This is a genomic window from Brevibacillus sp. RS1.1, from assembly GCF_013284365.1.
Taxonomy (GTDB): Bacteria; Bacillota; Bacilli; order Brevibacillales; family Brevibacillaceae; genus Brevibacillus; species Brevibacillus brevis_D.
The window spans coordinates 346,029-576,714 of sequence record NZ_JABSVA010000004.1; the positions used below are offsets into that span (position 1 = coordinate 346,029).

Here is a 230,686-nt window from a genome sequence, read left to right on the forward strand (position 1 = left end):
CGTTTGACAGGCAAAAGCGATCTGGCCCCTTGGCTAATCGCTTCCTGTACCCATTCCTCTGTGCGGCTCGCTTCTTTTTCACTGATCATCGGTCCGACATCCGTCTCCGGGTCTTCCGGGTTCCCTACCTTCAACTGATGAACATGCGAGATATACAAGTCGCTGAACGCCTGCATAACTGATTCATGCACGTAAATGCGCTGAACAGCAATGCACGCCTGACCCGCATTGTGAAAGCTGCGGGAGGCTGTTTGGCGGGCCGCTAACTCCAAATCTGCATCGAGATGCACGATATTGGGAGAGTTGTTGCCTAGCTCCAGCGCAACTGGACGCATGCCACTTCGCTCCTTGATGCGGCGACCAACTTCTCCTGACCCGGTAAAGGTGTACATGGCGATGCGTTCTTCGTCCAGCAGCCATTCCCCTACCTGACTGCCTGCCCCTGTCACGATATTGACGTAGCCCTTTGGCATGCCCGCTTCCTCCAGGATCTCCACCAATAGAAAGGTTGCGATAGGCGTGACTGTAGCTGGCTTAACGACCAGCGTATTTCCTGCGGCTAGCGCTGGCGCGATCTTATGTGTACTGAGCAGCAAGGGATAGTTAAACGGCGTAATAGCGCCGATTACTCCTTTTGGCACCCGAATGGTAAAGCCCAGACGGTTTTCCGAACCTTCCGTTGCTTGCAGCGGAATCATTTCCCCGTGAATTCTCTTGGCTTCCTCTGCCGACAAGCGTAGTGTATTGATCGTCCGATCCAACTCATTCCTCGCGTCCTTGCGCGTTTTGCCCACTTCACGAATCAAGGATCGCTCCATCTCGTCCCGGCGTTCCTCCATGAGCTCAGAGGCTTTCAGCAAGATTTTGTATCGTTGAAAAGGTGTTAATTTGTCCGCCTTAAACGTCTCCCACGCAGCTTCCACCGCTTCTGTTACATGCTGCCGCTCAGCCTTGGCAATACGCGCGATGCACTCGCCCGTGTATTTGTGAAGGACGGGAATGTAGCTCTCGGTTTTCACCCATTCTCCACCGATGTACAAATCATACGATCTCGCTTCCATGTCCTCTTCCTCCCTTTTATTTATCTCGTTGTTTGATAGATGTGGCGAACGATTTCGTCTCCTAATTCTTTTGTGGTCGCCGTCCCCCCAAGATCAGGAGTGAGCACCTCGCCATCTTGCAGCACGTTTTCGATAGCGTTCATGATGACAGTACTGAGCTCTGGTAGATCGAGATGATCCATCATCATGGCGAGGCTCCATACTTGTGCGATCGGATTGGCGATTCCTTTGCCCGCGATATCCGGCGCAGAGCCGTGAATGGGCTCAAACATGGAAGGATACTTGCGCTCCGGATTGATATTCGCGGAAGGGGCCAAGCCCAACCCACCGACGATTGCCGCCCCGAGATCAGTCAAAATGTCTCCAAACAAGTTGCTCGCGACAACGACATCAAACGTTTCTGGTCGCGTGATGAAATAGGCAGCGAGTGCGTCGATATGATACAGATTGGTCTGGATACCCGGGTATTCCTGACTGACTTCCTTGACGATCTCATCCCAGAACGGCATGGAATGGTTGATGCCATTGGACTTCGTTGCTGCGGTCACGCTTTTTTTCGAACGCTTTTCCGCCAGTGCGTAAGCGTACTTGAGGATGCGCTCTGTGCCATACCGGGTAAATACGTTGTTTTGCACCGCCATTTCGTACGGTGTACCCTGGTGCATCCGCCCGCCCATATTGGAGTACTCACCCTCTGTATTCTCCCGCACCACGACGAAATCGAGATCGGCATGGTCCTTATAGCGAAGAGGACTTTCCAGACCTTTTAGCAGCTTGACCGGACGAAGGTTCACATACTGCTGGAATGCCCTGCGTATAGGCAAAATTAACTCCCACACAGAGACATGGTCAGGAACCTCGGGCGCACCGATTGCACCTAGCAGAATCAAATCATAGTCTTTTAAAATGTGGAGTCCATTCTCCGGCATCATTTTGCCGTGTTGGAGATAATAGCTACAGTTCCAATCCATGACATCACGGGCAAACCGAATGCCGCCGTGACTCTCTTCTATGGCTCCCAACACCTTCAGACCTTCTTCCATGACCTCGGGTCCGATTCCGTCTCCTGGAATTACTGCAATGGAATAGTGTAGCAACGGTCTCCCTCCTAAAAATCTAAATTTTTCGACTTTATACCACACTATCCACTTGCATGATTAATGCCAAGCTCCGTATCCTGCACCCTGACCGGATAAAAGTCTTCCATCCGTTCCACTCCACGCATCACTCGAATGGTGACATTGCAAGACAACGCAACAAAATGTTGCAACTACACATTGCAACATTTGTTCAGGCCAAGCTATATCGTTTCATCCATTATCGGGTACAGCCGAGATACATGCAAAAATGGGTCATAGCCTTACTTTTATTTCCAAATGATGATTTTATCGAATTCTCCTGCCATGCCACAAACTGCATTAGAAAGATGACAATTGCTGTAAGCTTGCGACCCAAAATTACTCGTATCTCGGCTGTCCCCCTAGATGTGCTACAGCTTTCCTTTGATGGAAAAGAAACAGCAACCATTCATAAATCCGGTTGCTGTTGTATCTCTCATTTTGGTTACTCAACATAACTATGTACAACATTGTGCTACTTTCAATTCATCACTTCTTCTTATCCATAAAGATCCGTCTTCTTTGATCATATAATCAATTTTATTACTCTTTAAAGCTTCTATCTGCTCTGAAGATGGTCCATCAGAAATTCTATAGTATTCGTTTCCAGTCCCCACATATAAAAATCCAAATACTAGCACCACAACTATTGCTGTTGCAGTCAAAGACACGGTTAATTTATTCTTCATAAATATCACCTTCTTTCAAAAAGGAGAATCAGGAATGATTATTCCTGATTCTCTTTTTTCTTACGTAATAGGTGGAAGATCTTGATCTACATAATCCTCTTCTTTACCTGTAAATCTTTCTAGTGTCCAGGTACTCTCTTTTTTAATGTTCGGTTTATTAATTTTTTTAAGCTTTCCGCTTTTGTATAACTCATCAATCGCAATTTTAACGTCAGAACGACTGCTATCACTGTCTATCCCCTCTTGTGCTGCTTTGTATCGTCCTTCTTCATTATTGTGCATATCCATTTTATATGTTAAAGATTTTTTGTTTTGATAGGAAGCACCATCTTCGTGTGCACTCGTCCACTTTTCTGCCCAACTATCATTCACTGCCCATACTATCCACATATTCCATAGTGCATGTCGAAAAGCATCTGATTCTTCATCAGTATCATTTCTACCGAAAGCTAGTTCTGTATAATTCCATGCCCCTTTCCCTGCCATAAGAGCTTTAAATCCTTTTGACGGCGATTGATCATACAACGCCTGCTCTTTTGGATTCAGTGTAACTACTCCATCAGCATAATCATAGAAATCATCCCAATCACCATCAGAGCTTGGAGCCAGGTTCTTTATATTTTTGTTATCCTTGTTGTATATTTCGCACAGTTCCAAAAAATGTTCATTAATTTCATCTTCAGTCGCTTTTGGGTGATCCTTTTCATATTGAGTCAACTCTTCTAAAATTTTTTCTGAAAATCTAAAGTCAACTTTCTCATAAGATTTTTCGTATTTCTTTTTCTCCTCGGCAATACTTTCAGCTATTTTCTCTGTACTTTTAGCAGATGCTGGCGTCAAGACTGACACTGGAGCAACTAATAATGAGAACACGACAAAAGGCACTAGTACTCTTTTAAATTTCTTCATAGCTTCTCTATCCCTCTTTTCATGTTTCTACATCTTTACGCTTCTGACTATAATGGGCATTGCCCGTTGTGAAAACTCCCTCCTCCTTAATGGTTTATCCAAATTGTAACATGGTTTCTAAAAATTACCTTACTTCCCTTTTACAGAAAATATAGAAAAACTGGAAAAATTATTTTCTCGATAGAATTACGTGTTATAGTATTATCCATAAATAGGAAATTGCATTGGGGGTTAATAGCTGTGGTTGTGGCGGAAATGAGATCGTCGTTTGGCTGCGTTTTGAAAAGGTATCGAGAAGAGGCGGGGCTGACTTTAGCGGAGTTATCTATAAAAACAGACATATCCTCTGGCACGATCAGTAAGATCGAAACAGACTCTCTCACTTTGCCAAATATGCGGAATGTAATTCGATTAGCTGAAACGCTAGATATATCTTTGTACGAGGCGGTTATGCCATATTTAGATAAGATTAAAAGGACTAAAACGTTTGAATTATTGCTGGAAACGGCGATTAATCAGGGGAATGCCGTTCTTACGCAAAAAATCGCATCTAAGCTATTAGAATGCCCTAAGAGCAACACGTTTCTTTCGTTAGATTATCTTTATCAATTGGCGGGAAACACGGAAAATATAGAATTTCGATTTTTAATATATGGTGTGATTTCTCAGTATTCGCGCGAACATGGTATTCCTGTATTTTTAGCCAGGTCGTTATATCAGAAATATCTTATTCAACGTGATAGCTTTAAAAAATTGGACGAGTCGTATATAGAAGGTATGGAGTTATTGCACTATATTTCGTATCTACACGTGGATGAAAGGGTTATGACTTACTATAAGTTGGGTTCGCATGCGTTATTTCGAGGATGTCATGAAGAGTGCATTCATCTATGTAAGAAAGGTATTAATGAAGATCATAAGCGAGATGAGCTGACAGCAAAAGCGTACCTAGCTATTATCATCGCTTACATTGAGTTAAGGGACTATATTCTTGCTAAAGTATATTTGGATGCGTATGAACAATTAGATTGTTTAAATGTACAGAAAGAATCTCAATATCTTCGAGCTATACTATACGCAAAGACTACGGATGATATTGAAAAGGCAGTACCATTATTATTAGATTGCTTGCACATGCGCCCGCAAAACGAAAAGTTACCAGTGGTAAATGATCTGCTGGATATTTATATAAGATTAGGTGATGAGTTGGGGGTCGTAGATATTTTTGAGTCAGAATCTTCATTTTTGCCGACTAACGTTGGTACACCGAACCAATGTACTCATCTAGGTTTATATTTTCGCGCAAAAGGGAATTTTTACATTGAAAAAGGTGATTTAGATATGGGGTGTGCCAGTTTATTAGAAAGTGCTATGTATTATAAGAAAATGATGAAATTGGAAGAAGCGATTAAAAGCATTGGGTATATATTTGAGTACTATACAGATAAAAAGGAAAATTTACCTTTCAGCATACTCCAAAAAATGGAAATATTGTATACTGTACATAATACCTAAACCCGCAAGGGGGTGATACTCGTGAAAAAGTTGATGATGTCTTTATGTATTTTATCCGCGTTATTTGTCGTACCAGTTGGGGTAGATACGTTAAGTAAAGAACCTCCGATTGCAAAACACTATCCTGACCCATGGTAAGCCTATTTGCTCCCGACTCCGGTCGGGTTTTTTTGTGTTCAAAGGGGTAGCGCCAATAGTTTGACCGATTTATACGCTTAGCATTAGCGGACATGTATTTTCGTCGTTCCTGATGACCTTAGCGGACGTAACTTGCCGTTTTCTGGCATGCTGATGACCGATAATGATGTTTAGCGGTCATTCGCTTAGAGTAATAGAAATCGGCTTTTTATACGGCTTAACGTCTTTAGCGTATATTTCCGTTAAAATGTTGGCGGTCGCCCTCAAAAAACATGCTTTTTGAAATTGCTCCAAATAGATGCAATCACCATTTTTTGTAAGTGTGTGACCCAGAATTACTCGTATCTCGGATGTACCCCATTATGACTCTTCCTGATTAATCGGTGCTCCAATCTGGTATTCTTCTATTTTGCGGTACAAGGTATTTCGCCCGATTTGCAGCATTTTGGCCGCTTTACTGACATTACCGCCACTTTTCTCGAGCGCCTTTTTGATTGCGATTCTCTCTGTTTCACGCAAGGAAGGAATAGCATGATCCGAAGACTCAGGCGGATCGGCTTCCATCAATCCCTCCAGCTGGATGTGATCGCAATCAATGATGTCCCCCTCTGCCAAAAACACCGCTTGAATCAGAACACCTTGCAGTTCCCGGATATTGCCCGGCCACGAATAAGCACGCAGCTTATCCTTTGCCTCCGTGGTTAGTATGTACGGTTGTTCTGTGTCGATCTGCTGCAATAGATGCTCCGCCACCTGGATGATATCACTGCGCTTTTTCAACGACGGCAAATGTATAGAGACTCCTTTGAGCCGGTAGTAGAGGTCAGCCCGAAAACGTCCCGCCTTGATCTCCTCTGACAGGTTTCGATGCGTAGCGGCTATGATCCGCGCATAAATTGGGCGGGATTGATTGCTCCCCACCGGGGTGACGACCTTTTCCTGCAAAACGCGCAAAAGTGCCGCTTGCGCACGCAAAGACATATCCCCGATCTCATCCAAAAAGATCGTGCCTCTTTTCGCCGCTTCAAACTTTCCGATTCTTCCTTCCCGATGTGCCCCCGTGAATGATCCGCTTTCATATCCAAATAATTCGCTCTCGATTAAATTTTCTGGAATCGAACTGCAGTTCACTGCGATAAAAGGCTCATGCGCGCGCGGCCCTGTCTCATGGACCATTTGAGCAAACAGCTCTTTTCCCGTACCGCTCTCCCCCAAAATGATCACAGGAAAATCTACCTGCGCCGCCTTTTGTCCGAGCATCTTTGCCTGCAAGAAGAGCGGGCATGAACCAGCTAAGCGTGGAAACGGCTTCAGCTGTACGTTGGGTGCCGCAGACCAAAAACGCGGGCGATGATCTTTCACATGACGGCCAGCACGTTCTTGCTCCGCACTTACTCTTGTTCCCAAGGCTTCCTTTCCGAGCTGCTGCTGCGAAGCCTCATTTAGGCCCACGATACGCTCGTCCCGATCCAAGCCGACGAGCGCCAGTTTCCCTCGACCATCTCCTGGGCGTGATAGAGTTGGTAAGGCAATCACGCGCTCCGCATCTGTTAACAAAAAGCGGTTTTGCAGAGCCTCTGCGATCATGCAAGCAATGGTTAGGGCAAACGGATGGGAATATTCTTTACGCGTACTAATGTCAATGATGCCTAATAGCTCACCCGCAGGTGAAAAAATAGGTGCCGCTGAGCATGTAAGAAAGCGATTTTCCAAGAAGTAGTGTTGCTCTCCCTGTACCTGAATCGGCTGTTGTGCAATCAGCGCTGTCCCAATCGCATTGGTTCCTTTGTAGTTTTCTGTCCAGTTCGCTCCGATTTGCAGCTGTACTTTTTGTGCCTGGTTGGCAAAGACTGGGTCCCCGATCGTTTGAATAATATTGCCTTCCCGGTCAGACAAGAGTGCGATGTGCTCTGTCGATAACAAAAAGGGAGCAAGCTTGTTAAAAAGCGGGAGACTCTCACGAATCAGAGGGTGATTATCCTGAATGATTTCTTTGATTCGTCGGGCAGAAATGATTTGATCATTGGTCTTCTCCGTAGCCTTGAGGTTCGATTCCTGACAGCGCTTCCAAGATTGCTGAACAATCGTCGACAACACGATTCCCTCCCCCAAAAATCATTCCCCCTCAGTATAACATGAGAGTCTTTGCTATAGAAAAAACCAGTCGAACCACGAGCACATTTGCCGTCTGGTTGCTAGCCGTCATCGGTCATTTTCCGACAGTATCCACCCTTTTGTCCCAATACGGAACATGGCATGATCCATTATGGAACAATTTCTACCCTGATCCACGCAGGAAAACGCTGTCATTTCGAGCTTTTTCACGTTGGTACGAGACTTGCTTTTAGAGAGGGCTGTAAAGAAATATGTGATAAATGAGGAGGCGCTCGCAATGATCTATGCTCAGCCCGGTCAAGCCGGTTCTAAGGTGACTTTCAAAAATCGTTATGAAAACTACATCGGGGGTAATTGGGTTCCGCCAGTAAAAGGTGAGTATTTCGAAAACGTATCACCTGTAACAGGCAAGGTCTTTTGCGAGGTAGCCCGCTCGACAGCCGAAGATATTGAGCTGGCACTGGACGCTGCCCATGAGGCAAAAGACGCGTGGGGTCGTACCTCTGTTGCACAGCGCGCAAATATGTTGTTAAAAATCGCGGATCGGATGGAAGCAAATCTGGAGATGCTGGCAAACGCAGAGACGTGGGAAAATGGCAAGCCCGTTCGTGAAACACTCGCGGCCGACATCCCGCTGGCAATTGACCATTTCCGTTACTTCGCCGGAGCGATCCGCGCGCAAGAAAGTACACTCGCCGAAATCGATAACGATACGGTCGCTTATCATTTCCATGAGCCACTCGGTGTCGTTGGTCAAATTATTCCCTGGAACTTCCCGCTCCTCATGGCTACTTGGAAGCTGGCTCCAGCCTTGGCAGCGGGCAACTGCGTCGTCCTCAAGCCAGCGGAGCAAACACCTGCTTCCATCTTGGTGCTGATGGAGCTGGTCGGCGACCTGCTCCCTCCTGGCGTCGTCAACGTCGTGAACGGCTTTGGTCTGGAAGCGGGTAAACCGCTCGCTTCAAGCAACCGCATCGCGAAAATCGCTTTTACAGGTGAAACGACGACAGGGCGCTTGATCATGCAATACGCTTCCCAAAATATCATTCCGGTGACGCTGGAGCTGGGCGGAAAATCGCCAAACATCTTCTTCTCGGATGTAGCTGCAAATGACGATGCCTTCTTTAACAAAGCCATTGAAGGATTCGTACTGTTTGCGCTCAACCAAGGCGAGGTTTGCACATGCCCATCCCGCGCGCTCATTCACGAAAGCATTTACGACCAATTCATGGAGCGTGCCCTGCAACGCGTAGCCAATATCAAGCAAGGAAATCCGCTCGATACAGATACAATGATCGGCGCACAGGCTTCCTTGGAGCAGGTAGAAAAAATCCTCTCCTACCTGGATATCGGCAAACAAGAAGGAGCCGAATGCCTGATTGGAGGCGCTCGTGCACAGCTTGCAGGTGAACTCGAGGGCGGCTACTACATCCAGCCAACTGTCTTTAAAGGCCACAACAAGATGCGTATCTTCCAAGAGGAAATCTTCGGTCCAGTCGTCTCCGTAACGACCTTCAAGGATACAGAAGAAGCGCTCGCTATGGCAAATGATACGCTGTATGGCTTGGGTGCTGGTGTATGGACACGCGACACGAACACAGCCTACCGCATGGGCCGCGAAATCCAGGCTGGTCGCGTATGGACCAACTGCTACCATGCTTACCCGGCTCACGCAGCGTTTGGCGGCTACAAAATGTCCGGCATTGGCCGCGAGACACACAAAATGATGCTGTCTCACTATCAACAAACGAAAAACCTGCTGGTCAGCTACAGCGATCAAGCTCTGGGCTTCTTTTGATCAATGAGCCAGCCAGAAAAAGTGCTCGCGACAGATGCTGCACTGACACTAATTGAACGGCTTCGCGCCAAACACGGTGACCTGATGTTTCACCAGTCTGGGGGCTGCTGCGATGGGAGCTCCCCCATGTGTTACCCGCTCGGTGAATTTCTCGTGGGTGAGCAGGACGTTCTGTTAGGCGAGATCGGTGGCTGCCCGTTCTACATGGGCAAAGCTCAGTATGAGTATTGGAAGCATACGCAGCTCATCATTGACGTCGTGAATGGGCGTGGCGGAATGTTTTCGCTGGAAGGACCTGAGGGGGTACGCTTCCTCACACGTTCACGGGTATTTCCAGACACGGAAATGGATTAAAAGGAAGACCGCTCCTGCCTTTTTACTGGCTGGAACGGTCTTTTTTGCTTGGATAGCTATCTCGTTTTTTTGCGAGAGGTACGATTTGCAGGAGCAGAGCTTGTCCTTTTGCCTGGTTTTGCATTCGGGCGGGCGGAACTGCGTTGTGCAGATACTGGCTTCTTGCTAGAGCCGCTAGACTTGCGATCAAAACCGCTTGCTGCACGGTTTCCTTCCTTCGGCTTATGTCCAGTACCGCCTGCTGCTCGGTTACCATCCTTTGGCTTGCGATCGAAGCCACCTGTTGCTCGGTTACCATCCTTTGGCTTGCGGTCAAAACCGCTTGCTGCTCGGTTACCGTTCTTTGGTTTGTACTCAAAGCCACCTGTTGTTGCTCGGCTTCCGTCCTTTGGCTTGCGCTCGAACCCGCCTGCTGTATGGTCTCTGCCCTTTGCCTTGCCCTCAAAGCGACCTTCTACACGTTCACGTTTCCCTGAATTACGCTCAGAACCGCCACCTTTTGCTTGGCGTCGTCCATCTCCATCACGACGCCCCCTAGAACCTTGCTCCCTTCCCTCAGCTGACTTTCCTTTCCCTCTTCCCTGCTTATCCCCTTGCCGATCTGCTTTCTCGGCTCGCTCCCTCTCAGGCTTTTGCTTTTTCTGATCGCCCGACTCTCCACGATCCATTTCACGCCGCTCCAGAGACAGATTGATCCCTTGTTCAATCTCTCTTAGCTGCCCCCAATCCTTCGCTGCTACCAAGGTAAAAGCGGTCCCTTTTTCCTTGGCTCGCCCCGTTCTGCCAATCCGGTGTATATAGCTGTCCACATCTTCCGGGATATCATAATTGAAAACGTGCGTGACTCCCTCGACATCAAGCCCACGCGCTGCCACATCAGTTGCGACCAAATACTGAATCCTAGCCTCGCGGAATCGCTTCATGACATCCTCGCGCTTCGCCTGTGACAAATCGCCGTGCAGCTCGTCAGACATATAATCGAGACCTTGCAGCTCCGCATTTAACTTACTGGCTCTGCGCTTTGTTCGGCAAAAGATCACGGCCAGAAACGGCCGTTGTTCATCCAGCAGACTGCACAGCGTAGCTTGCTTCGCACGATCTGTGGTCTCCACTGCAATTTGGCGAATATCATCTAACGTAATTCGCTTGCCCTGCACTTTGATGTTTTCCGGCTTTTGCATAAAGCGCTTCGCAAGAGATTGCACCTGCTCTGACATGGTGGCCGAAAACAGCAAGGTTTGTTTTTCAAAAGGCGTGTTTGCCATAATATCTTCTACCTCAGGCAAAAAACCCATATGAAGCATTTGGTCCGCCTCATCCAGGACAAACATCGAAACTTGCGATAAATCGATCGTCCCTCTTCGCAGATGATCCAGCAAACGGCCCGGTGTCGCGATGACCACATGTATTTTTCCTTTCAGCTTTCTCAGTTGCTGATTGACATCTTGTCCACCATAGACCGCGAGTACTTGGATATCTTCCAGCTTTTCCGTCAGCTTCTTTACCTCTGCCGTAATTTGCAAGGCAAGCTCCCGCGTAGGAGTGAGAATCAACGCCTGAACATGCGTCGCTTGTGGATCCGCGTTTTCCAAGATCGGCAGGACAAATGCGAGTGTCTTCCCGGTTCCCGTCTGTGCTTGCGCGATTACATCTTTTCCTTCCAGCACAACAGGAATTGCTTTTTCCTGAATCGGTGTAGGCTCGGTAATCCCGTTTGCTTGCAGAGCATCTATCAGTTCCTTATGTATTCCCAATCCCAAAAAATCAGCCAGTTTCGCCATCTCCATTCATAAATCAAATCCGTTATTATTTCGTACATACTGCCATGCCGATAAAGTACCGTATGCCATCACGAGGTATTTTTTCAAAGGTAACGCCTCTCTGATAGTACATATCCACGTCAGAATAGCGTACAAACAGCTCCGCGAACTCTTCCGGCGTTAGCTGATGAACATGGAAGGGCTCACTCGTCTCTTTGCCCCGCCCTCTGCCAAATGGACTGGAAAGCACGAGCGTACCACCTGGTTTCAGCATCCGATACAAGTTATCCATAAACAGCAAATCGTCTGCGACATGCTCAATGGTCTCAAAGCTCAAAATCGTATCAAACAACCCCAATTGCTCGGGAAGCGCTGGATCAAGCGCGTCACCCTGCTGATACGTAATCTTTTGATGGTTGTATTCCCGATTGGCATAAAAGATCGTCGCCTCATCGTTGTCGACACCGATCAGTTCTGTCAGCTCTCGTTTTCGATCCTTTGCGATCATATGACATCCGTAGCCGGTACCGCAAGCGATATCCAGCACTCGACCTTTTACATAAGGTGAGGCAAAATAATATCTGGCTATATGCTCCAGCAGCATGCCATTCGTAGGTTTTAACAGCTTGGGGATGATTCTCTCCCCTGTCCATTCCAGCAAAGCCATCACCAATTTTCTCTTATTCTTCCTCACATCTTACCTTATTTATCGGCTTGATCCTATCAGCTAGCATTTCCTGAACGGGGTTTATTAAGAAATTTGTAAGACATTTCATTACTGTTTTGTTAGAGCTGGGCGTTAAGATAGTACCATGAATGCATTCATAAGGTGGGACGAATCATGACCAAATATCAAGTCCTCGTAGTCGACGACGAGGAAGAAATCCGCGACGCAATCGAAATCTATCTCAAAAATGAATCCATGACCGTATTCAAGGCTAGCAATGGACAGGAAGCGCTGGACGTACTGGAACGCGAAGATATCCAGCTCATCCTGATGGACATCATGATGCCAAAAATGGACGGAATGACCGCCACCTTTCAAATTCGCCAGAAAAAAAACATCCCGATCATCATGCTGTCTGCAAAGTCAGAGGATACCGATAAAATCCTCGGGCTAAACATCGGTGCCGATGACTATGTGACGAAGCCTTTTAATCCCTTGGAGCTCATCGCCAGGGTCAAATCTCAGTTAAGACGTTTTACCAATCTGGGAAGCGCTCAAATAACAGAGGATGAGATTCAGGTACGCGGCTTGACCTTGAACAAGAGTACAAAAAATGTAGCAATTGACGGCAACGAGGTCAGGCTGACGGCTACCGAATACAAGATCCTGGAGCTGTTGATGGAAAACAAGGGCCGCGTTTTTTCTATAGAGGAAATTTATGAACGGGTCTGGAGAGAGCCTTATATGAACGCGGAAAACACGGTGGCTGTCCACGTGAGACGCATTCGGGAAAAAATAGAGATCAACCCGAAGGAACCTAAATATTTGAAGGTGGTATGGGGAATTGGATACAAAATCGAAAAATAAACGCTTTGCGGTGCCCGTGCTCGTTGTTATGATCGTGAGTATTTCGCTTGCTCTCCTAACGATGGCCGATCTGTACCATAAGCGCGAGAATCTCCAAGAGAATAATTATTTTCAAAGCTCAGGCTTCAATCGTGAATTAGAGACATTTGCCGAGTTGGTGAAAAAGGTTCATGTAGATTATACAGGCTACACTCCAGGAAAGCTCGACGAGAAGACGGAGAATCAGCTAAAAAAAGAGCATGAGGAAACCCTCCGATCGATTAAGGAAGATAACCAGTTCTTAGATCGGATAAAACAAGCAAAAAGTGAGGGGGACAACGAGAAAGTCGCCCAATTAACCGAAGAATATTCACAAAGCATGCAAGAAGACATCGCGAAAGCAACGTTGCATTATCAGGAGCAGGTGAACAACAGAATCGCCGAAAAAGATGCCGAGTACGAGGAACAAAAAAACAGCCTCACCTTGCGAAGCGGCTCCTTCAAATACTATGTCACCGATAAAAAGAACAACAAAGTTTACACCAATCTCGCGCAAGAACCTACAGAATGGGAACTGGCCCGATATGCGCGCTATACAATTAACCTCCCTAATACGAACGGGGATTTGGAAAGCATCAATCGCACTTATCAACTGAATCAACTTAGTGGTATCTTTTATGTCCCAAAAGAACCAGACGGATATAGTCAGATCCATACAGATGCCCTTTACTATGATTCCATTCGGGATCGGCTGATTGGCGAGTTAGTCCTGCTCGGGGGCACTCTGCTCATCCTCGCACTCTGCTACTGGTATTTGCCAGTTAGCAAAACGTTAGAAGTACCGATTGTAGTGAAAAGCCTGGCACTGGTCCGCTTTATCCCGTTGGATATTCGGATGGTACTGTCGTTCATACTTGGCATCACGTATCTCATTATGATCGCGAACATGCGCTTTTTCTTCTTGCCAATTGATGGGGAGCATTTCTTCACCCTTGCGTTCGTTTCGTTGTTTACTGCTTACCTGCTTCTACAATTTATGGAGGCATGGCTTATGTACAACCAACCTGAGAGATTTACGCATCAGTGGCAAAAGAGTATTTTCGCCAGACAACGTGTCCTTCTTCAAGAAAGCTATGCCAATCGCGGCATGTTCTTTAAAGCATCCACGTTGTTCATCCTGACTGTCATGTTCGGAATGAGTATCGGTTTCGGATTCGTCGCCTTAATCGAAAGTTCTGGTGGCTTACTGATTCTCAGCTTTTTGTATGGCATGTTTTACATGACCGTGGTTTTCCCATACGCGCTTAGACGCTTGGGACTGATGAACCGCATCATGCGAGGTGCCTCCGAAATGGCTGGCGGTAATCTGAACACTACGATCCAAAAGGTAAGAAAAGGGAAGTTATCTGATCTCGCGCACTCTCTCAACAACATAACAAAGGGACTCAAGCACGCGATGGAAGAGCAGATGAAGAGCGAGCGCATGAAATCCGAATTGATCACCAATGTTTCTCATGATTTAAAAACACCGCTGACGTCGATTATCAACTACGTTACCCTGCTCAAGCAGGAAGATTTGGCACCTGAGGACCGCAAGAACTACGTCGATGTCTTGGATCGCAAAGCAGATCGACTGCGGGTCCTCATCGATGACCTGTTTGACGCAGCCAAAATGTCCAGCGGCGCGGTTGAGCTGAATATCGAGCAAGTGAATGTAGCCTCCCTGCTCAACCAATCCATCGCTGAATTCAGTGACAAAATCGACCAATCGACGCTCACTTTCCGCGTAACGACGGAACAGCCGAAGATCGTCGCTCCTCTGGATGGCAAGAAAACATGGCGTGTATTCGAGAATCTGATCGGCAACGCCCTGAAGTATTCCATGCCGAACACGCGCGTCCTGATTCATTTGGCAGAGACAGAGGACGAGGTTATCCTGACGTTCAAAAATGTCTCCGCCTACGAAATCGACTTTGATGCACAGGAACTGTTTGAACGGTTCAAGCGCGCTGATCAATCCCGTCATACCGAAGGCTCTGGCCTCGGCTTGGCTATCGCAAAAAGCATCGTAGAGCTGCAAGGCGGCAGGCTGTCTATCGATATTGATGGCGATTACTTCAAAGTCACGGTCGTATTCCGCAAGCACGCGTAAGGATCAAATAGGAAAGCCAGTGCCCGATCGTCAGGCACTGGCTTTATTACGTGGTTTTCTCCCTGTTAGATGGCAAAGTTCCTTTCAAATAGGGCCTCAATACTGGCAGCCACTTCCTGCTCATCGGCCCCCTCCACCTCAAACATAATTTCATCTCCGGTCTTTGCCCCCAGAGCCATTACGCTGAGGATGCTTTTGCCATTAGCCTGCTTGTCATTGTAGATCATCTTGACTGACGAGCTGTATTGATTGAGCAGGTTCACCAAGACAGAAGCAGGGCGAGCATGGAGACCTCCACTCACGGCTACTTCCAGATTCATTCGGATCAATTTCACGCCTCCCTTCCTGTCCTTGTGCATGCAATCCTCTTACAAGAAAAACTTCTCGATGACTTCTGCCACCCCATGCCGATCATTCGTTTCCGTGACATGCCGAGCCAGCTGTTTCAAATCATCAGGAGCATTGCCCATCGCCACACCCATTCCGGCGAATTGGAGCATCTCTGCATCATTGTAGTTGTCTCCTACAGCAACGATCTCGTCAGGCTGAATCGCAAGCCTCTCACTCACTACCGCAAGACCACTTGCTTTGGAGATGCCCACAGGCAATATTTCCAAATTATTCGCACCTGATGCCGTCACGCGAATCCCCGAAAGCTCGGCTTTCTCAAGCTCTTGTCTTGCTTCCAACAGACGCTTCTCGTCTCCCGTGACGAATATTTTCGGAGCACACACCTCATGTTTTCGAACGTATCCGGCTATCAACCGCGAAGCCTGGATTTTGAGCGGGTATTGATTTTTCCAGAGCTGGCGCAGTGTCCAGGCATTTAACAGCGGAAACAAATCCGTCAACTTCCAGGTGCGATTCGTGACAGCATAAGCCTCATGCAGCAACATGACATCCAAGCCATGCGATACGAGTATATCTGTAATCCGCGCCGCTATCTCATGCGGAATACGCTGTACATACAGCACCTGATCTGTCTTGGGGTCTGCGACGTATGCGCCATCATGGGAAACAAGCGGTGCGCTGATCCGGAACTGCTGCGCCAACGATTTGGCCGATGGGTATGCCCTACCGGTTGCCAGTGTGACGTGGACTCCTTGCTGCACTAACTGGGTAATGGCACGCTCTGTTACTTTGGATAAGGTGTGGTTCGACATCAAAATCGTTCCGTCCACATCCAAGGCGAGGAGTTTGTATTTCACACGAGTTCCATCCTTATGTGACAGGCTTGAAAAACTGGGGCAGATGCTCTTTGTGCGCCTCCAGCATTTCATCGAGTATTTTTTTGGCGATCACATCAGACGGCACCAGCGGGTTAATATTCATCGCCAATAGCGCCGTATGGTAATCACCCGTTACAGCTGCCTCAGCTGCCACTCGCTCAAACGATTTGATTTGCTGTACGAGTCCACGCACAGGAACAGGCAAGTCACCAACAGCCAAAGGAATCGGCCCTTCTCTTGTAATCACGCAGTTCACTTCGACTGCCGAATCATCCGGAATGCTGGCAATCGCCCCGTTGTTGCGGACATTTACCGTCTGGATATCGCGCTTGTCGTTGTAAATGGAGTAAATCAGATTGCAAGCAGCCTCACTGTAATAGGCCCCGCCACGTTTCTCCAACTGCGGAGGCTTGATATCTAAGTCTGGATCTTCGTAGAGCGCAAATAGCTCCGCTTCCACCTGCTTGACCACTTCAGCCCGCGTCCCCTTCTGCTCCGCTTCTTCCAGCTCATGCTCAAGCATCGTGCGCGTCTGGTAGTAATAACGATGATACGGGCACGGGAGAATCCCCAATGCTTTGATGAAATCCTTATCCCAACCAAGGTCCAAAATATTTTGCATCGTAATGCCCGATTGGTCGCCCGTTATTTTATCCATTACCTGGGAAATGACATTTTCCCCATCCAGGTACACACCCAGTCCGAAGATCATATGATTCAAACCGGCAAAGTCAATATGAACCCGTGATTGCTCGACGCCTAAAACAGAGGCAACACCCATTTTCATCCCGATGGGAACATTGCATAGTCCAATGACCTTTTTGCGGTTGGTATACCGCAGCACTGCCTCTGTGACCATTCCAGCCGGATTCGTGAAGTTAATCAGCCAAGCATCTGGACATAGCTCTTCCATGTCACGACAAATGTCCATAATGACCGGAATGGTACGCAGGCCTTTGAACAAGCCTCCAGGTCCATTCGTTTCCTGACCGATCACCCCGTATTTCAAAGGAATCCGCTCATCCTTGATTCGCGCATCCAATAGACCCACGCGCATTTGTGTCGTAACAAAATCTGCGCCCGCAAGTGCTTTTCGCCGATCCTGCGTCAAATGGATCTCGATAGGCACCCCTGCCTTCTCTACCATCCTTTTTGCCAAGGCACCTACTGTTTGCAGCTTTTTCTCGCCCTCTGGAATATCCACCAGCCACAGCTCTCGCACGGGTAATTCATCGTAGCGCCTGATAAAGCCCTCCACCAGCTCAGGTGTATAGCTAGACCCTCCACCGATCGTTACAATTTTGATTCCGCTCATACTCCTGCCTCCTTGCCTGCATGGATTTGGCTGTACAGCTCGACAAACTCCGTTGCCAAATCCTTGACTGTAATTGCGTTCATCAAATGATCCTGGGCGTGAATCAAGAGCATGCTGATCTCAGTCTTTTCGCCCGCAATCTCCTTCTGGATAAGTGCCGTTTGATTTTGGTGTGCAAGACCGAGCTCTTCTCCCGCACGCTTCAGCGCATCTTCTGCTCCTGGCAAGTCTCTATTTTTAGCCAGAGCGATCGCTTCCATTGCCAGACTCCGTGCGTTTCCTCCGTGAAGTATTAGTTGAAAAATAACGTCTGTATGGTCCAAATCTATCTCCACCTATCCAAGTTCGCTAAAAGTCACGAGCTGTATTTTTTGATCACGAATGTACTGCTTTAACTCTGCTGCTGTTAAGATCTTCAATTCTGTGGTTCGTTGCTTTGCGTATGAACTGCCTGTCAGTACCGCTTCGTCCAAATAGGCAGGGTGCGTCATGATCTCAACCACAGGATAATCTGACATATCCTCTACGATCCTGACGAAGGATTGTACAGTTAGGTCGTCTCCATAAAAATGATGAGAAAAGCCTTCTGTCGTCAAAACACTCAACTGGTCCCGCTTCTCCTGTGTCCCGAACAGCCAGGGATAGCGAACTGGCACCCTATATTCCTCTGCCAGCTTCAGAACAATCGGCAAAACGGCTGGATGTGCATGTACATGGTGGTGGCTGTCGATATGCGTCAGCTTGAGCCCCGACGCAACAAACCTCCCCAATTGAGCCCGCAGCTCCCGCTCGATCTCCTCCGGTGCAGCAGAAATCAGATGGTCTTGCCCACGTCGGAAACGCCCCTCTCCATCCGTTAGCGATGGTACATCCTGACTAACTGGCGATCCGCATGTGAGTACCAGATGAATGCCTACTCCGAGCGTCGGATGTTCTTTGGCCAGCCCTACAGCGTGCTCGAACCCCTCCATATTGACCATCAAGGTCGCAGAAGTAACGACTCCTTCCCGATGTGCTTCGACGATGCCCAGATTGACGCCTTTGGAATACCCAAAATCGTCTGCATTCACAATCAATTTCATAGATAGCCTCTCCTCTAGCGTTTACATAGACACAGCATTACTATCGGAAGCAGTGCTGGCTTTTTCTTCGCTTACCTTTTGTTTATCCCACAGACGGAAGAACGGATAGTAGATCGCGAGCGCTATCACGAAGTTCACCGCTTGGAGAACCATACCCGATACCTTCCCACCAGTAGCCAAATATCCACTGATCAACAATGGTGTCGTCCATGGAACTGCTACCCCGCTTGGTTTTGCCACCCAACCGAATGACATGGCCAAATAGCTGATAATGACCAATACGACAGGCGCCAGAACAAATGGGATGATCAAAAGTGGATTCATAACAATTGGCATACCGAACGTGACAGGTTCATTGATGTTAAACAAACCAGGTCCAAGCGAAAGACGGCCAATGTTTTTCATCTGTTTACTGCGTGCCCGAAATACCATTAAGACGACGAGGGCTAACGTAGCACCCGATCCCCCAGCGAATATCCACATGTCAAAAAATTGCGTAGTGACGACGTTTGGCAATTCACCGTTTGGATTAGTCTGGAATGCGGCTCGGTTCTGGTCCATCAGCGTCAGCCAAATGGGACTCATAATGCCACCGACAATCGCCGCACCGTGCAAGCCAATGGCCCAGAGAATGTGAATAAGCAGCACGCATAAAATGGCCCCAATCAAGCTGCTGCCAACAGCGCTGAGTGGTCCGACGAGCAAATCCTTCACAATATTGTGAATACTTTCGAAGGACGTGTTTTCAAGGAGGATACGCAATAACCAAACCACCAAAAGCACCGCACCAGCTGGGATCAATGCCACAAAGGAACGGGAAACTGCGGGAGGCACTCCGTCTGGCATGGTAATGACAATTTTCTTTTGAATGATTTTGCGATAAATCTCTGTCGACAATATACCCAATAGCATCGCGACAAATAATCCCTGGCTGCCCATCAGTGTGAGAGGAATGACTCCGCCCACCTCTTGAGCTGCACTCGCTCCTTCCGGGGTGAACATGATTTTATATGGAGTAGCGAGCAAGAAGGATGCGACAGAAATGGCTCCTGCCGATAGCGGGTCGACCTTGTATTTCTCCGCCAGTCGGTAGGCGACGCCGAAGCTGACGATCAAGGCCATGACGTCAAACGTAGCACCTACGGGATACAGCAGCTTGGTCCGCCATTTTTCACCGAAAATCCCAATCATGAAATCGTCATAACCAGGTATAGGTATGAAGCCAATGATGAGGAACATTGAACCAATGATCAACAAAGGCAATGTAAGGATAATTCCGTCACGAATAGCCTGCAGATGCTTTTGCTCCGCAATTTTACCCGCTACCGGCATCATGCGGTTTTCCATAAATGAAACAAATCCGCCCACACGCATCCCCCTCCTACTGTTTTAGACGAAGCGCAAACTCAAGCACGTTTTTCCCGTTCAATGTACCGTAATCGACCGTGCTGATTACATCTACAGGAATTCCTCTGGATGCCGCTTCTTTTTTCATCTCTGTCAGCTTGTAACGAACTTGTGGTCCCAGCAAGAGCACTGCTGCTTGGTCAATATGATTTTTTACCTCATCTGCGGAAACTGCCCATATTTTAGCGTCCAACCCTTTTTCTCTGGCAGCCTCCTCCATTTTTTGAACCAACAAGCTTGTCGACATACCCGCTGCACAACACAATAAAATATTCATTGTACCCCCTCCTCTCAACGAGTGATGCCTTACTGAAAGAGCAAGTTTCGTGCCAAAACACCAAAAATGTATGCGCTTACCAAAATAACCGCATGGTCAGGCATATTTCGCTACCTCATCGCCCGTTACCCTCACTAGTGTTTTTATGTAAGCGCTGTAGTGTTTGATTTTTAATAGGGAAAAGTCAAAAAACAAAACACTGGTTACGCCAGTGTTTTGTTGTGTATGAAGAAATTCATGATAAAACAAACATCGTCTTCGCTGATTACTACCTCATACTTATCTTCCAGCGGCAATAATTCATGTCGGATTAAGCTGTACAGCTTGCGGTTCTCCAGCAAAAAACTGTCTTTTTGAATATACGCCACGGATTGCGTCCCTGCTTTCAAACGATCCACCAGGCAGCAGATGTGCAAGTAGGCCCCAATTCGTGTGTCAAAAACCAAATAATTGTTCAGTCGCTCCTCCATACGGCCGACACACATCCTCACGTCTGCGAGAATATCTTGTCCGTCTACCATTTGTAGATGCTCTCCTAGCGACTCTTGCATCTTCAAGTAAGCCTCTTCCAGATCGATCACTTGCTGGATATCAGACATCGCCTCTCCGTTCAAAACATCGTCCATGCTATGGTGGCGCAACTCGCGGTCGAGAATGTAATTGCTCACCACGAAGAGAATTTTTCTCTCCTCCTTGATTTTTCGAAGCTGACTGCGGGCTTGAGCCTTATCGATCAGTTGTAGCGGCACAAATTCCAACAGGCTCACATCGTACCTGAGCCTCGATTCCAGCAGCTTTTTCAAAAACAAGGCACTACCTTCCCCAGACAGGCAGGCAGCGACGATCGTCAGCGCCGGAATATGCTTTTGCACCTGCTCCTTCGGCTGCTCCTCCCGCTGGTAGAGCGAAATGCCTAAAACATCACGGTAAACATCCTCGAGTGAATGACCGAGCATGGCTTTTCGAGTGGCTTCAATTACATGCGGCGTGCTGACCATCGGAATGACCTTGACCGGAATGCCGATTTCCCGCTCAATAATCTCGCCAAAGCCGAGCAGTGACCCCATATCTACGAGCAACAGCAGTCCAGCCTTGCTTCCGATCTCTCTGGCTACTTTCAGTGCTTTTTCCAAAACACTCATGGAGTCTTCTTCAAGCGGCAGATCGATGGCTCTCGCATATTGTGTGACCAGCAATCGGTTCGTCACATCGACCATCGCTGTCGCACCACCGCTGCCGTGCGTAATAACGAGCACCCCGATTGTTTCCCGTTCTTCCTCCATGCTGACATCGTCGAGCACGAAAAACATGGTCAAATATCCAGCCTCACCAATCGGCAGATCCATGAGTATCGCTTCTTCTATCATGCGCACGCATTCTAGCGCCACAGCAAACTCTTTCTTGTATTTGATTCGGACGTGGTTGATTTGCGGATTCACGATCTGCTTGCCTTGTGCAAGGCGCTCCTTCGACGTCTGAATATGCAGCGCGAGACCAAAGATCACCTTCTGGCTCAAAATCTTCTCCAGCTTGGCCTCTGCGAAGCGAACGATCTCTTCCACGAGATGAATGATGAACGGGTCAATAATTCGGGCCATGTCACCCTTATTCACACGTTGATGGACGCCTTTGATAAAGGTTGTAAAGTAATTCTCGATGTCAAACTCCAATTCTTCTTCACTCACACCGAGGTTTTGTAGCTCGTATATTTTTTGCTCGATTTTTTCATAAACACTGTCCGTCGTATCCCCTGTTTCTCGTCCGATCCAGATGCCCTCTTTGGATGGCTGCACGACAAAGCAGTTGTGCTCCGTCCCAATGATTTCATCTAGCTCCTGTTTGTAATCCTTCACCAAAAGCAGCCCTTGCTTGACATGATGCGGCAGATCCTGAACCGATACGTGCAGCTGATTCTTTTTTAACGAAATGAATTCCGCATAGGCGCTGGCGCAGGTGAGCTGAATATCCGTTTTTAACTGTCCAATGTTATTCGGGCAGTGATAGCACAAGAATGCCTGTACAGCATTGGCCGATATCTGAATCTCTCTCCCCAACCGAAAAGCCTCTTCTTGAAAAATCTCCATCGTAATACGAAAGCGCTCTTCCAAGCCACGCTCCACTAAAGATGGCAGCTTGATGACCATGGGAATGCGCCTCATGAACGTTTTCAAGAGACTCGACTCCGGATTTTCTGTCGTGGCCATGACAATCTGCACCTGAGCCGTCCGCTCCATCTCTGTTTCCCCTACGCGGCGGAATATGCCTTTATCCATAAAGGTAAAAAAGATTTCCTGTCCTTCCGCCGGCAGTCGATGCACTTCATCGAGAAAGAGAATGCCACCGTCTGCCTTTTCCACAAGTCCTTTGCGATCCATCTCTGCTCCGGTGTACGCCCCTTTTTTGACTCCGAACAATTGACTGATTAAGAGCTGCGGGTTGTTGGCATAATCGGCACAGTTAAAAATCACGAAAGGAGCATGCTTTTCCAGTCGTCCAATATCAACGGCAAACTCGTGAATCATCCCGGCGAACCACGACTTCCCTACACCTGTTTCTCCCAAAATCAAGCAATGCATCCCTCTCGGCGGATACAAAACGGCCGCCTTTGCCTGCTCAATACGCGTGATCAGGCTCTTGTTGGTTTTCGCCAGCCTGTCCAGCGACGTCTCCGCCAAATAGAGCGAATCGTTTCCTTTCTTGGAAAAAAACAGCGTCGGACGCCCTTCTTCCTTCTCGATTCGTCCTTCCTTCCACAAACGGTTCAAATCACTGCTCACATTCGCTCGACTCAAACCAAGCCTCTCAGCCAAATCTGAAGCGCTTACTTTTTTATCAGGACCAGCGTCTACTAACGTCTGGAATATTAAATCTAATCGTTTCACTCTATCACCCGCCGTTGAATAGATAGAAAGTCACGAAATGCACAACCAATCCTTTTCATTTCCACGAATATTTGGAAAAACCTGCTTGCTGCTTTTTCCCTCTTTCCCCGTTTTTGTCCCGATGATTTATTTTTCCGTCTCCTTTCCCTGGTGTACGATATAATAGAGAAATAATGATTGACAGGAGATAGCAAATCCATGATGGTTTTCATCTTGTTTACCATATGGGCGTTAGGTCTGTTTGTGCTGTTCACAGACCCGAAACGAACGTCGATCCGCTGGGCTTGTGCGACTGCCTTTGTTGGGGCTGGGGGCTTTATCTCAGGCGTGATTGACGAGACGATCATGCCCTATTTTGCAGAATATCTGGCCGCACAGCCCGGGACCACGAACACCCTGATAATGGCGAGCCGCATCTCCTCCTTTATTTGCCAGGTGGGTTTGCCTTACACGTTTCTCATGTTTGCCGTACACTCAGCTGAATTTTTGTCTCGCAGAGTAAAGCTGACGATACAATATGCTGCGCTCATCCTGCCGCTTGGGATGCTTTGGATTACACCCGTTTATCCCGAGCTGCTTTTTAACTACTGGATTATGGTGGCATGGGTGATTCCGTTTTTTCTGTTCTCCTGTACGCTACTTGTCGTGCAGTACATGCGAGAAAAAGATCCACTCGTGAAAAAGAACAGCTTTTTCACGAACGTACTCATCATCATTCCGTTGTTTTTCGTCTTTATTTTCATCTATATCATGCGTATCCAAAACGATTACGAGGCTTGGCGCTACAACATGCTCGTGGTCACGATCCAGTTTATCCTGATCGTTGCCATCAGTCTGAAATACGGCTTCCTTGGCGTCCGTCTCCGCGTGGAGAAAAAACGTCTGGACAGTACCTTGCGCGCCTTGACTTCCGGTGCACAAATCATTAACCATACGATCAAAAATGAAGCAGGCAAAATATCGCTGTATGCCGACCGTATCGAGACATATGCGGATGAAACCAACCAGCCGTCCCTAAAAGAAGACGCGCTTGTGCTGATGCAATCCTCGCAGCATATGCTGGACATGATGAATCGGATTCAAAACCAGCTGCGGGACGTCGAGCTGCGCGAAGAACCATGTGACCCCAGCCAAATCATCGGGCAAGTCACACAAAATCTGACGCCCTACATCCTGAAACAGCAGGTAGAAGTCGTTAGTGAATTGGACGAAACACTTCGCTTGTATGGGGATGGCGTACAACTGCGCGAAGTCATCACCAACTTGTGCATGAATGCGCTAGAAGCCATGAAGTCGGGTGGCAAGCTCCATCTTCAGCTATTTATGTCCCACAAGCACCTGATCATCACTGTCGCAGACACAGGCACAGGCATCACAAAAGAGAACCTGCCTCACGTGCTCGATCCTTTTTTCTCGACAAAAAGGACAGGGCAAAACTTTGGTCTCGGGCTCTCCTACTGCTACAATGTCATGCAAAAGCATCAAGGCCAACTGGAAATCTACAGTGAGCAAGGCAAAGGAACTACCGTTTTCCTGTTCTTCCCGAAAAAGCGCGTCATCATAAACGACTCTGAATAGCGAAAGGACGCTCACAATCATGAATCCAATCAGGGTATTTTTAGTAGAGGATGATCCCGTCTGGCGCAAAGGTCTCATTGACTTCCTGAACAAAGAGCCGGATCTCACTGTAGTAGGGGAAGCCGGGTTCAAGGCAGAAGCAATCGAGCGCTTTTTGCCTGCCAAATCGGATGTCGTCCTGATGGACATTAACTTGACCGAGAACAATCTGGACGGGATCGAGACGGCAATCGAATTCATGGCCCTCCAGGCTGACAGTAAAATCATTATGCTCACCTCTCTGACAGACGAAGCAGTGATCGTGGAATCATTCTCAGCGGGTGCCGTCAATTACATCAGCAAATCGAACTTCAAGGAAATTCCCGACGCTATCCGTGCCGCTCACAACAGCCAATCTGCCATTCACCCTACGGCAGCTGCGGCACTGCGCAACGAATTTTTGCGTTTGAAAAACGATGAAAATCAAAAGCTCTTATCTCCCGCAGAACGGGACATCCTACAGCTAATCCACCAAGGTCATACGCAAACGCAGATTGAACAATCTCTCCACATCACGAAGCGTACGATCAAAAACCACATCAACCGAATCCTCAAAAAAATGGGCGTCAAAACAAGCAAGGAAGCGGCCGCAAAAGCCAGCCAGAAAAAGCTATTCTAGGTCTTATTACCAGGTACCAATGAATGTTGGTACTTTTTTTACATGCTCCACTCCTTACAATGAAAGCTATAGAGCAACTCACTTATCCCTTGTAAAGGTGTGGTCCACATGGCCCTTATTTATTCTTTCTTAAAATCGATTCTGATGCTGTGGTTTCGTCCTCGTGTGCTTGGGCTCTCCAAAATCGACTTGTCGAAGCCATCTCTTATCACTCCCAATCACGTCTCCTTGCTAGATGCGGTACTCCTATCCTTTTGCTTGCCGAAAGAAGCGACCTTTGTCGTCAACACGGAGATCGCCAAGCGGTTTGCGTTTTTCCTCCGCTTCCGCAAGCATATCGCGATCGATCCGCTCAACCCGTACTCCATCCGCCACATGCTCCGCGTTATTCGCAACGGACAGACGCTGGTGATTTTTCCAGAAGGCCGGATCACGACGACGGGCGGCATTATGAAAATCTACAGTGGTGTTGGCTATCTCGCTCTGCGAACTGGTGTAACGGTTTACCCAATCATTATTAACGGTCTGGAACGTTCGATCTTCTCGTATTTGAAAGGAAAGCTGAAGCTCTCCTGGTTCCCTGATGTGACCATGACAGTAGGCACTCCGTTCACGATCGAGCGCGATCCAAACCTGTCGATGCGCGAACAAAAAGCCACGGCCAATGATCGTATTCTGCGTACTCTCCAAGAAGGCTTGTTCGAGAGCCGAATGAAGCAAAACGTGAATCTGTTTGATGAAGTTCTCGAAGCAGCTCGCCTGAATGGTGCAAAGATGGAAATCGCCAAGGACCTGACGTCCGCGATCGACTACAAGACCTTGTTAATCGGCAGCTACTTACTCGGCAACAAATTACAGCCGATGCTCTTGGGAAAACCGGTTGTCGGTGTATTCCTTCCCAATTCAGTGGGTCATCTCGTAACGTTGCTATCGTTGTTCCGCATCGGAGCCACTCCAGCCATCCTGAACTTTTCGCTTGGTATTCGCTCCTTGCTTGATTGCTGTGAGACTGCCCATATCGATACGATCCTGACATCGCGTGTATTCATTGAAAAAGGAAAGCTGGAGCACATCATCGCAGGTCTTTCACCGAGCATGAAAATCATTTATCTCGAGGATTTGAAAGCATCCGCGACTGCTTTTGACAAAGTGTCTGCACTCTTCTCTTATTTGCGGAAGAAAAAAGCTTCAGCGACAAGTAACGAACTGATCCTCTTCACCTCCGGCAGTGAAAGTAAGCCAAAGGGTGTCATCCTGACGCATACGAATCTGTACGCGAATATTCAACAAGTGACTAGTGTGATTGACATTACGAGTCGCGACAAGTTTTTCAATGCCCTGCCTATGTTCCACAGCTTTGGACTTACTGCGGGAACACTTTTACCGGTCGTGAAGGGTATCCCGGTCTATCTGTATCCAAGCCCGTTGCATTACAAGGCGATTTCGGAATTGGTCTACGATCAAAACGCAACGATCCTCTTCGGAACCTCGACCTTTATGGCTGGTTACGGACGTATGGCCCATCCTTACAACTTCTACACCTTGCGCTACGTATTTGCAGGTGCAGAAAAGCTAAAGGACGATGTTCGCAAGCTGTGGATGGAAAAGTTCGGTGTGCGGATTTTTGAAGGCTATGGGGCAACGGAAACAGCTCCGATCCTGTCGCTCAACACCCCCCTGGCTAACAAACCAGGAACCGTCGGGCGTTTGATGCCAGGGATGTCCGCCAAGCTGGAACCAGTAGAAGGAATCGATGCTGGCGGAGAGCTTTTGGTGAAGGGTCCAAACGTCATGAAGGGTTATATGATTCACGGAAAAGGCTTTGTTCCCGCTGAGGAATGGTACCACACAGGTGATTTGGTTACCGCTGACAAGGACGGCTTTCTCAGCATTCAATCCCGCTTGAAGCGCTTCGCCAAAATCGGCGGCGAGATGGTTTCGCTCAATCTGGTTGAAGAACTGGCTATGCAATGCTTCGGACACTCCGGTTTTGCTGCAATCACAGTGAATGATCCGCGAAAAGGTGAGCGTGTCCTGCTATTTACCACAGATGAATCGGTTCAGCTGAGCCAATTACGCGTGTATTTAACGGAAAAACAATACTCGCCACTTCTCTTCCCAGGTACGATGCAAGTCATCAAGGCTCTACCACTTCTCGGTAGCGGAAAAACGGATTACGTGAGTCTGAAACAACTGGTCGAAACGGGAGGAAAATGATGTGAATATACGATTAAAACCACTACAAGCTCTGTACTTCACTCAATTTCTATCGGCCTTTGCCGACAACATGATTTTGTTTGTCATCGCGAATCTGCTGCGGGAGAACGGTTTTTCTCCCGCGATGCTTGCAATCGTATCGATTTCATTCTTTCTCCCTTACATTTTTCTCGCTCCATTAGTTGGACCTTTTGCCGACAAGCATGCCAAGTCAATCGTGCTGGTAATCGGCAACCTGATTAAAGCGCTTGGTGTCGTCTTGCTGTTTTTCATTGACCAGTCGAGTATCATCATGCTGATGTTGTGTTACTTCACAGTAGGAGTCGGAGCGGTCGTGTATTCTCCAGCCAAGTACGGAATTTTGCCGGAGCTGACTCGAAATGAAGATGAACTGTTTCACGCAAATGCACGCATCGAAGCCTATACGATCTTTGCGATTTTGACAGGAATCGGTGGTGGTGGAGCCATCGCGAACATGACGGCACCGCTTATCTCGTCAGGGATTTGTCTGCTGATCTATCTGCTGTCGCTAGGTATGACTTTCTTCATTCCGCACATGAGAGGGAATGCATCCATTCGCTATGGAGCAGAGGCACGACGCTTTTTCATCGACTTCCAGCACTTGATGAATCGTCCGGAAACGAGCTTTGCCCTGATTGGAACTGGAGCATTTTGGATGTCCTCAGCTGTCCTGCGCGTGGCCGTTCTGGCCTGGATTCCTCTCGCGCTAGGAATTAACCCGGAGAGCTTCTCTGTATCGCTGATTCTCGCAACGACATCCATTGGAATTATCGTGGGGGCTTTTCTCGCTCCGAAGCTCATTCCTTTGACACATTTCACTCGATCGCTGACATACGGATTCGGAATGTTTGTCATCATCGTGCTATTTCCTTGGACGAATCTCACCTTTGTTGCCATCAGTTTATTGCTTCTCGTAGGGTTCATGGGCGGCGTGTTCATTATCCCGATGAATACGGTCTTGCAGGACGAAGGCAAACGGATGGTCGGTTCAGGAAAAACGATTGGGATTCAAAACTTCATCGAGAATCTGCTGATGGCAGTAGGCTCCGGCATTTACTATCTGATCACCTATATCGGCATCTCCATCTCCGGTGCGATTGTTGGTCAAGGGCTACTGCTGCTCGGGTTCCTGTTGTACTTGGTGAAGTATCGCAGACGTATCGTGCGTTGACAGATTGGCGTGATAGAAAAAGAAAAAGCCGTGACGATATCGTCACGGCTTTCTGGCGTCTATCTATGTTATTTCTTTTGCTGGGTGTAAGTTGTCGGTGTACCCGATTTCTCCGCAGCCTTTCTCGCTTCGTTCAGCTGATGATAAAATTCACCTTTTGTTTTGAAGGTCGAAAACTTCGCTGCATTGATTTTTACTTTTGCAGACAGCTCGGTGATCTCTTCTTTGGTTACCGCGTCCTTGATGTTGATGGAAGCGATATTGGTGTATTTGCCATCCGCTGTTTTCGGAACGCTCAAAATGCCTGCATTGATCAGCTCTACTATGTCCTTGCGTACAGGTGCTGTGGTGTCCACACCTGTAATCTTCCAATTGTTTTGTACTTTTGGCTCGTAAACGCCCTTTTTCACTTCTTTCAGGTACGCAATCGCACGGTTACGGATCGTTCCACCTGTTTCACCAAACGCAGTATTGTCTTTGGAAGACCACAGCTGTTCGAACTTGCGTCCTTCCAACGCGCCACCTTTTGCCTGCAAAGCTTCCATCCGGTATGCGTTCATTCCGAGCTTCAAGGTATCTGTAGCCTTGATCGGTGTCTCATCGAGCTTGCGCAGGTTCGTGATGCGGCTACCGTATGGCTTGGTCAGGTCGATTTCGTATTTCACGCCACCGAAGAAATCGTTGGTGCTGTATTTGGAAGCGCGGCGTTTTGGATCAAAGCTGACTGTCACGTCGCCAGGGCGCGTGGAATTGAAGTAGCCCACAGCCCATTCCATATAGTCCTTCAAGTCTTTTCCGGTTACTTTGTATACGGTAATCTCGCCACCCGCGTATTGGTAGTTGTAGGCGATATCCTTTTTCTTGATCGGGCCGACATCCAGCTTGGCTTTGTCGTTGTCGATCTGGTGAGCAACCACGTCTGCTTTACTGTAGTAGAGCATCACTTCATGGAAAAAGTCAGACAGTGGCGTCTCCTGAATTTGGACCGTCGGGATACCCTCGATCTCGTTTTTCTCTACCAGGTTCATGCCTTTGAGCTCTGCTACGACGATGTTGGCATCTGCACGCGCGAACTCATGAAAAGGCTGGAGCTTGGTCTCCAGCGCTGCATCAGATACCGCTGGTGTGCCATCTGCGCCTTTTACAGGGACCGCAGTCGCTTCCTTGTCAGTCAGCACGAGCTTGCCGTCTTTCTTCTCAAAAGTCAGGTCAATGCGAGAGAGATGTGTACCGTATTTGTCCGGCTCTGTAATCAGAACGCCGTTGATCTCTTCTTTTTTCACGAGCTTGTGCATGTGCCCCGCAAAAATCGCAGTCAGTTCTGGAACAGCGTTCGCGATATCTGCTACGCCCGTACCCGGAATACCGTTTTCATTCTCGATGCCCATGTGCATGAGGCCGATCATGACGTCTACTTTGCCTTCCAGCTCTTTTACGGCTTTCTTGGTTTCTTCTACCGGGTTTTTGATCACGAGGCCATCCAGATGATCGGTTCCTTTTTCGAAATCGGTAATCATCGGTGTGTTCATCCCAATGACGCCGATTTTTATACCGCCACGCTCAATGATCGTGTACGCTGGCAAGAAACGCTCGCCATTTTCCTTGTAAATGTTCCCTGCCAAAACAGAGCCTTTGTATTGGCTACTGACCTTATCCAATACATCGAGTCCAAAATTAAATTCATGATTGCCAAATGCCCACGCGTCATAGTTCATTTCGTTCATCGCGACCATGACAGGAGACTGCGGTTGGTCGTTGAAAAGCTCTGCCGAGTTGTCCTGGATCGAATCGCCTGCGTCCAGCAAGACGGTGTTCGGATTTTCTTTGCGAATCTCTTTAATCATCGTGAACAACTGCGTCATGCTGCCATTTGGATTCGGGCCATCCAAAGCATAATCCCACGGCATGAATCGTCCATGAATGTCAGATGTACCCAGCAGCGTAATTTTGGTAGGTGTTGCTGCGGCCTTTACCGGTGCGGCGATCCCCATCATCGCACTGCCTAGCACCATGGATGTAAGTGCTACACTTAATAAACCCTTCGCTAGTTTTTTCATGTTTTCCCCTCTGTCTCTCTTAATCTGTCAATGCCCCTCGATAGTGTTGCTCTAATTGTCCTCCTGTTCTATTTTGCATGAAAATTCTGGGTGCTATCTAACTATAGCAGGCATGCGAAAGGAAAAATAGCAAAAAAAGCCGTGACGTACATGTCACGACTTGATCGCTGCATAGTTCTGCAAACACTCCAGAAAGAGTTCTCCGTACTTCTCAAATTTCGCCTCGCCTACTCCTTTGATCTGGAGCATGGCCTGTTTGTCAGTCGGGCAAACACTGCTCATTTCCTTCAAGGTACTGTCTGGGAAAATCACGTACGGCGGTACTTTTTGTCGCGTCGAGATTGCTTTACGCAACGCGCGTAGGTGCTCGAACAGCTCGTCATCCTCTGTCAGCTGCACAGGACGTATCGAGATTTTTTGCACAACGCGCTCTTCGCCCCGCAGAACTGGCAATGCCCGCTCCCCTAGCTTTACGATTGGATATTGGCTCTCCGTCACTTGCAAATACCCTTCGGCAATGAGGAGCTGGATCAAGTCTGCGATCTCTTTTTCCTTGTACTCCTTCATCAAACCATACGTCGGCAACTCATCGAAGGAAAACTGGGTGACCTTCTTGTTTTTGGAGCCTTTCAGTACCTGCGCGACGAGTGCGGCACCGAAGCGCTCTCTCATACGTTTGACGCAGGAGAAAATCTTTTGCGCTTCGAGCGTAATATCGGACAGCTCGGTCTCATCGGTGCAGTTCACGCAGCGTCCGCACGCGACAGCATCTACTTCGCCGAAGTATTGCACGATGTTTTGCTGCAAACAGCGCGGCGTCCGGCAATAGTCGATCATCGCGTACAGCTTTTTGTACTCCAGCTCCTTGCGTTCGTCCAGCAGTTGATTTTGCTCGATGAAAAATGTTTGCGTCTGGATATCCTGGGGCTGAAACAGTAGGATACACTCACTTGGCTCCCCATCGCGTCCCGCACGGCCTGCTTCCTGGTAATACGCCTCCAGGTTTTTCGGCATGTTGTAATGAATGACGTAACGCACATTGGACTTGTCGATGCCCATACCAAATGCATTGGTCGCGATCATCGTCCGGACATCATCGTACAGAAATGCTTCCTGGTTGGCCGCACGCTCCTCTTCCGTCAGTCCTGCATGGTATTTGGTCACAGCAAAGCCACGCTTGTCCAAATCTGCATGTAAGGCGTCCACGTCTTTTCTCGTTGCCGCATAAATAATCCCCGCCTGCTGCTTATTCGCCCGCAAGTACGCCTGGATGAATTCTCGACGGTTCTCCCCCTTGCGTACAGACAAGATGAGATTGTCTCTGCCAAACCCTGTGATAAAAAGGCGTTCGTCCTGTAATTCTAGCTGTCGCTTGATATCCTCGGTTACCTCCGGTGTCGCTGTGGCGGTCAAGGCTGCGACGAGCGGACGCTGTGGCAAGGATTGAAGAAAACGGGCAATTGCCAAATAGCTCGGACGGAAATCGTGCCCCCACTGCGAGACGCAATGCGCTTCGTCCACTGCCACAAACGAGATCGGAACATCTTGAATCAGGTTTTGGAACGCTTCGGATTCCAATCGCTCTGGAGCGATATACAGCAGCTTGTACTCTCCTCGGGCCGCCATACGGAGTCGGTCGCGAACCTCGCTATAATCTAGTGAGCTGTTAATTTGGGTGGCGGGAATGCCCATGCTGACCAGTACGTCGACCTGATCCTTCATCAGTGAGATGAGTGGGGAGATCACGATGGTTACGCCGTCCTGAAGCATCGCTGGGACTTGATAGCAGATGGATTTCCCGCCGCCGGTTGGCATGATGCCTACTGTGTCATGTCCGGCTAACAGGCTCGTGATGATTTTCTTCTGGCCTTCTCGGAATGATTCGTAGCCAAAGTACTTTCGTAAAATCTCTTGTGCTTTATTTAACAAAGAGAATCACCTTCTCTTTCGGCGGATTTTCAATGGGTTTCTTACTAGTGTAAACATAGGTATTGGGACAAAACAAGAGGGATTGGTTTGTTTGGGTCAACATGGTGGAGGGGAAGAAAAAGCACAGTTCTCTTCGACTCTGACACGCCCGCAAGGGGGATTCACTGGCCGTCTACATTTCAAAAAGGGGACCGTCGACCAAAGCCACCCTACGGGCGGACGTTTCTCAAGGGAGAAGTGTTCGACAAGCGTGGTCCCCTTTTTGAAGTTCCGACTGGGTAGGCGTTGTCAAGGTCTGCGAGCCCTGTGCTTTTTCTTCTCGCCAGCTTTCTTTGCTCACCCACACCTTTTTTAATAATAAAGAAAAAAGCACCACAGGGGTGCCTAATAAGTAGCCTAGGATGAAATGGACAAGATGAACCGCTTTTTTTGTAGAAGCCAAATGAACAAGTACACGATATACCCAATTATCCCGCCTGCTGTATTCAGGAGCAAATCATCGACATCGAACGTTCCTACGTTCATTACGAGTTGTGTCAGTTCAACACCGAGGCTTAGCATTAGGGATAGCAGGGTGACTCTGAACAGGGAACCGGCTTTTTTCGGAAACAGGAGTGGTAGCAGGAAGCCTAGCGGCATGAAGGCGATTACGTTGCCTACGAAGTTCACTGCACTGTGCCAGCTTTGGTAATTTCGTATCGATTTGATATAGTTCTCGATTTCATGAAAGGGCACCAAATTGCTCCGGTAGCGCAAGCGCTCTACAATCACAGACGGGTCGCTCCAAATGATTTTACACTGATCTATTAGCAAGCTGCTATCCAAACTGCCGAATTTAAGCAGCAGTACCTTCACGACGAGAAACAAGTAAAGGGCAAACACTGCATAACCTGCAATAACAAGCAGTTCTGTCGGTGTCTCCACTTTTTGCACGTTATCCATTGTCAAACCCTCTCTCCATCAGTTTTTTGAGCCGCTTCTGGTAACCTTCATGTAGTCAGGATAGACTTTTCGATTAAAATTTACAGAAACGAAAGGTAAAGAAAAAGTAAAGCTTTCTCAAATGCTTGAGATTGTACGTGGTAGCCAAACGGTAAAGGTCGTCCATTCGCTTGTGCTTTCGGCAGAAATGCTGCCTTGGTGCAGATCGATGATGCTTTTGGCGATAGCGAGACCAAGACCCGAGCCTCCTGTCTCTTTCGAACGTGAGCCCTCCACCCGAAAAAAGCGTTCAAACAAGCTCGGCACATATTCAGCCGGGATCGGCGCTCCGTTATTGGCAACAGAAATCGCGACACCTTCTCCTTGACAGAAGACACGTATGATAATTTCCGTACCATCTTGCCCGTATTTCACGGCGTTGGAAATGAGGTTTTCCAGAACGCGAACGAGCTTGTCAGTATCTCCTGCCATTTCGATTTTTTGATCGGGCGTATCTACGATTAAGCGCAGCCCTGCCTCATTCGCCACGAGTCGAAAGCCGACCGATACTTGCTCAACCAGTTCTACCAAGTCAAACTGCGTTCGCTTCAAATACGCCCCGCGATTGCGGACTTTCGTGTACTCAAATAGATCATTGACGAGCACGTTCATCTGTTTGGCCTTCTCATAGGCGATATGGGCGTAGTGCCTGAACTTCTCCTCGTCCTTGTGTTTGTTCTGCTCAATCAGCCCAAGGTAGCCAATGATGGAGGTCAACGGCGTTCGCAGATCGTGGGAAACGTTGGTGATCAGCTCGTCCTTCGATTGTTCCAGCCGCCGCTCCTCTTCCATTGCATCCAAGGCGCTTTTGACCAGAGCATGAATGCTATCGACCACTTGACCCAAGCTGCCGTTCGGACGAATGGAAATCTGGTGATGATAGTTACCTTTTGCAATGAAATGCAGCTCGTTTATGATTTGCTCCATCTGCTTTTGTTCCAGATACTTGCGGATACGAACGACCGACCACGCCGCAAACATACCGGTTGCCAACAAAACAATTGGGATTTTAAAAGAGTTGATATCGAAATTGACCCGCAACTTCCAAATGAACTCTCTGATTTCCGGAATGGTGTACAAATAGTTGTTAGCAAAAAAATCAGCCATTTGGAAAACAGCGTAGATGATCATGAGGCCAAGTAGCAAATCAAAAAGAATGCGAATAAAATCCTTGGCTCTAAGCTTCAATTTTATAGCCGACCCCCCAGACCGTCTGTATCACCTTCTCGCCATTGGTCGCCTTCTCCAGTTTTTCCCTCAGATTGCTGATGTGAACCATTACCGTTTTGTAGGAAACGAAATTCTCCATTTTCCAGCAGCGGTCAAAAATTTCTTCCGAGCTAAATACCCGATTCGGATGACTTGCCAGAAGATGCAGGACAGAAAATTCCAATGCCGTCAGCTTGATCGGGGTGCCTTCTTTGGTCTGAACGAAGTGGCTTTGCTTGTCGATAATCAGTGGCCCCGCCTCAATCACATGATCCTGTTTGCTTGCCTGCGTGTAGTTCGACCGTCGCAGGAGAGACTTGACCCGCGCAATCACTTCCAGCGGATTAAAAGGCTTCGCCACATAATCGTCTGCACCCGTCATCAAGCCCAGGATTTTGTCCATATCATTCGTTTTAGCACTCGCCATCAGGATGGGGATGGTCGAGTTTTTTCGTATGCGCTTGGTAACTTCCAGCCCATCCAAATTGGGCATCATGACGTCCAGAATGACGAGATCGATGGACTTCTGCTCCAGCTTCTCCATCGCTTCCAAACCGTCAAAAGCCTTTTCAATCTCATACCCTTCGTTGCTCAAATATATCGCCATCAGCTCTACAATCTCTTTGTCGTCATCTACAATCAAAATCCTCACAGACAAACACCTCCGAACGCGTTCGTAGTAGATATAGATAGCATTACTATAACAAGAATTGTTAAAGAAAAGGTAAAGCAAGTAAGACCAACCGTGCGAATGAGAGAGCAATATTTCAAACATCCCCTTGTGTTATAACTAACTTGAATTTCAATCAAGGGAGATGAAACCATGAATAATTTGAAAGAGAAAATTGCAGTGGTAACCGGAGCAAGCCGTGGGATTGGTCGTAGCATCGCATTACGTCTGGCGCAGGATGGCGCATTGGTCGCCGTACACTATGGAAGAAGACAGGAAGAAGCAGAAGCAGTCGTACGTGAGATTGAAAGAGCTGGAGGCCAAGCATTCGCAATCGGTACAGACTTGCGTACTCATGATGGCATTCGTGATTTCTATGCGAGATTGGACGAAACACTACAGAAACGTACAGGAGATCATCGTTTTGACATTCTCGTCAATAATGCTGGGATCGGACAAATCTTAACGTTGGAAGAGGCTACCGAAGAATCGTTTGACGAGGTCATGAACATCAATGTCAAAGCACCGTTTTTTATGATCCAACAAGCTTTACCCCGTTTAAGAGAGGAAGGCCGTATCATCAATCTCTCATCCTTTGTGACTCGTGCAGCTTCCCCAAGTGTGTTCACTTACAGCATATCGAAGGGGGCTATTAACACAATGACGCTAGCCTTGGCAAAACAACTGGGGAGCCGTCATATTACAGTAAACGCGATCCTGCCTGGCATTATTAACACCGATATGAATGCTGGTACGTTGCAAAATAATCCGGATGGACAGAAGTATGCCGCTGGACTTTCCACCTTCAACAGATGGGGAGAGCCTGATGATGTAGCGGATATTGCCTCCTTTCTCGCTTCCTCGGACAGCCGGTGGGTAACGGGACAGCTAATTGATGCCAGTGGTGGTTCGCATCTGTAATAGTTCTCAAAATAATAACCGATGGCCACAAGCACGGGACCATCGGTTTTATTCATGAAGATCCTATTCTTTTGGATGAATCATTTGTTCAGGGCGCACGACTTGATCGAATTGCTCTTCGGTCAGCAAATTGCTCTTGATTGCCGCTTCCTTGAGTGTGATGCCTTCTTTGTGAGCCAGCTTTGCAACTGCTGCCGCATTTTCATAGCCGATATGCGGGTTCAGCGCCGTCACCAGCATCAGCGAGTTATTCAGATTTTCTTTGATCACTGTCAGATCAGGTTCGATGCCTACTGCGCAATTGTCGTTGAAGGACTTCATCACGTCTGCCAACAATCTTGCGGATTGCAGGAAATTGTAGATGATCACTGGCTTAAACACGTTTAGCTCGAAGTTCCCCTGACTTGCAGCAAAGCCAATCGCAGCATCGTTGCCCATCACTTGGCATACGACCATCGTCATCGCTTCGCTTTGGGTCGGATTCACCTTGCCTGGCATGATGGAGCTGCCTGGCTCGTTTGCTGGAATGATAAGTTCACCGATTCCGCAACGTGGGCCGCTCGCCAGCCACCTCACGTCATTGGCGATTTTCATCAGATCCGCAGCCAGTGCTTTGAGGGCACCATGTACATGAACGAGCTCGTCATGGCTGGTCAGCGCGTGAAACTTGTTTTCCGCAGTTACGAATTGGTGCTTGGTTTCTGTGCTGATTTCTGCCGCGACCATTTCACCGAAACGCGGATGCGCATTGATTCCTGTTCCTACTGCCGTGCCGCCAATCGCTAGCTCACGAAGGTACTCCTTGCTCTCTTTAATCATCTTTTCGGATTTTTCCAGCATGCGTACCCAACCACTGAATTCTTGGCCCAGCGTCAGCGGAGTCGCGTCCTGCAAATGCGTGCGACCGATTTTGATGATCTCCATATAGGCTTCGCTTTTTTCTTTCAGCGTTGCCTTTAACAGCTGGAGTGCAGGCAGTACTTGCTCCTCAATAGCGACCAGTCCAGCCATGTGCATCGCTGTCGGGAATGTATCATTGGAGCTCTGCGATTTATTCACATCATCGTTGGCGTGGATGCGTGCCGAGCTGCCTTTCGCTTCGAGCAATTGATTCGCGCGATGAGCAATGACTTCATTGACGTTCATGTTGGATTGCGTGCCGCTGCCCGTTTGCCAGACAACCAGTGGGAAATGCCCATCCCATTTTCCTTGGATCACTTCATCTGCTGCCGCCACAATCGCTTCTGCCTTTTCATTGTCGAGCTTGCCCAGCTTTTGATTCGCCAGCGCAGCGCTTTTTTTCAGGATGGCAAACATGCGAATCAGTGGAAGTGGCATTTTTTCTTCGCCGATTTCGAAGTTTTGGAAGCTGCGTTGTGTTTGGGCGCCCCACAGCTTATCCGCCGGGACCTTGATTTCTCCAATCGTATCCTTTTCAATTCTGAATTCCATCTCGCATCCTCCTTGTTATCAAGCGTTTTCTTATGTAAAAAAGGATAAGGCAGTTCTTCTTCATTAAAATGATAATGATTTTCATTCTTGTTAGCAAGGGATGAAGTGTTTTTTCGGGAAAAGCCAAAAATATTGTTGTCTTCAAACGGTTGGGGTCGGGGGAAGCCCTGCCACATGTCTTCCAGTCGCCTGTATCCTCTCTTCGTTCGGGCGGTCTCCTTCCAGACATGTGACAGTGCTTTCGTACAGCTTATGTGTAGTAGGAGCTTTTACAACGTTTGGTAAGCGATTCAAAGAGACTTCATGAACTTCCTTTCAAGAAGTAACCAAAAAGCCGCGTAGAAGAAGCGCATTTCCAGTCCAAGCGCCTCTGGAGCCCGACCTAGCGTAGACTGGAAATGCGCTTCTTCCTTCACGACAGCCACTTGAATAATGAAATGAAAAAGACGAAAGCTACATTAGCCTCCGTCTTCTAGTATTCCATATTATCTGCTTTCTACTTCTACCGAAATAACATGATCGACAGCCTTCAACAGGCTGTAAATGTCCGTTGTATACGTATTTTCCGACGCTGTAATCATCATTTCCAGCTTTTGCAGACTATTGTCCAAGTCCTTGACCTTCACCCGCTTCACTTGCAGTTCAAGGTGCTTAATCTGCTTGAACACCAAATCCAAATTGCCCCCGCCTTCGACCACAATCTTGATCGACAAATCTCTTTGTCTGAGTGATTCTGGACCAACCAAGCGAAGGATGACCGGGAACAAATTAATCGCCAAAATAATGAGGATCGTCGCAGTTACTGCCTCAAAATAAAATCCTGCACCTACTGCAATCCCAAGTCCAGAAGCCGCCCAGACCATCGATGCTGTGGTCAAACCTGAAATGACATCATTACTCCGGCGTAGAATAACACCAGCCCCAAGGAAACCTACACCGCTCACAATTTGAGCAGCCAAGCGCAACGGGTCCATATTCGTGTGTCCGGGCAAGGAGAACCGATGAACGGATTCAATCGAGACAATCGTAATGAGACAGCTCGCAACCGAAATAACCATGCTGGTTTTTACACCCAGTGGCTTGTGCTTGAGCTGCCGATCCATACCAATCATCAAGCCTAGAAATAATGCAACTCCTAGTTTTAGCAAAAAATCATACGTCGTGAATACCGAGAGTGACATGAGTCTCTCCCCCCATCTGCATTGATGTCAGGTTATCTTCCATCGCCTATGATAAGAAGTATATCTGGTCTTTTACTTAGTGTAAACGGGGCTTTCATTCTTCATGCAAAAAGCGGAAAACCCCCACTCCAGGGATTTTCCGCTTATCTGTTTCCTTATGAATGGCTGCGAATCATGCGTTTCTGTAACGACAGCAGACGTCCAAAAAGGAAAATGGCACCGGCAGCCAATCCCGTAATCAGACCAATCCAGTATCCGAATGCGGCAAGCGAAGTGAATTTCGCCAGAATGTATCCCAAAGGCAAGCCAATCACCCAATAAGATATCAGCGCAACGATAAAGGTAATGGTCACATCCTTGTACCCGCGCAGTACCCCTTGAATAGGGGCCGCGATGGCATCAGAGATCAGGAAAAGGATCGAGTACATCAAGAAATGCTGGGCAAGCTCCAACACCTCGATGTCGGTCGTGTAAAAACCAGCAACCTGCTCGCTAAACATCAGCAAGCTGATTCCGAACAAAAGGGCGATAACAACAGCGATGCCTATACCCAAATAACTGTACTGCTTCGCGTCCCGGAACCTCTTGGCTCCTACCTCAAAGCCGACGACAATCGTCAACGCCATGGATATGCTCAATGGCACCATGTACAGGAAGGATGCGAAGTTCATCGCTGCCTGATGCGCAGCAATCGTTATCGTGCTGTATTCACTCATGAACAAAGTGACGGCCGCAAAAATGCTAACCTCGCAGAAGATCGAAAATCCGATAGGAAGCCCCAGCTTCAGCAGCTCTTTCCATGCTTTCATCGAGATCCGATGAAATTTGGAGAACAAACCGAACTCAACGAATGGGTGCACGCGATTCACGACAAATAGAGTAATCAGAAAAATACACCAGTATGTGATGCCAGATGCAAGCCCGGCACCGATTCCACCCAGTCGAGGCAATCCGAAGTTACCAAAGATAAGAGCGTAGTTCAACAAGACATTAATCGGCAACGAAAGCAGGGTAATGAACATCGTTACCCTTGTCTGTCCTAATGCGTCGATAAAGCAGCGGAGCACCGTATAAAGAAACATCGGAATAATTCCAAGAGCGATGGCATGCAGGAAGCCGCGAGCAATCGTACGCACCTGTGACTCCAATTGCATCCAGTTTAGGATCGGATCGAGCACCAAACCACCGACGATGATGACACCAACCGCAATCCCCACACTCAAATACAAGGCTTGCATAACCGTGTAAGACACCTGATCTTGTTTCCTTGCACCAACCATCTGTGCAACCATCGGCATGACAGCCATCAGAATCCCCGTCAAGCCTGCTTGAACAGGTGTCCATAGACTAGCCCCAATCGCTACCCCCGCCAAATCTGTCGGACTGGCGTGTCCAGACATGATGGTATCGGCGAACGTCATCGAAAACAGCGCAAGTTGTGAGATCAAGATCGGAAGCAAAACAGCCAAAAACTGTCGCCATTTTTCTTTTAGCGAATAGGTTTCATTCATTTTTCATTTCCTTCTAACCTTATAAGATGGACTTATCGTTCAAATTATAAGTATAGCAAAACAAGTAGGAATCGGCAAAATAGTGACTGCACTTAGACAAACAAAAGCCCAGGCAGTTCACCCGGGCTTTACTACATTATTCAGCCAGCTTCCATACATCGGCTTTCCCTGGCTCTTCGCCCTTGGTCCACCACTTTGCCTTATAAATCTTGTCTTCGTAGTTCACTTCCGCTCCACCATCATACGCTTTGCTGGAATCCCACGACAGTACGACATCGCTTACCAACTTCCACGCATCGGAACGGTCTGGCTTTTCACCAGTTACCCACCATTTTGCTACGTATTCCAGTCCCTCATACAAGACGCGGTTGCCCTGTACATACACAGCAGAGGAATCCCACTCAGCGATTTCACCTGGTATTTCAGGCTTTTTCTCCTTTGTGCTTGCAGCAAAAGGCGCGCTCTCTTCGGAAATATTTCCTGCTGCATCAACTGCCTTAATCGTATACGTATAAGATGTTCCCGCCGTTAATCCTTTATCGACAAAGGAAGGCTTCTCAACTGTTCCTACGTGGGAGCCATCACGGTAAATCTCGTATTTCACCACACCCACATTGTCACGGGAAGGACTCCACATGAGATCAATTTCTGTCTCTGTTGGATGGTGAGTCATGATTCCTGCTGGTGCTGTCGGTGCTTCTGTATCCACGATATCTTCAGCTTTTGTGCGAACGGTAAGTGCTTTGCTCGCGTTAGACTCTTTCCCTTTGCCATCGACTGCCACAATGGTATAGCTGTAAGCCGTAGCAGGCGTCAAATCTTTGTCGATGTAAGCTGTTTCTTTTGTTGAAGCGATGAATTTGCCATCGCGATACACATCGTATTGTTTGATTCCCTCAGATGCGACGGATTTTGTCCAGCTAAGGTCAATGCTTGTAGCTGTTTGTGATACGGAAGTCACATTGTCTGGAACGGTAGGCTTTTCTACGATACCTGTTCCAGGATTAATCAGATTCACATCGATGGCCTGGTAAAAAGCCATGCCTGTATCAGCAATTTCCCAAACAGCCAAAATAATGTGGTAACCGCTACGATCTGTCGGTACATTGCACGTTTGCGTTAACGTGAATGGCGGTCTTTTCCCTCCGTCCTGGAACGAGCAGAACAGTTCCAAATCCGCTCGGGTAAGTGGCTTGTTAGGATTCCAGCCTTTTTTCGTGATGTAATATTTCCACTCCGCTGTACTATGCGGGGCTGTTAGATTCCAAGTAAACGCATTTTGTCCACCCTGCAAGGTAACCTTGGTCCAGCGATCTGCTGTTTGTGCATAAAGCTCAGGATAGCGGCCTCCACCGGTAAATTCACCATCGGCAGGACCAGATTGCGGAAACCCGCCAATACCCTCTACGCTTTGCGGCTCCCACTGGATTTGACCGCAGCCTTTGTTTTGCCCCGTCTTACACAAGTAAGAACGACTCGCTGGCGATTCGATGTACCCGTGAGCCGAGGCTTTCTCAGCGAACACGAGAGTAGCTGCGCCCGCCACCAGCATCATTGCCAGCATGAATAAAAGCGACAGCCCTTTACTGAACAGATTGTTTCTCAACCCTACGTTATCCATTTATTTATCTCCTCTTTTCTGGATTAGGATCGAATACCATGTTACAGAAAAATTTTCCAGTATTACAGATTCTGAATACCTAAACCAAAACCTGCCAAATACCCTAATTCCAGTAAGGAAATAGGAGATTATTCAGGAATGTATACCTATGCATGAAAATTTATATGCTTCATTCGGGACTTTTTGATCAAAAAAAATTGCCTGCCGAAAATAATTTTCAGCAAGCAACTTTTATTACATCAAGAGCAACGGAACTATTTTCCCGTCATTTACATCGATCAACCCCATATCCGTTAGCTTCAAGGCTGGACTGACTGGTAAGGAATGCGTGCTGATCGACATGATCGGGTTGTAATGATTGTAACCGAGCGACTCCATGGCACGGCGAAGCTGTTCGACTTCCTTTGCCGTCTTTTCCAATGGTTCCTCTGTCAAAATACCTCCGACCGGCAAATGAAGGCTCGCGATCACTTTGCCATCCTCTACCACGTAAAAGCCGCCCTGGTTGCGGATGACTTCATTGGCTGCGACCATCATATCGTGCGGATTATGGCCGACAACCAAGAGATTGTGGTTGTCATGCGAGTAGCTGGTGGCTACCGCACCTCGCTTGATCGTATCGCCGCTGATCAAGCCGTAACCTCGATTGCCGTTTATCCCATAGCGTTCAAAGACGGCAATCAAGCCGTACGGGCTCTCCTCCCACAAGAGTTGCCCTTCCCGTACCTCAGCGATCCCACGGTGATCCTCAGTAAATGTAGAACCGTTTTGAACGAGCATGACCCGACATGGATAGCGATTGTCCGGCACATCTACTGTGACGCGGAAGTCTTGCTCTGTAAGTGGCGATAGCTTGATGCTCTCATAAAAATGTGCAGGAAACTGCTTCGCTTTGACTACTTGTCGGTACTCTTCCTTGGCGTCATAAGCTTTCTTCCCCTTTTTGTAGACGCGCTCGATCTTGAGTTCATGCAGGTCAGACAGCAGCAGGAAGTCCGCTATTTTGCCGGGAGCAATCGCCCCTCGATCCGTCATGTTCATACGTCTGGCAGGGGTAAATGTACTTGCGTAGATCGCGCGTTCTGGCTGCATGCCCATTTGAATGGCTTTTTTCACGATATGGTTCAAATGTCCGCGATTGACCAAGGAATCAGTCATCACATCATCCGTCACAAAGCAAAAATGCTCGGAAACATCTTCTTTGATCAAATAGTCCATGACTTCATCCGTCATCGATTTTTCTTGAATCTCCAGAAACATGCCCGCTGCAATTCTCGCTTCCATGCCCTCACGCGTCTGATGCGTATGATCAGAGTCCACTCCCGCATAAATAACACGATGCAGATCCAAATCGAGCAATTTCGGAACGTGCCCCTCGATGACGAGCTTTGGATACGTCTTGCGGATATGCTCCAGGATGCGATTGGTCTTGCAGTCAGGGTCCTTGATGATGTCTACGTAATTCATGATTTCGCCGAGGCAAATGATCTCTTCGGAGCGCAAGAGCTCGTCCATATCTGCAATCTCGACAGACCCACCTGTCGTTTCCATCGAGGTAGCTGGTACAGAGCTCGGGATCGCGTACAGCATATCAACGACACAATCACGGCTCGCACGAATCATTTCTTTGATCCCTTCGATTCCGAAAACATTGGCCATCTCATGCGGCTCCGGTACGATCGTCGTCACTCCGTTTTGAATCAAGCCAAAGGAAAACGTCTCCGGCGTCACCATCGTGCTCTCAATATGCAAGTGAATATCGACCAGACCAGGAATCATGTAGCGGCCTTGTCCGTCCACGATCTCGGCAGCTTCAAATGTTTCTGTACTGCGCTCACCAATATAGAAGAATCGTTCATCCAAAACAGCGACGTTTCCTTTGATGAACTTTTTAAAATAGCTGTTAAACACTTGGACGTCTTGAATCAACAAATCGACCTTCACGATAATAACCTCCTGTCTTTAGTCCACGAGCACCACTTTGTCTTTTGGAAACAGCAGATTGACGTTTAGGCCAGTCTTGTACGGCGTCTCCATCTCTTGATTGACCGTGAAGTCGCCCAGCTCTGTTTCCACGACATATTGATAGCTGCGTCCCAAAAACGTGCTTACCTTTACCGTCCCACGCAAACGGTTCATTCCCGGCTCGGTGCTCTCTTCTGTTGTCACGAGAAGGTCATCTGGTCGCATTGCGCATTTTTTGCCGGACGGATTTGCCGTACCCGGATTTTTGGACGCGGTAAAATGATGGTCACCGACACGCAAGCCAATTTCTCCGTTCTGCTCGGTGCGCTCTGCGAAATCGATGAAGTTGGTAAAACCAATAAAGCGAGCGATAAATTCGGTCTTCGGATATTTGAAAATCGTGGCTGGATCGTCAAGCTGCTCGATCACACCCTTGTTCATAATCGCCACCTGATCAGAAATGGAGAAGCACTCCTCCTGGTCATGCGATACATACACAGTCGTAATTCCCAACTCCTGCTGAATGCGACGGATTTCTACGCGCATGTTGATCCGCAGGTTGGCATCGAGGTTACTGAGCGGCTCATCGAACAGCAGCAAGTCAGGCTGAATCACCAATGCACGCGCAATTGCCACGCGCTGTCTTTGACCACCGGATAGCTCCTTCGGGAAACGCTTTTCGTAGCCGCCGAGGCTCACGACTTCGAGGATTTGCTGTACCCGGGTCTTTACCTCTGTTTCATTGACCTTGCGCAGGCGCAAACCGAACGCCACGTTATCGAAAACAGAAAGATGCGGAAACAGTGCATAGCTCTGAAACACAAACCCGAAGTTGCGCTTGTTGACCGGAACGCGCGTATAATCTTTTCCTTCAAACATGAATCGTCCATCTTTTGCTTCCAGAAAACCCGCAATCAGACGCAGCGTCGTCGTCTTTCCGCAGCCGCTCGGACCGAGCAAAGAGATGAGCTGTCCTTTTTCGATATTGAGATTGAAGTTTTGCAAAATATATTGATTGTCATAGGCAACCGATACGTTTTCCAGCGTGAGCAATGCCATGAGTTGATGCCTCCGTTATCGTTTTGTAAAGTAGGAAAGCCCCATCAGACGTTCAATGATGAACATGAGAATAGCCGTAAAAATCATGAGCAGCACGGAAATCGCGGCGATCGTCGGATCGAAGTTGTTTTCTACGTACGTCAGCATCTGGATCGGCAGCGTGCTTACCCCTGGTCCCGTCATGAAAACAGAGATATCTACGTTGTTGAACGACTCCAGAAAAGCGATCAGAATCGCAGCAATAATCCCGGAGCGAATATTCGGCAAGACGACTTTGAAAAAGGTTTCGAGGCGACCTGCCCCAAGGCTTAACGCCGCTTCTTCAATGGCGAAGTCAAAGTTGGACAAGGAAGATGCAATAACGCGAATGATAAACGGAAGCATCAGCACCGTATGACCGACGAGAAGTCCCGCATAAATCGGCAAATTATATACAACAATGACGTATTTCAGCATGGCAAAGCCCATCACGATACCCGGAATCAGGACAGGTGAGATGAAAACGCCATTCAAGATGCCTTTGCCGCGAAAATCAAAGCGACTGAGCGCATAGGCTGCCGGAATCCCCAACAAGAGCGCAAAGAAATTGCCCAGCAAGGAAACGAACATCGACGTCTTGAACGTCGTCATGAACATTTCTACATTGAATATGTTTTCGTACCACCGCAAGGAAAAACCCTCCGGAGGAAACTTCAAGACGCTCCCCGGCTCAAACGACGTAAAGGAAATGATAATGAGCGGCCCTAGCAAAAACAGAAAGACGAGAGAGGTAAACAGGGCCAACCCGCGATTTTTCTCCTGCATAGCTTCTACCCCTTCGGATTTAATTTCGTCGCCAGCTTGTTCATGAAGTAGATGACGACAAATGTAATGACAATCATGATCGTGGCAATGACGGATGCCAAATGCCAGTCATTCAGCGTAATCGCATTTTGATACAGGAACGTGGAGATGACCCGCTGTTTTCCACCTAGCAGGGCAGGCGTGGTGTAGGCGGTCAAGCTTCCGACAAACACGAGAATGCTACCGATGATGAGTCCCGGTACACTAAGCGGCACAATGACTTTCCAGAAGGCAGTCAACTTGGAAGCACCCAAGCTTTCCGCCGCCTTCAGCAAGTCTGGGTCGATGTTTTCCATCACCCCTACCAGCGTAATAATGATCAGCGGCAGGAACAGATGAATCAAACCAATCATCATCGCAGTCGGCGTATACAATATTTCCAACGGCTTATCGATGAGCCCGATTGCAAGCAGCGAGCTGTTCAATAAGCCCTTTTTTCCGAGAATAATCATCCAAGAGAACGACCGCACGACAGAGCTGGTCAGCAAAGGAAAAATCGCCAATGCCAGCAGGATGCCTTTTTTGCGTGGGCCGAGCTTGGAAATGTAGTACGCGGCAGGAAAACCGATCAGAACACACGCAATCGTTGTGACCAGACTGACCTGCAACGTTGTCAGCATAATTTTCAGGAAGTACGCATCGGTAAGAAATTGGAGATAGCCTTGGATCGTAAAGCTACCCTCTTGATAAAAGGTGGACGCAATCGTCATCACGATCGGAATGACCATGAACAGCGTCAAAAACAGCACACCCGGCAACAGCAATAAATAAAGACCCGTTTTTCTCATCTGATTAACTCCTGTTCACGGTATCGTCAGGCTTTCAATGCGCCGAGAAAACGCGCAAAGAACGCATCTGCATCTACGTCCAGACAGACGTTTATGTTCGGTTCTTTTTTCAGGCGGTTTTGAAAGTCGCAAACCGTTTGCCCATCACACAACTCACTTCTCGTTTCGATATCTACATATAACTTCTGCGTCTTCACCAGCTTCGGATCGAGTGCGACCGCGACAGCCAACGGATCATGCATAGCGCACGCATAGATGCCATTTCGCTGAAAATAGCGATGAAGGTAATCAGACGTACTCTGTCTCACGTACTCGCCCATCGGGGTATCTCCTAGCCCGCGAATATGCTCCTCGTTCAGCAGCACTCTTCGCGTTACATCCAGCCCAACCAGCGTCAATTGTGGGAATCCAGCATGAAATACGACCTTCGCTGCCTCTGGATCAACGTACATGTTGTACTCCGCAACTGGCGTCACATTGCCATGCTCGCGGACCACTCCACCCATGAAAATGACTTCCTTGACGTGTTGAACAAGCTCCGGACATTTTTTCACCGCCAAAGCCAAATTGGTCAGCGGCCCCGTCATGACGAGCGTAATTTCTCCAGAATGAGCGAGTACGTTTTCTACGATGAAATCAGGGGCAAAGCCAGCAGTCGGTTCCTTGTAAATCGGAACTCCGGCAAGGGCACCGCCCAAACCATCCTCACCATGTACGGCATGCTCGAAAAACAACGGCCGCAACAACGGTTCAGACGCTCCACAGATGACAGGGATTTGCTCGCCGACTTGCAGGAAATCAAGAATTTTGCACGTGTTTTCCGTGGCTTTTCGCAGCGACACGTTGCCATTCACCGTAGTAATGCCAACTAAATCGAATTGCCCGCTTTTCACAGCGAGAATAATGCCAAGCGCATCGTCAATGCCCGTATCGACGTCAAGAATGATCTTTTTCACAAGTGGTCCTCCTCACGTTCATACAAATTCCTATACGTTGAAAAACGAGGGTATATCCGAATTGTCTATACCCTCGCCTATTGTTTTTCTATCGTACGTTATTGCGTGATTTCACGATTCCAACGGTCAATCCATGCTTTGGAGTGCTCGTTTACGAATTTCATGTCCAGCTTTTTCAGCTTGCTTACGGTTTCTTCCCCGTACGTTACACCTTTTGCTTCTTCTTCTGTCAGTTGAACGGTCTTGTTTACAGGGGAATCGATTTTCGCTTTTGCTGTTTTCTCCTGAACCTCTTTGCTCAGTTGATAGTTGATGAAGTCTTCTGCGAGTGCTTTGTTCTTCGAGCCTTTTACGATGTTAACCGTATTCATAACCGCATATCCGCCGCTTGCAGGTTGTACGAAAACAGCTTCTGGAACAGCGGCTTTGATGTCTTTGAAGTACATTTCCATAATCGGTCCTACGCCGATTTCTTCTTGTCCAAACATGTTCACGTATTCGGAGGTCTTATCGTAGAACTTCACGACACTTTTGTTGACTTCTTTCATTTTTGCGAAGGCTTGATCCTCGTTAAATTCCTTGCTGCCCGCAACCGCAGAAGCACTGTCGAGAACCATTGGGCCAGTTGTGGACGTAATGCTTGGCAGTGTCAGCTTGCCTGTCAGCTCTGGGTTCCACAGATCTTTCCAATCCTTGATCTCGGTTTTTACGAGCTTTGGATTGTAGGCAATCCCGAATTGACCAATCGTGTATGCCGGACCGTACTCCTCGCCCAGTGGCGCTTTGGCGATGTCGTAGATTTGATCCAGGTTCGGGATGCGGCTGCGGTCGATTTTTTCAAATGCGCCACTCTCAATCCCTTGCTGTGCATAGTAGTCAGAGAGGTAGATCAAGTCTACATCGGAGCTTCCTTGGCGGACCTTGTTCAGACGCTCTGCGTTGTTCCCTATTTCCAGCACGATTTTCACGTTATGTTCTTTTTCAAACGGCTCATATACTTCTTTGCGGAAAAAGTCTTCGGAGAAGCCCCATGTGGAGATGACCAGCTTTTGTGGCTCGCCCTTGGCTTCGCCGCCAGCTCCCCCCGCTTTTGGTTGATCATTGCTGCCACAGCCAGCGAGTGCCAGTGACATCATAGAAAAAGACAGGATTCCAGCAAGTAATTTCTTCATCGTAATTCTCCTCCAGTTGGGTTCATTTGATGACAAAATATGGTGATACAATAAAAAGAAAAGTACCCTTGATTAGAACGTATCATTCTAAACAAGAGCACTTTTCTTCGTAAACAAAGAGAAGTGACACCCGTTTTTACGCAAAGTCTACGGTCTCCCCTTAAGATAGATCAAAAGAGAAAATCCGAACGATTGCGTCAGGTATTCAGTTCTGATTCAGCTAAAACAACATTCGTGATCGCCCACTGCGTAGGCGCATCATAGTCCCTGAGCACGGCTACCAACAGCAACCCCATCTCTTCTTCCAGTCGTTCTCTCAGTCTCTTCTTATAAAGAAGGGACATGCGAAAATCGACTTCGAGCTTGAGGGCCGGTGCTTCTCCTTCCAACGCTTGTGAGCGCGGAGAGCGGCGATGCTTAGCTTGGAACGTAATCATCTGATTTTCAATCGTGACTCGGAGCAAAGTCGTTCCAAATCCGAACAACTCTTTTGCTATCTCATTATAGATGGCAGACAGCTTTTTTCTAGTTTCATTGGAGTCCACGAGAGTCATGTCATCACCTGCGATAGCTGGCATCGGGTTCATTCGCTCTCATTATACATATGATTTTTTCATTCTTCAATAGAATATTCGTATTTAGATCAATTTCACATTTTTCCACCAAGTCATTCGTTTGCAAAAACTGTTGACACCGAAAAAATCAGTCGTTATAATCCAACTATCCAAATAAGAATTAACAACAATGTTTGGAATGATAATTTCATAGCACATTCTCTTATGAAGAGAGGTTGAGGGACTGGCCCTATGACACCTCGGCAACCTATCACAAACGATACGGTGCCAAATCCAGCGGAATTATTCCGACAGATAAGAGAGGTATTGTTGCAGTGTGGTTACATACTTGCAGTTTTCGCCTCTTCTGTCGGAAGAGGCTTTTTTCTTTTCCATCTTACATCCAGAGAAAAGGGGTATTTTCATGAAAAAAACTGGTCTACTGCTCACTACACTACTGCTCGCTGCATCGCTCGTAACGGCTTGCGGGGGCAAACAAGAAGCTGCGCCTGCTAACGGCGGCACTGCTGCTGAACAAACCTCACTCAAAGTGGGGGTCACTGGCGGCCCACACGAAGAGATTCTCAACAAAGTAAAAGAAGTCGCCAAAGGCAAAGGGCTCGACGTCGAAGTCATCGTTTTCAACGATTACGTACAGCCAAACCAAGCTCTCGATAAAGGAAATCTCGATGTAAACAGCTTCCAAACCATCCCGTTCTTGGCGAAGTTCAATCAAGATCACAAAACAAAGATCGTCGAGGTCGGAAAAACCGTGACGTACCCGATGGGCCTGTACTCCACCAAGCACAAAAAAGTCGAGGACATCCCGGCAGGCGGCGTTGTCGGCATTCAAAATGACCCGACCAACCGAGCACGCGCCTTGCTGCTCTATCAGGCAGCTGGCTTGATTAAGCTCAAGGATGGCGTGGGTGACAACGCAACACCACTGGACATCGTGGAAAATCCGAAAAATTTGCAATTCAAAGAGCTGGAGGCTGCTTTCCTGGCACGCTCGCTGAGCAACGTAGAGGTTGCTTCGATTAACACGAACTTCGCGATGGAAGCTGGCTACTCCCCGAAAAAAGACGCGATCTTCGCTGAGACGGCTGACTCTCCATACGTAAACATCTTGGCAGTCAACGAAACCAACAAAGACAACCCAGCCGTCAAAAAGCTGGTGGACATCTACCGCTCGGAAGAAGTGAAAAAATTCATCGACGAACGCTTTGAAGGAGCTGTACTGCCGTCCTGGTAAGATCGACGCCAGGAACATCAAGAACAACAAGGAGAACTCGTTATGATACAGCTAACCGATATTCATAAGTCGTATCAAGTAGGAAACAAGCAGGTAGAAGCATTGAAGGGCGTATCCCTGCAGGTGGAAAAAGGGCAAATCTACGGGGTGATCGGCTTTAGCGGAGCGGGGAAAAGTACCCTGCTCCGTACCATCAACCTGTTGGAGAAGCCGACCAGCGGTTCTGTGATCGTCAATGGCCAGAACATGCTGACCCTCAAGGAAAAAGAGCTGCGGCAAGCTCGCAAAAAGATCGGGATTATTTTTCAACACTTCAACCTGCTCTCTTCCTATAATGTCTTTGACAATGTAGCGGAAATCTTGCGGATGAATCGCGTCCCCAAAGATGTCATAAAGCGCAAGGTAGAAGACCTTCTCGGCTTGGTTGGCTTGTCTGATAAAGCAAACGCTTATCCTTCTCAGCTATCCGGTGGACAAAAGCAACGGGTGGGCATCGCTCGTGCACTTGCGACCGACCCGGAAATCCTGCTCTGTGACGAAGCGACTTCCGCTCTCGATCCGCAAACAACCGAATCCATTCTGGAGCTATTGCTCGACATCAATCGAAAGTTCAACCTGACCATCGTGCTGATTACCCATGAAATGCAGGTCATCAAGAAAATCTGCGACCAAGTAGCCATCATGGAAAACGGCGTCGTCATCGAGCAAGGCTCTGTTCTGGATGTGTTCAGCAATCCGCAAGAGCAAACGACCCGTAATTTTATCAAAACGGTTTTTGATGATCAGGTACCACAGGAGATTTTGTCCAAGATAAAAGAATCCGGACCCGTTTCCAAAATTGTTCGCGTTGCTTTTCGCGGAGATGCCGCTCTCGATCCTGTTCTAGGCACCTTGTCCGCACGCTTTCCGATCAGCACCAATCTGTTATACGGCTCGATTACGACCATTAAGGGAACGGCGCTCGGCATTTTGCTTTTGCACATTTCTGGTGAAGACCAGCCCATTCAAGATGGCATTCGCTTCTTGCGCGAATCCGTCTACCGCGTAGATATTGTGTCACCAGAGGAGGTGCGGACCTAATGGAGCGTTTGATTGAAATGATTCCGGTATTCGGGCAATCCCTGCAAGAGACCGTCATCATGGTTGGGTTTTCCTTGTTCATTGCGACACTGATCGGGATTCCGCTCGGGATTTTGTTGGTCATCACACAGGCGAACCACCTTTTTCCGAATAAAATCATTTATCACACCCTGAATACGCTCATCAACATTGTGCGTTCGTTGCCTTTTATTATCCTGATGGTTGCAATCATTCCTTTTACAGAGTTGATCGTGGGCACTTCGATTGGGATTGAAGGAGCCATTGTGCCGCTCATCGTCTATACAGCTCCTTATATCTCACGCCTGATGGAAACGGCCCTGCATGACGTAGATCGCGGCGTGATCGAAGCGTACCAAGCGATGGGCGCATCCCGGACGCAGATTATTTTTCGCATCATGCTGCGTGAAGCACGGCCTGGCATCGTCCTCTGCCTGACGATCGCGACCATTGGGTTGATCGGTGCTACTGCAATGGCGGGCGCAGTTGGTGCCGGCGGACTGGGCGACCTCGCCTTGCGCTACGGCTACCAGCAATGGGACATTGAAGTCATGATCATTACCGTCATTATCCTCGTCGTCTTGGTCCAGCTCATTCAATCGTTGGGTAACTGGGCAGCCCGAAAACTGAAAAAGAGCGCGTAAATCGAAGAACCCCTGACGAGATCGCTTGTCAGGGGCTTTTTTGTAGGTATTTAAACCGATCGTCACTGAAAGTGCATTGGATTTTCGCTAGATATTCATGTAGACTTATATGTACAAGTCATTCAAATGAGAGGTGCTACCTAAATAACATGAAAAAACTCATCATGATGTTGGTTGCCGTAATGCTCGTACTCGCTCCGGCCGGAGGATTCATTGATCACGCCGACGCGAAAGGCTATAAGTCCGGGAAAAAATCTTTTAACTCTAATACGGCTCCCACCAATACACAAACACCCAACAAAGCCGATTCAAACGTAAACGCATCAACCAATAAAGGTACGACAACAACTCCTGCTGCTACCGCAAGCAAAAGCGGCGGATTCATGAAAGGTCTCATGATTGGTGGTCTGGCTGGTTTGCTGTTCGGATCCCTATTCGGTGACATGGGTATGCTGGGCTCCATCCTTGGCTTCATGATCAACCTGATGGCGATCCTCGCAGTGATTATCCTGATCCGCAAAGCGTTCGTCTACTTCAAAAACAAGCGTGAGAAAGAACAGGAACTGAACGCATGGAAAAGATAACTTTTTCTGAACAAGATATTATTAATGCGATTTGCATTCATGCAGCTTTCAAAAAGCAGTTGAAGCCACAAGACATCTCCGTCGAGCTGATGTGGGACGAGGAGTATGGCTTCTCTGCTGAAGTACACTGGATGGATCGCCAACAAATCTTCGTCGAGATTAACATGATTGAGGCGATTCGCTACTACCTGGAGACCCAAATGCAGCGCAACCCTTATTCTGCCGGTATCGAGCTGGTATTGGACGACGATGAAGGGATTATCGCTCACATCACCTACTAACACTGGATAATTATTTGTTAACCCAAGGCCAATTTGTTCACACATGTGAGCAGGTTGGCTTTTTCATATTGAATTTGACCTCGTTCCGTTATATACTTTATCTTAGTGAAAATGATTATCATTGTCTTTGTTTACACATACATGTACATACTTTCCTAAAAAGGAGTTGGCCCATTGTGGAGCGCTTATACACGCAAAAGCTGGACATCGGATACGGTGAGCTTTCCATTGTCAAAGACTTGAACATCAGCATTCCTTCTGGAAAAATTACTGCTCTGGTTGGTGCAAATGGTTCTGGTAAATCGACGATCCTCAAAACTCTCGCGCGGATTATGAAACCAACCGGCGGACAAGTATTTTTGGACGGAAAGTCGATCCATCAGCAATCGACCAAGGAAGTCGCCAAGCAACTCGCGATTTTGCCGCAAAACCCAACCGCACCCGATGGCTTGACCGTGTCTGAGCTCGTTACCTATGGCCGCTTCCCCCACCAAAAAGGCTTCGGCTCTTTGACCAAGGAAGACAAGGAGATCATAAACTGGGCTATCTCCATGACCGGCATGGCAGATTTCCATGATCGTCCGGTTGACCAGCTATCTGGCGGTCAGCGCCAGCGCGCCTGGATTGCGATGGCACTGGCGCAAGGAACAGATATCCTGTTCCTGGATGAGCCTACGACCTTCCTGGATATGGCTCACCAGCTGGAGGTTCTCAAGCTCCTGCAAAAGCTGAATGACGAAGAAAATCGTACGATCGTCATGGTCGTCCACGATTTGAACCACGCAACCCGTTATGCACAGCACATGGTTGCCATCTCTCGGGGTACGGTCGTCGCTGAGGGGAGCCCTGCTGAAGTCATGACGCCTGAGATGCTGCGCAAGGTATTCAACATCGAAGCAGACATCCTGACTGATCCTCGCACGGGTGTACCGCTCTGCCTCCCATATGAGCTATGTCATTCTGTGGATCAAAAACAAGCAAACGAAAACACGACCCAACCCGTTTACACGGAAGAGCGCAAGCTGGTTGGAGTCAGATAACGGTTAGATTCCGCTAGCAAAAAGCCGGTTTTCACCACGTTTTTGGTGTAACCGGCTTTTTGCTATACCGACTATTTATCTTTCCTCGTTACAGTAGCGGGGCGTTTCCTCTGGTATCGACATGGCACTCCAATTGGTTGCATGGGAATTGGGAGAAGATATGAGCAAAGGGGTCCAGTTGATCTTGGAATACGATCCCCAGCCACCGTTTGACTCGGGTTCACCAAAGAAGGCACCTGGTTTATTGGTTGAACAAATAAGAGGGATGTTACAGGAGTTTGCCAAGCGGGAGCCCCGAGTATAAATGAAACAGCACGTTCTATAAAATGAAAAGGCGACAGCCCCGGGAATGTTTTACTCCCTTGGGCTGTCGCCACTTTCCTTTCTAGCCTCTTACCACTTCACTTCTTTCAGAACTTCTTCTGCCATGCCAGCGGTGGATTCCAATCCGCCACCAGACAAGTACCAGTTGCTAGAATCCAGGTAAATGATGTTGCCAGTTTTGAATGCTTTCGTGTTCCTAATCAGGTCGTTTTCTACCGTTTGCTGTGTAGAAGTGGACACTTCTTTATTCTTGGAAATCGCGTTACCACGATCAATTACGAACAGGTAGTCTGGATCTTTTTCTGCGATATATTCAAAGGAAACGCTTTGACCATGATTTTCTACAGAAATGTTTTTGTCTACAGGCGTAAATCCAAATTCACCGTGCAGGATACCAAAACGGGAACCAGCGCCGTAAGCGTTCAGCTTGCCTTCGTTAACCATAACGATCAGAGCAGTTTTACCGCTTGCCGTTGCTTTTGCATTCAATTCTTTGATAGATGCATCGATTTTGCCCAGCTCTTCTTCTACTTGCGCTTCTTTACCGAAGATGGTACCCAATGTTTTCATGTTCTCTTTGAAAGATTCCATGTACTTCGCATTGTCTACACCCATGAAGATGGTTGGAGCAATTTTGTTCAGCTCTTCGTAAGCATCTTGTTGACGACCAGAAATGAAGATGACATCCGGTTTCAATGCATTGATTTTTTCAAAGTCTGGCTCTTTCAAACCACCAACGTTTGTGTATTTCGCATCTTTGAACTTTTCCAGGTACGCAGGAATGCTAGTAGACTGTGCAACCCCCGCTACTTCAACACCCAATTTGTCCAAGGAATCCAGAACACCGAAGTCAAATGCTACAACCGTTTTTGAATTCTTTTTCAGTTTTGCTTCACCTAATTTATGCTTGATCGTAACTTCTTCGGATGTTTGTGCCGCTTCAGGTGCTTTGGTTGCGTCCGTCGCAGATGTTGCAGGAGCAGCGTTATTGGAGCCGCATGCAGCCGTGAATACAGCCAACAGTACTGCCATAAATAGCATGAGTATTTTTTTGTTCACTTCTCTCACCTCTATATAGAATGTAAAAGTATATAAAATTATTGACAGCTTGCTGATGAAACCCCCGGCAGGCCATCAAAATTTTAACGATGGGAAGATGGGGCTTACGCGAAATAGACACAGATTTTATTTTCTTCAATGTCTTCAATACGGATATCCATGTCATAGACATCTTTCAAGATCGGTTGGGTGATGATCTCGTCTGTAGTGCCTTCCTTCACGACCTTTCCATCCTTGAGAGCGACGATATAATCCGAATAGACGGAAGCAAAGTTGATATCGTGAATGACAATGACAACCGTTTTGCCCTTTTCGTCTACCAGACGTCGTAGCACTTTCATGATCTGGACGGAGTGCTTCATATCCAAATTGTTTAGCGGCTCATCCAAGAGGACGTATTCCGTATTTTGAGCGACAACCATCGCGATGTAAGCGCGTTGACGCTGACCGCCACTCAACTGGTCGAGGTACTTGTGTTGAATGTCCGTGAGCTCCAAATACTGGATAGCCCCGTCTACATACTTCCAATCCTCTTTTGTCAAATTGCCTTGTGAATACGGGAAGCGACCAAAGCTGACCAGCTCACGAATCGTCAACCGCACCGTTATGTGGTTCGATTGCTTGAGAATCGAGATTTTCTTTGCCAGCTCACTGCTCTTTGTCTGCCCAATCTCCTGACCCTCAATGAAAACCTCACCTTGATCCTTGGTCAATAGGCGACTAATCATCGACAGCAGCGTGCTCTTTCCGGCTCCATTGGGCCCGATAAAGGACGTGATTTTCCCTTTGGCAATCTTCACAGAGACGTTTTCCACGACATTTTTGCTACCATACTGTTTTGTGACATTCCGGACTTCTATCACGCTTTATTCTCCTTTAACAGAAGATAGATGAAGTAAACCCCACCAATAAAGTTGACGATGACACTAAGCGTCGTGGAGAACGCAAGTACACGCTCCACAATCAACAAACCGCCAACCAGTGCAATCACACTGATTAAAGCCGAGCCCACCAGCAAGTATTTATGCTGATAGGTTTTCATAAACTGATGGGCGAGATTCGCTACCAACAGTCCAAGGAAGGTAATTGGTCCAACAAGCGCTGTCGCGATCGATACGAGAATGGCAATGATGACGAGGAACCGTTTGATGACAAAATCGTACGGAATCCCCAAATTGATCGCCTGATCTCGACCGAGTGATAACACATCCAAGTACTTGATGTATCGCCAAAAGTAAATCATGATTCCGATGACCAGAGCAAAGCTCGTAATCAACAGGTCTGTTTTTACATTGTTGAAGCTGGCGAACATTCGGTCTTGCACAACCAGAAACTCATTCGGATCAATCAACACTTGCATGAACGTGGACAAACTGCTGAACAATGTGCCCAAGATCAATCCGATGAGAAGCAGGAAGTAAATGTTTTGCCCTTCCCTCTTAAACAGGAATTTGTAGAGCAAGCCTGCGAAAAGCACCATCCCACCTGTCGAAATCAGAAAGTTCACGTTGTTGTTCATCAAGGTGAAATGGGTAGAGCCAAAAACAAAGATCACAAATGTTTGGATGAACATATAGAGCGAATCAAGGCCGATGATGCTAGGCGTCAAGATTCGGTTGTTCGTGATGGTCTGGAAGATCATCGTTGAGAAGGCGATGATGCAACCGGTTAAAATAATGGCAAGAATTTTCTTAGCCCGCCGAGGAAGGACGTAATCCCAGTTGCCACCGGCGTCAATCATCATAAAAATGGCTATCAAAGCAATGGCCACAATCGACAGGGCAGCTATCTTCGCTTTCATTGTTCATATGCCTTTCTTCTCATGAGTAAGTACACGAATATCCCGCTGCCTATGACCCCAACCATTAAGCCGATGGAAATCTCGTATGGGAAGATGATGAGGCGTCCCAGGATATCACAAGCAAGTACAAACACCGCGCCAAGCAAAGCGGTATGAGATAAGCTTTTTTTCAGGTTATCTCCCAGGTAGATCGTAACCAGGTTGGGAATGATCAGCCCCAAAAACGGGATTGTCCCTACTGTGAGAATAACTACCGAAGTCACACAAGCGACAATGACCAGTCCAATGTTGACGACATGCTTGTAGTTCAACCCGAGGTTGATGGCAAACTCTTCACCCATTCCGGCAATAGTGAACTTGTTCGCATACAAGTAAGCGATAATCACTAGCGGAATGCTTATGTACAAAAGTTCGTAGCTGCCTTTCATAATGGTGGAGAAATCTCCATGCAACCAAGCAGACATGTTTTGCATCAGGTCATGCTTATAAGCGAAAAACGTCGTGATGGATCCGACGATGTTTCCAAACATCAGTCCCACTAACGGGATGAAAATGGAGTCTTTAAATTTGATTCGTTCGAGAATCTTCATAAAGACAAAGGTTCCCAAGAGAGCAAATGCAAAAGCAACGAGTAGCTTCACCCAAGAGCTCGCATCAGCGAATACCAAGAGTGAAACCAATATTCCGAAGCGAACGGAGTCCTCTGTCCCTGCTGTCGTCGGAGAAACGAACTTGTTTCGGGTCAGCTGCTGCATGATCAATCCGGCGATACTCATGCTGACCCCTGCGATGATAATACTAATCAAACGCGGAATTCGGCTAATCCACAGCACTTGCACTTTGTCATCTGTGAGATTAAACAGATCCCACGGGGATATATCTTTCACGCCAATAAAAAGTGAAACGAACGATAGCAAAATAAGTGCTACAACCAAATATCTCTTTTTCATCGCGTCCCTACTCTTCTTACTTTTTCATGGAGTAATGTTCCGTATTGACTCGAGCATTTACCGGAGAGAATAATTCTCATAATCATTAATAAAGAGATTCATTCTCAATTAGAACTACCTTAGTTATATTAGCACTTCTTTATCGGAAGGGGAAGCTTTTTTTCATTAGTCGGCTAATTTCTTCCTCAACCTGTCAAAATACCGCCACAACAAGAAAACCGCCAGGGCAAAAACCCTGACGGTCCTGATTATTTGGATGTGTATGAGCCTGTTACGTTTTGAACGAGTCGATCTCCGCTCCCGTCACTCTCAATCAGCACATTTCCTTCGACTGTATCAATGACGATATCACCGCTTTGGTCCGATATCGTAACATCACCCTTATGCTTCCTAATATACATATCACCGGATTGATCGTGAATCGCTACGTTTCCACCCGTATTTTCCATGACGATCTCACCTGAATCGTCTTCGATCAGTTTGAGGGCTGACGCGTCCTTGATCTTAATATCACCGGACTGGTCACGAATCTCTACCTCTCCGTTCGTATTCGTTAATCGAATATCACCTGAGTCATCCTCAATCGTGAGCTTTCCTGTTAGATTCGTCATGTCAATATCTCCTGACCCATCGGTAAGGGCTATCGGCAGCTTGGCAGGAACGATTACCGTTATCGTCATATCCACATAGTTAAAACCGATATCTGTGTTCACTTCGGATCGTAGTGTTGCGGCGTTATTCCCATCCTTTTCGAGTGTAAGGATGATTTCTTCGGGTTTAACATTTTTCGATTTGATTTCAGCCTCTACATGAATCGCGGTTGCTTTTTCATCACCTTTGACGACCAAATCGCCCGAATCGGTCACAATATTCAACGCCTCGATGGACTCCGCAGGCAATTCAAGCTGTCTTTTTTCTTCTTCAATTTTGATCACGTTATTGTTGATCGTGCAGCCGGCCACGCCGATTCCCACAGCAATTAGGCCAACCCCTATCCACCGTTTCATTTGTTTCATCTGTTTCCCCTCGATACCTGGTTATTTTTACAAGATAAGTTCTTTTAACATCGTAGCAAAACAGCGTAGAAGAGAAATCAGGCTACAGGGTTGTTCTCTCGTCAGTCCGCAGACGGATATTCCATTGTAGAGATCCCGTCTTTTCCCTACACTACAAGTAAGCATATTTCTCTAATTGAGTTGTCGCGGAGGGTAAAACAATGGACTTAAATCGAATCCAACTTGTGACGGATGCTTTTCCGTGCTTTTCCCTTGTTCCGGAAGCCGCATGGCGCCATCCTGACATAACAGTGGAACGCTTTTCTCCCCAACTTACGATGCAGCAGGGTCATCTGTTTGCCCATGCCGCTTTTGTATTGTCAGGCAAGGTCCGCATCTATATCATCAGCGAGTCAGGACGTGAGGTCACGTTATATCGGGTACAACGCGGGGGAGTCTGCGTCCTCATGATGGCCAGTATTTTAGGTGAGACGGGCTATGAAGCATCCGCACAGCTAGAAGAGGAAACTGAGCTGCTGCTTTTGCCTGTAGAAGTTTTCAAAGACTGGATGGATCACTTTAAGGACTTGCGTCAGTTTATTTACCGGAACATGATCAACCGAATGGTCTCCGTCACATCTCTGGTCGAGGATATTGCGTTTAAACCGATCAACGCCCGCATCGCCGAATTATTGCTCCGTCGTACCACAGATTCTCACAATCATCTTTCCATCACCCATGAAGCGATTGCCATAGAACTCGGAACTGCCCGAGAGGTAATCAGTCGGTCACTCAAGGAGTTTGAAAAAGCCGGGTGGCTTCAGTTAGGCCGAGGCCGAATCACAGCTATTCGCCGTGATGCCCTCCAGGAAAAACTTTTTCCTAGTGATTGGTGAGATTGGTGAGTAAGTTACAGAAGCAACCATTTTCTCTCTCTACAATAAAGTCGTAGTGACTACCTATGAAAAGGGAGAGGATGTTTAATGTCAAAAGCACGTTCGTATTATGAATCAGCAAATTTGTCGCATATCCCAGAATTGATGAAATTGGCGCCAGACGCTGCCGCTTCTTATTTTTCTTTCGAGCGGCAAATCTACCAGCAATCCCACCAGCTTCCGGTCAAAACGAAAGAGTTGATTGCCATTGTGGTCGCTCACGTGACTGGCTGCCCTTATTGCATCGATGTTCACGTCAAAAAGTATAAAGAACTGGGCGGCACCATGGAGGAAATTATGGAGGCTCTACTCGTTGCCGCAGTGACACGTTCCGGTGCTATCTTAAGTCATGGGGTCAATGCCTTGCTCGCCTATCATGATGCTCCTGGCAAGCCAGATTGCTTTTGCTAACCGAATACATGACCCATCTGGGAAAGCTAAACAAACGAATCCAGTTTCATCAAAAGCTGGAATTCGTTTGTTTTTTTGTATGTTTGTACACTTTTTATGATCAAATGATTGCGACATTTTTCCTATAAGTGTTATGGTAAATGTAGACTGCTCACTTACTAAGGTTAACTAACCGTTTCGAAACAGGAGGCTTTATGGCTCGTATACTGATAGCAGACGACTCGCTTGTAGTACGAGATTACATGAAAATCATTTTGGAACGGGCGGGCCATCAAGTCATTGCAGAAGCGACGAATGGATTGGACGCCTATCAAAAATATACGGACCATCTCCCCGATGTGGTGACGATGGATATCAATATGCCAGGAATGAATGGCATAGAGACTGTCAAAAAAATCATCGGCACCTTCCCCGACGCCAACATCATTATGGTCAGCACCAACGGATTAAAGCCGCTCGTTTTTGAAGCAATCAACGCTGGAGCGCGCCATTACATTCTAAAACCGATCGATGAAGAACGGCTTTTGGCTTCCATTACGAATTCTCTTTAGTCGATCAAACAAAAAACTGAGGCACTGTCGCCTCAGTTTTTCTATGGATCTAGTGAATTTCTTCCAACGGGATTCGGAAGGTAAAGCGTGTCCCTTTTCCTTTTTGGGTATGAACCTGGAGGGTTCCTCCCAACTGCTCAACCTCTTGTTTGACAATGGACAGGCCAATTCCTCTGCCCGATACGAGACTTGCATGTTCTTGTACCGTGACATCCTCAGCCAATGCCAGCTTCAGCTTTTCCCTATCTCCGCCACGCCCATCATCACGAATCGTGACGCACAGGGAAGTATCCTCTTGCCAAATGCGGCACTGAATCTTGCCGCTGCGTTCTTTTCCGCATGCTAATCGTTCTTGCTCTTCTTCCATTCCATGATCAATGGCATTGTTGAATACGTGAACCAGGCTCCTCGCAAAATTCTCGAATCGCTCCGGATCGACCAGTACTTCTTCCACATCCCATTCGACCGGATCGATGGTCTTATTCAAACGGATAGCGAGCTCGCTTACATAGTCTTCATAACGGGACAACATGTCCTTCATGGGACGATAACGCAGCTTGCGGATGCGGTGGAGCAGCTCCTGCTGAGCTTCCCCCTGTACCAGACTGGTAATCTCGTGCTCGAAGCTTTCCCATCGCTCTTTTGCAATGGTGTGCACATGCTCGTTATGATCCAGGAATCCGACCCCGAGCTTGTGCTGCATGATCGACAAATCCTGTTGCATCGCAGCTTGAACCTCTGCGAATGACTGCTGGGCACGCACATCCTCGTCGGACAGGCGTTCCTCGGACTTTGCCCATTGAATCAACCACGACTCCAAATCATGCAGCTTTTGTGGTGTATGAATCAGGTGTAATTGGCTGAAGTCACCTTTAAACTGATGAATCTGAGCGACCAATTTGAATAACTTCTCGGATTCCGCCATCGCTCCTCCGAGGATCTGCTTCCACCCCTCCTCAACGAAAGCGTTAAAAGCTCGCAGTACCTTTTGGAAGAGCGGAAGACTAATCGCTACCGTTACGACCATATTCAACCTTTGCCATTCTCGCTCCATCTTTGATTTGAGCGCCCGCTGCTCACTCATATCAGTCAGAATCAGCATCAAGCCCTCTGGCGAATCTCGCCGATCTTCATAAATCGGCTTACATGCCAGCTTCAACGGCATTTGATTGATCTGGACTTCCGTAGGAAAGAGGCTGAGATACAGCTCTTTTTGCCCTTGGTCTTTTGCTTCAAAGTACTTTTCCAAAAGAGATTCAATGAACACGCTGTCCTCTGGACGATCTGGGTATAGTAGCTCTGCAACCGAAACTCCAGCCAGTTCTCTCCCAAAAATCCGCAGACATTCCCGACTGTATTCAGAATGGACCAGCAGGTTCTTGGAAAAAGAAAGGAAGCCTTGTCCCGCATTGTTTAACAGATTTTTATTCGCCTGCAAAAGTGCCTGAATCTCATTGGTACGCTCTGTCACAATCTTTTCCAAGGATTGATTCCATTGCTCCAATTGATGATACAGTCTCGCATTTTCAATAAAGATTGCAATTTGCGAGAAGATCAGCCTGAGCGGCTCTGAGCGTTTTTCGTTGAAAACATGTGTCGTCTCGTTGTTCTCCAAATAAATGACACCGATCATTTTCCCTTGCTGCCATAGCGGGGAGCATAGAATCGATTTCGGCTGGTGCTTCGCAATGTACGTATCACGGAAAAAGACGCCTTCAACCGAAGCGTTGTGGAGCACCAGCATCTCTTCTGTACGAATCGTGTAATTCACGACAGCGACAGAGAGCATCCCACTATGCTCATACGGGACAGACTGCATAATCTCCACGTCCAAATCGACAGAGCCTGCCGCTTCGATGAGCCAGTCACCATCTTTTTTCAGCAGGAGGATTCCTTTCTCCGCACCTGCATTGCTCATCACCGTACGCAGCATCGTCGCCAACAGCATTTCCAAGCGGAGCTCGCTAGCTATCGTTTGCGACGCTTTGATAACACTCATTAAATCGACGAGGTCTGCTGTCTGGTCAGTCGTAGCAATCTCAGCGGAAGCCCCCAAGCTTCTAACCCGTTGCAAAAGATAAGGATACCGTTCCCCAATCTCTCGTGCCTTGGCGACCGCTCCCCATAGCATGTAAACCTCGTGGGCCTCCGTCATGTACGCCTTCGCAATCGTTTCCATTCCAAGTGCCAAGTAATGCTGGGCAGCCAATTCATTTGCCATTGCCTCGTTTTGCAAGAAAACATCCTTTTTGGCAAGTTGAACCGCCTGTTCATAAAAAGGACCCGCTTCTTGTTTATGCTCTGTGACACGGAGCCACTCAGCATGCATCAGCAACCACTTGTGCTGAAAATTTTCCGGGCATTCGTTTGCCCACGTCTTCATCTTTTTGAGATTTGCTTTGATTTTTTTCCCATACCTCGATTTTTCCTGTCCGTTGGCGTTCTCATAGAGCCCCGTCAATGCCAGTGTTTGCATAAAAACTTGCTGGCTGACAAGTACTTGTCCGCTGACTGAATCCATCCATTGCTCCGCTTCAGCCAGCAGCTGGGCTGCCTCCAGGTGGTTCCCGTACATGAGGTGAACCATCGATTTATAGTAGTGGTACATGTACCGTTTGTAGCTGTTTCCTTCTTTTTGCAGGTTGCTTACATAGGCAACTTCATCAAAGCCATCATGGCAAAACGCCGTTCGTTCATTGTCCGTCCACCTTGTAAAAGTATGCAGCGCCTGGCGCAATAACAGGAGCCGGTCATCGTGATCAACGACCTTGATTTGTTGAATCATATCGCTGTATTCCTCGATTTGCTGCTCCAATTCTTCTACTGGCACACCACAATAGAGCATGGCCTCCAAAAGCCCATGGGCATTGTAGGCAGCATAAATGTTTCCTCCGCCGTCCAAGCCGAGCTGAATCGCTTTTTTCAGCAGAGGGATGTTCGTCCGCGCATGCTCGCACCAGTGATTGATCAGTAGGGCAAACGCGCCATACGCCTTCGTCATGGCAATCGGATCGGCGAAGCTGTCTGCTACACGGCAAGCCAATTGTCCAAATTCATAAGCCTCTCGATAATTTCCGAATTGAGCAGCTTGTACGATCCCGTAACCGGTATAACCATTTGCCGAAGCGACTGCGTTTCCGTGCACGAGTGACAGATGAAGGGCACGCAAAATCGTTAAAGCAAACCAATTGAGATTGACATAGTAAGCAGATGGACCAGCGTAGCTGATGATGCTCATCGCCATCTGATAATTTTCATCGGGAACATCCGGCAAATACAGCAACTCATCTATTTTTCTGCCATTGAGGCGTCGCTTGATATGAAACATTTCCATAATGATATCGAGCTTGCCAGGCTTTTTCGGAATCGGTACGCCCAATAACCCCAAGGCTTCGCTTGCGATTTCCATGACACGCGGAAATTCAGCCAGTCGTGTATACATGCGAATTTCCATTTCCAAAATGCGAACGCGTTCCCGGTCTGTTTTGGCATGCTGCATCCCGCGTTCAAACAATTGTTTTGCCTCATCCAATTGGTTACAGAGGTACGTCGTCTCCGCAGACAACGCACACAGCTCCATGGTCAGATCATGATTGTGCTGCCAGCCCTCTTCCCCCACCAGCTCGAGACCGCGCTGGAAATACTGCAAGGCTGACTCAAATGCCGCAGAGGATTTCGCTTTTTGTCCAGCGAGCAAATGACAGTGCGCTACATGCATGCGCTCCGCTTGATCTTCCAGTATCTCTTTGCCCCGATACATATGATCGCAAATTTCGAACAGGAAGCCAGATTCGCTCCCTTGGGACATTTCCCACATCATTCTGCCCAGCTTGACGTGGATCTGTCCGCGCTCTGCCTCTGCTAACAACGAATAGGCGGCCTGTTGAATTCGATCATGCACAAAACGGAAACGAATCCTCATCTGAGACGCCACTTCTTCTTCCACGAGCGCAGCGTATGTCAGATATTCCGCTCCTTCAATCGGATAGATGAGACCTTCCTCAATCGCAGGCGATATATGCTGAATGGCTTCTGACTCCGTTTGATTCCGTGACTTGGCTATCAAATGAAGCAAAAACGAATTGCCCAGACAAGCAGCATAAGCGAGCTGCTGCTGAGTAGAATCAGGCAGTCTTCTCATTTTTTCTACGAGAAGATCGGCCACATTTTCCGTTGTACCCAGCTTTTCTATTTCGACCAAATCCCATTGCCAGTTCCGCTCTTCTCTTCCATACCACAACAAGTTCCGATCATACAGCGTCTTAATGAATTCCCTTACATAAAACGGATTCCCGGCTGTTTTTTGCATAATAATCGTAACCAGCGGCTTTGTCATGTCCGTATCGCTATGCAATGTATCTGCTACTAACGCATTGAATTCGTGTTCTCGAAGCGGCAATAACGTGAATTGGCGCAAAATGCGGCTCTTGATACCTGTCTCTGTCAAAATGGCAATCAACGGATTCATCATACTGCCATCATGCTCACGATAAGCGCAAATCAATAGAAAATGACTGATCTGCCTATCTGCAATCAACTCTCGGATCAGGAAAAGCGAAGAAGAATCCGCCCACTGCAAATCATCCAGGAACAAGACGAGTGGATGCTCTGGACGCGCCCAAATCCGAATAAAGCGTTGCATCACCCATTGAAAACGATTTTTTGCTTCTGCTGCAGGCAGCTCAGGTACGGCAGGCTGCTTGCCGATCACTGCTTCAAGCTGTGGAATGACATCCACGATCACTTGACCAAGGCCTTGCATGGCGTCGAGGATCATCTCTCGCCAAGCAAGCAGCTCGCGTTCGTGGCCTGCCAATAACTGCTTGATCAAATCCTGAAAGATTTGAATGAGGGCCGAATACGGAACGGCCTGATTATATTGATCGAACTTTCCTGAAACAAGACGTCCCCGGCCTCTCAAAAACGCTTTTTGCGCTTCCAGCACGAGGGCAGACTTACCCACACCGGGAGATCCACTGAGAAGAACCATTCTCGTAGCGCCGTTCGTGACTTGCTCAAATGCATCGATGAGCATCTGGATTTCTTGCTCACGTCCATACAGCCTCTCTGGAATCCGCAAGTGATCAGCACGATCTTCTAAAGCAAGCGGAAAAGGCGTAATTAAACCGTTTTGTTCAAGCTGGTCATAGCAGCGCTGCAGGTCTGCCAGTAAGCCAGACATGCTAAAGTAGCGATCCTCTGTATTTTTTGACAGACACTTCATCACAATGTCCGATAGAATCTCTGGAACGGATGGTTTTACACTAGAGGGAGCGAGCGGCTTTCTCGCCATATGAGCATGTATGAGTTCAAGCATGTCCGAAGTTAAAAAGGGCAGCTTTCCAGTCAATAACTCGTAGAGCGTGACACCAAAAGAATAAATATCGGAACGGTAATCGACGGTGCGATTCATTCTCCCCGTCTGCTCCGGCGACACGTAGCGAAGATTTCCTTTCCATTCTTTTGGATTCATCACACTTTGGTATTCTTGGTGGGATTTCGTCGCCAACCCAAAGCTACCAAGCTTTACCTCATAGGTTTCAGGATGAACCAGGATATGATCGGAATTTACATCCTTATGAATGATTCCGTGCTGATGGATTTCCTTCAAACAGGAAGCCATGCGGACTGCAAGGAATAGCATCTCCTTCAGTGACAGTCCTTTCATTTTCATGAGCAAGGAGAGCGGCACTCCCCCGAAATCTTCCGTAATCATTACCGTCTCACGGTTGTGATTAACCAGTTCGATGATCGTTTCCACTGCATGGGATTCCAATGATTGAAGAATGCGATATTCATGCTTCAGTTTCCACAGAGATTCCTTATGGGAAGGCCCTTCCATCGGTACTTTGAATAAGACAGGGAGATTGTCGTTATTTCTGTAACCCCGATAAATTCCCAATTTTGAATGAGTGGAAAGAAACTCTGCCACCCTATAACCTGGAACCACGATCATGCCGCTCATACTATCCACTCCATCTTTAGGTAGAACATCCTATCTTTCTAATTGTTGACCCGGAACAAATAATCTATATTTAATCTATATTCTGTCTTAATATAATCTCTTTTTACTATTTTTCAAGGAGGTATAGTTTTGTCAAATCTAAGTCGCAGTGTAAGCAACCCGCACAATAACGAAGTGGTCACCTTTTTAAAGACAACGGAAGAAACGAATGGCGAATATTTGTTATTTCGTACCGATCTCCCACCGGATAATGGGATTTTTCTACACTATCATACAAAACTTGTCGAAACCTTTGAAGGTGTAATTGGAAATTTAGAGGTAACCATCGATGGAAAAAAAGTAATCCTGAAGCCGGGAGAGAAGCTAAACATACCGACGGACAAGGTTCATGGGTTCCACAATCCCTCTAACGAATTCGTCAGCTTCCATGTCGAAATCCGTCCGGCAGGTACTTTTGAAGCATTTGTCCGCTGTGGATACGGGCTCGACACAGACGGGCGCAGCTTTTATTTGCCGTTTATCAAGCAAAATATCCCGAAAAATATTCTCCTCTTGGGAACGATCTTTCAGATGGGGGGGTTTTACCTCCCGATCATTCCGCGCTTCCTGCAAAAAGGCATGTTTGCTGTGCTCGCTGCATTGGCTCGTTGGACAGGCTCTGATAAGTCGCTGGAAAAGTACTACAAAACCTCTCCAGAAGCACCAGTCTCCCATTCCAAGGTCGAGCAAACAGCGCAAAAGACGTTACAGGGATAAAATGAGAAAAGACACCATAGGGATTACTCCAGCTCTGGTGTCCTCCACGCTTCTTATATCCATCTATTGCAGGATCAGGTAACTACTTCACCGTAGCAGAGCATAGAGCTGCTCTTGCACGTTGTTTTGGCACATGCCTCCATGATAACAAATGATGCTAGTAATTTCCAAGTTCTCAAACTTTTTTAATGAGTTTACTGCCATTTCCATATCGAGAGTGTTTTGCGGAATTGGTCCTCGCAGTGCTTCGTTCATGTACACCATAGCATCGCCTGCTATTAAGGTCTTGCTATCTTGTACATATAAGCTGATATGCCCCGGCGTATGTCCGGGAGTATGAATGATGCGGATTCCCCCACAATACGGCAGAATCTCTGCGTCTGCCAGTGTCTTGTGCACCATTGCCTTGGGCGGATTTTCGCAAAGCCATTGCAAGTACTCGCGCTCCTTTTCAGGCAACATCGCAAGTAAAGGAGCCATGTTTTTGGGGTCTGCTTTGAGGAGTGGGCGTGTGCCTTCGATGTACGGCTGATCCAGCTCGTGAGCGTATATTTCAACCTGTCCGCCAAGCTCACGAACGATTTCTGGAAGACTGCCGATATGATCAAGGTCCTGATGTGTCAAAATGATAGCCTGTAAACGCTCAGGTGGTATGCCAGCGCGGCTCATTTCCTGACGAATGATCTCCCATGAACCCGGCATTCCTGTATCTACCAATACCGCTCGGTCCTCATCCCAAAGCAAGGTGGGGTAGATCACCATCGGCTTGCCAAATGCCTCTCCTTGTAGCGGAATCATTTTCACACCTGTGTTCGCTTTCATACCCTATTCCTCCTCACACCTTTTTATCGCACAACTACTTTTTATCACGGAGTGAGGAGTTTTTTCAACAGTAAAATATTTTATTATATCACAAATAAAAATATTTGTCAATACATGATCTAGGCGTCTTCTTGTACAAAAAAGACCCCCAAAATACGCGGTCGCTCCTACCCGAGCAGACCGCGTTGGCCTTCTATTATCTTAGGGTGTCGTTGTCTTAACAGGCGGTCCACCCGTAGATGCATCTTGGCTTCGCTCCCTAATAACACCATGGACAGGTTGGATGTCAGGCTCGTCCACCATCAACCGATAAACCGGCACGAACACAGCCGGTGGGCGAGTCGGTTCTGGCTGTGTTTCAGGTGGCTGTACGTGCGTACTCGTACCTCCCCAAACCATATAGCCTCCCCACGCTCCGGCACCTAGCAAGACAACTGCGCTGGATATCACCGTAGCTTTGTGCCGAAACAGCTTCACGAGCGGATTGGCTGTTTCGCTGCGCACCTCGTCCAAAAGCTTGCGGAAATCAGCATTTCGGATCGCATACCACCGTTTTCGCCATTCTTTATCCCGCAATCTCTTGCCTTTCTCTTCAAGGAAAAAGACCTTCAATGCTTGTCTGTATGCAGGCAGCAAATACTTCCCTTCGAAAAACATCCGCTGGCTCATCGTCCATTGGATAAAAGACAATGTAACGGCTTCCCCACCATTTTGCTGAACATATCCTAGCAATTCTGCAAACTGGAATCCTTCCTGACCAAAATGATCTTCCCTGTAAAAGACCAGTGGGACCTGTGGGAACTCGTCTGCATGGAGCGGTTTACTCAACATATTCTGGATCATTCTTTGTTGCACAGAAATCGCTTCCCGATCCCATTTTCGGAAAAACTCTGCCGGATGTTGCGTGCTTCTCTCTTCATGCAGCTTCGCCAGATTCATGAGCATTTCTTGCTTGTGGCGACTCTCCATATCCAGCGTTCCGAAAAAGCTCTGTGGCTTCTCCTCTAAGAGGGCGATGAGAACCTGGAAATCATCCTTGGATAGCGTGTCTAGTGCGACGAGCTTCATCAAGGACTTGTCCAGCTCGTCCAACAGCTCATCTGCATAGCCGCGTGCCCCATCGATGTTTTCAAAGAACTGGTGGATGGTAATGGCGGCAGCTAACTTTTGACGTTCCCGTGCAAAGAGACGCAAAACTTTTTCTGTTGTCGTAGCAATAAAGACGGCATTGCGTATCGCTTGCGGTTCTGTTTCTGACCAAAACCGGATTTCCTTTAGCATCTGGTCCAAGCTGGTCACGGCGGATACCCGCTCAATCATATAATCCTCAAAAAGCGGCTTCACCAACTGCGGATAGCCGAAAATCGTCCGCATCATGAAGCCAAACAGCTCCCGGTTGCTGGACAAATGCTTGTACACCTCTGCCACGTAGCTACTCTGTCTTGCGGTCTTGGCCTTCATCAACACGTCCATCAGGAAGCGGATCAAATCCATTTGCAGGCGTTCCTGCTTGGTGACCCGGTAGGATTCAATTATTTGCTTAATCGTCTCGCCGTCGGGCAGCCGTTTGGACGAAAGCGCCTCTATTTCAATCCGCATCAGCATTTCCTGAAGCTCGATCAGCCGTTTCTTGCGGGTCAAGCTACTGTGCCCCAAATAGCTGTTCAACGCCTGCCAAACGCCCGCCCGCTTGCTCTCATACACGGACGTTCGTCCCTTTTCAATTAAATACAGTGCGCACAGCTCATAGTACGTGCGAAGGTTCAAGGCTAGTGCATGGTCTGCTCCAGCCAGCACATCCTCACAAAAATCGTGGAAGGCATCCAGAAGCCGTGGCTCATTGACATACTCCCAGGCAAAGTCGAGGTATTCGTGTCCTCCGTCCTGCAAATCGACGTTTTGAACGCGACCAAGGGAGAAGTCGAACAAAAAGTCTTTGTCGCTGTGCCCCCCGCCTGGGCGTATGCTTCCTTTTTCTACGAACGTGACGTGGATATGCTTCTTGCTCTGCGGCTCATTGCTAAAAGTGAGAAAACCAAAATGTCTGCGCATCTCATAAGGCAGACAACTGTACAAAATCTCCAACAAGTGAGCAGCACTCTTGGATGAGACACTAATATCCACATCCAGGCTGATGAACACCTTCTTTTTCGCTGCGAGCGAGGACATCACCGCAAAGAGGAGCTGTTTGAATAAACGCTCATCGACGCCCAACTGTCCAAGTAGCTGCTTTCGGTCTTGCGACAAGCCTTTTTCTGAAGGGATGTCATCGACGGTTGGAAGCTCCTTGCCCGCTGCATCGTCGTGACGATCTGCAAAAGTACGGACTCCGAAGATCTTGCTCGGATTCTTGATAAACTCATCTCGACGCTCTACCGGAATGACATAGTTGTGGCTGAAAAATGTATTGCGCTGCCCAGTAAAGTCCGCTCCGACAAATACACTTCTACCGAGAACCATCTCTCCTGATTCGGCTTGGAAGCTAACAAGCGCCTCCGGAAAGAGAGACAGATTGCTTTCCGCCCGCTCTTGAAGCTGTCGCGGCGCATCGTACACGCAAAACGGATGGAGCGTCTTCTTGATGAATTGGTTATCCAGCCCTGGCGTTTTGGCGACAGTATCGTATCCTTCGTTCGAACGGAAAACCCCTTGTCGCCCGCGGGTGTAGTACTGCTGCAAAATGGGCTGACGGTTGCTCACTACCGCTCCCTCCCCTCGATGTAATCAAGCTGGTGCATCAACCAAATAAACGGTTCGTCGACGCGAATCGGCGTCACGACACCACTTACCCTTTGATTGACTGGATTGCTCCCCAGCGCAGATACAGCGAAATAGGCCGTATTCGTAAAGTAAACATCCAACGCGTCTTTAAACGGTCTATCTACCTTTTCAATGAATCGGCGGATTTCTCCATCGATGTTCTCAAATTCAGCCGTATTTAAATATTGTTCATGGACAAAATTGCGGAAAACATTGCTGTTGGACTTGATGTATTCACCATCGTCTTCTTTGATCAGATGCAGCATGTCGCTCTTCGTCAACACGACAGCAGTTGGAATATGGGTCTTGCTCTGCTCCTGATAGCCGATGAAGTTCTCAAACAGCGTAATGACAACCTCACGCGGCTCGTCGTACCTTGCCGTGAATTCCCCTGGCTCATCCCCAGCTTGCAGCATGACCCGATCGCGAATGGTCTTGATTTGCAGCGGATCGATCAGAAACAGGATGCCGGACGAATTTTTCACATGCGACGCATACAGCTCCAAATACTCGCGGTCGACCATTCCCTCGCCTGCTACGTCGAAAAACACCAGGATCAATGGTGCCTTGTCGCTATCCTTGAAAATGAATTGGAAGATGAATGGCTCCTGACGCTTTTCTTTTTGCGTGGAATCAAGCAACTGTCCGCGCTCAAACAAGGGTGCCTCATAGTTCTCTCGAAACTTGCGGCTAATCTGCGCATTGAGCGGCATACACGCGGCATCAAAGTGATTCGCTGTCGTGTTTTGCAAGGTATGGATCAGTGAGGTCATGTATACGGACTTACCGACCTGAGACGCCCCGACAATCGAAATAATGTTACTCGGCGCTTTCCCTGCCGTAATCGGTAGCTCGTTGTGGCATTTCGGGCACAGTCTGCGCTTGGAAACCATGCCATACCGGTCAGTCACGCCTGCAAGGACGTTATCGACGTACAAATGGTTTTCCGACGGGATGGATTCCGGATCGATCACCGCTTCCAGCTCGTCGATAGCATCCAGTCCGAATTTATCCCGATACGCATTGAGAATCTCATCCTCCTGCAACGCGTAGTCTTCGTCGTCCTGGCGATGATGCGTGGCACGAAAGACAACTTGGTCCGGTCCGTATTTGGCGAAGCAATAAGGGCAGACAATATCGTAAAAAGGAAGCCGTTCCTTGACCTGCGGCTTCTTCTCAAACATGTTTTTCAAAAACGACAGCATGGCGCATCCCCTCCTATTCAGGAATCAGTTCGTACATTTCTCCGTATTTTTTCCCGTCCGTAAAAAACAGGCGGACGACGTCTTTTTTCCTGACCTCGATCTCCGGCATCAGATTGACACCGGGCTCAAGATCACGAATGAAATTGTATCGGGTACCGTCATCCTTGTGGGCGGGAGGAGAGCCTTCTTTTTTTACGTAGCAGAGTACGTCCCGCGCGATCGGAATCTCTGAAAAAATGCGAATCTGCAACGATTGATATTTGCTGAACCAGCTTCCGCCCCGTTTGAACGAGTAGTAGATTTTGGCCTTTCCTGTGCTGACGTGGATCACATGGGCATCCCCGTCTGGCATGAGCAGTAGTGGCTTGCCATTTTCCAATCGGCAAGGAAAGATGCGGTATGTGTACCTGCCGATGCCGTCTGTTTTTTCCCGTAGCCCTTTGTGGACTTTGTATTCCTCTCGGGTATACAGCTTGAACTGACGATCATCCAGCTCGCTTATGTCAAAAGGGGCGCCAAACTGCGACTTGTGTACGTACACGCACGGAATATCCTGCGCCCAATGCCAATTGAGCACGTATTCGCTCCCTTGATGCTGGCAGGTGACGTCCTTGATGAAGATTTCTGTTGTTTCCTCCCGATTAATCATGATTCATCATGCTCCCTTTACTCAAACCGCTTGCTGCTTTGGTTCCCGCCGTCCAACGCGCGAGGGTTTTGTCTGTTGTTCAGTCTGCGCTTTGCAAAAGACGATCCGCCACTCGTAGAAGCTGGCACAAAGAGAGTGAACAATGTCAGGATGACGGCGAGCAAGGAGCACGCCAGCAAACGTACCACCATATCGAGCAAGTCGATCGACGACAGACCCATTTCCAAAACGAGTCCAGCTAACAGTCCTGATACCGCCCCGCCAATCGTGAAGCTTTTGGCCAGATGGCGATTGTCAAAAATCAGACCCAGCCCCAAGCCGAGCAAAGCACCGAGGATTAGAACACTGACTACACGGGTAATGGCGTAAAACACGCTATCTTCTGTCGCTCCAGTCCGCTCGGAAACAATATTGCGGTCTGTTCGGCTCATATCGTAAATCTGACCAAAGATTCCTGTCATTTGGTCAGCGTGTTCAACATTGAAGTAGCTACCGCCAGTCTCAGCAGCAATCTTTTGAAGCAGCGCCGTTCCGTCTGCATCAATTTGGCTCATGCCTACCGTATGGACAATCACTTGGTTTTGCTTGTAGGGCGCAAGGGCGGCAGGGACATCCAGATCACTATAGCCGTCTGACATCAGCACGACCGTACTGTTCGCCATTTGATTGGCTTGCAGCTGGTCCAGCCCCGCTTGCAGTGCCAAGTCGATCCGGGTGCCTCCATCCGTGCGCGGAAATTGGAGTAGCTTCTTCACAACCTCATCCTTCACAGACTGGCTACTTAGCTCGGTGAGGGGTTGCAGCACATTCGTTTGATCGTGAAACGTGACCACTGCTATTTTCATATCACTATCCATGCGCTGCACCATGTCCGCTGCTGCTTTGAACAATTGGTTATCCGGGTCAGACGACTGCATGCTGCCTGACGTATCCAGAACCATGACAATATTGTTGGCACCACTGGCCGGTTGAAACGATGACCCGTACAGCAGCTGAAGCAAGAGCGCCGCTACGCCCACCATCAAAAATGTGCTGGGCACGAGCATTTTCCAGGAAAAGCCCAGATAGCGCTGCTTCCAGCCGACTCCATTCAGTCGTGGCGAGATCATTTCCGCAATGAGGCACATCAATCCTACGAAAAAAGCATATTGACCAAAATAAAGTCCCATTAACAACCATTGCGGTATTTCTCCGGACAGCTTACCGAGCATGACTTCCCCGACCAAAAATCCGATCACGCCACCTACCAGACTACACACCAGCATGAGTAAGCTTACTCTTCTCTGACTCATGACGACTCATCTCCTCCCACGCGGCGAAAGACAAACCCGCTATCCTCATAGGAAGCATGGTATTTCTTGTTATTGCGGTAAAACATCAACTCTTCCATGCCGAATCCACCCATCAGGTTCATTTTTTCTATCCCGCTTTTTTGTTCCTCGTGGATGCAGCCCAGCTTGTAGGTTCGTGTGTTCTCATCCTTGTGCAGGGCATACTGGACGAAGTCGTTGTGAATATCGGCAAACAAGTACTTCTCCTCATAGCGATGCTTTTGCAAGAAATGGAACACTTCGATGTGAACCGCTGCCCGCTCCTCCAGCACCAATGCCAGATCGAGGAATAAATCCTCCTTCGTCAGCACGGTTCGGTTATCATAAGCAGCCCCGACGTTGGCACGAGCCAGCAGCTCCGCCTCAAAAGATAAAGCAAATGGCGCACGAGTGAGAATCTCGTTCCGGCAAAACTGACACAGCCTCTCCACGAGTCCGGCGAGTCGATTCCCGCTGAGCAGAGCGCCGCTGCCAATATACCGTTGTTCCATGTAAAAATCACTGCCGCGTGAAGCTTCCAATGACCGGATCGTTTCATGGACAACCGATTCGTAATATTCGTCCACGTTTTTGCCCAAGTAATCAGTTGCTTCTCGAACGCTCGTCTGGGCGATTTCCCGGAGTTGCTTATGCAAAGCTTCCAACTGCTCGACTTGCTCACCTAACTGCCGGTGAATCTGCTCTGCCTGTTTCTCATAGCTCACAAGGATGGAGAGCATCATCTCCCAATCCAGCAACTCCAGCTTTTTGCCATAAACAGCGTCCAGCAAATGGCGAATGAAGGTCCGCACACGCTCCTTATCCCGTGTGAAAAACCCTCCTACGCGAATGTCCTGCCGATCCACCCGCTCTTGGTAGAGATCGACCAGCTCGGCTTTCATCTGTTCAATTTGTCGAGATGTCTCGCGAATGCCTGTGCGCAGCTCATCCAGCAGGTTTGCTCCATTGGCGTGTTCGGCTGTGAGATAGTAAGCCGCATACAGCCCAAGCCGTTCATCCTCGATGACTGCTTTCTGAATCAAATCAGCCAAGGACTCCTGAGACAGCATGTGCTCCAGACGTTTACGCGCCCCAGAAACGACATTCGCCTCAAAAAAGGCTTGGCTGCTGCCGTCAAACAAAGCCAGCTCTGCTTCGCGCATATTCATATTGCAAAGCTCGCTGTAGCTGATGCCAGAGGTCATGAGCCCCGTCATTTCATCCAAGATGTGATCCTCAGGAAGAATGCCAGCCAATTTTCGCTGCAAATCATTCGCAGTCAATCCGAGCTTCTCTCTCGCTTTTGTTTTCGGCAAAACCTCGCCGTCCTGGAGTCGCTCCCAATAGCGGTCAAATACTGCGGACAGCACCGTCAGTGCAATAGCATGAGTCGGTCGCTTTACTTTGGATAGGCCAGCAGACGCGAACTTGGTCTGCCCGTGTTCAACCGAGATGCTGCGCATAAATTGCAGCTTGTTATAACCGTCATTGCTTTCATGGAACTCCGGCTCTACCTTTTTGTTGTTCAAGAGCACCAGCTTGCTGATCAGCTCGTAATTTTCCTGCATGCCGCCTTCGATAAACAAGCCATGCTCTGTCTTGTCACTCAATAGGTACGCCAGCGAAAACAACGGCGCGTTCACATGCTCCACAGGTAGCTTCACGAGATCCTCTGTTACCAAAAGATTCGCTCGATAGCTGTAGTCGCTCCGCTGATAACGATTGACCTCTTCCAAAAAGCTGATCGAGAGCGCTGTCGAGAACCCGAATGCTTCCCCGTTGTTCTTTTCCTGTAACAGGACGTACAGGTCGACGGATACGTTTTTAAACAGCTCATTGAGGTAGCTCTTGAGTAGCAGTGTCAGCTCTGGCAAAAGGATCGTGGCAGGGTCATCCGCCCTTGCCACGACGGCAATATTGACTTGCTGAAAAGCAGTGAACAACTTGCCCATTTCGGCTACACGTACGCTTGCCAGCTTCATTACCTTGTTCAGTTCCATGGTGACAGCTTCATCGAGTAAAAAACGCTCGTGGATCGAGGTACGCATCTTTTTCTTGTCGTCATCTGCCTGTGGCAAGCGGCAGCCAATTACTTGCGGATGCTCCCACGTTTTGTCCTGATACGCATGGACATAAAGAACACCGTGACCATTTTGCCAACTGCGTTCGTTGTGGGCACGAACAGCTTGCAGTGCCTCTACGCTCTTATCCCCGAGAAAAAGGAAGAGCACGGGGTTTTGAATGCTTCGCTGTCCGTTTCCGCTATCCAGTTGTCTTTCCAATTCCGTAACGTATTGGGTCGCGAACTCTCCTATCAAATCCCTCATGCTTCCTCCTCGGTTATCAAACGATCCTCATTGTTTATTGCAGCGTCTTGCGCATATCGTTTACTTTTGACCAAACCTTTTTGTAGAACTGGAACAGCTCTTCACCGTTTACGTATTCGTCGCGATCGTATTCCAGATCGTTTTTCGCTTCTTGGAAAGCAGTTGCGATTTCTTCGAGTTTTGCCAGCAGCTGCTGCGTATCCTCTGCGGAAGTCATCGCGTCACTGCGCTTTGCAGCCTTGCGCTGGATGGTTGCCATGCTCTTGTGATCCAATGCGCGGAATTTTTCATAGATAGCGAATTCGAAGTGCTTGTTGACCTTCATCAGGTTGATGAATGGCTCCCACGCATCTTCTTCCTCATCCTTGTCGTAGACGTACAGCGCACCGCGCTTGCAGATGGTGCCTGTGTAAAGGGCTTCGATGAATCGGGTCACCAGCTCTTCTTCGTCCTTGATAGCACCTACGATCTGCTCCAGCTCCTGGATTTTGGCCTCTATTTCTTCGTATTTGCGCACTTCTTGTTCGATCAGACGAATCTGCTCCGGATAGCGAATCAGGTTTTCTTTTGCCATCTCTTCATTGATACTGCCGAACACGTCACGCGTAAATTCTTGCTCCAGACCCTCTTTCATGAAGCCTTTGAGCTCAACCAATGCACGCTTGATCTCGCCAGGGCTCAGCTTGGTCGCGTCTCCTTGCGCTTGGTGCTTAGCCAGGAAGGTGGCAAGCGAGAACGGTTTCGTCACGATGGATTCATAACGGTTGCTGGTCTGGCTGTCGCTGCCTTTTTCACGGATGACCCCGTAGCGCACCGCACGGTCAAACAGTTCGCGTACTTTGGCGTTGTACGCTTTGATCCGCCCGTTTTGGTACGTATCTCCCCACGATTTTTCCGGAATAGGGGATGGGAGGTACGCCCAGTTGTTCTTTTCAGTTTGAACGAGGTGGCGTCCGATACCCTCTCTGTCCAGAATTGTACGTTCGTAGCTTTCCTCGTAGACCTTCAACGGTGTGTAAGCGAACAGTGGAACACCGTTTTTCGTATTCAGCCAGAAGATGCGGTTTTTGACTTCGCTTTCTTTGACGGTGAAGCGCGATCCACTAATCGCTGTATTTTGATAGTTTTTAATCCCCTTCAAGATCGATGGTGCTTTCAGTGGCACGGATACAAAGCCCCAGGAAGGGAAATGCATATTGCCGAGATTGTTGCTCAGATGGAAGACCGGAATCGCCTCTTCATCCAGCTTGCTCGCAATCTTGCGCTCTACGATGCGATCGAGTGTCTCGTCCTGGCCGTATTTGATCACGAGGAATTCTTCCATCGACTTGGTGATCACCTCACCGAACTTCTCAGAGAGGAATTCGGAAATCGAGCTGACGATATCCAGCTCCTGCTCTTTGACCCACTGATCGGAGTGTCGCAGCAGCTCGCTGGTGAAATCGCGGATCATGTCATCTGCATCTTTTTGCTCCAGGATGTTGCTGACGACCTTGGAGATATCCGGCACACTGACAATGTTCCAGTAGTACGTTTTGTTGCCAGTGCGGTCGCTCTCTTCTCCACCGTTGATCAGGATGTCGCCGTTTTGCTCGAAAATTTGATTGAGTGCGTTCAAAATCTCAGTAAATACGCTATAAATGCGGTTGTTTTCTGCATTCAACAAACGGTGCAGCTCTTCGTAGAATTCGATCATTTGTTCCAGCTTTTCCTGATCAGCCAGGAGCTGGTATTCGTTGATCTTCGCTTCGATATAGCTGTTTTTCTTCTTCTCCTTGGAGATGAAAGCACTGCGGGCATCACCCAGTTTTTCGTTCGCATTTTCGCGCGCACCCTCGATCTCAGGCGGGAAGCTTTCCAAATTCGCCTTGAGGCTCTCGATGTAGGAAAGGATCATTTTCATCAGGCAGTAGCCTTTGTCCGAATGAATCAAACGGGACGCATAGAATGGTCCTTGCTGCGGGTGCAGGAATACACGCGTGATCATTTCGCCAAAAACAGAGATCATGTCGCCTGGCATCTGCTTTTTGGACTTGATGTACGCTTCGCGCGCTTTGGCGAGATAGCCTTGCTCCAGCTCGTGGTCGATGCTCACGACTTGTTGGGTAATAACGTTGCTGTAGTTCAAACGCTCGCTGTTTTCATAGCCTGGCAACGGTTCAGGAACGCGCTCCTCGAACTTGCGGGAAATCGAGTCGATGTCGATTCCGAGCTTGCGGGCGAATTTCTCTGTATCTTCTTGCGTTGGTGCTACCGTGAACATTTTTTCCATCTTTTTAAACAAGCGATATGCTAGGTACGTTGTCATCTCTTCGATCGGCAAGACAGCAGAGGAAGCACCGATGACGTTGTACTGGTAGTTGGCTGCGTACGCTTTTGGCATCTGGTTGATGTTCGTACGGATGTTGCTGATATAGTCGTGGATCGCAAACTCTTCACCCGAGCGCTTTTCTTCGCTCGCCATGAAGTTCGTAATGTTCTCCGCGGTCACGTTCATGCAGTAATCGTAGGCGTTTTCCAATGCTTTGCCTTCCAGATTGGTCGCAGAAATCAAATGGCACAGGTTGAATGGCGGCATCGGCGATTGTACGGTGAGCACGTTGCCGTATTGCTGGCGGAAACGCTCGTTTCGCTCGTCCGCATTCATCCAGTAGTCCAGCTCTTTTAAAGCCGCATAACCATTTTTCATGATGTAGTCACGTGTGTGCGAGCTGAGACTCTTGTTCGACAGGTTGACGTCAGGCGTGAACAGGTAGCCTAGCGTATTCACCTTGTCTACTCCCGCACTTCCGAAGTCGCGCTCCAAAATGCCGCGAACGATATAGGCGATGTCGAGGAAGCAACCGCTCCCCGTTCCCCCGGACAAACCACTCAAGAGGAATACAGTCAGCTTTTTGTTCGTGCCCTCACACAGCATCTTGACCTTTTTCTCAATGGTTTGGACGACTTGCGTAATTTTCGTAAAGAGGAGAAGTCGCCCTGCCTGGCGTACACCGGATGCGCCGCTGATTCCGTCCGTAATTGTCAGCTCTGGTGAGAGCCAGTCCGTGATGTACGGCTCTAGAATGCTGCGATTCTGCAACACACCGCCGATCTCAGGATTGGACAGGAGTACGAACTCCGTCACTGGGTCGAGTCCGATGCCTTTGTACTTTTTGTTGCGGTCATGCTCATTCGTTTCAAACGCGATGAATTCAATATTGTCCGGCTTTTCCTTGCGCTTCTTGGAAAGCTGGTCTACCGGCAGCTTGAAGCGTCTGTTCACTTGGTATTTCAGGCGCAAAAGCGCATCAATTCCTGTACCGCCTAGACCGATGACGAGCATCGGGTTATCAATGGTATCTACACGAATCTTGTCACTGACGATTCCCCCGCCGAGGGATACGTCCAATTGTTGAATGTGTTCTCTCACAACTGCTTTCATATTCGACTCACTCCTAGACGATGTAATCTACATATAAGGACTTGTTCACATTCGTTAACGAAATTTTGATGCGATCGTTTTTCTTCAGCTCTTTGCCTTTGCTTGCATCGAGGACACGTCCTGCCTTTTCGATCCGGCAGCTCGAACGGTTTTCGATGATCAGCGTATCGTTTTTCCCTGGTAAAAAGATGACCTTCTCTGTCTCCGCAAACTCAGGGGCGAGCTGCATGAGCTGGTGCAGCTTCACTTTTCCTTTGAACGCGTTCAGTTTCTTGTACTGCGGATTGGACTTTTCGCCTGTATCCTCATCCACGATCTCGATGGCGATTTGGCCCGCGAAGCCCTTATTCGCCTTGCGATAGATCGACAGTGCGTACAATCCAGCACCGATCAACAGGAGGAGAACCAAGATACCTCCTACTACGGTCAGCCATGGAAATGGTTTCGATTCTGCCGCAGGATCAGTGGTTGTGCTCGGCTTGCTCGTTCCAGAGCCTGCCGTTTTCGCAGCATCTACAAGGAGCGGCTTTGTCTCCCGGTAAAAGCTGGTGTCTTCTGCCTTGACTTTTATTTCGTAGGTATGGTCTGCCGGGATTGTGAAGCTGCCTTCGAACCCGCTGCCCGTATTGTTCAGGATGACCTCGTTTGTCTTATTGTCCGTCTTGTCATTGACGATCAGTGTCGCCTTCATTTGCTTGTACAGATCAGGACTCGCTACCTTCTGTCCGTTTGAAACAAGTGCAGCCTTGATCGGTACGACATCGCCAGCCTTGTAGCTCTTCGCTGTGACTGGCTCCATCTCCAATTGCAGATCGTAGTTGAAGATGAGGTTAATATCGATTTTTTCCTTCGGGACACCTTTTACCTGTAGCTTCCAATCACCCTGCTGTGGCTTGACCAGCTTGATCATCGTGTACGCATTGGACTTCGACAGTCTGACCTGGTTGGAAGGGATTTTTACTTCCTTGCCTGCTGGGTCATACAGCTTCACTTCTACTGCTTTTTGCGACATGATCGAGATGTTGGCTTCCATGACGCTGCCATTCGGGATGGGGATCGGAATCTCCTGAGCTTGGCCGTTTGCGACGAAGCTTTTAACCGGGACAACCTTCAGCTTCAGGTGATTCGCAAAGATTTCACTCAAGATTTGCGGGAGCTTGTCCGCTGTGCTCGTTTCAAAAAATTTACCATTTGTCTCCGCAGCAATCTGCTGTAGTGTCGTGCGGTTAAGCTGACCGTCTGCGTTCAAGCCAATCGTGTAGACCGGATAGCCTTTGTCTTTGGCCTCTTTCACTGCTTGCTGCAGCTCTTGATCAGACTTTGCCTGGGTACGGCTTGATGCCTTGTTCAAAAAATTGTTTCCGTCTGCCAGCAGCACGATGATCGGCGCATTGTTTGGATTGCGTCCCGCATCAAGGATTTTTACTGCTTCCGTTACCCCGACAGCGATATCGGTGTAGGCTCCTTTTTGCAAGCTGTCGATGAAGGCTTTGATATCGTTCTTGTCTTCTTCGGAATTAATCTCAAGCAGTGCTTTTTCCCGCTCGATCTTGTCGGTATAGGCGACAACACCAACCTTGTTCGCTTGGATCGACGTCATGTCGACGAACATTTTCATTGCTTCGTTGCTGACTTTGTTCTTATCGCTCTGGGTCATGGAGTTGCTGACGTCCACGACCAGGACAGCGTCCATATTGTTTCCGCTCGTTTGGGCAAAACCTGGGTGAGTAACAGAGAGGACACTGACCAAGAGCAGGGCAAGACATGCTACGTATCGATATAACATTCGGAATCGTATTATTTGCATAAGAGCTCCTTTTCTTGTTCGTTACAAAGAATTTGTGAAGTGTTGCAAAGAAAGTAAGACTATGACACTATTTCAAGAAGTAGAAGACAGATGATAAAAAAGTACTAGAATGATTGCCCCTTACTCGTAATACGATACGACATGATTCTTTGTTACAGATTTCGACAACTTCGTTAGGAGAAATTTTATGTTAACTTACTTTCTTTTGTTTGCGGCTTTTTTGCTGCTAGCGGTCCGATTCCTCAAGCTGCTACGACTGAAACGGCGCAATCTCTCCAACGCCGAAATCGATCAGCATCTTCATGCCTTACTGAATGAGAAGAGGGATTCACCATGAGAAAACGAATCGGCGTCCACTTTCGCAAAACCCGTAAAACCACTCATACTTATGAAAGAATCCAAGCGTGCACGCGATGCCATACGTACCATGTCCTGTGGGAAACGCATTGCGAGAGTTGCGGGAGAGCCTACACACCGATCCGCCAGGTATCCCATACGGTGACACGCCGCTATGTGCAGACGCGCTTTTTGCTCTTGGGCTTGTTCGTCTGTCTAGCTCTCCTTTCTGCGGATACCCTTTTGCAATTGGCTCTCGCAGGTGGTATTGGCTGTGTGTTGTTCGTCTTGTTTTTCGTGATACAGAAAAAATACGGCATCTATGAAAGAGACGTACAATTCCAACACTTTTTAACACGGGAAATAGAGACGCTCAAGAAATCACTCCTCCGTCATTTGGAGGAAGTGGGCAACGACGTCAAAGAAGGACATCTCAAGGAAGCTTATGAAAAAACGAGAGAGATCGGGCATTTCGTCGATTCCGATACGATCAAGATACGCAAAATCATGTTCCTCAATCATTACGTCCTGCGCAAAGACATGGAGCTAGAGCTCGAAACGCTCATCCCGTCTATGTACGACAAGGACTTCATGGAATATGTGCGCGAGGTCATCAAGGTCCAGCCTTCACTCGTCAAAAAATCCGTGCTTACTTATGTTAGACGTTATAAAAATCAAATATTGTTGCTGGAAAATGGGGATCAGCTCATCGGTCAAGTGGCAGGTGCGGCGCTCCGCATGAAGTCTTATGTGGACGAGTATCAGGATCTGATTATCGAATTCATCGATTTTTTGCCTCGCGAGCGCCTTCTGCGATTGGCAAAAATGGTACAAACCCATAGGGATGAAGGCTGGGAACAACTATATCATTCTACCAAAAACAGGGTGGATACGCATTACGCGTTTGACCCGGATTTCAAAGGCTTACTGTGAAGGAGGAGCCTTTTATGTTGCCTATCTCTCCCTATCATAGGTCCCTGTGGGTCCGTAATATTTTTCGCGGACTCTTTGCCTTGGGTTTGATCGCTGTTCTGTTCAAGCTCGGATTCGGGTACAAGCAGATTACGTTGTATAAACAAGCAAAGGCGTTTTATGAACAAAAGAACCTGCTGCAAGCCGAGGAAACCTTTTCTCGTGCGCAGGATATGGCCGTCCTGTCCTACGGGGATGACGAATGGAACTCTATCATGTTCCAACTTACTTCGATCCGCACTGAGCTGGAGGGGCTTCAACAGCAATCCCGGGCGGCCATTTTGGAAAAGAAGGTCGCAGAAATCGGTGCGGTCTATGATCAATATCAAGCTGTCAAAAAGAATTACCAGAATCAAAAGGACGTACCAGCAATGTTTTTCCAGCAATTGTCCGCACGCTTGGGTATGGATAAGAGCTTTTCCGATTATTACTTGAATGCCTTGCAAACAGCGAAGGCTCAGGCACAATCGAATCTCGAAAAGGAAACCTACCAGGACGAATCTTTCATCGAAACACTCCTTGCCGTTCCAGATGAATACTACGGCGGTAAAAAGAAGAAGCAGGCTGAGCTCACGGCCTTGTTCCAAAACTATGAAAAGACGAAGCTGCGGAAATTGATCGCTTCTGCTCCTTTTGAAGAAGTCATCACCAAAACGGCTACAAGCATACGCCATTACGAAAAGCTGGGTATCGAGACAGATTGGTTAGTGGGTCAGTTGGAAAAGTATGCGCTAGCTGAAATCAAGGAAGTCATTCGTTCAAAGGATTTGAGTGCCTTCGTTGACATGGCAGCCGCCTATCGCAAAATCGAGGATGTGCTTTCCAGTGATTCACCTGTCCTCGATTCGATCACCCGCTATCTGGAAGGCAAGCTCAAGCAGGCAGAACAATACATCAAGTCGTTTGAGTTCACCAAAGCGCGTGAATTATACGAACAGTTGAATCCGCTCCAGGATACGGCTACACTCCTGTCCGATCTGAATAAACTCTGGTTGGAATACGATCCAGCACGTTTATTGCAATTGAGATATCCAGACAGAACGTTCACCGACATACTCTCCGGCACAGATCGCTGGGGAGCAAAGCTTTACGCATTCGGACTCTCTGAGGCAGATCATCGTCTTTACTTCGCAGCGAAAATGCCGAATGACTCGGTCCTCTATCTGGATCAGTCACTGGATGTCGACTTAAAAACGGCAAAGGCTAAGATCGACGATAAGCTCGGAAGTAAAGAAAAGCCTATGATTATCGTAAGTGCTTCCGGCAAGGAGCGTGCTAACGCCTACACGGCACTCTCTCCAAATTTGACAAAAGAGTCACTCGAGAAGCGCTTTTCGGTCGAGGCAGATGAACTCAGCGTAGAAGACTCCGAGCATGTGATCCTAAAAAATGCGGTGGGGAAAGGGGAAAACGAAATCGCTTTGTTCAAGCTCGAGGGCAATGGCTTGGCTTACATCGAAAAGCTGGCTGATTTGGAGCAGAGCTCCGAAGAAACGACCGAGGGAACTGGGTCAGGAGAAGCGCCTTCCCCTGCTGACAGCTCGACAGAAGCGACGGATCAACCTTCCCCTGCCACTCAAAAAACCGATGTTTTTGCAGGTCCCGGTGAAGAATATGAGAAGATCGGTCAGGTAGCAGCAGATGGTTCCTTCCAAGTCATCGCAGATCTGAATGGCTGGTACCAGATTGTGTTTGATGGAAAAGAAGGCTGGATACGCGCTACCGAATCAACGCCGTAATCAGTCCGCTTGAATAAGGGGCTCCTCTCGCGATCATGGCACACACCCTTGATCTGCGTCAGGAGCTTTTCCTCATTTTTCGCATTGCGCCAGGTGTCTGATTATTCTATAATTTATTGTTGTTTTATAGACAGATGAGGAGTGAGAAGAGATGTTTGGAATCGTTCATTATGAAGCATTTCTGATGACCGCAATCATGTTGAACCTGATACCCGGCTCAGACACAATGTACATCATCACCCGCAGCATTTCGCAAGGAAAACAGGCAGGTATTCTTTCGGTTCTCGGCATTTTGACAGGCTCACTCATTCACACGCTCTTGGCTGCTTTCGGCTTGTCGCTCCTTTTGGCGCAATCCATCGTGCTTTTTAACATCGTCAAAATATTGGGGGTCGCCTATCTCGTTTATTTGGGCATTCGCATGCTCATGACGAAGGAATCACCAGCTTTTGACGCAGCCGATTCCAAGAAGCTAAAGGGTGAAAAGGTCTATCTGCAAGCGATCCTGACGAGTGTCACGAATCCAAAGGTCGCCCTATTTTTTATCGCCTTCCTCCCGCAATTTGTTAGCGCGACGGAAGCCGGACCACTCCCTTTCCTTATTCTCGGCCTCACTTTTACCGTTACGGGTGGCATCTGGTGTAGTCTCCTCGCCCTGTTTGCTTCCTTCGCTACGCAAAAATTGCGTAATAATCAGAAGTTCTCTGTCATTCTCAACAAGCTGACGGGGATTGTTTTTATCGGGATGGGGTTGAATCTGTTGCGGGCGAAAGCGAATCCTTAGGAGGTTGTCTATGAAAAAGATTTTTTCTGTACTTGCACTCATTCTTTGCTTTGCTTTTTTCCCTGTTCAAATAATTGAGGCGCATCCAGGCAGAACAGATGCAAATGGTGGACACACCTGTAGAACAAACTGTGAAAAATGGGGATTACAATATGGGGAATATCACTATCACAACGGTGGCGGTGGTTCTTCCAACAGCCAAGTAAAAAAATCGGCCCCTCCAAAACCAGTGGCCCCCCGTACACAACCAAACATACTCCCTTCGAAAACAATTGTAGCTGTAGACAATGCTACCGTTTATTCTGCTCCATCCCTTGACTCTGTCATTGCTGCAACCCTTTGGTATGGCTTTGAAATCAAAGCATCCGGTACACAGTCGGAATTTATTGCCATGGATCAAGGCTACATTTCCAAAACAGTGGTCACTTCGTATACACCGACTACTCCTAAGACTGTCAAAATTCAAGGAGAGAAAGGCTACTTCTTCTCGACCCCTTCCACAGAAAGTCCAGGCAGGGGCTACGCTATCAAAGATGCACTTGTTCAAGTAGTCGGTGAACGTGGAGATTGGTATTACGGCTCCACCGTTGATGCAAATGGGAAGGCTTTAGTTGGATTTGTTTCGAAAAGCGTCGCCTATTAACCATAGAATAAAGACCAAAAAAGCCAGAAAAGAGATTCTTTCTCCTCTGGCTTTTTTCATGTTCAGAAATTGTATAGTTCGAAAGATTATGATACCTCTAGGCATTTTTTCACAATTGGAACAGCGGGTGAATCTGTTGTTCTCGACTAGCAAGACTTGTACAACGAAGGATGCCCTTGCCGAACATAGTTAACGAAAAATTGGGACAAGGGGGGAAAGATGAATTGAGTTAACGGTGCGAAAAGGGAGTTGAAGAATGTGCGAGTGCTGTTAAGTGCCGGGTTTATCCTGGCAGGCTTATTCCTCCTTTTCTATCCTCAATGGGAAACGGCGGTATCTGCACAAAAGCAGGAACAGCTCATCGAAGCGTTCGAACAACTGAGCAACGTCAGCGAGCAAATAGAAACAGCTACATCTGTGGACCCACCAGCTCCTCAGATACAAGGGCCGCTCGCTATGTTGGAAGGTGCCAGAGGCGTGATTCGGATTCCCAAAATTGATCTGGAAATGATGATTTTTGAAGGCGCGGACAAGCATGCCTTGAGTAAAGGTGTTGGCCTGATCGAGCCAGACAAGGAATTCGGCGTGAACAATGTTGGACTGGCAGGTCATCGCGGGATTACTCACGGTAAGCAATTCAATCGCTTGGACGAACTAGCACCTAACGATGAGATTGAGATCAAGACGAAAACGGCAACCTACCAATTCGTTGTCGTGAAAGCCTTTATCGTAGATCGTACACAAGTAGAAGTTCTAGAGGATCAAAAGAAGCCATTGATCACCTTAGTCACATGCACCCCTGTTGGAGCAAAGGATCCAAAGGACAGACTGATCGTTCAAGCTGAATGGAAACAAACGACTTCATCTCAGCCCTAACACGTCCTACTGAAAGACGGAATGAGCTAGTTTTATTTAGTACAGGAGGAGCATATGCAAAGGAAATCTTGGATCGTTGTGGTGGCACTTTTGCTCATCATCCAAAACTTTTTCGGTTTCACGACAACCACGTATGCCCAAACACAAGGTGAGGTTGTCGTAGAGAATAGTGGGGAGCCGGGAACGGGCAACCCTACTGATCCGGGCACTGGAACTCCTACCGATCCGGGAACGGGCAACCCTACTGATCCGGGCACTGGAACTCCTACCGATCCAGGAACGGGCAACCCTACCGATCCGGGCACTGGAACTCCTACCGATCCGGGAACGGGCAACCCTACTGATCCGGGCACAGGTAACCCTACTGATCCGGGCACAGGTAACCCTACCGATCCGGGCACAGGGACTCCTACCGATCCGGGCACAGGGACTCCTACCGATCCGGGTACAGGAACTCCTACCGATCCAGGTACAGGGACCCCTACCGATCCGGGTACAGGAACCCCTACCGATCCAGGTACAGGAACTCCTACCGATCCGGGTACAGGAACCCCTACCGATCCAGGTACAGGAACTCCGACTACGCCACCTGTTGAACCACCAGTTCCTCTACCAGAGGTTCCGGTACCAGTTCCAGACCCTGAAGACAACATCATCAAAGACAACATCATCACCAGCGTAGTCATGAAGGACAAAGACGGAAACAACATTGAAGACATCCGCCCCGATCAGGGCTCGCGTGTTCAAGTTGATTTCACCTGGAAAATCCCTGCCGGACATCCTTACTTAGAAGGTGCCACCTTTACCTTCCCCCTCCCAGATAAGTTTCGAACCGATCGCGTTTTGACCGGAGATCTGAACGGAGGCTACGGTACCTATGAAGTGACAACCGATGGCACCGTCACCTTCACTTTCAGTGATGCCATCAATGATGGCGCTGAGATCAATGACGGAACATTCTTTGTGTGGCGGGAATTCGATGAGAAAAAGTTTGAGGGCGGCACGAGACAGGAAATCGATTTCAAATTCGATGGCATCGCCCCGATTTCTGTCCATTTCAAAGGCAAAAACAACAATGAAATCGAGAAGAACGGAAAAGCAAACAAGGGAATGAATCCTAGCTATCTCGACTGGACCGTCGATTTTAACTTAGGTGAAAATCCGATTAAAGGCGCTGTCTTTACGGATGAGCTTCCAAGCGGTCTGGATATCGACATGAGCTCGATTAAGGTCTTTCCATTAGACGTTCAGTTGAATGGCTCTGTTAAACCAAAGGCTGAGGTAACTACCTTCACTCCTGAGAAATTGACAGAAGGAAATGGGTTCAAAATGAACTTTGGCGACATCGACGGTGTTTATCGCGTCACGTACAAGACCAACGTCAACGGTACGACAGATACAACCTACACGAATAAAGCCACTGTCACAGGAACGAACCTTCCAAAGGATTTAATCGATTCCGCAAATGTCTCTGTCCGATTTAGCCAGCCTCTGAACAAAAAAGCGATTGACTATGATTACACCAAACAGACGATCACCTGGGCTATTCAGTACAACTACAATGAAAAACTGATCAAGCAAGGTGATGCATGGCTCGAGGATCGCTTTGATACCAGTCATCAAGAGCTCGTGAATTATTCTTTTACCGTTCATAAAATGACCATCGACGACAACGGAAACGGAACAAAAGACGGGGCTGCCATCACAGGGTACAACGTAACCGAGTCGGCTACCGGCTTCCGCTTGGAGTTTGATCATGACGTATCGGCTGCTTACGAAATCACCTACAAAACCAAAGCTAAAAATCGGGTCCACCAAGACAGCTACCTCGTGAAAAATGAAGTAGAGATCTACGACGGAACCAAAAAAGATGCATCCAAAGAGATCACGCAAGCAATCTTCTGGAAAAACGCCAAAAAAGAAAAAGTTGATTACCTGAATAAAACGATCGAATGGACGCTGAGTCTAAACGAGGACAATCAGGTGATGGATGAAGTCGTCATTACTGACAGTTATGCGGGTCAAGGGCTGACTCTTCTTCCTGACAAAGTAAAAATCAACGATTGGACAAAGGATTTGGAAGAAGGTCCTGACAAAGACTACACCATCTCTCCGAATCCAAAGTTCGAGGATGGATTCAAGATCACCTTCCACAAACCAGTCACAAACGCCCTTGTGATTACGTACCTGACGAAGTTCGATCCTACTTCCAAGGACCGTCCATCCGCGTACAAAAACAAGGCTGAACTGAACTGGAAGGAAAACGGGAAACCACAAGACCCTATCACGAAATCCGCTACTGTTAAACCAGACAGCTACACCAGCAATAACGGCAACAAAACAGGTAAATACGACGCCCGCACAAAAGAAATCACGTGGACAATCGATGTGAACTATAACCTTCACAAGATTAACAACGCGATCATTCGGGATTTTTATACCGGAGAACAAACTTTTGTGAAGGACTCGTTACGCGTGCATAAGTTGCTGCTTACAGGTGGAGCAGACGGTGTGAAAGTGGTCGAAGGACCAGTTGTTCCTATCAAATTCGACTCATTAACCAACGGTTTTGAGCTGCATCTTGGCGAGATCGACTCGGCCTATCGCATCACGTACACAACCAGTTTGGCTGATCTGCCTGTCGGAGAAGTGTACGAAAACAATGCCACTATGCATGATAGTGACATAACTGGCACTCCACTCTATAAAGGCAAGACGACCGTCAGACCGACATACGGTGGGCAGTACGTCCTCAAAACAGGCGCACAAGGTACAGGAGCAGATTCAGAGTATGCAACATGGACAGTAAAAATCAATCCGAGCCAGTCATACATTTCGGCAGGTGCTGCATTGACCGATACGCTGTCTGGCAATCAAATTCTGATGAAAGACTCCTTCAAGCTCTTTACGACAACTGTCTCTGAATCCGGTGCCCTGACTATCGGAAAAGAAGTGACCTCTGAGAACTACACATTAGAAGTAGTCGGCAACACCTTTAAACTGACTTTTAAAAACGACCTGCACACTGCCTACATCCTGGAGTACCGCTCCTTTATCAATGCTGATCATGGAGAGGTAATCAAAAACGAAGCCTCTTTTGCAGGGAAAACAGTTGTAGGTAAAGGTAAAGACGGGCAAGAAGGTGTCAAAGTCAGCTTGTCCGGTGCTGGTGGCGGAGCCGGCACGCCTGGTAAAGGCGACTTGAAAATCATTAAAACAGACGCAGATACGAAAAAAGCATTGGCAGGCGCCACGTTTGGTCTGTACGACAAGGCAGGGAAAACCTTGCTGGAAACAGTCGTGACCGATGAAAATGGCATTGCTACCTTCAAAGGCTACAAATTTAAAGCGTACAAGTTAAAAGAATTATCCGCTCCTGTTGGCTACGTCATCGCAGACGAGTACAGAAACGGAAAAGACATTACGTTAAAAGCTCCTGCAGGTGCTGACCCTGCTATTCCAGTTACGATCGAAATAACCATCGACAACAAGCTGCTCCGTCAAGGATTTGAGTTAACCAAAGTTGACGCGGAGAATGCTGGAAAAGCACTGGAAGGCGCTGTCTTCAATCTGCAGGTTGAAAAGGGCGGAGCATTCGAAACGATCGCGGAGCTGACAACCGTCTCTGACGGAAAAATCTCCAAAGGCGATCTGGCAGAAGGAAACTATCAGCTAGTCGAAACGAAAGCTCCGAAGGGATACAAGCTGGATGCGACTCCGATTTCATTCAAAATCGCCTCCAACCAGACAGAAATTGTAACCCTTGCGAAAAAGAACGCCAAAAATATCGGGTCCGTTCAATTGTTGAAAGTGGACCACTACACCAAAGAGCCACTTCCTGGCGTAACCTTTGAGCTTCAAGATGCTGACGGGAAAGTACTGCAAAGTGGACTCACAACGGATAAGAACGGTATCCTTCTCCTCGAAAACCTGAAAGCAGGATTCTACCAGCTCGTGGAAACAAAAGCCCTTGCTGATTATGAGCTTGCTGAACCACTGAAATTCGAAGTGACAGAGGAAGGCATTGCCTCTCTTACGTTGACCAACAGATTGAACCCAGGGTCTGTGAAACTGACCAAGGTAAGAACGGGATACCCAAATCATAAGCTCAAAGGAGCTGAATTTACGCTCCGAGATGAAAATGGTCAGGTAGCCAAAGATATGAATGGTCAGGAGCTTACCAAGCTGACAACAGATGGCAACGGAGAGCTGATTGTCGAAGGACTGAATCCGGGAAAATATGAGTTTATCGAGACGAAAGCACCTGCTGGTTATGTAAAAAGCAGCAAGCCAATCGAATTCGAGATTAAAAGAAACCAAGTAGCTGGCGACCATGTGTTGGTCACTGTCGAAAATGACGCGACCTCCGGTGGTGGAGGCGGCGGCGGTGGTGGCGGTGGAGGCGGAACTCCTGAGCCAAAACCTGAACCGGAGCCCGAAAAGCCAGAGCCGAAGCCAGAGCCTGAACCAGAACCAAAACCAGAGCCCGAACCGGAAAAACCAGAGAAGCCAGAGAAGCCAGAGAAGCCGGATAGACCAGACAAACCGGATAAACCAGACAAACCAGGTAAACCTGGCAAACCGGATCAACCTGGCAAACCAGACCAACCTGGTAACCCAGACCAACCTGGAAACCCAGACCAACCTGGTAACCCAGACCAGCCTGGTAACCCAGACCAATCCGAAAACCCAGACCAACCTGGTAACTCGGATCAACCTGGCACTCCTGATGCAAACAACAACACTTCAGGAGAGTTGAATCAAACAGGAAATACGACCAAACCGAACGATTCGGGAGCTGCTAATAACGCCAACGTCCTGGAAACCAGCAACGAATCTCCATCAACAGGTAAAGTATTGCCTCAAACTGGCGAGCAAGCGAACCCACTCCCTATCGTTGCAGGTATCGTTTCGATCTTGATCGGTATTTCGATCATGTATCGCAGAAATAAGAAGGCATAGTTCATCTAAAGAAAGGACCGAGTCCAGGGATCTTCCCGGCTTGGTCCTCTTTTTTCCTCTACTCTAGCAATTGCCGGAGAAGCGGTTCACTTTTATACAAAATCTCCAAATGTGTAGCCTCTACGTAATAACGCTCCCCTTCTAGTGCAAATACACTGTTCGCCATGACACTCCCATCCCCAGCATCACTATTGATCGAGCCCACTACTCTTCCATCGACCCATTTATCGGGAGATAGCGAAGGGACTGTTCGCAGGTAATGAATCGTTTCATGTCCGATGCCAGCTACCAGCGTGACGCGAATATTGCGGGCTGTGATAATCCCCATCGTTGCGTTCAAATTGTCCATGTATTGATTTTTCACGACCATCTGTTCATAAGGCACAAAGGCTTCTACTCCCTGTTTTTTCTCCAACAAATAATCGCCATATGCTGCTGACGGAGTAAGGTCAAGGAGACTGGGAAAGTGTCTGTGAATAGCTTGTATGCGATGAAAAGGGATGCTTTGCTCCAAATAGGCCAGATATACACTCATGTATAGCTCCACGACATTTCTTTTGCCAGAAACGGAGCGCGGCAGCTTCCCTCCCGCCCAATAGCTGTAGGCAACAGGCGATCCTGCGTTAGGAGTCGCAAAAATGAGCAGCTGATCCACATCGTTTTGATAAAATTCACCCTGGACATAGGCTCTAGCAACAAGGCCCCCCATGCTATGGCAAATGAGATTGACACAAGGGGCACCAGTCGTTTGCTTCGCTCGCTCGATGACAGGCAGTAAAAAGCGCTCGGCTGAAATATCGATCTGCCTTCGCCAATCATAAAAAGCTACAAACAATTGTTCATTGAGGGGGTAACCCATTTTTCCAAGCAAACGGATAAATGGCTCGTAAGCCGTTCGAGCAAACCCGAAGCCCCAGTCACCAGTACCCGGAATAATTTGATCACTCATCGACCCAAACAGCCCCGGAACAAAAACAATCGGTGCCTTTGGCGCAAGAAAAGAACTCATGCTTGCACTCCTTTCCCTCTCTTTTGTCCCATGACCAGAAGGAAAACAACATATGCTTTTGCCTATGCCAGTGAAGCTTGGGAGGTTCCCTTGCTTCGATGAGTCTCATCATTTTTCACCGAAATGGAGCGAATCGTTACAATAATCTTCCCACTTGAGCGTAACAAAGCGATATAATAAAGCGTCTAACGAATTGGCTAATGTAGTAAGCAAATCTATACTTGTCGGAGGATTGGCAAAAATGAAGGTACGCAAGTGGTTTATGCTTTTGCTAATGTTCGTACTATGTATTCCAACGATGGGGATATCCGTGCAGGCTGCGCAGACATCCTCTGGCATCAGCATCTATTTGGACGGGCAACAAATCAAAAGTGACGTCGCTCCGTACATTGTTCCAAAAGCAGATGTAACGATGGTTCCAATGCGGGTGATCGGTGAAAATCTGGGAGCCGAAGTAAATTGGGAGCCAAAGTCTCAAACCGCAACGATCAGTAAGCAAGATACCTTGTTGTCGCTGACGGTTAATCAAAAGAACGCTCGCGTGAACAACAACAGCATCCCACTCGATGCTTCCGTTCAGAACAAACAAGGGAGAATTATGGTTCCGCTGCGTTTTGTCTCTGAGCAGTTGGGCCTTGCGGTAAACTGGGAAGACAAAACAAGAACCATTCGCCTGCAAAGCGGCAACGTCGCTACCATGACTCCGCCACCACAGGATATATTGAGTGAAAACGGCGCGATGGAACCAGGCATACCTGTCGTAACAAATGGAAATTTGCGCGGGGTATGGATATCTACAGTCTACAACTTGGACTGGCCTTCTTCCGGTTCATACGGAAATCCAGCAAAGCAGCAACAAGAATACATACAGCTGCTCGATGAGCTGCAAGCCATGGGAATGAACGCTGCTTTCGTGCAAGTTCGCCCATCTGGAGATGCACTGTATCCTTCTACACTCACTCCATGGTCGAGATTTTTGACGGGAACTCCAGGGAAAGATCCTGGCTACGACCCGCTTGCCTTTATGGTACAAGAAACGCATAGACGCGGGATGCAATTCCATGCTTGGTTCAACCCGTTCCGTGCCACTACAGATGCAAAAACAGACCAATTGCCAGCGAATCACGTGATCAAGCAGCATCCTGACTGGATTGTGAATGCCAACAAAAAGCTGTACATCAATCCGGGTGTTCCGGCGGCACGTCAGCAAATTATTAATGAAGTAATGGAAGTCGTACAACGCTATGACATCGATGGTGTCCATTTGGATGATTATTTCTATCCTTCCAATGTCGCCTTTGCAGACGATGCAGCATTCAAGGCTTACAACAGCAAAAAAATCGTGTCCAAAGCAGACTGGCGCCGCGATAATATCAATCAGTTTGTTCAACAAATGAATCAGTCTATCAAGAGCGTCAAGCCTCACGTTCAGTTCGGGATCAGTCCATTCGGTGTATGGCGCAACAGCAACGTCGATCCGACCGGCTCCGATACAAAAGCTGGCGTTACTGCTTATGACCACATGTTTGCCGATGTGCGCACGTGGATTCAACAAGGCTGGATTGATTATGTGACTCCGCAAATTTATTGGAGCTTTTCCTTCGCCCCTGCCCAATACGACAAGCTCGTTACTTGGTGGGCAAACGAAGTACAAGGCACGAACGTCAAGCTCTACATCGGTCATTCGCCATACAAGCTGGGAACGGCCGAAGCTGGCTGGCAGAGTGCCCAGGAGATTATCAACCAGTTGAATTTCAACGCGATGGTTCCTCAGGTTCAAGGCAGCATTTTCTTTAGTGCCAAGGACTTGCGGAAAAATCCATTGGGTCTGCTCCCGGCTCTTAGCAGCTATTACAACCGCTAAATAAATTACCCCCGAATACTTGTAGCAGAGCATACTTGCTACATGTGTTTCGGGGGTTTTTCTTCTACGTTGTTATTTTTTACTGTCGACAAGCCTTTCCAAACGTTTGTACTGTATACACCCTCCGGATGTAAAGGATGTCTCCACCCCTTCCGAAGTTGTGCCCAAACGCATAGATCCCCTTAGCGTATGGCTGCAGAATCGAAACGGTTTTATCTCCTACCGCTGCTTGTACCTTAGGTTTTGCCTCAGCTATTTTCTTGTCCCATTCGGCAATCCGCTCATCCGCCTTGTCTTCTCATAAATCAGGGCTCATCGCCAGTACTTTTTCTAGCGATGTTCCGTCGCCCACGCTTTCGATACCATCCAGCTTCCCTTTAACATACGGGTTTCCCATAGCATGGTCCGTGATACCCTTTACAATCCGGCATAAAAAAATGCCGCGAAGCATGTTCGCGACATTGGTAGCTTTATTTTTTCGGCATCATGGCATTTACAAACTCGCTGATGTTTCCTTTGGTCAATACATCCCCAGTCGCGACTACTTCGTACTGCATCTTCTTGCCAGCGTACTCCATCACCCACATGATGCTCTTGTCAGTCCGGTCTTTTTTGGCTTCCTCTGAATAGAGCACCTCGATTTGTCCTACTTTGACTACCTCTTTTTTCTGTTGATCCAGATTGGCTACATAGGTTGTACTTCCTTCTACTCCCTCATAATTTGTGATGTTCAAATTAATATAGCTTTCTCCAGATTGATATGTCGTATACAGATACTCCAATTCATTTGTCCACGCCAACGGCTGCATGACGTATTCTTTGTTCTCTTTTTCCGCCTGTTGATACAAAGTAGTTTTGTCATATTCGTTCTTGATGCCAAACTCGAGTCGGGCATCCAAAAAAGCATGGCGTCCTGGTAAAGTTTCTGGCAAGAATATCTGATCTCCCACTTTCTGTTTAACATCAGCCAAAGTCTTATAATCAAATGGAGCCGTCATCGTCACGATTTGTTTTTGAGGATTGTGAGGAACGATGTAGACAGCTGCGGCAGTTCCTGGCTCCATATTATCCTCGATTTCCCAACGTTTATTTAAGAAGGCATCCATTTCTTGATCTGGCTCTTTTACTGTTTTGGCGCCTGATTCTTTTACATCTTTCTCTTGATACAGCACCTCACCTTGCGGGCTCTTCAACTGATAGAATTGAACAGCAGCATACCCCGACGAAATACTTGCGATTAATCCGATTGCAACCAAAATGCTCACCTTATACTTCACAAAAAATCTCTCCTTCTCTCGTTTGATTTTTGTCATTACTTGATGGCTAATATCAATCTCCTGCGGGATGCGCGGGTCGTTAAACAGGTCCTTAATACTCTCGTGCGATTTGTTTCGACTCATCGTGAGCTGACCCTCCCTTCCCTAAAGGAGAATAAGCGGATCGGAACTTCGATGCAGTACGCTCGAATTTTTTGCGCAGACTCGCAGCGTTTTTGTTCATGATCAAGGAAATTTCCTCGTACGTCTTTTCTTCCACGCCTCGCAGCAAGAGAAGCGTTCTTTCCTCTACCGAGAGTGTCTGCATGGCAAGAAATACATCCTCACTGAAATAAACATTTTCAATATGCCGCTCGATGTCTGATTGAGACTCTTTGTCCTGCATCAAAAATGGCAACAATTTTGTCCATTTCCTTTTTCTGATGAGATCGATGCAGTGGTGATAGGCTATTTTATAAAGCCAAGCTGCGAACGGCATAATTGGACTGTATTTTTTCAAGTTGCGATAAGCCTTGAAGAAGACCTCCTGTGTGGCATCTTCCGCTTCGCATCGATTCCCCAAGATGTGATAGCAGTAGTGAAATATCGGCGTTTGGTAGCTTTTCATAATGATAGCGTAGCGGTCATCCGCTCCCTGAATGATCTCATCCACGAGTTCTTCTATCTGTTTCGTGTCCACTCTCTCCCTCCTTCCAACTGGTATAACGCACCATAACACCCTGTATGTGACATCGCACGCAAAAAAATGCCGCGAAGCATGTTCGCGACATTTGAAGACCTTATTTTTTGCCGAGCTCCGGCTTGTCCTGGTAAAAGAAATTCGGCGTATGGATTGTGTTGTCGTACAGACTATGGAAAATGTGTGAAGCTGTACCCGAGATCGGTGGAACCAGCCATGTCCAGTCACCCGTAACGGGTCGACCACATTTCTCTTCTCTTTCCTCAAATCGTTTGAATTGCTGGCTTGCCGTATGGTGATCGACAATCGATACTCCTTTTTCCTTGAAGGAATGCAGGACGGCTACGTTCAGCTCGATAAGTGCTTTATCTCTCCAAAGTGTCACTTCCCTGCTCGTATCGAGCCCTATGACCTCTGCGACCTTTGGCAGCATGTTATATCGCTCTTGGTCGGCGAAATTGCGCGCACCGATCTCCGTTCCCATGTACCAGCCGTTAAATGGCGCAGCCAAATAGTCGATACCGCCAATCTCCATGCGCATATTCGAAACAATAGGAACCCCGTACCATTGCAATTCCATATCAGCAAAGCCCGGCAAATCGGGATGTACGATCGGCACCTCCAAGACCAGCTCCTGAGGAATCTCAAAAAACTGGGGAGTCCGATCTCCAATTTGCACGACAAGCGGCAAAACGTCGTAGTTTGTGCCTTTCCCTTGCCATCCCAGGCTCTCACATAGCTTCGTCAACGAAAGCGAAATCGGGTCACCCAGTATGCCGTACTCTGTCTCGTATCCCGCGTAGCGAATCAGTTGGTCATTCCAGATACGCATGGGAGCTCTGCCTACTACAGCAGGTGCAAAAACGGTGATGGTCGGGCGTATTTTCCCGCCATTGGTGGCAAAGTCGATGTGCCGGAGCATGGCCTGCGCCATCTCCTCTTCTGTTTCGACATGCCGCTCATCTATCACCACTAACGATTCCCAAAAGAATCGCCCAATACATCGATTGCTGTTGCGCCAGGCCATTTTCGCTCCGTGACGAAGCTCCTCGGCCGTATGCTCATAGTATCCCTGCTGGTGAATCAGCTGTCGTACTTCTTGCAGCCGTTGCTCGGTTTCGTCCGTCGTCTTGTCCAGTTCACGATAGCATGTCCGGATAAATTGCTCTGCCGCTTCCATCAGTTGAATTGGTTCCATATTACCCTCTTTTCACGCTGAAGGGTGTCACTTCGCTGCTATTTTCTTCATCGTAGAATTTTGTTACCTACATTATAAAATTACTCGGGCTTGATTACCAATCATGTAGGCATATGGACACATATCTGTAAGAAACATGGATGGATGGCAAACCAGATAAAATGGTAGGCGGAAGGGCGTAAGATTTATTACATACAAAACGGTCATGACCGTTTTGTTGACCGCAAGCGGTCGCATCCACCTTTATGAAAAACACCGAGACGTTTTTCACAGAAAAAAGACAGGTGCATTCACACCTGCCAATTCCCCTAAACAGTCATATGGTTCCACATCTCCGACTTACTCAACGAAACAGCATCTGCGCCACCCTTCAACGCTTCGTTGACCTGTTCCATATTCCAAATCAACCCGCCCAATATAATCGGCTGCGACAAATGCTCCTTGATATACGAAATAATAGACGGCGCTATCCCCGGCATGATTTCAATCGCATCCGGCTGGTTTTCCAAGACGTTTTTGATAGTCGTCGTGAGAGAGGTCGAATCGATCAAAAAGACTCGCTGGATCGTCAGCATCCCTTCCTTTTTGGCCGCGCGAATCATTGGACCTTTGGTAGTGACAATGCCTGTTGGTTGGATATAGGTGGACAAAAAACGAAAAGCCTCCTTGTCATTGGACAAGCCATTCATGAGGTCTGTGTGCAAAAAAATCGGCTTGCTCGACTGACGGATGGTTTCGGCTTCCTCCATCAGCTTGGTCAGCTTTCCGTACATCAAAAGGATCGCGCAAGCTCTAGACGCCATCGCCTCTCCCAAGCGATCCTGTTCGGTTGCTGCAATAACCGGATTCGTTTTCAAAATCGTTTGCATGTCCATGTTATTTGCCTCCTGCCCTCAGTAGCCGTTCTACACTTACCTCTGCGCAGCCAAGCTGCTTTGTCTCTACAACCCAATGACCCGCAAAGCCATTGTCTTTTAAAAGAGACAGGATAGGCTCGAACGGGATCGTTCCTTCCCCTACTGCCAAATGATCGTCGAGCTTGCCAAAGTTATCACTCAGGTGCAGAGCGGACAAATAAGGAAGCACCTTCTGCAAGGCATCGATCGCATACCCCGGACGAATCAAATGGGCATGGCCCACGTCGTACACGATCCCCACGCGAGAGGAGTTTACATGACGGCATATACGCACGAGATCCTCGACGTTCCACCCTAGCACTTTTGGATAAGGGGGTACATTCTCGACCGTCAGTATGGTTCTACTCTCTGCGGACAGCTCGGAGGTCAACACGTGGAGTGCCTGACTCACATTTTCCACACCTCTGGCACGCTCTGTTTCCGCGAGTCGATCTTCTACCTCCCCTGCATGCATCACGACGTGCGTGCAGTCGAGAAAGCTGGCAATCTCTAGGCAGCGCTTCATCGTGTCCAACGTTTGATCCCGGGTTGGTCCTGCATCCGCCGCCAGATTGCAGCCACTAATCGGCGCATGAATCGACCAGGCAATCCCTCTCTCGTTTCCCTGTTGCTTCAACTCTTTCAGCTGCTCCCAGGACCAGTCCAAGAGGTCGACATGATTCTCTTCACACATAATCTCGATGCCCTTCCAGTCTTTTTGCAAAAGCTGAACAATCGCATCACGCAAGGACAGATCAAATAACGCATAGGTGGATACGGCAAACGAGCCTTTGTCTCTCATGATTCATGACCCTCCCTCTTATTTCACGCCGGAGTGGATGAAGCTGTTGATAAACTGCCGCTGGAACAACAAAAATGCCAGCAACAACGGAAAAATCACCATGACCGTTGCTGCACTTACCTCGGCCCACTGCGCCCCCGTCTCAAACGATTGGGCAAAAATCGCCAGACCGACCGTCAATGGACGATTTTCCACGGAATTCGTAATAATCAGCGGCCACATGAAGTTGTTCCAATGGTAGCTCACCGAGACCAAACCAAAAGCAATGTAGGTCGGCTTCGCTAGTGGAACGTACACCCGCCACAAAATCTGGAACCAGGAGCAGCCTTCCATCCGTGCCGCCTCCTCCAGCTCGTTCGGGATTGTCTTGAAGGTTTGTCGCAACAGAAAGACCCCGAAGGCCGAAGCGAAGTACGGCAGCATTATGCCGATTTTGGTATCCAGCAAAGACAAGTCACGCAGGACGTTATAGTTGGGGAAAATCAAAATATCCGCCGGGACCATGAGCTGGACCAGGAACAGGACAAACAACACATCCTTTCCCCAAAATTGCAGCTTCGCAAAGGCATAGGCTGCCAGTGTAGCCGTAATCATTTGCGCCACCAAAATACCGGTCACGATCAAAAAGGTATTGATGTAGTACTGATCAAAGGGTGCTGCGTCCCACACCTTCGCAAAGTTATCGAGTGTAAAATCTGTACTGAACGACCACGAAGTCGCCAGCTCCCTCGGGCGAAAGGAAGTCCAGACCGCCCAGAGCAAAGGAAACAACCAGAGAACGGCCAAGCCGTACATTCCAACCGTTGTGATTTTGCGAAGCATCTGCCATCCCCCCTAGTTGTAATGAATCTTTTTATCCATACCAAAAAACTGAAAAGCAGCGACTAGCAGCAACAGCACGACCATGACAATCGTCAATGCCGAAGCCATTCCTTGATCCCAGAAGGAAAACGCCGTCTCGTATATGTAGTACAGCAAGAGATTGCTGGCATTATCCGGCCCACCTTTGGTCATGATCACCAAATGGTCTACCAACTTGAAAGAGTTGGTGAAGGCGATAATACTGACAAACATCGTCGTTGGCATAAGCAGTGGAAAGGTAATGCGGCGAAAAACCGTCCACGACGATGCCCCTTCCATGGAGGCGGATTCGTATAGCTCCTGTGAAATGTTTTGCAGCCCAGCCAAATAGAAGATCATGAAATAGCCCGCTTCCTTCCAAATGACCATGAAGATCATCGCCCACATCACATTTTTCTGATCGCCGAGCCAGTTCATGTCGCCTTTTCCGAACCACTCCATCACATGACTAAGCGCTCCGTACTCCGGTGTGTAAATAAACAGCCAGATGTTCGCCACGGCAATCATCGGAACAACTGTCGGGTAAAAATAAGCCGTGCGGATAAAGCTCTTCCCTCGTAATGCCTTGTTGGCGAACAAAGCCATAGCCAGCGCGAGAGCCACACTCGTCGGCACTGTTCCGATGGCAAACCAGATATTATTGGTCAACACCTTCCAAAACACTTCATCTTCCAGCATTTGTTTATAATTATCTATCCCGTTAAAAAACGGCTCTGGAGAACCCAGATCCGCTTGATGAAAACTGAGTATGAACGTTTGTATAACCGGATAGAAGGTAAACAGCAGCAGGAAGATGAGGGAGGGAAGGAGCAAGAGCCAGGCGTACATGTTCACTTTCCATTTTGCGCGTAGTTCCCCCATTGTCGCTCCCCCATTGCCTTGCTTGATTATTTGTTGAACGGCGCCAGCATCTTGTCCGCTTCTTCCTGCGCTTTTTTCAATGCTTCGGCAGGTTCAGATTGACCAGTGATCACGGATTGCAGTGTGTCGTTCAAGAGCTTTGTCACTTTGCCGTTATTGTGCGTAGACAGCTCAGCATGTCCGTATTCCAGCTGGTCACGCGCTACTGCTGCTGCCGGGAAGTCCTTAACGTATTGCTTCATCGTCTCTTCTTCGTATGCAGATTTGCGTGTAGCAACATAGCCAGTATCGACACTCCACTGAGCAGCGCGCTTAGATTCGGTCATGAAGCGAATAAACTTCCATGCCGCTGCCTGTTTCTTTTCATCCGTTCCTTTGAACATGTAGAAGTTGCCGCCACCTGTCGGGCTGCCGTAGTTCTTTTTCGCTGGCAAAAACGCTACGCCAAAATCAAACTTCGCGCTTTTCTTCACGTTCGTCAGATTCCCTGTCGTATGGAACATCATCGCCGTTTTGCCTTCCAAGAAATCAGAAGGCACAGTCGCCCACTCGTTGACGCCTTCAGGCATGACTTGATGTTTTTTGGACAAATCTACCCAAAATTGCAGAGCTTCTACATTTTCTGGCGTATCCAAGAACACTTTTTTCCCATCTTCGGACATCAAGTTCTTGCCGTTTTGCAGAGCCAGCGCTTGGAACATCCAATACGTAAAGCTCGAGGAAGGAATCTCGACGCCGTAGCGCCCGTCCTTTTTCAATTTGGCCGCGTACGAAACCAGCTCGTCCCATGATGTCGGTGGTTTTTCCGGATCAAGACCGACTTCCTTGAACGCGTCTTTGTTGTAATAGAGCACGATGGTGCTGCGCTGGAACGGTATGCTGTATGTCTTGCCATCTACTTGAGAGTTCGCCAGGAAGCCTGGGAAGAAATCATTTACGTATTCGCTGCCGCCATCCTTGGCAATGAGGTCGTCCAACGGAAGGATTGCATCCATATCCATCATCGTATGCAGCTCAGTAGAGAGCATCACTGCTACGTCGGGAGGAGTCTTGCCCTGTACAGCCGCCTGCACTTTTGTCGTTGTATCCTGATAACTGCCCGTATAGACTGGCTTGACTTTGATATCTGGATTTTCTTTGTTAAATTCTTCTGCCATTCCGTCCACGATCTTGGTCAAAGGACCGCCAACCGCAACTGGATAATAGAAGGACAGCTCTGTTTTGCCAGACGAATTGGCTCCTTGCGCCGCGTTGTTCGTAGACGAAGAATTGCCACTGGAGCAACCCGTGATCAGACTCATACTCATGACGACCGCAAATAAGCTTTTGACAACTTTACGCATCGCAGTAGCTCTCCCTTTTCTTTTCTCAATTGGTCGTAACCGCTAGATTTTTTCCGGTTTCTCTATCAAACACGTTCACCTGAGCTGGATCAAAACGAACATGCATGGTTTCGCCTCTTTTGCAGTGCCATTGCCCGTTCCATTTGGCCTTCCACAGCTTGTCTCCCACGGTGAATTCCACAATGGTCTCAGAACCGAGAATCTCTACTCCTTGTACGGTGACAGGGAACTGGAAGGAAGCATCGACAGATTGCCCTTCAAGGGCGGGTTGAAGTGACTCTGGACGCAAACCGAGAACGACCGGGGTCTGGTCCTTGATACTGTGAAACATAGGAAGCGGCAAAAACTGCTGACCTGCCAGCTCAATCCCTGCCTGATCGCCTGCCCGCCAAATGGCAGGAACCGTATTCATCGGGGGTGCCCCCGTAAACTCCGCCACGAACAAATTGGCTGGATGATTGTAGACATCGAGCGGTTTTCCGACTTGCTGAACCTCGCCGTCACGCAGGACCATCATGCGGTCTGCCATTGTCATCGCTTCCACCTGATCATGCGTAACGTAAATCATCGTGATGCCCAGCTCTTGCTGCAAGCGACGAATTTCCGTGCGCATGTGCCCGCGCAGCTTGGCATCCAGATTGGACAAAGGCTCGTCCATGAGGCAGATAGGGTGCTGACTGACGATGGCCCGTCCGAGTGCAACACGCTGTCGTTGTCCCCCGGATAATTCCTTCGGCTTGCGTTGCAACAGATGCGCGATGCCCAGCATCTCTGCTACACGCTCCAACCGCTTGCCCTGCTCTGCTTTGTCTACCTTTCGCACCTGCAAACCAAATAAAATATTATCTTTTACCGTCAAATGCGGATAAAGTGCGTAATTTTGAAAGACCATGGAGATGTTTCGCCCACTCGGAGGGACTTGATTCATCGGCTTGCCGCCAATCAACAGCTCTCCCGTGCTGATCTCCTCCAGCCCGGCAATCATGCGCAGTGTGGTTGATTTCCCACAACCAGAAGGCCCTACCAGCACGAAAAACTCTCCTGGCAGAATACGAGCACTCACTTCATTGACTACCTTCTGGCCCCCAAACATCTTGGAAATGCGCCGCAATTCCACTTCAGCCACGACTTTCCCCCCTGAATCTCTCGCTGTTTTTTACGTATCCCTCGACTCTACCAATTGCTTACTAAGGTAATATTTGGGTATTGTAAAGTTTTTGTGCATAGTCGGTAATAATTCCCCCGACTCCCGCCTCGGTTGCCCGCTTCATATCTGCTTCCTCGTTGACTGTATACACGGTCAAAATGATTCCCCGATGCTTGGCGAAGCGGATTAGCTCTGGCGTGACAATCTGATGGTTGATATAGTATTGGGCATTCAGTTGAACCGCGTCTGTTATCTGCTTTTCGGCGTACTGTTCCAGCTGTTCCTTCGGCTTGGTCCCGCTCAAGGTAAAACCGAGTCCCAGTTCCGGATTGAGCTTGGCGAAACGCTCCAATACTTCAGAGCTGAAGCTGCTGACAATCACATCTTCAACCATGTCGTGCTCCTTGATGACCTTCGCCATTTCCTTTTCGTACCCAATCCCCTTTGCTTCCAGAATGACCACCGCTTTGCCCTTGGCCGCTTCCAGCAATTCATCCATGGTAGGAATGACAGCATCGGTAATTTCAGGCTGGTACCAGGAAGGATTTGCTGGATCGAGCTTGTTCGCATTCAATTCGCGCAGTTCCTTCAGCGTGAAATCCTTTACCTTCCCGGTCCCGTTAGTGGTACGCTCCAGATCAAAATCGTGGATCAGGACAAGGTGGCCATCCTTTGTTTTGTGGACGTCTGTCTCGATGATTTCCACACCCAGCTTCATTGCTTCTTCAAAGGCGTACATCGTGTTTTCCGGTTTTAAGGAAGGGATACCTCGATGCGCCATGACCATCGGAGGTTGCGTGATGCTTTTCTCTGGGTAAGCAGCAAGCAGCTCATGCACCTCTTTTGGATCGTGTGAGACAACCCCCGCCACTCCCATCTCGATCATTTCACTCGCTTGGCTCTTGTTCGCCCGATCAATTGCCCACACGGACAACCCGCGATTGCGGAAGTAACGAATGACATCCTCCGTCATGGCAGTTTGCGAGAGAACGATCACATTGGAACGACTGCTCCTGGCTGAGCGCACGAGCTCCTTTTGCTTCTTTTCGTTCAGCTTGCCGTCGATATACACGAGGGCACCACGGTATTCATTGTTTTTCTCCCGCATCTCTTGGACAATTTCCGGTCGGGAAGACACAATGTGCACATCAGTGAGATTCTCTTTCTGGAGCAGGCGATCGACCTCGGCTACCAATTTCTTGTCCTCGATATGAATCACCGGGATCGCTTTGCCCTTGATCTGCTCCAGTACCTCGTCCAGCGATGTGCCGTCCTGAGTGACGACTCCGTTCTTCCCGGATTTTTTCACCGGAATAAAAATGGAAGACGCTTCTGCATCCAGAATCGTATCGAGCTCGGACTTCTTGTCGTACATGGCAATCACCGTCGGCGGAAGGACAATTCCCGTCTTAGGTTCAGGTACAATCAGCACGTCGTCTTTTAGATCAGAGACCGGAATCTTGTCTTTTTGGGCATTCGGTCCAAATAACAGCTCACCAGGGGTTGGCTTGGGCTGATCAACAAAATCTTTGGAAGCATCATTCGTATCCTTTTCTGTCAGGCGTTCCATCGAGTGTCCGCCAGCGACTCCCGGATGAGAGATGACTCCCGGAACCTTCGCATCCATATAAGCCATCGAATCCACCACATTGTACGCAGGGTCCATCAAAATGACGTGGTCGCCGCCATTGGCTAAATAAATGCTGCCTGTCGCCCAATCCGTCGGCAATAGCTCAGGGACGTCCTCCATGGAATCGAACAATTCAAAATCTGGCGTGACGCCATGGCGTTCCACGATTCCGTCTGCATAGCGGGAAATGACAATCGTCTGGTAAGGCTCAATCATGGTGCCTTCCGGAAACGCATGCATTCCTTCATTTCCGCCACGCTTTTCCTCGTCACCGATCATGTATCCACTCAAATCAATCGAATCGTTTGAGATATTGGTGATTTCGATAAACTCGCCTGTGCTTTCATCAAAAAGAGGATCATTGACAACTTCTGTGATGAGCAGGGTTTTGCTCACCGCGCTTTGCGCCATTACGGACGGCATACTGCCTGTCACCAGACTTGCTGCCATTAGTGACCACAACCACTTTTTGCTGCTTCTTCCCAACTCCATCTCCCTTGCCTCCTCGTTTTCCTACTCGACTTGCACCATGGCTTCCATCGTCGGAAGGATGTAATCTGGCTGAATCTCTGTGGCTTCCAGTTCGCGGCTGGTCGTCACACCCGTCATGACCAGCGCCGTTTTCATGCCGCTGTTTTTCCCAAGTAAAATATCTGTCTCCAAACGATCGCCTACCATGACGCATCTTTCCGGCTGTACTTGAAGCTGTTGAAAAACCTGCTCGGCGTAGTACCGAGACGGCTTGCCAGTCATCGCCCAGACAGAGGCTCCACCAGCCGTTTCAATCGCTCTCGCCAACGCCCATGTATCAGGAATGGCCCCCCCTGGCACCGGACATACCGGATCGGGGTTCGCTACGATCAGGTGGGCTCCCTTTCGTACAGCGTCAGCAGCCTGTTGCAGCTTTTCATACGTAAATCCACGGTCCATTCCAACCAATACATGCGTAGCCTCCTCCGCATCTTGCACCTGCTTTATATGAAAGCTCGCAATCTCTTCCTCCAATGCAGGCTCTCCAACGATCAGGACACGCGCTTGCTCCGCATTTTCTTGAAGATACAATCCCGCTGCGTAGGCAGCCGTCATGATTTCTTCCCGCCCGGCAGTTAATCCGAGCTTCTGGAGGCGAGTTTGACAAGCTGTTCTTGTCTGTACCGTCGTATTGGTCAAAAACATGATTTTCTTTTGCTTCTCCCGCAGCGTGGCAAGTGTCTTTTCCACCCCAGGAAGCAGTTCATTCCCGAGGAAAATCGTTCCATCCAAATCAAAAAAATACGCTTCGTACCTATCTGTATCTAGCAAATCCCCTGCTCGCTCCTTTCATTCGAAAACACAAAAAGCCCTCATACACGGCAATAGCACAAAGAAACAAACCGATCGAACGGTCTTTTTCAAATCTATTGCTGTACGAGGGCTTTCTCCACGTCTCGACCCACTTACAGACGTTATTCATTTGGTTGATAGCTCGATCATAACAGGTCATTGTTAAGGGATTGTTGAGCTATTTTTGGGTTTATGTGAACAACACCAAAACTAACCATTGGTAGTTAGCCAAAAAAAGATTGCAAACTGTCTAAGAAAGAGTAAAATTCTTTGTGGATGATAATGATATTCATTATCGGAATATAATCTTATAATTATACACTTATATCATATGAAGGGATGTCTTTTCATGATACAAAAATGGAGTTATCCACTCGCGGCAGTTGTTCTCGGCTCTTCCTTGCTCGCTGCTTGCGGAAACGCACAAACACAAACCGAAGAGAAAAAACCAGAAGCCACGCAGCCTGACAAGCCTGCCGCTGCTGATCAGTCCGCGACAGCGAGCACTACTCCTTCTCCTGAGCTGCAAGCCTCTATTGATCAATACCGAAAATGGGTCGTTGACCAAACCGACCAATTCGTAAAAGCAACAGAGAGCTTTACCAACGCCGTCAAAGCAGGCGATATGGAGAAAGCGAAAAAGGAGTATGCTCCAGCCCGTGCTTACTTTGAGAAAATCGAGCCTATCGCTGAATCTCTCGGCGATTTTGACCCTTGGATCGATGCCCGCGAAGGCGATGTGCCTGATAACGAATGGCGCGGCTATCACAAATTGGAAAAAGCTCTCTGGGAAACCAAATCGGTTGCTGACCAAGGTAAAGTGGCGGATCAACTGCTGCAAGATGTGAAGCAGCTCCGCGTGAAGGTAGAGAGCGTCGAAATCGATGTGCCTATGCTGGTAACGGGTTCGGTAGAGCTCTTGAATGAGGTATCGTCGAGCAAGGTCACTGGTGAGGAAGAACGCTATTCCCACACAGATTTGTACGATTTCGCTGCGAACGTGGAAGGCGCTCACGAAATTTACAAAGTATTGAAGCCTGCTGTTACGGAAAAAGACGCTGCTCTTGCAACTGAAATTGAAGCTCGCTTTGCTGATTTGGACAAAGCCCTCGCACCATACCGCAAAGGCGACGGCTATGTGCTATACACGGAATTGAAGCAAGACCAAGTGAAAAAGCTGAGTCAGTCCCTCGATGCATTGGCTGAGCCTTTATCCAAAATGGGTAAGATCGTAGGAGGCTAACAAGATGAATGACAAGCATCTCGAAAACACCACAGCGAACAAATTCACACGTCGAGAAGCTCTGAAGTTGGCTGGTGTCGGGGGGATCGGACTGCTGTTAGGAGCGACTGGGGTTAATACCCTTATGCCCTCCTCTCCTAAAAATGAGCAGACGAGTGCCACTCCGACCGGTGCAGATGAGGTCATTCCCTTTTATGGCAAGCATCAGTCCGGGATCATTACACCTATGCAGGATTTTATCTGCATGGGTGCTTTTGATTTGACTACGACCTCGCTAGGGGATGTCCGCAGCTTGTTTCAAAGCTGGACGCAGGCAGCAGCACGCATGACTGCCGGCAAAAACGTCGATGAGGAGAGCGATCACGCCCTTCTTCCTCCTGTCGACACGGGAGAAGCCATGGGCCTTCGCCCAATGAAATTGACGATCACATTTGGGCTTGGCGCTTCTTTCTTTGACGAGCGCTTTGGTCTGGCATCCAAACGCCCAGCTCCTTTGGTTGATTTACCTCGCTTCAACAGCGATGAAATGCGAAAAGAATGGTCTGGTGGCGATATTGTCGTGCAGGTCTGTGCCAACGATCCACAGGTCGCCTTCCATGCCCTGCGGAATTTGGCCCGGATCGCTCGAGGCAAAGCTGTCCTCCACTGGCTCCAGGAAGGCTTCCAGCGTACCAGTGCATCTGACCCGACTGGCTCCACACCACGAAATCTGCTGGGCTTCAAGGATGGCACGAACAATCCGCCGGTGAACGATCCTGCTACCGCAAATGAAGTCGTCTGGGCTAACACGGCTGAAAGTCCCGCGTGGATGGCAGGCGGCAGCTACATGGTCATGCGTCGAATCCGCATGAGGATCGAAGTCTGGGATCGCTCCACCCTCACCGATCAGGAGAATACATTTGGTCGTCACCGTTTAACCGGTGCTCCTCTTGGCAAAGCAAATGAGTTCGACGAGCTAGAGCTGGATCGAAAGGATGCCAAGGGTAAACCCGTTATTCCTGTGAATTCCCATACCGCCCTGGCCCATATGGAGGGCAAAGTGAAAATTTTGCGGCGCGGATACTCTTATTCAAGTGGAATGGACCTTAAGACTGGTCAGCTCGATGCTGGGCTGTTGTTCATTTGCTTCAATCGTGATCCACGCAAGCAATTCATTCCGATGCAACAAAAGCTCGCATCTGTCGACCGACTCAATGAATATATCACCCATGTCGGCAGTGGTTTGTACGCCTGTCTACCTGGTGCAAGTGAGGGCGGATACATCGGGGACAAGCTATTTTAACCAACTACCTGGGATGGAGTGAACACCTTGAAACGCTACCTGTTTATCCTTTGTACATGCATGCTGCTATGGACATCTGCTCTGTCTGCCGCTTTAGCCGCGCCGCTGGTGCCAGAGCAGCTCAAGCAAATGATCGCCCTCTCTAGCGATGCCTTGATTAGCAGTGGGGATAACAACTGGGAAGAAGCAGCTAAAGCGATCAGCGGTATGAAGAGCGTCTGGGAGGGCAATTCGGAAGAAACCTCGGCAGATGCACAAGCTTTGACGCAAGCAATCGCGGAAGCAGAAAAAGCCCTTGCTCAAGCAAAGGCGAATCCCGACACTGCAAAAGCAGCCATCTCCACTTTGGCAAAAGCAACAGATCGTTACGTTTCGTCCAAAGAAGAAGGCGGTCAGCCAAAAGAACGCGCACACAAGCAAATTGCGGCATTGCTACCGCTCTTGCAAAACAGCATGACAGCCATCACGGAAGGCGATCTGACAAAAGCCAAGCAATCATACAACAGCTTCGTCGCCGGCTGGTACAAGGCAGAGGGTCTTGTTCGAACGGAAGATGCCGCCGTCTACGGGGATATGGAAATCAAAATCAGCGGTGCGCGCATTGCCCTGAACACAGAACCACCCGATCCTAAAAAGAGCGCAGAGAAAGTACAGGCACTCATTACTACCGTGGACAATTATTTGTCAGGAAAGGCAGTCAAACAGGACGCTGCGAGTCCTTCTTCCGAGCAGCCCACCATCTCGTCTCTACTGGCACTCCTTGCATCGGTAGAAACCGATATCGCCAATCACGACGCAAACGCTGCTTCGGACAAAATGGAGACCTTTATCACCTCTTGGCCCTCTGTAGAAGGCGTAGTCATGACCAAATCGCCTGCTACCTACAGCAGTATCGAAGCCAAGATGGTCGCCGTCCCGACACTCATCCTGTCAAATCCCCCGCAATGGGAAAAGGCGTCCGCTAATCTTGCGGAAATGAAGACAGAGCTTGCGCCATTTGCGACAGCGTCCTCATACACCGCGTGGGATGCGGGACTCATCTTGTTCCGCGAAGGACTCGAGGCTATCTTGATCATCGTCTCTCTCCTTACTGTCCTGAACAAGTCAGGCAATGCCGACAAGCGCAAATGGATCTGGTCTGGGTCAATTGCCGGGATCGTAGTTTCCGCTATTCTTGCCGTCATCCTCAGTGTCGTCTTCTCCAACCTGTCCACAGGCAACTCGCGAGAAACGATTGAGGGAGTAACCGGACTGGTTGCCGTCTTCTTTATGGTGACGATCGGTGCCTGGTTGCATAAGAAGTCCAATTTGCAGGCATGGAATCAATTTGTCGAGAAATCTATCGGCTCCTCTTTAGCAACAGGAGCTCTGTGGTCACTCTCATTTACCGCGTTTCTCGCTGTCGCCCGCGAAGGGGCAGAAACGATTATCTTTTATATGGGAATGGCCGCTACAATCTCCATGACAGACCTAATGATCGGCATTTTGAGTGCGCTTGTCGTCTTGGCCGTGATTGGCTTTGTCATCATCAAGCTCAGTGCACGCATTCCGGTGCGTCCGTTCTTTTTTGTTGCCAGCCTATTGCTCTACTACATGGCATTTAAATTCGTCGGCGTCAGCATCCACGCTTTGCAGGTGACGGGAAGCTTATCTGCACACAGCAGCGATTACTTGTTGTACGCACCGACTCTCGGCATTTACGCGAGCTGGGAAACGACGATCCCGCAATTGATCGTACTCGTGATCGTTCTTTTCAATTTGTTCCTGTATTCTCGAAAAAAAGCCGCCACTCCTATTCCACGAGTGAATTAAAAAGAGAAAACCTGAAAAACGCAGCTCCATCACGAGGGCTGCGTTTTCTTATAAACCCCGCTATTATTTTTGACAATCATTCTTTCTCGCAAGTTCACATTTTTTCTGGTATCCTTAAATTTTTATGGAGGAAGTTATGTTACCATATTACAGGTGTAACCTTCTTTTTACATTTTCCGTCATTAGAAGGTACAAGATTCGATATTAGGATAGGGGTTAGATATGGGGGCAACATCAAATTCTGTTAAAGTTGACGTCAAAACAACGCCACGCGTTCGACAAAATATGGTCTACCTATTAGTGAAGCAGCTTCGTCCACATCAATGGACGAAAAACTTGCTTGTCTTTGCTGCCTTGCTATTTTCCTTGCACAAAGTAAGTCCGGATGTCATTGGAAAATCAGTGCTGGCCTTCCTGCTGTTTTGTTTTGTATCCGGCTGTGTGTATATCCTCAATGATTTTGTCGATATCAAAAATGACCGAAATCACCCGGAAAAACAGTTCCGGCCCATGGCTTCTGGTGCATTGCCGCCAGCCCTCGCATTAGCATTCGGTGTGTTTTTGTTATTAGGATCCCTGTTTAGTGCTTATTACTTTGACCGATTATTCGCGCTCGTACTGCTGGTTTACTTTGTGCTCAACGTCGCTTATTCGCTGAAGCTGAAGCATGTGGTCATTCTGGACGTCATGATTATCTCTGCCGGTTTTGTTTTGCGTGCCATCGGTGGAAGTCTGATGATCCAAACACCGTTCACGCCGTGGTTTCTGCTCTGCACGATGCTGCTCGCGCTGTTTTTGGCCATCAGCAAACGTCGCCACGAGTTGATCTTGTTGCAGCAAGATAAAGGAACGCATCGCAAAGTGCTCGACAGTTATTCGTCCGAGTTGTTGAATCAGTTGAATACGATTGTGACGACCATGACAATCATCAGCTATTCCTTGTTCACTTTTACATCGGGACGCACGATTCACTTGATGTGGACCATTCCGCTCGTGATCTTTGGTATTTTCCGTTACCTGTATTTGATCACCGTTGCAGGCCAGGGCGGCAGTCCGGAAAAAGTTTTGTTGCAGGACAAGCCGATTCTCATTACGGTATTCCTGTATGTCGTCATGGTGGCCGGGATTATTTACGTATTTGAATTGAAATAAGTTACTTGCACAGATAGGTTGTGGATCAGACTATGCCATCAATTGTTCTCATCATCATTTCTGTGATCCTCAGTGCGTGTGGACAAGTCGCGATGAAGATGGGCGCATCCTCGCTCACCAGCAACAATGACATGCTGCTACTGAAGTTCCTGCACTATTTCACGAACCTGCCGATTATGGTGGGACTTGCGCTTTACGGACTTTCTGCGTTTATCTGGATTGCTGCGCTCGAAAAGGTGCAGCTCTCCTATGCTTATCCCATGGCAGCACTCGGATACGTGTTGGTAGCTGCGCTGTCCTTCTTGATCTTCAACGAACCGTTGTCCCTTACACGTATTGCCGGTCTGGCGATTATCGTCGTAGGCGTCGTCGTCATTTCTCAATCGTAATCATCACGTAGAGGAGTTTTCTCATGTTATATGCGCTAGCGCCGTTTATCGGCTGGCTCGTGTCCGGAATAACCAAATTTTTGATTAATTACCTCCGTTTTGGGTCCCGGGCCAAAGAAATGGTCGGGAACGGCGGATTTCCCAGCACGCACACAACTGTCATGGTCACGACTGTGTTTTTGATTGGTTTGCAGGAGGGCTTTACTCATCCTGCATTCGGGCTGGGTGTGGCTGTGACATTTATTGTGATCATCGATGCGACTGGCTTGCGCAGAGCGGTAGGAAAACATGCAGAGGCACTTAACAAGCTCGCAAAGGAACATCCGGACGTGTTTCCCACCAAGCCTTTGCGTGAAAGCATGGGACATACCAGATGGGAAATTGCCGGGGGTCTGGTGCTCGGGGTGCTGCTTGCGACCGTATTGCATCTGCTGGCAGCGAACCTCCCTAACCTCATTGGCTAGTAGATTCGTAGACAGGAGATTATGTTCATGAATAACCGTACAGCTACGTACTCGTTCCTGCTCGGGACGGCTTTGCTATTGTTTATGGCTACGATTGTGCTTAGCACATCGGTTTTATTTTTGTTCGGCGTATCCGTGACGGCCGCCAGCTTTTGGATTGGCCTCTTTGCGGCTTTGGCTGCGATGGGCGCGATGGTGTCGGTCTTCGTAAGTTCACGTCGTCGGGCCTGGTTTTTCTCCGTGTTGGCTGGACTGGCGATTGTTTCAGGCATCAGCTACTTCATCAGCGCCAATACGTTTGATCTCTCTTTTGACGGACAAACATATCATCAAGAAGCAATCGTGAAGCTAACCAACGGCTGGAATCCGGTTCATGACCAGCCCATCCTCAAGCCTCCTGGTTCAAAAGAAGTGGATGAGATGGATAATAAAGAGGTTCTCTCGGCCTTTCACCTGTGGATCAATCATTACGCCAAAGGTCCATGGATGCTCGATGCGGTCATGTATAAACTTACTGGTCAGATTGAGGTTAGCAAAATATTCAACCTGTTGTTAATTGCATCGTCCTTTTTCCTGACACTCGCTGCCATCCGAACTGCTTTCCCTGAGAGAAAAGGGGCGGCAATTGCCTTCGCGCTTCTCGCAGCGTTCAATCCCACCGTGATTACGCAATCGACTTCCTTCTATATTGACGGACAGCTTGGTTCACTCGTGCTGATCCTCTGTGCTCTCGGGTATCTGCTGTATAAGCGCTACCATGCCTGGACGCTACTGGCACTATGCGCAGCGCTCATGCTGCTGGCTCAGATCAAATTCACGGCATTGGGGTATGCCGGATTGCTCGGCTTGGCTATTCTCGTGCTCTTCTTTTTCTATGATCGCCGTCAGCACATCAAAAGCATGCTCGTATGGCTTTCGATTAGTCTGGTTATCACCGTAGGGGTTGTCGGGTTCAATCCGTATGTCACCAACACGCTAACGAAGGGACATCCGTTTTATCCGTTGGCGGGCAAAGGTGCCGTTGATATCATGACCTCGAACAGCCCGCATGGCTTCAAAGACAATTCCCGCATAGAAAATCTGGCTATCTCCTTATTTTCCAAATCGGAGAATATTGCAACACCCCATAGCCCTACATGGAAGGTGCCATTTACGGTCACATGGAAAGAGCTCGCCGTGTTCTACTCTCCTGACGTGCGTGTAGCTGGCTTCGGGCCGCTTTTCGGAGGAGCTATGATTGTCACATTGCTGCTTCTCGTCGCGTTGCTTTTGGGGACTCATCGAAAAAAAGCGGCTCCTTTCTTGTGGATCAGTCTGGCGCTCTTCGTAACCGTGCTGATTAATCCGGAAAGCTGGTGGGCGCGCTATGTTCCACAGCTTTGGTTGATTCCACTCTTGATTGCGCTGGCAGTCTTGGATGTTCAGAAGGGCTTTTTCCGCAATGCGGGCAAGGTTCTGGTCGTCATTTTACTCGCCAATATGGTGATGGTAAATGCTTCTCATATCATTGGGCAGTCTGGCGCCAATACATTAGTGAAAAAGCAGCTTGAAGAGATCAAAGCAAGCAACAAAACGCTGGTCGTAGACTTCCACCATTTCAATGCAGTGAAAGTACGTCTGCAAGAAGCGGGCATTCCTTTCGTCGAGCAAAAGCTGGATAAAGGTGAAGATGTCAAAGGCTTTATGACTACGCGTGCGGTTTATCTTTTGAAATAAAAGATAGAAGGGGCGTCTCTCAGTCGGGAAATCGACTTTTGAGACAGCCCCTTTTTCTTATTAGCAGTATGTAGTGGACGATACACCTGTTTGCATAAATGTAAGAATTTTCATAATAACAATTGGAAAACTGTGGTAGAGTTTACTTGTGTTGATTATCCAGAAGGGAGTGTGCATCATGCCTGTTGAAACATTCAAAGCAACTGCACATCTACAGAAGGGAATGGTTGTGAAGGCCAGTTCCAGAAATTTCGAGATAACCATCGATGAACCGAAAAGCTTGGGAGGTACGGATACCGGCATGAACCCGGTTGAACTGGTACTCTCCGCATTAGGCGCCTGCCAATCTATCGTTGCCAGAGTATATGCCAGGAAGTTTAACGTTCAACTCGACGATTTTTGGGTGGAAGTCGAAGGCGATCTCGATACGGATGGCTTCATGAACAAGTCTGATGTCCGACGTGGGTATTCTGAAATCCGATACACCTTTCATATCAAAACTGATGCTCCTAGAGAGCAAGTCGAGTCTTTTGTGGAATTTTTAGAACAGACATGCCCGGTTGGAGATACGATTGCGAATCCTGTCACTCTTAAATTAAACGGTATTGTTATTGAAAAACCGAGCGAGATAAAGGCGAATGATTAAATAAGCTTATGATCAATTAAATCAGTCTCAGGTTGGTTATTTTCGTTTTTTGGCTTTAGTAAAATAGGGGGGAAGAGAGAAGAGATGAAGGAGTGACATGATGCCTTTACTCCCCCCTAAAACTTTAACTAATTTCCCGATCGGAGCTATAAAAAATCCCGCAATAGTCAAACAGATAGACGCAACTGGACTCGAGGAGCTATACATCGACGTGAATGTCCTCGGAAACCTGATCATTTGTTTTGACGCAAAATCCGATGCTACAGTGGTTTCGGCAGGTGAAGAGCACCTTCTTCCTGCGCGTATCGAACGGGTTGATCGTACTCTTGTTATTGAAGGTCGTAATATCGGGACATACTTTCGCCATAGACAGAAGCAAAAAATCCTTTCAGAGGTTCATGTTCCCATACAAACAAAGGTCAGTGCCTCATTTACCGGGGGCGTTATGATTTTAAATGGTGGAGAAGGGGATGTAGCGATACAAGGTCAATTCGGAGAAGTTGCCGGAATCACACACTCCAAAAACATTAACATTCAAATGCGTGGCGGTGACGTCTCCCTCAATGAGTTATCAGGAAATGCTTCGATTCACCTTTCTATTGGGAGTGCAACTTTGGGTTGGACAGAACTACGAGGAACTGAGCAAATCAATATCCAATGCGGATTTGGTGGGGTTGATTTACTGTTCCCTCCTCACATTACCCCTGTTGCAGAATCTGGCGGACCCTTCAAAGGGAAGAAAATTACTACTCTTCCGGGTACAATTATCCATGCAAGGGTTGGTTTCGGTGGATTAGATCTTTTAAATTGGGCTTAGAAGAATCGGATAATAACCTCCCATTCACTTCAAAAAAGCCGGTTAACGCTTAAAGCGTAACCAGCTTTTTTACCCTACTTTTATGGATCTTACATAAACACAAAGTAAATAACTGCTGCCAGCACCAGACGGTAAATCGCAAAAGGTGTCAGCTTGATGCGATTAATCAGCTTCAAGAAGAATCGGATCGACAGGAGCGCAAACACAAACGCGCTAATAAAACCGATGACGAAAAACGGAATGCTGTCCATTGTAATCGCATCCCAACGCTTCAACAGCGACAAAAAGCTCGCGCCCGCCATGATCGGCACCGCCATAATAAACGTGAAGTCTGCTGCCGCCCGATGGCTCATGCCCAACAGTACGCCCCCCGAGATCGTGGAACCCGAACGGGAAAAGCCAGGCCACAGCGAGAAGCATTGAATAAGTCCGACTAGAAATGCTTGCTTGTACGTAATCTGATCAACCGACTCGATCTTGGGACGTCTTGGTCGGAACCAATCCGCAGCAAGCATGAGCAGAGCTCCCAGAACGAGTCCGATTACCACGGTCTTCGTCGAGAACAAATACTCATCGATGTAGTCGTCAAACAGAACGCCGAGAATCCCCGCAGGAATCAAACCGACAATGACCGTAACCAAATTCAGTCGAGGTCCTGCCTGAACCTCACGCTTACCCGCCAGTCTGTTGAGGCCGAGCAAGCTCATGAACCGATCCCACATCAAAACCACGACAGCCAAAATCGAGCCGAGCTGAATGACAATTTTGAAGGTGTTGGCCACTTCAGGTGAGAACAAATCTTTCGTATGGAACAAAAAGTCATCCACGATGATCATGTGACCCGTAGAGGAAACAGGGGCAAACTCAGTCAAACCTTCTACTAGCCCCAGCACAATCGCAACAAAAGCTTCCCAGAGACCCAAAAATTCCACGCTCCTATGAATGATGTCCAAAATCAATAGGCAGCAGCCACCCTGTAAAAGAGCAGACTACCGCTTCTAGCATTATAACGTTCATCTCCGGTACAAAGTTACATCCTGATCGAAAAACATTCTAGTAAATTCCGGATAGATTGTCCCCACAGTGATAGCCATCTTGCTTTTCGTATTTCATTTTATCTTTCCAAGATGTGAATAAGGCCGCGTAGGAAGAAGCGAATTTCCAGTCAAGCGCCTCTGGAGCCCAGCCTAGCTTCGGAATAAATGGCGGGGAATTTAAGCTTCACTTATGAATGACATCCTCGAAACTTCTACGTTTGAAGCGCTCCCGCCATTTATTCCGAAGCGGACAGTCAATTCCCCCTTGCGGGGCGTAGGCCGAAGCGTAGACTGGAAATTCGCTTCTTCCCCCACCCCAACCCCCTACCGATTCACATACTGCAACGTCCCATCCCCCATGTCACCAAGTCGCCAAAGCGCAATTTTCTCAATACCCGCTTTCTTTGCAACCGAAACCCATTGAGACAGCGTTTCTTCATCCGCATACCAGACTGTGTGCTTTTTGCCGTCTTCACCGATATAGTCAAAGTACAGACTGCCGCTCGCTTTATCCCGCTTGGGTGGCTCGATACTCGACACAGCAAAGTCTGCTGCCTGCTTTTCCGTCACTGCCGTCACTTTGCCATCACTAGCCCAGTCAAATCCGCCTACAGATAGGGCCATAACCTTGTCACCCGGCACTTTTTGCATGCGATGGGCAAGCTCCTCAATAAATGCATGATCAGCTTTGGGCCCTGGCTCTGTATTCGTACCGTACAAATTATAAGCCATCATGACGTAAGTAGGACCCTTTGGCAATGCCAACTCTTCAATCGGCGCGCGCGGCTCCAATACGATGCGAAGTGACTTTCCCTCCTGCTCCATATGCTGATACAGGGTATGGATAAAAGTAAGGAAGTTGTCCCAGTCTTTCTCGTTAATTCTCTCATAATCGATTTCTAAACCATGAAAGCCATTCTGGATCACGGCATTCTTGATCTCCATAATGTGCTTGGTACGGCTTGCATCTGTCGCCATGAGTCGGCTGACAATCGACGGGTCCTTTTGAACCTGCGTACCATTACTGTTAAGACGATCATTCACAATGGTCAAATCGAGATCGACATAGCTACCCTGCTTCGATACTTCCTTGATCTCAGGCATCGCCTTGGTCATGCGATCAGTAAAGTGCAGCTTGTCATTTTCATCAAAATACGCCGCGAAGACCTGCACACTGGACAAGCCATCCGTTATCCTGCGGAAATCCTCCAAACCGGATTCCCACTGCCAGTCTACCACCCAGGCAGACAATTCGGTCGTGTTGTTAGCCGCATCTACGCTCTCTAAGCTTGCGGTATCATTCCATTTCATCATGTACCATACGAGGATGACACACACTACTATCAGAAGAGCCGTCAAAATGATCGATCGTTTCTTGATGTTTGACACCTTACACAGATCCCCCTTGTTTCGGATTTAAAAGGTGTCGATGACCCAGTCCATTGTGGCAGAAATAGCTTTCTTGGTCGAACGAAAGACTCCTGCAAGCCCTGTCTGCACATTACTGAACAGCATCTGTTGCTCACCATTTGGTTGTTCCAGGGATGCAATCTGTACGTCCGCAAACACCCCGTCGTAAATGTCGTCCTTTTTGTTCACATCACTATAGGCCGCTTCCAATGCAACACCACCGCTACTAATGGTTGGGTCGATCTGTTGCTTGTCCAAGAGTATTGTATTGTTCACGGAAACACTGAGACGGTCGCCTTGAACAGTCATTTCGATTGGACGCGTATTTTTAATGTTGATCGGGTATTTTTCCAGCTTGGGAGCACCAGACTCGCCTTGCTCTCTCGTATAAACAGAGGCACGGTCGAAGGTCAAATCCTCGGGATTCCAAATCACTTGGCTCAATTCCGTCTTGAAAAGCTCCTGTACTTCGCCTTTTTCCTTCTTCTGCTCGACGCGCAGCTCATTATCATGCAGGACGACCCGTACAAAGCTGCCTTTTTCCCGATCATAGCGCAAATATATGGACTGTTTCCCAATTACATTCCCTTCCAGCTTGGCAGAAAGCTTGATATCCTTCTGGCTGTCGCTGTTTTTTAAATATAACATGCCAGAACCAGCAGCTGGAGAGGTCAAGACGATCTGATCCTCCATAAATTGCGCGGTGCCACCGAGACGGTCCCACTCTTTGGCTTGCTCTTCATCGCCGCGAACGAAGCGAATCTTCTCGCCGGTGTCTTTTTGGATGCGCATCAACAAATGGTTGGTGTACCAGTACGGCTCTGGCTGCACGCGGGTCAGGTTGTACAGATCGCCCTCGCTGTCGTTGTAGGCGGTTCCTTCCCGGTTAAAGTGCATCGTAAAATACTTTTTGATATTCGCGTCGTTCGCATCCGCTACCAAGCGATTCATCCCGCCATACAGGGTGTTCGCATGCATGATCATATAGGCACCCGGGACAAAGCCCAATTGATTCATATACGTATCATTCATCAGCTTGTAGTCTTCGTTGATTCTCGCTTCCATCTTGCTTCTGTCTTCTATCGGGATCATATTGCTGTCACGGATAAAGTCCATCAAGTAGTGATTATAATAGCCTACCTTTGTTTTATTCGATAACTCACTCTCATCCTTCACCCCGATGAAATTGCCCTGATCATCAAACACATTGATATACGTCAACCGATAGCCGTTGGAACCGAGCTCCCAGAAGCCATTTTCCATCATTTTTTTCATGTCTTCCGGCTGCAGGAATTTGTTCTCGCTGTTTCCCATCTTGTTGCCGTAAGACAATGCCGTTGCTTTGAAGTTGTACTTCTCCAAAAGCGGCTGGGCAAACAAGCTGGAATCGTTGCGGCCATCTTCAAAGGCTAAGAACAGTGCCTTCTCAGGAAGTGGCTTCTTTTTCTTGTAAAAGTCCAAAATATCTTGTTGCGAGATCGTTTGATAGCCCTGGTCATACAACGCCTGCAGCTGCTCGTCCAATTGCTCCTTGGCTACTAATTTCGGTGTACCCGTACGACCTACGCCAAAATAGGAGATGGCGATAAAGCCTTTGTCATTCGTCCAGCTCGCTTTATTCGGCTCCTCATACTTCTTCCAATCAAATACGGCATTATATAACATGACACCCAGGACGACTAAGATAGCTACCTGGCTCAGCGTTTTGATGAATTTATTACGATCCTTTTTCCGATAGTCCAAGACATCGCTCGTCGTTTTCCCCATAACTCCTGACACCCTCACTCCCTTTGTCTTTCCCTCTTAAAATGGCAGCCCAAAGCCTTTTTTGTTCTTCTTTCGGGCTTCCTTTTTCAATCTCGCTTCGACGTCCTGCGGCGTTTCTCGCGTACCCCACGTAGATTTCCAGAATGTCACCCAAGCCACAGGCATCTGCCACAACAGCACCAGCTCATAAAACACACAAAAGACAATTCCGAAAACCCATAGCTTGCTTCTGCGGAAAAACAGATGGGCCAAGCTCATTAAGAGCGCCATCAGCAGCAAGCCCATTAAAAACGTGCCCGGGAAAACGTGATGAACGAGCGGGACGTATATGAGGTTGTATAGTACGATGACGGGAGCAGCGATAGGAACAATCAGACCAATGTAAAAGAAGATCGCCATAAAAGGCTCCTTGCGCCAAATAAAGCCGCTGGCACGCAAAGATTCCCTCAACCACGAACGCTTCCAGCGCATCTGCTGCTTCAAAAATACATTCATGTCAGATGGCACAATCGTCGAGCAAATCGCAGAATCCTGATAGCCTGTCCGATGTGTTCGCAAAATAAAGTTGGTCATGCTTCGGTCATCGCCAAAAGTGGCAGGCTGTCCAAGAAACTTCTGATTCAGCCATGCTTCGGAATGCTGCAAAATCAATTCCTTGCGATAACAAGACAACGGCCCAGACAAGCAAGTAACACTGTCAAACCACGACTCAGCCGCTTTCATGATGCGAAAGGCAATGTAGTAACGAACGGTTTGCAGCTTGGTGATCGCGTTGGTGAACTTGTTTTCCACATCTGTACGCCCTGCAACACCACCCATTTTCGGGTCTTGGAAGGGCTGTACGAGGTTGCGAATCGCAGTCGGTTCCAAAAAGCTGTCTGAATCAACAAAGACAACCAAATCGTGCTTGGCCATTTCCACACCTTTGACCAAAGCGACCCGTTTCCCGCCGTTTTCAGAGAGAATATGCATCTTCACGCGCTCGCGGGTCATATAGCGCTCGGCCTCGTTATGAATCATATCGATGACCTTTTGAATCTCTTCTGCTGATCGGTCTGTCGAGCGGTCGTCTACCACGATGACCTCCAGCTTATCAATCGGGTAGTTCTGATTCACACAACTCAAAATCGTCCGGTGAATCCACTGCTCTTCGTTGAAGCACGGAATAATGATGCTCACACCCGGCGTATAGTCCGGATTGACGGGAACCCCCCGATAAAGAGCACCGAATAAATACCGTGTCAGCAAAAAGGCAGCGGCAATCAAGCTGTACAAATACAAGTACATGTTGTATTTGAAATAAATCACGCTCTCCGCGCGCATGAGCACGATAAAAGCCGCAGCGAAAAACAGGAACGTACTTGCAATATAAATGGCGTATCCCCAGCGTTTTTTGCGAAAATAGTCAGTCAGCGGTTTGGAAAACTCGAAGGCGAGCATGAACTTCTGACTCCCGTCCTCCTCCTGGGTAAACGAGCGAACAACCGTTGCATCCAGCTTCACCGTTGACTCATAGCCTTCTGGCATTGTACCTGGCGGGATTGTGCAATGGATCATAAACACTTGTCCCACCTGGATGTCTTCCCTCTCCGAATCTAGTTCAACTAATAGTCCAGTCGAAGAAATGTCGACGGCTCTGGCCTTGATTCCGTCCTTGATCCGCTGTTTTTTGGTCAATAGCGTCACCGGGAAATCCGCCATATAGCGCAGACTCAGCATCCGAATGCGATTCAGGTATTCCGGGTCCTCCAGCTTTCCTGACTCATCCGAATCTTTAGCACCGCGGCGGTCCACTTGGACACGAATTTTCTCCGGGTCGGGCACATTCGATAGCACGCGCCTCTCTGTTTTGGAAACCGTCAGTACTTCTTCGATTTTCTCTTTCTTTCTCCGCTTTATTTTCTCGATCAACTGTTTCATCACTGCCGCTCTCTCCCCTCCACTGCTTTATAAGCTCCAGTAATGAAATCCACTGTTTACAAAGTCAGCTTTGGAATAAATCTCTTTTATATCAATCATGATTTTTGCCGCATTCTTGCCGTACATCGTGGCAAAATCAGCGACTTCCATCTGGGCAAAGGGAGCATGCGGGACCGCTACAACCACAATGTCCAAGTCGTGGAGAGCCTTCATCTCTGACAGCTCGATGCCGTATTCCTCGAATGCCTCCCGCGGATTCACCATCGGGTCCACGACTAACGGATTCATGCCGTATTCTTTCAATTCTCCAATGATATCCGTCACCTTTGTATTTCGAATATCTGCGCAGTCTTCTTTGTAGGACAGACCTAATATGCCGATCCGTACATTTTGAAGATCGAGCTTCGCGCGAACGGCCATCTTAATGATTTGTTGGGCGACATATTTCCCCATGCCATCATTAATGTGTCTAGCTGCCAAAATGATGCGGGAGCGATAGCCGCTGTCTTCTGCTTTGTACGTTAAATAGTAAGGGTCGATACCAATGCAATGTCCTCCGACCAACCCCGGTGTAAAAGGGAGGAAGTTCCATTTGGTTCCTGCCGCTTGCAATACTGCTTTTGTCGGAATATCCATCTGATTGAACAGCATCGCCAGCTCATTCATAAACGCAATATTGACATCCCGCTGGGCATTTTCAATAACTTTTGCCGCTTCCGCTACCTTGATGCTTTCCGCTCGATAAACGCCCGCCTTGATCACGAGCTCGTAGACGCTTGCTACGATTCCCAGTGTTTCTTCATCCATCCCCGATACGATCTTGACGATGTTTTCCAGACGATTTACTTTGTCTCCCGGGTTGATGCGTTCTGGTGAATAGCCGATCTTGAAGTCTATACCACAACGCATACCCGATTCCGTCTCCAAGATCGGCAAGCAGACATCTTCGGTTGCCCCAGGATAAACAGTTGATTCAAAGACAACGACTGACCCTTTTTTCAACTGTCTGCCCACGATGCGGGACGCGCTTTCTACATATTTCAGGTCTGGAACATTGCCACTTTTGACCGGGGTAGGCACGGCCACGATAAAAAATCGCGCTTCCTGCAATCTATTTTCATCTGAAGTGAATTCAATAGCAGCTTCACTCGTCAGCTCCTGATCCACGCCTGCATCATGAAAGTTTCCCTTTTGATAGGCTGCTACCTTCTCTTTGTTTACATCAAATCCAATCACAGAAGCACGTTTGGAAAGTGCCATCGCTATCGGCAAGCCTACGTACCCAAGACCGACGACAGCAATCTTTTCCTTCCTCTCCACAATCCCTTCGTACAAATTCATAAGCTGGCTCCCTCTCCCTGTTTTATTTTGGGCTTTATTGGCCAAACATCTCTGTCATGGGTACAAGTGTGTATCCTTTGCTTCTTAGCTGGTCAATTACGCTAGGCAACGCCTCTATTGTGTGAATATCATCGAGCATATGTAGTAGAATCACGCTTCCGCTCCGCGTCTGCTCCATAATGTCTTTGACGATATCGTCTGCACTTCGTTTCTTGTCGTAATCGGACGGCGTCACATCATAAATCGTAATATCCTTGTAGCCCGTTGCCGCAATCGCCTTGAGTGTCTGTTCGTCGAACGCCCCGGTTGGCGGTCTGAAATACATCGTCGGCTTCTGCTGAATTGCTTCGGTAATGATCTGATGGGCTTTGACAATCTCTTTTTGCAATTCTTCCGGCGCAATTTTGGTATTCACCGGATGAGAATAGGTGTGATTGGCTACGTCGTGTCCCGCTTCCGCAATCGCTCTCGCCAAGTTTGGATTTCGCTCTACACCATCTGCGCGAAGGAAAAACGAAGCCTTTACTCCTTTTTTGTCCAAAATATCGAGAATCTTCGTAACCGTTTGATCCGTACCCCAATCATCGAAGGATAAGGCGACCATCTTTTTGTCTGTTTCTTTTCGGTAGATGAGATTTGGCTTGGCTTCGTCATACGCCGCATTCATTTTGGCTGCATCAAAACCTGGAATTTCTTTCAGCGGCTTACGCTCCTGGCCTAGTGCAATCAACTTATGTAATGGGACAAATCTGTATCCGACATCAGTAGCTGCCTCTGCGAGAAGACGGATGTTTTCGATTACAGACTTGTTCTCTTCTGTATCCATCTCAATGATGCCGCCGCGATTCATATATTTTCGTAAATAGTGTCTCTTGTCAGCTTCCGTCTCTTTTTGCCAATTGTGCAGAAACAGACTGGAGGACACGACGGCTTCCTGTCCATTGTGAGCAGCTACCAAACGGAGATCGTCGTTGTATTCACCCGACTTCGTTCTGACATACCGCGGTGTTTTGCCCGTTTCTCTTTGAATGACCTCATTGGTCAACTCGATGTCTTGGTACATTTTCTCGTAAGGTTGGCCCTGCAACTCCGATTTGTTCAACGTATTGTTTTCGATCTCGTGACCTCTGGCGACAATTTCTCGGGCAATGTCAGGCTCCTCAGCTACTCTCATTCCTGGCATGAAAAAAGCTGCCTTGATGTGGTACTTGTCCAACTCATCTAGCAATCTTTTCATTGTGTCCTTATCCGCCATCCCATTAAAAGTAAGAGCAAGCTGTCTTTGCGTCGTGTAGACCATCGACACTGCCTTGCTCTTTTCCCCTTGGTAACGCTCGATTTTTTCAGGTTTGGCTGGCGCAGGCCCGTTATCTGCACCATTTTCATTCCCCTGAAACGGTGAACAGCCTGCCAACAATGCCACGATCGCTACCAGGGAGATCCAGTGAAATAACCGGAACCCACTGGCCCCTTTCCAATGACTAATCATGATTGTCCCCTTTTCATGTAAGAAATGCCCTTTACGCATAAAAAAACGACTATTTCATCTGCGCAACAAGCCAAGTGTAATCAAACACTCCTCCGCAAAAATGAACATAGTCTGCCTCCACACGCTAGACTAACATAACCTTCTAAACCAAACAACTTTATGAAGCGGTTTCATATATGAAAATTTATGGAAATCGGAAAAGTCGCCTACAAGACGCTATTTTCAAAAAAAGACGAGCCTCATCGGGCCCGTCGTTCGCTGTTACAGCTTGATCGCGATTAATTTTAGTTCCGTTAATTCCTCGACCGCGTACTTGATACCTTCGCGGCCAAAACCACTGTCTTTCACACCGCCATATGGCATGTTGTCTACGCGGAAGGTCGGGATGTCGTTGATCATCACGCCTCCGACCTCCAGCTCTTCCGCTGCCCGCATAGCTGCGTGAATGTCACTCGTATAGATGCCTGCCTGCAAGCCGAATCGGGAGTCGTTTACCGCTTCAATCGCTTCGTCCATCGTCTCAAACGGTGTAACGACTACGATTGGACCGAATACCTCTTGGCAAGAAACGGAAACATTCGCACCCACATTGGTCAGAATCGTAGGGGCAAAGAGGTTGTCACTGACAGGCTTCCCGCCAGTAACTACGTGTGCGCCTGCTTCTACTGCTTCCTGTACCCATGCTCCCATGCGTTCATGATCCTTGGCGGAGATCACGGAGGACATGTCTGTCGCTTCGGTCAGCGGATCACCTAGCACGAGCTTTTCTGTGCCAGTCTTAAACTTCTCCAGGAATTCTTTGTACTTGCTCTGGTGTATATAGACGCGTTGCAGCGAGATGCACACTTGACCACTAAAGGAAAAGGCACCCGTCACGCAACGATCAATCAATGCTTGCGTAATTTCCACGTTGTGGTCGATGATCACTGCGGAGTTGGAGCCAAGCTCCAAGGTCACGCGCTTGAGTCCCGCTTTGTTTTTCATGGCGATTCCAACCGCAGGGCTTCCCGTAAACGTAATCGCGGCAATTCGGCTGTCACTGACCAGCTTTTCGCCTACGACTGCGCCTTTTCCAGGCAAAATGTTGAGCGCTCCTGCTGGCAAGCCTGCCTCTGCAAAAATATCAGCCAGGATCAGCGAGCTAAGCGGCGTCTGACTCGCTGGCTTCAGCACGACGGTATTTCCTGCGGCAATGGCAGGCCCGACCTTGTGTGCCACGAGATTGAATGGAAAGTTAAAAGGCGTGATCGCGCCGACTACGCCAATCGGCTTGCGTACTGTAAAAGCAAGACGACCTTCACCACCCGGTGCTGCATCGAGCGGCACCGTCTCTCCGTGAATGCGCTTCGCTTCTTCCGCCGCGAACTTGTAGGTCTGGATTGTCCGAGCGATTTCTACACGACCCGTGCGAAGTGGCTTGGCGGCTTCCTGTGCGAGGATGACCGCCAATTCCTCCTTGCGTGCTTCCATAATCGCAGCAGCCTTCTCTAGTATCAAAGCTCGCTGACTAGCTGGCATTTTTGCCATGACTTTGGCAGCAGCTTTTGCCGCCTTAATCGCCTCGTCGACGTCATGATCATCTGCCTGAGCGATTTCAGCCAGCAGCTCCCCGGAATAAGGGGAGTAGAGCGGCGCGTATTCTTTTGCTTCTTTCCATTGTCCGTTGATGTAGAGATGCTTTTTCATGAGTATGGAGACCCCCCTCGGGCGTTTTAGTTCGTCACGTATTGGCTTTTCAGTACATCCGTCATAATGTCCAGCGCCTCTTCCAGTTGCTCGTCTGTAATAACCAGTGGAGACAGGAAGCGCAGTACGTTGCTGTGGACGCCAGCAGAAAGCACGATGACGCCAGACTCGTAGCAGCCTTTGGTCAAGCCAGCAACGAGCTCCTTCGCCGGTTGTTTGGTTGTCGGATCGATAAATTCTACGGCGCACATTGCACCCAGTCCGCGCACCTCTGCGATTACAGGGAACTCTTTTTGCAACGCGTAAAAATGCGCTTTGATCTTGTCCCCGATCACCTGTGCACGGCCAGACAGGTCTTCGCGCTCCATTTTCTCAATGACTGCCAACGCCGCTACGCAGCCAAGCGGGCTTCCTCCATAGGTACCGCCGATCTCACCCGGGTTTGGCGCGTCCATGATTTCTGCGCGTCCCGTAACCGCAGAGATGGGCAAGCCTGCCGCGATGGATTTGGACATGGTGATGATATCTGGCTCGATACCGAAATGAGTAGATGCAAACATGGCGCCAGTACGACCGAAGCCTGTTTGAATTTCATCGGAAATAAATAGGATTTGATGCTTTTTACAAATGTTATAGACACCTTGAACGAAGGACACAGGCGGAACAATAAAGCCGCCTTCTCCCTGAATCGGTTCCATAATTACGGCAGCCACTTCTTCCGGTGCAACCTCAGTCAAGAGGAAGTCCTCGAACTGACGCACGCAGAATTGCGCGTACTCATCATCTGTCATGGATTCCGGCTTATTCAGTGGATACGGGAATTGCGCTTTATACGTAGCGGGAGCGAATGGACCCATCTGGAATTTGTACGGCTTCACTTTGGAAGTCAGTGACATGCCGAGAAGCGTACGACCATGGAAACCGCGGCTAAAAGAAATGATGCCTGGACGTCCTGTGTATTTGCGGGCGATTTTCACCGCGTTCTCTACTGCTTCTGCTCCGCTGTTTGCGAGCATCGTCTTCTTTTCAAAGCTGCCTGGGGTGATTTGCGTCAGCTTCTCAGCCAAGGCCACATATGGCTCATACATCCCTACATGGAAGCAAGGATGAATGTATTTGTCGAGTTGCGCTTTCAGTGCCTCAACTACTTCCGGCGGGCAGTGTCCGGCGTTCAGTGTCCCGATCGCTCCGGCAAAATCGATGTACGTATTGCCATCTACATCCGTAACCAATGCACCTGAAGCTGACTCTACAAAAACAGGGGTGTTGTTGCCGACACCTTTTGGAACGAACTGCTTTCTTTTTTCAATCAGGGCCGCTCCCTTAGGACCTGGCACACCTGCAGCTACGTTTACAAATTGACGTTGTTTGGACATATGGTTTCCTCTCCTCGTTCGAGATGGTATTGGTTGGATTGCTTGCTTGTAAACTCAACTACGATATGTAGCAATACCTATGCCAAACGCCAGAGCATGATGAAATCACGTTTCCCACACTACGTGTATATCAAATTATTCATTTTTGAATCAAAAACACCAGAATGCTCGATTCATTTTTGAATAAAATATTCATTTTTGAATCACTTGGAACGAATCCGATACTTTTGCAGCTTCCGTACGACAGAGGGCTGGCTAATGCCGAGAAACTCCGCGATTTCTCCCGTGGTCCGGCAGTGCTCGGATGCATAGCGCAGCCATTTTTCCTCTACCTGCTCCAGTGCCTCCCGAAGCGACATCTTGGAAGTAGCCAGACTCGGCTCCATGGCTGCCTGCTCTTCCCCTGCCAACCTGATTTCTGCAGGTAGATGCGAAGAAGTGATCACCTCTTCGTCCGCTGTGACCACCATTCTCTCCAAGACGTTCTCCAGCTCGCGCACATTGCCGGGCCACTCGTGCTGCATCAAGGCATGTGTGACAGCAGGGTCCAGACGCTTGTCCATTCCGTAGCGTTCATTGAGCGAGCGCACGACGCGCTTCAGGAGAGCTGCGATATCCTCTGGCCGATTTCGCAACGGCGGGACGTGGATCGGGACAACATTCAGGCGAAAATACAGGTCCTGCCGAAACTTCCCTTCCTTCACCATCTTCTCCAAATCGCGATTGGTGGCGGCAATCAAACGAAAATCCACGTCGCGGTACTGTGTGCTCCCAACGCGTTGCAGCCGTTTTTCTTGAATCACCTTCAACAGCTTGGCCTGCAACGTCAGCGGCAGTTCCCCCAGCTCATCCAAGAGGAGAGTCCCTTGGTTCGCCATCTCGATAATCCCTTGCTTGCCCTGCTTGGCGGCTCCTGTAAACGAACCAGCCTCATAGCCAAACAGCTCGGATTCCAGCAAGCCCTCCGGGATCGAGCCACAGTTGATCTCCACGAATTGTCCACCCGCACGACGACTATTGCGATGAATCTCTTTTGCGATCACATTTTTCCCGACCCCCGATTCCCCGAGGATCAGGACAGTTGAATCGACAGCCGCCACTTTTTTGATGAGACGCTCAATGGCTTGCATCGGCTGACTCACTGCCACGAAGCCCTCCTGATGCTTTTCGCGCAGCTCCTCAATCTCCGTTTCAAACTGCTTGAGCTGCTCTGTCAGACCTTCGTAGCGCCGTTTCAATTCCATAATTTCAGTCAGGTCATGGGAATAGCTGATGACCGAATGCATGCTGCCATCCTCGTTCCAGACGGGAAATGCCGTCACCATCAGCTTTCGACCGCCGGGTATTTCCTGCATGATCGTCTGCGGCGTCTTGGCATCCATGACTTTTCGCGTGACAGATGGAGAAAAGACTTTCCTTTTTTCCAGTTCGATGACGTTCTTGCCCAAGAGCTCCTCCTTCCCGATGCCGTACACTTCATAGGACGAATCGCCAACCAGCCGAATGTACCCCTCATGGTCCGTGATTAACAAATGATCGCGAGACGTTTCAACAATGGCTTCCAATACGCGGCTCATCCACTTCTGTGTGCTCTCTTCTTTCTTCATTTCTTCGCCGCCTCTCACACGCCGTTATGTCCGATCTGTGTTTATTTTTTCATTATAGAAAACAGCAAGAACAACGACAACCTATGAAAAATATGTAAAAATGGCGATAATAACAAGCCCTGCAAGATAGAAAGGATGGTAGGAATGACGCCCACAGTCGGAGACATCTACTGTGTTTTTGTCGAGAAGCTCCAAAAGTACACAGCCTGCCAGGTCACATCGATAAAAGAGTCTGGCTCGAGTAAATCCAACCTCATCAGTATCCTCGAGCTGGACTGGAGCAGCGATACATTGCCTGATGAATCAGAGCTGTACCAGATGAAGCCCTTATATTGCGACTACTTCTTCTGGAACAACAAGCTCGATCACATGTATGTTGATCCAGCAGTGCCCAAAGGCTACATAAAAGTAGGGAATGTACCCCCTCTCGTGACAGAAGAGACGAGGAGTTACGGCAGTTGGGATGTCGGAGGGAGCCTGTACCGTCAACACAAGTGGAATCAAATTCCCGAGGAACGTCGCAAGCAGTTTAAACAGGCCGCAAAGGATGACCAGATGATTTCGCTGGGCGGAACGAGCCTACGCCGATCTAACAACGTCATTCATGCTGACATCCTGCGAAGCCTGACGGACATCTCAGAATTGGAAAAGCTCCCTTGCCTGACAAGAATCTATGCAGAGGAGCCGACCGATTCCTTGCTTACCTTTGTCAAAAGCAATCCGTTTATTCTGGAGCTTCACCTGGAAAAAGCCAATGGCTCCTCTCTAGATCTGACAGGAAGCCATCTCAGTAAATTCTCTCTCCAAAACGCGGACGGGCTGGAGTCACTCCATCTGAACGATTGTCTAAGAGATCTCATACTGGGCAAGGACATTTCATCCAACCTGTTCATAGATGCCGAGCAGGATGGGCATTGGCTGACCGCCACATTCTCAGATTCGCTGCCGCTTCACCGTGGACTCGACCAGCTAGGGGGTCTCAATCTGCATGATGTAGTGGAGCTGGACTTGCAGCCACTCGTCCAACGCTATCCTTCGCTTCAGAACATCCGTCTGCGGGGCAAGCCTGGTACCCTCAGCAATCTGGGCAGTATCAAGCACTTGAAGGAGCTACTGACGTTTACGACCTACGATCTGTTTGGCTTCTCCGGAGATGAGTTCCCTTCGCCAGATCAATGTCCCAAGCTCTCCAGTCTCTGGATGACAAGCCTCCCAGCGGAAGCGGCTAAGACCATTAAAGCCGCCTACAAAAAAGAAGTGAAAAACGGGCTGGATTTGTCCATCACCAAACCGCGCAAGCCCGAATGGCTGGCCAATAATTTGACCAATCCGTTTCGCGATTGGGATGGCAGGGAGCACATCTCAACAACCCACGCCAACAAAGCCGCCAGTCTGTATAAAAAAATGAACACCGCGATCAGCGCGCTCGAAAAGCAAAGCAGCGAAGACGCGACAAATGCGGTAGAAATACAAACTGCTTTGCGTGCATTGGTCAAAGAGTACACAGAGACTTTCAACAAAATGGATCGCCGGACTGGCTTTATTGAAACGGTTGAGCGGGAAGAAATTTTCGTTGTGCTCGATGAGCTGCTTCAGTCGGCAAAACAAAATTTGGCTACTGCGGGTGTAGAAGTAGATGTGGACGAGCTTTTTACTATTTTTGATCAGACACGTGATTTTTGAGTGAGAAAAAAGACGCCGCCTCTCCTACAGGAAGGCGGCTTTTGGTGCTTAGCCATTCTTTTTGATTACCCACGTACTCATGCAACGCTGTCCGGCTACATTCACCGTTTTGATTGGCTCCCGGAACACGCCTTGCAGTTTTTCCGTCATGCCTACCATCGTCCGTTCATTTACGAGAAAACGAGTGCTTCCATCCGGCAACAAATAACGTTCGTTTCCTAGTGGCTGTACAGCATCCTCAATCCCGATCGAGGAAGCAAGGCGCATGAATAGAATGCCTCCTGGCTTCAGTACCCGCCACAGCTCCTCTAGCATCTGGCGAAAATGCTCTTCGTTTTCAGCAAAATGTAGAACGGCATTACTGATGATGAAATCGAAGCTTTCTTTTTCAAAGCTCATGCTCTCAATCGGCTCCACACGAGCGTGCTCCGCTGACCAGCTCGGCGCCAGTTGCGATGCCATTCGCTGTACAGCCTCGATGGCTTTTACCGATTGGTCAACGGCGTACACCGAATAACCATTTCGCAAAAAGTAGACCAAATTCCGCCCCGAACCGCAACCGGCATCGAGTATCTGCATTTCCTTCGTAACCCTTCCCTTTAACAACTGATCAAACAAGTAAATATCCATATCGCCAAACTGCTCGGCCAGATTCATCTCTATCACAGCCTTTATCCGATTTTTCTTCAGTGTATCAATTCGCTCGTCATCTTCCAACGATGCTCATCTGGAACGGATTTACAAAATGATAGTTGACACCCGATGACTACAAGTGTAATCTTTAAAACAGAATCAACGACTACAAATGTAATCGAGGGAGGTGTCTTACATGGACGAGCAACCGCGAATCTCGGATGCCGAGTGGGAAATTATGAAGGTCATCTGGGCAAAGTCACCCGCTACAGCAGCCAATGTCATCCACGCCCTGCGAGACAACAAAACGTGGAAAGACAACACAATCAAAACCTTGCTCAGCCGCCTGTCGCAAAAGGGTATTCTCACCTATGAGCAGGTCAATCGCGTCTACTATTATTCCCCTGTGCTCACTGAGGAAGAATGCAAGCGCCAAGAGCGCCAATCCTTTTTGCAGCGCGTGTACGGCGGGGCCTTAAAGCCCATGCTGGTTCACTTTTTAAAAGAGGAAAAACTATCCTCCCAAGAGATTGACGAGCTGAAAAAAATCCTTTCCGAAAAGGAGAAATAAGCTGGTGGATTGGCAATGGCTCACACTCACCCTCAATCAAGCATTTACGTGGACACTGTATAACTCCCTCGAGGCTAGTCTTCTTGTGCTCCTGATCTTGCTCTGCCAGCAGCTCGGCAAAAAGCATTTCTCCATCCGCTGGCACCACGCCGTATGGTTCCTGCTTCTCTGGAAGCTCGCGGTTCCTTGGTCGATAGACAGCTCGATCAGTTTGTATAACTGGCTGCCTCCTTCGCCTTGGACATCCATGCAGGAAGCGCCCCCGCCTACAGAACCGATTGTTCTCGCTGCTGAGGCTTTACATCGGCAAGAATCTGCCCTCCAACCAGACGCCTCTCTAGCAAACGAAGCGAGCTTTTCCTGGATCAGCCTGCTTTCCCTCATCTGGATCGGCGGTGTCGCCATCTTCGCTATCACCATGACTCGCAGTATATATCGATTGCTTTCTCAGCTAAAAAACGATGGGTTCGTACAGGATAAAGCTGTTTTGCGCGTCTTTTCCCACTGCCAAAAGCAGATGGGCATCTCCAAATCCATTCCCCTGCGCATGAGTCATCAGATGACGAGCCCAGCCTTGATGGGAATCTGGCGACCGCAAATTTGGCTGCCGGCAAATCTTTTAGACAAGCTCAATGAGCATGAGCTGCGTCACATCTTTTTACATGAGCTGGCGCATTGGAAAAGACGAGATATTCCTGTGAACAGCATCATGAGCGTGCTGCTGATCCTCAACTGGTTCAACCCGCTGTTATGGTACGCCGCTTCTCGCATGCGTCAGGATCAGGAAATGGCTTGTGATGCCTTGGCTTTGACTTATTTACAGGAGACAGAGGTACCCCGCTACGGATACACCATGATCAAAATGCTCGAGCTGTATGTCGACGCCAAACAAATTCACTTCACAGCCGGGTTCTCCAGCTCCAAAAAACAAGTAAAAAGGAGAATAGAAATGATTCGTCACTTTCAAAAACGGGCGTATACGTGGACCTTATCTGGTATCGTGGTCGTCTTGGCTCTAGGCGTCTTTACTTTGACGGATGCAAAAAAAGCACTAGGGAACGAACAGACCTTCGTCGTCCCCGCAGAAGGTACAATCAAAAGCCCTATGGATCAAACAATCGGCTTGCAAATCTTAAACGACCTGAATACGCCCGTTCAAGCAGCCGCCTCAGGTAAGGTAATCAAAGCTGAATACGATACAAAAACAGGGAAAGGCAATCAGGTCATTCTGGAGCATGAAGGCGGGTATCAAACCATTTACTCTCATTTGGAAAAGCTGGAGGTCACCGCTGGCGCTACTGTGACCCAAGGCCAGCTCATTGGGCTGTTAGGAAGTACGGGACGTAGCACTGGACCGCACCTTGCTTTCCAAGTTCTTGAAAATGGTATGCCCGTTGATCCGATGAAACTACTGGAAAATTCGAAAACACAGCAGTAACCTCATGATGAAACCCATCAGGTTACGAGCATCTGATGGGTTTTCATCGTTTTTAATCGCTTCTCCTTTTTCCTTATAACCCAAAATGCTGCTTTGCCAGCTTTTTAAACCGTTCCTCATCAATTGTCTCTTTCGTCATAACACCATCGACCCATTGCGTAAAAGAACTGTTCGTCAACGTAACATTGCCTCTCTCCGTCAGCTGCGTAAGTAAAGGGCTTTTGTTGAAGGGAGATTGTTCATGATCAGCGATAATCGTTTGAATCTCGTTTAATTCCGTTTCATCCGTCACCAGCTTCTGCGAATCAAACGTATAGCCAATCCTCCAGTCCGTATCCTTGTGCCGCAGCTTCATTTCGAGTACATAATCGCCATACTCCGTCTGCTCTTTCTTAATCCGAAATTCACCATTGCGCGAAGACACAGTCTCCCCGGTTAACGGAACAGGCTTCAACGGCAGGTTCGAACCGAAGCCCGTGTCGAGCAAATACGTTTGCCCCTCATGTGTAAGCAAAATCGTGGCATGCGTCCGGCCAATCGTGTAATACTCGCCAACGTTATGCTTGTAAACAACTCCGCGAATCAGATGGGCGTCAAAGCCATTTTCCAGCAAAAAGAAATACAGCATCGGATTGAGTTCGTAGCAAAGACCGCCTTCGTTTCTGATCAGTATCTTCTCCATGATGGACTGTCTGGAGATTACACTCGTTCGCTCATCTATAACGCACAGGTTTTCAAAAGGAATCGCCAATGCTGTCAGATCAAGGAGGCGATTCAATGTATCGAAGGTAATCGTTTCATTTTCTGGCATGCCGATTCTTTTCCGAAATAAGGCATTCAGCTCACTCATGCTTCTTCCTCCCACATCGTTTCTCCCATAAGTTTACACCAAGTTCATGCCCGATTCCTTAAATACCGAGCAGCTTTAGCTTCCGATACAAAGTGCGGAGCCCAATCCCGAGTTCTTCCGCTACCCGCTGCTTTCCTTTCAAATCACTGCCGTGCTTTTGAAGGGAAGCGCGAATGGCGTCCGCCTGTGCATCGGCGACCCTCGCTTTGATAGCTGGATCTGAATGCGAAGGTGCCACTGGAGGACGAGCACGAAGGCGCGGAGGCAAGCTGTCCGCAGTCAGAACTGTGTCTTGCTCCATGTTCATGGCGTACTCGATGGCGTTTTCCAGCTCCCGTACATTGCCCGGCCAGTGATAGTGTGTGAGCAGGTTGATCGCCTCTCGTGCTATTCCGAAGAAGGTGCGTCCTGCTTGTTCTCCGTACTTTTCCATAAATGAAACAGCCAAAAGCTCGATGTCTTCCATGCGCTCTGCGAGTGACGGCACGTGTATCGGAATGACGTTCAACCGATAGTACAAGTCGGCACGAAACGCTTTCTTCTCCACGAGCTCCTCCAGGTTCTGATTCGTCGCCGCGATGATTCGTACCTTGATAGGAAACGACCGCGTGCCGCCGATCCGTTCCACGACCTTTTCCTGCAAGACGCGCAGCAGCTTTGCCTGCAACGAGAGCGGCATATCGCCGATTTCATCCAGAAAAAGCGTACCTCCCTCTGCCATTTCGAACCGCCCCGGCTTTCCTCCCTTTTTGGCTCCGGTAAACGCGCCGTCCTCGTAACCGAACAATTCGCTTTCGAACAGATTTTCCGGAATGCTGGCACAATTGATGGCGACAAACGGGTAGTAAGCCCGGGTGCTTGCCTCGTGAATCGCTTTTGCCAGATGCCCTTTGCCTGTCCCTGTTTCGCCGGTAATCAGTACCGTGGAGTTGCTGTTACCGATTTTCATCGCCATTTCTTTGACCTGCTTGATGGCTGGGCTGTTTCCCACGATTTGAGCAAGGCTATCCGCTTTGCCGGGCGAACGGCTCCCTTGATGATCCATCAAACGCGGAACGGTTAGCGATTCCCTCTGCACGCGAAGCACGCCGCCGATGAGCTGATTGTTGACGATGATCGGCGTGGCCTCGGTCGAAGCGTCCAGCTTGTCAACGAGACAGTTGGCGATCGGCAAAGAATGCGTGGCCATCCCGGATAATGACGGCAACAGCATCCGAGAAACCTCCGCTGGCAGCAGGTCATGCTGGGACAGCAATCTACGTGCGCTGGCGTTCGTGTGAATGACATTGCCACTTCGGTCAAAGGTGAAATACGCATCGGCGACGGTATCGAGCGCCCCCTTCAACAGCCGCATGGAGTCATCAGACGATTCGGTCTGTCTCGTCGCATGGGACTGTACAATCGCTGTAATCATCTCGCTGACTTCTGTCAGGATTTGCTGGTATCTCTCTGTATGCTTGGACAGGCGATTTTGACCTTCCTTCGTAAAGGATGTAAGGGAAACGACCCCGATTGCATGATTGGCTACCTTAATCGAAGAGAGCAGCTCGACTTTGGCGGGGCAGCTGTCGAGAAAACGGCATCCTTTGCACATTTCCATGGAGCCGGGTTTGTCTACCACATACTGTCCTTTTGCCAACACGAATTCAATCGAGGGCACATGCACGTTTTCCCCTTTTTGTTTCAAGTAGCGCTCCGTACTCACGACCAAGTGGCCGCGCTCGTTAATCACCGCTGCATCCACGTTCAATATATCTGAAATGCTTGTAATGACCTTTTCGATGGCTGGTTTGCACAGATCCAACGAAACCATGGATACCCTCCCTGCTTATTGTCCTTACTCTCTATTTTATGAAATATTTAGACAGTTCACAAATATTTTGCCACTGATGTTTGCCAATCATGACAACTCATTGCCATTTTTGTCACTGTCATGACGGTACGAAACACAGCCGGAGCCTCGTTTTTTGCGATCCAGTAAGGAGCATGTTACCCAGCGGGATTCACTCCGCACTTGGCACAGTGATTGCAATATAAACTTTTCATCTAGGGGGAGTGATCAACCATGGTAAACACGAACGAGGTATTCCATCTGCAAGGAAAGGTAGCCTTGGTGACAGGTGCTGCTTCCGGTATCGGACTTGCCACAGCGAAACGACTGGCCCAATTTGGAGTAAACGTCATGCTGCTTGACATCAACGAGGATCTCGGGGAAAGGGCGGCACAAGAAATCGTAGCAGAGGGCGGGTCAGCCCGTTATTTTACATGCAATGTAGTTTCCCAACAGGATTGTCGTGAAGTAACGCAGGCGATCGAGGAAGCGTACGGTCGCATCGATATTTTATTCAACAATGCAGGCGTGATCAGAAGAAAGACGGTCGTCGAGCTGGAAGAGGACGATTGGGATCTGGTCGTGGATGTCTCCTTGAAGGGGGCTTACAACCTCTCCAAATTCGTCATCCCTGTCATGGCGAAAACAGGCGGGGGCAGCATCATCAACACTGGCTCTGGCTGGGGCATCAAGGGCGGTGACAAGGCGGCGGCCTACTGCGCGGCAAAAGCAGGTGTCGTCAATCTGACACGGGCAATGGCAATTGACCACGGTCCGCAAAACATCCGAGTAAATTGCGTGTCACCAGGCGATACCGACACACCTCTGTTGCGTGAAGAAGCGCGTCAACTAGAAAAGGATGAAGGAGCATTCCTCGCCTCCTCCGCCGAAGGACGTCCGTTGGAGCGTCTCGGTACTCCGCAAGATATTGCCAATGCTGTCCTGTTCTTTGCCAGCGATCTGTCATCCTGGGTGACGGGTTCCGTACTGGTCGTCGACGGCGGAGGTTTGGCTTAATTTTTCGTTATTCCGACTGAATATTCGAACGAAGAGATGGAGGAACCTGAGATGAGCGTACAGCGTTATGCCCACCCGTATATTCCGAATTCTGCACCTGAAGTCAAAGAGAAAATGCTTACTGAAATCGGCTTTTCCAGCATTGCGGATATCTATGCCGACATTCCCGAGGAGCTGCGCCTAAAAGATAAAATGAACATCCCGAAAGCTTTGACGGAATACGAGCTGGAGCGCCACGTCAATCAGCTGATGAGCAAAAACCAAACCACGAAAGAAAATATCAGCTTCCTCGGCGCAGGCTGCTGGCCGCATTTTGTTCCGGCTGTCTGTGATGAAATCAACTCCCGCGCAGAGTTTGTGACCGCCTATGCTGGTGAGCCTTATGAAGACAAAGGCCGCTTTCAAGCGTTGTTCGAGTACCAAAGCCTCGTAGCTGAGCTAGTCGATATGGATGTCGTGAACGTTCCGACTTTTGACTGGGCACAGGCTGCTTCTACTGCTCTGCGCATGGCAGCACGTATCACCAAACGCACCGAGCTGTTGGTCTCGAAAAATATCCATCCCGACAAGCTCATGATCATCAAAAACTATACGTCCCCTGATCTTACCGTCACCTTGATCGATTTTGAGAACGAAACAGGCAGACTTGACCTGAATGATCTAAAAGCAAAGCTCAGTGTAGATACAGCAGCGGTTTATTTCGAAAACCCGACCTTCCTCGGCTCTGTGGAAGTAAACGGACAGATAATCGCAGACTTGGCCCATGCAGCCGGTGCCATTTGCGTAGTCGGCGTCGATCCCATCTCTCTTGGCGTAATGGAAGCTCCGGCGAATTACGGCGCGGACATCGTGTGCGGAGATTTGCAGCCGCTTGGCGTACACATGCATTACGGAGGTGGGCAATCCGGCTTTATTGCGACGCATGACGATCCGACCTACGTCATGGAATATCCGTCCCGCTTGTTTGGAATCGCTCCGACAGAGGTCGAAGGCGAATACGGCTTCGGAGATGTCGCGTACGACCGCACCTCTTTTGCCAAACGTGAAAAAGGCAAGGAATCCGTCGGAACGCAAACCGCGCTATGGGGTATTACCGCAGGAGTGTACTTGGCGACGATGGGACCTGTCGGCATGGAAGAAGTCGGGCAAGGCATCATGCAGCGCTCCCAATACGCCGCCAAACAGCTCTCTTCCATTCCCGGAGTCGAGGCCAAATTCGCCGCTCCTTTCTTCAAGGAGTTCGTGATCGACTTCTCCCAAACAGGCAAAACCGTCAAAGACATCAACGCTGCGCTTCTCGCCAAAGGAATTTTCGGCGGAGTTGATTTGACTGAACACTACCCGGAATTGGGTCAATGTGCGCTTTACTGCGTCACAGAGGTTCATACCCAGGAGGATATTGATACACTCGTCACCGCTATAAAAAACATCGTGTAAAAGGAGGAAACCGCCCATGAAAACATCCGAAGGAACCATCGACAAAATGAAACGGATTCCGAGAGACCATAAGGTACGCCGTTTCCATCAAGCAAAGTGGGATGAGCCTGTCATTTTCGAGCTGAGCCAGCCCTGTGAGCGTGGCGTCGAGGTACCACCCGTCGAGCCACAAATCGTAGAGACCGTAGGCGATGGCATCTCTCAGCTGCCAGACAGCCTGCGCCGAAAAAAACGGCCAAACCTTCCCGAGATCAGTCAGTACCGCGTGATCCGTCATTACTCCCGCATTTCGCAGGAGGTTCTGGGTTCGGATTTTAACGTAGAGATCGGGCAAGGCACCTGCACGATGAAATACTCCCCGAAAATCAATGAACGCTTCGTGCGCTCGCCGAAAATGGCGGAGCTGCATCCGTTGCAAGACGAGTCCACTGTCCAAGGGATGCTGGAGATGACGTATCAGCTCGATCTGTACCTGCGAGAGATTTCGGGAATGGACAAATTCTCGTTCCAACCGGGCAGTGGCACACAGGCGTTGTTTACCCAAGCCTCTATCGTGCGCAAATACCACGAATCTCGCGGCGAGGGAGAGCTGCGCAACGAGTTTATTACCACCCATTTTTCCCACCCGTCCCAAGCCGCAACGGCCGCAGTCAAAGGCTTCAAAATCATTTATGTACCTGCTGACGAAAACGGCTACCCTGATCTGGAAGCGCTAAAGGGCCTCGTCTCAGAGCGAACCGCTGCCTTTGCCGTAGCGAATCCAGAGGATACAGGCATTTACAACTCTCGCATCAAGGAGTTCACAGATGTCGTCCACGCCGCAGGGGGACTGTGCTGCTACGACCAAGCAAACGCGAACGGCTTGCTCGGCATTACCCGCGCGCTGGAAGCTGGCTTTGACATGTGCTTCTTCAACCTGCACAAAACCTTCTCCGTCCCACACGCTTGCGGCGGACCTGCCACAGGCGCCATCGGTGTCACTGCCGAGCTTGCGCCATTCCTGCCAGGACCGATCGTAGATTTCGACGGAGAGCGTTACTTCTATAAGCATGACTTGAAAAACAGCATCGGGAAAGTCCGCAGCTTTTACGGGGTACCACCAGCTGTCTTGCGCTCTTACGCTTGGGTCCGTGCTCTTGGTGCTGACGGCTTGAAAGAAGTTGCCGAGATCGCTTGCCTCAACAACAACTATCTCTATCACAAAATCCTGCAAATCCGCGGTGCGAGCGCTCCGTATATACAAGGCAGACGCCTGGAGCAGGTTCGCTACAGCTGGCAGCAGCTAAAAGAAGACACGGGCGTCACGACATACGATGTTCAGCGCCGGATGGTCGACTTTGCCCACCATTACTGGACCAGTCACCACCCGTACGTCGTGCCAGAACCGTTTACGCTGGAACCGACAGAGTCCTATTCCATGGCAGAGCTCGACGAATACGTTGCGGCACTGACCCATATTTCACAGGAAGCTTATGAAAACCCGGAGATTGTCAAAACAGCGCCGCACAATAGTACAGGTCACCGTGTGTTAGAGTCTGTGCTCGATGATCCGGATCAATGGTGCATTACATGGAGAGCTTATTTGAAAAAGACGGCACAAGGATAAAAAGAAAGAAACGCCAGCACGGGATACGACACGTGCTGGCGTTCTTTTTGTTAAGGAAGTTCTTTTAGAACTGGTTCGGGAACTGCTTAATGATGCCTGCTGTCAGCACATCCGCCAATGAGATGATATGATCCTCTCCTTGATCAAACGCAGCAATATCCGCTTGCCAGTCTTTTCTCAATCTCGCCTGGAGATTATCAGTGAGCAGCTTCAGATGCACGTACATCATCTCTTTTAGTTCTTTCTCGTTCCAATTGGGGTTGGCGCTACTTAAGAACTTGGCGATATCATCCGCATTCCGGTGCCAGTCCTTATCCAGCTTTGCCACAGTAGCCTGATCGCCTTTTTTAGCTGCGTCAATGATTTTGCCGCCTATCGTAATATGCTCGGTCAGCAATTCGGTAAGCTTTTTACCTGCTTCCTCTCCGTAATACGGCTTGATTGCGTTCCCGATGTCCACCTGGTTTTTCAAGAGACGTGCCTGTACGGCGTCTTTGTCTTCCAGCCCTGCCAAGGCGCTTACCATATAGGTGTGGTCCCACAGCAAGTGGTCAATCCAGAGTCTGCGCATATCGCCCTGTAGCTTTACTTCTTTCGGCCTTATACAATTTGCCTGCTTTACATTTCCTTGCGATTCCTTGGCTGCTGCCATTCCCGGCACACCAAGTAATGCCACGCAAATCATCAACACGGTAACTTTCCTAAGCATTGGAGTCATCTATTCCTTCTCCTTTTTGATAAGTATTAAATCCCGCTGTTATTTTGAGCAAATTTGGCTTTTTCATGCGTCCAACATATCAGCCCTGCAAATTGACACTTGTCGGAAGCATCCTTATAGTTGTCTTATCAACAGTTGCCCTGACTGCCTGACCTAGGAGGTTTCGCAATGAGATTGGATGAGTATATTGGCGTCATCGTGAAACGAACGGATTTAAAACTGAACAACTATTATCAAAAAGTATGCAATCCGTATAACATCACCATCGATCAGTGGATGATATTTGTCGTGCTATGGGAAGAAGAAGGTCTGACCCAGAACGAGTTGGCAGAACGCACCTATAAAGATAAAACGAATATCGCGCGGATGCTTTTCCTCCTCGAAGAAAGAGGGTTCATTCATCGCGAAACAGATAAAAAGGATCGCCGCTCCCTTCGCGTTTATTTGACGGAAAAAGGGCGACTTTTAAAAGATGAAGTCCTTCCTCCCTCCATTGAAGCGTATAAGAAAACCATTGCAGGATTGACCGAAGAAGAAGTGAACCAATTCCGAAGAACCCTCAATATCATTTATGAGAACGTAAAAAACTTGTAAAAACAAAAACCATTGCAGGATGTCATTTTTTGTATATAATTAGTTGTTGTAGCAACAGTATTTATAACAACTTTCAAAGCGAAATATATACAAAAAAGGAGTGAAAATAATGAGCACAGAAGGGATCTGGAGCACGCATTACCGAGCGTTGACGATTGGGATTATTCTCGTGGTAACTGCTACAGCATTTGAAGGCTTGGCTGTCACGACAATCGCCCCCGGTCTTTCCCGAGAGCTACAAGGTGAGGATCTTTATGGGTGGGTATTCAGTGCTTATTTGTTGGCTCAGCTGATTGGAACTGTGGTTACAGGTCAATTCGTCGATAGAAAAGGGCCTGCCCAGCCTTTTATTGTCACGATCGTGCTCTTTGCCCTTGGCATTGTAGTTGCTGCAATTGCGCCAGATATGCTTACTTTACTGCTTGGGCGAGTGATGCAAGGCTTCGGAGCCGGTGCCTTGGTCAATTGCGTGTATACCATGATTACTTTGCGCTACCCTGATTCTCTTCGCCCTCAGATTCTTGCTGTCTTCTCCAGCGCTTATATTCTTCCAGGCCTGTTCGGACCGTATGTCGCCGGGATTATTGCTGAACAGTTGTCGTGGAGATATGTCTTCTGGTTGATCCTTCCCTTTATCTTTCTGTCTGCACTCTTAACGACTCCCTCTTTCCGAGGCTTACAGCCGCCAAAAGCAAGCGCGGCAAACAATCGTAGTCTTCTTCTGCCTTTTTTCTTGGCTATAGGGACTGGTGCCTTGCTTTTTGGACTCGGCAAAATTCCCTCGATCTACGGTTTTTTGCTATCCATCGCGGGTTTGCTTGCCCTCAGTGTCCCGTTGTATAAGCTGATGCCTAAAGGAACGCTCGTCGCACGCCCAGGCTTACCTGCCGTCATGGCGTCTCGAGGTCTATTTGTCGCTGCCTATTATGGCACACAAACGTATCTCGTCCTTGGACTCACTTCGATTTTAGGATTAACCGCCGACAAAGCTGGTTTAGCTGTTGCCTCCGCAGCAATCAGTTGGTCGCTGGCAGCCAATGTACAGGCGAAGCTGGATAAAAAAGACCAAGGGGCCGGTCGAAAAAAACGAATGATCATCGGTCTCGTTATTATGCTCATCGGCGTCGCTTGTACCGTACCGCTGACGTTAATTCAGCAGGATCTTTTCGGTATCGTAGTTGCGATTTTTAGCCAGATCATTATGGGCTTCGGAATCGGTTTGGCTCACCCGACAAGTGGTGCTATTGCGTTTTCTCTTGCAAAATCTGGTGAGGAAGGGAAAGTATCTGCTGAACTATCTATCGCGGATACGTTCACGCCTGCGATTGTTATTGGGATGGGAGGAGCCATCGTGTCTGTGATGACTGCCTTTGCGTTTTCACTTTCTGTTGGTATTACCGTTTCCCTGCTCCTTCAGACGTTTATCGTCATACTGGGGCTGGTATCTGCTGCCCGACTGGCGACACGTTCCGTGCCTGTTCAGGAAAAAGGGGACACCTCGGGGTAATCTCACGAAAATGAGAAACTCGATTTTCAACGCTAAGGAAATCGAGTTTTTCATACTGATAGCATCACTAGGCGTCCTCTCCCCCGACATCTCTACTCAGTCTCCTGCTTATACAGGTTCTGTAATTCCTCGAGTCTTTTATCTGTCTTATGGAATCGTCTTTCCAGCCGATCCTGAACTAATCTAGGCAGTTCATTTTTCAAAATGTGTACAATATAAAACAAGGTTCCAATCATGACGAACATACTCAACATCAAGGTGATTTGTGGAGTAATGACAAAAAAGCACACACCGCCTATCAAAATCGTCAGTAGAATGTATCCAAACCATCTCCCCATGGTTCACTCCCCCTTTATGATTCATCAATTACCCATATTTTACCAAGACATAAAATCACTTGTCCTTAAAAAAAGGGCGCCCTCCAGTAGTGATATCTACGTGAGGACACCCTGCTAATTCCAATCAACTTCCGTGTAACCTTTACCCAATAATCTTGGTCTTCTTCGCATTCTCCATCGACTTTTCAATGATTCCGCTCAACGGACGCTTCAGTGCAAGCGCCACAAACAGGCTGATACCGATAAAGCCGAATAGGACGAGTATATCGCGGATCACCGTTTCCCAGAGGATGCCGCCCACCCCTTCACGTAACAGACTGATCGCATACGTGAAGGGCATGTATGGGTTCAGCGCTTGGAAAAATGGCGCGGTCATGCTAATCGGGAACGTACCGCCCGAGCTGGAAAATTGGAAAACCATGAAGATGATCGCTATACCTTTGCCCACGTTGCCGAAGACGGACACGAGCGTGTACGTAATCGTGACGAACACCAGGCTAACCAGCATACCGAACAATACAAACGGAGCTTTATCCGCTACAAAGGCCCCGAGGATGTAAATATCACCGAGCGTGACGAACAGCGCCTGAAACAGCCCGATTGTCACAAACGTTCCCAAGCGGGCAAGATACAACTGATACGGCTTGTACACTCCGCCTGGATTTTCCGGATTCGGCTTCAGCAGGGAAATCAACAAGGTCGCACCTACCCAGAGAGACAGCACACCGTAAAACGGCGACATGGCCGAACCATAATTCGGAATCGGGTATAGGCGATTTTCCTTGATTTGCACGGGACTTGCGAGGAATTCGCTCTCTTTTTTAATGTCGCCGCGCAATAGCTTGGCAAGGTCGGCGAAATTGTTGTTCGCTTCGACTTCTCTCAGCTTATCGGCGGCCTTCCCAATGGCACTCTCCAGCTTAGGCAAATCATCGCGAACCAATGCGGCAACTCTATGGACTCCTGTCTCCACCTCCGGGAGCTTGTAGCGCACAAAATCAGCCAGCTTGGTCAAATCCGCCTCCGCTTTAGGCAAATCGTTCTGGACAAATGCCGCTGCCTCGTTGAGCTTTTTCTCGATGGCAGGAAGATTGCTCTTCAGGAATGGCGCTGCTACGCGAATGGCATTTGCAAAAGCATCCGACTTGCTTCTGAGTGTTGTTGCAAGCTCGTGGACGTGTGAGCGTATTTGCGGCATCTCCTGCTGGATTCGCTTCAATTCTGCCAACCCCAGCTCCAATCCTGTCTTTGTTTCTTTGAGAATCGCTTCGACATCCGGAAGTTTTTCTTGGGCCTTATGCAGTAGATCGGCAGATTCTCCTGTGATCACCTTCAGCCTGTCAATGCCCTCAGATATTTTCGGAACGATTTCGCTATCGTAACGAGACAGGATGTCTCCCAATTCCGCGCTAGTGTTTTTCGAGAGCTGATTCAGACTCTCCACCAAATCTTTCGCAGGCTGCTTGCCGTTTTCAATCGCGCTTGCAATCATGCCGAGAATCTCGATTTGCCGGTTCATTCTGCTCTCAATCGTGCGCAGCCTCTCTGCGAAATGACTCAATAGCTGCCCAGGAAGATAACTGTTTACTTTCTCTACAAGCGATGCGGTATGCCCCAAAACATTTGCAGCTCTGGATAGCCTGTCTTTCACGGCATTTACCTCACTGGCAGTAGGCAGGCGATCCGGATTGATTTGCAACAGCCTGTCTGTGAGTTGTGTGAGCGCATCCGATGCTTGCTGGGCAAGGATGAGATTTTGCTTGATCAGCGGTGCAATCGTTTCAAAAGCACCGTCATGCTTCGTAAAAAAGTCATTGAGCTGATCGGCAACAGACGCGCCCTTATCAGTTAGATCCGCGATACGCGGCAACGCTTGTTGTGCAGCCGAAACGATCTCAATGGCTCGACTCGCTTTTTCTGTGGCCGTCGTCACTGCGTTTGCGACCTTATCAAAATTTTGATCCAGCTCTTCAATTCGTCCAACGGCTTGCTCAATCACAGGCAGCTTGTCTTCCATCGCGATAATGACAGACGCCGCCTCATTGATTTTCGGCCAGTTTTGCTGAACCTTGAGGACGGCCTGCCCTGCTTGATTAATCTCAGGGATTCTTTTTTCCACTTCCAGAATGATCTGCGCTTTCTCGTGAATCTCGGGAAGTTTCTTCTCAATCTCCAATACTTTTTGCCCTGCGGCATGAATCTCAGGCAGGCTTTTTTCCAATTGGAAAACGCCACTCTCGATTTTACGGATGGTCGGCAATTGCTCTTCAATTTTAATGCCGATCTCTGTAAGCTTCGTGAGCAAGGCTTCACTGACGCTTTCCGTAAAACTCTCGTTGATCTGCTTGGCAATCGCCGAAACGCCCGATGAAGTGATTTTGGGTGCGACGGCGTTCACTTTTTCATTGACCGTATAGATCACTTCGGGCTTGTTCAGGTTGCCATGAACAATTCCCGTGATTCTTGCGGAAAAGTCAGCCGGGATCAGGATGCTGGCATAGTAATCGCCCCACTCCACACCCCTTCTGGCTTCTTCTTTATCCACAAAGGTCCACCCTAGTTTCTGGTTGTTATGCAAGCTCTTTATGAGCTCCTCTCCGATGTTGACCTTTTTATCCTCAACCGAAGCTCCCTGATCCTCGCTCGTCACCGCTACCTTGACCCCTTGCGTATTGGCGTAAGGGTCCCATACCGATTTGATGTTGATCCAATCGTATAAACAAGGAATGAGAATGATGGCGATGATCAGAAAAATCCCAGTCGGGACCTTGAAAATGTTAATCCAGTCTGTTTTGTATATCTTCCAAATAGACCGCATGTATGTACCACCTAGTAGGACAGAATGGATGAAGCATGACACTTACATGACAGTTTACCATGAAAGGAAATCGTCGGGAATGAGCTGTCAGTAGTAGGATGATCAGCTGCACGCCAATTTATGAAGGACTAAAGCGATGGCTTCCTCAATGCGCTGGATTTACGATGTCAAAGCTCCAATCCACATTTTCATACCTTTTTATTAGCTTAGTGCCTATAATCGTTACCGGTTGATTCTCTCTTCCTGCTCCTTTTGGGAAATTGTGTATGGTGATCTTTCTTGTATGTGGACGCTTACTGTCCTTGGAGCGATCGCCTTTCTCCATTTTGACAATGCCTAATCCAACGGCATCCATTCGATAGTACTCTACAGTGTCCTTGTGGTAGGTGATCTCTGCCTCAATGATACCGACGTACCCGGATGTACCGGTTTCTGGATCAGGATCGGGCTCGATGCGAAACGACTTCAAGACAAACGTATTCCCTTCATTTGTAAAGGTTACAGGCTGCTCGTTGAGTTTTGCTGGTGTAAAAGTCATGAGCAAATCGGATGGTTCTGCCTTCTCGATGTAGACAGTACGATACGTCAGCTTTTTGTTTGGTTCAATCGGACCGTAAAACTCCCATCCGCCCCGTTTGTATCCATCACAACCTTGCCTGTCTCATCGACGATTTCCCACATGACTGTTGCATTCGTTCTGATGGAATCCCGCACTTCTTGGGCAGTGACCTTGTCAGGGTAAAGCGAATTGTGAACCTTCATTCTTGCTTCGGCTTTCGACTCCATACGCGCCTTCTCTTGCTCACTCATCTTAGAAGAGAGGATCAGCTTTGATTCTATTGGTGTCAGCACTAATCTATCAGCTACCAAGATAAACCCTTGCGGAGAGGTGTATGTTTTCTTAATCGGAATCGTTTGTGTGGCCGATTTGCTTTTTTCCAGCGAGACGGGAATTTTCATATGCCAGCTTCCATAGATGGGATTTACCTTCTCTTCGTCTTCTGTAGATGAATCGTCGCGCAAATCCACTCTGTTTACTTTCAGGTTGAGAATCAAATCATTTGGAACATTCTCCGGCAGATACAACGTCTCGAAGTCGTATGAATTCTGCACTTCCGTTCCGATGTACTTCCCGTTTTTGTCAGACAGAAAAATCCGGTTGTCCTTGTTTTCAAACTCAATCGAAGCTTCTAGCTCCTTCTGTTGGTCCGTGAAAAATCGAATCGACACATACATCTTTAATGGATCGACCAAAATCTCATCCACCAGCACGGTAATGCCTTGATCCGTGACTGTTTGATTCACTTTTTGAGAAAAGCCCAGATCGCCTCCACGCTGCATTTCTGCGATAAACGACTCGGAAAAAATTGACGTGACATAGTTAGCGAGCGTGGGGGATGATACGACACCTACTGTCAGGACAAGCAGCAGTATGGCTGCGGTAATGCTTGCTCGTTTCCATAGACGACTAGGCCATTTTTTTCGACGTAACGATTTTTGTTGTTGCTCTTCTACCTGTAAAATTTCCCCCATGACTTTTTCGGTGAAATGATCCGAGGCAGATACGATCGGCCAAGGTTTACTCAAGTCGGCATCCACTTCGTCGACTTCCTGAAGCAGCATGGACTGACAATGCCCACAACCAGCGATATGATCCTGAAGCTCTCTTCCTTCTTCATATGAAAGCTCTCGGTCGACTTGATTGATCAGTCTGATACAATCAGCACATTTCATGAAGTTCCCCCCTTTTCCCCATGAGCTCACGGAGCTTTTTCTTCGCGCGGTACAGGTGAACTTGCACGGTAGTTACCGGAACTTGCATCGTCTCAGCAATTTCTTGATAGCTCAGCTCTTCAAAATATCGTAGAGTAAGCACGATCCGGTAATGGGAAGCGAGTTCTCCCATGACAGCGAATACTTCGTTTTGTTTTTCACGAGCCAGGTAAAACGACTCCGGGTTTTCATCATTGGTGTGGGCCTTCATGGATTCTTGAAAAGGCACGATCGGATTCTTCTTCTGTGCCGTCCGCCATGCTTGCAGACAACAGTTGATTGCGATTTTATTTAACCAAGCTGAAAACGGACGGCTCGCATCATATTGCTGCAAGCTTTTATACGCATTGACGAAAGCAGTCTGTGCGAAATCCTCTGCATCCTCTGGGGAATTGCCCATCCGTACGAGTAACGAGCACACCCTGTTTTTGTACTTGTTCACAAGGTGGGCAAAGGCATGCGGGTCGCCTCCCAAGACTTGCTTCACCCACTCTTGATCCTCCTCCATGAATTGTCGCTCCCTTCTATTTCTATCACCGGACATTCCGTTCACTTCTACTGTCCAGCAACCATTCTACTTTTACTATGAAAAGATCGGTTTTTTTCTTACAAGGATTGGATAAATATTTTCAGGACAGGAAAAAAGCCCAACCATCACTGGTCAGGCTCTTCTTAGTAAATTGGTATTCACGGTCCGTTCCTTTAAAAAGTAACGTTATCTTTTGGAATTGACGGCTTCGTTTGAATGATGGATGTGCGTAAGCAGAAGTTGGCTACTTTGGAGAAGCCCACTAAATTCCTTAGGATCGAGCCTACTATTATTTAACAAAGCTTCTGGCAGTTTACAGGATTGCTCTTTTAGAGATTGTCCTTTTTCTGTCAAGCGAATCACGACAACTCGCTCATCCTCTTTCGAACGGTCTCGTGTGACCAATTTTGCTTCTTGCATTCGTTTCAGGAGTGGGGTTAACGTGCCTGAATCTAGGTAAAGCTGTTCTCCAAGCTCTTTTACTGTACAGTCGCCATACTCCCATAAAACGAGCAGAACAAGATACTGTGGATAGGTTACGCCCATTTCTTCCAGATAGGGGCGATACATACGAGTAATTTCACGGGACAGTGCGTATACGGTAAAACAAAGCTGATTCTTTAGTTGTAGAAATTCATCGTTATTCATGGATAAAATCCGCTCCGATATAGCATATTTTGAAAGAATCATAACGTTCAGGGTAAGTAATGTCAAATTTAATAGCGCGAAATTAAATAGCTATAATTGTTGACAAGAATTCAAGTGAGTAGTAAATTAAATTGCGTACAATATAATCGTTAACAATTAAAGGAGAGAGTATTCATGCAACCAATTTACACAACTTCTGTAACTGCTTCCGGCGGACGAAACGGAGTAGTGAAATCGTCCGATGGCGTACTTGATCTTGAAATTCGCACTCCAAAGGAAATGGGTGGACCTGGCGGTGCTTACACCAATCCTGAACAACTTTTTGCAGCTGGATATTCCGCTTGCTTCGATGGAGCACTGAACCTCGTTGCCCGTACAAAACGGATCAAGCTGGAGAGTACGACGGTTACGGCTAACGTTTCGTTTGGAAAAGATGCGGAGGGCGGATTCCAATTACACACGGTTCTGGAGGTTAAAGTAAACGGCGTTGACCGAGACACAGCAAAGGAATTGGTAGAAGAGGCTCACCAAGTATGTCCGTATTCAAGAGCAACTCGCAACGGTAACATGCATGTTGAATTGAGAGTCATCTAAACAAAAAGGGCCCGTAAGTAGGATGCTTCGGGTTTGTAGCTTCTTACAGAAACAGCGCTTGACAGAGACCGGGCATTCCCGATATTTTTCTGTCTGATAAATTGCATGCAATTTAATTTATAAAAATTAAATTTGTGGTGATTACTTTTTCCGCTACAAAACCGAATACAAGAATAGTTCAACTCATGTACAAAAAAGTAAGGGAGAATTTATTCATGAACAAGAGTAAAGCATTACTTTCTGGTATTGCGCTCACATTACTGGTTGGCGGTTACAGTGTTAATACCTTCTTACACGCAGATGCTTCTCAACAAACAAAACAAGGAAAGTTGGAAAAGAAAATGGAAAATAAAGTAGTAGTGCTCGAGGCCGAAGCTCAAAAATTCGCAGACGCAACAGCTAACCCTCCATATTTATTCGATCTTGGACCAGTAGAGGGGAGAAAGGCCGTGGATCAGGTTCAGTCTGGTCCTGTTAAGAAATTACCTGTTGATATTCAAGACCTTACCATTAACGGAGGGCCAAAAGGGACTGTGTCCATCAGGATTGTGAAGCCGCAGAACGCCCCTCAAAACCTCCCCGTAATTTTGTACACGCATGGAGCTGGCTGGGTATTCGGAAACGAGCATACGCACGACCGATTGATACGTGAACTTGCAGTTGGTTCCCAATCTGCAGTCGTGTTTACCAACTATAGCCTCTCGCCGGAAGCAAAGTATCCTGTTGCGATCGAAGAAGTTTACACAGCATTGGAGTGGGTATCGAAGAATGGAAAACAGCACGGCATGAACCCTGAAAAACTTGCCGTAGCAGGGGATAGTGTTGGCGGAAACATGACAGCAGCTATTACTCTCATGGCGAAAGAACGAAAAGGTCCACAAATTAACAAGCAACTGCTATTCTATCCCGTAACAGACGCGTCATTTGATACTCCTTCTTATCATCAGTTTGCCAAGAATTACTTCCTTCGTCGTGACGCCATGCAATGGTTCTGGGATCAATATACAACCGATCCGAAACAAAGAGCGGAAATCACTGCTTCCCCTTTGCGTGCAACGACAGAACAGTTGAAAGGACTTCCCGAGGCATTAATTATCACAGCGGAAGCAGATGTATTGCGGGATGAAGGGGAGGCTTATGGAAATAAACTTCGTGATGCTGGTGTACCTGTAACAACGGTACGTTTCCAAGGAATCATCCACGATTTCGTCATGCTTAATGATTTGGCAAATACGGAAGCAGCGCGTGGAGCCATGACATTGGCTAACGCATGGCTTAAACAAGAGTAAAAAGGAAATGTGGACATTGAAAAAAACCTAGGCTGCTAATATCCCCTTTGAATAGACAGTGTAAAAACTCCGCCCAAAAAACGGTGGGTGGTACACTCTACTTGGAGGGGATTTCTTATGGGTAGAAAAGGAGCGGTTCGAGAAAAAACAAACCAGTGTACCTCGGTAGAATACCGGATCACACTGGCTACTTAGGCTTTTTTTACTTTCTCTTCTCTTGACGCACCAAATACAAGAAGTACGGAACACCGATGACGGCCGTCACGATACCCGCGGGAATCTCGAACGGAGGATTCAGTCCCCTCCCCAATGCATCTGCAATGACGAGAATCAACGCTCCCAGAACCGCCGCACCTGGCAACAGATAACGATGCTGATGACCGAACAGCTTTCTCGCCATATGCGGCGCAATTAATCCCACAAAGCCGATCGAGCCAATCGCTGCTACACATGCGCCTGCCAACGCAACGGCGAGCAGCAAGAGCATATAGCGTGTTCGCACGACATTCAGTCCAAGCCCGGTGGAGCTCCCTTCATCCAGACTAATAATGTCCAGCTTTCGATGCAGGGCAAAGCTAATCGGAATGAATACGAGCAGCCACGGCAGCAAAGCGTAAATTTCATCCCAGCCTTTCCCCCACAAGCTCCCTGCCAGCCAGACAAGAGAATCATTGGCTTGCATCGGATACTTTACCATGATGAATTCCGTCAACGCTTGGCAGATCGCCCCTACTCCCATTCCAACCAAGGCAAACGTAGTTGGCTGTGCACCGCTTTTCCGAGCGAAATAGATGAGGGCAATCGCTACCGCTAGTGCTCCCAAAAACGCGACAATCGGGAGGAGAAGTGGTGAAGCGGTCGGAAACAAAATGATGACCACAACTGCGAACAAGCCCGCACCTTTGGTTACCCCTACGACATCCGGTGATGCCAGCGGATTCCGGATCATTCCTTGCAAAATCACACCAGCGATCGCGAAGCCCGCTCCAGCAAGAATCGCGAGCAACGCCCGCGGCAATCGATAGTTTTCAATCATAAACGTAAGCGATGAAGCTTCGCCCATAATCACTCGAATGAGTTGATCAGGGCCGATAAAGATCGGACCGATCCCCATGCTAAGCAATGCTGCCACTAAGACTAAGGCACCGAGGCCCATCAGGAGCAGGGTGTTTTTTCGCGTAGTCATACTATTTCCCTCCCCTTTTTTCTCGCCAAGTACAGAAAGAACGGGGTTCCCAGGAGAGCCGTTACAATTCCTACGGGAGACTCAAACGGATAGGAAATCAAGCGAGCCAGGATATCGGAAAAGGTGACCAAGACAGCGCCACCAAGCGCAGACACAGGGATAACGACGCGATAGTCCGTACCCACGAGCCTCCTTGCGATATGCGGAATCATCAGTCCGACGAACCCAACAGCTCCGGCGACAGCAACAGAGGCGCCTGCCAAAATAACGACCACAACATAAGACAGCAGACGGACGCGGGCGATTTTTTGTCCCAACCCCATCGCGACTTCCTCCCCCAGTCGAAACACAGACAAAGAGCCAGACAGCCAGATCGCCAGCAGGAGTCCCCCCATCGACCATGGCAAAATCAATTGCACATCCGTCCAGGCCGCTCCGCTAATGGAGCCAGACAACCAGTACAATACATTCGATATGTGTTCGTTAAAAATAATAATTCCCTTCGTAATGGAGGTGAGCAGCAGGTGGATGGCCATTCCTACCAAAGCGATCTTGAGATTGGTCATCCCGCGGGAAGCTGCAAAACCAAAGACCACAAGTCCCCCGAGAATCGCCCCAGCAAATGCAAAATAAATGAGGTTGGCTTTCCCGATATCCGGTAAAAACACAATCGCAAGTACGACCACCAGACAAGCCCCCGCATTCACGCCAAACACTTGCGGGGATGCCAGCGGATTGCGGGTAACGGCCTGCATCACGGCGCCTGCCACAGCCAAATTCGCCCCAATGATGGCTCCCAGCACGGCTCTTGGAACGCGGATGGTTTGGAAAATCAAGAGCTCCTTGGAGAATTCGCCCGATAACCAATGCGTTACTAATGAGCGAATCTGCAGCGAAGCTACTCCGGTAAACAAGCTCAGCAACAAACCGATCAGCAAGAGGATTACCAAGCCGATCGCAAGGAGGACAAAGGTACTTTTTCGTTGTCGTGTCGTTGTTTTCTGCAATACAAGCCACCTCGATCTACTACCACGTGCAGGAACACGGAAAAGACCAGATCAGCGATCGGTCTTTTCCAGAATTTGCATCGTATGTTATTTTTCCTTGCTATATAAGAGGTTCACTGCCTCTTCCACAATGCGTTCTGCGGATTTCAGTCCGCGATAGCGCGTCCAGAGGTCACGATTTACTTTGTGTACTTCGTGATTTTTGACTGCGGTGATATTGTTCCAGAGCGGATTTTGCTTCCATTCGTTCAGCAGCGCGTCGTCAGCCTCCGCCAGGAAAATCACATCTGGGTCCCACTGCACCATTTGCTCCAGACTGATTTTTACCGTTGGCTCTGGCGCGTCTTGAATTGCATTTTTGATTCCAATCATTTCGAGCAATTCGCCATCAAACGATTTCGCACCATGTGCAGACAGAGAATCTGCGCGGAATACTCCCAGCATGACTTTGCGGGAATCGCCAGCTTGTACCTTCTTTTTAAACTCTGCGATGATCTCCTTGTGCTTGATCAGGCGCTGCTCTGCTTCTTTTTGCTTGTTCAGCGCTTCCCCTATCGTGACAAACGAGCTCAGGTTTTCCTGATACGTCGAGTTGCGGCTTTTCAAAATGATCGTCGGTGCGATTTTTTGCAAATCCTTGTAAATGTCCTTGTGGCGATTCAAATCACCAATAATCAAATCCGGCTGCAACGAGCTGATGACCTCCAGACTTGGCTGCTGGCGAGTCCCCACAGGGGTATACTCGATTTTTTTGCCGATCAATCCTTCTACGTCCTTATCCTTCTCCTGCGCGATTCCTACAGGCGTCACTCCCAGCTCCCATAGTCCGTCTACAAAGGAGTACTCCAGCGCGACGACTCTTTTCGGGTCTCCGGTAATTTCCGTTTCGCCCAACTCGTGTTTCACGATGCGCTTTTGTGCAGTTTTCGCGTTATCTTGACCTGCTGCTGGCTGTTTTTGCTCTGCGCTGCCGCACCCAGTCAGTAAGACCGTAGCTGCCAGTGTAAGCGTCCAAAGCATATAGCCGAGACGTTTCATTCCGTTTGTTCGCTTCATCTTTTGTCCCTCACTCGTTGTGATTGATAATGATTATTATTACCGATAAAATGCGTTTTTTATTGTAACAATCCGCTGCCGCAAATGAAACATTATGTTTATTAAACCTTTTACCGTAATAAAGATGATTAACGTCATTTTGTTCATGCCCTGCCATTACGAAAAAAGCCGTTACGTCTGAACCATCGACGTAAACAGCTTTTCGCCACAATGCTATTTGTTGTTTGACGTATGACTCACTTCAGTCGTCGAGCACAGCTTCTCTAATGCTTCCTTGGCAGGAGCATGATTTTCCGCCATTGCCAATGCCGTCTGATAAGCGGTCACAGCCTCCTCCACTTGATCCAAACCTTCGTAGCAAAGCCCTTTGTAGTACCAGGCGTGAAAACTTCCCGATCCCTTCAAGGTCAGATGCCGAATGTTGCTCTCCCCTAGCTCCAAGCAGTGATCAAACGTCATCAAAGCACGTTTATAGTCCTTTTTCAAATACTGAATGATCCCTTTGTACAAATGCAAATCAACATAGTCCGGATACATCTCGATTGCCTTTTCAATTCCTGGCCAGGCTCCCTCAGCACTGCCGATCGCGATCAACGTAGAGTATTTGAGCTTATAAAGAAGCGAAGGAGGCATCATATGGTTTTCGAGAAACCCGATAATAGACAGATTCACGAACTTGAACGTTTTCTCATGCTCCTGGATACGTGAGAACTCACTGGCAAGATGATACTCAATCCATGGGGAGTGGTCCTCTTTTTCCAATTCCTTCATAAGCAGCCCAATATTGCGCTCGAACTTGTTCTTTCTGCCAGTACATTCATTCATGTAGCCGTAATGGTATATCCGTACAGGCAAGATTTGAATGTGGAGATCTTCGGTCAGATTGGGAAGAACCTCTTCTACGTTGAGCGTTTCATGGATGGGAAAATGGAAGCGAAAACCGATGCCATTGCGAAACAAACGTGAGTGAGCGATATGAAAAGCATCGTCTTCATTTATTTCATCTCCAATGTAATTAATTAGATGGATATAAAAAAGAGAATCTTCTTGACCACGAAGCAACTCCTTCAAGCTCTTGCTATCTTCCTTATTCATTTCCTCATCGGCATCCATCCACAAAATCCAGTCGCCCGTTGCTTTTTCCAGTCCAAAGTTTCGGGCTTCTGCGAAGTTATCCTGCCACTCATACGAATGCACGACCGCTCCGAATGACTTGCATATCTCTACGGTGTTGTCCGTACTCCCCGTGTCTACAATAATCATTTCATCCACAAGATCTTTCACGCTTTCCAAGCACTTGTGAAGGCATTCTTCTTCGTTTTTTACAATCATACATAGGGAAATTTTGGGCGACTCAGACATGCTGCTCATCTCCTTTTACACACATCACTGAGATCGTAGTCTATCCCCCCTTTACTCTATGAGTGGACTGCTTCTTTCAGAACGCCGCCATTCCCTTGGCTTTCGAACCTTTTGCTGGAGCCGCGCATAGGTAGTCGTAGGCAGATATCACAAAGAAAGCAGGGATCGTATCCATGCATGACTCATGTCCTTTGTGCAACAGCGCTCAGGTTGCGCTTTTCCACCAGTACGCTACCTTCTCGCTCCTAACGTGCAAAGATTGTGATCTCGTTTTTCAACCTCACCTCGATCAAGTCAACGTGACACAGCTGGTTGCAGACACTTATGACGCGAGTTGGGTCTCCATGCGGGATCAATACGCCAAAAATACATTTACGGAACACGCGATCTTCCATACATTGCTGCTCGATATGTGGTTTTCGGAAAAAGGGAAGCTGCTCGAAATTGGTCCAGGAACAGGAGAGTTGTTATTCCTAGCTCGTGAGGCTGGGTGGGAGGTTGTTGGGGTAGAGCCGTCACATCAATCATGCGCATACGCCCAAGATCGGTATGGGTTACAACTGGTTCATTCGTTATGGCACTCCTCTGTTCTCGCCCCCGAACACATGGGTACGTTTGATGCCATCGTTTTTTGTCACGTCTTTGAGCATATTTCGCATCCGAAGCAATACCTTGAAGAATTGAAGGGGTTTCTTAAACCAGGAGGAAAGATCATTTTTAGCGTGCCGAACAAAAACTCGTTCACCAATAAACTGTTTGGGGTGTATTCTCCGCTGTATACCGAGAATGACCACCTCTTTCATTACTCGCGTGATAATCTGATCTCACTGCTTCATCAAGGCGGTTGGGAGATTCTCTCCATCTTTTCTCGGGAAGAAACAAATCGCTTGGAAAACCATTTGCGCAAGACCACGCAAACACCTTTACCGATCCAGGACATCATGCAGCTAGCCGTGAACCTCCAGTCGACCTTCCAAGGCCATGAAATCTTCTGCATTGCAACACGACAAGCGCAGGAGGTGCAGCACATAGATGACCAGAGCCAAACTAACTCTTTCCATGATTGTGAAAAATGAAGGTAATCGCTATTTAAGACGAGCGCTGGAAGCACATAAAGACTTTATTGATGCAGCCGTCATCATCGACGATGGCAGTATCGATCATACCGCAGATCTCTGTAGAGAGATTCTCAAGGGCGTTCCTCTTCATCTGGTTCAAAACGCTACCTCTCAGTTTTCCAACGAGGTGGCCTTGCGCAAACAACAATGGCAAGAAACGATCCAGACTGATCCAGGATGGATTTTGAATCTGGACGCCGATGAATTCATGGATAGCTCCTTCCCCTCGAAAGTCTCCGAGATTTTGGAACAGCAGACATATGAGGCGATCTACTTTCGTTTGTACGATATGTGGAGTGACACGCATTATCGCGAGGATGTGTATTGGAAAGCCCACCATTACTATCGTCCCTTTATGGTCAAGTACCGCCCTGACTTCCCCTATATATGGAGGGAAACCCCTCAGCATTGCGGCAGATTTCCTCTCTCGATCAACCAGTTCTCTTACCTGTGCCATCCATCCCGCGTGAAGCATTTTGGCTGGGCCCGACTCGAAGACAGACAAAGCAAATACAACCGTTATCAGCTCCTCGACCCCGATGCCAAATATGGCTGGAAGGAACAGTATGAATCCATCTTGGATCAACATCCCAATCTGTTGGAATGGGTGGAATGAAGATGATCGTTCGCGATATTGAAAAAGCCTTGCAGCAGTCCAATTGTAATCACTGGCGGTACAACTCACTCACGTTGAGCAAGCAGGCCCTCGTACATACATGCCGACATATTAACCAAGAAAATGAGGAGTGCCAGGTGCTTCAGTTGGGTGGGGGTGACTCCGCTCTGTTTTGGAAATCACTTGGCGAGCTTGAGCTGCTCCGGGTCAAAACAATTATTGTGGAGCATCATCCGATTCGCGCAAAAGAAATCAAGGAGAGTCTAGGGGATGTACCGCATGTTACTTTAGTGACCAGCTCTTTGAAGCAACTATCCGAAGAGGAATGGAACAAGGTCTTCGACAATCCAGCAGAGAGCAAGAGCTTGTGGCCCATCTTCGGACAGTGTGTTCTCGAGAATCAATTTGATCATTTTTCCATACAAAATGCCTTTTACGCCGACTTGGACCAACTACCGCTTTCCAGTCAATCAATAAATGTCATGGTTGTTGACGGTCCGCATGGCAACGGCCGCTCTCTTGCCTATCCACTATTTGTTGATACGCTCAAGCCGGATGCGCTTATTCTCGTAGATGATTTTGATCACTATCCCTTTCTGGCTCATCTCGGAAAAATCTATCACTACGAAGAACTTTTTCGAGAGATAGCTGGAAATCGTCGCTGGGTATTGGTAAGGCTCCAGGGAACCAAAAATATAACTAAGTCCATGAGGTGATGAGTTTGTCCCAATCAATACGATTAAGTTGTCATATTAAGATCGCGGATACATAACATGTACTGCGAGGAAGTTTCCATTTCTTCACTACCAATCACGCGATCCTATGACGATCCTGTATACAAAGCCATACAAACAAAGGATGTGGATAACGATGTCAATGCCCACGGTCCCCAATATAACACCGGAAATCATATTGAAACGAAACGAAGTATTAAATTTGCTTCTCACCTCCATTGCGCTGGAGGAAATCGGACTTTCTCACATTATTAATACAGAGGGGGAAAAGATCCAAAGGATCGTGAAGGAGCAATCCCTCTCGCTCAATGATGCGCTTGCCTTAAACAACAGCGTAGAACGAATGCTGCGCAATGTCATTAAGACCGAGATGCTCCTACAATTCAGGCTGGAGGATATTATCAAACTGGAGCAGATGCATAATCATGAGCAACATCACGATGACTTACCTGACACCCCTGACATCCCCGACCTTTCTTGCTTCAAAGAATAACCCTTACTACTTACACTGCTTTTCATGGGATCCTAATTTTATTGAAGAGGGATGATGATGACCTTACAAGATAAAGTTCCTTCATATGATGTGCCTACACGCGAAGAAGCTCTGAGTCATTTGCTGCAATCGATTGCCCTAGAGGAAGAAGCCTTGTCCAGATTGCTAAACGCCGAAGCTGACAAAGCCCTTGCTTTCGTTGGCAAAAATCTGGACTTCCCCAACAACCCCTCTAATGATGAGATCATTACCTTTAATCGCACAGTCATTTCGATTCTGGATTCGGTGCTCATGGCTGAGTGGCTTTTGTTAAAAAAGCTGAACGCAGCCATTCACATGTACCCTGTGGCGCTTAAATCAAATTTTGAGATGGAAGCATCCAATTTCGGGGATGAATTGGATGACGACTTCACCATCGACTATTAACGATTGATCATTTCAGGAATTCGAGGTCTTGCCATGAAGAACAAAGGTATCGATGACCAAACCGTTCTAAAGCTGACCTATTCCATCCTCCAGTTGGTCAAAGGATTGGAATCTCGCTTTCATCATGCCAAAGATTATGAGCTCATGCTGATTGGCTACCAAATATCAACGATGATCAATCTGCTCGTCAGACTGCATACCCACATACATAATAAGCAGATTGCTCACAGCTTCCTTTTTGAATCGCATCCCCCCCTCCATCCCACTAGTGAAATGCATACTCCTGTCCTTGCTGCGATAGCCCAGTTATCGGAATGGGTAAAGACATGGAGGTTTCCACATAAACAAATCACCACCTTGATAGAAAATCATCTGCGGCAATTACAAGCTTTTTACTCGATAGAACCGGAAGAGGATTCCCCCTACGACGAGCCGATGCAAGTGGAGCTTGAAGGAGATATTCGAGACGACGAACCTGTACAGCTTGACGTTCCACCTGTGCCTACCCCAACCCCTCCATTGCTCGCAAACAAAGCACGCATCGATACAGCCAAAAACCGAAAATCAGCACGTCAAAAACCCCCATTATTAGCACAGGCTGCGTCCGTCCCTACTCCCGATAAAAACAAAAGCAAAACCAAGCGTCCCAAGCCTGTAACAAACGTGGCAAAAGTGCGTGGCAAGAAAAAAATGCTCGCTAAGCGAGTGTCTGCACCTACAAAGCCTCCCTTTGTACCGAACTCCGTAAAGGTACGTATCGGCAATGTCACCAAGGTCATCCACATATGAACCTGAATCTAATGAAGGAGTAAGGGATATGGCTCGTTTGGAATTGATCGAAGTGGCCGGCAACAGTTATGTGGTCTCCGGTAAATACGGGATCGGTGTCTATTTGGATAGGTCCAGCAAAACTGCTGTTTGTATTGATAGCGGCCCGAATACCACTGTGATCGAAAAAGTATGCGCGAGAATCAGCGATCGAGGGTATCAAATCCTTGCCGTTGTTCATACACATGGTCACGCTGTTAACCACGGTGGCAATCCCTATTTGATAAAAAGGTTCCCCAATCTACGCATCTATGCGACACATCTAGCATCCTATATCATCGAAAATCCGCATCTCGAGCCTTTGGTTTTCGACGCAGGTGGAGGGTCTGATACGAAGCCTGATGAAAACAAAGAGAATACACGTGCGCTCGTAACGGATTATCTTCCCTCCACCGATGGTATCTTTCACGTCCATACCATTCCATTCAAAATCGTCTCCTTACCTGGACATTCGCCGGGAATGGTCGGCATTATTACCCCTGATCATGTCCTTTACTGCGGCGATGCCTTGTTTGGTCCCAAAACATTGAACAAGCAGGATCTCCTTTTTTTTGACGATCTGAAGGCTGCCAGAAGAAGCTTCAAGAAGCTTTCGATGATGAAATTGAATGCTTATGTGCTGTACCATGGCGGACCTTACAAGACAGTCACAGGGCTAATTAACAGGCATCTCACCCTTATGAAAGACACCTCTACTTTTCTTGAAGCATGGATTCATGAGCAGCCAAGCACTCTCGAACAAGTAGTCCAAAAGGTCATGAAAAAGTATGCGTTTGAAGATGACTTGCACCGCTACGGTTTGACTACCTCGATTATCCGCTCTTATTTAAAAGAACTACAGCAAGAGAACCGAATTGTCGCAAAGGTGGACAATGGTTTACTGCTATTCAGCAAACCCGCGCCAAACACTTGAACAAAGGCTGTATATGGGGGTGTACCATGGGTAAAAAACGTATTTTAATCGGGAGTCCCATTCAACAATTCCCGATTATTTTGGAGGAATTCCTTCAATCCCTCACGGAGTTGATTACCAAAAATGAACTGATCCATTACCTGTTCATTGACGATAACAAAGACCCACTTTCCAGTACACTCTTGGCTGATTTCGAGAAGGAGAACAAACGAACCGTCATCCTCAAAAACACAGATGATGATACGTATGTCCGAAATGAAATGACCCATTATTGGACGGAACGGAATATTTGGAAGGTAGCGCAAATGAAAGATACGATTATCTCCTATGCGCTCAAAGAGAGTTTTGATTACTTGTTTTTGATCGATTCCGATCTCGTTTTACATCCTCACACCCTGCAACAGCTGCTTCAAGCCAATAAAGATATTATCTCCAACATTTACTGGACACGCTGGCAGCCTGATTCGATTGAGCTTCCTCAAGTTTGGCTGATGGATCAATACACGTTAACACGCGAGGGCGCTTCCGAATCAGCGGAGAACCAAAACTTTTTGGAGATGCTGCGTAAACCGGGTGTGTATGAGGTAGGAGGCCTCGGTGCATGCACATTAATCCACCGAAAGGTCTTGGAGGCAGGCGTCAGCTTTAAACGAATTGCGAACTTGTCGTTCTGGGGAGAAGATCGGCATTTTTGCGTTCGGGCTGTAGCTATGGGCTTTTCTTTGCATGTGGATACCCATCTTCCCGGATACCACATCTACCGTCAGTCGGATCTGGCAGGAGTGAACGATTATCGCAAAAAAAATGGCATGACAGCGAGGAAAGCGAATCAGATTTCAATCAGTTTATGCATGATTGTCAAAAATGAAGAAGACGCTCTGGAGCGTTGCCTCTCCACCGTTGCGGATCTCGTCGATGAAATCATTATCGTCGACACGGGTTCAACAGACCGCACGAAAGAAATTGCGTCCAACTATGGCTGTACCATTTATGATTTCGAGTGGATTGATGATTTTTCAGCCGCACGCAACTATGCGTTCAGCAAGGCAACCTGCCCCTATATTTTGTGGTTGGATGCAGACGATATCCTTCTGGAAAAAGACCGTCAGCTCTTCCGCGAGTTGAGGTTTACATTGAATTACAGCATCGACAGTGTCACGATGAACTACAACCTTTCTGTAGACAGCAATGGGAATGTGGCATACAGCATTCGCCGCAATCGCCTCGTAAAACGCGACCGCAGGTTTCGCTGGATCGGACCCGTCCATGAGTATTTGGAAGTGAGCGGTAACGTCATCAACAGTGACATATCCATCACGCATAACAAGCAGAAGGAATACACGGACCGCAATCTACAAATCTATCGACGCAGGGATGCCAAAGGGGAAGAATTCTCGCCACGGGACTTGTACTATTATGCGAATGAATTACGCGACAATCAGTATCATGAAGAAGCCATTACTTTTTACACGAAGTTCCTGAACACCCAACAAGGCTGGGTAGAGGACAACATTAACGCTTGCCTGAAGTTGGCGAGTTGCTATTCCCACCTCTATGAGAGACAAAATGTTCTGTCGTCGCTATACCGTACGTTCAACTACGATCGCCCACGGGCGGAAGCGTGCTGCCAGATTGGAGCCTTTCACGTCGATGATAAAAATTGGCTGCTCGCCATTTTTTGGTATGATCTCGCAACAAAAGTAGAACGACCTGCTGAAAAGCTCGCACACATCGACCATGTTTCCTGGACCTGGCTACCTCATCTGCAACTCTGCTTATGCTATTCTCAAATGGGGGACAACGAGAAATCACGTCACCACAATGATATTGCCTACTTATACAACCCAACTCACCCTAGCATTCTCTACAACAAAAAGTACTTTGAGTCTCTGACCTGACTCCCCTCGTGATCATGAAAAAGTTACCCACCCTGTGGGTGAATGTATACATGCCATAAGTAATGGTGGTCTATTTTTTGATGAGCACGGTGCTTACCAGTTAACACAAAGGTCAATCTGGAAATCAGATTGGCTTTTTTCCGTTTCTATACAGCCAGGCACGCGCACAGATAAAGCCTCATAGCATAGTAATAAGTTTTTGAATGTAACAGGAAGGATGAATGCCATGTCTCAAGCCAATATTCCCAATATTACTCCCACCATTACTGTAACGAGAGACGATGCTATCAATCTCCTCCTTACTTCCATCGCCATCGAAGAGCTCAGCCTCGGGCATATTATTCATGCAGAAGCAGAAAAAATGCAATATGCCATTGGTACACTACCAGGCTTGACTGTTCCTGCTTCGGTAAGCGATCTCCTTCTGGTGAATGCAAGCGTTCGCCAAACCTTGCAAGACGTTACGAAAAAAGAAATGCTCTTGCAATCGAAACTGGACAACATCCTGTCTGTTTCATCCAGCAGCACAGGTGGCATATCGGGGGCTACAGGGGCCACGGGGGTTGGTGTGACAGGTGCCACCGGGGATACAGGTGCGACGGGGATTACTGGACCGACTGGCGTGACGGGTGCCACCGGAGAAACTGGCGCTACCGGGGCCACGGGCGCGACTGGACCTGCTTTCACCACTGAAAACTTCTCAGCCTTTTTATCAACTGTAACCCTTGGAGAATCTTCCCAATTAGTTAACTGGTCAATAGCCAGCCCCTATTATGGCAGCCCAAGTTTCAATCCGCTAACTGGCACTTATACAGTACCAGAGACTGGAACTTACGCCATCAAAGCAACCATTAACTATGAAACAAGCGAAGCCATTACCGTTAGTTTAGGCCCGGAAATCACCCCTGCAATTGAAGTACAGAGAATCACCCCTACTGCAACAAATCTCATTATCGGTGATTTTCCTGTTCTCAACGTAAACATTGCGCTCGTACTCATATTAAGAACCATCCTGGGGGCGGGAACCGTCACACTCGCGGGTGACGTTCAACTCAATGCAGGCGATACAGTCGGTTTGTTCTATGTGGCCAATGGATTGACCATTAACCTCAACTTAGGTGGAGGCGGCGAGGGCATCGTCTGGTCCATTCACCGTCTCACCTAACAAGACCTTTCCTTTACGAAAAAAGCTGACTGCACTCTACCATGCAGTCAGCTTTTTCCTTTCCGTTACATTCCCAGCTTACACCTTTTTCACAAATTCCGATTTCAATTTCATTGGACCAAAACCATCGATTTTGCAGTCGATATCATGATCTCCGTCAATCAAACGGATATTTTTCACTTTTGTCCCGATTTTCACGACCAAAGAAGTCCCTTTAACCTTGAGGTCTTTAATAACGGTTACGGTGTCGCCATCGTTCAAGACATTTCCATTCGCGTCCTTGATGACTCTGTTATCTTCACCGTTGTCGCTGTCTGCTTGCAACGTCCACTCATGGCTGCATTCCGGGCATACCAAGGAGCTTCCATCTTCGTACGTGTATTCTGAATGACATTTTGGGCAATTTGGCAATTGACTCATTTTTGATATAACCTCCATTCGATACTGTCCATTCTACCATAACTACCAAAAAATACTTGCCATCTAACCAGTAAGCCCTTCGTCCCGTGCTTTTTTAACGGCCTCTTCGCGATTCTTAACACCCAATTTTGCATAAATCACTGTGGTACAATTGCGAACCGTTCCTTCTGAAAGAAAGATTTTCTCCGCGATTGTTTTCATGCGAAGCCCCTCTACTAACGAGGTCAGTATGCTTCTTTCCCGTTCCGTCATCCCATAGGGACACTCGCGTCCTTGCTTTTGGCGAAGTCCATTCAGCTCTTCTTGCTGCAAGCGCATTTCTTTGAAAAGGACATCCGCAATCTTATGGTTAATCAACGCTTCACCCTGATGAACCACTCGTATCGCCTCTACCAGCTCGATCGGACTAACCGATTTTAACAAGTAGCCATTCGCGCCTCTCCCTAGCGTTTCTGCCGCAAGAGCTGTTTCTTCGAAGGTCGTCAACATAATGACACGCATATCCGGCCACCGCTCACGTATCGCTTGTATTGTCTTCGCCCCGTCCATGACAGGCATTTGAACGTCCAAAAGTACGACGTCGGGCTTTTCTTTAGGAATGATGTCCAGTGCCATCAAGCCGTTCTCTGCGACCCCGACCACCTGCAAATCTTGCTGATTCTGTAAAACGAGTTGCAAGCTTTCCCTCACAAAGGGCTGATCATCGACGATCAGGATACGTATGCCTGCACTTGGTACAGCCTGCATAGCTGGCAGACTACAAATGACCGTCACACCTCCTTCGTCCATACAATGGATCGATAATCGTCCCTGAAGTGCTTCCAGCCTTTCCTTCATCGATTGCAAACCAAAGCCGAATTCGATTGTCCCATTTCCTTGCCCATTATCTTCGACCTGCAACCGGATCTGGGCTTCTTCAAAGTAAAGCCCCACTTGAATTTGTGATGCTTTTCCGTGTCGAACAGCATTGGTCAGTGTTTCTTGCAAGCAACGGTACAAAGTCAGCTTTAAGGAACGGCTCAACGCATACTCAGCGCCGTACATACGCAGCTTGACGGACACTCCTGTAGCCACTTGAAATTGCTCGATCAATTCAACGAAGGCGGACTCCATCGTCGTAGCAGATTCATAGCCATTCTGAGCCCACTTGTGGAAAATCCCTCTGGACTCGTCCAAACCTTGTCGGGCCATCCGCAAAAGCATGTCCAGCCGACTAGCCTCCGCATCTGGTATTTTAGACCGAAGCATCTCCATACCCATAATAAGCGATGTCATCGTGTGTCCGATCGTGTCATGCAGCTCTCTGGACATTTTGTTCCGTTCTTCCAGTAGCGTGATTTCCTCCACCCGGGAAGTGTATTGCTCCAATATTTGGTTCTGATGTTGAATGATCAGGCCTTGCTTGTGCATACGGCTAAGCAATTGAAAGGCAAACCCAAGCGCATATGCCGCGAAATGGTACACAATTAGATCACTTACGACTATTGGCTTGAAATCAAACCCAATTGCCTCGCCCACAAGAAACGGAATCACCGGAATCGCCAAAATCGCCAATGGTCCCGTCCAGCGATAAGAACGTTCCACACTGTGATACCCGATGAGAAAAGCGATGGGGATAAACTGCCATCTTACTCCTTCAAAAAAGAAGTTCAAGGCAATGCACAAGCTTCCACTCAAAATAATCTCAGCGAACAAATATAGGTTACGAGAGTATCGACGCAAACAACTGGGGACGACAAGCACGAAGAACAAAACGATCAATGTAATCGCTAGCGGATAAGGCAATTGATCGTGATGGCTGACAAAACCGAGAATAATCGTCAATCCCCACATAAAGTGGATGGTGAAGATCATCCAGTCGACCCATAACCATCGTTTAACAAAAGCAAGCAATTGGCACACCTCATCTACATCCAAACTTTCTCTCCATTATAGTATCAGATGACGATCAGCTACTATCACGATAAACAATGACATTCTGTTACTTCTCACCGTGACACTCATCGTCCTATACTCATCCCTGTCGCTGGCTTACAACAATTGACTGACGCAAAACGCGAAAGGTGATGAAACATGACATTATTTGCTTTACGAAAATGGTTTGCCGTTCTGCTCGTATCCTGCCTCATGCTGATACAGCCCCTATCTGTGGTCAATGCTCGCTCCCCTCTTACTGCTCTTTCCATCGAACAAGTAGTTGATCCCGTCATGAAAAATGAAATGAACAACTTGCATATCCCGGGCGCAGCCATTGTCATTACCCAGGGAGACCGCATCATTTTTAAAAAAGGCTATGGTTTTGCCGACGTCGAACAGCAAATCCCCGTTGATCCTGAGCGTACGGTGTTTCGAATCGGTTCCGTGACCAAGTCGTTTACTGCTACTGCAGCGATGCAGCTCGTAGAAAAAGGCAAGCTTTCCTTACGCGAAGATTTGAATACCGTCCTAAAAGACTACAAAATTACGAATAATCGTTACGGCCCGATCACACTTCACCACCTGCTCACACATACAGCCGGTATAGATGAAAAAATTTATAAAAGAGACAACCACGAGAGTGTAATACCGGAATTCTCGACCGAGCCCGTAAATGAAACGCTTCAGATGCAAGAGACGATTTTCACGCCAGGCAGTAAATTTCAATACAGTAATGCGGGCACCGGATTGTTGGGAAGTATAATTGAACAAGCTTCCGGTCAATCTTTGCATGACTATATGAGGGAGAATATCTTCCGCCCGCTAGGTATGGATTCCGCCGAATTGTATCTCCCAGAGGACAGAAGCAAGCTGGCTAAAAGCTATTATTACGACGGAAACAGCTATCAAACGATTCCTTACTCGGGGATTATTTTCCCAGGGAGTGGTGCCGCTAATATGACACCAGTCGACTTCGCCCCCTATATGATCGCCCATCTTTCTGGCGGCAGCTATAACGGCACATCTCTACTCAAACCAGAAACTGTCCAGAGCATGCATGCCCAGCAATTCGCAGCCCATAAGCGCATGTACGGGATCGGCTACGGCTTTTTTAAAGGAGAGACGAAAAACGGCATTCCTACCCTATGGGCAAACGGTGGGATTGATGGCTTTATCTCGAAAATGGTGCTGATTCCCTCAGAATCAATCGGCATCTTTGTTGCGGTGAACGCCACGCATCCGGGCTTGGAGCTGCACGGCAAGGTCGTTAATGCGTTTACCGACAAGCTTCTGACAGAGCAAGTCCGCAAGCCCCTAACTCCTGTTGATGGTACCATAGACGAAATGAAAAAGCTGGAAGGCCAATATCTGCTTACCCTGACTCCCGAGAATGGCTGGGGCAAAGGGCTTCGGCTACTCAGTAGCTACCCTTACACAGTGAAAGCATTGGATGGCCAGACGATATCCGTGACTGGTATGTTCCAGAATGAAGGACAGCAATCCCTTGAGAAAAAGTTTGTGCAGGTAGACGATCATTTCTTTCAAGAGATCGATGGTGAGGAACAGCTATATTTTCACGAGGAACAAGGGAAATTTTATATGACAGGACCGATGAACTTTTCGCTCCCTCGAATCTCCTTCATCGAAAGTCCGCCTGTTCTCCTGGCTCTATATGTGATTCCCGGAATCGTGTTTATCCTTCTTTCGCTCGTCTGGATCGCTCGTTTCGGGCTACGCAAATGGCGCAAACAATCGCACGCTATTTCGAAAATCGTTCCGATTATGGCTCTGCTTCATAGCTTGTTTTTTATCATCCAATTCACCTATGCAAACACAGAGCTTGTCTATGGCTACCCGGCCTTCTACCAATTCGTCGTCGCATCCCTACCGATTGTTTCGTTGGTCGCCGCCGCTTATTTACTCCTGCGAATCGGAACAGCCAAGGAGCGCGATCGCTGGAAGGTAGTGAATAGCGCAGCAGCGATACTTTCCATCCTCTATACTGGCTATTTATTTTACTGGAACTTTCTTTCGATTCATTACTCATAGGACTCCGAGTTCGGGACTAATAGAAAAATGACTAGCAGCGATTTCTGCTAGTCATTTCTTTTTCGTTCCTCACTCATATCGCAACGCGTCAATCGGATGGAGCCTAGCTGCCTTATGAGCCGGATAGAGCCCAAAGAAAATACCGATGACACTGGAAAACCCAAAAGCGATTGCGATACTTTCCCACGATAATAACGGTGGCACATCGACATATTTCGAGGCAAACATGGCTGTCCCGATGCCGAGCAGCACGCCAATCGTTCCACCAATCAGGCAGACGATCAGCGACTCGATCAAAAACTGCAGCATAATATCTCCGTAACGGGCCCCTAACGCTTTGCGAATGCCGATTTCCCGCGTCCGCTCCGTGACGGATACGAGCATGATGTTCATGACGCCAATCCCACCGACAAACAGCGCAATCCCGGCTGCGACACTAAAAATCGTGGTGAGCGTGCCGGAAAAGGAATCCATCTCCCCCAGTGCATTCTCGATACTATCGATTTGGTAGTAGTTTTCACGATCGTGCCTGCGGTTTAAGTATTTCTCTGTTTGACTCTTGGCTGCTTCCATCGTTTCCTTCGACTTGGCTTTTACGGTTATCGTATGAACGTACTCGTACCCGTCCATATTGTGCAGAAAGGTAATCGGCACATAGGCACCCTCGGATCGACCAGCGTCAATCATCAGCTTGGCTTCCCTTACCACGCCAATAACGACGAAAGATGCTGCTTGGTAAGTCAAACGCTTGCCAATCGGGTCTTCACGTCCGAAAAGCCCTGCCGCTAACTTTTCGGTTAAAATGATAACCGGCTTCCCCTCTTTTACTTCCTTCGCAGTAAAATATCTGCCTGCAACTAGTTTCAAGTTGGGTTGAACCTTTAACAGATCCTCATTTGTTCCTTGTATACTTGCGTCCTTCCCCTTTTTCGGGCCTCGAATCGTTCCAAAATAATTTGTGAACGGCACGGCCTCTTCAATGTAGGGCGATTGTTGGGGAAGTGCATAAGCATCCTCCACTGTCAAATCAGTAATCTTGCTTCCTTGGTCCCACCAAACAGTAACGCTGAAATTAGTAGCACCCAGCTTCTCCAACTGATCGGTATAGGCCTGCTGACTGCCGTTTCCTAGTGTAAACACAGCAATAACAGACATGATTCCGATGATGATCCCAGACATCGTCAAGGTAGCTCGGAGCTTATTTGTCCCAATCCCTTCCAGAGCCGTACGAAAGCTTTCAAGTAAATTCACGTGAGGATCACCTCCTCGGACGCAGTAGCAAACAAGCGCTCCTCCACTCGCTCATCTCGGATGATATGACCATCTCGAAACGTAATGACGCGCTCGGCATGCTGGGCGATATCGGCCTCGTGCGTGACGAGCAGAATCGTTACCCCTTGCGCATGCAACTCCTGAAAAATCGCCATGATCTCGATGCTGGAACGACTGTCCAGATTCCCTGTCGGCTCGTCAGCAAGTAAAATCGCAGGCTGGTTGACCAAAGCTCTGGCAATTGCTACCCGCTGTCTTTGACCGCCGGACAGCTGCGTTGGTTTATGATCCATCCGCTGGGCAAGTCCGACACGCTGCAACGCCGCTTTCGCTCTTTTTTTGCGTTCTGTCATGCTGACGCCCGCATACATCATCGGCAACTCTACGTTTCGCAGCGAAGTAGCACGTGGCAACAGATGAAACGATTGAAAGACAAAGCCGATTTTTTGATTGCGTACCTGCGCCAGCCCACTATCCTTCAACTGCGTAACATCAATTCCATCCAAGACATACGATCCCGTAGTTGGCCGATCCAGACAACCCAGCATGTTCATAAACGTCGATTTTCCGGAACCAGAAGGTCCCACGATCGCCACGAATTCACCTTGAGCTACGTGGATATTGACATTTTGCAAAGCAAACAGCTCCAGCTCATCCGTCTTGTACTGTTTAGTTAACCCCTCAATGTTCAGCATATGTATCCTCCTTTACCCCGCAAACTCTTCGGGAGATGCTTGGAAGATCACTTCATTTTCTTGCAAGGTTTCCGGTGGATTCGCTACCAATTCTTCACTGCCATCCAATCCGCTTTCAATTTGGATAAACAATTCACTTTCAATTCCAGTCGTCACTTTTTTCTTCTTGGCCTTGCCATTTTCCGCTACCCAGACAAAAGAAGATCCATCTTGGTCCGTCACGACTGCCTCAATGGGAACTTGCATGGCGTTTGCTGCTTTTTGCAGGACGATGTTCACATCCACGTGAAAACCTGGCTTCAAATACTCCCTCGTCTCATTTATATGGACAGCGACGGGCACTCCCGTACTCTCTCCACCCGGCTCTTTGCTGGTTACAGCCATAGGAGATATGCGCAACACCTTACCTTGCAACTGTTCTCCGCCTAAGGAAATGCCTGAGACAACCGCATCCTGTCCGATTTTGATTTTACGCAAGTCAGATTCTCCAACTGCTGCTTCGACCATAACATCATTGGTATCTCCAACCGTGAGAATTTCCTCGCCTTTACTTAGGTACTTCCCTTGTTTCACCTTCATGGAGAGCACCGTCCCCTCAATCGGAGACACGATGCTGCTTTGCACACGTTGCTTTTCATATTTTGCTTTTTCCAAATTTAGCTTTTGAATTTGCGCCTCGTAGGAGCGAATCTCTGCCTTGTCTGGCCCTTTTTGCTTCAAAAGTAAATCTTGCTTCGCGACCCTTACTCTTGATTCTGCGGTCTGTAGCTTTTGCTTCGCCTCCTCTACAGCCTGTTGGGTAGACACACCTGCGGTAAACAGCGATTGCGTTCGCTGGTAATCTTTTAATGCCGTTTGGTATTCGCGTTCATGCTGGGCAAGCTGCTCTTGCATTTTCGTGACTTCCTCAGGTTCCACACCTTTGGAGAGCTTTGCGATATTCGCTTCCTGAATGGTGATCTGTGCCTCGATATCCATGATTTCATTGCTGACATCGGACATGTCGATATTGCCAATCACCTGCCCTTTCGTCACTTTGTCTCCCTCCTTGATGGAGAAATTCCGCAATTCGCCTGCATAGTTAGCGAACAATGTATGTTCATTTCGTACTTTGACCATGCCCGACGTCAAAATCGTGCTTTCCAAATCGGCCGTTACCACCGTTGATAACATGACAGGAGTGCCATTCTTCTTTTCTCCCGAAGAAGCTGCATAGCCACCGAACCCAGCCACAAGCACGCCCACGCCCACACCCAGCCAGATCCACAAACGTTTTTTCATATTCCTTACCTCCCCAAAAACTTTAAACCCCGATCATTTTTAGCCAATCAAAAAACCCCACTTTTTCTATTACAGGTTCCACCCTGGCTCGTCACCCGATCAGGATAAGGAAAACTTATAAAAGAAAAAGTGGGGTAATCCTTAAATTTTTTTAAAGTGAGGGAGTCTGTTCGTAAGGTAAGCGTACTTCAAAAATCGTCCGGATCAAATTGCTCTCGGCAGAAATCGTCCCTTCGTGGCGCTCGACGATATTTTTGGCGATAAATAGCCCGAGACCTGTGCTTCCGTTTTGATGGCTTCGGGCCTTGTCACCTGTATAAAACACCTCGAAAAGATGCGGCAGATCTTCCGGGGGAATCTCGTGACCATAATTGATAATCTGCACAACGACCTCGTCACCCGCAAGAAAACCGTTGATATCAACAAACTGCCCATCGTGCCCGTAACGGATGGCATTCGTCATGATGTTCCCGAAAACGCGTGCCAAGAGCTCGCCATCCCCGCAAACCATCAATCGTGAGGCCACATTCATTCTCGTTTTCAACTGATTTTTCTCCAAGGAAGGATATAGCTCTTCGTTTAACTGCATGAGCAGTTCACTCAGGTCAATCAGGTTCTGTTGGATGGTGAGCATGCCGTAGTTCATTCTCGTAATCTCGAAGAGCTCATCGATCAGCTTTTCCAAACGCTGCGACTTGGTAAAAGCAATATTCGTGTAATGTCGGGCTTGTTCCACCGTTAACTGCTCGTCCCGCAAAATGATGTCCAAATACCCTAAAACAGAAGTCAGTGGCGTCCGCAAGTCATGCGCCAGGTTTAAAACCAACTGATCTTTGCTGCTTTCGGCAAAATCTCCTCTTTGTACGGCTTCTTGCAACTTTTCACCCGCCAGATTGATGTCCTTGGCAATATCTCCAAACTCATCGTTTGACGGTATTTGAACATGATGGGTAAAGTCGCCGTTTGCAAGATGATGAATTCCTCTGGAAATCTCCTGAAAGTAGACGGCATACCGTTTGGTTAGCAAGAAGAAAAACAGTATGGCTAGTGGAACAAAAATAATCAGAAAGAAGTAAATGTCCCCTATTTCTCGCATAAACTGGCGAATCGGCGCTAAAATGCTTTCCATCTTCACCTGTGATCGATAGTAAAACTGTAGCGCTTTAAAGATCACATAGGTAACCGAACCAGATAGCAGCAGACTTAGGCCCAGAAGCTTGACCATTTGGAACCGAAAGCTCCGTATCATCTTAGCCATGAAAGGAGTACCCTACTCCCCAAACCGTTTTGATCCACTTGTTTTTCGTTTTTTCTTCTCCCAGCTTCTTTCGCAAGGTGCGAATGTGCACCATGACTGTATTGCTGCCTTCATAGTACGCTTCGCCCCACACCATCTCGAAAATATTGTCCGCACTAAACACCTTCTTTGGATATCTGGCCAGCAGGTAGAGAATATCAAACTCTTTCGGTGTTAACTCAATCGTTTCTCCGTACAGGCTCACAGTTCGCTCCTCTGGATAAATGACAAGTCCACCTGCCTCTAAGACCTTGTTACTCGCTACTGCTACTGCTGGTTGATTCAGCTGCTTAAAGCGTCGCAGCTGGGCATTCACACGAGCGACCAATTCCATTGGATTGAATGGCTTGGTCATATAATCATCTGCGCCCATCACCAATCCCGAAATTTTATCCAGATCGGACGTCTTGGCACTCAAAAAGATAATCGGCATATTGTGCTGTTCACGAATGAGACGGGTGACCTCGTAGCCATCCAGTCCAGGCATCATAATATCGAGAATCGCCAAATCAATCGAATGCGTCTGCACAGCTTGGAGTGCTGCCTTTCCATCCGCGGCGATAATTGTGTGGTAACCTTCTTTTTTCACATGTAAGGCAACGAGCTCCGCAATCTCCGCTTCGTCGTCGGCGATCAATATGGTGACGTGCTTCATCGTTTTCCCATCCCTCGTATACATTTCCTACCATTATAGCAGGTATAAAAAGACTTTTCTGTTATCTAACCATGATATCATTCATACAATTATGGGTAATAATTACTTTCAGTTTGTTTTGACTTTACGGACTTTTCTATATTACTATATTCATGTCCATATCATATCTAACATAAATATACTTGGGGGTAATTTATGAAAAAACTAATGTTTGCTGTGGTTTCTGGTTTGTTGGCACTTACGGTAAGTGCGTGTGGCACTGGCACAGATCAGGCTGCCTCAACATCTGGGCAATCCGGTGCAAAAAAGTACGTGTTTGGTACAGATGCAACATACCCACCCTTTGAGTTTGAAAAAGACGGAAAATACGTAGGAATTGACATCGACCTGATCAATGCAATCGCCAAAGAAGAGGGCTTTGAGGTAGAAATTAAGCCGATGGACTTCAAAGGAATCATTCCGGCTGTTCAAGCGAAGCAATTGGACGGTGCCATTGCGGGGATCAGCATCAATGATAAGCGCAAAGAAATTTTAGATTTCTCTGAACCATACTATCAAGCAGGTCTTTCCTTGGTCGTACGTGAGGACAACACAACGATCAATGGAGAGGCAGATTTGGCTGGAAAAACGATTGCGATCAAAAAAGGCACGACTGGCGCGACCTTTGCTGATGAGCTCGGGCAAAAGTACGGCGCGACTGTCAAATACTTCGACGATAGCCCTTCCATGTTCCAAGAGGTTCAAAACGGCAATGCTGATGTAACCATCGAGGACTATCCGGTTATCTCTTATAAAATTACGGTAGACCCTGCTTCCAAGCTGAAAATTGTAGGCGATCGTCTCAATGGAGACCACTACGGCATCGCGGTTTTAAAAGGGAACAAAGAGCTGCAAGACAAACTCAACTCCGGTCTGAAGAAGCTGAAAGAGAACGGGAAATACGACGAAATCATCAACACATACTTGAGCACGAAAAAGTAAAAGGCGCAAGACGCGCCTTTTTTTCACCTTAGAAAGAATGGAGTTGTCCAAATGAGCAGTAGTTGGGATGTCATTGCCGACGCACTTCCTGTCTTGGCCCAAGGCTCTGTGGTCACGTTAAAAATAACGATCATTTCCCTGTTTTTCGCTCTCTTAATCGGATTACTTTTTGGTTTAATGAGCACCAGCCGTTCCAAAATACTCCGCGGCATTGCAACCGCTTACGTTGACTTTCTCCGCGGCACACCGCTGTTGGTTCAAATCTTCTTTATTTATTTTGGATTGCCGCCTGTCCTGGATATCAAAATTCCAGAGACAACCGCAGGTATTCTAGCACTCAGCCTCAACGCCGGAGCGTACCTGGCTGAAATTTTTCGCGGAGGGATTCTCTCTATCGATAAAGGACAGATGGAAGCTGCTCGCTCCCTCGGACTATCCCACGGAAAAGCCATGCGCCTGGTTATCTTGCCTCAGGCTGTTCGCCGCATGATTCCTGCTTTCGTCAACCAATTCATCGTGACGCTAAAAGACACCTCGCTCTTAACGGTCATTGGTATCCGTGAGCTGATGAACAGTGGTGAGATTATCATTTCTAGTAACTTCCGCTCATTCGAAATTTGGGCTGTAGTAGCGGTCTTCTATTTCCTGATGATTTACATCCTCAGTCTGCTGTCCCGTTCCCTTGAGAGGAGGTTTGCAAAATGATTCATGTAGAGAATTTGAAAAAGAGCTTTGGCTCGTTGGAAGTCTTAAAAGACATCTCGACTACCATTAAAGAGCGTGAAGTTGTCTGTGTCATCGGTCCCTCCGGCTCGGGAAAAAGTACGTTTCTGCGCTGCCTGAACCAGTTGGAGGAGGTAACTTCTGGCAAAGTCACCATTGAGGGCATGGAGGTTACTTCCCCCAAAGTCAACATCAACAAGCTGCGAGAGCGTGTCGGCATGGTGTTTCAGCGGTTCAATCTCTTCCCGCATCTCACTGTTTTGGAAAACATCATGCTCGCACCCAAGCACGTCAAAAATTCAGAGCGCCAGCAAAATGAACAAAAGGCACTGCAACTCCTCAAAAAAGTAGATTTGGCGGACAAGCGAGACGTGTACCCTGATCGGTTATCTGGTGGTCAACAGCAGCGCGTAGCCATTACCCGTGCGCTCGCCATGGACCCTCACATCATGCTGTTCGACGAGCCTACCTCTGCACTCGACCCAGAAATGGTCGGAGAGGTTCTTCAGGTGATGAAGGATTTGGCCAAAGAAGGAATGACAATGGTCGTGGTTACACATGAGATGGGCTTTGCCCGTGAAGTAGCCGATCGCGTGATTTTCATGGATGGGGGATACATCGTCGAAGAAGGCACACCTGCCGAGATTTTTGACAATCCCCAGCATGAGAGAACCAGGGCATTTCTCAGTAAAGTGCTATAGACAAGCAACGGGCATGATGCGATTTTTTCATCCATCATGCCCACTTGGTTTTCCTATAAAACTACCTTACACATACTCATGTGCTAGCATCAAAAACACGCTGGACGTCCACGTAAAGGCCCGGTCCCTTAGTCCATCCCCTGTCAGCGCATCGAAGTTTTCCGCCATGCCACTGCGCGCTGCCATTCGGCAAAAACGTCTGGCAATCTCCTGAGAAAACGCGACTTCACCTGCTCGCCGCAATCCATCGACCAAAAGCATCGTCACTGGCGCCCAAATCGGGCCTAACCAGTAGCCATCAGCGCGGTAGAAGGAGCTGGTTGGACTCTCTGTAGCCAGTCCATTCTCTGTCAAAAACCGCTCCTGCAAGTCCACAATCAGCTTGGCCCGGATGTCCTGCGGCAGCTTTTCGCCTAGCACGAGAGGCATATAACGGATCAAGCTGTCTCCTTGTGTAGGCTTGTCGCTACCGGAGTGGGTCGCGAAGAAGTTATCGCCATTCCAGTGCTTCTCCAGCAGTCGTTGCAGCGTCATTTCGGCCTTTTCCTGCCACCTCGCTGCCTCTTCGGGACGGCCTAACCTATTCGCCAAATCCGCCAGCACATCCATTTGCAGAATCAAATACGCAGGCAAATCCGGGCTTTCAATCGGCGCCCCATCGAGGAAAATCGTGCTGTTGTCCCAGCCGCAGTCATAGCCGTGATTGTACTGCGGAATCCCGTCCTGATCATCATCGCGGTAACGGAACCACCAATTGGTCCAGCGACAAAGCGGCTCGTACACCTCTTCCAGCATCTCGTTTGTAATGGCGTCGTTCCGATCCAGCATCCAGCGCAGCGTCCAGCCGTGAATCGGAGGCTTGCAGCAATTCCATAACGCATACCGATCATTGATAAAATCAGGGAAGACACCACTCTCATCCTGCCTGTCGATAAAAATCATGAGCTGATCCCACGCCAGCGGCAAGTTTGCTCGCGTCAGTGCCATCGCATTGAAGCAATGATCCCAGCTCCAGATATTCGTCATCCAGTTTTTGGACATGTACATCGCGGCTCGTGGCAGGTAGCCTTCAGGTCTCACCACACAAGACCAGGTGATGTACGCCGCGAGTTCTCGTGCTTCATTCAAGCCTTCACGATGCTCCTCAGATACAGAGAGTGTCCGTTCCACCCACTCGTCGTACTCTTTTTTTACCTGTGTCCATCCATCGGCAAAGGCAGGGTAGCTACGCTCCTTCCATACCGTGTGGAACTCCTCCAATACGCCTTCCAGTACACCCGTTTCCTCGTCGGGAAGAAAGGTTACGCCCACTTGCTGTTCACGTGATGCCTTCGTAGGGCTTACCACAAGTGATCCCGCAATCGGAGTCACTCGCAAGCGAATTTCCGTGGAAAAGTGATTGATTTCCCAGCATCCAGCTCCAGCTTGAATCGCATAATCTGCTGCCGTCGATTCGAGCACCAGTCGCAAACCAATGCCTTGACCACGTACCTGCACCAGCTGCGGCTCGCTCATGCACAGCTTTACTTCGCCTTTATCCCCGTAAAGTCGCAGCAAGGTTGGCGTAGCCTCCGTCTTAAATGGAACTGCCACACCATCGGCCACCATTTCGATTCGAAAAATCGCGCCATCGTGGTTGTCTCCTCCACGAATATTGCGCAAATATAGTCCTTCTTTTCGCTTGGCGTTACCTAGTCGCGAGAGTACGAGATACGACCCGTATCGGCTAAAAGGAACCATTCCTAAATCAAACAGCATATGTCTCACCTCGAGGTTGCTTGGTCGATCGTTTTCGATCGCGCTTTTCCAACAAACGACTCATTCTCGCGTTCATCCACCAGACAGGCAGGCTCGCCCCCAATAAGATCGGCAAAACAGGAATCGCCAGCAAGAGAATTAAGAGAAGGAGCAAGCCTCCCAGCGTGACGAGCGAATGCAACGGAAAGGCCGCGACTAGCCAAAACGATTGCTTGAGTATCCTCTTCACGTCTGCATCCTCCCGAACAAGCAGGGAAAAAGCGTGGCAAGTGGTAGCCGCATGCAAGAATCCAATTCCCGCAAAAACAGCTGCGATCGAGAGCCCCCACAGAGAGCCCATGCGAAGGAAAAACACCACATCGACCCACAGGATTGCCCCCGTTAGCACCGTCCCTGCACCAAGCCATTGGCTCCTCCAGAAATAGTGGCGAAAAGCATGCCAGAAGGCAGATGGAAGCCCGCGGTCATTCCACTTGCCGCTAAGTACGTCGTGTAGAGCCGCTGTCGCTGGAAAGATTCCAAAAACGATGCCTCCCAAGAGCGTGCACGCCACCCACATGAGATGCGCTGCCGCCATCCGCAACAATCGCTCACCAAATTGATGAAATGACCATGCCCAGCCTTCCCACTTCGCCCGATTCCCCACTGTGGCACTCCCTCCTTATTTGATAGCTTCTTACTTAATAGCAACACCAGCTGAATTGTCTACGATATATCGTTGTGCGAGGAAAAAGAGGAGTAACGGCGGAAGCGAGATCAGGAGCGTTACCGCCATCAGCCCTGTAGCCTCTACTTCATACATCCCTTTAAATTGCGCCAGTCCCAGCGTCAGCGTGTACTGACTTTGGTCATTCAAGAAAATGAGTGGACCCAAATAGTCGTTCCATGTGCCCAAGATGTTGAATACACTCACCAAAATCAGAGCAGGCATCATCAACGGCATAATAATCCGGGCGTAAATCTGAAATGAACCCGCACCATCAATACGCGCCGCTTCATCCAGCTCACGAGGAATGGTCAAAATAAACTGTCGCATGAGGAAAATATAAAACGCTGATCCAAAGAACGAAGGCACAATCAACGGCTTGAGTGTGTTGATCCAGCCCAGATAGTTGAACTCCATGTACAGCGGAATCATTGTCACTTCCCACGGAATCATCATCGTCGCCAGAACGACCATAAACAGGAAGTCTCTTCCTTTAAACGTGAACCGGGCAAAGCCGTACGCGACCAGCGAAGACGATATCAACTGCCCAATCGTAGTCAGGATCGTCACCGTCAACGAGTTTTCCAAATACAGATTAAACGGCTGCGACATCCACGCATTCCCGAAGTTCTCCCAATGCAGCACATCCGGAATCCATTTGGGTGGATACTGCAAAATCTCAGCGTCCGATTTGAGCGCAGTAGAGATCATCCAGTAAAACGGTGCGAGAAACAGGAAAGAGAAAAAGATCAAGCTCGCATAAGCGATTGTCTTGCGTATCAAGCTTCTTCCCCTCCCCTGCGGTTGTCGCCCTCGTAATACACCCATTTGCCGGACGTTTTAAATACGAGGAAGGTCAATACCAAAATGATCGCAAACATAAACCAGGAGTTCGCCGAAGCATACCCCATCTTGAAGTATTTGAAGGCGTTGTCATACGCGTACATGGCATAGAAGTACGTGGATTGCAACGGTCCTCCTCCTGTGAGCAAGAGTGCTAGACTCAGCTGCTGGAACGCACTAATGATCGTCATAATCAGGTTAAACAAAATCGTAGGGCTGACCATCGGTAGTGTAATGCGGAAAAATTTTTGCACCGCCCCTGCCCCATCAATCGAAGCCGCTTCATACAAGCTCTCCGGGATGCTTTTGAGCCCCGCCAGGAAAATCAATACCATGGAGCCTTGCCCCCACAGACTGGCGATTACCATGGCAACGAGTGCCCACGACGTATCGTTTAGCCAATCTGGACCTGTAATCCCAACCAGACTGAGCAAATAGTTGAAAATACCGTATTCCCCGTCGTATACCCACGCCCAGATCATCGCCAGCGCCACACCGGAAATCACGCTCGGTAAGTAAAACACTGTGCGGAAAAAACCGCTGCCTTTTACCTTCTGATTCAGCATCATCGCCAAAAACAACGCGATGAACAAATTCAACGGGACAAACAACAGCGCAAATTTAATCGTGACCCAGAGCGATTGCCAAAACAATGGATCATCCGTAAACATATTGATGTAATTATCCAAGCCGACGAACGTAACCTCACCAACGACAGGCCAATCAAAAAAGCTCATGACGAGCGAAAACAGCATCGGTCCCAGCGTAAAAGCGAGAAAGCCGAGAATCCAAGGCAAGATAAAAAGATAGGGCGTAAGAAACGCCCTTCCCTTAAGTTTTTTCGGTTGAACGGTCATGGCAGGCTGTTTGTGTGTCACAACACTCTCTGTATTCAATTTCCTGACCCCTTCCCGTTATTTCAAGAATTTCTGGGAGTCTTTGACTGCCTTATTCAGTAATTCCTCGGCGTTTTGTCCCATCATGATCGCATTGACCGCTGCGGAAAGGTTCCGGTTGATTTCGTTCCAATGCGGATTCAACAGGAAGGCTGGCGTGTCAGTCGATTGCTCCAATGTCTTATAGAACGGCGCGTAGAGCTGGTCCTGATCGAGCTTCTTCTCTTGTACGACACTAATACGCACAGGCAAATCAGATGTACGCATCTTGATCGCATCGCTGGAAACGAAGAACTTCAAAAACTCCCATGCCAGTTCTTTGTTTTTGGAATCCTTGGCGATCGATACAGAGGAGGTTGCAATGACTCCCTTGCCAGGCTTACCAGGGAATTGCGGCATCACGACCGTACCAAAGTCGACATTCGCCTTCTTGTACGACTCGAGCGACCATACGCCGTTGTCATACATCGCGAGCTTGCTAGCTTTGAACAAGTCGTTGCCGCTTTGCTGGTTTTTGCCTCCGACGAGCAAAGCGCTCTTGTCCTTCGCCAAATCACTGAAAATTTGCAGGGCCTCTGCTGTTTCCTTACTGTTCATGTAGCCTTCGATGGCTTTTCCATCGGGGCTGATGAAGCTGCTGCCGTTGCTCCACACGAACTGCTGCAAATCGTACGTATCCGGCTCCGAACGAACAGCGAAGCCGTACTGCTTCTTGTCGCGAACGGTCAGCTGTTTGGCTGCCGATTTGAAATCCTCCCACGTCCAGTCGTCTGTCGGAAGTGGTACATTTGCTTCGTTAAATAGCTTTTTGTTGTAGAAGACGACCCGCGTCGAGAAGCCCGCTGGGAGTCCGAACAATTTTCCATCGAATCGATTATAGTTTAAGAGGCCTTGGTAAAAGTCGTCGATTGCCACTGATGGGTCCTTCTTTACGTACTCATCCAATGGCTCGAGCGAGGCGTTATACGTGGGGAAATCCCACATGTACATGACATCCGGCGGATTTTTGGCTCCGAATGCCGCTACCAGCTTCTGATCAAAACCATCTGCATATGCCTCGACTTGTACCTTCACACCCGGATTTTTCTGTTCGAATTGTTTCGCGATATCTTGTTGGATCTTCAGCATTTGGTCCGTATCCCATGTCGCGAAACGCAATGTAACCGTTTCCTTTTTATCAGACGACGCTGGCGTTGTCGTACCTGTGCTACTAGACGTCCCGTCTGATCCTGCTGGCTGGGCTTGTGAACAACCAGCTACGACGGCCAAAAGAAGTGCCATGCCAGTTGCCATCCATTTTGACGCAACCTTTTTCATCTGTGATCCCCCCTAGATTTGCCCATCATTTTTCTTTATTTTAATGAAGGGGAAAAAACGGTGAAACCGCTAATTGTTCGCAATAGTGCGTGAATTTGTTTCCTTTTTTTCGTTCTGATCAGGTTTGCGCGGTGGAGTGGACGATTGTTCGACTGGACTCCTCCTTTTGTTTGAAACGGTAGTGGCTCGGGGTCATCCCCGTGTATTTTTTAAACCATTTGCTAAAGTATTTTGCGTCAGGAAGGCCGACACGCTCAGCTACCTCCTGAATGGACAGAGCTGTCTCATCCAGCATTCCCCGGGCCATTTTTACCCGGCGCTTGTCGAGAAACTCCCCAAAGCTCTCGCCCACTCCCTTTTTAAACATCACGCTAAAATGACTGCGGCTCAGTCCCACCTGTGAAGCTACCTCACTAACGGTCAATGGCGTATCCAGACGATCGAGTGCGTAATGAACAGCCTGCTTGATCGGTTCCTGCCACGGGTCTTGAATGACGCCGTACTTGCGCGCCCGCTCCGTGCGCTGGTAGAGCATCCGTACCGTCTGAATCCACGGTTCGAGGCCAGCAAACGGGCTTGCTGTCTCCCAGCTCTTCACCTTTCCAGCCAGCTTCCATTCCACGAGCAAGGATTCTACCTGTCTGCCAGTACTTGCGGGTGTCAGCAAAAAACGAATATCGCTACATACAAGCCATTCCCATTCGCCTTCCAGCTCACTTGCTACCCATGCCCGCTCCTGTTCCTCCCGGTTCGCACTGCCCATCCCTTCCAAGATCCATACACGCATAGAATCGTTCATCCACGACCAATGTGTTTGCAGGAGGGAGGACAAGCTTTGCTCGAAATCCCGGCTCAAGCCAGTCAACCACGCACCGAATTCCCGCTTCCATTCATCAGGGCGTTCACGAACGTTTTCAGGTCGCGCACTCTCGCCTGCCAGCTCAGTCCGCAGCTTTTCCAACAACGTACCCCATTCCTCATCCTGGAACTCGGTCTTCAACAAATATCCCGACACGCCTAGAGAGATTCCCTGCTGGGCAAAAGAAAAATCGCGGTGACAGCTGAGCAGAAGCACCTTTGTTTGTGGTGCGTGCTCCTTCACCCGCCTGCAAAGCTCCAGCCCATCCATTTCTGGCATAACGATGTCCGTAATCACCAGCTCGGGCTGTACTTGCAGGAAAGTCTCCCAGCCTTTCCGACCATTCGGTGCATCCGCTACCACTTCCATCCCGTAGCGACTCCACGGCACCATTGCCTTTAGTCCTCTTCGCACCAGCACTTCATCATCCACAATCATTACCTTGATGCTCATCAGGAATTTCCTCCCTTTTCGGCCATGTGATTTGAATTGTGGTTCCTTCTCCTCTGACAGATGAAATCTTCATGCCGTGCTCCATACGGAAATGAAGCTTGAACTTCTGATCGACGTTGTACACGCCGAGCCCTCGTTTGCTAGAACGCTCCAGATCAGGATCGAGAAGTTTGGCCAATCGCTGGGGCACAATTCCTGCGCCGTCATCTTGCAACAGTAGCGTCACAAGCCCTTCTTTTTCACTGACACTGATCCGGATCGTTCCGTGCCCGTCTTCGAATGCGTGGAAAAAGATATTTTCCAAAAGCGGCTGAAGAGTCATTCGCGGGATTAAATAACGGCGGCAAGCCTCTACTCCGGTCCGTTCAAATTGAAAAACAGGTCCGTACCGCAGCTCTTGGATTTGCAGAAAATGCTCGACGGTTTGCAGCTCCTTTTCCAACGGGACGAGCTCCTGTGTGATGTCGAGATTACCCTCTAGCACTTTGATGAGATGATAGAGCATATTGCCGATTTCATTGGCACCAGATAATCTGGCTTTCCACTGGATCGAATTGAGTGTATTGAACAACAGATGCGGATTGATTTGGTAGTGAACGGCCCGCAGCTCTGCTTCCTTTTTCAACTGCTCGGTTCGACTCACCTCGGCGATTAGCGTCTGAATCCGCCTCACCATTTGGTTAAAGCTCACTCCTAACCGCCCCAGCTCGTCTTCCGTGTCTACTTCTGCGCGCGTCTGTAGCTCGCCTGTTCCGACCAGCCGCATTGTTTCTTGCAGTCGCTTGATTTTGCCTGTAATTCGTCTGGAAAATAAATACGCCAAAAGAAGGGCCAACACTGCCGAAAGAATCAGCGCTGCGATAAAGAAGGATTGAATCACTTCCGCAGAGCGGTTCATTTGTTCGTACGGTAAGCGCACCTGAATCATCCAGTTGTTGGACTCCAGCGGTTTGTTCCAGACGATATCGCTCTCTTGCTGGACGAACGTACCCGCAGTCTGGTAAATCAGCTCGCCATTTTTGGCTGTGATCGTCACATGCGCACTCATGTCCTTTTCCAGCTGGGAAAACAGTTGAAACAGCTTGCCTGCTTTCATCTCGATCAAAATCCGGCTTTCCTTCAACACGCCATAACCACTGAGAACGGGAACGACCAGGCCAAGAACCTTCTCTTGATTCCGCAGCTCCGCCTCATCCTGAAACCCGACATAATGCCTGGGTGTGTAAAAGCCAATCCATCGCTCCTCATCCAGCTTGGCGGGCAGTGCTCTCCACCACGATTCCCGCATCAGATCCTGGCCATTGATGACATTTTCCCCGAAAAAATAACCGGAGGGCGTCACGATAAAAATACCTTTTGTATCAAGGTTTCGGTGCGCCCCCAGGTATCGCTCGAAATTTTTTTGTTCCAGAAAGCCTGTGTAGGTCTTCGGTTGTTCCTCGCGCATGACGACCAATGTCGGGTCTGACACGTACGTATTGATGTCATAGGCCATGTATCTCATTTGGCTCAGGTAGTTGTCGATCTGGATTTGCAGCTGTGTCGCGATATACTCGCCTGACTTGCTAAATTGCTCGCGAACGACCATCGATGATTTCCAATACGCCATACTCCCCAGAGTAATCAGCGGAATAATGGCTGCAATCAGCATAAAAGCGAGCAGCTTGGCATGAATGCTTCTGCGCGGGAAGAGCGACCATGACTTCATGTGACAAACCACCACCGTATTTTGATTAGTTGTACTATTCGATCTTTAGCTAGATTGTACAACGTTTCGGCGATGCCTTCGAGAGCAATCAGCGGTTAGTTACACAAATTCAAATTCCGCTTATACAGATGAACCGGAGAAATCGTATCCTTCGAAAAAGGCGTTAGCCTCATCTGGAACTGGAACGCCTCTGGACGCAAGGCATGCTGCTCGGATTGCTTAGGTCCGCAGCTATTGCTACCCAGCCCGTTTTGTCGATAATCGAGATGCAGTGTGACATACTCTCGTTTTACGAGATCTGTCGTGTGCTTTGCTTGCTCCAGATCGTCCGTATCATAGCGAAGTGCGCTAAATTCCAAGGTCGGTTGACCCGTCGCGAAAAGTCCAATGCCACGCTGATCCGTGATCGACATCCATTTGACGTCCGTGCGATTGCCATTTTCCTGCGGGAACACGTACGACGTGTACAGCTCATCCACACTCGCCTGATACACCCCGATGCGATTAGCTTCCTTGCTGTCGATATACGCCTCTCCCGGGCCGCGACCATACCACGAGACGCACTCCATATCTTTGGCGACCAATAGCTTCAAGCCGATTCGCGGCAGCATCGCTGGCGGGGTACCTTTGGGTGTGCCTTGAACCTCTACCTGCACTTCGCCATTTCCGAACACAGTATACGTGTAGCGACATGCAAAACCCCAGTCGTATACAGGCGGAGCAATCCGCACATCGCAGGTAATGACCACACGATCTTCTCGATCCTGCTGGATGCTTACATGCTCCACCCGGTTTTGCAAACGATCGAGGTACACCTTGCGCCACTCTTCCACTACGTACATGTCATTGTCAATCGGAGCACGCCAAAATGTGAGGCGAGGTCCTTCCACCAACAGCTCCTTGCCTGCAAACACCCAGCTCGTCGGCACACCGCTCACTTTGTCAAAAACGAACTGAAAATCTGCTCCTGTAAGGGTCACGTCCGTTTTCGTTTCTTTCATATCTACTCTGCCGAACACAGGCTGATAGGAAGCGCCCATAACCTTTTGGGCAGCGGTCACTGGCAAGGCAAATTGTGCCCAAGCCAGCTCATGTCCAGCCTGTACCCAGCTCTCATCTTGGCCCAGAACAAAGGAGAGCGTCAGCCAGTAGTCGGTTCGATCCTGCACCTGCGCAGGCAAGGTATACGGAACAGCTACATTGGTACGACTTCCTGCTTCCGTATGTGGTAGCGACAGCGTGCCGCTCTGCACCACTTGTCCATCTGCTGTCACACGCCAAACCATTCTCACGTGCGCAAGCGTGCGGAAATCATAGCGATTCGTAATGGTGACGAGCCCGCTTTCTAGATCAGTGGCTTCTACGACGATCGGCTCTATCACTTTTTTGTATTCGAGCAGCCCTGGCGATGGGGTGCGATCCGGACGAATCAGTCCATCGATGACGAAGTTGCCATTTGTCGGGTAGTCCCCGAAGTCGCCTCCGTAGGCAAAATACTCTCGCCCATCCGGTGTATATTGGCGCAAGCCGTGATCAATCCATTCCCACACAAAGCCGCCCTGCAAGCGTTGATATTTGTCAAACACATTGGCGTAGTCGCGCAAGCCACCGGGTCCATTCCCCATGGCATGAGCATACTCGCACATGATATGCGGCTTTTGCAGATGTTCATTTTCACCATGCTGGATCATTTTTTCAACCGAGGAGTACATAGTGGAAAATACGTCGCACACTTCTGCTTCGCGATCCTCCTCGTAGTGGATGAGACGAGTCGGGTCCGCTTGTCGGCACCAAGCGGCCATTGCCCGGAAATTGCAGCCAAAACCGGATTCGTTGCCAAGCGACCACATGATGATCGACGGATGGTTTTTGTCGCGCTCCACCATGCGCTCCATTCGCTCTACGTATGTCTGCTCCCACTCTGGATCATCGCTCAGTTGACTAATGTTGCCGGTTAACTGGAAGCCATGCGTCTCCAAATCGGTTTCGTCCATGACATACAATCCGTACTGGTCGCACAAATCGTAAAAACGCGGATCATTCGGATAATGCGCGGTACGAACGGCGTTGATGTTGTGACGCTTCATCATGAGCACATCTTCACGCATCGTTTCATACGGGACAGCACGCCCGAGATCGGGATGATGATCATGGCGATTCACGCCGTTCAGGCGAATCGCTACACCGTTCACATAGAAGTTGTTTCCTTTTACTTCGATACGTCGGAAGCCGACGCGAATCGGGATGACTTCTGTCTTTTCGCCCGACTCCTGCTCAATCGCAAGCAGCAGGTGATACAGGTTCGGCTCCTCCGCCGACCATTTTTTCGGCTCCTGCACCGGAAGCTCCAAGACCACGACCTTTTCCTGTCCGGCTGCCAGCTCGCCTGCTTCGGTGTTAGTTAGCGAAGCGATAAGCGTGCAGGATTGATCCAGCAGCTTTGCGGTCACACTCACCCCGTCATAGGCAGCTTCGGAACTGTTTTCTACATGGACACGTACGCGCAGCACACCATGGCGGAATTCCTCATCCAGATCAGTCACGACTGCCAGATCTCTCACATGCAGCTTCGGTCTGGCAATCAGGGAAACATCCCGAAAAATTCCGCTCAAGTACCACATATCCTGATCCTCTACATATGTACCGTCCGACCATTGGTACACTTGAACAGCTAAGCGATTCCTGCCTTCCTGCAACAGCTCCGTCACCTCAAACTCAGATGGCAAGCGGCTTCCTTGGCTATAGCCGACTTCCTTTCCGTTCAGCCACACATGAAAAGCGCTGTCGACCCCTTCAAACCGCAGGATCACCTGCTGATTTTTCCACCCAGGCGCAACCGTAAACTCTCGTATATAGCAGCCTGTCGGGTTATCTGACGGCACATGCGGCGGATCGACTGGAAACGGATAGTACAAGTCCGTGTAATGCGGTTTCCCGTACCCTTGGAGCTGCCAATGCCCCGGCACCTGAATTCGCGCCCACTCCGTCGCATCGTAATCGGCGGCAAAAAAGTTTTCCGGCACACGCAGTGGTGATTCTGCGTAAACAAACTGCCAATGCCCATTCAACAATTGAAACCACGGTGTTGCCCCTCTTTCATACGTCAGTGCTCCCGATTCTTCCGGGTAAGACAAAAAGTAAGCCCGCGCCGCCAAGCGGTTTCGCTCTAGCAGCTGATGATTTGCCCAGTCATACCGTTGATGCATCGATGTACACTCCTCTTTTTACAATTTCACGGTTCCTTGTTCCCTGTTCGTTGCTTGCAGGGCCAAGGCGCCAGCACCGAGCATTCCTGCATCTGCACCGAGCTCGGCCAAGACGATCTTTGTCTGTTGGTGTACGACATCCATGGCGTACTTTTGTACACTCGCTTGAACGGGGGCCAGTAAAAGCTCCCCAGCCCGGCAGACGCCACCGCCGATCACTACCAGTTGTGGGTTGCACACGTTCACCAACACAGACAGAGCCCAGCCCGTTACTTCACACGCTTCGTTCCATGCGCAGGTCGCCACCGCATCACCTTGTTCCACTGCCGTAGCCACCTGCTCAGCCGTAATCCGCTCAAGCTGCCCATCGCACAGAGTAAACAGAGGAGAGGCTTTTGCTTGCCGCGGATTTGCATCGAGCTCCTTGTCCAAGCGTTCACGGGCCAATCTGGCAATACCTGTAGCAGATGCGACCGTCTCCACACAACCGAGCTTGCCGCAATTGCATGGAGCAGTAAGCCCTGGATAACGCACATGACCAATCTCTCCCGCGAATCCGTGACTGCCCCGAACTAGCTTTCCTTCGTTTACAATCCCTGCCCCCACCCCTGTACCAAGCGGCACGAAAATGAGGTGATTTACCTCCCGCCCCGCACCGAATGTGGCTTCTCCGAGCGCAGCTGTCCGTAAATCGTTTTCAAAAAAAAGCGGCAGCTCCACCAGCTTCGCGAGCGGTGTCCGCAAGTCTGCCTTATGCAATTGAAAGTTGGGCGAGTGAACCGATATCCCATTTTCCGCATCAAAAGGACCAGGAAATCCGATCCCTACTGACTCTATGGGAACGGGTGATTGATCCCGCAGTTCTTTAATCAAGGCAGCCATTCGCTCGATCAAGATGGGCAAGTTGTTATGGACTTTGGTCTCCTTGGCAGCCCGGAGGAGAATTCGCCCATTCTCGTCCATGACCGCACCTTTCATTGTCGTACCACCGACATCGAGGCCAATTACATGGCGCATGCTACTCCTCCCTTCTAAACCAGCTATTTTACTCGACTCGCTCCACATGCATCGGTTGACTTCTCAACCTCTGCACATCGTCGGGCGCGATCATACCCGCTCCAAACGACCGTGTATTCGCGGCGCCGCATGCCATCCCCAGCCAAATTGCATCTGGCCAAGCCAAGCCTCGCAGCCTTCCGACAAGGACACCCGCAAGCATGGAATCACCGCAACCCACTGTATTTTTCACTTCGGATTCCGCCAAAGGGATCGCGGAAATACGCCACGTCTCCTTTCCATCGCCAAACCACGCGCCCTCCTCCCCTAACGAAAGAAGGACTCGCTGAGCACCGCGCTCACGTAGCTCTCGTATCGCTCTGCACCGTGCCTCCTCGCTATCCAGCAAAAATCCGAGAATCGCTTCCGCTTCCGGTCGATTGGGCTTGATGAGCGCGGGGGTTGCTTTTAATCCTTCCAGCAGGGCCGGGCCGCTCGTATCGAGCACGCATGCAGTTCCTTTCCCGGCGACACCTCGGATGAGCGCAGCGTATGTTTCTGTTGGAACGCCACCTGGCAAGCTTCCGGAAAAAACCATGTACTGGGCCTGATCCGCCAGCCCGATCAAACGCGTTTGCAAGCGACCGATCTCTTCTTCACTGGGTGCAGGACCTTGCTCTAGCACTTCTGTCACCGTTCTCTCCTGTTCGTCGAGAAAAGCGAGACACAATCGGGATTCTCCGCTCGTTTCAATAAAGGAGGACGTAATCCCCTCACGTTCGCAGCCTTCCACAATGAACCTCCCGTTGTGACCAGCGACAAAACCGCTGGCGACAACATCCTGCCCCAATGCTTTCGCTACACGCGCTACATTTAGCCCTTTTCCACCGGGCAAGCTCAGTACATCCCCCGTGCGATGCAGCTCTCCTGCACGAAAATGCGAGAGTCGATACGTCTTATCAATGGCCGCGTTCAGTGTTACCGTTACGAGCATGCTATCTCACCTGCACAGTGACGAGCGGTTGCCCCATTTTTTGTTTGAACAAATTGATCACTTCTACCGGGGTTGGATCGACGCCGCGAATCAGAGCAGCATACAACGACACGAAGTCTGCCAAGTACACGATCGAATACAAGCGAGCCATTCGGGACACGCCGTGGGAATGAACTACCCTTACCCCACCAGCGCGCTCACGCAAAATGTCAGCACTGATTTCTACACGTTGGGTCGTCTTCTCGCTGTCCTCCTGATCGCGAATGAGTGTAAAATGAACGCCCTTCAGCAGCGCGGACGGCGAATCCCACCCCACAGCCTCGTCGTGGTGAAGGCTCGGTATGGCGTTCCAAAATGCCATCAGCTTGCTGTTTTCCCCGAGCTGGTTTTTCCAACGCCATGCAGGAGCATCGAAAAACGGTAGCGTTCCGTACACGACAGGTATCAATCCATCCATCTCGATGGCGATTTGTTTGGCTGCATTTTTCTCGATCGGAGAATCGGTTCCATAGATGTGCTTCCATTCCTCGAACAGAGCAATCGTCTCTTCGACCTCCACACGCTTGTCGCAAATCAGCCCGAGCTTCGTCAGGATGGCGAGTATCGGCAAGAAAATGTAGCCCAATACGATTCGCGGCATCATTCCACCTGGCACGAGCAAGCACACATGATTGTGTTTCCGAGCCATCTCCAATACTTTTCCGCCTGCCGTAATGACAGCGATCTGTGCTCCTTTGGCAATAGCCGCTTCGTAGCCGCTGACAACTTCTTCTGTATTGCCGGAGTGGCTAACGACAATGACAAGCGTTTTCGCATCCACAAAAGCCGGAATGGTGTAGCCTTGATTTAACTGAAGCGGCACTTGCAACTCGTCAAACAAATACGACTTGATCAAATTGACGCTCGCAGCCGAACCGCCACCAGTGCCAAGCACGACAATATTTTCGATTTTAACAGAAATATCCGATACATCTAAACTATCAGATAATTTTAGGCCTGTTTTAAACTGTTCATCGTAGCTTTCCGTATCTTGCAGGGCAGAAATCGTGTCCAGTTCGCGCAACGCTTTGGCATCATCGAGGTTTATACGCATGTAAAATCGTCCCTTCCTATTCTTTTTGGATTAACGTATATTCGCTTTTCCGATACAACCACACATCTCCATCTTGGCGAGTGCGACTTCTTTGACCGCCTGCTTGGCCTGCTTCATATAGGTACGCGGGTCGTTTTCCTGCGGGTTGTTGTCAAAAACGCCCTTGATCGCTTGCGAAAACGCGATACGCAGCTCTGTCGCTACGTTCATTTTTGCCATGCCGAGCTGAACCGCCCGCTTCACCTGCTCTTCGGGAATTCCCGAGCCACCGTGCAACACTAGTGGCACAGAAACACGACGGGCAATCTCCTCGATGCGAGCAAAATCAATGCGCGGCTCCCCCTTGTAAATCCCGTGAGCCGTACCAATCGCCGGTGCCAACGTATCCACGCCAGTCAACTCGATAAATCTCTCGCACTCGATCGGGTCAGCCAGTGCAGCATCTGCATCATCGACGACAAGATCGTCCTCCACGCCCCCAACCTTGCCGAGCTCTGCCTCCACATTGACACCGCGCTCCCGAGCCAGCTCCACTACACGCCGCGTCATCTCCGCATTTTCCGCAAAAGGATGCATCGACGCATCGATCATGACCGATGTGTAACCCGCTTCGATACATCGGATAATCAGTTCCTCCTCATGACAATGATCCAAATGCAAGGCAATCGGCACCCGGGCCTCCTCTGAGGCTACCCGGGCAATTGCTGCTACATACTCCGGTCCGAGATGCCGGACCGTACCGACTGTAGTCTGTAAAATGAGCGGTGCGTTTGCTTCGCAAGCCGCCTCCACTACTGCTTGGAGCATTTCCATCGTGTGTACGTTGAATGCCCCCACACAATATCCCTGCTCCCTTGCTGTGCGCAGCATCTGTGTCGATGATACCAACGCCATATCGATCCCTCCGCTTCCTTTCTGAACTGGTAGTTTACTTGGTCACAACCTGCAAGCTCGCCAGCTCCAGGTTGATGCCCAGCTCCGCATACTTACTGACAAGATGCTGTGCCGCCGCATCCGTAATAATCCGATCGACATCGGACACCCCGGCGAATTTTGCCAAATGCGTCTCTCCGAACTTGCTATGGTCGGCGAGCACATAGACTTTTCTGGCGCGTTCCATCATGACTTGGTTAATTTGCGCTTCGGCCAGATTGAGCGTCGTCAGTCCATTTTCCGGATGAATTCCATCTGCTCCGATAAAGCATTTGAATACAGAAAGTCCTCGCAAATTGTCCGCTGCGACAGAACCAACGAGCGCAAAGGATTTGTGGCGCATCTCTCCACCGATCAAGATGACGTGATGCTTACCTTGACTGTTCAGCTCCATCGCGATGTTGACCGCATTCGTCACGACCGTCAGATCATTCAGGCCGCGCAGCAGCTTGGCGAGCTCCATCATCGTGGTCCCTGCCCCGAGAATAACCGTGTCCCCCGGCTGTATGTGCGACAGCGCTTGATGGGCAATCGCTTGCTTCTCTTCACTTCTCTCTTCCAGCTTCTCTGTAAAACTGCGCTCCAATGGCAAGAAATTCGTAATCGTCGCGCCTCCATGAATGCGCGTCAGCAGACCATCGTTTTCGAGCTTGATCAAATCTTTTCGGATCGTTACTTCCGACACATCCAGCGCCAGACTCAATTGGCTGACGGTTACGCTCTGTTCTGCTTTCAATTGTTCGAGGATCTTGCTGTGCCGTTCGGCTGCCAGCATATGACTTCACTTCCTTACGATATTAAAATATATAGTTTCGTTTTATTTCTAATTGCCTTTCGTTTACTTTCATTTTGATCTTAGCACTGTAGAAAAACGAATGTCAAACAATTTATGAAATTTTCCGAAAATAAAACCAGCTTGCTCTGGTTCTCGACCCAAACAGACTGGTTGGTTGCCTCTTTACCCGATATCTCGACTTTCCAGCATGAGATCAATAAACTTCTTATGCGCCCGTGAGAGCCACTTGTTTTTATGGTAGGCAATTTGCGCATAGAACAACAGCTCTTCCTCGCACGCTATCATTTTCACTTTTTGCTCATTCAACAAGGCTTCGACGCTAATATACGGCATCAAGCTCACGCCTAGCCCGTTCGCCACACTCTGCTTGATCGCTTCCATACTGGAGAATTCCAGGTGATGCTTCGGCTTGATCTCTCTTTTTTCCAGGAAGCGTTGAAAAAACCTACGCAGAGCACAATGCTCTCCGCTGAAAATCATACATTCCTCGCCAGCATCCTCTATTTTTTCAAACGAATGATCGCGCCCACCGATAAAAACCAGTCGCTCGGTAGAGAACAGCTCCACGACCAGATTCGGATCATCGAGCTTTGGCTCCAGCGTGATCACGATATCCAATAGACCATCATGTAGCTTTTCCCGCAGTCGACTACAGTCGTCCATTACAAATGAAATATTCACCCCCGGGTAGCTCGCTCTGTACTTGGACAAAATGTCACCCAGCCGATAGATCGTAATCGTCTCCGAGGCTCCGATGCGTAACTCGCCTTGCAGTGATTGCTCATTTGCCGATATATCCTTGATCTTGGCATAGGAAACCAGCAGCTCCTCGACATACGTGTACAGCTCGCGGCCATAGGCGGTTAGCTGAATTTTCTTTCCCAGTCGATCAAACAGAGGGACACCCATTCCTTCTTCCAGCTGTTGAATATGGGATGTAATCGTCGCCTGTGAATATTGCAGCGCTTGTGCCGCCTTCGTAAAGCTGTTGAAATCGACGACTGCCTTAAAGGTTTGAAACTGGCGAATCTCCATCCCCACTCCCCCTTGCCTGCATGTTTTATCATTAGAAATCCTGAAGATCATCTTCAGAACTTTCATTTTTACTAATAACTAATGATAGCATATGATTCTTGGTAAGTACCGGTATGGCTTGAACGATTCAAACAGAGGGGCTGATTTTCGATGAAAAAAGTGTGCTTGTTATTACCGAATGGCTTTGAGGCAGTAGAGGCTAGCGTATTTACAGACGTAATCGGCTGGAACAAGGAAGAGGGCGACGGAACAACGGAGCTGGTGACGGTGGGCACGCGCAAGGAGTTGAAATGCACGTGGAATTTTACTGTGATTCCCGAAATGGTGATCGAGGATGCGGATGTAAATGACTTCGATGCACTGGCACTGCCTGGCGGTTTTGAGCAGGCGGGGTTTTATGAAGATGCTTATCGCGAGGACGTTCTCGCTTTCATACGTGAATTTGAAAAGCAAGGCAAAGTGATCGCCTCCATCTGTGTAGGCGCATTGCCTCTCGGGAAAAGCGGGATTTTGCAAGGACGAAAGGCAACGACTTACAACCTGAACAACCAGTTGCGGCAAAAGCAACTAGCTGCGATGGGTGCCAATGTCATCCCTGACCAATCCATCGTGGTCGACAACAATATTATCACCTCGTACAATCCATCGACCGCTTTTGATGTGGCATTCACCTTGCTGGAGTCGCTGACATCCCGCGAAAACACCGACAATGTGAAACGCTTGATGGGGTTTCTTGTATAATAAAACCGGCATTCTGCCCAGTGCTCTTGGGTAAATGCCGGTTTCTTTCTGCTATTTAACGAACAAGCTTGCCAGCGCTCACTGTGTCTATATGAATGAGAATATCAAATGTTTGCCCAAGCGCAGTTGTTACAAGGTTTGGTGTGTTTGGATTAGCAGAACCGCGTCCGTTCAAAAACGGCCGTTCTTCCTCTAACCATTTTTGGGTGAGACCTGTAGCATTCCGTAAATCAACAAAGTATTGATCCTTTGAGACTTGATCCAGGGTGTGATTGGATGTTTTTGGATCACTCGATTCAATGGTAACTGGAACAATTTTATTTTCAAGGTTATACGCGTTGAAATCGCCTTTCCCGAATGAGGTTCCAATCGTTACATATTTCTTACCATAATGGTCCAGTAAATGCTGACCGGCGAGCTTCGGGTATACATCCGGCACTATATTGCTCTTTGCGATGTGCCCATTGTGCCCCCATACGATTGTTTTTCCTAGCTGTTCATGAGCCCACTTCGCATTCTCAAACATCGCGATATCATGCCTCAAAAATACTTCTGATGGATTCTCCGAGAAGTCGAAATACATGCCAGTAAATTGCTCAATGACCTTGGCGTGTTGCTTGATCTTTGCAAACTCCTCGGATTGGCCGTTCAGACTGCTTTTGTTTTGTTCCAATATTTTTGTGATTTCTTTCGCTTGCTCATGATGTTTTTTCTGAATGGCATCTGGCAAAGATGTATAGGTTTCCAGATCCTTCGTAACTTCGGCAAGTTCCTTCATTTTTTTATCCACACGGGGCAGCAGGTCAGGCTTATATTCTTTTATATACTGTCTGATCTCATCGTATACATTTTCGCTGACGTTTTGTACATCCATCCCGACCACCCGCAGTTTCTCTTCGTTCTCGGGATCGGCATTGTACTCACGCATCCATTCCAGCATGTCTACGATTTCTTGTGTTTGAAATAGGGGCATTAGATATTCACTCGGATTCCCTTCTCCTGTGAGAACGTAATGATCAAGTTCCAATGCGTTGCCCCAGTTTTCTTCTAATACAAGGGTGGTAAAGCCCATTTCCATGACGAGAAATTCAACAAACCGGTGTTTCATCGTAAAAATTTCACGACTGCCATGATTGGCCTCACCTAAACCTACGATTGAAGCAGAACCGATCATGTCGCGCAGCGGCTCAATATCTTCAAGATCAGTCCCAGGCTCAGCGCTATTCAATTCAAAAGATTTCAGCTCTAACCATTCTTTTGGACTTAGATTTTTTGCCTTCTTCCCTTGTTGTTCGCTGTCCATCTCGGTTAATGGAGCTGCATACGTGGCATGGGCGCCTGTTAAAAGTAGACCACAAATCGATACCGCGACGACGCTACTTCTGTAAAAGTTCATTTCTCTCTCCTCCTAAAATCTTCGTTTGCCCAAAGTATGGTCCGGGCACTGCCTGTACAACAAGTAACGTTTTGTCATAAATTTCAAACGCCCAGCTGCCAACGGTTTCTCCCTCCCCCATATGACAATTTGTCATCAAAAAAAGCACCGGATCTTGAAGATCGGTACTTTTGAAATAGCATTTCCAATGTCATATGCTACAATCGGGGATAAGAATAGGCCATCCATCGCACCCTACCTTCTAAAGGAGTGGTGAATCATGGATAATAAAAAGCGTTCCTCTGAGCACGATCCAACGATTGCGCCAAGTATGTACGGTCATGATCCATTAGAAGAAAAAGCGACAGAAAAAGAAGTGGAAAAAGGGGATTACACAAAGGTAACGCGGCTATTCTTGGATCGAACGCCGGAAGAGTAAAGACGGGATTTCTCCCGTCTTTTTGTCATCTATAGAAATGATTTGTGGCGCATCTCTCCACCGATCAAGATGACGTGATGCTTACCTTGACTGTTCAGCTCCATCGCGATGTTGACCGCATTCGTCACGACCGTCAGATCATTCAGGCCGCGCAGCAGCTTGGCGAGCTCCATCATCGTGGTCCCTGCCCCGAGAATAACCGTGTCCCCCGGCTGTATGTGCGACAGCGCTTGATGGGCAATCGCTTGCTTCTCTTCACTTCTCTCTTCCAGCTTCTCTGTAAAACTGCGCTCCAATGGCAAGAAATTCGTAATCGTCGCGCCTCCATGAATGCGCGTCAGCAGACCATCGTTTTCGAGCTTGATCAAATCTTTTCGGATCGTTACTTCCGACACATCCAGCGCCAGACTCAATTGGCTGACGGTTACGCTCTGTTCTGCTTTCAATTGTTCGAGGATCTTGCTGTGCCGTTCGGCTGCCAGCATATGACTTCACTTCCTTACGATATTAAAATATATAGTTTCGTTTTATTTCTAATTGCCTTTCGTTTACTTTCATTTTGATCTTAGCACTGTAGAAAAACGAATGTCAAACAATTTATGAAATTTTCCGAAAATAAAACCAGCTTGCTCTGGTTCTCGACCCAAACAGACTGGTTGGTTGCCTCTTTACCCGATATCTCGACTTTCCAGCATGAGATCAATAAACTTCTTATGCGCCCGTGAGAGCCACTTGTTTTTATGGTAGGCAATTTGCGCATAGAACAACAGCTCTTCCTCGCACGCTATCATTTTCACTTTTTGCTCATTCAACAAGGCTTCGACGCTAATATACGGCATCAAGCTCACGCCTAGCCCGTTCGCCACACTCTGCTTGATCGCTTCCATACTGGAGAACTCCAGGTGATGCTTCGGCTTGATCTCTCTTTTTTCCAGGAAGCGTTGAAAAAACCTACGCAGAGCACAATGCTCCCCGCTGAAAATCATACATTCCTCGCCAGCATCCTCTATTTTTTCAAACGAATGATCGCGCCCCCCGATAAAAACCAAACGTTCCGTAGAGAACGGCTCCACGACCAGATTCGGATCATCGAGCTTTGGCTCCAGCGTGATCACGATATCCAATAGACCATCATGCAGCTTTTCCCGCAGGCGGCTGCAGTCGTCCATTACAAATGAAATATTCACACCCGGGTAGCTCTCTCTGTACTTGGACAAAATGTCACCCAGCCGATAGATCGTAATCGTCTCCGAGGCTCCGATGCGTAACTCGCCTTGCAGTGATTGCTCATTCGCCGATATGTCCTTGATCTTGGCATAAGAAACCAGCAGCTCCTCGACATACGTGTACAGCTCGCGGCCATAGGCGGTTAACTGAATTTTCTTTCCCAGTCGATCAAACAGAGGAACACCCATTCCTTCTTCCAGCTGTTGAATATGGGATGTAATCGTCGCCTGTGAATATTGCAGTGCTTGTGCGGCCTTCGTAAAGCTGTTGAAATCGACGACTGCCTTGAAGGTTTGAAACTGGCGAATCTCCATCCTCGCTCCCCCTTACCCGCATGTTTTATTATTAGGAATCCTGAAGATCATCTTCAGAACTTTCATTTTTACTAATAACTAATGATAGCATATGATTCTTGGTAAGTACCGGTACGGCTTGAACGATTCGAACAGAGGGGCTGATTTTCGATGAAAAAAGTGTGCTTGTTATTACCGAATGGCTTTGAGGCAGTAGAGGCTAGCGTGTTTACAGACGTAATCGGCTGGAACAAGGAAGAGGGGGACGGAACAACGGAGCTGGTGACGGTGGGCACGCGCAAGGAGTTGAAATGCACGTGGAATTTTACTGTGATTCCCGAAATGGTGATCGAGGATGTGAATGTAAACGACTTTGATGCGCTGGCACTGCCTGGCGGTTTTGAGCATGCAGGCTTTTATGAAGATGCTTATCGCGAGGACGTTCTCGCTTTCATACGTGAATTTGAAAAGCAAGGCAAAATGATTGCCTCCATCTGCGTGGGTGCTCTGCCCCTCGGGAAAAGCGGGATTTTGCAAGGACGAAACGCAACGACCTACAACCTGAATAACCAACTGAGACAAAAGCAGCTGGCAGCGATGGGTGCCACTGTTATCCCTGACCAATCCATCGTCATCGACAACAATATCATCACCTCGTACAATCCATCGACCGCTTTTGATGTGGCATTCACCTTGCTAGAGTCGCTGACATCCCGCGAAAACACCGACAATGTTAAACGCTTGATGGGGTTTCTTGTATAATAAAACCGGCATTTTGCCCAGTGCTCTTGGGTAAATGCCGGTTTCTTTCTGCTATTTAACGAACAAGCTCGCCAGCGCTCACTGTGTCTATATGAATGAGAATATCAAATGCTTGCCCAAGCGAAGTTGTTATAGAGTTTGGTTTGCTTGGATCAGCAGAACCGAATCCAATCAAAAACGGCCGTTCTTCCTCTAACCATTTTTGGGTGAGACCTGTAGCATTCCGTAAATCAACAAAGTATTGATCCTTTGAGACTTGATCCAGAGTATGATTGAATGTTTTTGGATCATTCGATTGAATGGTAGCTGGAACAATTTTATTTTCAATGTTAAACGCGTTATAATCGCCTTTCCCAAATGAAGTTCCAATCGTTACATATTCCTTTCCATAATGCTCCAGTAAATACTGACCGGCGAGCTTCGGGTATACCTCTTGCAACATATTGTTCTTTGCGATGTGCCCATTGTGACCCCATACGATTGTTTTTCCCAGCTGTTCATGAGCCCACTTCGCATTCTCAAACATCGCGATATCATGCTTCAAAAATAAATCAGATGGATTCTCCGAGAAGTTGAAATACATGCCAGTAAATTGCTCAATGACCTTGGCGTGTTGCTTAATCCTTGCGAACTCCTTGGATTGGCCGTTCAGACTGCTTTTGTTTTGTTCCAATATTTCTGTGATTTCTTTCGCTTGCTCCTGATGTTTTTTCTGAATGGCCACTGGCAAAGCTGAATAGGTTTCCAGGTCCTTCGTAACTTCGGCAAGTTCCTTCATTTTATTATTCACACGGGGCAGCAGGTCAGGCTTATATTTTTTTATATACTGGCTGATCTCATCGTATACATTTTCGCTGACATTTTGTACATCCATTCCGACCACCCGCAGTTTCTCTTCGTTCTCGGGATCGGCATTGTACTCACGCATCCATTCCAGCATGTCTACGATTTCTTTTGTTTGAAATATAGGCATTAGGAATTTACTCGGATTCCCTTCTCCTGTGAGAACGTAATGATCAAGTTTCAATGCGTTGCCCCAGTTTTCTTCTAATACAAGGGTGGTAAAGCCCATTTCCATGACGAGAAATTCAACAAACCGGTGTTTCATCGTATAAATTTCACGACTTCCATGATTTGCCTCACCTAAACCTACGATTGAAGCAGAACCGATCATTTGGCGCAGCGGTTCAATATCTTTAAGATCAGTCCCAGGCTCAGCGCTATTCAATTGAAAAGAGTTCAGCTCTAACCATTCTTTTGGACTTAGATTTTCTGCCTTCTTCCCTTGTTGTTGTTCGCTGTCCGTCTCGGTTAATGGAGCTGTATTCGTGCATCCTGTTATGAGTAAACCACAAATCGATACCGCGACGATGCTACTTCTGTAAAAGGCCGTCAAGTTCATTTCTCTTTCCTCCAAACAACTTTGTATGCTCAAAGTATGGCCCGGGCACTGCCTGTACAACAAGTAACGTTTTGTCATAAGGTTCAGACGCCCTGTTACCAACGGTTTCTCCCTACCCCATATGACAATTTGTCATCAAAAAAGCACCGGATCTTGAAGATCGGTACTTTTGAAATAGCATTTCCAATGTCATATGCTGCAATCGGGGATAAGAATAAGCCATCCATCACACCCTACTGGCAAAAGGAGTGGTGAATCATGGAGAAAAAGCGAGGTTCTGCCGAGCACGAGCCCACAGTAGCGCCAAGCATGTACGGTCATGATCCTTTGGAAGAAAAGGCGACGGAAAAAGAAGTGGAAAAAGGGGATTACACAAAGGTCACGCGGCTGTTCCTGGATCGAACGCCGGAAGAGTAAAGACGGGATTTCTCCCGTCTTTTTGTCATCTATAGGATACTCTCGGTTCGTGCCAATTCAATTGCTTCTTCCCGGTTGCTGACACCGAGCTTCGAGTAAAGAGTGGAACAGTAATTCCGTACCGTTCCCTCCGATAAATATAGTTTGGTGGCAATCGACTTGTAACGAAGCCCATCCGATAAAAGCTGTAAAATCTCCCTTTCCCGTTTCGTTAATCCATACGGATCATTCGGGCTGTACTTCTCTAATTGCTCACGTTGGCGCTTCATCTCTTCAAATACGCGTGTAGCGATCGACTGATCAAGCCACGTTCCCCCGCTATAGATGAGCTTCAGTGCTTCCATCATCTCTTTTGGACGAGTAGACTTCAGCATATATCCTTCCGCCCCGTGCTCCAACGCTGATGCTGCCTGTACCGAATCCTCGAACGTTGTCATGACCACAATCTTCATGTTCGGCCAACGTTCTTTCATTTGAAGGAAGGTCTCCAGTCCGTTCATCCCTTGCATGTGCACGTCCATTAACACGATATCCGGCTGGTGTCGCTCACACTGTTCTAAAGCTTCTTGCCCATCACTCGCTGTACCCACAACGAGAAAGTTGTCCTGCTGGCTTAAGATTTGCTGTAAGCTGTCGGCAATCATCACCTGGTCATCGACAATAAGCAGACGGATACTTCCCTGTCCAGCTTCTGCCTGTATGGGAACATTACAAATGACAACGGTCCCTTGCCCTGATTGTGAATGAACGGACAGCGTACCTTGCTGTTGCTCAAGCCGTTCTTTTATTCCCTTTAGTTCTAAGCCGAATTCGATGGATTCTAGGCCGTTGCCATTCTCTTCGATTTGTAAACGGAGTTGCTGACTTTCGAAATACAGATCAACAGCTATCACACTTGCTTGTCCGTGACGAACCGCATTTGTAAGCAATTCTTGCAGGCAACGATATAAAGAAATGCTCATTTTTTGCATAACGAGCGTCTCACTGCCGATCACACGGAAGTTGACCGTTACACCTGTTGACTTCATAAATTCTTCCGTCAGTTCCAGGAGTGACTCACTTAAAGACTGGTTGAACCGAGCATGAGCATGAGAGAGCTGATGCAAATGCTTTCTGATATCATCCAGGCTGCCCTGTGCTATGGAGACAAGTTTATCAACTCGTTCGACCTGTGAATCAGGAACCGAGGATCGGAGCGACTCAACGCCAACAATCAGAGAGGTTAGCGAATGGCCAATCGTGTCATGTAACTCATGTGACAGCCGATTACGTTCCTCGATCAGTGTCAGCTCCTCGATTTGCTTAATATGCTGCTCCAATAATTGCTTCTGTTCTTGAATGATGCGGCCTTGCTTATGAGACTCAATTAATATGCTAAATGCCATACCAATCGCAAAACCAAAGCTGCAACTAAACATGAACTCGTACGGGAGACGATTGGTAATCAACCCGTTCAAAACCGGAAAAATAATCCCGCTAGTGATTCCCGTCCACATAAACGTTCGGCGACTACTGGCCACACCAATAATGATTACTAGTAAAACGAAAGGCCAAGTCCATCCAGGTGCTACAAAGGCCACAAATAGATAAAAAAAGCCTGTCATTACGACTTCGACTGCTAGATACCAATCTTTTTTTCTATATTGAACGATCAATGGAATGGCATAAACCAAAAGGGCACTAAGGATGATGACTCCGAACGGAACGGCTATCGTAGTCGGATACTTAACATCTGCGATGACGATGATACCTAGCCAAATCGTTCGCAAGGCAAGAATCACCCAATTGTACCAGAACCATTTTTTTATGTTGAATAACATTTGTCATGTACTCCTGCTCATTTGAATGGTAAGGAATTTCCCGAATGTTTCTGACTCATCATGCATCATTATTTCCCGATTCGTCAAGCAGAATGAGCCGTGTCATATAGCTCCTATGACATTTTATCATGCCGCAAATATGATCGGTTAGCACGATGTCATACATAGATAGAACGGTATTGTCACTATGTGATTTTACAGCCCTGAGAATAAGGTGGATGTGTAAAGACAACACATTTCAACTTACAGGAGCGATGAGAAATGAAACCATTCCCTATGCAAAAAGGAGCGTCCCTTACGTTATCTGCATTATTGATAGGAACGCTGATACTTCCTACTTACGGTTGTGCGGAAGCAAGTGTGGACCAAGCAATCACGCAACAAAAGGAAACGGATCATGCCAAAATAAAAGAAGCGATTGATAAAGCTGCTGCCAGCGAAAACATTCCAGGTGTCCTCTTTGCAGTAAAGAAGGGAAATGATTTCTGGTCGTATGCTTCCGGAGAAGCGAATATAGAAAGTAAGAAACCGATGGAAGCTGACTTTTCATTTCGAATCGGGAGTTTAACGAAAACGTTCGTCGGTGTAGTGACCCTGCAACTAGCTGAGGAAAAGAAGCTAAGCCTCGATGACTCGTTGGAAAAATGGCTCCCAGGTGTCGTCCAAGGAAACGGATATGACGGTAACAAAATTACGATTCGTCAGTTATTAAATCATTCGAGTGGAGTGGCAGACTACTTAGATGATGAACTCAAGGAAAGTATAATCCAGAACTCCACTCAAACGTTTACAGCAGAACAACTCATTTCTCGCGCATTAAAGCATACACCGACCACGGGTGGCTATTCGAATACGAATACAGTGCTGATGAAACTCGTTATCCAAAAGGTCACAGGAGAAACGGTTGCCGAACAAATCAAGAAACGAGTGATTGAGCCGCTTCAACTAACAGAAACGTTTTTCCCGGATCACTCACAATCCATTCCGAAAAACAGTCCGAATGGATACTTTAACAATGCCGGTACATTAATGGATATAACTGACCTTAACCCTTCGTTTGCAGACGCAGCAGGGGCTATGATCTCGACTACGAAAGATTTAACAACGTTCTTTAGCGCTTTATTGGGCGGAAAATTGTTAACACCTGAGATGCAGAAAGAAATGTTAACCACTGTTTCTAATCCATACGGAAAATTCGGACTCGGTATTCAGGAAGTAACATTGCCGGATGGCACTACCATATGGGGCCATCAAGGCGGCATTCCTGGATTCACCAACTTCGCAGGTGGAACAAAAGACGGCAAGCACGTGATCGCGATGAGTATCAATGCATTAGGAGATACTGTTTCTCATATGGAGAACATCCAGATGACTGAATTCTCGGGACAAGCCAAGCAACCATCCACCCCGGATCAAGCAGCTCAAAAACATGGGAAAGAAATGAAGGACTTCATTGATCAGAAAGCAAAAGTTGAGGGAGTCCCTGGAATAATCGCTGCTGGGTTAAGAGACGGAGAATACTGGTCTTATGCAGCGGGTGTAGCCAACCTCGATCATAAAAATCCGATGGAACCAGACTTTACTTTCCGTATTGGCAGTGTCACAAAGGCGTTTGTTGCTACCCTTGTCTTACAGTTGGCTCAGGAGAAAAAGCTGAATCTGGATGACTCGGTAGAAAAATGGCTCCCAGGTGTGGTAAAGGGTAATGGGTATGACGGCAACAAAATCACGATTCGTCATTTATTGAACCAAACGAGCGGGATTGCAAGCTATACGAGTACAGACATGCGGTACGCTACCTCATTCCCTCAATATACCGTTAATGACCTTGTACGTATGGGACTGGCTAAGCCGCCAGTATTTCAACCAGGGGCAGGCTTTGACTATTCGAATACAAATACCGTACTAGCTGGTCTTATTATTCAAAAGGTGACAGGAGAAACGTACGATGTGCAGATGAAGAAACGGATCCTCGACCCGCTTCAGATGACAAATACATCCTTTAGTGGTAGTAATCCAAAAATCCCGGGCAAGCATGCCACAGGCTATAGCATGAATCGGGAAGGGAAACTGTTTGATTTCACAGAGTATAATCCTTCATTCGCGAATGCTGCGGGGGAAATGATTTCGACAGGGAAAGATTTGACCACCTTTTTTAGTGCGCTTTTGGGTGGGAAATTATTAAATGACGAGATGATGAAGCAGATGACAACAGGTGTGGAATCGCCTTTTGGCAAATATGGATTGGGAATTTACGGGGTGACACTGCCGAGCGGAAAGACCTATTGGGTTCATGGAGGCGGCATTCATGGGTTTGAAACGTTAGCGGGTGGTACCTTAGGCGGGAAGGATATTATGGTGACGAACATCAATGCCGTCGGTCCAGAACCTGTCGTCGCTAATCAAGCCATGTTCGAAAAGGAATTTAGCCGTTAAGTTAAGAAGGAAAATTGATAGAAGGCTTTTGCCTTGGGAACTCCAAGAGCAATAAGCCTTTTTCCTATTCAATTATTATCTATAAATTTATTTGTGATTATGCTACTAAAACATAATTTGTTTTATCGATACTCGACCTTAGAATAGCAACTGTATCCCAATCAAAAAATATGTAACTAAACTTCGCATATGTTTGGGCTGGCCCAAGATTGCACCCGTATCCATCGGTAATCCGATCAGGAAAATGTCCCATGCGTTCGCGCAGGTGTGAGTTATAACGTAAATTGAGACTGTTTATAAGATAGTTTGAGACTGTTTATCTCGGACATTCCGTCGCGGGCAGAGGAAACGGTCGGGGCCGAGATGGCAGCAAGCTGGCACCAGAATAGGAAATTTCCAGTGCCAGCTTGCTGGTGTTCTTAATGTGATGAAGAGCCAATGAGTTGCTCGGCAATGCTTTTGGAAAGAGTCAACGTATTAATTTCAGAAGGCATCGCATTGATATTAAGGGTTTGTACATAATCCCCGCCGCGAGTTCCACCTGTGAACGTTGCGAATCCTGGAACGTTGCCGCCATGCCCCCAAATCGTAATACCATTCGTCAGCTTTGTTCCAACGATCCCCAAGCCGTATTCACCTGCTGGAGTTTCAACCCCAGTTAACATCTGATCTAAAGTAGCTGGTTTTAATAACTTGCCACTAAGTATAGCACTGAAGAATGTATTCATATCATCCGCTGTGGAGATCATAGATCCCGCAGCATCTGCCCAAGAGGGATTCATTTCGGTTCTGTCTATGAATTGACCGTCGAGTACGAAGTATCCTCGTGCATGTTCACCTGGAATAAACGAGTAGTCGTCGGGTACATAAGTGCTCGTTAGGTTAAGGGGAGCTATGAAACGTTTCCTAATATGTTCCCCGTATGTTTCTCCAGTAGCCTTCTTAATAATCATCCCTGCCAGTACCGTATTCGTATTGGAATAAACCCATTTCTCTCCAGGCTTAGAGGTTGCCTTCATGTTCAGTGCAGTACGAACTAATTCGTCAGCAGTAAAGGAATGTAACGGGTTTGGGAGAAATTTATCGAGAAAATCCTTGTGGTCTGAATAGTCAGGAATACCGCTTGTTTGGTTTAATAGTTGCCGAATCGTGATATGATCCCCTTCATATTCAGTACCCTTAACAACATCAGGCAGCCATTTTTCTATCGTGTCATCCAGGTTCAGTTTTTGTTCATCAACAAGCTGAAGAACGACCATTGCAGTAAACGTCTTTGTTAGACTACCGATCCGGAAAGTAAAGTTCGTCTTAACCGGGTCAGTACCGTAAATGCTTGCTTCACCGGAAGCATATGCCCATTTTGATCCTTTGTTTGAGGAAGCTACAATTATGCCCGGTATATTTTGATGGTTAGCAGCTTCATCGATAAGTTGCTTGGCTTTGGTCTGCGAAGCTTGACTGTAAGTAGTAACGAGGGGATCCGCCTGCTTTGCAAAACCAGTTCCTTGTAATGGCAGTAATAGAGTCGCGGTAATCATTGTCGATACAGTGAGCATAGAAATTTTGTTCATTTCGTTTCTCCTTTTGATTAAAGAATCGTATTATTCATTCATTCGTTGCGAAGCGATTTGTCTCCCCGAGTATTGCAAAGTAATTGTCATACTGCCAAGATGCCATTATGTCACCATGATGCGTTTTTACTGTCATATGACAGCTTATCGCCCGATTAGGACGGGATTATGATGGTATCATTAGGGAATGGAAGTCCGGATCAATCACAGCCACCGAATGTATGAAGCGCCTTAACCTAAAATCCAATACCTTTTATCGACGTGTAAAGGAATATGAAAATCAGATAGATCCTATGAGGAGAGGAACACATGGCATCTATTGAACGTACTGCCTACCCGCGATTTAAAAGAAACCCTACTTCAAAAGAGCTCCATGAAGTATATACACCCACATCAAGAAATGCAGTTCGCTCATTCAGTAGCCCGTGGATCAGCCCCGGTTATGAGCCTACTGGTCATGATGAAGTCTTTTCAACGCCTTGGGTACTTCCCACGTCCAAAAGATATACCGCCTATCATAGTTAAGTAATCATTAATGAAAAAGGGGAACCTACCCTCAAACGTATATCGAAAAAGGAAGGTTCTCCAACTCTAAAAGCGCTGGAATCTACGATTACAAGAAAGAAATATTCTTGACATCCTCTGTAATGTTGAACACTGGACTCAATGGACGAGGCATTTTGGACCTTTATCTGGCTCGGCTGTACCCCATATAATTACTGGACAAAATCCCCAGTCTACACTCGCTGTCACAGAAGCAGTAATAAGCAGATTAGGTGAATAATACACGTGAGGCTGATAGACGAAACACATATCAGCCTTTTCTTTACACGAAAGGAGGGCTACTTACAGTGGCAACAGAAAATATGACCCGTCACTATGAACAGGCACAGGCTACTCGCAAAGGGTCAACTCTCGCCTTGTACGCTCTGACTCTTGGAGCATTTGCGATCGGGATGACAGAGTTCATCATTATGGGACTGCTTTCCGAGGTAGCCACCAGTCTGAACGTCTCCATCCCGATGGCTGGATTCCTGATTACCGGATATGCATTGGGTGTCGCTATCGGCGCTCCCATCATTACGATGGCTACCCACAGAATGCCGCGCAAAGCACTTTTGCTATTTCTTATGATTTTATTTATCGCGGGAAATGCGCTAGCCGCTCTCGCACCAAACTATACGGTTTTGATGTTGGCTCGCATCCTGGCTGCTCTTACTCACGGATCGTTCTTCGGTGTGGGTTCGGTCATTGCCGCTGAGCTGGTTCCCAAGGAAAAACGCGCGGGTGCCATCGCGATCATGTTTACCGGACTGACACTCGCCAATATTTTGGGTGTACCGATTGGAACGTTTCTCGGGCAAGCGTACGGCTGGCGCTCTACCTTCTGGGCAATCACGATGATTGGGATCATTGCGTTGATCGGAATCGTTATGCTCGTTCCGAAGGTCACCAGTGCAACATCTAGTCTGCGGCAAGAGCTCGGCGTGCTCAAACGCCCAGCGGTTCATATCGCGCTTTTGATGACCGTATTCGGATTTGGTGGCGTATTTACTGCGTTTACGTACATTTCACCAATCCTGGTGGATATCACGGGCTTTTCCCCCAGCTCTGTTTCGTACATCCTCGTCCTGTTCGGCGTAGGGATTACGATCGGGAATATTTACGGAGGAAAATTGGCAGACCGCAAGCTGTTTCCTTCCTTGCTCGGGATACTTGTCGCACTGGCGCTCGTTCTCGCCGTGTTCAGCTTTACGGATCAACATAAGCTCCTCACCCTAATGACCGTATTCCTTTTGGGGATTGCCGCATTTGGTACGGTTCCTGGCTTGCAGCTCCACATGCTGAACACAGCCAAGGAAGCACCTACGCTCGCTTCGACACTGAACATCGCGGCCTTCAATCTGGGAAATGCGCTTGGTGCCTATATCGGGGGCGTTGTGATCGATTTTAACTTTGCAGGAGGTCTTTCTGCCGTTCCTTGGGTCGCTTCACTCGTGACGGTCATCGGAATTTTGTTTACGATATGGGGAGCGCAACACCAGAAACGTCACAGGTAAGAAAGGATAGCCAACATGGTGGACTTTGAATGGTACCGTAGCTTTATCACAGGTGGTTCCGCTCATCGAAGCTTTGGAAGAAACCACGCAAACGCTCAAATCGAACGCGGCCACATCTTTACCCGTGATTCGGATCGGGTCGGCGCATGAGTTTTTCCGGGAGAAGCTAGCTCCGCACATCGGAAGCTTCCAAATGCGCGTCATCGCCTATCTCGGTGTCGCTTCCAAGATACTCGAATTCCTGCTGGAGGAAAAAGTAGACCTCATCGTCATGTCGCAAAAGCTTTCCGCGCCAGGCGTCGAATATATTCCGTACATGCAAGAGGAATTTGCTTTGGTGGCACCTCCCGATTTCAGGGAACCAACGTTTAACGACAAGGATTCTTTAGAAGCATGGTTATGCTCCCAGCCATGGATCAGCTATGATTTGGATTTGCCGATCATCCGCCGTTTTTGGCGCGAGCATTTCCAAAAGCATCCACAAACGCATCCGACACACGTCGTACCCGATTTGCACGGTGTACTGAAGGCTATTGAGCACGGCGCAGGCATCAGCCTGTTGCCTACGTTCATGCTGGATGACCATTTATCCAGAAACAAAGTAAAGATCATGTACCCGTCCTATACGGTTCATAATGACCTATACTTGGCCTACCAGGTGAAAAACCGGAAGCTGCCTCATCTGAAGACATTGATTGAAGCGTTGAAAAAGGCGGTTTAGTCTACACTTTCGTCCAAGCTAGAAAACAAGGCTGTCGTCCTTTCCTGGATAACAGCTTTGTTTTTATCTCTTTTTTTCAGACAAACGAAACGCTTGCTTTTTTATCAATTGAGTAGTAAAGTGATAATAAGCTCAGCGAAGGGAGGCAAACTAACATGCGTAATAACACCATCGGCTCATTAATCTGGTTACGCTTGATGCGGTTTACCACCCAAAGCAACCAGCTATCAAATGAGTTTCTCAAACGCTTCGATTTAACAACAGCGCAATTCGATGTCCTGATGCAAATAAGCGTCTACCAGCCTCTCACCCAGTCGGAGTTAGCTGAGAAGGTAACCGTTACACAGGGTGGTATTTCTCGAATGCTCGCAAGACTTGAAAAAGAGGGCTACATTGTACGCAAGCAGGATTGGAAAACGAAAACGATCAGCCTTACCGAAAAAGGGGAAGCCGTACTGGAACAAGCCTTTCCTGAACAACTAGCGTTTCAGTCGTCATTCTTTGATGAGGTACTAAGTGAAGAAGAACAAAAAACGCTTTACTCCCTAATGACACGCGTCCATAAGCATAGCCAAAAAAAGGAATTACCGCCTGAGTAATTTTTTTTAATCAATCACTTGATTAGTCAAGTTAAACAAGGAGGAACTACCATGCACACCATTCCAGGCCATCACCATGTATCTATGTTAACCAAACATGCTCCATCGAATAATCACTTTTACCAAAACGTATTGGGACTGCGCAGAGTGAAGAAAACCGTCAACCAAGACGATCCTTCGATGTATCACCTGTTTTATGGAGATTTGACAGGCAGTGCCGGAACAGAATTGTCGTTTTTTGAAATGCCGATGGTAGGAAAAACCGTACGCGGCACGAACGCGATCACTCGAATCGGACTGCTCGTTCCGTCACTGGAGAGCTTGACCTTTTGGAAAAAGCGCTTCGAGCAACTAAATGTTCACCATGGCGACATTACCAAGTACGCTGGCCGCGATACCTTACATTTTGAAGACCCGGAAGGCCTGCGTCTGATCCTGATCAATAACAACGGCGAAGGAGTTCCATCGAATTGGGCTCCATGGGACGAATCCGTGGTCGAAGAAAAGCATCGCATCTTGGGAATCGGCACGGTTGAGATTACCGTCCGCTCCTTGGACAAATTAGCCAGTCTGTTAACAGACACATTCGGTTATACCGAAGTATCACGCTCAGAACAAGAAGCCATTTATCAATCTGTCCCAGGGAAATCCTTTGGAGAAATTGTCATCAAACAGGAAGACGGCTCACCTGAAAAACCCGGTCGAGGAAGCGTTCATCACTTGGCGATTCGTGTGAGCAACGATGAGGAGCTGCATTACTGGGATAACGCCGTTCGGCAACGCGGCTTCCGTTCAACAGGGATTATTGATCGATTCTATTTCAAGAGCTTGTATTTCCGAGAATCAAACGGCATCTTGTTCGAAATTGCAACAGACGGTCCTGGCTTCACAGCAGATTCAACCGTCGAGGAGCTCGGAAAAGCTTTGGACTTACCTCCATTCCTCGAGGAACGCCGTGCAGAAATTGAAGCGAAATTGACACCGATAGACTAAAAGGAGTGAATCAACATGGAACAATATCGTATCGACGCCAAAAAGGGACTTGAATTCGGCTTATATTCGATTGGCGACCATGTCCCGAATCCACACACTGGCTCCAAGATTTCTCCTGAACAGCGAATCAAGGAACTAATCGAGGCAAGCAAGTTGGCAGATGAAGCAGGCCTTGATGTATTCGCTGTCGGCGAAAGCCACCAGACGTATTTTACGACGCAGGCGCATACCGTCATTCTGGGTGCGATCGCACAAGCTACGAAGAACATTAAGATCGCTAGCTCCGCCACTGTATTGAGCACATCCGATCCGGTCCGCGTGTACGAGGATTTTGCTACCTTGGATCTGATCTCCAATGGCCGGGCAGAAATTGTTGCCGGACGCGGTTCCCGAGTAGGAGCATATAGCCTCCTCGGCTACGATGTGCGCGACTATGAGGAATTGTTTGAAGAAAAAATGGACCTTCTTCTCAAGCTAAATAACGAAGATCGCGTTACGTGGGAAGGGCAGTTCCGTGCACCGCTACAAAATGCAACGATCCTGCCGCAGCCTTTACAAGGACGTCTGCCCATCTGGCGTGCTGTAGGGGGACCACCTGCAAGTGCGATTAAAGCCGGTCAAGCTGGCGTGCCTATGATGCTGACCACACTCGGAGGTCCTGCCATCAACTTCAAAGGCTCCGTCGATGCTTACCAGGAGGCTGCGAAGCAAAATGGTTTTGACCCAGCGACTCTGCCAGTAGCGACAACCAGTTTGTTTTATACAGCTGACAAAACTTCGGATGCGCTTCGCGAGTTCTATCCGCATCTAAATGGCGGGTTTATCGCATTGCGTGGCGGTGGCTATCCGAAGCAACAGTTTGCACAGTCTGTCGATTATCGTGATGCATTAATGGTAGGCAGCCCTGACGTCATCATCGAAAAAATGCTTTACCAATACGAAATGTACGGACAACAACGCTTCATGGCGCAAATTGATTTCGGCGGTGTACCTTTTGATAAAATTGCGAAAAACATTGAACTGATCGCAACGGAAATCTTGCCAGAAGTGAAAAAGCATACCACCACCAAATCGTAACAAAAAGCCTATGAAAATCATCGTCTTCAGTGACGGTTATCTCAAATTAGAGACACTTGATACGGCTTGCTGACCGAAAGCTTCCAAGACGCGGATCTTCTTCTCCCAAGGAAAGAAGGTCTGCCTTTTTTATTTTTTCCATGATAGTTAAAATTATCCTCATTAGATTATAATCATGAAGCAACAGATGAATCACACGTAAAAGGTGGCGTGACGACTTGTGAATATTTGGAGGATACTGGACATTGATCCTACCGAAGATATTTCGACGATAAAAAAAGCCTATGCGAAAAAGCTAAAGCTGCACCACCCGGAAGATGATCCGGAGGGCTACCAACAACTGCGAGAAGCATACGATCTGGCTATTAAAATGGCAAAGAAGGGTCAGGGAAAACCAAAGGCAGAAGTGACATCCATAGCCGATGCAGAAACCCCTGTACAACCGGAAGAGGATACTCCCATTCTCACTGTTCCACGTCGGCTGTCCTTTCAACATATTGACGCCGCACCAGATCGCAATGATCCGGTTGAACAGACAGACACTTTCATAGAAGAGGATACTCCCATTCTCACTGTTCCACGTCGACTGTCCTTTCAACATATTGACGCCGCACCAGATCGCAATGATCCGGTTGAACAACTAGACACTTTCATAGAAGAGGATACTTCCATTCTCACTGTTCCACGTCGGCTGTCCTTTCAACATATTGACGCCGCACCAGATCGTAATGATCCGGTTGAACAGATAGACACTTTCATAGAAGAGGATACTTCCATTCTCACTGTTCAACGTCGGCTGTCCTTTCAGCATATTGACGCCACACCAGATCGCAATGATCCAATTGCACAGCTAGACAGTTTTATGGAGCAAGTAAAAGCTTTGTACGACGATTTCCCTTCCAGAATTAATCCTGAAAATTGGACAAAGCTGCTCCGTTCTGACTTAGTGTGGAATATAGATCTGAGAAGAATCGTCAGTGATCGCCTGTTTCACTTTCTACACGAGCACCACCATTTGCCCAAAAGCGTCTGGTTAATACTAGAGGATGGCTTTCAATGGCGGGAGCTTATTCAAGAGCCTTTTTATATGGACAAGCACTCGAAAAATTTTTGCCAATACTATCTGAAGCAGCTAGACGAGCCAGGATTGCGTTTTGATACTTTGCTTGCAGCTCCCCATCTCAATCGTGATCTATTTTTGTCTTACCGCGATGCAGCTTATCAAGCCTTGAAAGAAAATCAACTGGAGCAAGCAAGCAACTCACTTAACGCGGCTATTGCCTTATTTGCGGATGACCCCGAATTGCTTCGCCTTCAGGGAGAGTATTGCCAGCGAGTCGGTGACACGGCTGGTGCACTCGACGCTTATTCCCGAATCATTAGCATTCAGCCAGACGATATCGACAGCTACCTGGCTCGAGCCTACATATGGTACCACAAACAACATGTCACCGAGGCTCAGAAGGAATGCGAGTACATCTTGTCTCAACTCCCAACCCATCCAGAAGCATTGAGCCTGCTCGGAAAGTGTCAACTGAAGCTGGGTAATGAAGCTCAGGCAAAAGTCACATTTGAACAGCTGCTCGCAGCCAGTCCACTCGATTACGAGGCGCTCATTTTGCTCACCCAGATTCGTGGAAACATGCTGAAACAAGTCAAGAAGCTGCCAGCCAAAGAACGAAAGCATGCCCTGCAGCAATTGACTTCGGAGCTGGGAGAACGGAAAGACTTGAATAAACAAATAAGGCCAGCCATTCATTTTCAAGTAGCCATAGCTACAGTGACACTTGCTCTCATCATGCTTTTTCAATCTCTTCTATACAACGCATATGTAGATCATACGAAGTCCACTCCTATTTCTAATGCAGAGCTTCATCAGAATGGACTGGTCAAATTATCATCACCAGAGGATTTAAAACAGATTGGACCCAACCAATTCGTTCAGGCCAAGTTAACGAATCTCCGTAGTCTGAACATCTATCAGTATACGAAAACAGATAAAGACGGAAATAGCTACACGGCATACGAAAATTATTTGACGCTTAATGAAACCGGAGACATAGGAAAAATTAATCCTTCAGGCTACGTAAAAATCGGCTACTTGGGCGATACACCCATCCTCGTCATTACGAAGTATAGTACGATCGAGATTGAAAAAACCGGAATATTAGAATTTGAAATGGGCCAGGTAATGGATATACCGCCTAAGGTATTGACGGACACAAAGAAAATGTTACAGGATTTGGAACTGACTTCATTGTTCGATTTCAACAAGCTCAATCAGAATCAAATGATTGAGGTAAAGTATTTGACGATCCCGACGATCCCGAGCCCGAGCCCGCCGTTAGAGATTTATTTCTATGGGCTGATTCTCTTGGTCTTGTGTCGGTTCTTCTTTGGTTCACTGTACAAGCTGTATATCATCACTCGAGTCTATTAACAAGGAGTGAACTTTTCATACATGTTCACATTCAAGCGTAAAAAGGAAAAACAATTTCACTTCTTTACCGGCAGTATGAATTCAGCTATTGCGATTGGGTCAGATACAGTCTACATCGAAATAAAAGATAACTATAGCAAACGGGGAATAAGAGACGCCGCAAGTCAGAAAGAGAGACTATCGTGGATGCTAAAAGAAGGCGAGCGGAAAGAATTTGCCCGGCTTCACCATTTCTTATCAGCCTTATCAGAGTCAGGACGAGTTGAATATATCAACTCTCTGGAACCAGATCCGGATCGCGTCGGCAAGGCAAAGATTGTTCATTACTATCTGCGAAGACTCCCAGCTGAAGGGATCGCCGCCTATGATTATGCCTGGGCCTCCTACTTGAGTGGTACGAGATGGGAAGGCGGCTATATCAGCAAAGAGGAAGCTCGGCAGTTTAAGCTACAGGCTGTGAGACAAGCGCAGCAAGCCTATAACAACTGGAGCGAGTTTATCACAGCATATATCGCCGGTTATCAATTTATGACTACGCAAACATCGCTGGATCACCTGCGCCAAAATGATTGGAATTTTTCACGCTCCCTTGTTTCCAAACACTGCATGCTATCTAAATCTAACTGGCATACCGACTTTTCAAATTTTAGCTAATAAATAAAAGCTCTTCCCATTTTGGGTGAAGAGCTTTTTTACTTTCGTCCTACTTCTGCTTCTGCCCCACCAGCCCAAAGAAAAACATATCCACCCATTGCTCCATACTTAGCGTTACTCGCTCACGATCCGATGCTTCCCAATGACGTCCCAGCTCATTTTTGTACATCGTAAAGTACATCATCATCATTTCTTCTGTCAGATCACCCTGAATATAACCTTCCTGCTTCCCAAGCGCGACAAACTTCGTAAAAAAATGCCTGATTTTTTGCTCGTATTCACTTTCGATTCGTTGCAGCAAACCACTTAGTTCAGAAAAGGGGGCGTTCTGAAGCTCGTCCGTGAGGGTATGCAAATTCTTGGATTCCAACAGCATGATGTCCTTTGTCTTTTCAGGAAAAGAACTCCCCGAATCGAGAATTCTCTCGTACTGCTCCAACTGCTTGTCCATCCAGTTCATTAGCATGTCCGCGTAGAGCTGTTCTTTTGTCCCAAAGTAGTTATAAATGGTCGCCGGAGAAACCTTCGCGTTCTGCGCAATTTCATTTACGCTGACTTTTTGGAAGCCATGCTTGGAGAACAATTGAAAAGCGGCGCTGTATATTTGATCGATTTTGTTCTGTTTTCGTCGTTCGAATCCATTCATCTTCTCCACCTCTTTCTGTAGTGTAGCTCAGGTTTTAGAGCAATTCAATGAATTCACTACAAAACGATTGAAATGGACTGACTTTGATAGTTATAATTGTTTTGTAGTGAATGAGTATATTTACTACATATTTCGAGGGGTAGGAGTGAATTTATCATGAAACAAATACGGATTCCCACTTTTCTGCATGATGTCTTCGGTGAAAAGCAGAGCATTGGCTCGATCGCAGCCATCCTGCTGTTCGGCGGAGTCCTGACCACTGCTCTCTATTTGCGATTCCCAGAACTCACGGAGAGCTTGCCCATTTGGCGCAGCACGCTGGCACTGTTGCTTGTATTCGATATATTTTCTGGCTGCCTAGCTAATTTTACGATCTCAACCAGCAATTTTTATGCCGCACGTAAAAAAAATCGCATCGTCTTCATTGGCATTCACGTCCATATCATCCTGGTTGCCCTTCTCTTACAACAAAACCTCGCGTATTCCATAGGGGTATGGGCTTATACGATTGTAGGAGCTTTTGCTGTGAATGCTCTTTTTGGAAATCGTTCGCAGCTGTTTGTTGCAGGCATTCTCCTGTCTGTTGGTCTTGGCTGGATACCATTGCTGCCGGGGATGCATCCGTTTCTGTTGATCACCTGCTTATTCTTTATGGTAAAAGTCTTATTTAGCTTCGCTGTCAATCATTATGGGAAAGTAATCGATGACACAGGTACAGAAAAATGAAGACTTCCTACCGCCTTTCCAAACTCACAAAGTCGGATAAACCCGCATTCGTATCACTCATGAGCAGGGCATTTTCGCGTGATCCTTTCTTTTTGCACGTATTTGGGGATTCAGAGCTCGATCATACAGCAAGAAAAAGCGTTACAGCCTTTCTATCTTTTCTGTTTGATAAAAGCTTTCTGTTTCACGAGGAAGTGTGGGGCATTTTTGACGAGGACAGCTTGCTAGGCACTTACGTCGTCGAGAAACCACAAACAAACAAGCATTCGAATATAAAAGGGGGGCTCCTATTAATCGGTAGATTGATCCCGTTAGTATTTCAACTTTCTGGAAAAACACTGATACTCCTTAATTCCTATATGCGCATCACACGTTCTGCCGCTCCTCCATGGAATCATCACTACCTCATTATGATTGGCGTAAAACCGGAGGCTCAAGGCAAGGGAGTCGGCAAAACCCTGATGCAACACCTGTTTCAAACCATAAAGGAGGACCACGAATCGCAGGGAATCGCACTGGATACGGAAAAGGAAGGGAATGTGGGTTTGTATCAAAAGCTCGGATTTACGTTACAAGAACAAACCAAAATCGATGATGTCCCTGTGTATTGTATGGTCTATCAAAAAAATCGATAGAATGACGGATACATGCTGCCGCCACTTCGCAATATGTTACAATTATTGTAAGAAATATGTACATCGATGGAAGCGAGTTGATCTTATGAAAAAGAAAGTGATCCTGGCCGGCGGCACTGGCTTTATCGGCAAGTATCTGACAGACAAATTCAATCAACTTGGCTACGAGGTCATGATCATCGCTAGAACTTCCCCTCATATCACATGGGACAATCACGCGAAAATCGTAGAAGCTTTGGAAGATTCCGAGCTGCTCATCAACCTGGCGGGCAAATCCGTCAACTGTCGTTACCATGAGAAGAACAAGAAAGAAATCCTGAAATCTCGGACAGAGACCACTCACATACTCGGCAATGCTGTTTTGGCTTGCAAAAACCCGCCTTCGCTCTGGCTCAATTCCAGTACTGCCACCATCTATAGGCATGCAGAGGATCGTCCCATGACAGAAGCGAGCGGGGAGATTGGAACAGGCTTTTCCGTTGATGTCGCCAAGGAGTGGGAATCTGCCTTCTTTTCCTTTGATTTGCCGAATACGAGACAAGTAGCCTTACGCATGGCGATCGTGCTGGGCGAAAACGGCGGGGTTATCGATCCATACAAAAATCTCGTTCGCTTTGGACTCGGGGGTGTACAAGGGTCTGGCAATCAGCGTTTTAGCTGGATTCATGTCGAAGATATCTTCCAGATCATTCTCTTTTTGAAAGAGCGAACGGACTTAAGCGGCGTATTCAATTGTTCTTCTCCCCATCCCGTCACAAACCGTGAATTCATGCAGCATTTTCGCAGCGTGATGAATCGGAGCTTCGGACTTCCTTCTCCCAAATGGATGCTGGAAATGGGGGCCATGATGATCGGAACGGAAACAGAGCTGGTGTTAAAAAGCCGCTGGGTCATTCCAGAAAGACTTGAGCGTGAAGGATATCAGTTCCGTTTTGCCCATATCGATAAGACGTTGCAGGATATCGTGAAATGACCGACAAGCCTTCTAGGAACTATGTTCTTCACGCAAAAAGCAAGCAGTTTTACTGGGAAGGGGACGGGCAGCTTTCCATTAAAACATTTCGTAATGGAAGGGCACATTACAAGACGAGTAAAGGCTTTTTTGCTGTAGATGAGGGTAGGTATCTCTTGCTGAACGAAGGGGAATACACCATTTCCATTGACGAAGATGAGGATGTGGAATCGCTTTGTATTTTCTTCCGGCATGGTTTTGGCGAGGAGATTTTAAGCACGTTCGTGGATTCAACCGACCTCCTTCTCAGTGATCCGTATAAGGAAACGGCTTCGATCGGTTTCTTTGAAAAAACCTATCATACGAGCCATACACTGGCATTTCAGTTAGCGGCTTTGAACGAGCGTCTCACCATCCTTGATCCGGAATCCATTGGTTATGAAGAACAATTTCACCAGATTATGCAGACCCTATTGCTCGGGCATCTCGATGTAAGAAAAGAAATGGACGCTTTGCACGCGCTTCGGCAATCAACGCGCGAGGAGCTATATCGAAGAATCAGTACCGCCCACGATTATATACGGGCTTTTTATGATCAACCAATCAGGCTCGATGAGATCGCACAGATTGCTTGTTTATCCCCCAACCATTTATTGCGAGCGTACGCCCAAGTGTATGGAAAAACGCCCCACCAGCATATTTCGGAATACAGGATACAACGAGCCAAGCAGCTGTTAGCCAAACTGGACTTCAGTATGACCGACATCGCCTTTGAGGTTGGATTCAGTAACCCTGTTTCCTTTAGCAAAATGTTTAAGCAGCATGTCGGGATTTCTCCTCTGTCATTCAGAAAAAAAGTGATTTTGGATAAGAAATAATCATTGGATTCGTTTATGCTGATAAGGAAACGCGAACAAAAGGGGGACTTTATCATGCAAACGAACCTGATTCAAAAAGTAGGGCAAATCGGCATCCCTGTCAAAAACCTAGAAAAGGCCGTCCATTTTTACAAAGAGCAACTCGGGCTCCCTCTTTTGTTTCAGACAGGCAATATGGCGTTCTTTGAATGTAACGGACTTCGCCTCATGCTGAGCCTACCGGAAAAAGAACAATTTGCACACGCCAGCTCCGTCCTTTACTTTCAAGTGGATGACATTCAAACCGCTTTTGAAGATTTTAAAAAAAGGGACGTTACGTTTATCGACGAGCCACATCTCGTAGCCAAAATAGGGCAAACGGAAACGTGGATGACCTTCTTCAAAGACACAGAAGAGAATACACATGCCTTCGTGAGTGAAGTACAAGGAGAGACCGTTTCATTCTGAACGGTCTCTTTTTTCTTAACAAGAAGAAAAGCCTCCGAATGCTCGGAGGGGAGTTTCCTATCTAGCCTTTCACCGTAGCAATCGGCGCCACTTCGGCCACAATCTCAGCCATCCCATGATCCACATGCGACTGAATCACCGGAGTAATATCTTTATAGGCATACGGCGCCTCTTTTTTCAGCTCTTCTTCCCATTTCTTCAAAATATCGCTCCGTCCACGCAAGTCCGCCCGCTTCGGATCAATCGGATTGATCACACGGAAGTTAGCGAGAAACTCGCGAAATCGGTCATCGTCCACTTTCACAGCATCCCCGCGAGAGAGCGCACGACCTGCGCCATGGCTTGCGCTATACAAGCTGTCCCGATTGCCTAGCCCCGCCAAAATAAAGCTGTGCGAGCCCATGGAACCAGGGATAAACACAGGTTCGCCCGTATACTGAAACGGCGTGCCCATCATTTGTTCAGCCGATTTCGCCGTACACGACCCTTTTCGATGCAAAAATCCGCCCACCTGCTCCAGCTGTTCTTCCCACAAATAATTATGTGGCGCATCGTACAACAGCCTGTGTTCAAAATCGCCCAACACATCGGAAATCGATTTGTACATCATTAGCCCCAGCATCAATCGATTGGCAAATGCAAAGTTTGCCGCATTGTGCAGGAGACTCCAAAACATTTTCCACTGTGGAAGGGAACGCTCCGAAAGAGGCAGTGGATACATGCCGTTATCTGGATGCTTCAAGGACGTCGGGTACATCTTTTTCAGCATCTCTTTGATCCATGCCCCGCTGTGATAACCAATGGAAACAGATCCAGTATGAATCATGAGAACGACTTGCCCTTCTTTCAGCCCCCATTGACTGGCGATAGAGCCCTGATGCACTTTTTTGACCACCTGAATCTCAAAAAAATGATTCCCGCCGCCAAGTGAACCGATTTGTGCATCCCGGGAAAGCTCGGCAGGACCGAGAAAGTCATCGAGGCCAATCGTCGATTCCGCGATAAAGGACCCCATTTTATTGACATGGTTCAAATCGAGCTCCTGCTGCTTCTCGTTGTAGTAACGCCAAATTCCCTCGCCATTCGCTTCCTTGTGGCTGTCCAGTATGCCGATCAGGCCTTCCTTGAACATTTTTTCGCGCATATTCCGCGTCATGGGAATATTGCGGCCCCCTTCGAAAAAAACATGGCGCACATTCCGTTCAATCGCATCCAGATTTGTACGAATCTGTTCCTCGTGCAAATCCGTGACATACAGACGCATCCCGCAGTTAATGTCGTTGCCAATCGCTTGCGGCAGTACAAACCCACGTGTAAACAGCGTCGTGCCTACAGGGATGCCACTTCCTTTGTGAAAATCGGGCGTAATGGCTACTTCCAAAACCCCGGTATTGGGATCGTCAAAATAATCGGGTGAATGCTTTTGAAGCGTTTCAATTGTTTCATTCACCTCTAAAAGTCGATGAAGCTCCTCTACCGCATTGTTTTCTACTTTTACTTCCTGATTGATGAAATATTTGATCGGCGTGTTGCTCAAAAGAAGACCACCTTTATTTGTTTTATAGGAACGTATGTTCTTTGTTTTTCAATAGAAAAAGCCGCTTTCATGCTCATTCCTTCCTTCCTGGATGAAAAAATGCAGCATGGTATCGCAGCCTTTACGCTTGGGGCTATTCAGTTATCGTAGGGGCGTTATCCGCAATCTATGAGAAACGGAGTTGGCTCACCCTTAAACAGCGCAATTGCGTAAAAGGCATACCTATGGAGTTGGATTTTATCGCTACATTGTTTGTTTCAGGCTTGATTACGTATGCGAACATGTTTAATCCTCCTCCTTTCGTTTCTTGCTCACGATCTTACCATTGGATAAATTTTACTGTCAAGCCCCCGAATTATCGAGGGCCCTTGTGATCTTTTCCTTTTACATCGAATCTAATTCGCCTTCCATAAACTTGATCAGATACACCTCCGGCTGCTCAAGGAACTCCGTAAAGCTGCACAAGTCCGCATACTCCTTATGCTCCTCATCATAGCAGCCGATGCTCCCTTTTTTCTTCGGATTCCACACGAGATGCAGATGGGAGTAGTTGTCGATTTCGGCAGACAAACGCAGCAGCTTTTGCCGTCCGATTTTCATTTCAATCGTATCGGTCAATGTGAAAAAGTCGATGTACTCAATGCTATAATCATTGTCCGCCAGCTCAAGACGCAGCTCTTCTCTGGTAAGAAAGCCCATCAGTTCGTCAGTCAGTTTATATTTTTGCAGCTCGTACTTTTTGTTCTCCACATCATGCAGCTCGGCAGGTTCCATCGATTTCAAATACGCAGCCAACTCCGTATTTTTATTGCTGACCGCGATGGTATAAGGCCGCTCGCCACCCTTTTCCGCAACCATAACGTCCGCACCGCGTTCAACCAAATACTTAACCATGGCGACATTCCCCAAGCGCGTAGCCACTGTTAATGGGGTCGCTTGATACGGATACACCATATTCGGTTTGTTGTAATTGATGTCCACCCCATGATCGAGCAAGTAGGCCGTGGTCGTAAGGTCATGATCCGACACGGCTTCACGCAATACATCACCGCCATGCAGTCTTATATCCAGTCCCAGCTCTTGAATGAGCGGGATGTTCTTTTTGTTGCCATAGTAAGCCTCTGAATAAGCGCCTGAGCGCACCTGATTGACCATGTCCAGCTTGGCTCCTTGCGCTGCAACATAGCGAACGAGCTCTTCCTTGCCATAACGTACGGCCTTCAAAAAAGCCGGTTTATTTTTGACATTCAGATTAACGCCATGCTCTACCAGCAGCTTAACAACTTCTAGTTTCTCCGATACAAGTGCCAGATCCAACGGACTTATCGTCGTATATTCGCTTAGCACGATGCCCTTTTCTATATCCCAGCCTGCCGCAATCGCATCTTGCAAAGCCGGGACATTTCCTTGATAAATATGCATCGCGATTTCTGGCAGCTCTTCGAAACTCCCGATATCTTTCAACTTGATCATCGATTATCCTCTCCTGACCTATGTCTTATGAAAAATATAGAAAATAAATTGGCAAAAAACAACAAATTTCTACTATATTCTCCTTGATTAGATTGAAAATACAGTTTGTTTTGTCGATTTTTGACGAATTTACCCGATAAAAAGCTTTTTCTCAATAAAAGGAATAGTCTTACGAGAAGAGAAATACTTATGCAAATCGTCTTATACATATTTTTTAAGGAGAGTGGACTGATGAAGAAGATGCGTACTCTCGCTTCTCTTACGCTTGCAGCAGCACTCATGCTGAGTGGCCTTCCTTACAATGCACTGGCAGCGGCGGAGTTTAGTGAACAGGATTGGGAAAAAGTAAACGAGTATACCAATGCGGAAGTAGAGATTGGCTCCGAAATCTCGAAAATCTCCCCCCTGCTGAACACCAGTTCTAACAAAAACGTCAGTGTCATTATTGAACTGCAAAGTGAACCTTCGATCACGGCTAAACACAGTGAAGATTCAGAATCTTCCGTTAGATCGTTGCGAGCGAAAGTAGAGGATGAACAAGCCTCCTTCCTCGATGAAGCAAAAGACAACAAGGTCAAATTGAAGGTAAAGCGCAAGTTTGAGCATGTATTCAACGGAATGGAAGTAACGGTGTCAGCCGACGAGCTGGAAGAGCTGGCTGCACTGCCACAGGTGAAACGCATTTATCAAAATACGTATTATGAGCTTCCCGAAATTGATGCCGTCAGCGAGAAAGCATCGTCCACCAAATGGGATCAGGCCCCTCTCCAACAAATTGGCGTGCTCGATATGTGGAAGGAAGGTTTGACAGGGAAAGGATTGAAGGTCGGCGTCATCGATACGGGTGTCGATTACAAGCACCCTGATCTCAAGGATGCTTATAAAGGCGGATATGACTCCTTCGACAATGACAAAGATCCTTATGAACAAGCGCCAATCCCTGTGGAAGAGGACCGCGATGGAAAAGGATATGAAGGCTCCAGCCATGGAACTCACGTATCCGGCACGATCGTAGGACGCGCCAAAAACAAAACCTCAGATGTACAGGTAAAAGGGGTTGCCTACGGTGCAGACCTCTACGTCTACCGCGTATTGGGCCGAGGCGGCGGTAGCTCCGCTCAGGTCATCGACGGTATCGAAAAAGCGGTGAAAGACGGCATGGACGTCATTAACCTGTCGCTTGGCTCCGCTTTGGAAAAGGACTCTGACTCCCCAGATGCCATCGCTGTGAATAACGCGGTGCTGTCTGGTGTGATTACGGTTGTATCGGGTGGGAATTCGGCCGACGATGAGCGCGGCAGACATTTCTACACGGCTGGCTCCCCTTCTGGTGCGAGGCTGCCGATCACAGTTGCAGCGGTAGACTCCCCTACCGTGCAATATGACGGCTCAGCAACCTCTTCCTTCGGAGCCAATTACGAATTCCCTGTGATGGCATGGCAAGTCAGAAAGGATAACTTCGCCTCCATCATTGGAACCAAACCGCTGCCAGTCGTCTATGCCAACCTTGGCTCTCGCAGCGATTTTGAAAAGGCAAATGTAAAAGGCAAAGTCGCTCTCGTTTCCCGCGGTTCTCTCGGCTTCACGGAAAAAATCGAAAACGCCCGAAAAGCTGGTGCTGTCGCTATCGTGGTCTTTAACGGTAACGACATCGACGGGGATGGCGTAGCTGACCTGGATATCCGTGATCGCGAGGGCTACGTCAGCACGATTCTGGGTGACCAGATCGAAGCAATCCCTACCTTTGACATGAAGGGTCTGGAAGGCCGTACACTGGCAAAAGAGCTGCTGGCTAACCCTGAAAAAGCGAAAACACTGACGTTCACGTTCTCAGAAAAATACCCAAGCACAAATGACCCGGGCGACCGCATCGCCGGCTTTAGCTCACGCGGTCCAATCATGGGCGACGATTACAGCATCAAGCCGAATCTGGCTGCGCCAGGTGTAGCCGTTCTTTCCAGCTATCCATCTTGGAGCAAGCTGATCCCTGACGCCAAGTACGACAAGGCATACGCTCGTCTAAACGGTACAAGCATGGCGGCTCCGCACGTTTCCGGTCTTGCCCTGCTGATGAAACAGGCACATCCGGACTGGACACCTGCCGATATCAAGGCAGCGCTCGCGAATACCTCAAAACCACTTTACAGCCCAGATGGCACACTGTACGATGTGTACTCCCAAGGTGCAGGCCGCGTAAACGGCCATGCCGCGTCGAAAACACCTGCTGTTCTGACAACAGTAGAGCAGCTCACCATTTTGGGCGAAGATTTTGAACCGAAGACCATTCCGTATTATGCGGATAACGTTTCCTTTGGCTTGCTGAAGGCTGGTAGCAATACCGTTACGAAAACACTCCAGCTGAAAAACCTGTCCAAAAAGGATGTTTCTTACGATGCAAAAGTGATCATGCATCCATCCGTCACGACAGATCCGTACAAGCCAGGCTCCAAAACGCCAGATGTGGATGACATCGATGTGGAAATCTCCGACAATTCCATCTCCGCTAAAAAAGGCGATGCGACCACATTTGAGCTCAACCTGTCCGTTGACTCCGATGCAAAAGACGGCGTGTATGAAGGGGAAGTCCTGCTGACAGCCAAAGGAAACCCTGACCTGCGCCTGCCGTTTGCTGTACACGTGGGAGACAAGCGTGAGGATACCAACTTTGGTTTCGACAACCTGAAGCTCTCCGATACGACAATCACGCCTGATGGCGATGGCAATGAGGATTCGTTCACACTCGAAGCCGAGCTGCAAGCCAAAGACGTGAACCAGATCTCTGTTGAAGCATGGAACTTGGACGATAAATACGTCGGTACGCTCGCATCCGTGTTCAACAATTACGCGTTGATCGCGCCAGGCCCTATCACCTTCTCTAATCTCGATGGTACCTACTACGATGGTGGCCAAGTAGCGAAGAAGCTCGATCCAGGCAAATACAAGCTGAAGCTCGTCGGTCGAGTCGTTGACCAAAGCAAGCCGAAGGGTGAACAGATTGTAAAAGAATACGAGGCTTGGAAATCCTTCATGATTAAGGCCTCTGATAAAAACGCGGTTTTGTCTAAGGTAGTGGAAGAAGCCGAGGAGCAATTCGAGTTTGAGGTTGCGAACATTACAGAGCTGGATCAACCAGTGCTTGCCCTGCCGGAAGAGAGCAATGATGTGACTTATCAGGTGACGAAGAGCTCTGATGAGACGCTTATCGACGATGAGGGGATTTTGAAGGAGCTGCCTGCCGAAGGTGAAGAGACCGTTACTCTGTATGTGACGATTACTTCTAAGGAAGATGAGTCGGTTACGCGGACTGTGAAGGTGGATGTGACATTAGAGGCGGTAGTAGAGTAGTGTTGGTTTAACGTTTTTAGATAGATGAATGAAAGGCTCCGCCACACATCATGGCGGAGCCTTATCATTTTGCCAACTATACCGGCCATTACAGCTTGTTCAAAATTTCCTCTTTGATAAAGGTTCTGATCTCTTCGCCGCTCTCCAGGGTGAGGACGTGTTGTGCTGTTTCCTGTAGCGACTTGTAATCCAGCTTTTTCAGCAAATCGCGAACCCGGAGAACGGAAGTGGCACTCATGCTGAATTCATCCAGTCCCAACCCCAGCAGAATCGGGATCGCCAATTCCTCCCCGGCCATTTCTCCGCACATGCCGACCCATTTGCCTTCCTGATGGGCCGCCTTGATTACCTGATTCACCAGCCGTAAAATGGCGGGATGGTACGGATCGTACAAGTAGGCGACCTGCTCGTTCATTCTGTCCGCTGCCATCACATACTGAATCAAATCATTGGTCCCGATGCTGAAGAAATCGGCTTCCTTGGCGAGCTGGTCTGCGATCATCGCGGCAGCTGGCACCTCGATCATGATTCCTACTTCCAAATGATCGTTAAACAAAATGCTTTGGTTGCTCAGCTCTGCCTTCACTTCGTCCAGGATCTGGTTCGCTCGACGCAGCTCAGCTATAGTGGCGATCATTGGATACATGATTTTGATATTGCCGTATATACTTGCCCGGAGCAAAGCTCGTAACTGCGTCTTAAACAGTTCCACGCGGTCCAGGCAAAGCCGGATGGCTCGATAGCCTAGAAACGGATTCAATTCTTTCGGCAGATCGAGGTAGGAAAGCTCCTTGTCCCCGCCGATGTCCAATGTTCGAATGACAACTGGTCGATCCTTGCCCATGGTTTCTGCAACTGCTTTGTAAGCCGCAAACTGCTCTTCTTCCGTAGGGAACTGCTCCCGCCCCATATAGAGAAATTCGGTACGAAACAGTCCGATCCCCTCGGCGCCATTTTCAACGGCCTGCACGGCGTCCCGCGGATTCCCGATGTTGGCTGCCAATTCCACGCGGTGCCCATCGGCGGTAACACTTTCTTCATGAACCAGACGAGCCCAGTCCTCTTTTTGTTTCCAATATGCCTGCTGCTTGGCTTCATAGGCTGCGACGACAGCTTCGTCCGGTCGAATGTGTACCTCGCCCTCAAGGCCGTCGACGATGACCAGATCCCCGGTTTGCAGCTGCTCTGTAATGTCCGACATGCCTACCACCGCCGGGATTTCCATGGTGCGTGCCATGATGGCGGAGTGAGACGTGCGGCCGCCTATATTCGTTGCAAATCCTTTTACCTTTTCCCTGTCCAACTGTGCCGTATCGGATGGCGTCAGATCGTGTACAACCAGCACCACCGGCTCAGCGAAATCCGCTTGCAACTGATCGTGTATGCCGAGCAGATTCTTCAGCAGACGCTGGCTGACATCGCGCAAATCCGCCGCCCGCTCCCGCATGTACTCGTCATCCATGCTCTCAAAAATGGCGACAAAGCTGTCACGAACCTCCTCCAGAGCTGCTTCTGCATTCACTCTTTCGCATTCCAGCTTCTCCTCAATGGCACCAATAAACTCCGGGTCCTGCAAAAAAAGCTGGTGGGCTTCAAAGATTCTCGCTTCTTCTTCGCCCATCTCGTGGCGGACCTTCTTCTTGACTTGCTCGAGCTCCAGATCTGCCGCTCTCACACTTTCCCGAAATCGCGCAAGTTCTGCGGCCACCTCATCTTGGTCAAGGATACGTCGTTCATACTGAACCATCTCTTCCTTTTGTACAACAGCTCGTCCAATCACGATTCCGGGAGCTGCAGCGATCCCTTTTTGCAGCATTACAATCGCTCCTTATCGAAGCCGCACCCCCTGGTGTCCAGAGGGGGCTTCCTGTCATGTTACCCGTGAACTGACATGAGCAATTTGCCAAGCTCCTCCATTGCTTGCTCTGCCTGTTCTTGTTCTCCAGTGATTTCAAGGGTGATTTGCTCCCCCATCTTCGCACCCAGTGTCATCAAGCCCATGATGCTTTTACCATTGATCTTTTTCGTGCCCTTGATCACGTTTACCTCACAAGGAAACGAGGTAGCCTTTTGTACGAATAACGTTGCCGGACGGGCGTGCAGTCCAGTCGGATTTTGAATGGTGAAAGTTTTGGTCAACATCTGGTTCCAGCTCCTTTTACTCTACCGCATCTTTTTTCAGAACTTTTAGCATGAGTGCCGTAACCATTGTTCCGGCAAGAATGGAAACAAGGTAAAGCGGCCAGTTGCCGATTACCGGCAAAACGAATATTCCGCCATGAGGGGCTGGCAATGTGCACCCAAACAGCATCGATAACCCGCCAGCTACGGCAGAGCCAACTACGAGAGAAGGAATGACGCGTGTCGGATCAGCCGCCGCAAACGGGATCGCCCCCTCCGTAATGAAGGATGCTCCCAGGACGTACGCGGTTTTACCCGCCTGCCGCTCTTCCATGGTAAATTTCTTCTTGAACAAAGTAGTCGCCAAAGCGATTCCGAGCGGTGGAGTCATCCCTGCCGCCATAATGGCTGCGTGAGGGGTATAGTTTCCCTCAGCAATCATCGCAATCCCGAACGTAAATGCTGCTTTGTTGACAGGGCCACCCATGTCAAAGGCCATCATTGAACCCAAAATCACACCAAGGATGACGGCGTTACCAGTGCCCATGTTTTTCAACCAGTCACCCAGCGCCGTATTGGCGGCAGCGATTGGGTCAGATACTACGTACACCATGACAAAGCCTGTAAGCAAAATCCCAAACAGCGGATACAACAGCATCGGCTTGATACCTTCTAACGATTCGGGTAGTCCAGCCAACACTTTTTTCAATCCGACCACAATATATCCGGCCAGGAACCCTGCGATGATTCCTCCGAGGAACCCCGAGCCGGAAGTAGCCGCCAACAAGCCTCCTACCATACCGGGAGCAAAACCAGGACGGTCAGCGATGCTCTTGGCGATAAACCCGGCCAATACCGGGATCATCAGCTTGAACGCAGTTCCTCCACCGATATCCATCAGGACTTTAGCCAGCGGATGGAAGGACGGATCGTTTGGATCAAACGCCTTGATCCCAAACATAAAGCTTAGCGCAATGATAATCCCGCCACCCACGACAAACGGGAGCATGTTGGATACACCGTTCATCAGGTGCTTGTAAAAAGCAGGCTGCTTCGCTTTTTTCTCCGCCTTTGCTTCTTGGATATCCTCCTGATAGCTGGTCCCGCCTCCGCGGTAAATGCTTCCCTTTTGCTCTACTGCGCGCTGAAGCAGTTCTTCGGTATTGCGTATCCCTTCCGCAACCGGCACTTCAATCACGATCTTGCCAGCAAAGCGTTCCATCTCCACTTGCTTGTCAGCAGCTACAATCACCGCTGTCGCTTCCTCAATATCCTGCAAAGAAAGCTTGTTTTTCACACCCCCGGAACCGTTCGTCTCTACCTTGATGGCAATCCCCAGCTCTGCTGCTTTTTTCTTCAGCGCATCGGCGGCCATGTACGTATGGGCGATCCCGGTCGGGCAAGCGGTTACCGCAACTACTTTTATCGGCTGTTTCTTTGAGGTCTCTTGTCTTTCCTGTTGCTCTTCTAGCTCCTTGCTCTCTACAACGCTTTCATTTTCG

191 protein-coding genes, 2 pseudogenes and 1 riboswitch (2 of these 194 only partly in view) are annotated in these 230,686 nt (G+C 48.2%); of the genes and pseudogenes, 80 read left to right on the forward strand and 113 right to left on the reverse strand.

Annotation, left to right across the window (positions count from 1 at the left end; genetic code table 11):
• The 4 genes from HP570_RS15940 to HP570_RS15955 form a co-directional block, all read right to left on the reverse strand.
• A protein-coding gene (locus HP570_RS15940; protein WP_173626344.1) for an aldehyde dehydrogenase family protein crosses the window boundary here: on the reverse strand, positions 1 to 1,061 show its 5' portion. Its footprint begins 364 nt before the window's first position; only the first 1,061 of its 1,425 coding nucleotides appear in the window; its start codon is at positions 1,059 to 1,061; the stop codon falls past the left edge of the window.
• Positions 1,062 to 1,081: 20 nt separating this feature from the next.
• On the reverse strand, positions 1,082 to 2,158 hold the full coding sequence (locus HP570_RS15945; RefSeq protein WP_087350441.1) for a tartrate dehydrogenase: 1,077 nt from the start codon (positions 2,156 to 2,158) through the stop codon (positions 1,082 to 1,084).
• A gap of 479 nt (positions 2,159 to 2,637) precedes the next feature.
• The gene (locus HP570_RS15950) at positions 2,638 to 2,868 is read right to left on the reverse strand and encodes a hypothetical protein (RefSeq protein WP_041749716.1); all 231 of its coding nucleotides are present in this window, start codon (positions 2,866 to 2,868) and stop codon (positions 2,638 to 2,640) included.
• A 60-nt stretch (positions 2,869 to 2,928) separates the two neighbouring features.
• Positions 2,929 to 3,777, reverse strand: coding sequence for a DUF6973 domain-containing protein (locus HP570_RS15955; protein ID WP_015893813.1), 849 nt, complete (start codon positions 3,775 to 3,777; stop codon positions 2,929 to 2,931).
• A 240-nt stretch (positions 3,778 to 4,017) separates the two neighbouring features.
• On the opposite strand from HP570_RS15955, the gene HP570_RS15960 reads away from it, so the two are divergent.
• On the forward strand, positions 4,018 to 5,292 hold the full coding sequence (locus HP570_RS15960; RefSeq protein ID WP_173626345.1) for a helix-turn-helix domain-containing protein: 1,275 nt from the start codon (positions 4,018 to 4,020) through the stop codon (positions 5,290 to 5,292).
• A gap of 498 nt (positions 5,293 to 5,790) precedes the next feature.
• Here HP570_RS15960 and HP570_RS15965 read toward each other — a convergent pair whose 3' ends face one another.
• On the reverse strand, positions 5,791 to 7,524 hold the full coding sequence (locus HP570_RS15965; protein WP_173626346.1) for a sigma-54-dependent Fis family transcriptional regulator: 1,734 nt from the start codon (positions 7,522 to 7,524) through the stop codon (positions 5,791 to 5,793).
• 298 nt (positions 7,525 to 7,822) lie between these two features.
• Here HP570_RS15965 and adh point away from each other — a divergent pair, with 298 nt between their 5' ends.
• Together adh and HP570_RS15975 are read left to right on the forward strand one after the other, a co-directional pair.
• Complete coding sequence (gene adh / locus HP570_RS15970; RefSeq protein ID WP_173626347.1) at positions 7,823 to 9,343, forward strand: aldehyde dehydrogenase; 1,521 nt, start codon at positions 7,823 to 7,825, stop codon at positions 9,341 to 9,343.
• 3 nt (positions 9,344 to 9,346) lie between these two features.
• Positions 9,347 to 9,697 carry a DUF779 domain-containing protein gene (locus tag HP570_RS15975; protein ID WP_173626348.1) on the forward strand — a complete coding sequence of 117 codons (351 nt, stop codon included), beginning with the start codon at positions 9,347 to 9,349 and terminating at the stop codon, positions 9,695 to 9,697.
• 56 nt (positions 9,698 to 9,753) lie between these two features.
• Here the strand turns inward: HP570_RS15975 and HP570_RS15980 are convergent, their stop codons facing one another.
• On the reverse strand, positions 9,754 to 11,484 hold the full coding sequence (locus HP570_RS15980; protein WP_173626349.1) for a DEAD/DEAH box helicase: 1,731 nt from the start codon (positions 11,482 to 11,484) through the stop codon (positions 9,754 to 9,756).
• Between the two features lie 19 nt (positions 11,485 to 11,503).
• Positions 11,504 to 12,124 (reverse strand): class I SAM-dependent methyltransferase, encoded by a 621-nt coding sequence (locus HP570_RS15985; protein WP_173626350.1) that lies wholly within the window; start codon positions 12,122 to 12,124, stop codon positions 11,504 to 11,506.
• 174 nt (positions 12,125 to 12,298) lie between these two features.
• Between HP570_RS15985 and HP570_RS15990 the strand changes: the two genes are divergently transcribed.
• Positions 12,299 to 12,991 carry a response regulator transcription factor gene (locus HP570_RS15990; protein WP_015893822.1) on the forward strand — a complete coding sequence of 231 codons (693 nt, stop codon included), beginning with the start codon at positions 12,299 to 12,301 and terminating at the stop codon, positions 12,989 to 12,991.
• A complete protein-coding gene (locus tag HP570_RS15995) occupies positions 12,969 to 15,122 on the forward strand; it encodes a sensor histidine kinase (protein ID WP_173626351.1) in 2,154 nt (717 codons plus the stop codon). Before HP570_RS15990 ends, HP570_RS15995 begins: the two co-directional genes overlap by 23 nt.
• 65 nt (positions 15,123 to 15,187) lie before the next feature.
• Here the strand turns inward: HP570_RS15995 and HP570_RS16000 are convergent, their stop codons facing one another.
• From HP570_RS16000 to HP570_RS16035, 8 genes are all read right to left on the reverse strand, one after another.
• Positions 15,188 to 15,451, reverse strand: coding sequence for an HPr family phosphocarrier protein (locus HP570_RS16000; RefSeq protein WP_064200285.1), 264 nt, complete (start codon positions 15,449 to 15,451; stop codon positions 15,188 to 15,190).
• Between the two features lie 39 nt (positions 15,452 to 15,490).
• Complete coding sequence (locus HP570_RS16005; protein ID WP_015893825.1) at positions 15,491 to 16,330, reverse strand: Cof-type HAD-IIB family hydrolase; 840 nt, start codon at positions 16,328 to 16,330, stop codon at positions 15,491 to 15,493.
• Between the two features lie 13 nt (positions 16,331 to 16,343).
• Positions 16,344 to 17,666, reverse strand: a complete 1,323-nt coding sequence (locus tag HP570_RS16010; RefSeq protein ID WP_087350465.1) for a 6-phospho-beta-glucosidase — start codon at positions 17,664 to 17,666, stop codon at positions 16,344 to 16,346.
• Complete coding sequence (locus tag HP570_RS16015; RefSeq protein WP_016739598.1) at positions 17,663 to 17,989, reverse strand: PTS sugar transporter subunit IIA; 327 nt, start codon at positions 17,987 to 17,989, stop codon at positions 17,663 to 17,665. Before HP570_RS16015 ends, HP570_RS16010 begins: the two co-directional genes overlap by 4 nt.
• A gap of 12 nt (positions 17,990 to 18,001) precedes the next feature.
• Positions 18,002 to 18,748 carry a chitin disaccharide deacetylase gene (chbG, locus tag HP570_RS16020; RefSeq protein ID WP_173626352.1) on the reverse strand — a complete coding sequence of 249 codons (747 nt, stop codon included), beginning with the start codon at positions 18,746 to 18,748 and terminating at the stop codon, positions 18,002 to 18,004.
• Positions 18,749 to 18,769: 21 nt separating this feature from the next.
• The gene (gene celB / locus HP570_RS16025; protein WP_173626353.1) at positions 18,770 to 20,122 is read right to left on the reverse strand and encodes a PTS cellobiose transporter subunit IIC; all 1,353 of its coding nucleotides are present in this window, start codon (positions 20,120 to 20,122) and stop codon (positions 18,770 to 18,772) included.
• A 7-nt stretch (positions 20,123 to 20,129) separates the two neighbouring features.
• On the reverse strand, positions 20,130 to 20,432 hold the full coding sequence (locus HP570_RS16030) for a PTS sugar transporter subunit IIB (RefSeq protein ID WP_173626354.1): 303 nt from the start codon (positions 20,430 to 20,432) through the stop codon (positions 20,130 to 20,132).
• A gap of 203 nt (positions 20,433 to 20,635) precedes the next feature.
• The gene (locus HP570_RS16035; RefSeq protein WP_173626355.1) at positions 20,636 to 23,314 is read right to left on the reverse strand and encodes a sigma-54-dependent transcriptional regulator; all 2,679 of its coding nucleotides are present in this window, start codon (positions 23,312 to 23,314) and stop codon (positions 20,636 to 20,638) included.
• A 198-nt stretch (positions 23,315 to 23,512) separates the two neighbouring features.
• Here HP570_RS16035 and HP570_RS16040 point away from each other — a divergent pair, with 198 nt between their 5' ends.
• The 4 genes from HP570_RS16040 to lplT all read left to right on the forward strand — a co-directional run bounded on the left by HP570_RS16040 (position 23,513) and on the right by lplT (position 28,959).
• The gene (locus HP570_RS16040; protein WP_173626356.1) at positions 23,513 to 24,892 is read left to right on the forward strand and encodes a sensor histidine kinase; all 1,380 of its coding nucleotides are present in this window, start codon (positions 23,513 to 23,515) and stop codon (positions 24,890 to 24,892) included.
• A gap of 19 nt (positions 24,893 to 24,911) precedes the next feature.
• Positions 24,912 to 25,550, forward strand: coding sequence for a response regulator (locus tag HP570_RS16045; RefSeq protein WP_173626357.1), 639 nt, complete (start codon positions 24,912 to 24,914; stop codon positions 25,548 to 25,550).
• Positions 25,551 to 25,658: 108 nt separating this feature from the next.
• Positions 25,659 to 27,767, forward strand: a complete 2,109-nt coding sequence (locus tag HP570_RS16050) for an AMP-binding protein (RefSeq protein WP_173626358.1) — start codon at positions 25,659 to 25,661, stop codon at positions 27,765 to 27,767.
• 1 nt (position 27,768) lies between these two features.
• Complete coding sequence (gene lplT / locus HP570_RS16055; protein ID WP_173626359.1) at positions 27,769 to 28,959, forward strand: lysophospholipid transporter LplT; 1,191 nt, start codon at positions 27,769 to 27,771, stop codon at positions 28,957 to 28,959.
• 68 nt (positions 28,960 to 29,027) lie between these two features.
• Here the strand turns inward: lplT and HP570_RS16060 are convergent, their stop codons facing one another.
• The 5 genes from HP570_RS16060 to HP570_RS16080 form a co-directional block, all read right to left on the reverse strand.
• Positions 29,028 to 30,953: a bifunctional metallophosphatase/5'-nucleotidase gene (locus HP570_RS16060; protein WP_375138857.1), complete on the reverse strand. Its 1,926-nt coding sequence runs from the start codon at positions 30,951 to 30,953 to the stop codon at positions 29,028 to 29,030.
• 216 nt (positions 30,954 to 31,169) lie between these two features.
• Entirely contained in the window at positions 31,170 to 32,945 is a 1,776-nt protein-coding gene (gene recQ, locus HP570_RS16065; protein ID WP_173626361.1) for a DNA helicase RecQ, read from the reverse strand.
• Positions 32,946 to 33,341: 396 nt separating this feature from the next.
• Positions 33,342 to 33,887: a VanZ family protein gene (locus tag HP570_RS16070; protein ID WP_173626362.1), complete on the reverse strand. Its 546-nt coding sequence runs from the start codon at positions 33,885 to 33,887 to the stop codon at positions 33,342 to 33,344.
• A 117-nt stretch (positions 33,888 to 34,004) separates the two neighbouring features.
• On the reverse strand, positions 34,005 to 35,114 hold the full coding sequence (locus HP570_RS16075) for a sensor histidine kinase (protein WP_173626363.1): 1,110 nt from the start codon (positions 35,112 to 35,114) through the stop codon (positions 34,005 to 34,007).
• On the reverse strand, positions 35,104 to 35,793 hold the full coding sequence (locus HP570_RS16080; RefSeq protein ID WP_015893840.1) for a response regulator transcription factor: 690 nt from the start codon (positions 35,791 to 35,793) through the stop codon (positions 35,104 to 35,106). Before HP570_RS16080 ends, HP570_RS16075 begins: the two co-directional genes overlap by 11 nt.
• Before the next feature lie 165 nt (positions 35,794 to 35,958).
• Between HP570_RS16080 and HP570_RS16085 the strand changes: the two genes are divergently transcribed.
• A complete protein-coding gene (locus HP570_RS16085) occupies positions 35,959 to 36,726 on the forward strand; it encodes an SDR family oxidoreductase (RefSeq protein WP_173626364.1) in 768 nt (255 codons plus the stop codon).
• Positions 36,727 to 36,789: 63 nt separating this feature from the next.
• Here the strand turns inward: HP570_RS16085 and fumC are convergent, their stop codons facing one another.
• The 11 genes from fumC to HP570_RS16140 form a co-directional block, all read right to left on the reverse strand.
• Positions 36,790 to 38,178 (reverse strand): class II fumarate hydratase, encoded by a 1,389-nt coding sequence (fumC, locus tag HP570_RS16090; RefSeq protein WP_173604008.1) that lies wholly within the window; start codon positions 38,176 to 38,178, stop codon positions 36,790 to 36,792.
• A gap of 485 nt (positions 38,179 to 38,663) precedes the next feature.
• On the reverse strand, positions 38,664 to 39,359 hold the full coding sequence (locus tag HP570_RS16095; protein ID WP_015893844.1) for an MgtC/SapB family protein: 696 nt from the start codon (positions 39,357 to 39,359) through the stop codon (positions 38,664 to 38,666).
• A 155-nt stretch (positions 39,360 to 39,514) separates the two neighbouring features.
• Positions 39,515 to 40,870 (reverse strand): MATE family efflux transporter, encoded by a 1,356-nt coding sequence (locus HP570_RS16100; RefSeq protein WP_173626365.1) that lies wholly within the window; start codon positions 40,868 to 40,870, stop codon positions 39,515 to 39,517.
• A gap of 136 nt (positions 40,871 to 41,006) precedes the next feature.
• Positions 41,007 to 42,491 carry a lytic polysaccharide monooxygenase gene (locus tag HP570_RS16105; RefSeq protein WP_173626366.1) on the reverse strand — a complete coding sequence of 495 codons (1,485 nt, stop codon included), beginning with the start codon at positions 42,489 to 42,491 and terminating at the stop codon, positions 41,007 to 41,009.
• 234 nt (positions 42,492 to 42,725) lie between these two features.
• Positions 42,726 to 44,435, reverse strand: a complete 1,710-nt coding sequence (locus HP570_RS16110) for an adenine deaminase (protein WP_173626367.1) — start codon at positions 44,433 to 44,435, stop codon at positions 42,726 to 42,728.
• Between the two features lie 18 nt (positions 44,436 to 44,453).
• Positions 44,454 to 45,515 carry an ABC transporter ATP-binding protein gene (locus HP570_RS16115; protein ID WP_142497441.1) on the reverse strand — a complete coding sequence of 354 codons (1,062 nt, stop codon included), beginning with the start codon at positions 45,513 to 45,515 and terminating at the stop codon, positions 44,454 to 44,456.
• Positions 45,516 to 45,530: 15 nt separating this feature from the next.
• Positions 45,531 to 46,319, reverse strand: coding sequence for an ABC transporter permease (locus HP570_RS16120; RefSeq protein ID WP_173626368.1), 789 nt, complete (start codon positions 46,317 to 46,319; stop codon positions 45,531 to 45,533).
• Positions 46,320 to 46,324: 5 nt separating this feature from the next.
• Positions 46,325 to 47,146, reverse strand: a complete 822-nt coding sequence (locus HP570_RS16125) for an ABC transporter permease (protein ID WP_015893850.1) — start codon at positions 47,144 to 47,146, stop codon at positions 46,325 to 46,327.
• 26 nt (positions 47,147 to 47,172) lie between these two features.
• A complete protein-coding gene (locus HP570_RS16130; protein WP_173626369.1) occupies positions 47,173 to 48,102 on the reverse strand; it encodes a nucleoside hydrolase in 930 nt (309 codons plus the stop codon).
• 98 nt (positions 48,103 to 48,200) lie between these two features.
• Entirely contained in the window at positions 48,201 to 49,274 is a 1,074-nt protein-coding gene (locus tag HP570_RS16135; RefSeq protein ID WP_173626370.1) for an ABC transporter substrate-binding protein, read from the reverse strand.
• Positions 49,275 to 49,471: 197 nt separating this feature from the next.
• The gene (locus HP570_RS16140) at positions 49,472 to 49,828 is read right to left on the reverse strand and encodes a DUF2294 domain-containing protein (RefSeq protein ID WP_173626505.1); all 357 of its coding nucleotides are present in this window, start codon (positions 49,826 to 49,828) and stop codon (positions 49,472 to 49,474) included.
• 220 nt (positions 49,829 to 50,048) lie between these two features.
• A riboswitch (SAM riboswitch) is annotated at positions 50,049 to 50,150 on the forward strand.
• 102 nt (positions 50,151 to 50,252) lie between these two features.
• Here HP570_RS16140 and HP570_RS16145 point away from each other — a divergent pair.
• From HP570_RS16145 to HP570_RS16175, 7 genes and pseudogenes are all read left to right on the forward strand, one after another.
• Positions 50,253 to 51,083: a MetQ/NlpA family ABC transporter substrate-binding protein gene (locus HP570_RS16145; RefSeq protein ID WP_015893854.1), complete on the forward strand. Its 831-nt coding sequence runs from the start codon at positions 50,253 to 50,255 to the stop codon at positions 51,081 to 51,083.
• Between the two features lie 42 nt (positions 51,084 to 51,125).
• Positions 51,126 to 52,163, forward strand: a complete 1,038-nt coding sequence (locus tag HP570_RS16150; RefSeq protein ID WP_173626371.1) for a methionine ABC transporter ATP-binding protein — start codon at positions 51,126 to 51,128, stop codon at positions 52,161 to 52,163.
• Entirely contained in the window at positions 52,163 to 52,825 is a 663-nt protein-coding gene (locus tag HP570_RS16155; protein WP_173626372.1) for a methionine ABC transporter permease, read from the forward strand. The genes HP570_RS16150 and HP570_RS16155 overlap by 1 nt, the downstream gene beginning before the upstream one ends.
• A 149-nt stretch (positions 52,826 to 52,974) precedes the next feature.
• Positions 52,975 to 53,409: a hypothetical protein gene (locus HP570_RS16160; protein WP_015893857.1), complete on the forward strand. Its 435-nt coding sequence runs from the start codon at positions 52,975 to 52,977 to the stop codon at positions 53,407 to 53,409.
• Positions 53,397 to 53,690 carry a YxcD family protein gene (locus HP570_RS16165; RefSeq protein WP_173626373.1) on the forward strand — a complete coding sequence of 98 codons (294 nt, stop codon included), beginning with the start codon at positions 53,397 to 53,399 and terminating at the stop codon, positions 53,688 to 53,690. The genes HP570_RS16160 and HP570_RS16165 overlap by 13 nt, the downstream gene beginning before the upstream one ends.
• Positions 53,691 to 53,866: 176 nt before the next feature.
• Positions 53,867 to 54,730, forward strand: a complete 864-nt coding sequence (locus tag HP570_RS16170; protein WP_173626374.1) for an ABC transporter ATP-binding protein — start codon at positions 53,867 to 53,869, stop codon at positions 54,728 to 54,730.
• 100 nt (positions 54,731 to 54,830) lie between these two features.
• Positions 54,831 to 55,034: pseudogene (locus HP570_RS16175) on the forward strand (DJ-1/PfpI family protein); the annotation flags it as partial.
• 89 nt (positions 55,035 to 55,123) lie between these two features.
• Here HP570_RS16175 and HP570_RS16180 read toward each other — a convergent pair.
• The 5 genes from HP570_RS16180 to HP570_RS16200 form a co-directional block, all read right to left on the reverse strand.
• Positions 55,124 to 56,113: a siderophore ABC transporter substrate-binding protein gene (locus tag HP570_RS16180; RefSeq protein WP_309139202.1), complete on the reverse strand. Its 990-nt coding sequence runs from the start codon at positions 56,111 to 56,113 to the stop codon at positions 55,124 to 55,126.
• A 104-nt stretch (positions 56,114 to 56,217) separates the two neighbouring features.
• Entirely contained in the window at positions 56,218 to 56,976 is a 759-nt protein-coding gene (locus HP570_RS16185; RefSeq protein ID WP_173626375.1) for an iron ABC transporter ATP-binding protein, read from the reverse strand.
• The gene (locus HP570_RS16190) at positions 56,973 to 57,914 is read right to left on the reverse strand and encodes an iron chelate uptake ABC transporter family permease subunit (protein ID WP_064200130.1); all 942 of its coding nucleotides are present in this window, start codon (positions 57,912 to 57,914) and stop codon (positions 56,973 to 56,975) included. Before HP570_RS16190 ends, HP570_RS16185 begins: the two co-directional genes overlap by 4 nt.
• Positions 57,911 to 58,864 (reverse strand): ABC transporter permease, encoded by a 954-nt coding sequence (locus HP570_RS16195; RefSeq protein ID WP_064200131.1) that lies wholly within the window; start codon positions 58,862 to 58,864, stop codon positions 57,911 to 57,913. Before HP570_RS16195 ends, HP570_RS16190 begins: the two co-directional genes overlap by 4 nt.
• A 248-nt stretch (positions 58,865 to 59,112) precedes the next feature.
• Positions 59,113 to 59,880: a DUF4097 family beta strand repeat-containing protein gene (locus HP570_RS16200; protein ID WP_015893865.1), complete on the reverse strand. Its 768-nt coding sequence runs from the start codon at positions 59,878 to 59,880 to the stop codon at positions 59,113 to 59,115.
• Positions 59,881 to 60,080: 200 nt separating this feature from the next.
• Between HP570_RS16200 and HP570_RS16205 the strand changes: the two genes are divergently transcribed.
• The 3 genes from HP570_RS16205 to HP570_RS16215 all read left to right on the forward strand — a co-directional run bounded on the left by HP570_RS16205 (position 60,081) and on the right by HP570_RS16215 (position 61,756).
• Positions 60,081 to 60,755 carry a Crp/Fnr family transcriptional regulator gene (locus tag HP570_RS16205; protein ID WP_173626376.1) on the forward strand — a complete coding sequence of 225 codons (675 nt, stop codon included), beginning with the start codon at positions 60,081 to 60,083 and terminating at the stop codon, positions 60,753 to 60,755.
• A gap of 87 nt (positions 60,756 to 60,842) precedes the next feature.
• A complete protein-coding gene (locus tag HP570_RS16210) occupies positions 60,843 to 61,205 on the forward strand; it encodes a carboxymuconolactone decarboxylase family protein (RefSeq protein ID WP_015893867.1) in 363 nt (120 codons plus the stop codon).
• Between the two features lie 194 nt (positions 61,206 to 61,399).
• Positions 61,400 to 61,756 carry a response regulator gene (locus HP570_RS16215; protein ID WP_015893868.1) on the forward strand — a complete coding sequence of 119 codons (357 nt, stop codon included), beginning with the start codon at positions 61,400 to 61,402 and terminating at the stop codon, positions 61,754 to 61,756.
• Positions 61,757 to 61,805: 49 nt separating this feature from the next.
• Here HP570_RS16215 and HP570_RS16220 read toward each other — a convergent pair whose 3' ends face one another.
• Positions 61,806 to 67,721: an AAA family ATPase gene (locus HP570_RS16220; protein ID WP_173626377.1), complete on the reverse strand. Its 5,916-nt coding sequence runs from the start codon at positions 67,719 to 67,721 to the stop codon at positions 61,806 to 61,808.
• A gap of 129 nt (positions 67,722 to 67,850) precedes the next feature.
• Here HP570_RS16220 and HP570_RS16225 point away from each other — a divergent pair, with 129 nt between their 5' ends.
• Positions 67,851 to 68,477 carry a cupin domain-containing protein gene (locus HP570_RS16225; protein WP_173626378.1) on the forward strand — a complete coding sequence of 209 codons (627 nt, stop codon included), beginning with the start codon at positions 67,851 to 67,853 and terminating at the stop codon, positions 68,475 to 68,477.
• A gap of 87 nt (positions 68,478 to 68,564) precedes the next feature.
• Here the strand turns inward: HP570_RS16225 and HP570_RS16230 are convergent, their stop codons facing one another.
• The 8 genes from HP570_RS16230 to HP570_RS16265 all read right to left on the reverse strand — a co-directional run bounded on the left by HP570_RS16230 (position 68,565) and on the right by HP570_RS16265 (position 82,781).
• The gene (locus HP570_RS16230) at positions 68,565 to 69,299 is read right to left on the reverse strand and encodes an MBL fold metallo-hydrolase (protein ID WP_173626379.1); all 735 of its coding nucleotides are present in this window, start codon (positions 69,297 to 69,299) and stop codon (positions 68,565 to 68,567) included.
• A gap of 201 nt (positions 69,300 to 69,500) precedes the next feature.
• Complete coding sequence (locus HP570_RS16235) at positions 69,501 to 71,999, reverse strand: GAP1-N2 domain-containing protein (protein WP_173626380.1); 2,499 nt, start codon at positions 71,997 to 71,999, stop codon at positions 69,501 to 69,503.
• Positions 71,999 to 73,264 carry a TRAFAC clade GTPase domain-containing protein gene (locus HP570_RS16240; RefSeq protein ID WP_015893873.1) on the reverse strand — a complete coding sequence of 422 codons (1,266 nt, stop codon included), beginning with the start codon at positions 73,262 to 73,264 and terminating at the stop codon, positions 71,999 to 72,001. Before HP570_RS16240 ends, HP570_RS16235 begins: the two co-directional genes overlap by 1 nt.
• Positions 73,265 to 73,277: 13 nt before the next feature.
• Positions 73,278 to 73,913 (reverse strand): beta-mannanase, encoded by a 636-nt coding sequence (locus HP570_RS16245; RefSeq protein WP_173626381.1) that lies wholly within the window; start codon positions 73,911 to 73,913, stop codon positions 73,278 to 73,280.
• Between the two features lie 17 nt (positions 73,914 to 73,930).
• Positions 73,931 to 75,205 (reverse strand): vWA domain-containing protein, encoded by a 1,275-nt coding sequence (locus HP570_RS16250; RefSeq protein WP_173626382.1) that lies wholly within the window; start codon positions 75,203 to 75,205, stop codon positions 73,931 to 73,933.
• A complete protein-coding gene (locus tag HP570_RS16255; RefSeq protein ID WP_173626383.1) occupies positions 75,202 to 77,550 on the reverse strand; it encodes a hypothetical protein in 2,349 nt (782 codons plus the stop codon). The genes HP570_RS16250 and HP570_RS16255 overlap by 4 nt, the downstream gene beginning before the upstream one ends.
• Before the next feature lie 34 nt (positions 77,551 to 77,584).
• Entirely contained in the window at positions 77,585 to 80,974 is a 3,390-nt protein-coding gene (locus HP570_RS16260; protein ID WP_173626384.1) for a tubulin-like doman-containing protein, read from the reverse strand.
• 13 nt (positions 80,975 to 80,987) lie between these two features.
• On the reverse strand, positions 80,988 to 82,781 hold the full coding sequence (locus HP570_RS16265) for a vWA domain-containing protein (protein ID WP_015893878.1): 1,794 nt from the start codon (positions 82,779 to 82,781) through the stop codon (positions 80,988 to 80,990).
• Positions 82,782 to 82,968: 187 nt separating this feature from the next.
• Between HP570_RS16265 and HP570_RS16270 the strand changes: the two genes are divergently transcribed.
• From HP570_RS16270 to HP570_RS16300, 7 genes are all read left to right on the forward strand, one after another.
• A complete protein-coding gene (locus HP570_RS16270) occupies positions 82,969 to 83,118 on the forward strand; it encodes a hypothetical protein (RefSeq protein WP_007724683.1) in 150 nt (49 codons plus the stop codon).
• Positions 83,115 to 84,050 (forward strand): hypothetical protein, encoded by a 936-nt coding sequence (locus HP570_RS16275; protein ID WP_173626385.1) that lies wholly within the window; start codon positions 83,115 to 83,117, stop codon positions 84,048 to 84,050. The genes HP570_RS16270 and HP570_RS16275 overlap by 4 nt, the downstream gene beginning before the upstream one ends.
• A gap of 14 nt (positions 84,051 to 84,064) precedes the next feature.
• Positions 84,065 to 85,828: an SH3 domain-containing protein gene (locus HP570_RS16280; RefSeq protein WP_173626386.1), complete on the forward strand. Its 1,764-nt coding sequence runs from the start codon at positions 84,065 to 84,067 to the stop codon at positions 85,826 to 85,828.
• A 151-nt stretch (positions 85,829 to 85,979) separates the two neighbouring features.
• Entirely contained in the window at positions 85,980 to 86,612 is a 633-nt protein-coding gene (locus HP570_RS16285) for a LysE family translocator (RefSeq protein WP_015893881.1), read from the forward strand.
• Positions 86,613 to 86,622: 10 nt separating this feature from the next.
• Positions 86,623 to 87,255: a YHYH domain-containing protein gene (locus HP570_RS16290; RefSeq protein WP_173626387.1), complete on the forward strand. Its 633-nt coding sequence runs from the start codon at positions 86,623 to 86,625 to the stop codon at positions 87,253 to 87,255.
• Positions 87,256 to 87,513: 258 nt separating this feature from the next.
• Complete coding sequence (locus HP570_RS16295) at positions 87,514 to 88,131, forward strand: class D sortase (RefSeq protein ID WP_173626388.1); 618 nt, start codon at positions 87,514 to 87,516, stop codon at positions 88,129 to 88,131.
• Positions 88,132 to 88,185: 54 nt separating this feature from the next.
• Entirely contained in the window at positions 88,186 to 93,093 is a 4,908-nt protein-coding gene (locus tag HP570_RS16300) for a collagen binding domain-containing protein (protein ID WP_173626389.1), read from the forward strand.
• Between the two features lie 58 nt (positions 93,094 to 93,151).
• On the opposite strand, the gene HP570_RS16305 is transcribed toward HP570_RS16300, so the two are convergent.
• Complete coding sequence (locus HP570_RS16305; protein ID WP_173626390.1) at positions 93,152 to 94,102, reverse strand: lipase/acyltransferase domain-containing protein; 951 nt, start codon at positions 94,100 to 94,102, stop codon at positions 93,152 to 93,154.
• 241 nt (positions 94,103 to 94,343) lie between these two features.
• On the opposite strand from HP570_RS16305, the gene HP570_RS16310 reads away from it, so the two are divergent.
• A complete protein-coding gene (locus tag HP570_RS16310; protein ID WP_173626391.1) occupies positions 94,344 to 95,966 on the forward strand; it encodes a family 10 glycosylhydrolase in 1,623 nt (540 codons plus the stop codon).
• Between the two features lie 470 nt (positions 95,967 to 96,436).
• Here the strand turns inward: HP570_RS16310 and HP570_RS16315 are convergent, their stop codons facing one another.
• The 11 genes from HP570_RS16315 to HP570_RS16365 all read right to left on the reverse strand — a co-directional run bounded on the left by HP570_RS16315 (position 96,437) and on the right by HP570_RS16365 (position 107,962).
• Complete coding sequence (locus HP570_RS16315; RefSeq protein ID WP_254456987.1) at positions 96,437 to 97,366, reverse strand: hypothetical protein; 930 nt, start codon at positions 97,364 to 97,366, stop codon at positions 96,437 to 96,439.
• Positions 97,335 to 97,922 (reverse strand): RNA polymerase sigma factor, encoded by a 588-nt coding sequence (locus tag HP570_RS16320; protein WP_015893889.1) that lies wholly within the window; start codon positions 97,920 to 97,922, stop codon positions 97,335 to 97,337. The genes HP570_RS16315 and HP570_RS16320 overlap by 32 nt, the downstream gene beginning before the upstream one ends.
• A gap of 100 nt (positions 97,923 to 98,022) precedes the next feature.
• Entirely contained in the window at positions 98,023 to 99,120 is a 1,098-nt protein-coding gene (locus HP570_RS16325) for a nitric oxide synthase oxygenase (RefSeq protein ID WP_173626392.1), read from the reverse strand.
• A 308-nt stretch (positions 99,121 to 99,428) separates the two neighbouring features.
• Positions 99,429 to 99,995 carry a glycerol-3-phosphate responsive antiterminator gene (locus HP570_RS16330; RefSeq protein WP_173626393.1) on the reverse strand — a complete coding sequence of 189 codons (567 nt, stop codon included), beginning with the start codon at positions 99,993 to 99,995 and terminating at the stop codon, positions 99,429 to 99,431.
• A 1-nt stretch (position 99,996) separates the two neighbouring features.
• Positions 99,997 to 100,818 (reverse strand): sugar phosphate isomerase/epimerase family protein, encoded by an 822-nt coding sequence (locus HP570_RS16335; protein WP_064200155.1) that lies wholly within the window; start codon positions 100,816 to 100,818, stop codon positions 99,997 to 99,999.
• An 18-nt stretch (positions 100,819 to 100,836) separates the two neighbouring features.
• Entirely contained in the window at positions 100,837 to 101,640 is an 804-nt protein-coding gene (locus tag HP570_RS16340) for a carbohydrate ABC transporter permease (protein WP_016739540.1), read from the reverse strand.
• A gap of 12 nt (positions 101,641 to 101,652) precedes the next feature.
• Complete coding sequence (locus HP570_RS16345) at positions 101,653 to 102,540, reverse strand: carbohydrate ABC transporter permease (protein WP_015893894.1); 888 nt, start codon at positions 102,538 to 102,540, stop codon at positions 101,653 to 101,655.
• 26 nt (positions 102,541 to 102,566) lie between these two features.
• Positions 102,567 to 103,883 carry an ABC transporter substrate-binding protein gene (locus HP570_RS16350; protein ID WP_173626394.1) on the reverse strand — a complete coding sequence of 439 codons (1,317 nt, stop codon included), beginning with the start codon at positions 103,881 to 103,883 and terminating at the stop codon, positions 102,567 to 102,569.
• Between the two features lie 25 nt (positions 103,884 to 103,908).
• Positions 103,909 to 105,009 (reverse strand): ABC transporter ATP-binding protein, encoded by a 1,101-nt coding sequence (locus HP570_RS16355; protein WP_173626395.1) that lies wholly within the window; start codon positions 105,007 to 105,009, stop codon positions 103,909 to 103,911.
• Positions 105,010 to 105,070: 61 nt separating this feature from the next.
• A complete protein-coding gene (locus HP570_RS16360; RefSeq protein ID WP_173626396.1) occupies positions 105,071 to 107,152 on the reverse strand; it encodes a glycerophosphodiester phosphodiesterase family protein in 2,082 nt (693 codons plus the stop codon).
• A gap of 21 nt (positions 107,153 to 107,173) precedes the next feature.
• Positions 107,174 to 107,962, reverse strand: coding sequence for an HAD-IIA family hydrolase (locus HP570_RS16365; RefSeq protein ID WP_173626397.1), 789 nt, complete (start codon positions 107,960 to 107,962; stop codon positions 107,174 to 107,176).
• Between the two features lie 370 nt (positions 107,963 to 108,332).
• Here HP570_RS16365 and efeO point away from each other — a divergent pair, with 370 nt between their 5' ends.
• The 9 genes from efeO (at position 108,333) to HP570_RS16410 (ending at position 117,504) form a co-directional block, all read left to right on the forward strand.
• The gene (efeO, locus tag HP570_RS16370) at positions 108,333 to 109,226 is read left to right on the forward strand and encodes an iron uptake system protein EfeO (RefSeq protein WP_173626398.1); all 894 of its coding nucleotides are present in this window, start codon (positions 108,333 to 108,335) and stop codon (positions 109,224 to 109,226) included.
• A gap of 4 nt (positions 109,227 to 109,230) precedes the next feature.
• Positions 109,231 to 110,508, forward strand: coding sequence for an iron uptake transporter deferrochelatase/peroxidase subunit (gene efeB, locus HP570_RS16375; RefSeq protein ID WP_173626399.1), 1,278 nt, complete (start codon positions 109,231 to 109,233; stop codon positions 110,506 to 110,508).
• A gap of 27 nt (positions 110,509 to 110,535) precedes the next feature.
• Complete coding sequence (locus HP570_RS16380) at positions 110,536 to 112,320, forward strand: FTR1 family iron permease (RefSeq protein ID WP_173626400.1); 1,785 nt, start codon at positions 110,536 to 110,538, stop codon at positions 112,318 to 112,320.
• Positions 112,321 to 112,542: 222 nt separating this feature from the next.
• Positions 112,543 to 113,472 (forward strand): decaprenyl-phosphate phosphoribosyltransferase, encoded by a 930-nt coding sequence (locus HP570_RS16385; protein WP_015893902.1) that lies wholly within the window; start codon positions 112,543 to 112,545, stop codon positions 113,470 to 113,472.
• A gap of 32 nt (positions 113,473 to 113,504) precedes the next feature.
• Positions 113,505 to 113,861 (forward strand): SMR family transporter, encoded by a 357-nt coding sequence (locus tag HP570_RS16390; protein ID WP_026133926.1) that lies wholly within the window; start codon positions 113,505 to 113,507, stop codon positions 113,859 to 113,861.
• Positions 113,862 to 113,884: 23 nt separating this feature from the next.
• Entirely contained in the window at positions 113,885 to 114,325 is a 441-nt protein-coding gene (locus HP570_RS16395) for a divergent PAP2 family protein (protein WP_015893904.1), read from the forward strand.
• A 27-nt stretch (positions 114,326 to 114,352) separates the two neighbouring features.
• A complete protein-coding gene (locus HP570_RS16400; protein WP_173626401.1) occupies positions 114,353 to 116,041 on the forward strand; it encodes a spermidine synthase family protein in 1,689 nt (562 codons plus the stop codon).
• Between the two features lie 178 nt (positions 116,042 to 116,219).
• Complete coding sequence (locus tag HP570_RS16405; RefSeq protein ID WP_015893906.1) at positions 116,220 to 116,687, forward strand: OsmC family protein; 468 nt, start codon at positions 116,220 to 116,222, stop codon at positions 116,685 to 116,687.
• Between the two features lie 97 nt (positions 116,688 to 116,784).
• On the forward strand, positions 116,785 to 117,504 hold the full coding sequence (locus HP570_RS16410) for a hypothetical protein (RefSeq protein ID WP_254495308.1): 720 nt from the start codon (positions 116,785 to 116,787) through the stop codon (positions 117,502 to 117,504).
• 89 nt (positions 117,505 to 117,593) lie between these two features.
• Here the strand turns inward: HP570_RS16410 and HP570_RS16415 are convergent, their stop codons facing one another.
• The 9 genes from HP570_RS16415 to HP570_RS16455 all read right to left on the reverse strand — a co-directional run bounded on the left by HP570_RS16415 (position 117,594) and on the right by HP570_RS16455 (position 131,137).
• Complete coding sequence (locus tag HP570_RS16415) at positions 117,594 to 118,427, reverse strand: undecaprenyl-diphosphate phosphatase (RefSeq protein WP_172139534.1); 834 nt, start codon at positions 118,425 to 118,427, stop codon at positions 117,594 to 117,596.
• Positions 118,428 to 118,865: 438 nt separating this feature from the next.
• A complete protein-coding gene (locus HP570_RS16420) occupies positions 118,866 to 119,930 on the reverse strand; it encodes a glycosyl hydrolase family 18 protein (RefSeq protein ID WP_173626402.1) in 1,065 nt (354 codons plus the stop codon).
• A 27-nt stretch (positions 119,931 to 119,957) separates the two neighbouring features.
• Entirely contained in the window at positions 119,958 to 121,718 is a 1,761-nt protein-coding gene (locus HP570_RS16425) for a polysaccharide deacetylase family protein (RefSeq protein WP_173626403.1), read from the reverse strand.
• Between the two features lie 36 nt (positions 121,719 to 121,754).
• A complete protein-coding gene (locus HP570_RS16430; RefSeq protein ID WP_173626508.1) occupies positions 121,755 to 123,638 on the reverse strand; it encodes a glycosyltransferase in 1,884 nt (627 codons plus the stop codon).
• A gap of 27 nt (positions 123,639 to 123,665) precedes the next feature.
• Positions 123,666 to 124,979: a nucleotide sugar dehydrogenase gene (locus HP570_RS16435; protein ID WP_173626404.1), complete on the reverse strand. Its 1,314-nt coding sequence runs from the start codon at positions 124,977 to 124,979 to the stop codon at positions 123,666 to 123,668.
• A gap of 34 nt (positions 124,980 to 125,013) precedes the next feature.
• Positions 125,014 to 126,468 carry a polysaccharide deacetylase family protein gene (locus HP570_RS16440; protein WP_173626405.1) on the reverse strand — a complete coding sequence of 485 codons (1,455 nt, stop codon included), beginning with the start codon at positions 126,466 to 126,468 and terminating at the stop codon, positions 125,014 to 125,016.
• Between the two features lie 261 nt (positions 126,469 to 126,729).
• Positions 126,730 to 128,154, reverse strand: a complete 1,425-nt coding sequence (locus tag HP570_RS16445) for an aldehyde dehydrogenase family protein (protein WP_173626406.1) — start codon at positions 128,152 to 128,154, stop codon at positions 126,730 to 126,732.
• A gap of 26 nt (positions 128,155 to 128,180) precedes the next feature.
• Positions 128,181 to 129,530, reverse strand: a complete 1,350-nt coding sequence (gabT, locus tag HP570_RS16450) for a 4-aminobutyrate--2-oxoglutarate transaminase (RefSeq protein ID WP_173626407.1) — start codon at positions 129,528 to 129,530, stop codon at positions 128,181 to 128,183.
• 203 nt (positions 129,531 to 129,733) lie between these two features.
• On the reverse strand, positions 129,734 to 131,137 hold the full coding sequence (locus HP570_RS16455; RefSeq protein ID WP_173626408.1) for a sigma-54 interaction domain-containing protein: 1,404 nt from the start codon (positions 131,135 to 131,137) through the stop codon (positions 129,734 to 129,736).
• A gap of 144 nt (positions 131,138 to 131,281) precedes the next feature.
• On the opposite strand from HP570_RS16455, the gene HP570_RS16460 reads away from it, so the two are divergent.
• Positions 131,282 to 132,820, forward strand: a complete 1,539-nt coding sequence (locus HP570_RS16460) for a hypothetical protein (RefSeq protein ID WP_173626409.1) — start codon at positions 131,282 to 131,284, stop codon at positions 132,818 to 132,820.
• A 48-nt stretch (positions 132,821 to 132,868) separates the two neighbouring features.
• On the opposite strand, the gene HP570_RS16465 is transcribed toward HP570_RS16460, so the two are convergent.
• A complete protein-coding gene (locus tag HP570_RS16465; RefSeq protein WP_217364676.1) occupies positions 132,869 to 133,537 on the reverse strand; it encodes a class I SAM-dependent methyltransferase in 669 nt (222 codons plus the stop codon).
• A 112-nt stretch (positions 133,538 to 133,649) separates the two neighbouring features.
• Between HP570_RS16465 and HP570_RS16470 the strand changes: the two genes are divergently transcribed.
• Positions 133,650 to 134,024 (forward strand): BlaI/MecI/CopY family transcriptional regulator, encoded by a 375-nt coding sequence (locus HP570_RS16470; RefSeq protein WP_173626410.1) that lies wholly within the window; start codon positions 133,650 to 133,652, stop codon positions 134,022 to 134,024.
• A gap of 4 nt (positions 134,025 to 134,028) precedes the next feature.
• Positions 134,029 to 135,462: a M23/M56 family metallopeptidase gene (locus tag HP570_RS16475; RefSeq protein WP_173626411.1), complete on the forward strand. Its 1,434-nt coding sequence runs from the start codon at positions 134,029 to 134,031 to the stop codon at positions 135,460 to 135,462.
• 73 nt (positions 135,463 to 135,535) lie between these two features.
• On the opposite strand, the gene HP570_RS16480 is transcribed toward HP570_RS16475, so the two are convergent.
• Together HP570_RS16480 and HP570_RS16485 are read right to left on the reverse strand one after the other, a co-directional pair.
• The gene (locus HP570_RS16480) at positions 135,536 to 136,312 is read right to left on the reverse strand and encodes an arylamine N-acetyltransferase family protein (RefSeq protein ID WP_173626412.1); all 777 of its coding nucleotides are present in this window, start codon (positions 136,310 to 136,312) and stop codon (positions 135,536 to 135,538) included.
• Between the two features lie 58 nt (positions 136,313 to 136,370).
• The gene (locus HP570_RS16485) at positions 136,371 to 138,125 is read right to left on the reverse strand and encodes a sigma-54 interaction domain-containing protein (RefSeq protein ID WP_173626413.1); all 1,755 of its coding nucleotides are present in this window, start codon (positions 138,123 to 138,125) and stop codon (positions 136,371 to 136,373) included.
• A gap of 252 nt (positions 138,126 to 138,377) precedes the next feature.
• On the opposite strand from HP570_RS16485, the gene HP570_RS16490 reads away from it, so the two are divergent.
• From HP570_RS16490 to gcvPB, 3 genes are read left to right on the forward strand one after another with little or no spacing between them, the layout of a single operon-like run.
• The gene (locus HP570_RS16490) at positions 138,378 to 139,160 is read left to right on the forward strand and encodes an SDR family NAD(P)-dependent oxidoreductase (RefSeq protein WP_173626414.1); all 783 of its coding nucleotides are present in this window, start codon (positions 138,378 to 138,380) and stop codon (positions 139,158 to 139,160) included.
• A 51-nt stretch (positions 139,161 to 139,211) separates the two neighbouring features.
• A complete protein-coding gene (gcvPA, locus tag HP570_RS16495) occupies positions 139,212 to 140,597 on the forward strand; it encodes an aminomethyl-transferring glycine dehydrogenase subunit GcvPA (RefSeq protein WP_173626415.1) in 1,386 nt (461 codons plus the stop codon).
• Positions 140,598 to 140,613: 16 nt separating this feature from the next.
• The gene (gene gcvPB, locus HP570_RS16500) at positions 140,614 to 142,203 is read left to right on the forward strand and encodes an aminomethyl-transferring glycine dehydrogenase subunit GcvPB (RefSeq protein ID WP_173626416.1); all 1,590 of its coding nucleotides are present in this window, start codon (positions 140,614 to 140,616) and stop codon (positions 142,201 to 142,203) included.
• A 64-nt stretch (positions 142,204 to 142,267) separates the two neighbouring features.
• Here gcvPB and HP570_RS16505 read toward each other — a convergent pair whose 3' ends face one another.
• Complete coding sequence (locus HP570_RS16505; protein ID WP_064200181.1) at positions 142,268 to 142,921, reverse strand: hypothetical protein; 654 nt, start codon at positions 142,919 to 142,921, stop codon at positions 142,268 to 142,270.
• Between the two features lie 168 nt (positions 142,922 to 143,089).
• On the opposite strand from HP570_RS16505, the gene HP570_RS16510 reads away from it, so the two are divergent.
• Complete coding sequence (locus tag HP570_RS16510; protein ID WP_064200182.1) at positions 143,090 to 143,515, forward strand: MarR family winged helix-turn-helix transcriptional regulator; 426 nt, start codon at positions 143,090 to 143,092, stop codon at positions 143,513 to 143,515.
• Positions 143,516 to 143,624: 109 nt separating this feature from the next.
• Positions 143,625 to 145,022, forward strand: coding sequence for an MFS transporter (locus HP570_RS16515; RefSeq protein ID WP_173626417.1), 1,398 nt, complete (start codon positions 143,625 to 143,627; stop codon positions 145,020 to 145,022).
• 92 nt (positions 145,023 to 145,114) lie between these two features.
• Here HP570_RS16515 and HP570_RS16520 read toward each other — a convergent pair whose 3' ends face one another.
• From HP570_RS16520 to HP570_RS16540, 6 genes are all read right to left on the reverse strand, one after another.
• Positions 145,115 to 145,360, reverse strand: a complete 246-nt coding sequence (locus HP570_RS16520) for a hypothetical protein (RefSeq protein ID WP_173626418.1) — start codon at positions 145,358 to 145,360, stop codon at positions 145,115 to 145,117.
• Positions 145,361 to 145,502: 142 nt separating this feature from the next.
• On the reverse strand, positions 145,503 to 148,178 hold the full coding sequence (locus HP570_RS16525) for a YhgE/Pip domain-containing protein (protein WP_173626419.1): 2,676 nt from the start codon (positions 148,176 to 148,178) through the stop codon (positions 145,503 to 145,505).
• A 145-nt stretch (positions 148,179 to 148,323) separates the two neighbouring features.
• A complete protein-coding gene (locus tag HP570_RS29650; RefSeq protein WP_254495309.1) occupies positions 148,324 to 148,722 on the reverse strand; it encodes a hypothetical protein in 399 nt (132 codons plus the stop codon).
• Positions 148,723 to 148,763: 41 nt separating this feature from the next.
• Positions 148,764 to 149,912: a DUF4179 domain-containing protein gene (locus tag HP570_RS16530; protein ID WP_254495311.1), complete on the reverse strand. Its 1,149-nt coding sequence runs from the start codon at positions 149,910 to 149,912 to the stop codon at positions 148,764 to 148,766.
• Positions 149,899 to 150,459, reverse strand: coding sequence for an RNA polymerase sigma factor (locus HP570_RS16535; RefSeq protein WP_173604070.1), 561 nt, complete (start codon positions 150,457 to 150,459; stop codon positions 149,899 to 149,901). The genes HP570_RS16530 and HP570_RS16535 overlap by 14 nt, the downstream gene beginning before the upstream one ends.
• A 207-nt stretch (positions 150,460 to 150,666) precedes the next feature.
• Positions 150,667 to 151,128, reverse strand: a complete 462-nt coding sequence (locus HP570_RS16540; RefSeq protein ID WP_173626420.1) for a MarR family winged helix-turn-helix transcriptional regulator — start codon at positions 151,126 to 151,128, stop codon at positions 150,667 to 150,669.
• Positions 151,129 to 151,302: 174 nt separating this feature from the next.
• Between HP570_RS16540 and HP570_RS16545 the strand changes: the two genes are divergently transcribed.
• Positions 151,303 to 151,722: an organic hydroperoxide resistance protein gene (locus tag HP570_RS16545; protein WP_015893936.1), complete on the forward strand. Its 420-nt coding sequence runs from the start codon at positions 151,303 to 151,305 to the stop codon at positions 151,720 to 151,722.
• A gap of 341 nt (positions 151,723 to 152,063) precedes the next feature.
• The gene (locus tag HP570_RS16550) at positions 152,064 to 153,011 is read left to right on the forward strand and encodes an alpha/beta hydrolase (RefSeq protein ID WP_173626510.1); all 948 of its coding nucleotides are present in this window, start codon (positions 152,064 to 152,066) and stop codon (positions 153,009 to 153,011) included.
• A gap of 202 nt (positions 153,012 to 153,213) precedes the next feature.
• On the opposite strand, the gene HP570_RS16555 is transcribed toward HP570_RS16550, so the two are convergent.
• From HP570_RS16555 to HP570_RS16570, 4 genes are all read right to left on the reverse strand, one after another.
• Positions 153,214 to 154,197, reverse strand: coding sequence for a FecCD family ABC transporter permease (locus HP570_RS16555; protein ID WP_016739504.1), 984 nt, complete (start codon positions 154,195 to 154,197; stop codon positions 153,214 to 153,216).
• Complete coding sequence (locus HP570_RS16560) at positions 154,194 to 155,204, reverse strand: FecCD family ABC transporter permease (protein WP_173626421.1); 1,011 nt, start codon at positions 155,202 to 155,204, stop codon at positions 154,194 to 154,196. Before HP570_RS16560 ends, HP570_RS16555 begins: the two co-directional genes overlap by 4 nt.
• 87 nt (positions 155,205 to 155,291) lie before the next feature.
• Positions 155,292 to 156,260: an ABC transporter substrate-binding protein gene (locus tag HP570_RS16565; protein WP_173626422.1), complete on the reverse strand. Its 969-nt coding sequence runs from the start codon at positions 156,258 to 156,260 to the stop codon at positions 155,292 to 155,294.
• A 213-nt stretch (positions 156,261 to 156,473) separates the two neighbouring features.
• Positions 156,474 to 157,622: a glycosyltransferase gene (locus HP570_RS16570; RefSeq protein ID WP_173626423.1), complete on the reverse strand. Its 1,149-nt coding sequence runs from the start codon at positions 157,620 to 157,622 to the stop codon at positions 156,474 to 156,476.
• A gap of 173 nt (positions 157,623 to 157,795) precedes the next feature.
• On the opposite strand from HP570_RS16570, the gene HP570_RS16575 reads away from it, so the two are divergent.
• From HP570_RS16575 to HP570_RS16615, 9 genes are all read left to right on the forward strand, one after another.
• Positions 157,796 to 158,698, forward strand: a complete 903-nt coding sequence (locus tag HP570_RS16575; protein WP_173626424.1) for a class I SAM-dependent methyltransferase — start codon at positions 157,796 to 157,798, stop codon at positions 158,696 to 158,698.
• Positions 158,655 to 159,356: a glycosyltransferase family 2 protein gene (locus HP570_RS16580; RefSeq protein WP_173626425.1), complete on the forward strand. Its 702-nt coding sequence runs from the start codon at positions 158,655 to 158,657 to the stop codon at positions 159,354 to 159,356. Before HP570_RS16575 ends, HP570_RS16580 begins: the two co-directional genes overlap by 44 nt.
• 2 nt (positions 159,357 to 159,358) lie before the next feature.
• Positions 159,359 to 160,072: a hypothetical protein gene (locus HP570_RS16585; RefSeq protein WP_173626426.1), complete on the forward strand. Its 714-nt coding sequence runs from the start codon at positions 159,359 to 159,361 to the stop codon at positions 160,070 to 160,072.
• Positions 160,073 to 160,226: 154 nt separating this feature from the next.
• The gene (locus HP570_RS16590) at positions 160,227 to 160,583 is read left to right on the forward strand and encodes an alpha-helical endospore appendage domain-containing protein (RefSeq protein WP_173604079.1); all 357 of its coding nucleotides are present in this window, start codon (positions 160,227 to 160,229) and stop codon (positions 160,581 to 160,583) included.
• Between the two features lie 57 nt (positions 160,584 to 160,640).
• Positions 160,641 to 161,009 (forward strand): alpha-helical endospore appendage domain-containing protein, encoded by a 369-nt coding sequence (locus HP570_RS16595; RefSeq protein ID WP_015893947.1) that lies wholly within the window; start codon positions 160,641 to 160,643, stop codon positions 161,007 to 161,009.
• A gap of 33 nt (positions 161,010 to 161,042) precedes the next feature.
• Positions 161,043 to 161,798, forward strand: coding sequence for a hypothetical protein (locus tag HP570_RS16600; protein ID WP_173626427.1), 756 nt, complete (start codon positions 161,043 to 161,045; stop codon positions 161,796 to 161,798).
• 28 nt (positions 161,799 to 161,826) lie between these two features.
• The gene (locus HP570_RS16605; protein ID WP_173626428.1) at positions 161,827 to 162,750 is read left to right on the forward strand and encodes an MBL fold metallo-hydrolase; all 924 of its coding nucleotides are present in this window, start codon (positions 161,827 to 161,829) and stop codon (positions 162,748 to 162,750) included.
• A gap of 26 nt (positions 162,751 to 162,776) precedes the next feature.
• Positions 162,777 to 164,648, forward strand: a complete 1,872-nt coding sequence (locus HP570_RS16610) for a glycosyltransferase (RefSeq protein WP_173626429.1) — start codon at positions 162,777 to 162,779, stop codon at positions 164,646 to 164,648.
• Between the two features lie 226 nt (positions 164,649 to 164,874).
• Positions 164,875 to 165,813 (forward strand): alpha-helical endospore appendage domain-containing protein, encoded by a 939-nt coding sequence (locus HP570_RS16615; protein ID WP_173626430.1) that lies wholly within the window; start codon positions 164,875 to 164,877, stop codon positions 165,811 to 165,813.
• Positions 165,814 to 165,891: 78 nt separating this feature from the next.
• On the opposite strand, the gene HP570_RS16620 is transcribed toward HP570_RS16615, so the two are convergent.
• Positions 165,892 to 166,233, reverse strand: a complete 342-nt coding sequence (locus HP570_RS16620) for a zinc ribbon domain-containing protein YjdM (RefSeq protein ID WP_173626431.1) — start codon at positions 166,231 to 166,233, stop codon at positions 165,892 to 165,894.
• Between the two features lie 63 nt (positions 166,234 to 166,296).
• Positions 166,297 to 168,150 carry a helix-turn-helix transcriptional regulator gene (locus tag HP570_RS16625; protein WP_173626432.1) on the reverse strand — a complete coding sequence of 618 codons (1,854 nt, stop codon included), beginning with the start codon at positions 168,148 to 168,150 and terminating at the stop codon, positions 166,297 to 166,299.
• Positions 168,151 to 168,306: 156 nt separating this feature from the next.
• On the opposite strand from HP570_RS16625, the gene HP570_RS16630 reads away from it, so the two are divergent.
• Positions 168,307 to 170,199 (forward strand): serine hydrolase domain-containing protein, encoded by a 1,893-nt coding sequence (locus tag HP570_RS16630; RefSeq protein ID WP_173626433.1) that lies wholly within the window; start codon positions 168,307 to 168,309, stop codon positions 170,197 to 170,199.
• Between the two features lie 69 nt (positions 170,200 to 170,268).
• Here HP570_RS16630 and HP570_RS16635 read toward each other — a convergent pair whose 3' ends face one another.
• The 5 genes from HP570_RS16635 to HP570_RS16655 form a co-directional block, all read right to left on the reverse strand.
• Positions 170,269 to 171,450 (reverse strand): ABC transporter permease, encoded by a 1,182-nt coding sequence (locus tag HP570_RS16635; protein ID WP_173626434.1) that lies wholly within the window; start codon positions 171,448 to 171,450, stop codon positions 170,269 to 170,271.
• Positions 171,447 to 172,166 (reverse strand): ABC transporter ATP-binding protein, encoded by a 720-nt coding sequence (locus tag HP570_RS16640; protein WP_173626435.1) that lies wholly within the window; start codon positions 172,164 to 172,166, stop codon positions 171,447 to 171,449. The genes HP570_RS16635 and HP570_RS16640 overlap by 4 nt, the downstream gene beginning before the upstream one ends.
• A 12-nt stretch (positions 172,167 to 172,178) precedes the next feature.
• Entirely contained in the window at positions 172,179 to 173,447 is a 1,269-nt protein-coding gene (locus HP570_RS16645) for an efflux RND transporter periplasmic adaptor subunit (protein WP_173626436.1), read from the reverse strand.
• Positions 173,448 to 173,598: 151 nt separating this feature from the next.
• Positions 173,599 to 174,705 (reverse strand): HAMP domain-containing sensor histidine kinase, encoded by a 1,107-nt coding sequence (locus HP570_RS16650; RefSeq protein ID WP_173626437.1) that lies wholly within the window; start codon positions 174,703 to 174,705, stop codon positions 173,599 to 173,601.
• Positions 174,698 to 175,399 carry a response regulator transcription factor gene (locus tag HP570_RS16655; RefSeq protein ID WP_142497362.1) on the reverse strand — a complete coding sequence of 234 codons (702 nt, stop codon included), beginning with the start codon at positions 175,397 to 175,399 and terminating at the stop codon, positions 174,698 to 174,700. Before HP570_RS16655 ends, HP570_RS16650 begins: the two co-directional genes overlap by 8 nt.
• Before the next feature lie 195 nt (positions 175,400 to 175,594).
• On the opposite strand from HP570_RS16655, the gene HP570_RS16660 reads away from it, so the two are divergent.
• From HP570_RS16660 to HP570_RS16670, 3 genes are read left to right on the forward strand one after another with little or no spacing between them, the layout of a single operon-like run.
• Positions 175,595 to 176,380 carry a transporter substrate-binding domain-containing protein gene (locus HP570_RS16660; RefSeq protein WP_173604090.1) on the forward strand — a complete coding sequence of 262 codons (786 nt, stop codon included), beginning with the start codon at positions 175,595 to 175,597 and terminating at the stop codon, positions 176,378 to 176,380.
• Positions 176,381 to 176,431: 51 nt separating this feature from the next.
• Complete coding sequence (locus tag HP570_RS16665) at positions 176,432 to 177,085, forward strand: amino acid ABC transporter permease (RefSeq protein WP_172139600.1); 654 nt, start codon at positions 176,432 to 176,434, stop codon at positions 177,083 to 177,085.
• Positions 177,082 to 177,804, forward strand: a complete 723-nt coding sequence (locus HP570_RS16670; RefSeq protein WP_173626438.1) for an amino acid ABC transporter ATP-binding protein — start codon at positions 177,082 to 177,084, stop codon at positions 177,802 to 177,804. The genes HP570_RS16665 and HP570_RS16670 overlap by 4 nt, the downstream gene beginning before the upstream one ends.
• A 66-nt stretch (positions 177,805 to 177,870) precedes the next feature.
• Here HP570_RS16670 and HP570_RS16675 read toward each other — a convergent pair whose 3' ends face one another.
• The 14 genes from HP570_RS16675 to HP570_RS16740 all read right to left on the reverse strand — a co-directional run bounded on the left by HP570_RS16675 (position 177,871) and on the right by HP570_RS16740 (position 195,397).
• On the reverse strand, positions 177,871 to 179,562 hold the full coding sequence (locus tag HP570_RS16675; RefSeq protein WP_173626439.1) for an amylo-alpha-1,6-glucosidase: 1,692 nt from the start codon (positions 179,560 to 179,562) through the stop codon (positions 177,871 to 177,873).
• Positions 179,552 to 180,208, reverse strand: coding sequence for a YesL family protein (locus HP570_RS16680; protein ID WP_064200212.1), 657 nt, complete (start codon positions 180,206 to 180,208; stop codon positions 179,552 to 179,554). The genes HP570_RS16675 and HP570_RS16680 overlap by 11 nt, the downstream gene beginning before the upstream one ends.
• 30 nt (positions 180,209 to 180,238) lie before the next feature.
• Positions 180,239 to 181,051: a carbohydrate ABC transporter permease gene (locus tag HP570_RS16685; RefSeq protein WP_081437287.1), complete on the reverse strand. Its 813-nt coding sequence runs from the start codon at positions 181,049 to 181,051 to the stop codon at positions 180,239 to 180,241.
• The gene (locus HP570_RS16690) at positions 181,048 to 181,968 is read right to left on the reverse strand and encodes a carbohydrate ABC transporter permease (protein WP_070105190.1); all 921 of its coding nucleotides are present in this window, start codon (positions 181,966 to 181,968) and stop codon (positions 181,048 to 181,050) included. The genes HP570_RS16685 and HP570_RS16690 overlap by 4 nt, the downstream gene beginning before the upstream one ends.
• A 57-nt stretch (positions 181,969 to 182,025) precedes the next feature.
• Complete coding sequence (locus tag HP570_RS16695; RefSeq protein WP_173626440.1) at positions 182,026 to 183,324, reverse strand: ABC transporter substrate-binding protein; 1,299 nt, start codon at positions 183,322 to 183,324, stop codon at positions 182,026 to 182,028.
• 118 nt (positions 183,325 to 183,442) lie between these two features.
• On the reverse strand, positions 183,443 to 184,636 hold the full coding sequence (locus tag HP570_RS16700; RefSeq protein WP_173626441.1) for a response regulator transcription factor: 1,194 nt from the start codon (positions 184,634 to 184,636) through the stop codon (positions 183,443 to 183,445).
• Positions 184,608 to 186,344, reverse strand: a complete 1,737-nt coding sequence (locus HP570_RS16705; protein ID WP_173626442.1) for a cache domain-containing sensor histidine kinase — start codon at positions 186,342 to 186,344, stop codon at positions 184,608 to 184,610. The genes HP570_RS16700 and HP570_RS16705 overlap by 29 nt, the downstream gene beginning before the upstream one ends.
• Before the next feature lie 95 nt (positions 186,345 to 186,439).
• Positions 186,440 to 189,550: a beta-galactosidase subunit alpha gene (gene ebgA, locus HP570_RS16710; RefSeq protein ID WP_173626443.1), complete on the reverse strand. Its 3,111-nt coding sequence runs from the start codon at positions 189,548 to 189,550 to the stop codon at positions 186,440 to 186,442.
• Positions 189,551 to 189,568: 18 nt separating this feature from the next.
• On the reverse strand, positions 189,569 to 190,567 hold the full coding sequence (locus HP570_RS16715; protein ID WP_173626444.1) for an ROK family protein: 999 nt from the start codon (positions 190,565 to 190,567) through the stop codon (positions 189,569 to 189,571).
• A gap of 28 nt (positions 190,568 to 190,595) precedes the next feature.
• Positions 190,596 to 191,540 (reverse strand): 1-phosphofructokinase family hexose kinase, encoded by a 945-nt coding sequence (locus tag HP570_RS16720; protein WP_173604099.1) that lies wholly within the window; start codon positions 191,538 to 191,540, stop codon positions 190,596 to 190,598.
• 1 nt (position 191,541) lies between these two features.
• The gene (locus HP570_RS16725; protein WP_173626445.1) at positions 191,542 to 192,633 is read right to left on the reverse strand and encodes a bifunctional phosphoglucose/phosphomannose isomerase; all 1,092 of its coding nucleotides are present in this window, start codon (positions 192,631 to 192,633) and stop codon (positions 191,542 to 191,544) included.
• Positions 192,634 to 192,663: 30 nt separating this feature from the next.
• Entirely contained in the window at positions 192,664 to 193,527 is an 864-nt protein-coding gene (gene fba / locus HP570_RS16730) for a class II fructose-1,6-bisphosphate aldolase (protein WP_173626446.1), read from the reverse strand.
• A 34-nt stretch (positions 193,528 to 193,561) separates the two neighbouring features.
• Positions 193,562 to 194,341 carry a DeoR/GlpR family DNA-binding transcription regulator gene (locus tag HP570_RS16735; protein ID WP_173604102.1) on the reverse strand — a complete coding sequence of 260 codons (780 nt, stop codon included), beginning with the start codon at positions 194,339 to 194,341 and terminating at the stop codon, positions 193,562 to 193,564.
• A gap of 183 nt (positions 194,342 to 194,524) precedes the next feature.
• The gene (locus tag HP570_RS16740; protein WP_173626447.1) at positions 194,525 to 195,397 is read right to left on the reverse strand and encodes a LysR family transcriptional regulator; all 873 of its coding nucleotides are present in this window, start codon (positions 195,395 to 195,397) and stop codon (positions 194,525 to 194,527) included.
• A gap of 150 nt (positions 195,398 to 195,547) precedes the next feature.
• Between HP570_RS16740 and HP570_RS16745 the strand changes: the two genes are divergently transcribed.
• On the forward strand, positions 195,548 to 196,138 hold the full coding sequence (locus HP570_RS16745) for a DJ-1/PfpI family protein (protein WP_173626448.1): 591 nt from the start codon (positions 195,548 to 195,550) through the stop codon (positions 196,136 to 196,138).
• A 55-nt stretch (positions 196,139 to 196,193) separates the two neighbouring features.
• Here the strand turns inward: HP570_RS16745 and HP570_RS16750 are convergent, their stop codons facing one another.
• A complete protein-coding gene (locus HP570_RS16750) occupies positions 196,194 to 197,534 on the reverse strand; it encodes an erythromycin esterase family protein (RefSeq protein ID WP_173626449.1) in 1,341 nt (446 codons plus the stop codon).
• A gap of 259 nt (positions 197,535 to 197,793) precedes the next feature.
• Between HP570_RS16750 and HP570_RS16755 the strand changes: the two genes are divergently transcribed.
• Positions 197,794 to 197,952, forward strand: coding sequence for a hypothetical protein (locus HP570_RS16755; RefSeq protein ID WP_173626450.1), 159 nt, complete (start codon positions 197,794 to 197,796; stop codon positions 197,950 to 197,952).
• A 29-nt stretch (positions 197,953 to 197,981) separates the two neighbouring features.
• Here the strand turns inward: HP570_RS16755 and HP570_RS16760 are convergent, their stop codons facing one another.
• Entirely contained in the window at positions 197,982 to 198,437 is a 456-nt protein-coding gene (locus HP570_RS16760; protein ID WP_254495312.1) for a DeoR/GlpR family DNA-binding transcription regulator, read from the reverse strand.
• 183 nt (positions 198,438 to 198,620) lie between these two features.
• Complete coding sequence (locus tag HP570_RS16765) at positions 198,621 to 199,493, reverse strand: LysR family transcriptional regulator (protein ID WP_142497347.1); 873 nt, start codon at positions 199,491 to 199,493, stop codon at positions 198,621 to 198,623.
• 150 nt (positions 199,494 to 199,643) lie between these two features.
• Between HP570_RS16765 and HP570_RS16770 the strand changes: the two genes are divergently transcribed.
• Positions 199,644 to 200,234, forward strand: a complete 591-nt coding sequence (locus HP570_RS16770) for a DJ-1/PfpI family protein (RefSeq protein ID WP_173626451.1) — start codon at positions 199,644 to 199,646, stop codon at positions 200,232 to 200,234.
• A gap of 55 nt (positions 200,235 to 200,289) precedes the next feature.
• On the opposite strand, the gene HP570_RS16775 is transcribed toward HP570_RS16770, so the two are convergent.
• On the reverse strand, positions 200,290 to 201,636 hold the full coding sequence (locus HP570_RS16775; protein WP_173626452.1) for an erythromycin esterase family protein: 1,347 nt from the start codon (positions 201,634 to 201,636) through the stop codon (positions 200,290 to 200,292).
• A gap of 258 nt (positions 201,637 to 201,894) precedes the next feature.
• Between HP570_RS16775 and HP570_RS16780 the strand changes: the two genes are divergently transcribed.
• A complete protein-coding gene (locus tag HP570_RS16780) occupies positions 201,895 to 202,053 on the forward strand; it encodes a hypothetical protein (RefSeq protein WP_172801873.1) in 159 nt (52 codons plus the stop codon).
• A gap of 29 nt (positions 202,054 to 202,082) precedes the next feature.
• Here HP570_RS16780 and HP570_RS16785 read toward each other — a convergent pair whose 3' ends face one another.
• Entirely contained in the window at positions 202,083 to 203,873 is a 1,791-nt protein-coding gene (locus HP570_RS16785; protein WP_173626453.1) for a helix-turn-helix transcriptional regulator, read from the reverse strand.
• A gap of 261 nt (positions 203,874 to 204,134) precedes the next feature.
• Here HP570_RS16785 and HP570_RS16790 point away from each other — a divergent pair, with 261 nt between their 5' ends.
• Positions 204,135 to 206,309 carry a serine hydrolase domain-containing protein gene (locus HP570_RS16790; protein WP_173626454.1) on the forward strand — a complete coding sequence of 725 codons (2,175 nt, stop codon included), beginning with the start codon at positions 204,135 to 204,137 and terminating at the stop codon, positions 206,307 to 206,309.
• Between the two features lie 419 nt (positions 206,310 to 206,728).
• Here HP570_RS16790 and HP570_RS16795 read toward each other — a convergent pair whose 3' ends face one another.
• Positions 206,729 to 207,880 (reverse strand): serine hydrolase domain-containing protein, encoded by a 1,152-nt coding sequence (locus HP570_RS16795; RefSeq protein WP_173626455.1) that lies wholly within the window; start codon positions 207,878 to 207,880, stop codon positions 206,729 to 206,731.
• 309 nt (positions 207,881 to 208,189) lie between these two features.
• Here HP570_RS16795 and HP570_RS30065 point away from each other — a divergent pair.
• The 8 genes and pseudogenes from HP570_RS30065 to HP570_RS16830 all read left to right on the forward strand — a co-directional run.
• Positions 208,190 to 208,403: pseudogene (locus HP570_RS30065) on the forward strand (DUF4158 domain-containing protein); the annotation flags it as partial.
• A 328-nt stretch (positions 208,404 to 208,731) separates the two neighbouring features.
• The gene (locus HP570_RS16800) at positions 208,732 to 209,940 is read left to right on the forward strand and encodes an MFS transporter (protein WP_173626456.1); all 1,209 of its coding nucleotides are present in this window, start codon (positions 208,732 to 208,734) and stop codon (positions 209,938 to 209,940) included.
• A gap of 25 nt (positions 209,941 to 209,965) precedes the next feature.
• On the forward strand, positions 209,966 to 210,661 hold the full coding sequence (locus HP570_RS16805; protein ID WP_254495313.1) for a substrate-binding domain-containing protein: 696 nt from the start codon (positions 209,966 to 209,968) through the stop codon (positions 210,659 to 210,661).
• A gap of 155 nt (positions 210,662 to 210,816) precedes the next feature.
• Positions 210,817 to 211,260, forward strand: a complete 444-nt coding sequence (locus HP570_RS16810) for a MarR family winged helix-turn-helix transcriptional regulator (RefSeq protein WP_173626457.1) — start codon at positions 210,817 to 210,819, stop codon at positions 211,258 to 211,260.
• Positions 211,261 to 211,311: 51 nt separating this feature from the next.
• On the forward strand, positions 211,312 to 212,253 hold the full coding sequence (locus HP570_RS16815; RefSeq protein WP_173626458.1) for a ring-cleaving dioxygenase: 942 nt from the start codon (positions 211,312 to 211,314) through the stop codon (positions 212,251 to 212,253).
• A 15-nt stretch (positions 212,254 to 212,268) separates the two neighbouring features.
• Positions 212,269 to 213,330, forward strand: coding sequence for an LLM class flavin-dependent oxidoreductase (locus HP570_RS16820; protein ID WP_173626459.1), 1,062 nt, complete (start codon positions 212,269 to 212,271; stop codon positions 213,328 to 213,330).
• Between the two features lie 220 nt (positions 213,331 to 213,550).
• Positions 213,551 to 215,770 carry a tetratricopeptide repeat protein gene (locus HP570_RS16825; RefSeq protein WP_173626460.1) on the forward strand — a complete coding sequence of 740 codons (2,220 nt, stop codon included), beginning with the start codon at positions 213,551 to 213,553 and terminating at the stop codon, positions 215,768 to 215,770.
• 21 nt (positions 215,771 to 215,791) lie between these two features.
• On the forward strand, positions 215,792 to 216,424 hold the full coding sequence (locus tag HP570_RS16830) for a DUF1266 domain-containing protein (RefSeq protein WP_173626461.1): 633 nt from the start codon (positions 215,792 to 215,794) through the stop codon (positions 216,422 to 216,424).
• 49 nt (positions 216,425 to 216,473) lie between these two features.
• Here the strand turns inward: HP570_RS16830 and HP570_RS16835 are convergent, their stop codons facing one another.
• Positions 216,474 to 217,070, reverse strand: coding sequence for a TetR/AcrR family transcriptional regulator (locus HP570_RS16835; protein ID WP_015893990.1), 597 nt, complete (start codon positions 217,068 to 217,070; stop codon positions 216,474 to 216,476).
• A 156-nt stretch (positions 217,071 to 217,226) separates the two neighbouring features.
• On the opposite strand from HP570_RS16835, the gene HP570_RS16840 reads away from it, so the two are divergent.
• The 5 genes from HP570_RS16840 to HP570_RS16860 all read left to right on the forward strand — a co-directional run bounded on the left by HP570_RS16840 (position 217,227) and on the right by HP570_RS16860 (position 220,708).
• A complete protein-coding gene (locus HP570_RS16840) occupies positions 217,227 to 217,796 on the forward strand; it encodes a hypothetical protein (RefSeq protein WP_173626462.1) in 570 nt (189 codons plus the stop codon).
• Positions 217,793 to 218,431, forward strand: a complete 639-nt coding sequence (locus HP570_RS16845; RefSeq protein WP_142497334.1) for a GNAT family N-acetyltransferase — start codon at positions 217,793 to 217,795, stop codon at positions 218,429 to 218,431. Before HP570_RS16840 ends, HP570_RS16845 begins: the two co-directional genes overlap by 4 nt.
• Positions 218,432 to 218,516: 85 nt before the next feature.
• The gene (locus HP570_RS16850) at positions 218,517 to 219,404 is read left to right on the forward strand and encodes a TIGR01777 family oxidoreductase (protein ID WP_173626463.1); all 888 of its coding nucleotides are present in this window, start codon (positions 218,517 to 218,519) and stop codon (positions 219,402 to 219,404) included.
• On the forward strand, positions 219,401 to 220,261 hold the full coding sequence (locus HP570_RS16855; protein WP_173626464.1) for an AraC family transcriptional regulator: 861 nt from the start codon (positions 219,401 to 219,403) through the stop codon (positions 220,259 to 220,261). The genes HP570_RS16850 and HP570_RS16855 overlap by 4 nt, the downstream gene beginning before the upstream one ends.
• A 54-nt stretch (positions 220,262 to 220,315) precedes the next feature.
• Entirely contained in the window at positions 220,316 to 220,708 is a 393-nt protein-coding gene (locus HP570_RS16860) for a VOC family protein (RefSeq protein WP_087348604.1), read from the forward strand.
• 61 nt (positions 220,709 to 220,769) lie between these two features.
• On the opposite strand, the gene HP570_RS16865 is transcribed toward HP570_RS16860, so the two are convergent.
• Together HP570_RS16865 and HP570_RS16870 are read right to left on the reverse strand one after the other, a co-directional pair.
• Positions 220,770 to 222,245 carry an RtcB family protein gene (locus HP570_RS16865; RefSeq protein WP_173626465.1) on the reverse strand — a complete coding sequence of 492 codons (1,476 nt, stop codon included), beginning with the start codon at positions 222,243 to 222,245 and terminating at the stop codon, positions 220,770 to 220,772.
• A 384-nt stretch (positions 222,246 to 222,629) separates the two neighbouring features.
• On the reverse strand, positions 222,630 to 223,718 hold the full coding sequence (locus HP570_RS16870) for an ankyrin repeat domain-containing protein (protein ID WP_173626466.1): 1,089 nt from the start codon (positions 223,716 to 223,718) through the stop codon (positions 222,630 to 222,632).
• A 231-nt stretch (positions 223,719 to 223,949) separates the two neighbouring features.
• Here HP570_RS16870 and HP570_RS16875 point away from each other — a divergent pair, with 231 nt between their 5' ends.
• Positions 223,950 to 227,063, forward strand: a complete 3,114-nt coding sequence (locus HP570_RS16875; RefSeq protein ID WP_173626467.1) for a S8 family serine peptidase — start codon at positions 223,950 to 223,952, stop codon at positions 227,061 to 227,063.
• An 88-nt stretch (positions 227,064 to 227,151) separates the two neighbouring features.
• Here HP570_RS16875 and ptsP read toward each other — a convergent pair whose 3' ends face one another.
• The 3 genes in view from ptsP to HP570_RS16890 are tightly spaced (at most 59 nt apart) and all read right to left on the reverse strand, a layout consistent with a single transcriptional unit that may run on beyond the window.
• Positions 227,152 to 228,879 (reverse strand): phosphoenolpyruvate--protein phosphotransferase, encoded by a 1,728-nt coding sequence (gene ptsP, locus HP570_RS16880; protein WP_173626468.1) that lies wholly within the window; start codon positions 228,877 to 228,879, stop codon positions 227,152 to 227,154.
• A 59-nt stretch (positions 228,880 to 228,938) separates the two neighbouring features.
• Positions 228,939 to 229,205: an HPr family phosphocarrier protein gene (locus HP570_RS16885; RefSeq protein WP_064200244.1), complete on the reverse strand. Its 267-nt coding sequence runs from the start codon at positions 229,203 to 229,205 to the stop codon at positions 228,939 to 228,941.
• 16 nt (positions 229,206 to 229,221) lie between these two features.
• Positions 229,222 to 230,686 carry the 3' portion of a PTS fructose transporter subunit IIABC gene (locus HP570_RS16890; protein ID WP_173626469.1) on the reverse strand. Its footprint extends 476 nt past the window's final position, so the window shows 1,465 of its 1,941 coding nt (coding positions 477-1,941); its start codon lies off the right edge, out of view — the gene reads right to left on this strand; the stop codon is at positions 229,222 to 229,224.

Bases quoted from the DNA above. Each gene is read 5' to 3' on its own strand.
- HP570_RS16725 (WP_173626445.1), bottom strand. From the start codon at position 192,633: ATGCGTATAAACCTCGATGATGCCAAAGCGTTGCGCGAACTGGACACG.
- HP570_RS16705 (WP_173626442.1), bottom strand. From the start codon at position 186,344: ATGAAGTCATGGTCGCTCTTCCCGCGCAGAAGCATTCATGCCAAGCTG.
- HP570_RS16550 (WP_173626510.1), top strand. From the start codon at position 152,064: ATGGAAAATAAAGTAGTAGTGCTCGAGGCCGAAGCTCAAAAATTCGCA.
- gcvPA (WP_173626415.1), top strand. From the start codon at position 139,212: ATGAGCGTACAGCGTTATGCCCACCCGTATATTCCGAATTCTGCACCT.
- HP570_RS16540 (WP_173626420.1), bottom strand. From the start codon at position 151,128: ATGAATAACGATGAATTTCTACAACTAAAGAATCAGCTTTGTTTTACC.
- HP570_RS16165 (WP_173626373.1), top strand. From the start codon at position 53,397: ATGGAAAAGATAACTTTTTCTGAACAAGATATTATTAATGCGATTTGC.
- HP570_RS16575 (WP_173626424.1), top strand. From the start codon at position 157,796: ATGCATGACTCATGTCCTTTGTGCAACAGCGCTCAGGTTGCGCTTTTC.
- HP570_RS16085 (WP_173626364.1), top strand. From the start codon at position 35,959: ATGAATAATTTGAAAGAGAAAATTGCAGTGGTAACCGGAGCAAGCCGT.
- HP570_RS16630 (WP_173626433.1), top strand. From the start codon at position 168,307: ATGACATTATTTGCTTTACGAAAATGGTTTGCCGTTCTGCTCGTATCC.
- HP570_RS16525 (WP_173626419.1), bottom strand. From the start codon at position 148,178: ATGCGGTCTATTTGGAAGATATACAAAACAGACTGGATTAACATTTTC.
- HP570_RS16510 (WP_064200182.1), top strand. From the start codon at position 143,090: ATGAGATTGGATGAGTATATTGGCGTCATCGTGAAACGAACGGATTTA.
- HP570_RS16690 (WP_070105190.1), bottom strand. From the start codon at position 181,968: ATGACCGTTCAACCGAAAAAACTTAAGGGAAGGGCGTTTCTTACGCCC.
- HP570_RS16555 (WP_016739504.1), bottom strand. From the start codon at position 154,197: ATGACTACGCGAAAAAACACCCTGCTCCTGATGGGCCTCGGTGCCTTA.
- HP570_RS16530 (WP_254495311.1), bottom strand. From the start codon at position 149,912: ATGAAATGTGCTGATTGTATCAGACTGATCAATCAAGTCGACCGAGAG.
- HP570_RS16445 (WP_173626406.1), bottom strand. From the start codon at position 128,154: ATGAAAAAGCATCTCTACATCAACGGACAATGGAAAGAAGCAAAAGAA.
- HP570_RS16695 (WP_173626440.1), bottom strand. From the start codon at position 183,324: ATGAAAAAGGTTGCGTCAAAATGGATGGCAACTGGCATGGCACTTCTT.
- HP570_RS16060 (WP_375138857.1), bottom strand. From the start codon at position 30,953: ATGATGGGGATCGCCGCACCGGTAAAGGCCGCAGCAACACCTACCAAA.
- HP570_RS16645 (WP_173626436.1), bottom strand. From the start codon at position 173,447: ATGAAAAAACGTTTGTGGATCTGGCTGGGTGTGGGCGTGGGCGTGCTT.
- HP570_RS16410 (WP_254495308.1), top strand. From the start codon at position 116,785: ATGATGCCTTTACTCCCCCCTAAAACTTTAACTAATTTCCCGATCGGA.
- HP570_RS16565 (WP_173626422.1), bottom strand. From the start codon at position 156,260: ATGAAGCGAACAAACGGAATGAAACGTCTCGGCTATATGCTTTGGACG.
- HP570_RS16835 (WP_015893990.1), bottom strand. From the start codon at position 217,070: ATGAATGGATTCGAACGACGAAAACAGAACAAAATCGATCAAATATAC.
- HP570_RS16330 (WP_173626393.1), bottom strand. From the start codon at position 99,995: ATGGACATGCAAACGATTTTGAAAACGAATCCGGTTATTGCAGCAACC.
- celB (WP_173626353.1), bottom strand. From the start codon at position 20,122: ATGCGTGTGGGCGGATTTGTTTCATTTATGGAAAACCGCATGATGCCG.
- HP570_RS16275 (WP_173626385.1), top strand. From the start codon at position 83,115: ATGAGAAAACGAATCGGCGTCCACTTTCGCAAAACCCGTAAAACCACT.
- HP570_RS15950 (WP_041749716.1), bottom strand. From the start codon at position 2,868: ATGAAGAATAAATTAACCGTGTCTTTGACTGCAACAGCAATAGTTGTG.
- HP570_RS16435 (WP_173626404.1), bottom strand. From the start codon at position 124,979: ATGAATTTGTACGAAGGGATTGTGGAGAGGAAGGAAAAGATTGCTGTC.
- HP570_RS16265 (WP_015893878.1), bottom strand. From the start codon at position 82,781: ATGCAAATAATACGATTCCGAATGTTATATCGATACGTAGCATGTCTT.
- gabT (WP_173626407.1), bottom strand. From the start codon at position 129,530: ATGTCCAAACAACGTCAATTTGTAAACGTAGCTGCAGGTGTGCCAGGT.
- HP570_RS16290 (WP_173626387.1), top strand. From the start codon at position 86,623: ATGAAAAAGATTTTTTCTGTACTTGCACTCATTCTTTGCTTTGCTTTT.
- HP570_RS16850 (WP_173626463.1), top strand. From the start codon at position 218,517: ATGAAAAAGAAAGTGATCCTGGCCGGCGGCACTGGCTTTATCGGCAAG.
- HP570_RS16745 (WP_173626448.1), top strand. From the start codon at position 195,548: ATGAAAAAAGTGTGCTTGTTATTACCGAATGGCTTTGAGGCAGTAGAG.
- HP570_RS16120 (WP_173626368.1), bottom strand. From the start codon at position 46,319: ATGCAGGAGAAAAATCGCGGGTTGGCCCTGTTTACCTCTCTCGTCTTT.
- HP570_RS16200 (WP_015893865.1), bottom strand. From the start codon at position 59,880: ATGAAACAAATGAAACGGTGGATAGGGGTTGGCCTAATTGCTGTGGGA.
- HP570_RS16210 (WP_015893867.1), top strand. From the start codon at position 60,843: ATGTCAAAAGCACGTTCGTATTATGAATCAGCAAATTTGTCGCATATC.
- HP570_RS16670 (WP_173626438.1), top strand. From the start codon at position 177,082: ATGATTCATGTAGAGAATTTGAAAAAGAGCTTTGGCTCGTTGGAAGTC.
- HP570_RS16640 (WP_173626435.1), bottom strand. From the start codon at position 172,166: ATGCTGAACATTGAGGGGTTAACTAAACAGTACAAGACGGATGAGCTG.
- HP570_RS16260 (WP_173626384.1), bottom strand. From the start codon at position 80,974: ATGAAAGCAGTTGTGAGAGAACACATTCAACAATTGGACGTATCCCTC.
- HP570_RS16620 (WP_173626431.1), bottom strand. From the start codon at position 166,233: ATGAGTCAATTGCCAAATTGCCCAAAATGTCATTCAGAATACACGTAC.
- HP570_RS16100 (WP_173626365.1), bottom strand. From the start codon at position 40,870: ATGAATGAAACCTATTCGCTAAAAGAAAAATGGCGACAGTTTTTGGCT.
- HP570_RS16440 (WP_173626405.1), bottom strand. From the start codon at position 126,468: ATGATTAGTCATTGGAAAGGGGCCAGTGGGTTCCGGTTATTTCACTGG.
- HP570_RS16430 (WP_173626508.1), bottom strand. From the start codon at position 123,638: ATGAAACAGTTGATCGAGAAAATAAAGCGGAGAAAGAAAGAGAAAATC.
- HP570_RS16140 (WP_173626505.1), bottom strand. From the start codon at position 49,828: ATGACTCTCGTGGACTCCAATGAAACTAGAAAAAAGCTGTCTGCCATC.
- HP570_RS16860 (WP_087348604.1), top strand. From the start codon at position 220,316: ATGCAAACGAACCTGATTCAAAAAGTAGGGCAAATCGGCATCCCTGTC.
- HP570_RS16385 (WP_015893902.1), top strand. From the start codon at position 112,543: ATGGGGGCAACATCAAATTCTGTTAAAGTTGACGTCAAAACAACGCCA.
- HP570_RS16505 (WP_064200181.1), bottom strand. From the start codon at position 142,921: ATGACTCCAATGCTTAGGAAAGTTACCGTGTTGATGATTTGCGTGGCA.
- HP570_RS16390 (WP_026133926.1), top strand. From the start codon at position 113,505: ATGCCATCAATTGTTCTCATCATCATTTCTGTGATCCTCAGTGCGTGT.
- gcvPB (WP_173626416.1), top strand. From the start codon at position 140,614: ATGAAAACATCCGAAGGAACCATCGACAAAATGAAACGGATTCCGAGA.
- HP570_RS16345 (WP_015893894.1), bottom strand. From the start codon at position 102,540: ATGGGGGAACTACGCGCAAAATGGAAAGTGAACATGTACGCCTGGCTC.
- HP570_RS16870 (WP_173626466.1), bottom strand. From the start codon at position 223,718: ATGATCAAGTTGAAAGATATCGGGAGTTTCGAAGAGCTGCCAGAAATC.
- HP570_RS16875 (WP_173626467.1), top strand. From the start codon at position 223,950: ATGAAGAAGATGCGTACTCTCGCTTCTCTTACGCTTGCAGCAGCACTC.
- HP570_RS16215 (WP_015893868.1), top strand. From the start codon at position 61,400: ATGGCTCGTATACTGATAGCAGACGACTCGCTTGTAGTACGAGATTAC.
- HP570_RS16455 (WP_173626408.1), bottom strand. From the start codon at position 131,137: ATGAAGAAAGAAGAGAGCACACAGAAGTGGATGAGCCGCGTATTGGAA.
- HP570_RS16045 (WP_173626357.1), top strand. From the start codon at position 24,912: ATGAATCCAATCAGGGTATTTTTAGTAGAGGATGATCCCGTCTGGCGC.
- HP570_RS16760 (WP_254495312.1), bottom strand. From the start codon at position 198,437: ATGCTGGCAGCCGAACGGCACAGCAAGATCCTCGAACAATTGAAAGCA.
- HP570_RS16840 (WP_173626462.1), top strand. From the start codon at position 217,227: ATGAAACAAATACGGATTCCCACTTTTCTGCATGATGTCTTCGGTGAA.
- fba (WP_173626446.1), bottom strand. From the start codon at position 193,527: ATGGCGTTGGTATCATCGACACAGATGCTGCGCACAGCAAGGGAGCAG.
- efeO (WP_173626398.1), top strand. From the start codon at position 108,333: ATGATACAAAAATGGAGTTATCCACTCGCGGCAGTTGTTCTCGGCTCT.
- HP570_RS16795 (WP_173626455.1), bottom strand. From the start codon at position 207,880: ATGAACAAAATTTCTATGCTCACTGTATCGACAATGATTACCGCGACT.
- HP570_RS16050 (WP_173626358.1), top strand. From the start codon at position 25,659: ATGGCCCTTATTTATTCTTTCTTAAAATCGATTCTGATGCTGTGGTTT.
- HP570_RS16155 (WP_173626372.1), top strand. From the start codon at position 52,163: ATGGAGCGTTTGATTGAAATGATTCCGGTATTCGGGCAATCCCTGCAA.
- HP570_RS16520 (WP_173626418.1), bottom strand. From the start codon at position 145,360: ATGGGGAGATGGTTTGGATACATTCTACTGACGATTTTGATAGGCGGT.
- HP570_RS15975 (WP_173626348.1), top strand. From the start codon at position 9,347: ATGAGCCAGCCAGAAAAAGTGCTCGCGACAGATGCTGCACTGACACTA.
- HP570_RS15955 (WP_015893813.1), bottom strand. From the start codon at position 3,777: ATGAAGAAATTTAAAAGAGTACTAGTGCCTTTTGTCGTGTTCTCATTA.
- HP570_RS16010 (WP_087350465.1), bottom strand. From the start codon at position 17,666: ATGAGCGGAATCAAAATTGTAACGATCGGTGGAGGGTCTAGCTATACA.
- HP570_RS16580 (WP_173626425.1), top strand. From the start codon at position 158,655: ATGACCAGAGCCAAACTAACTCTTTCCATGATTGTGAAAAATGAAGGT.
- HP570_RS16270 (WP_007724683.1), top strand. From the start codon at position 82,969: ATGTTAACTTACTTTCTTTTGTTTGCGGCTTTTTTGCTGCTAGCGGTC.
- HP570_RS16660 (WP_173604090.1), top strand. From the start codon at position 175,595: ATGAAAAAACTAATGTTTGCTGTGGTTTCTGGTTTGTTGGCACTTACG.
- HP570_RS16765 (WP_142497347.1), bottom strand. From the start codon at position 199,493: ATGGAGATTCGCCAGTTTCAAACCTTCAAGGCAGTCGTCGATTTCAAC.
- HP570_RS16325 (WP_173626392.1), bottom strand. From the start codon at position 99,120: ATGGAACCAATTCAACTGATGGAAGCGGCAGAGCAATTTATCCGGACA.
- HP570_RS16590 (WP_173604079.1), top strand. From the start codon at position 160,227: ATGTCAATGCCCACGGTCCCCAATATAACACCGGAAATCATATTGAAA.
- HP570_RS16595 (WP_015893947.1), top strand. From the start codon at position 160,641: ATGACCTTACAAGATAAAGTTCCTTCATATGATGTGCCTACACGCGAA.
- HP570_RS16740 (WP_173626447.1), bottom strand. From the start codon at position 195,397: ATGGAGATTCGCCAGTTTCAAACCTTTAAGGCAGTCGTCGATTTCAAC.
- HP570_RS16855 (WP_173626464.1), top strand. From the start codon at position 219,401: ATGACCGACAAGCCTTCTAGGAACTATGTTCTTCACGCAAAAAGCAAG.
- HP570_RS16770 (WP_173626451.1), top strand. From the start codon at position 199,644: ATGAAAAAAGTGTGCTTGTTATTACCGAATGGCTTTGAGGCAGTAGAG.
- HP570_RS16305 (WP_173626390.1), bottom strand. From the start codon at position 94,102: ATGAGTTCTTTTCTTGCGCCAAAGGCACCGATTGTTTTTGTTCCGGGG.
- HP570_RS16755 (WP_173626450.1), top strand. From the start codon at position 197,794: ATGGATAATAAAAAGCGTTCCTCTGAGCACGATCCAACGATTGCGCCA.
- HP570_RS16150 (WP_173626371.1), top strand. From the start codon at position 51,126: ATGATACAGCTAACCGATATTCATAAGTCGTATCAAGTAGGAAACAAG.
- HP570_RS16650 (WP_173626437.1), bottom strand. From the start codon at position 174,705: ATGGCTAAGATGATACGGAGCTTTCGGTTCCAAATGGTCAAGCTTCTG.
- HP570_RS16480 (WP_173626412.1), bottom strand. From the start codon at position 136,312: ATGAGTGAGCTGAATGCCTTATTTCGGAAAAGAATCGGCATGCCAGAA.
- HP570_RS16245 (WP_173626381.1), bottom strand. From the start codon at position 73,913: ATGATTAATCGGGAGGAAACAACAGAAATCTTCATCAAGGACGTCACC.
- HP570_RS16570 (WP_173626423.1), bottom strand. From the start codon at position 157,622: ATGTCTGAGTCGCCCAAAATTTCCCTATGTATGATTGTAAAAAACGAA.
- HP570_RS16400 (WP_173626401.1), top strand. From the start codon at position 114,353: ATGAATAACCGTACAGCTACGTACTCGTTCCTGCTCGGGACGGCTTTG.
- HP570_RS16845 (WP_142497334.1), top strand. From the start codon at position 217,793: ATGAAGACTTCCTACCGCCTTTCCAAACTCACAAAGTCGGATAAACCC.
- HP570_RS16535 (WP_173604070.1), bottom strand. From the start codon at position 150,459: ATGGAGGAGGATCAAGAGTGGGTGAAGCAAGTCTTGGGAGGCGACCCG.
- HP570_RS16700 (WP_173626441.1), bottom strand. From the start codon at position 184,636: ATGAGCATCAAGGTAATGATTGTGGATGATGAAGTGCTGGTGCGAAGA.
- HP570_RS16830 (WP_173626461.1), top strand. From the start codon at position 215,792: ATGTTCACATTCAAGCGTAAAAAGGAAAAACAATTTCACTTCTTTACC.
- HP570_RS16105 (WP_173626366.1), bottom strand. From the start codon at position 42,491: ATGGATAACGTAGGGTTGAGAAACAATCTGTTCAGTAAAGGGCTGTCG.
- HP570_RS16250 (WP_173626382.1), bottom strand. From the start codon at position 75,205: ATGAGTCAGAGAAGAGTAAGCTTACTCATGCTGGTGTGTAGTCTGGTA.
- chbG (WP_173626352.1), bottom strand. From the start codon at position 18,748: ATGAAATTGATTGTGAATGCAGACGATTTTGGGTATTCCAAAGGCGTC.
- HP570_RS16040 (WP_173626356.1), top strand. From the start codon at position 23,513: ATGATGGTTTTCATCTTGTTTACCATATGGGCGTTAGGTCTGTTTGTG.
- HP570_RS16615 (WP_173626430.1), top strand. From the start codon at position 164,875: ATGTCTCAAGCCAATATTCCCAATATTACTCCCACCATTACTGTAACG.
- HP570_RS16335 (WP_064200155.1), bottom strand. From the start codon at position 100,818: ATGAGAGACAAAGGCTCGTTTGCCGTATCCACCTATGCGTTATTTGAT.
- adh (WP_173626347.1), top strand. From the start codon at position 7,823: ATGATCTATGCTCAGCCCGGTCAAGCCGGTTCTAAGGTGACTTTCAAA.
- HP570_RS16405 (WP_015893906.1), top strand. From the start codon at position 116,220: ATGCCTGTTGAAACATTCAAAGCAACTGCACATCTACAGAAGGGAATG.
- HP570_RS16460 (WP_173626409.1), top strand. From the start codon at position 131,282: ATGACGCCCACAGTCGGAGACATCTACTGTGTTTTTGTCGAGAAGCTC.
- HP570_RS16675 (WP_173626439.1), bottom strand. From the start codon at position 179,562: ATGCTGTTTGATTTAGGAATGGTTCCTTTTAGCCGATACGGGTCGTAT.
- HP570_RS16395 (WP_015893904.1), top strand. From the start codon at position 113,885: ATGTTATATGCGCTAGCGCCGTTTATCGGCTGGCTCGTGTCCGGAATA.
- HP570_RS16485 (WP_173626413.1), bottom strand. From the start codon at position 138,125: ATGGTTTCGTTGGATCTGTGCAAACCAGCCATCGAAAAGGTCATTACA.
- HP570_RS16815 (WP_173626458.1), top strand. From the start codon at position 211,312: ATGCACACCATTCCAGGCCATCACCATGTATCTATGTTAACCAAACAT.
- HP570_RS16790 (WP_173626454.1), top strand. From the start codon at position 204,135: ATGAAACCATTCCCTATGCAAAAAGGAGCGTCCCTTACGTTATCTGCA.
- HP570_RS16255 (WP_173626383.1), bottom strand. From the start codon at position 77,550: ATGAGGGATTTGATAGGAGAGTTCGCGACCCAATACGTTACGGAATTG.
- HP570_RS16115 (WP_142497441.1), bottom strand. From the start codon at position 45,515: ATGGCATTGCTCACGCTGGAAAACGTATCGGTTGCCTATGACAATCAA.
- HP570_RS16715 (WP_173626444.1), bottom strand. From the start codon at position 190,567: ATGCGCCATGTAATTGGCCTCGATGTCGGTGGTACGACAATGAAAGGT.
- HP570_RS16470 (WP_173626410.1), top strand. From the start codon at position 133,650: ATGGACGAGCAACCGCGAATCTCGGATGCCGAGTGGGAAATTATGAAG.
- HP570_RS16195 (WP_064200131.1), bottom strand. From the start codon at position 58,864: ATGAAAAAGAGATATTTGGTTGTAGCACTTATTTTGCTATCGTTCGTT.
- HP570_RS16315 (WP_254456987.1), bottom strand. From the start codon at position 97,366: ATGAGTCGAAACAAATCGCACGAGAGTATTAAGGACCTGTTTAACGAC.
- HP570_RS16240 (WP_015893873.1), bottom strand. From the start codon at position 73,264: ATGCTGTCGTTTTTGAAAAACATGTTTGAGAAGAAGCCGCAGGTCAAG.
- HP570_RS16750 (WP_173626449.1), bottom strand. From the start codon at position 197,534: ATGAACTTTTACAGAAGTAGCGTCGTCGCGGTATCGATTTGTGGTCTA.
- ptsP (WP_173626468.1), bottom strand. From the start codon at position 228,879: ATGCTGCAAAAAGGGATCGCTGCAGCTCCCGGAATCGTGATTGGACGA.
- HP570_RS16190 (WP_064200130.1), bottom strand. From the start codon at position 57,914: ATGAAAGCGAAGATAGCTGCCCTGTCGATTGTGGCCATTGCTTTGATA.
- HP570_RS16775 (WP_173626452.1), bottom strand. From the start codon at position 201,636: ATGAACTTGACGGCCTTTTACAGAAGTAGCATCGTCGCGGTATCGATT.
- HP570_RS16820 (WP_173626459.1), top strand. From the start codon at position 212,269: ATGGAACAATATCGTATCGACGCCAAAAAGGGACTTGAATTCGGCTTA.
- HP570_RS16300 (WP_173626389.1), top strand. From the start codon at position 88,186: ATGCAAAGGAAATCTTGGATCGTTGTGGTGGCACTTTTGCTCATCATC.
- HP570_RS16785 (WP_173626453.1), bottom strand. From the start codon at position 203,873: ATGTTATTCAACATAAAAAAATGGTTCTGGTACAATTGGGTGATTCTT.
- HP570_RS16655 (WP_142497362.1), bottom strand. From the start codon at position 175,399: ATGAAGCACGTCACCATATTGATCGCCGACGACGAAGCGGAGATTGCG.
- HP570_RS15980 (WP_173626349.1), bottom strand. From the start codon at position 11,484: ATGGAGATGGCGAAACTGGCTGATTTTTTGGGATTGGGAATACATAAG.
- HP570_RS16160 (WP_015893857.1), top strand. From the start codon at position 52,975: ATGAAAAAACTCATCATGATGTTGGTTGCCGTAATGCTCGTACTCGCT.
- HP570_RS16605 (WP_173626428.1), top strand. From the start codon at position 161,827: ATGGCTCGTTTGGAATTGATCGAAGTGGCCGGCAACAGTTATGTGGTC.
- HP570_RS16285 (WP_015893881.1), top strand. From the start codon at position 85,980: ATGTTTGGAATCGTTCATTATGAAGCATTTCTGATGACCGCAATCATG.
- HP570_RS16585 (WP_173626426.1), top strand. From the start codon at position 159,359: ATGATCGTTCGCGATATTGAAAAAGCCTTGCAGCAGTCCAATTGTAAT.
- HP570_RS16070 (WP_173626362.1), bottom strand. From the start codon at position 33,887: ATGGATAACGTGCAAAAAGTGGAGACACCGACAGAACTGCTTGTTATT.
- efeB (WP_173626399.1), top strand. From the start codon at position 109,231: ATGAATGACAAGCATCTCGAAAACACCACAGCGAACAAATTCACACGT.
- HP570_RS16885 (WP_064200244.1), bottom strand. From the start codon at position 229,205: ATGTTGACCAAAACTTTCACCATTCAAAATCCGACTGGACTGCACGCC.
- HP570_RS16145 (WP_015893854.1), top strand. From the start codon at position 50,253: ATGAAAAAAACTGGTCTACTGCTCACTACACTACTGCTCGCTGCATCG.
- HP570_RS16310 (WP_173626391.1), top strand. From the start codon at position 94,344: ATGAAGGTACGCAAGTGGTTTATGCTTTTGCTAATGTTCGTACTATGT.
- fumC (WP_173604008.1), bottom strand. From the start codon at position 38,178: ATGGAATTCAGAATTGAAAAGGATACGATTGGAGAAATCAAGGTCCCG.
- HP570_RS16665 (WP_172139600.1), top strand. From the start codon at position 176,432: ATGAGCAGTAGTTGGGATGTCATTGCCGACGCACTTCCTGTCTTGGCC.
- HP570_RS16780 (WP_172801873.1), top strand. From the start codon at position 201,895: ATGGAGAAAAAGCGAGGTTCTGCCGAGCACGAGCCCACAGTAGCGCCA.
- HP570_RS16360 (WP_173626396.1), bottom strand. From the start codon at position 107,152: ATGGAGTTGGGAAGAAGCAGCAAAAAGTGGTTGTGGTCACTAATGGCA.
- HP570_RS16515 (WP_173626417.1), top strand. From the start codon at position 143,625: ATGAGCACAGAAGGGATCTGGAGCACGCATTACCGAGCGTTGACGATT.
- HP570_RS16220 (WP_173626377.1), bottom strand. From the start codon at position 67,721: ATGAGCGGCATGATCGTGGTTCCAGGTTATAGGGTGGCAGAGTTTCTT.
- HP570_RS15990 (WP_015893822.1), top strand. From the start codon at position 12,299: ATGACCAAATATCAAGTCCTCGTAGTCGACGACGAGGAAGAAATCCGC.
- HP570_RS16610 (WP_173626429.1), top strand. From the start codon at position 162,777: ATGGGTAAAAAACGTATTTTAATCGGGAGTCCCATTCAACAATTCCCG.
- HP570_RS16135 (WP_173626370.1), bottom strand. From the start codon at position 49,274: ATGAAGAAATTACTTGCTGGAATCCTGTCTTTTTCTATGATGTCACTG.
- HP570_RS16280 (WP_173626386.1), top strand. From the start codon at position 84,065: ATGTTGCCTATCTCTCCCTATCATAGGTCCCTGTGGGTCCGTAATATT.
- HP570_RS16735 (WP_173604102.1), bottom strand. From the start codon at position 194,341: ATGCTGGCAGCCGAACGGCACAGCAAGATCCTCGAACAATTGAAAGCA.
- HP570_RS16600 (WP_173626427.1), top strand. From the start codon at position 161,043: ATGAAGAACAAAGGTATCGATGACCAAACCGTTCTAAAGCTGACCTAT.
- HP570_RS15985 (WP_173626350.1), bottom strand. From the start codon at position 12,124: ATGGCTTTGCTGGAATGGACAGGGGAGAGAATCATCCCCAAGCTGTTA.
- HP570_RS16720 (WP_173604099.1), bottom strand. From the start codon at position 191,540: ATGCTCGTAACGGTAACACTGAACGCGGCCATTGATAAGACGTATCGA.
- HP570_RS16425 (WP_173626403.1), bottom strand. From the start codon at position 121,718: ATGGGGAAAACGACGAGCGATGTCTTGGACTATCGGAAAAAGGATCGT.
- HP570_RS16490 (WP_173626414.1), top strand. From the start codon at position 138,378: ATGGTAAACACGAACGAGGTATTCCATCTGCAAGGAAAGGTAGCCTTG.
- HP570_RS16350 (WP_173626394.1), bottom strand. From the start codon at position 103,883: ATGCGTAAAGTTGTCAAAAGCTTATTTGCGGTCGTCATGAGTATGAGT.
- HP570_RS16125 (WP_015893850.1), bottom strand. From the start codon at position 47,146: ATGAGAAAAACGGGTCTTTATTTATTGCTGTTGCCGGGTGTGCTGTTT.
- ebgA (WP_173626443.1), bottom strand. From the start codon at position 189,550: ATGCATCAACGGTATGACTGGGCAAATCATCAGCTGCTAGAGCGAAAC.
- HP570_RS16095 (WP_015893844.1), bottom strand. From the start codon at position 39,359: ATGTCACTCTCGGTATTCACGACGTATGATTTTTTGCTAAAACTAGGA.
- HP570_RS16205 (WP_173626376.1), top strand. From the start codon at position 60,081: ATGGACTTAAATCGAATCCAACTTGTGACGGATGCTTTTCCGTGCTTT.
- HP570_RS16030 (WP_173626354.1), bottom strand. From the start codon at position 20,432: ATGAATATTTTATTGTGTTGTGCAGCGGGTATGTCGACAAGCTTGTTG.
- HP570_RS16545 (WP_015893936.1), top strand. From the start codon at position 151,303: ATGCAACCAATTTACACAACTTCTGTAACTGCTTCCGGCGGACGAAAC.
- HP570_RS16340 (WP_016739540.1), bottom strand. From the start codon at position 101,640: ATGCTTCGCAAAATCACAACGGTTGGAATGTACGGCTTGGCCGTTCTC.
- HP570_RS16810 (WP_173626457.1), top strand. From the start codon at position 210,817: ATGCGTAATAACACCATCGGCTCATTAATCTGGTTACGCTTGATGCGG.
- HP570_RS16230 (WP_173626379.1), bottom strand. From the start codon at position 69,299: ATGAAAGCGAACACAGGTGTGAAAATGATTCCGCTACAAGGAGAGGCA.